The organism is Mumia sp. ZJ430 (assembly GCF_011751845.1).
Taxonomy (GTDB): domain Bacteria; phylum Actinomycetota; class Actinomycetes; order Propionibacteriales; family Nocardioidaceae; genus Mumia.
Genome location: NZ_JAAHFK010000003.1, coordinates 56,674 through 282,033 on the forward strand (window position 1 = coordinate 56,674; position 225,360 = coordinate 282,033).

Genomic DNA, 225,360 nt, shown 5'->3' on the forward strand with positions numbered 1-225,360 from the left:
CCGATCGGCCGGGCGCCGGCACGGCACAGCTTGAGGCCGTTGTCGCCGCTCGGGTTGTGGCTGGCGGTGACCATGATGCCGGGCAGCTCCCACGCCCCGGAGGCGAAGTAGAGCATGTCGGTGGACGCGAGGCCGATGACCACGACGTCAGCGCCGGTGCTCGTCACGCCGTCGGCCAGCGCGTCGGCGAGCTCGGGCGAGGTCACCCGCATGTCGTGGCCGATCACGACCGAGCCCGCGGCTCCGTCGTCGCCGGGAGCCGCGCCGGTCTCGTGCGCGAACGCCGCACCGAGGGCACGGGCGACGTCGGCGTCGAGGAGGTCGGGGGCGGCGCCACGCACGTCGTACGCCTTGACGAGCTGCGAGAGCCGTTCAGCCAGCAAAGTCTTCTCCATCGATCAGTCCTGGGGTCCGAGAACGCGAAGGTGTCCCCCGCGACGACCCGACGGGGGCCGGTCCGACGACGGTGGTGGCACGTGGGCGGCCTCGCGCACCGCGTCGGCGAGGGCCTCCAGGTCGTCGGCCGAAGGTGCCTGTGTCGCCGTCGCGTCGAACTGCAGGCGCAGCACCTCCCACCCCTTGGGGGCGGAGAGCCGCTCGGCGTGCGCCGCGCACAGGTCGTAGCTGTGCGGCTCGGCATAGACCGCGAGCGGCCCGAGCACGGCGGTCTGGTCGGCATAGACGTAGGTCAGCGTCGCGACGGCGGGGCGCAGGCACGCGGGGCGGGTGCATCGACGCAGGGGGCTCACCCCGCCGAGATTAGCGTGCCCCACCCCCGGACTGGGACGCGGCGCACCGCCATGCAGGCGGACCCCTCGGCTTGCGCAGCACTCCGTACGCGAGGTAGGACGTTCGCATGGCGCGCCGGAGCAGTCCCAGGGTGGTCCCGCTCGACGAGCCGCGTGGAGGCAGACGGCGCGACCGCCGTGGGCGTGGGTTCCGCGGGCCGGTCGCTCTGCCGGGGCCGCTGACGCCGTCGGGCATCCCTGTCGGGTGGGATCGCCGCGCCCAGTTCGACACCGCGGTCCTCGGCGCGGTCGCGCGCCTGCGTCCCCGTCATGCAGCCGCGTTGGAGCTGCTCGACGTCGCCGTGGAGGACGTACCGGTGCTGCCGCGCCGATGGCGCGACGAGGTGCCGCTCGGCACGGTCGTCCCCGATCGTGAGCGGCCGCGGGTCGTCCTGTTCCGACAGCCCGTCCAGCACCGCGTGGAGTCGCGGGCCGACCTCGACGACCTAGTCCTCTCGGTCCTCGTCGACCAGCTCGCGACCTTGTGGCGGTGCGACCCCGACGACCTCGACCCCCGGATGTGACTGCGCCCCGTGAGCCTCTGAGCGCGTGAGCCGCGAGGCGGCTCAGGGGGCGCCGGGGCGGACGACCGGCGCCGCCTCGCGGACGGGTGCCGCGCTCAACGGCACGGAGGCGAGGCCGCGCCCGCTGTAGACCGCCGCGGCGCGGACCGGCGCCTCGGAGGCGACCGTGAGGTACGAGACCTGTGCGGCCGCGACACCGACGCCGCCGGACCCGAAGGGGTTGAGCGCCGTCGTCGTCCCGGCCGGGGCCTCGAGCTGCGCGCTGCCGACCTCGGCACCTGTCTCGTCGTGGGCGGTCACGGCGAGCGAGGCTGCCGCGTCGCCGTCGGGCGACACGAGGAGCCCGGCGCCACCGGCACGCAACGCCGACCCGATGCCGACGGGCATCACCGCGGTGCCCTCCCACGGCGCGGTCGCGACGGCGTACGCGTGGTCGGCACCGATCGTCGTGCGCACCGACGCGGTCACGGCGATGTCGGAGGTGAGACGGACCGAGTACGCCCGCGCGCTGACGTTCGCGGGAAGCGTCACGCTCGTCAGCGCCTGCGGGGCGACGTCGATGCTCTCCAGACCTGTCGGGGTGAAGACGCCGTCGTTCGTCGCGACCGACAGCGCGACCGTCGCGGTGCGGTCGGACGGGTTGGCGACGAGCAGCGTGCGCGCACCCCGGTGGGCGGGGACGCCGGCCACCGTCGTCGTGGTCGAGGGCAGCGCCGAAGGCGGCATGAGCTCGCTGCCTGCTGCTGCGGTCCCGACCGACGAGGCGTCGGTCGCGGCGACGGCGACGGCGCCGCGCCGGACGACGACCCGCACGGCCATCTCCGACTCCCCTGCGGCGACGTCCTCGAGGCGGACGACACGCGAGGTCTGCGGCTCGACGACGATGCCCGTGGCGCCGACCCCGTCGACGTCTCCGGCCGTGCCGTACATCGAGAGGTCGACCACGCCAGGGTTGCTGGAGGTGTTGGTGAGCACCAGAGCCGTGCGATGCTGCGCGGTGCTGCCGGCGCCCACGAACCAGCGCTCGGGCGCGGGGCGCGGGCACGCCCCCACGGCGGTGCCCCCACCATCTGACGCTTGGGCGACGGAGGCGCTGAACGCGACCGTTCCGGGCGCCTGGGCCCCGGTCGCCTCAACCAGCACCGCACGTGCGCGCCGCCCGGTCAAGGCCGTCGCCCATGTGCCTCGCGGGGCGCCGGCGAGCGCGGCGACCGGGTTGGCACCCGGAAGTCGGACGGCCTCGCGCGCTCCCCCGTCGGAGGAGTCTCCCGGCAGGCTGGTCACGGCGACGGTCGTGGCCGAGGCCGCACCCCGCTGGACGAAGGACGGGCAGCCGTACGCGACCGTGCTGACCTCCTGGGCCGACGGACCGCTGCCGGTCGTCTGCTGAGACGCCGTCCGCAGCTCGCCGACACCGAGCAGCAGCCCAGCGATCACCACGGCACCGATCACCAGGCGGCCCGAATGAGCTCCGAGCGCGAGCGCAGCCGACGTCGTCTCGACGACCTGATCCTTGACGCGCCGACCACCGGCCTGACGTCGTGACTTCTTCTTCGGACTCATCGCACCTCCCTCGCTCGTCCCGGTGCGGCCACGACGACGGCCACGAGCAGCAGCGCCAGCTGGCCGCGCGCCACCCACGGACGCACCGCCGACGACGGCGGCTCGTGCGGCTCGCCGGCGACGGTGAAGGTCCAGACCCGCGACCCTTCGGGACTGCCAGAGGGCTCCAGGCCGGGCGCGGCCTCGAGCGCGTCGACAAGATCAGGGTTAGCGGGGGCGGGCAGGTAGATCGACTGGATCCCGTACGAGCCGAGCCGCTCGAGCACACCCGTCGAGGGGTTGGACAGCAGCAGGCGGACGTCCACGTCCAGGGACCGCAGGTCCTCGGGCGACGGCATGACTGCCTCGTCGCCGAGGCGCGTGCCGTCGCCGGACACGACGCGCTGGGTCACGCCTTCCTCGCGCGTGCCGGTGAGGACGAGCGTGGACCTGCCGTCCTCGGCCCGCGCCGCGAGGTAGGCAGGGATCTCGTCGGGCGTGCCACGCTCGAGCGGGTCGCCGTCGCCGCGGACCGCCCACCACGTGAGGGCGACAGCAGGGCCGACCAGGGCGAGGACCACGAGCACGGCGAACGCGCGCCGTCGCACGGGACGGTCGGCGAGGCGTCCGTGGAGGCCGTCGGCGGCGCTCCCTGCCGCTGCGGCGAGGGCAGCGATCCACAAGGTGGCCGGCACTCCCACCCAGACCGGGCCGCCCGAGATGCCGTCGGTGAAGGTCGCGCCGGCGCCGAAGCTCGCCCACCCGAGCACCCAGAGCCCGGTCGCCCACGCGACGAGGACGGCAGACCGGGTCTCCCTGCGCAGCAGGGCCAACACACCGAGCAGCAGAAGACCCGCGGTGGCGTACGTGGCGATGCCCGGACCGCCCGCGTGCCCGAGGGCGAGCTGCCAGGTCGGCGGGTCGAGGTCGCCGACATCGGCGTTGGCGCGCCCCGCCTCCCACCACCAGGCACCGGGGTCGAGCGCGCGCCGCCACATCCAGGAGCCCAGCAGCAGCCAGGGGAGGAGCAGCGCGGTCGCGATGCTCGGCCAGCCGCGGCGGCGCAGCAAGATGGCGCCGGCGACGAGCAGCGGTCCCGCCGCGAGCAGGTACGTGACCGGGGCGAACGCCGTCGCGAGCGTGAGCCACAGCCCAAGACGCAGACCGTCCGTGACCCGCGGCCGCGTCATCAGCAGGTAGGCGGAGTTCACGATCGCCGGGGCCGCCGCGAGGGCGACGACCGTCCCGATCCGTCCCTGGACCAGGGCGCCGGACGTCGCGACCAGCAGGCCGTACGTGGCTCCCCACCACAGCCGGACCCCCGGGGAGGCGAACAGGCGGCGGCCGAGACGGTGGGCGGTGAGCGCGGCGAGCAGGGCGCCGGCGAGGACCACGATGCTGACGGCCAGGTCCGCATTGCCGCCCAGGAGGGTGGCCAGGAGGGCCAGCGGGACGACGTAGCCGGGTGCGGGCACGTCGCTGCCGATGCTGACATCGTGCGAGCCGGCGGTGAAGAACGACCACCACGCTCCCGCCCCGTCGGGGGCGGGCAAGAGCGCCCCGCCCATCAGGAAGCCCGAGCCGATGACGCTGCGCGAGGCGACGAACGCGACGAGCGTGAGGACGAGCATCGTCGTCAGCCACGGGTGCCGTGACAGGTACGAGCCGGTGGTCGGGAGTTCCTCGTCGTCGTCCTCCGGGCGCAGCTCGACCGCGGCGCGCCGGCCGGTCATCTCTGGCGCAGGACCGACGAGGGTGTTGACGAGCTCACCGAGGGCGTCGAGGCCGTGCCGGTACGGGATCAGGGGCGAGGGCAGCAGACGCTCACGGACGCTGCGCGCGTCGACGCGGGCAGCGGCGGCACGACGCCGTCGCGCCGCCAGCATCGCGAATGGCCTGCGGTAGACCGCCAGGACACCGAAGATCTCATCGGCGGCCTCGCGCGGGGCCTTGGCGAGCAGCAGCACGAGGGCGCGCAGGAGGGTGCCGAGGAACAGGCGTACGGACTGCCAGAAGAAACCGGGCCGGCTCGCGTTGGCGAGCAGCGTGTACGTCGCGGCGCGGCGCATCTCGCGGCGTGGCCTCGGCGCCAGCGACCCCGGACGCAGCCCGGTGGCAGCGGCCTCGACGTGGAAGAAGACCGACGACGGGGCGACGCGCACACGGTAGCCGCGGCGTGCGGCGCGCCACCCGAGGTCGATGTCGTCGAAGAACAGCGGGAGCCGGGGGTCGAAGCCGCCGAGGTCCTCGAGGACGCGTCGGCGTACGAGCATCCCGGCGGTGCTCACGGCGAGGACGTCGCGCGGGCGGTCGTGCTGGCCCTGGTCGGGCTCGCCGCGCTCCAGACCTGTCTCGCGCGCACCCGTCCCGCTGATCGTGACCCCGACCTCGAGGAGGCGCTTGAGGGACGGCCACTCGCGGAGCTTGGGCCCCGCGATGCCGATGTCCTCCGACTGCGTCGCCTGGTCGAGCAGGTGCGCGAGCGCGTCAGGACCGGGCGCCGAGTCGTCGTGCAGCAGCCAGACCCAATCGGTTGGCGCCGACCCCTCCAGCGCCACACGGACCGCATCGCCGAAGCCGGTGCCCGGCGGCGCCGTACGGATCGATGCAGGGTGCAGGTAGCGCGCCAGGATCTCGCGTGTCTGGTCGGTCGACGACACGTCGACCGCCACGACTGCCTGCGGGAGGTGGGCGAGCGACGCGAGCGCATCGAGCACCTGTGGGAGCCACCCTGCACCGTTGCGGCACACGATGACGGCCGTGACGCTGGGTGGGGCGGCGAGCCAGTTCCGGGAGGGGACAAGGCCCTCGTCGACGCCTTCGATCATAGGTGCTGGAGTCTAGCCATCCGCCTGGTGCACGGACGTCCCGGCACCACCGCGCGGCGCCCGATCGCCGCCGTGCGAGGGCCGGGCGCCACGCTGCGGCGCCCGCCGCGTCAGATCGCGCGCTTCTTGAGCTTGCGACGCTCCCGCTCGGACAGCCCGCCCCAGATCCCGAAGCGCTCGTCGTTCTCGAGCGCGTACTCGAGGCACTCGCCACGCACGTCGCACGTCAGGCAGACCCGTTTTGCCTCTCGCGTCGAGCCGCCCTTCTCTGGGAAGAACGCCTCCGGATCCGTCTGCGCGCACAGTGCGCGGTCCTGCCAGCCCATCTCCTCGGCGTCTGCGTGGAAGAGATCTTCCATCAGTCTCGCCTCCTGCCCCTCGTGATCCCCGTGGTCAGCGCCGCCCTTGACCGGACGCGGGCCCCGACCCCTCGAGGACCCACTGCCGGTGACGACATCGCCCCCGACTTGCATCCGGCCGTCCAAGAAAAGGACGACACTAATGAAATTACAAGCCTGTCAATACCGATCCGTCAAGCCGAAGAGTGCTAATGCGAAGGCCCGCACCACTGTGGTACGGGCCAACGCGTGCAGATCGGGGTTGCTCAGGCGCCGTTCCCCGGCGACCACCACGAGCTCGGGCCGGGCTGGCCGTCGTCGCGTCCGTCGCCCTGCTCGGCATCGCTCGCCGACTCGGACCCGGGGTCCGTGCTCGTGGCGTCGGCGGCATCGGCGTTGTCGAACGTGGCGTCACCCAGACGGGACCCGCCCCACGAGACATCGCCCCCGCCCCACGGCTGCTGCTCGCTCGCCGGCTCAGGCTGGTAGGTGGGCTGCTCAGGCTGGTAGGTGGGCTGCTCGGCCTGCGGCGCCCACGAGGAGCCGTACTCGGTCGGCGCCTGCCACGAAGGCTGCTCGGTCGCCTCCTGCGCCCACGCCTGCGGCTGTGCGGGCTCGGAAGAACCCCACTGCGCGTCACGCGCCCACGTGGACTCCTGGCCACCCCAGCCCGACTGCGCGGGCTGTGCCGGCTGCTCGGCGGCGGGTGCGACCCAGGAGGACTGCTCCTGCGGCTGCCACGCCGACGGGGCCGCGGCCTCGGCGGGGGGGCTCCACACCGCGGTGGACTGCTCAGCGGGCTCCACCTCGGGAGCGGCCTCCACCTGCGGCGCGGGCGCCTCGTGCTGCGCGGGCTGCTGTGCGGGCGTGCTCGGAGCGGGCGAGCCCCAGGCCGACCCTGCGGCCTCGGCTCCCACAGCGCCTGCCGCCGCGGCACCCGCGGCGCCGGCGGCGTACCCGCCGTACTGCTGCCAGCCCTGCTGCGGCGCGGCCGGCTGCGCACTCTGCTGCGGCCCCTGCGGCGCCTGCTGCTGCCAGCCACCCTGCTGCGGCGCCTGACCGCCCCACTGCTGGGCCGGCGCTGCGGGCCAGCCGCCCTGCTGCTGCCCCTGCTGCGGCTGACCACCCCACTGGCCACCCTGGCCGCCCTGGGCGGGTGACCACTGCGGCTGACGGACGGGCGCCGGCAGCTCCCGGAGGACGACGACCGTGTAGAAGAGCGCGACTCCGACGAACCCGAGCGCCGCGAGCATGTCGAGCACGTAGGACGCCTTGGCCGGCAGGAGATCCTCGCCGAGGACCTTGATCAGGCCCCACAGCGTCAGGACGGCCGCGACACCGAGGACACCGAGGCCCACGAAGGTGATGAGGCGTGCGTGGGGGCTCAGGTCGTCCTTGCGCGTCGCGAGCGCCACGGCGGCCACGACCGCCACCACACCCACGCTCAGGCGTGTCTCGAACGGTCCGTCGTCGATCAGCGCGATGAGCGCCGCGAGCAGCGAAACGGCGACGACGCCGAGCAGCGAGTACGACAGGATGTCGCGGTACTTGCGTAGTGAGTCGGTCACGGATCCCCATCTCCTGGTTCGGGCGCAGAGCCATGCCCTGTCCCAGTGGACGGGCCTACCCTACGCAGTCCCCGGCTCATCGGTCTCCCCCGGGCGTGCGGGTTCTTCGTCCCCGGAGGGGAGAATGGCTGCATGAGGATCACGGTTCTGTCCGGAGGCATCGGCGGCGCGACCTTCGTCGGCGGACTGCTCGACGAGGTGGGCGACGACGCCGACGTGACCGTCGTCGGCAACACCGCCGACGACATCTGGTTGTTCGGGCTCAAGGTGTGCCCTGACCTCGACACGCTGATGTACACCCTCGGCGGCGGGATCGACACCGAGCGCCGGTGGGGCCGCGCCGACGAGACGTGGAGCGTCAAGGAGGAGCTCGCCGCGTACGGCGCACAGCCGACGTGGTTCGGCCTGGGCGACCGCGACGTGGCCACCCACCTGGTCCGGACCCAGATGCTCGAGGCGGGCTACTCCCTCAGCGACGTCACCCGCGCGCTGTGCGTGCGGTGGGAGCCGGGGGTCACGCTGCTGCCGATGACCGACGACCGCGTCGAGACCCACGTCGTGGTCGAGGAAGGCGGACAGCGCAGCGCGATCCACTTCCAGGAGTACTGGGTGCGTCTGCGCGCCTCGGTCCCCGCGCACGGCGTCGTGATGATCGGGATCGACGACACCAAGCCCGCGCCCGGCGTCGTCGAGGCGATCGCCGACGCCGACGTCGTCCTCGTGCCTCCCTCGAACCCGGTCGTCTCGGTCGGCCCGATCCTCGCGGTTCCGGGGATCGCCGACGCGCTGCGGTCGACGTCTGCCCCGGTCGTCGGGGTGTCGCCGATCATCGGCCCCGGTGCCGTACGAGGCATGGCGGACCAGCTCCTGACCGGTCTCGGCGTCGAGGTCAGCGCCAGTGCCGTCGCCGCCCGGTACGGCGCCCGCTCACGCGGCGGCGTGCTCGACGGCTGGCTCGTCGACACCTCCGACGCGTCACAGCTCGCGGCGGTCGCCGACGCCGGCATCGAGGGGCGCGCCGTCCCTCTCTACATGTCCGACGCCGCCACGACCCGTACGCTCGCCGCCGACGCGCTCAGGCTCGCCCAGGAGATCGGGTCGCGCCCGTGAGCCTGACCCTGTGGCCGGTCACCGGCGTCGGCGAGGTCGGGCCCGGCGACGACCTCGTCAGCCTCCTTCTCGAGCGACTCGACGAGCCGCTGCGGGACGGCGACGTCGTGGTGGTCACCAGCAAGATCGTGAGCAAGGCGCTCGGGCTCTCGACGGCCGCCGACCGCGATTGCGTCATCGACGCCGAGACCGTACGGGTCGTCGCGCGCCGCGGTGCGACCCGCATCGTCCGCAACCGTGCGGGCCTCACGATGGCCGCTGCCGGCGTCGACGCCAGCAACACCGCACCCGGCACCGCGCTCTGGCTTCCTCACGACCCGGACGCGGCCGCGCGCGACCTGCGGGTGCGGCTGCGCCGCCGCGCCGGCGTCGAGATCGCCGTCGTGCTCTCCGACACGGCCGGACGTGCGTGGCGCCGCGGGCAGACCGACATCGCCATCGGGAGCGCCGGCCTCAAGGTCGTCAACTCGCTGTCGGGGACGCAAGACACCTTCGGCAACGCCCTCCACGTCACCGAGCCGGCCGTCGCCGACGAGATCGCGGGTGCCGCCGAGCTCGTGGCCGGCAAGACGAGCCAAGCACCGTTCGTCGTCGTACGGGGGCTCCCCCGGCACTGGGTCGGCGATCACTGGGCCCACCCGCAGTCAGGCGCCGCCACGCTCCTGCGCCCCGACGACGAGGACCTCTTCGGGCTCGGCGCACGGGACGCGGTCGAGGTGGCCGTCGGGACCGGGAGGCCTGTCGGGTTCCCCGCACCCGAGCCAGACGCGTACGACCGGGTCCTCGCGCTCGCCGCGCCCGCGGAGGCTCTTGTCGAGGTGACCGCGACCGACCCCGCGACGTTCGTGGTCGCGGTCAAGGACGACTCCGACGAGGCGCTCGTGGAGGCCGGTCGCGTCTCCGAGCGGCTGCGCGTGGCTGCGCGTGCCCACGGGGTGGACGTCGCGATCGAGGTGCGACCCTCAGGTGCCCGCGGCCGTTAGGGTGGCACCGTGACGATCGCCGACCTGCTTGCACGGGCCACCACTGTCGATCCGTCGCGGCCCGCCGTCACGTTCTACGACCTGACCACCGGCGAGCGGGTGGAACTGAGCCTGACGACCTGCACCAACTGGGTCGCCAAGACCGCCAACATGCTCCAGGACACCCTCGGGTGCGACGAGGACACCACCGTCGACGTTCTGCTCCCGGTGCACTGGGAGACGGTCATCTGGTTCTTGGCGACGTGGGTCGCAGGGGCGACCGTCAGCCTGCGCCCGGGTGACCGGCTCGCTGTCGTCGACCCGGCGACGCTCGAGGAGGCGGCGAGCGCCGACGACGTCGTCGCTCTCTCGCTGCGCCCGCTCGGCGGCCGCTTCACCACACCGTTGCCCGGCGGCGTCCTCGACTACAACGCCGAGGTGCCCGCGCACGGCGACCACTTCACCGCGTACTACCCACCCGCCCACGGCTCACCGGCGCTCATCACCGACGACGGCGTGCTCAGCCACGAGGAGCTCACGGACCGCGCGAGCGGCACGTACGCCCCGGGCGCGCGCGTGATGATCGTCGGAGACCGCGACCTCGGCCCCTTGGTCGATGCGGTCCTCGCCGCGCTCGACGCCAACGGATCGCTCGTGCTGGTCCGGACGCCGGACGCCGACGCGCACCGCGACCAGCTCGCCGCGATCGCCGAGACCGAGCGCGTCACCGTCGCGTGACGCGGGTCAGCAGACGTCGCCGAGGTCCTCGGCGTCGTTGATCCGAGCCGAACGCTCTTTGTCGGGATCGGCCCCGGCCTTCTCCGACTTCGCAGTCTTCTCATTCGCCTCGCCGTCTCCCGACGTGCCGGCCGCCTCGGATGTCTTCGCCGGGGGCTTCTCCGAGCGCGCGATCCCCTTGTCGACCATGCGGCGGATCTTGTCGAAGTCCGGGTCGCCGGTCTGGATCGCCGGCGGGACCAGCGACACCGTCGACACCTTTGCCCCCCGCGCCTTCAGCGCCAGCTCGACGAACGTGTCGAGGTCCGCGGCGGGGATGTCGGTGCTCAGCATCTTCTTGCTCGAGTCGGCGATGCTGGTCGCCTTGAGGAGCACGGTGTTGGGGTCGAGCTGGGTCAGCATCGCGCTCATCAGGCACTTCTGGCGCGCCATGCGCGAGTAGTCGGAGTTCTGGACGCGGCTGCGGGCGTACCAGAGCGCCTCGCGACCGTCGAGCTTCTGGCGCCCCTTGGGGATCCAGTCGGTGATCGGCGAACCGATGCCACCGATCGCGGTGCGCTCACGGACCCGGATCTTCACGCCGCCGACCGCGTCGACGAGCGAGGCGAAGCCCTTCATGTTGACGAGCACGTGGTAGCTGATTTTGAGCCCGGTGATCTCCTCGACGGCTGCCCGGGTCGCGTCGATGCCTTCGTGGTCGCTGCCCTCGAACAGGTCGGGGTGGTCGTCGGCCCACGTGTTGACGCTGTTGAGGTAGCAACCGTCGCAGTCGAAGCCGCGCGGGAACTCCTCCTTCATCGGGTGCCCGTCGGGGAACGGGACGTCGGCAAGGTTGCGCGGCAGGCCGACGAGCACGGTGTCCCCGGTCTCGGTGTCGATGCTCGCGACGGTCAGCGAGTCCGGTCGCAGACCGTCACGGCCCTTGCCCGAGTCGCCTCCGAGGAGCAGCACGTTGTAGCGCCCATGCTCGGCCTCGCGGACGACCGAGGAGCCGAAGACCGTGCTGATGAAGTCCTGCTGGACGGCCATGAGGTTGGAGGCAACGAACAGGGCACCCGCGGTCACGAAGCACAGCAGGCCGCTGACCCCACTGACGGCGAGGCGGTGCTTGCGCTCGAGCCGCAGCGGGGTTCCGAGACGCCAGGAGTCGGCGAACAGGGCCACCCACCCGAGGGCGAGCGCGATGAGGGCGAAGCGCATGAGCCACAGCAGGCCGGTCGACGTGAGGAGGGAGATCACGATGCCCCGGTCGATCCATGCCAGCAGGAGGAGCAGGAGGACGAGACCCCACAGGCCGGCCCAGATCCGCAGCGCCACGCGTCCGACCTGCTTGTTGCCGGCCAGCAGCTGCGCCGAGCCGGGGGCCACGAGCGTCATGACCATCAACGAGAGCGCTCTGCGGAATCGGACGCGGGCCGAGTCCACCTCTGCCTGCGTTCGTCCGTACGAGTCTTCGCGGTCGGACATGTACCCCCGTGATGTCGCTGTCGGTGCGGCGCCCACCCCTGGACGCCCCGCCAGTATCACCAGCGGACCGGCCTCGACCGGGACGACGCGCCGAGGAGGGCGCAGCACGCGCGACGTCGTCCGGTACCTTCGAACGCATGCCCGAACGCGATCCGAACCCCCGGGACGAGGCCGGCTACGGCTGGCTCTACGGCCCCGACGACGATGCCACGCAGGTCGTGGGAGCCTCGTCGTCATACCCTCCTGGCGGACCCGGCGCGTACTCCGCTCCCCCGCCCCAGGGGCCGCCGAACGAGCCACACCAGCGGCCTTCGGATCTGCCGCCGATGCAGTACCCCGATGCCGCACCGCCCTCGCAGGGCGGCGGCGGGCGCGGCGCAGGGACGCGTGGCGGCGGACGGCGTTGGCTGCGGCCGGGGCGGATCATCACGCTCCTGCTCGTGGCGTGGCTGGTCTTCCTGATCGCCGTTCCGGTGTGGGCGTGGGGCAACATCGAGAAGGTCGACGCCTCCCCCGGCGGTGAGCGTCCGGCCGACCAGCCCGGCACCACGTACCTGCTCGTCGGCTCCGACAGCCGCGAAGGCCTCACCAAGGAGCAGCGCAAGGAGCTCGCGACCGGTGACGCCGAGGGGCGCCGCACGGACACGATCATGATGATGCACGTCGGCAGCGGGCCGACGACGCTCGTGTCGATCCCCCGTGACTCGATCGTCCCGATCCCCGGCCATGGCCGGACCAAGATCAACGCCGCGTTCGCGTACGGCGGGCCGAAGCTGCTCGTCGAGACGCTGGAGAACACGACCGGCGTCCGGATCGACGACTACGTCGAGATCGGGTTCGGCGGCTTCGTGAACATGGTCGACGCCGTCGGTGGGGTCGAGATCTGCCCGAAGAAGGCGATCAAGGACAAGGACGCCGGCCTCAAGCTCGCGAAGGGGTGCCAGGAGGTCGGTGGTGCGACCGCGCTCGGCTATGCGCGTTCACGGCACACGTACGCGACGCAGGACCTCCAGCGCGTCCAGTCGCAGCGTGAGGTGCTCGGGGCGATCGCCGGCGAGGTGAAGTCGCCGTCGACGTTCCTCAACCCGTTCCGGTACGCCGGCGTCGTGACCTCGGCGACCGGGTCGCTGCGCATCGGCGACAACGTCGGCCCGCTGTCGCTCGGCCGCTTCGCCTGGAACCTCTCGGGTGCGATGGGCGGCTCGGGCAACAACTGCACGGTCCCGATCGCCGACGCCTCGGTGCGCTGGGACAAGGAGCGGGCGCTGCAGCTCTTCGAGTACATCAAGACCGACAAGACGGACAAGATCACCAAGGCCGTCTGCACCAAGGACGGCCTGCCGGCGAGCTGACGCGGGCGTTCGCGAGCGAATCTGCGGGAGGCCCTGTCGGCGCGCGGGGATCTCTGCTAATTTCAGCCGTCTCACCGGCGGGCAGCGATGCCTCGGACTGATCGGAAATCGCTGTGGTGCGTCGAGCTGTCGTAGGGGTGCTGACCGCTGCCGTGCTGGTGGCTTCCGGTGCAGGGCCAGTTTCTGCGGGCGCAGCGGAGGACTGGGCAGCACCCGTCCTGACGCCGCCGGCCCCGGACACGCTGCTCACAGGGACGGCCGAGCTCACCGCGACGTCGGAGTCGCCGTACGTGGTCTTCGAGCTGGCGACGTCGGCAAGCTCGACGTGGATCGTCCGGCGCACGCCGGTGGCTGCAGGCCCGGACGGCAACTTCCGCGACACCCTGCCGACAGCCGGGCTCCCCCCACGGTTCGTCGCGTGGGTCCGGGCATGCTCCGATGCGAGCCTGGAGTCGTGCACGACCGTCAGCGAGCCCGTCCCGGTACGGGGACCGCGGCCGACGCTTACGCCCACGAAACCGTTGCCTTCGGTGATCGACCCGTCGGTCACCAAACAGGTCTCGCTGCGGGTCACAGGTCTCGGCGGGTCCCCGGCGACGGTCGACGGTGACGTCACGAGCAGGCAGGTCCATGACGGCGACGTGATCGATGTCGCCATCTCGAGCACGTCGAGTGTCGACCTCTTCGTGTCGCTGCGGCAGTGCAATTCGCTCAACGGGCAGGTGTGCGAGAGAACCGGGCTCTCCCTGACGGTTCGCAAGGAACCGGACCTCACCCTGTGGGGGCCGAGCACGATGCTGCTGAGCCAGAACGGCGACGGTCTATGGGAGACCGCGACCAGCCAGGTGAGCCTGGACTCCCGTACTCCGCTCACAGCCCGTTGGCGGATCATCTCCGCTGCCGGTGCGACAGTTGCCGGCCCGTACGAGTTCAGTGCAGACCAGATCAGGGAGGCACGCAACCCAGCCCCGTGGGGCACGCGCATCCTGATCGACCCGAAAGAACGTCTGGGACGCCCGCTGCCAGCCGGTGAGTACCGGTTCGAGGTCGAGACCACCGCGACGGCACCCGACTTCAAGAAGTCCACCCGCAAGAGCGAGACGCTGTTCATCAGCAACGCCGCGCCGATGACCAGGCTCACCCCGAAGACCTCCGTGTTCTACCCGCAGGCCGTCGCCGCGACGGGTGTGCCGCGGGTGATGGAGCTGAGTCCTCGGATCGACTCCTACGAGGCGAGGCTGACAGGCTTCCGCTTCCGCGTCCTCACGGCCGACGGCAAACCTCTGGGCGACCCGATCGGCGGGATCGGCTGGGACCAACCAGTGATCGCCTGGGACGGAGCGATCCGTCGGGAAGGGCGGCCCGCGACGACAGCGCCTGAGGGCACCTACCGCATCGAGCTGATCAGGACGATCAGGACCGGGGCGGGCGTTGACGAGTCGGACGTGTACGGGCCGGTGTCCGCCCCCTTCACCCTGCGTCGCGGATATCCGGACTCGGTCACACGCTCGGTCGCCGCCTCCGCGCGCTCGTCGTGGCAGCGGACCGCGGTGAAGCAAAACGCCCGCGTCCAACGCGGCAAGCACGGCGTACTGCGATTCCGGCGCAAGGCCGCCGGCAAGGGCGCGGCGCGGGTCACGTCCGTGCACTCCGTCCGGATACCGCGTGATCGCCTCAAGGATCGCCGGATGCGCATCCGGCTGCACGGCGCCTGGGGCAACCCCGGCGACGTCAAGATCGCGGTGATCGCGCCGTGGGGCGAAACCCTCCAGCGCCGCGCCCTCACCCGCAACCGACGGCACCTCGAGGTCGCGGTCCCCGAGCGATGGGTCCGTGCCGACGGCCGCCTCCGGTTCGCGGTGCAGTGGAAGGGCACGAAGCCCGCACGGCTGGACCGCGTCGTCGTCAGATACCGCAGGTACGACCTCACGTCGTGACCCTGGGCCGACGGCCAGGAGCGGCGACCTACTCGTCGTACCACCAGCAGGCGTTGTCCTCGTAGTAGAGAGGCCAGCAGATCGCGTCACGGGTCTGAGACCCGTAGATGCCGTCGGCCTTGATTCCTAGGCGCCGCTGAAGACTGGTCAGCGCGCTCTGCGTCGCCGGGCCGAAGTCACCGTCCACCGCGATGTTGTAGTCGTAGGTGTCCCGCATGACCTGCTGGAGGTACTTGACCGCGTTGTTCTTGTGCCCGCGCTTCATCACGCAGGTGGGACTGAGCGTGGAGTACTGGACGGGGATGAACATGCGCTCGCCGCTGGCGCTGTACTTGCGGACCGCCTCGGTACAGGTTGGCGTGGCCGCGTGAGCCGGTGTGGTGACGATGCCTCCAAGAGTCGTCACCAGCACTGCTGCGGCGGCTGTGCTGAGCAGCCGGGTTCGATGTCGCATGATGCGAGGCTCCTTTCTGCCGTGGACCCTGAGGGGCCCTTGGGCATCGAGCCTGGATCGACCGAGCCCGCTCCCGCCACACGATTCGATCAGGTTCGAAGGCAGAGGCCGGCCCAGCCCGGAACGTCAGTGGGCGGCCGGTTGCGACCGACCGCCCACTGACACACCACAGCCCCCAGAGCGTGTCAGAGCTCGGACTGGATCCCGGCCAGGAGCTGGCGCGCCATCACGATGCGCTGCACCTGGTTGGTGCCTTCGTAGATCTGCGTGATCTTGGCGTCGCGCATCATGCGCTCGACCGGGTAGTCGCGCGTGAAGCCGTAGCCGCCGAGCAGCTGGACGGCATCGGTCGTGACCTGCATCGCGGTGTCGGACGCAAAGGCCTTGGCGGCAGCACCGAAGAAGGTGAGGTCCTTGTCGCCGCGCTCGCTGCGCCCGGCGGCTGCGTACGTGATCTGACGCGCGGCCTCGACCTTCATGCCCATGTCGGCCAGCATGAACTGCAGACCCTGGAACTCCGCGATCGGCTTGCGGAACTGCTGACGCTCCTTGACATAGCCGAGGGCATAGTCGAGCGCCCCCTGTGCGACGCCGACGGCCTGTGCGGCGATCGTCACGCGGGTGTGGTCGAGGGTCTGCATCGCGGTCGCGAAGCCCGTACCCTCGGCGCCGATCATGCGGTCGGCGGGGATGCGAACCTTGTCGAGGTAAACCTCGCGCGTCGGGGAACCCTTGATGCCGAGCTTCTTCTCCGGAGCACCGAAGGACACCCCCTCGTCGGACTTCTCGACGACGAACGCACTGATGCCCTTCGACCGCTTCTCGGGGTCGGTCACCGCCATGACGGTGTAGAAGTCCGACTCGCCAGCGTTCGTGATCCAGCGCTTCACGCCGTCGAGGACCCAGTGGTCGCCGTCGCGGACCGCGCGGGTCTTCATGCCGGCGGCGTCGCTGCCGGCGTCCGGCTCCGAGAGGCAGTACGAGAACATCGACGTGCCCGCAGCGACGGCCGGGAGGTACTTCTGCTTCAGCTCCTCGCTGCCGGACAGGATCACCGGAAGGCTGCCGAGCTTGTTCACCGCGGGGATCAGCGACGACGAGACGCACGCACGCGACACCTCCTCGATGACGAGCACGGTCGCGAGAGCGTCCGCTCCGGCGCCGCCGTACTCCTCACCGATGTGGGGCGCGTGGAAGTCGGACGCGACCAGCGCGTCGTACGCCTCCTGCGGGAAGCGCGCCTCCTCGTCGACGGCGGCGGCGAACGGAGCAACCTTGGCGTCGCAGACGGCGCGGACGGCCTCGCGGATGGCCTGGTGCTCCTCGGACAGAGCGAACATGGGCTGGTCAGTGGTCACACCCCCCATGCTAATGACGGTTAACCAGCTACCCGCAGGGCCCTAGGCTTGCGCCATGCCCGTGAGCACCCAGCCCTCCGCACCAGTCACCGAGATCACGTCCGTCGACGAGCTCCGCGCTCTCGTCGGAGATCCGCTCCCCCGTGTCCGCGACAAGGTGCGCGCCGAGCTGCTCGAGGACCACGTGGCGTGGCTGGCCGCGTCGCCGTTCTGCCTGGTCTCCACGTCCGACACGTCGGGCCGCTGCGACGTCTCACCCAAGGGCGACCCCGCCGGCATCGGCCACGTCGTAGACGCCACCACCGTCGCGATCCCGGAGCGCCCCGGCAACCGCCGGGTCGACGGATTCCTCAACGTCCTCGAGAACCCGTACGCCGGTCTGCTGTTCGTCGTGCCCGGCCGCGGGGACACGCTGCGGATCAACGGGCGGGCGCGGATCGTGACCGACGCGCCGTACTTCGACGCCTTGACGGTCAAGGGCCACCGACCGATCCTCGCGTTGGAGGTCGCGATCGAGGAGGTGTTCTTCCACTGCGCGAAGGCGTTCTTGCGCTCACGCCTGTGGAACCAGGAGTCCTGGCACCCCGAGGTCCTCGCCAGCCGCGCCGAGGTGGCCCAGCGCCTCGAGCGACCTCAGGACTCGCTCGAGGCACTGGAGGCCTACTACGGCGAGGCGTACTCCAAGAACCTCTACTGACCGCCGCGGCTCAACCGATCAGCTGCATGTTGCCAGTCAGCGGTGCCTGCGGATAGCACCAGACACGGTGCTGCCTGGTCGGATCGAGGGCGTTCATGACGATCTGCGCGACGTTCTTGGAGTACGTGATCGACACGTGCTCCGAGAGATCGATCGGGCAGACGTCCTGCAGGCGGATGTTGTCGACAGCCGAGCCGCCACCTTGGATGTACGCGCGCTCCCACGGCGTGACGACCTCGTCGTACTGCGTCGCGATCACGGTGTAGTCGATGCCCGGCACCGTCTCACCCGCGTCGTTGAGCTGCCGGTAGAACGGCGACTGCGGCGCGGGGCTCTTGTCGGCCTGCTGCTGCGCGGCCGGCATGTCGACCAGCTCGAGCAGGCCCATCGCGAGGCCGAACAGGCGCAGCGTCTTGCCGAGCTCAGTGATGCCCGACAACGTCGTCGGGTGGTTGGACGGGGCGATGCCGATCACCTGGTCGACCTTTGCAGCGCCACCGATCTTGTTGGCGTAGTAGCGCGCGACGGCACCGCCCTGCGAGTGGCCGATCAGGTCGACCTTCGACGCGCCGGTCGCGGCGCGGACCCGGTCGACGAACGGGGCAAGCTCCTGCGCGCTCGCGATCATGTCACCCGTGCCGTTGAGGAACGCGATGCCCGTGGAGTTGCCGTAGTTGAGCGCGAAGACGCAGTAGCCCTGGTCCTTCAGCACTGGCGAGAGCCCGTTCCAGTTGTTGTAGGCGTTCTCCCAGGTGCCGTGGACCAGGACGACGGGGACCGGATGGCGGCTCGACGGCCGGCAGCTCCAGTCGTTGGCGCCGATCGGGTTGCGGTTCGGCTGGACGAGCGTACGGGCGAAGGCGGCGGGGAACGAGGAGTCCTCGCCCAGCGGCGCGAACCGCATCGGGCGCGGGAGCGGATTGACCCAGGCCGCCTCGGCAGGCCCGGGCACAGCGGTCAGGCAGAGGATCGTGGTGGCCACCACGGCCAGCAGTCGAGAGAGCTTCTTCACGGTGCGTCACCTCACGGTGCGAGATGGCGACGCCAGCGCCGGACCGGCGGCCAGACGCAGGAGGAACGGGCGTCACCAGGACTGTACTGTGACGCACCTCACGTGTGCAACGGATCGTGAAACTACGGTTTACGTAGCCGAGTCGCCGCGCGCCTTTCGTACGACTGCACCCTTCGCCCGGGCGGCGTCGGCGAGGCGCTCCTGGAACGCCACCATCGCCTCACTCAGCGCCGGGTCGCAGGCCGCGAGGATCCGGACCGCAAGGAGGCCGGCGTTGCGGGCGTTGCCGATCGCGACGGTCGCGACCGGGACGCCGGCAGGCATCTGCACGATCGAGAGCAGCGAGTCCATCCCGTCGAGATACTTCAGGGCGACCGGGACACCGATCACGGGGAGCGGGGTCACCGCCGCGAGCATGCCAGGCAGGTGCGCCGCTCCCCCGGCTCCGGCGATGATCACCTGCACGCCGCGGGCATGCGCCTCGCGACCGTACGCGAGCATCTCGTCGGGCATGCGGTGCGCCGACACGACGTCGGCCTCGTACGAGACGCCGAACTCCTCGAGCGCCTCCGCCGCTGCCTTCATCGTCGGCCAGTCGGAGTCCGACCCCATCACGATGCCGACCTTCGGTGTCTCAGTCACGCGGGGCCTCCTGAGCCTCGTCCTCGATCTCGTCGTCCAGCCGTCCCTCGAACCACGCCGCGGCGTGACGCGCACGCTCGAGCAGGTCGTCGAGGTCGTCGCCGTACGCATTCACGTGCCCGACCTTGCGGCCGGGCTTCACGGCCTTGCCGTACAGGTGCACCTTGAGGTCGGGGTCCCGCGCCATCACGTGCGCGTATCCGTCGTACAGGCGTCCGACCTCGCCGCCGAGGATGTTGACCATCACGGTGTACGGGGCACGCGCACGCGGCGACCCGAGCGGCAGGTCGAGCACGGCCCGGAGGTGGTTCTCGAACTGGCTCGTGACGGCGCCGTCCATCGTCCAGTGCCCGGTGTTGTGGGGACGCATCGCCAGCTCGTTGACGAGGATGCGCCCGTCGGTGGTCTCGAACAGCTCGACCGCGAGGATCCCGACGACGTCGAGCGCGGCGGCGACCTTCATCGCCAGCATCTCGGCCTCGGCGGCGAGCTCTGGGGCGAGGCCGGGCGCCGGTGCGATCACCTCGCGGCAGACGCCGTTCTCCTGGCGGGACTCCACGACCGGGTACGCCGCGACCTGGCCTGACACCGAGCGCGCGACGAGCGCGGAGAGCTCTCGGCGGAAGTCGATCTTCTCCTCGGCGATCAGCGGCACGCCCGCGGCGAAGGCCTCGGCGGCAGCAGCAGCGTCATCGACCACCCAGACGCCCTTGCCGTCGTAACCGCCACGGGTCGTCTTCACGACCACGGGGAAGCCGTCGCCGGCGGCGGCGAACCGCTCCAGGTCGGCAGCATCGGCCACAGGCGCCCACCGGGGGCATGGGACGCCGAGCGCGGTGAGACGCTCGCGCATCTCGCGCTTGTCCTGGGCGTACAGCAGCGCGTGCGGGCCCGGCCTGCAGGCGTGACCCTCCGCGTCGAGCGTGCGCAGGTGCTCCGGTGGGACGTGCTCGTGGTCGAAGGTGACGACCGCGCACTCGGCCGCGACCGTACGGAGCGTCTCGAGGTCGCGGTAGTCGCCGACGGTGGTCCTCGGGTTCACCTGGGCGGCGCTCACGCCAGGCGCCTCGGCGAGCAGGCTCACGGGGACCGCGAGCGACACGGCGGCCTGCTCCATCATCCGGGCCAGCTGCCCGCCTCCGACGATCGCGAGCACAGGGCTGTCGATGGGGCTGTCCACGGGCCTCATGCTAACGGGCGGCTACGGCTGCAAGGGCTGAGCCCGGAGGGGACGCGGGCGCCGGAGCGCGTGGACGGTCCGGCGCCTTCTCCCTGTCCACGTAGGCTCGGGTGATGACGACGACGGCGGGGCGTGCCAAGGAGCGGGTCCGCGAGGTCGGCGCCTTCGGGATCGTGGGCCTGGCTGGATACGTCACCGATGTGGTGGTGTTCAACCTGCTCCGGTACGCGGGTGATCCCGGACTTCTGGAGCACAAGCCGCTGACGGCCAAGGTCATCTCGGTGGCCGTGGCCATGTGCGTGACCTACTTCGGCAACCGGCAGTGGACATGGCGCGGGCGCGGCCGGCACACCGCACACCGCGAGGTCGCGCTGTTCGTCGTGATGAACGGCATCGGGATGCTCATCGCGGTGGGGTGCCTCGCGTTCTCCCACTACGTGCTCGGGTTCGACAGCGCCCTCGCCGACAACATCTCGGCGAACGTCGTGGGCCTGGGGCTGGGCACGCTGTTCCGGTTCTGGGCGTACCGGACCTTCGTGTTCCCCGAGAGTGACTCGCGAGCACCCGCGGAATGACTCGTCAACCGTTGTAGGACCAGCGGTGGCGTACGGTCAACGGCTCCATCGTGCCGAAGCCACGCAGATGACGTTGCGCCATCGCCCGAGTCTCGAACCGGTCGCTGAGGCCGTCAGCGGTCGCGCGATCGATGATCACGCGGTTGCGTCGGGCCACCGCGGTCAGGCGTGAGGCCAGGTTGACCGGCGGGCCGTAGACGTCGCCGAGACGGGAGATGACCGGCCCCGTCCCCAGGCCGACCCTCACGTCGGGCAGGTCTCGGTCTCCACCGATCTCCGCGACGACGGCGAAGGCGATGTCGGCCGCGAGCTCCGGGGTCTCGGCCACGAACAGCACCGCATCACCGAGCGTCTTGATCGGACGCCCGCCACCCTCGGTGATGATATCGATGCACCGGCTCTCGAACTCCTCGACGAGGTCGGCGAGGCCGTCGTCGTCGAGGCCGTTGGACAGCTTGGTGAACGCGACGAGATCGGCGAACCCGACCGTGACCACCATGCGGAGGACGTCCTCCTCGTCCGCGGCCAACGCCTCTGCGCGGCTGGCCGACGCGGCGAGGTGACGGCGCCATGCGTAGACGAGCAGCCGCTCGAAGACCGGGCCCATCGCCTCCGCGACAGCGCGACCCGAGGTCGACCACGCCACACGTTCGAGTTCACCGGAGCCGGTCCGTCGCTCGAGCACCTCGGCGATCGTCGAGACCTGCCAGTCGGCCAGACGCGACATGGTCGAGCCGAGCGCACGCGTGAGGCGGACGACTGTGTCCTCGTCGATGACGCCCGTGCCGACGATCGCGCGCACCGTCTGCAGCGCGTCGAGGTCGGCGGGGACGAACGCCTTCGTGCCTGCGGAGTCGGGGAACCCGAGGGCCCGCCACAGCCGGCGCGTCTCCTCGTACGACAGCCCCGCGGCGGCCGCGATCTCGTCGCTGGTGAAGGTGGGTTCCGCACCGAGGATGGCGCGGGCCAGGTCGTCTGCCACGTCAGATCTGCTCGTCGCTCATGGTGGTCGGATGGTGCGCGGCGAAGACGAGCGAGGTCAGCTCGCGGTGGACGTCCTCGACGCGCGGGACATCCCGGATGCGGAGCCCGGCCTGCTCGCTCGCGTCGTGGACGATCAGCGTGCCGCAGCCGAGGATGCGGTCGCTGAGGTGCTTCTCGTACGAGACGTCGTTGATCCGGTTGAGCGGGATGATCCGGCCCGTGCGGGTCAGGATGCCCTTCTGCTCGATCAGACGGCGGTTGGTGATCGTGTAGGTCCAGGTGAACCACCGCAGGAACGGCAGCACAGCCCAGACGACGATCACGATCAGCGCGACGACGAGCACCCCCGTACGCACGACGCCGTCGGTCACGGCGGCCCCGAACCCACCGGCGCCTGCGACGACCACGAGCACCAGGAAGGCACCGAACAGCGCTTTGACGTGCGTGCGGACCGTCAGGACCTCGTGCTCACCCTCGATCAGCAGCTTCTTTGAGACACCCACGGGGTCATCGTGTCATGCCGGGGTACGCAGATGGGTGATGTCTCCGGCGCTGACCGCTGTGACCTCACCATCGTGGCTGACCTGGAGACGCCCGCTCTCGTCGAGCCCCACCGCGGTGCCCTCGAGCGTGGTGCCGTCGGGGTAGAGCACGGACACCTCGCGCCCGAGCGTCGCGCTGACGTTCTCGTACGCGGCGCGCAGTCCGGCCTCGGGGTCACCGCCGGCTTTGGTCCACCCGTCGTACAGCGCCTCGAACGCCTTCGCGTACTCGCTCACCAGCCCCGTCCGCTCCGCCGTCGGCGATCCCTCGTGGGTGAGGGACGTGGCGTTGGGGACGCCGATCTCCTCAGGCGTCACCGAGACGTTGATGCCGCAGCCGACCACGGCGGCGGGACCACTCGGGGTGTCGACGCGTTCGACAAGCAGCCCACCGAGCTTGCGGTCCTCGACGATGACGTCGTTGGGCCACTTCAGCTCCGCGATCACCCCCGCCTGACGTGCGGCGGCGACCGCAGCGAGTCCGGCCAGCAGCGGCAGCCACGTCCAGCGGTGCCCTTCGACGCGCGGGTGGACGAGGATCGACACCGCGACGGCCGAGTACGGCGGCATCTCCCATGTGCGGTCGAGCCGACCACGACCCGCGGTCTGGTGGTCCGTCGTGAGCAGCGTGCCCTCAGGCGCGCCGGCCCGCGCGAGCGCGGCGAGGTCGGCGTTGGTGCTCGCGGTCTCGGGCACGACGCGGACGTCCTGCCACCAGGACCGCAGGGTGATCAGGGCCTGCTCGAGCCCCGCGGCATCGAGGGGGCGTCGGACGAGAGGAGAGTCGAGTGGCAAGTCGCTCATGGGGCCACTGTCCCACGATCCGCGCCCTTCGGCGGACCGGCGACGCCCGGCGGCTACCCTGACCCCGTGAGCGAAGCAGTGGTACCCGAGCCGGGTCAGATCGACACGCACACGACGGCCGGCAAGCTGGCCGATCTCGACCGTCGCCTCGACGAGGCGGTGCACGCGGGATCGGCGAAGGCCGTCGAGAAGCAGCATGCGAAGGGCCGTCAGACCGCGCGCGAGCGGATCGAGATGCTCTTCGACGAGGGCTCCTTCGTCGAGATCGACGAGCTGGCGCGGCACCGGTCGACAGCGTTCGGGCTGGAGAAGAACCGCCCGTACGGCGACGGCGTGATCACCGGCTACGGCACGGTCGACGGCCGTCAGGTCTGCGTCTTCAGCCAGGACTTCACCGTGTTCGGCGGGTCGCTGGGCGAGGTCTACGGGGAGAAGATCACCAAGATCATGGATCTGGCGATCAAGACCGGCTCCCCGATCGTCGGGATCAACGAGGGCGCCGGCGCCCGCATCCAGGAGGGCGTGGTCTCGCTCGGCCTGTACGGCGAGATCTTCCGCCGCAACGTCCACGCCTCCGGTGTGATCCCGCAGATCAGCCTGATCATGGGCTCGTGCGCGGGCGGTCACGTCTACTCCCCCGCGGTCACCGACTTCACCGTGATGGTTGACGGCACCTCCAACATGTTCATCACCGGCCCCGACGTGATCAAGACCGTCACCGGCGAGGACGTGACGATGGAGGAGCTCGGCGGCGCGCGCACGCACAACACCAAGTCGGGCAACGCCCACTACATGGGCGCCGACGAAGAAGACGCGATCGAGTACGTCAAGGCGCTGCTGTCCTACCTCCCCCAGAACAACATGGAGGACGCTCCGGTCCACGTCGAGGAGGCGGACCTCGACATCTCCGACGAGGACCGCTCGCTCGACACGCTGATCCCGGACTCCCCCAACCAGCCGTACGATATGCACACCGTCATCGAGTCCGTGCTCGACGACGGGGAGTTCCTCGAGGTGCAGCCGCTGTTCGCGCCGAACATCCTCATCGGCTTCGGCCGCGTCGAGGGCCGCTCGGTCGGCGTCGTGGCCAACCAGCCGATGCAGTTCGCCGGCACCCTCGACATCGACGCCTCTGAGAAGGCCGCACGCTTCGTCCGTACCTGCGACGCGTTCAACGTGCCCGTGCTGACCTTCGTCGACGTGCCGGGCTTCCTGCCGGGCACCGACCAGGAGTGGAACGGCATCATCCGCCGCGGCGCCAAGCTGATCTATGCCTATGCCGAGGCCACCGTCCCGCTGGTCACCGTCATCACCCGCAAGGCGTACGGCGGCGCGTACGACGTCATGGGCTCCAAGCACCTCGGCGCCGACCTCAACATCGCCTGGCCGACGGCGCAGATCGCGGTCATGGGCGCCCAGGGCGCGGTCAACATCCTGCACCGTAAGACCCTTGCTGCCGCGGACGATCCCGAGGCGACGCGGGCGGAGCTGATCGACGCGTACGAGCAGACGCTCGCCAACCCCTACATCGCGGCAGAGCGCGGCTACATCGACACCGTCATCCAGCCCCACGAGACCCGCACCGAGATCGTCCGTGCGCTGCGCTTGCTGCGCAGCAAGCGCGAGACGCTCCCACCCAAGAAGCACGGGAACATCCCGCTGTGAGCACCTCGTCGGTCGAGCCTGTCGAGACCGCAACCTCGTCGGTCGAGCCTGTCGAGACCACTCCTCTCCTCCGCGTCGTCAAGGGCGACCCCACCCCCGAGGAGCTCGCTGCCCTCATCGCGGTCGTCGCGGCGCGTGGAGCGGCGGTCGCCGCAGCGCCCGCGGCGCGCCGCTCGGCATGGGGAGACCCCGCCCGCGCCACGCGCCCGACGCACACGCATGGGCACGACGGGTGGCGCAGGTCGGCGTTCTCGCGCTAGAACCGAAGGCGTGACCCTTCGTCCGCTCGCCGACGTCGGTGCCGCCGACTGGCTCGTGTCGTCGGGCGCCCACTGGTTCGACCTCGCCTCGTACGGACCGCCAGGCTTCGCCTCGTACGTGCGGCTGGTCGGTCGCGGTCGCACGGCGCAGGGCGCGGAGGGCGGCGACCTCGACGACGAGGACGTGCGGGCCGCGCTCGTCGAGGTGCTCGCCCTGCACACGACGTCGGCCGCCGAGGCGTACTTCTGCCTGTGGGAAGGCGGCGGGCTCGAAGGGTCGGGAGCCCAGGGATTCCCTGATGCCTTCCCACCTGCGGTCACGCGGATGCCACGGGTGACCCTCGGCATGTTCGGGGAGCGCTGCTATCTGATGTTCGGGGGCGCACTGGGCGAGATCGGCCAATGGGGAGACGACCCCGGGCACGGCGGTATCGGCGGGCCGCACCTGTTCTGGCCGGCCGACCACGCATGGTGCGTCGCCTCCGACGTCGACGGCGACGGCAGCCAACGGGACATCCGGTGGGTCGGCGTCGGCGGGACCTCCGCCCTGATCGAGGCGTTGCGCGCCGACGGTCGGTTCGAGCTCGAGCACACAGGCCCGGACCATCCGCATCCCTACCGGTGACGGCCGCCGTACGCTGGCTCGCGTGACTCGACCCCGCCTCGTCCTCGCCTCCCAGTCCCCCGCTCGTCTGGCCACGCTGAGGAGTGCTGGGCTCGAACCAGAGGTCATCGTCTCCGGTGTCGACGAGTCGGTCATCGTGTCGGACGATCCGGTGGTGGTGGCGACGGAGCTCGCGCGACTGAAGTGCCGGGCGGTCGCCCACCGGCTGAACAGTCCCGACGACACGTTGGTGGTCGGCTGCGACTCGGTGCTCGCCTTCGACGGCGAGGTCCTCGGCAAGCCCGCCGACGCTCAGACGGCGATCGAACGATGGCGGATGATGCGCGGACGCACAGGGGTGCTCCACACCGGACACTGCGTACGTCTCGGCGAGCGGGAAGTCTCCGACGACGCAGCAACGACGGTGCACTTCGCCGACCTCGATGACGCCGAGATCGAGGCGTACGTCGCGACCGGAGAGCCGCTGCACGTGGCGGGCGCGTTCACCGTGGACGGGCTCGGCGGCGCGTTCGTGGAGAGGATCGAGGGCGACCACCACAACGTGGTCGGCCTCTCGCTCCCACTGCTGCGCACGATGCTGGCCGGACTCGGTGTCCGGTGGACCGACCTGTGGTGATGACGCTCGTCTGAGCTGGCGGCGTCCGGCTCAGCTCCGCAGGTGCAGGAGCCGATCGAGGTGCGTCTCCACCGGCGAGCGACGATCGGGTCGCGGTCGGTGGAGCGTGGAGGTCCTCGCGTGGTCACGAGTCCGAGCGCGCTCGTGGACCCCTGAGCCCTGCGGCGTGCGAAACTCGCGCAGGCGATCGCTCAACCGTTGGCGCTGCACGCGATGACGATCCTCGATCTCGAGGATCCTCGCGCCCTTGCGGCGGCTGAAGACAAACCCTCGCTCGCCGTCAGGCGCCACCCAGAGCTTGCCGAGGTGGATCAGCTGGTGGCACCGGGGGCACAGCCCGACGAGGTTGTCGAGATCGGTCCGGCCGCCGTCACGATCCCACCACGCCACGTGGTGCAGCTCCAGGTGAGTGCCCCCGCAACCCGGGTTGGCACAGACCCAGCCCTGCCTCGCGTGAACCGCCTGCCGCTGCTTGTAGGTCGCCAGCCGGTGGGTGCGCCCGACATTGAGGACGTCGGCCTGTGGGGTCGGGCCGGTCGTGTCGCCGGCGACAAGGAAGTCGGTGCGATCGGCGTCGCAGCTCAGGTAGTCGAACAGCTTGGGTCCGACAGGCCCCCACCCCGCGAGGACGGGCGGCTCGGCAGCGGGCTGTCCGGCGAGCCACGACGCCTCGACCATCACCCCGACCTGTGGTCGAACCCCACGATCGGCCGGCAGGCCGTGCTCGAGCGCGGACGCAGCGAGGTCCCCGATCGCGTCGACCCGGCGCTGCGCAGGCGTGCGGGGGTCGTCGGATCCACGTGGCGCCGATGCTGCCGTCAGCCACGTCTTGAGTCGCGTGCCGGCGACGGCGTCGAGGAACCCGTTGACGTGGAAGCCCTCACCGCAGCGAGCGATGGTCAGGTCGTGCTTCTCCATGCCCGCGGCATAAGCGCGGTCAAGCTCCTCCGGGTGAGCCGTGTCGACCAGCATCGTGAGCTGCCGGGTCAGCTCGGCCGGCTCGCAGACGCGCGCGACGTCGAGCATCACGTCCTCGGCAGCCTCGACGATCTCTCGATCAGCCTTTTTGAGGGCGACCGTGAACGCGTCCACGTGTCCACCACGGATCTCTCCCGCCCGACGCGCCGCACCGACTGCCGGCAGGACCCGCATCGTGCGTCCTGCCGCGACCGCCGCGCGCGACTGCTTCACGTCCCACCGCAGCTCGCGGCGCGCCCATGCGGCCGTCGACGAGGCGCCCTCCACCTCGTATGAACGTCGCTCCTGCATCTGGTCGAACCACCTGGCCTGCAGCCCACCCAAGCGGTCTGTCGCCGCCGCCAGCCGACGCTGCATCTCGCACGTCTGCTCGTCCGAGGCCAGACCCGCGGGCTGGTCGGCGAGCGCGTCCAGCGCCGCGTCCAGCAGGTCCATCGCCTCAGGATCGAACACAAGTATGATTCTACTGCGGCATGAGGTCCGTCGGCTACCCCTCGTACGGGGCTGTGCGTATCCATCTCCGCCACTCGCCCTGTGGACGAAAACCAGCCGCGTCCCAGAACGCAGCCCCCTGCTCGTTGCCCTCGAGCACCATCGCGTCGATCCGGCCAGCACCTACCTGCCGCGCACGCTTCTCTGCGTACGCGATCAAGCGATGTGCCACGCCGCTCCGTCGCACCTCCGGGCCGACGGCCAACCGGTAGAGATGAAAACGCCACCCGTCCCATCCGACGATCAGCGAGCCAACGATCCGCTCGTCCCATTCGGCGACCACGAGCGCGTCGGCGTCTCGCTCCAGGAGCCGTCGGATCGCACCCTCGGTGTCGGCCGGGCGAGCGTCGTTCTCCCCTGCCCGTGCCCAGAAGGCGATCAGCGCCGCAGCCTCGTCCGCACGCGCGGGCCTGATCGTCTGCCGCGAGGGGCGCGATGATGTCACGGCGCCGTTCTATCACCGCGCAGCGACACCGCAGCGCGAAGAGACCGACGTGCCGCTCACCGCAGGGCGAGCACCATCTCCTGCTCCACGCCGTCGTGCAGGACGGCCGGGAAGGACTCCCCGGTCGCGACGAACCCCCGCCGTCGGTAGTACGCCGCGGCCCGGACGTTGTCCTCGTGGACGTGCAGGAACAGCCGGTCGAGACCCTCCTCGTCATGCGCCCACATGGCGACGGCATCGAGGAGCGCGTCCGTCACACCCGCGGCGCGTCCACGCACCTGGGGGTCGACGAAGACACCGACGAGGTTGGCCCGTGGCGGTGCGTCCGGGTCGGTGCCTGCGCCGCCGGTCGCGTACGCCGGAAGCCCAGGCGAGACGAAACCCGCCATCGACCCGATCCAGCGACCGGCGTCGTCGCCGTCGACGAATCGCGCGACGACCTGGACGTTGCCCGGAGAGGCGCTCCGCGCCGCGCGGTCACGCCAGTCCTCCTCGCCTGCGACCACCGCGTCGTCGTACCGCTCGCCGTACGCGATCGGCGTGTCCTTCAGAGCCCGGAGCCGCAGCTCGCGCACCCGCTCCCAGTCGCCCTCGACGGAGCGGAACACCTCGTACGCCATGATCGCCGACCCTACTCGACCGGCAGGCCGAGCCCTCGCGCGATGAGCATGCGCTGCACCTCGGACGTCCCCTCGCCGATCTCGAGGATCTTGGCGTCGCGGTAGAACCGGGCCACGGGGTACTCCTCCATGAAGCCGTACCCACCGAACACCTGCGTCGCGATCCGCGTAGCGGTCACGGCCTGCTCGGTGGCGTACAGCTTCGCGATGGACGCGGCCTGCTTGAGCTCCTGCCCGCCGATGCCGGCGTCCTTCATCGCGGCCGCCTCGTACGTGAGGGCGCGCGCGGCCCGTGCGGCGACGGCCAGGTCGGCGATCTGGAAGGCGACCCCCTGCTTGCGCCCGATCGGGCCGCCGAACGTCTGGCGGTCGAGGGCGTACTCGCGGGACATGTCGAGGCACGCCTCGATGCAGCCGACCGCGAGCGCAGCGATGGCGATGCGGCCGTCGTCGAGGGTGGCGAGGAACTGCGCATAGCCGCGGCCGCGCTCGCCGAGGAGGTTCTCTGCGGGGACGCGGCATCCGTTGAAGCTGAGCGGGTGCGTGTCGGAGATGTGCCAGCCGAGCTTGTCGTACGGAGCCTCGGCGACGAAGCCCGGAGTGCCGGACGGGACGATGATCGTCGAGATCTCCGGACGACCGCCGTCACGGACGCCAGTGCGCGCGGTCACGGTCACCAGCGACGTGATCGCGGAACCGGAGTTGGTGATGAACTGCTTGGCACCGTCGATCACCCACTCCCCGTCGACGAGCTCGGCCCTGGTCGCGGTCGCTCCGGCGTCAGACCCTGCGCCCGGCTCGGTGAGCCCGAAGCCCGCGAGCGTCCGTCCGGCGACGAGGTCGGGCAGCCACTGCGCCTTCTGCTCTTCTGTGCCGAAGGTGAGGATCGGGTTGATACCGAGTCCGACAGCAGCCTCGAGCGTGATGCCGACCGACTGATCGACGCGCCCCAGCTCCTCGATGGCGACGCACAGGCTCGTGAAGTCGCCGCCGGAGCCGCCGTACTCCTCCGGCGCGGTGAGCCCGAAGAGCCCCAGCTCCCCCATCCTGGCGACCAGGTCCACCGGGAAGTGGTGGTCGCGGTCCCACTGGGCGACGTGGGGGGCGATCTCGGCCTGGGCGAAGTCACGGACGACCTTGCGGAAGGCCTCGTGCTCGGAAGAGAGAGTGCTGTACGCCATCCGCTGATGTTAACAGTCGTTAACGTACGGGTACACCCGTGCCGGCCGTCCCGTCGTTCATGGCCGGCGCGGCGCGGGTCGGGGTCACCGCGGGCGCCGCGATCAGCTTCTCGAGCTCGCGGACGATCGTCGCCGGCGAGATCGGCCTCGGGCGGTCGAACACCTCGAGAAGCGCATCCACCGACTGAGCGACGGTGAACATCGCTCCCGCGGCTCGCCGCGTGGCGTCCGGGAGCGCCCCGCTCTCGATCGCGCGGCGCAAGCCCCACGCGAGTGCCTCGGCATCGTCGGGGGCGACGAGCAGCACTCCCCCACAGTCGGTCTCGGGCAGCCCGCCGTCGTCCGAGGCGACGACCCGGCACCCTGCGTGCTGAGCCTCGATGGAGACGATGCCGAAGGTCTCGTGCCAGTACTGGCCGTTGGACGGCATCACCACGACGTCGTGCGCCGCCATCAGCGCGGCCATCGTCTCCGGGGTGGTGCGGCTCGCGACGACGGAGATCCCGGGGTGGACGCCGAGCATCTGCTCGATGATCCGCCCCTGCGGCTTGTCCGCCCCTGCTGCCGTCGCCGTGAACAGGAGCTCCACGTCGTCTTCGATGACGTCGATGTGGAGCATCGACAGGAGGGTGTAGACGCCCTTCTCGGGACTGAGCCTGCCTGCGAAGAGGATCCGCGTCTTGCCGGTCATGTTCACCGGACGCGGCTCGTTTGCGAAGCACGGCTCCGCAAACGGATAGACGACGCTGATCGTCGCCACGTCGACGTCCAGGAAGTGCGCCCACAAGGCAGCGGCGTACTGACTCGTGGCGATGAGGGTGAGGTCGCGCGTGCCGTCGACCGCGAACGCCCGCTCGTGCGCTCGCAGGGGCGGCGGGTTGTGCAGGATCAGGAAGGCCGGTTCGCGCGTGCGTACGACATGCGGCTCGTTGACGAAGACGACCGTCCCGTCGAGACTCCCGACCTCGGCGAGGGTCGACAGAGAGTGGAAGGGGAGGTCGGCGAACTCTTCCCGACCATCGGCGTCGTCGAGTCCGATCGTGACCACCTGCGCGGGCACGCCGCGGCGGTTCAGCTCGCGGACCTGACCAACGGTGTAGTTCTCAGAACCGCCGGTGCCTGCCGGCAGTCGGTTCCCTGGGGACCAGATGAAGGAGATCATGCGTACCACCCATGTGTCTGCGACGAACTCAATCGGGTGGCGGACGAGAGGACCGCGGCCGCGGGTCGGATTCCGACCCCACACATGAGGAGAGAGCATCACGCCGGCGATCCGCGACCCGGGTCTCGGCGTGGACGAAGCTCTGCGAAGCAGCGAACCTGCAGCACCCCATCGTCGGCACCTGCAGGTATTTCGACACTAGCACGCACCCACACCCCCCGTTCGTGACACCGAATCTCCCTAAGGTGTTCTCCGCCTGAAGACTTGACAGGTTTGCGATCGCAAATAAAGATGTTTGCGAAAGCAAACGGAAGGAACCTCCTCGTGCTCTCTCCCACCTCGCCCCGCGCCCTGCGTCTCCTCGCGGGCACAGCGGCACCCCTTCTCGCCTCGACGCTGCTCTTCCTCCCGCAGCCGGCAGCCGCCGACGGCGAGACGCCGCAGAAGATGCAGCTGGTCCTCGACGCCTCCGGCTCGATGGCCGAGAACGCCAAGGGCGGAGGCACCAAGATCACCGCCGCCCGCACCGCCCTCACCCGCGTCGTCGACACCCTCCCCGACGAAGCCGTCGTCGGCATGCGCGTCTACGGCGCCACCATCGACACCGGCAAGGGCGCCTGCACCGACTCCCAACAGGTCGTTGAACCCGGCACCGACAACCGCGACGCACTGAGCACCGCCGTCGGCAACTACAAACCCCTCGGCGAGACCCCCATCGGCTACGCCCTCGCGCAGGCCGGCAAGGACCTCGGCACCGACGGCAAACGCACCATCGTCCTCGTCTCCGACGGCGAGTCCACCTGCGACCCCAACCCCTGCAAGGTCGCCCGCGACCTGTCCAAGGACGGCATCGACCTCAAGATCGACGTCGTCGGTCTGTCCGTCGACGCCAAGACCCGCAAACAGCTGCGCTGCATCGCCGACGCCGGGCACGGCACCTACTACGACGCCGACGACGCCGCGTCGCTCACCGAACGCCTCGAAGTCACGTCCACTCGCGCCTTCCGCCCCTTCGACTTCACCGGCACACCCGTGACCGGCACCGCGAGTGCCTTCGACGCTCCCGAGATCGGAGTCGGGCAGTGGCTGGATAAGGTCCCGATCCGCGACACCGTCGCCTTCTACAAGATCCCCCGTACGATCCCCGGCTCGACGATCCACGTCGGGGCGACGACCCAGACCCCGGGCGACAGCCTCGGCAGCGGGCTGGTGCTCGACCTGACCGGCACGGACGGCACGACCTCGTGCGGCAGGGGTACGGCGTTCGAGAGCGCGATCGGCGGCACGAACCTCGTCAGCGGGAGCGTCAACAGCTGGTCGAGGGCACCGAAGCCGGTCTGCGACGACGCAGAGGAACTGACTCTCAAGATCGAGATCTCCGTCGACGACAGCCTCGCGGGCGCTCCGGTCGAGATCGTCGTGTACGAGGAGCCGCCGCTGGCCGAGGGGACGCTCGCGCAGCTCCCCGCCGAGGAGGGGACCCCGCAGTGGGAGCACATGGAGCCCGGGACCGCGACCGCTGAGGTCATCCCCGGGAGCAGCATCGCGAATGCGCCGGTCATCCAGGCCGGCACGTACCGCCTCGACATCCGGTCCGGCGAGCGCCAGGTGCTCGCCGTCCCGCTCGCGTGGGGTCAGCACCTCCAGGCGCAGATCGACGCGACGCTGACCAAGCCCGCGTACGACGGCGCGGGCGCCTGGAGCGGCTTCGACGTCCACGTGGTCGGCCCGACCCGTTCCGACGCCACGGCGACGCTGTTCCCCAACCCGCCGGACGACTGGCGAGCCGGGATCCCGTTCGGGAACATGTGGATCGAGGACGACAAGCACTGGCGTCGCGGCGCCACGACGGTGCCGGTCACCTACCTCAACCGCGCCTCGGCGAAGGGCGAGGTGAGCGCGTCGACGCTGCCCGGCTACCGGTACGTCGACGTCGGATTCGTCAACCGGGCCAACGACTCGGCCGTCATCACGTACGACCTCACGGTGAAGGTCTTCGGCGAGGAAGGCGCAGGTGCACCGGAGTACGCCGACGACGCGAGCCTGCTGACGCCGGACACGGACGACTCTGGTCCGGCACCCACCGAGACGTCGACCGATGACGACGGGGACCTCACGGCAACGGCGGCGCGCGACGACGGCGACGACTTCCCTTGGCTGCCAGTCGGTGTCGGCTTCGCCGGTCTGCTGCTGGTCGCCGGCGGCGGCCTTGCGGTGCTGCTGACGCGGCGCCCCAAGCCCACCACGCCTCCGACCCCACCTCCGCACCAGCCCTGGAACGGACCAGGTCCCGGCGGTTGGTGACGGCTGGTTGGTGGCGGCTCAGCCGAGCAGCAGCACGCCCATGACCGCGAGAAGGACGATCCCGAGCGCGATCGAGGCATAACCCGCGCTCCTCAACGGGGCACGCCCACGCGTCGTCGCCGGAGCCTGTACGGGTTCCGGCGGCGGCGTGCCGGACTCCTCCGGCTCAGGCCCCGCACCGACGGACTCGCGAGCGACGTGTTCGAGCACCTCGATCTCGCGACCCTCGTCGTCCGGGATCGCGTCGCCCGCAGGCACTAGTGCCGTACGGGCCAGCAGTGCCCGTGCGGCACCGGCCGAGGCCGGTCGGGCTCCGGGATCGGGAGCGGTGAGCGCCACAGCCACCTTCCAGAGCGCGGGGTCGACACCGGACGGCGGCTTCTCGACCAGGCGTCCGGCGCCGTCCGGAGGGCGGTCGCCGGTCAGCATCTGGACCAGGACGACGCCCGCTGCCCAGAGGTCCTGCGCGGGGTCCGGCTCGGCGCCGACGAGGACCTCCGGTGCTCGATAGCCTCTCGTCCCTAGTACGACCGCCGGGGCGGTCATCCGCGGCTCATGGACCGGGGCGGCGACTCCGAAGTCACCGAGACGCAGGTACGGCCGCCCGGCACCGGTGGGCTCGAGGAGGAGATTCGCGGGCTTCACGTCCCGGTGCACCACGCCCGCCGCGTGGACAGCCGAGAGGGCGTCGAGCAGCTGGTCGAGCAGGCAGGCGACCCACTCGGGAGGCAGGCTGCCGTAGTCGCGCAGCAGGTCGTGCACCGATCCGCCCCGGACGACGTCCATCGTGAACAGCACGGTGTCGTCCGCACCGGCCCATCCACGCGGCGTCACGGTGTGCGGATGGTCGATCCGCACACTCTGCTCGCGCACGAACCGCAGCAGAAGGGCTGCATCGGCCTGCCGGATCATCTTTGCTGCACGACGGACGCCGTCACGTCGGTCATGGACCAGCCAGACCGTGCCCATGCCGCCGGACCCGATCGGCTCCAGGAGCTCGTACCGGCCGGCGAAAACCTCACCCATCGGCGCCGTACCTGCGCAGCAGCGCCGCGATCCGCGGTTGGGCGTCCGCGACGAGGGCGGCCGCCTCCTCGAAGTCCGACGCGGAGCCCTCCGTACGGAACAACGCGCGCACCGCGCTCGCCTCGGGCGTCGTCCACGAGGTCACGACCGCGACCCCCTCCTGGGACGCGAGACCGGCGAGCGCCTCCTCACGGGTCGCCCGACCGGACGCGACCCCCTGTGCCGCGGCGTACATCGCCTGCAGCCGAGACACCGCAGCCGGGTTGCCGATCTTGACGCGGTGCCCGTTGGCCAGCTGCGACAGCATCGGCGCGGAGATGCCGAGCGCCGCCGCGACCCTCGCCTGGGTCAGCCCGAGCACCTCCGCGCAGCGCCGGACGATGACCCCGAGCGGCTCCCCGTACAACGCCGCCTGCGCGCGCTGGTTCGCCTCCACGTCGGGTCCGCTCATGCTCCGCACCTTAGCCGGGGATGGACTCCTGCCGGGGGCGTGCGGCGGGCGCTCTAGACTCGACGGGCAGCCAAGGCACCATGAGGAGCTTCCGTGACCCACACCCAGGGCATCCGTCCACTGACCAAGGTCCTCATCGCCAATCGTGGCGAGATCGCGGTCCGTGTCATCCGCGCCTGCAAGGACGCGGGGATCGGCAGCGTCGCGGTGTACGCCGACGCCGACCGTGACGCGTTGTTCGTCCGGCTCGCTGACGAGGCGTACGCCCTGGGGGGCGCAACCCCGGCCGAGACCTACCTGTCGATCGACAAGATCCTCGACGTCGCCCGGCGCGCCGGCGCCGACTCCGTCCACCCCGGCTACGGCTTCCTCGCCGAGAACGCCGACTTCGCGCAGGCCGTCATCGACGCCGGGCTGATCTGGATCGGCCCGCCGCCGCACGCGATCGAAGCCCTCGGCGACAAGGCGAAGGCCAAGCACATCGCCGAGCGGGCCGAAGCCCCCCTGGCCCCGGGCACCAAGGATCCGGTCGCCAACGCCGACGAGATCATCGCCTTCGCCAAGGAGTACGGACTCCCGGTCGCGATCAAGGCGGTCTTCGGCGGCGGTGGGCGAGGGCTCAAGGTCGCACGCACCCTGGAGGAGATCCCCGAGCAGTTCGACTCCGCCGTCCGCGAGGCGGTCACGGCGTTCGGGCGCGGTGAGTGCCTCGTCGAGAAGTTCCTCGACCAGCCACGCCACGTCGAGACCCAGTGCCTCGCCGACTCCCACGGCAACGTCGTGGTCGTCTCCACGCGCGACTGCTCGTTGCAGCGCCGCCACCAGAAGCTCGTCGAGGAGGCGCCCGCGCCATTCCTGACCGACGACCAGATCGAGCGCCTCTATGCCTCCTCCAAGGCGATCCTGCGCGAAGCCGGCTACGTCGGTGCCGGCACGTGCGAGTTCCTCGTGGCGCGCGACGGCACTATCTCGTTCCTCGAGGTCAACACCCGCCTGCAGGTCGAGCACCCGGTCTCGGAGGAGGTCACCGGCATCGACCTCGTCCGCGAGATGTTCCGCATCGCCGCCGGCGAGGAGCTCGGCTACGACGACCCTGAGATCCGCGGGCACTCCATCGAGTTCCGCATCAACGCCGAGGACGCCGGACGCAACTTCCTTCCTGCCCCGGGCACGCTGACCGTGTGGGACCCGCCGGCCGGCCCGGGCGTCCGTGTCGACTCGGGCTACGTCGTGGGCGAGACCGTGCCGGGGTCGTTCGACTCCCTGATCGCCAAGCTGATCGTCACCGGCAACAGCCGTGAGCAGGCGATCGAGCGCTCGCGCCGCGCGCTCGACGAGTTCGCCGTCGACGGCATGCCGACCGTGATCCCGTTCCACCGCCGCGTCCTCGACGACCCCGCGTACCTCGGTGACGGCGAGCGCTTCGACGTCTACACCAGCTGGATCGAGACCGAGTTCGACAACACCATCGCCCCGTACGCCGGTGGCGCCGCGGAGGCGCCCGAGACGGCCGAGCGCGAGACGGTGGTCGTCGAGGTCGGCGGCAAGCGCCTCGAGGTCGTCCTGCCCGCAGGGCTCGGCGCCGTCCCCGGAGGAGCCGCCGCAGGTGCCGCCAAGAAGCCGAAGCGCACCGCCAAGAAGGCCGGCGCCGCCGCCAGCGGAGACGCCCTCGTCTCGCCCATGCAGGGCACCATCGTCAAGGTCGCCGTCACCGACGGCCAGGTCGTCGCCGAGGGCGACCTCGTGGTCGTTCTCGAGGCGATGAAGATGGAGCAGCCCCTCAACGCCCACAAGGCCGGCACCGTCACCGGACTCGTGGCGATTGCGGGCGAGACCATCTCCGCCGGTGCGGTCGTGGTCGAGATCAAGGACTGACCCGCGGTGCGGGGGGACGCGGCGCGGCGACGCGTCGCACGGGAGGCTGTGCGGACGGCGGGTGCCGTGCTCGTGCTCGGCGTCGTGCTCATCCCCTCCCCCGCCCTCGCCTCCGCAGAGCCTGCGTCATCGCGCGATGCCGCCCGTACGGTCGACGAGATCGCTGCAGCCTTGAAGGAGGACCCGGTCCTCGTCCAGCAGGTCCTCGGCAACGGCGACGCTGCGGGCGCGGAGGAACGGATCAGCGACGCGATCGCCGACGCCGACGTCCCGGTGTACGTGGCCCTGGTGACCAAGCCCGGCGGACTCTCGGCGAGCGCCGCGTCGAAGGATCTCGCGATCCGCCTCCACTCGCGTGTCGGAGACGGCATCTTCATCGTCGGGATGCCGAGCGAGGTGCTCGCGCTCGAGGCGTGGGGGGCGCCCGACGCTCTCGGGCTCTCCGGTGCCCGGTACGACGCTCTCGAGAAGGCCCACCCGATGGTGGACTCCGACAAGGGGCTCGCCGATGTCGCCGAGGCCCAGATCGTTGCGACGATCGCGGCGGGCGGAGATCCCTGGGGGATCGACGACTCCGCGCTCAGGGAGATCGCGAGCGCGCCGTGGGCAGTGCGGCCGGACTCGCTCCCCCGCGACTACGACGCCGCCACACCCGGAGGCCGAGCCGTCATCGCGACGGTCGCCGGGCTGGGGGTCCTGCTCGTCGGTCTGCGCGCCCTCCTGTGGACGACCGCGCGCCGCGACCCGGCAAAGGCGAAGACTCCTCCGCTGACCGTGTCCGACCTCGACCTTGGCGACCTCGTCGTGAGAGCGAACAGCGAGACCACGCGTCTCGCGGAGGCGCTGGCCAACGCACGCTCGTCGTCGTACGCCGACACCGCGACGGGATATCTCGGGGCTGCCGAGGCCGTGCTGCGCGGTCTCGATCCGCTCGTCGAGCCCCGGGCCCCCCGTGCGTACGGGCGCCAGCTGCGCGACGCCGTCGGAGCGCTCGTGCTCGCCCGCTCCGGGCTGTACGAGCTCGACCGCGACGGTCGCAAGAACGACCGCGGTCGTTACGTCACCTGCTTCTTCAACCCTCTCCACGGCCGTGCGGACACCTCGCTCGAAGTCCCTGGGAGGGGCGCCGTCGTCGTCCCGGCATGCCGGCAGTGCGCCCACGCTGCGAAGCACGGCAAGCTCCCCGACGCGCTGGTGTTCGCGTACCCGTCGCGCCGACCCAAGCCGTACTACGAGGAGAAGTCCGTGTGGGCGCGCTCCGGCTACGGCGCCCTCGACGGTGAGCTGTGGGCTACCGTGACCGCCGAGTCTGCAGGGGCCGGCCGATGACGTGGGTGCGCACGATCGGTGCTGTCGTCGTCACTGCCGTGGCAGCGAGCGCTGCCGTCCTCGCCGTCCAGGTCTACGAGGGCAGGCACCCCGACTCCGACGGACCCCTGCCGCGTCCAGGTGATCGGGCGACGGACGCCGTCGCCGCGCTGACCGAGAGCCACCTGTACGTCGCTCCGGAGCTGCAGGGCCTCCTCACGCCCGAGGAGCAGGCACGCGTTGCTGCCGCAGCAGCGGCGTCGGAGCCGGCGGCGTTCATCGCGCTCGCAGGCAAGGGCCAGGCCGGCTACTACCTCGACGCCGACCTCCAGGAGTATCTCCTCGACGGCGTCGCGGTCGACGGGTCGTACCTCGTGTGGGACGGCGAGAGCCTGTACGCCGACGAGAAGACACGCGGCGGCCAGCTCGACGACATGGCCGAGACGGACATGGCGGGCAAGACCGAGGCCGCGCTGATGCGCTACGTCGAATCGGTCGACGGCAACGAGATCAGGCCGTTCGAGCGCTTCGACTACTGGGGAGGTCCCGGCGGTGGATTCACCGCCGGTCTGCTCATGGTGTCCGGCGGCTACGCGGCACTCATGCTGCTGCTCGGCACCGTCCGCGCCCTCGGCGGCGCCTCGTTCCTCCTGCCAGGACGCTGGCGCGACTTCTTCCGGAGCACCGCATGACCACAGAATCCTCGCGTGCCGACCTTGACGCCATCTGGGCCGCGCTGACGGACTCCGGCGTGTACGTCCACCCCTCGCTGGCCTCCAAGGTCACGCCGGAGCACGTGAGCCAGATCCAGGCGAACGTCGCGCGGATCGACGAGCCGGTCTTCGTCATCGCGTACCCGCTCAACTACGACGACGAGTTCAACGGCGGCGTCGACGACCTCGTCGCCACGCTGCACGACCATGACCCGCAGCCCGGGATCTACCTCGCGACCGACACGAAGTTCGGCGAGGTCCGCATCGGGGGCAAGTCGTGGGACACCGACACCGACGACTACGGCGTCTCCCAGGCCGGCTACGCAGCCGGCCACAAGGAGCCGGACAACCTCGGCGACCAGCTCGTCGCCGCGACGCAGATGATGGCGGACGGGACTGTCGCCGAGGGGTACGCGGCTTTCGAGGAGGCGGCCGCCGCCAGGCGCGAGTCCTCGCAGTCGACCTCCTCGACCTCGTCGTACGACGACGGCGGCAGCACCGGCGTGATCGTCGGGGCGTCGCTGGCGGTCGCGATCGTCGTCGTGGCCGTCTGGCTCGCCCTGTCGTGGCGACGCTTCAAGAGGGAGCGCGGCGACATCCCGAACCGCACGAAGGCGTTCACCCTCCCTGCCTCGGTCGTCGAACGCGTCCGCGATGCTCACGACAGCGCGCTGATCGCCCGCGCGGACCGCGAGCTGCTCGCACTCGGCGAGGCGATCGACGAGACGGACCTCGCCGGCGACACCGCGGCGTGGCAGGCGGCGCTGGACCACTACGACGCTGCCAAGCGCGTACGGGGCGAGTCCGCGCGCCCCGACGTCCTGGACGTCGTCGGCGCGCTGGTCCTGGTGGGACGGGGCCGCGACGCGCTCGAGGCGGCCTCTGCAGGCAGGCCGTACGCTCCGGCGCGTCCCTGCTATCTCCATCCGCTCCACGGCACCGCCGCCGCCATGACGCCCCTGACCACCGACAGTGGCAAGGTGGTCGTCCCGCTCTGCACGCAGTGCCGACGCGATCTCAAGGCCCACCGCCGCCCCGACATCCTCGACGTCGTGCGTGACGGCAGGCCCGTGCACTACTTCGACTCGGGCGTCGAGCCCTGGGCGTCGACCGGCTACGGCGCGCTCGAGCCGGACCTCGTCACGCAGCTGCACCGTACGCGCCGCTGACCGCGCGCCGACGCGACGCGACACCGCCGCTGTGCCATCGTGCTCCCCATGACGATCGCTGTGGCCTACACCCCTGACGAGTACGGCGAGGTTGCGTTGGAGCACGCGATCGCGTGGGCGCGCGACCGCGACGCACGTCTCGTGGTGATCAACGTGGCGAAGGACTCCCAGTTCCACGAGCACCACGACGTCGTCTCCGGATACGACCTCGAGCAGCTCCAGCACCGGCTCGGGTCGGAGGGGTTGCGCGAGCACGATGTCCGCCAGCCTGTGGGGGCCGGTGTCGCCGAGCTCGTGCTCGAGACCGCGGCCGAGGAGAACGCCGACCTGCTCGTCATCGGTATCCGCCACCGGTCGGCAGTGGGCAAGCTCATCATGGGGAGCGTCGCCCAGCAGCTGCTGCTCGATGCCCAGCTGCCGGTCTTCGCGGCGAAGCCGGGACAGCACCCGTTACGGTGAGGTCCGGTCGTCCCACCAAGGAGGCGACCGACCGGACCTGACGCGCTCCCGATCGGAGTTTCCCCATGTTCCGCAAGGTCGTCGTCGCCAACCGAGGCGAGATCGCGATCCGTGCCTTCCGCGCTGCGTACGAGCTCGGCGCGCGCACCGTCGCCGTGTTCCCGTACGAGGACCGCGGCTCCGAGCACCGTCTGAAGGCGGACGAGGCTTATCAGATCGGCGAGGTCGGCCATCCGGTCCGCGCCTACCTCGACCCCGAGGAGATCGTCGCCACCGCCGTCCGCGCCGGTGCCGACGCCGTCTATCCCGGCTACGGGTTCCTGTCCGAGAACCCCGCGCTCGCGAGCGCCTGCGCCGAGGCCGGCATCACGTTCGTCGGGCCGTCCGAGGAGGTCCTGCGCCTGACGGGCAACAAGGCCCGGGCGATCGAGGCTGCCCGCGCGGCGGGCGTCCCGGTCCTCGCGTCGGTGCCGCCGAGCCGCGACGCCGCCACGCTCGTCGCCGCCGCGGACGCCCTCCCGTACCCGCTGTTCGTCAAGGCCGTCGCCGGCGGCGGAGGCCGTGGGATGCGGCGCGTCGACGACCCGACGCAGCTGCGCGACGCGGTGGAGGCCGCGATGCGCGAGGCCGAGGGCGCGTTCGGCGACCCAACGTGCTTCATCGAGCAGGCCGTCGTCGACCCGCGCCACATCGAGGTGCAGATCCTCGCGGACGCGACCGGCGACGTCGTGCACCTGTACGAACGCGACTGCTCGGTCCAGAGGCGCCACCAGAAGGTCGTCGAGATCGCGCCCGCGCCGCGGCTCGACCCGGAGATCCGCGCGCGCATGTGCGCCGACGCCGTCGCGTTCGCGCGCGCGATCGGCTACACCTGCGCCGGGACGGTGGAGTTCCTGCTGGCGCCCGACGGGTCGTACGTCTTCATCGAGATGAACCCGCGGATCCAGGTCGAGCACACCGTCACGGAGGAGGTGACCGACGTCGACCTCGTCCAGGCACAGCTGCGGATCGCGTCCGGCGAGACCCTCGCCGACCTCGGGCTGCGCCAGGACGCGATCACCGTACGAGGTGCGGCGATGCAGTGCCGGATCACGACCGAGGACCCGGCCAACGGGTTCCGGCCCGACACCGGCCGGATCACCACGTACCGCTCCCCCGGCGGCGCCGGCGTCCGCCTCGACGGCGGCACCACGTACGCGGGGGCTGAGATCGGCGCGTACTTCGACTCGCTGCTCACCAAGCTCACCTGTCGCGGTCGCGACTTCGAGGCGGCCGTGGAGCGAGCGCGGCGCGCGATCGCCGAGTTCCGGATCCGTGGCGTCACGACCAACCTCACGTTCCTGCAGGCGGTGCTGAACGACGAGGAGTTCGTCGCCGGCGGCGTCACGACGTCGTTCATCGACCGGCACCCCGAGCTCCTCGAGGGCGCGCCGTCGGCCGACCGCGGCACGAAGCTGCTCGCCTACCTCGCCGACGTGACCGTCAACCGTCCGCACGGCATCTCGCCGGACGTGCTCGACCCGCGCGAGAAGCTGCCCGCCGTCGACCTCGGCGCAGCCGCACCCTCGGGCACGCGCCAGCAGCTCCTCGAGGTCGGGCCCGAGGCGTTCGCGCGGGCGCTGCGCGAGCAGACGGAGGTCGCCGTCACCGACACGACGTTCCGCGACGCCCATCAGTCGCTGCTCGCGACCCGCGTGCGCACGTACGACCTGCTCGCCGCGGCGCCCGTCGTCGCGCGGTCCACGCCACAGCTGTGGTCGATCGAGGCGTGGGGCGGCGCGACGTACGACGTAGCGCTGCGTTTCCTCAAGGAGGACCCGTGGAAGCGGCTCGCCGAGCTGCGCGCGGCGATCCCGAACGTCTGCCTGCAGATGCTGCTGCGCGGCCGCAACACGGTCGGCTACACCCCGTACCCGACCGAGGTCACCGACGCCTTCGTCACGGAGGCGGCCGCGACGGGCATCGACGTGTTCCGCATCTTCGACGCGCTCAACGACGTCGCGCAGATGCGGCCGGCGATCGAGGCCGTGCGCGCGACCGGGACGGCCGTCGCCGAGGTCGCGCTCTGCTACACCGGCGATCTGATGAACCCGGACGAGCCGATCTACACGCTCGACTACTACCTGCGGCTCGCCGAGCGGATCGTCGACGCGGGCGCGCACGTGCTCGCGATCAAGGACATGGCCGGGCTGTTGCGCGCTCCCGCGGCCGCGCGTCTGGTCACGGCGCTGCGCGCGCGCTTCGACCTCCCGGTCCACCTGCACACCCACGACACCGCCGGCGGTCAGCTCGCCACGCTGCTCGCGGCGATCGACGCCGGTGTGGACGCGGTCGACACCGCTTCGGCGTCGCTGTCGGGCACGACTTCGCAGCCGCCGATGTCCGCGCTGGTGGCGAGCACCGACCACACCGATCGGACGACCGGGCTGTCGCTGCGCGCCGTCAACGACCTCGAGCCGTACTGGGAGGCCGTCCGCAAGCTGTACGCGCCGTTCGAGGCCGGACTGCCGTCGCCGACCGGGCGCGTCTACCGCCACGAGATCCCGGGCGGGCAGCTGTCCAACCTGCGGCAGCAGGCGATCGCGCTCGGGCTCGGCGACCGGTTCGAGCAGATCGAGGACATGTACGCCGCCGCGAACGACATCCTCGGCGACATCGTGAAGGTCACGCCGTCGTCCAAGGTCGTCGGCGACCTCGCGCTGCACCTCGTCGCGGTCGGCGCCGATCCCGCGGAGTTCGCCGAGAACCCGCAGGCGTACGACATCCCGGACTCGGTGATCGGCTTCCTCGCCGGCGAGCTCGGCGACCCGCCCGGCGGATGGCCCGAGCCGTTCCGTACCCGCGCGCTCGAAGGCCGTACGGTCAAGATCGGCGAGACCGAGCTGGGCGCGGAGGACCGCGCGGGGCTCGCGGCGGATCCGCGGCCGACGCTCAACCGGCTGCTGTTCCCAGGGCCGACGCGCGACTTCGAGCACGCACGCGGGGAGTACGGCAACGTGTCGGTGCTGCCGACCGACGCGTTCTGGTACGGACTGCGCTCCGACGCCGACGTCGAGGTGAGGCTCGAGGAGGGCAAGACGCTGATCCTCGGGCTCGAGGCGATCTCCGACGCCGATGCGCGCGGTCTGCGCAACGTGCTGTGCACGCTCAACGGGCAGCTGCGTCCGGTCATGGTGCGCGACCGTTCAGCGGCCAGCGACGTCGTGACTGCGGAGAAGGCTGATCCGTCCGACCCGCTGCACGTCGCGGTGCCGTTCGACGGGGTGGTCACGCCCTCCGTGGCCGTCGGCGACACGGTCGAGCCCGGACAGCAGGTCGCGACGATCGAGGCGATGAAGATGGAGGCCTCGATCACGTCGCCGAACGGCGGCACGGTCTCGCGGCTCCTGATCGAAGGCCCGCGCCAGTCCGAGGGCGGCGACCTCCTCCTCGTCCTCGGCTAGCCCGCCCCGCCCCCGCCCCGTCCCGTCCCCGATTCGGGCACTTCGCCACTCTTTCGTCCAGGGAAGACGGTGGAAATCCGCCCGAATCGGGGACGGGACGGGCGGGGCTGTGGAGAGCGGCGTCGGCACCGCGCGAACGGACCCACCCTGCATGCGTGAAAGCCATCCCCGCATTGCTCTTCGAACGTCCGTTCACCCCGCGCGACGCCAAGTCCGTCGGAGTGTCACGACGCCAGCTCGACGGGAACCGTTTCGTACGACTGTTCCGTGGCGCATACGTCACCGCCGGGACGAGGCTCACACTCGTCGTCTGGATCCGTGCCGCACTGCTCCTGCTCCCGGACGACGCCGTCGCGAGCCACCTGACCGCATTGCGTCTCTGGGGCCTCGAGCTGCGCTCGCTGCTTCCGCTCCACTTCTCGACCAACACCGTGGCGCGCATCCGACGCGACGAGATCCGCCTCCACCGCCGCCGCGGCCGACTGCGCGCGTACGTACGCCAGTTCCTCGCGTGCACGGGGCCTGACCGGACATACGTCGACTGCGCCACGATCCTCAACGCTGTCGAGCTCGTCCAGGCCGCCGAACATCTGATCCACGCCGGCCACACCACGCTCGCGGAGCTCTCGACGTACGTCGGAGCGACCCACATCGACGGGGTCGTCCGCGCACGGCGCGCCTTCACCTACGTCCGCGAAGGTGTCGAGTCGCCGATGGAGACCCTCGTACGGCTCATGCTCGTCTTCGCCCGTCTCCCCGAGCCCAACCCGAACCCCGACATCCTCGACAACCTCGGCCGGTTCGTCGCACGCTGCGACCTTGTCTACTGGGACTACCGCGTGATCGTCGAGTACGACGGCGCGTGGCACGAACGCTCCAAGAAGCAGCGCGCACGCGACCGTACGAGGCGCGAGGCACTCGAGCGACTCGGCTGGACCGTGATCGTGGTCCTCGAGGACGACCTCACCAACAAGAAGGCGATCGTATGGCGCGTCTACGGAGCACTCCGCGACAACGGATACGAAGGACCGCGCCCGCACTTCAACGCCATGTGGACCCGCTGGTTCGTGTGACACCCGATGTCCCGTCCCCGATTCGGGCAGTTCCGCACCGAACTGATCCGCCGGATGGGTGGAGAACTGCCCGAATCGCGGACGGGGCCTCAGCGGGGCTGGTGGAGGCGGCGGGCGGCCTCGGCGACGGACCCGCTCATCGACGGATAGACCGTGAACGCGTTCGCGACCTGGTCGGTCGTGAGTCCCGTCGAGACCGCGAGCGACACCGAGTGGATGAGCTCGGAGGCCCTCGGTGCGACGACGACGCCGCCGATCACCGCGCCACCGCCGGCGCGGCAGAAGAGCTTCACGAAACCGTCGCGCACGCCCTGCATCTTGGCCCGCGGGTTGCCCGACAGCCGCAGCGTCACCGCCTCCGCGTCGATCTCGCCCGCGTCGACCTCCTTCTGGGTCACGCCGACGGTCGCGATCTCGGGAGCGGTGAAGACGTTGCTCACGACCGTGCGCAGGCGCAGCGGGTGGACCGCGTCGCCGAGCGCGTGCGCCATCGCGATCCGCCCCTGCATCGCCGCGACCGAGGCCAGCATCAGGACACCGGTGCAGTCACCGGCCGCATACACACCGCGCACCGACGTCCGCGACACGCGATCGACCTGGATGAACCCGCCGGAGTCGACCGTGACTCCGGCCGTGTCCAGCCCGAGCCCCTCACTGTTGGGGATCGAGCCGAGCGCGAGAAGGCAGTGCGAGCCCTCGACCTCGCGCCCGTCGGTGAGTCGTACGAGGACGCGGTCGCCCTTGCGCTCCACCGACTCCATCCGCGAGCGCGACAGGACGTTCATCCCACGACGCGTAAAGACCTCCTCGAGCACGACCGCGGCGTCCGGGTCCTCGCCGGGGAGCACGCGATCACGGCTCGAGACCAGCGTCACGTCGCAGCCGAGCGCCTTGTACGCCCCGGCGAACTCCGCGCCCGTCACACCGGACCCGACGACGATCAGGTGCTCCGGCAGCTCGTCGAGCTCGTAGACCTGCTCCCACGTGAGGATGCGCTCCCCGTCGGGGATCGCCGTGTCGACCACACGCGGGTGCGCGCCCGTGGCGAGCAGGACGATCTGGGACGACAGCTCCTCCGTCCCACCGTCGGCGCGCTCGACAACCACCGTCTCGGGCCCGTCCAGCCGAGCGGTTCCGGCGATCACCTGGACGTTCTCGCGCTCGATCCGGCGGCGGATGTCGTCGGACTGGGCCACGGCGAGCCGCTTGACACGCTGGTTGACCTGGCGCAGATCGACGACCGACGCGGACGTCGTACGGATGCCGAGCTCGCTGGAACCGGACACGTCGGTCATGAGGTCGGACGTGGCGATCAGCGTCTTGCTGGGGACACAGTCGGTGAGGACGGTCGAGCCGCCGAGCCCGTCGCGCTCGACGACGGTGACCTCCGCCCCGAGCTGTGCCGCGACCAGCGCAGCCTCGTACCCACCAGGTCCACCACCGACGATCACGACACGATTCACGTGGTCATTGTCTCGCACCCGGGACGTCGGGCACGTCGCGGCCGGGTACGGACGACCCCCGCTGTCGCGTACGCCACAGCGGGGATCGAGAGACCGGCGAAGGTCAGGCGGACATCTCCGCGAACAACGCCTCGTTGAGCGCGAACGCGACCTTGACCTCGTCGACCACGCGCTGCTTGGTCGCGGAGTCGAACGGGAGCGCGTCGAGGTTCGCGCGGTAGCCGTCCTTGAAGCGCTTCGGCTTCGGGATCTCCGGGAAGTCGTAAAACGACACGCCACCCTCGACCAGGCCGTACTCCCGCTGCAGGATGCGCCCGATCGCCTGCCCGCCCGAGAGGTCACCGAGGTAGCGCGTGTAGTGGTGCGCGAGATAGAGCACGGCGTCGTCGCGGGTCGCCGCGATCCGCTCGGCATAGGCGGTGGCGGCCGGGCCGACCGGCAGGTCGCGCCACGAGTCACCGGCCAGCACACGCAGATCGGCGTCGATCGCGTCGGCACGCATCAGCGCCTCGTCGACGACTGCAGCGGCGACCGGATCACCAGCCAGATCGAGACCAACGGTCTCCAGGGCGTCGTACACCGAAGCGAGCTGGCGCAGGAACACCGTGTAGGCCTCGACGGACGAGCGGCCCTCGAGAAGCTCGCTCATGAACGTCGAGCTCTCCGCGGACGTGTGCTCGGCGCGCGACCCCTCACGCATCAACGTCGAGAGCGCGTCCTGCGCAAGAGTCTCGGGTGCGGCGGTGACGGTCATGGGGAGGGCCTCCACGGGGCGTTCGAGGGACGGTCGTCGAGCAGTCCCAATAATATGACACACCGTCAGAATCGATAGGACATCGCGTCAGAACCAACCTGACGATGCGTCACTTTAACCCCGGAGATCACAGCCAGGCAAGGCTTACCTATGCTGGATACCAGCGAGGTTAGGTGAGCCTCATTCAGAGGCAGCCTCGTGGTCAGATCGGAGTGCCCCCGTGCGTCGCCGCCTTCTCTCGCTCGTCTCGCTCCTGTGCGCCGGCGCACTCCTCTCGGGCTGCGCCACCGGGGTCGACGGCGAGGCGGGCGCGATCGACGCGATCACCACCATCCCCTCCCTCGCCGACGTCGAGGTCTCGGCGTCGCCCAAGGACCTGACCGGCGAGATCAGTGTCGACCTCGGTGCCGACGAGCCCGAGCCGGTCACCACCGATCCGACCCGGACACTCCCCGTCACGGTCAAGGACAGCCAGGGCACACGCGTCGCGGTGAAGTCCGCAGACCGCGTCCTCGCGCTCGACCAGTACGGCACGCTGTCGCAGATCGTGTACGAGCTGGGTCTCGGCGACACGCTCGTCGGACGCGACGTCTCGACGCAGTTCACCCAGGCCAAGGATCTCCCGCTCGTGACCCACAACGGTCACGAGCTCAACGGCGAGGCGATCCTCGACCTCTCCCCCGACCTGATCATCACCGACACCTCGCTCGGGCCGTGGGACGTCATCGAGCAGGTCCGCGACGCCGGTGTCCCGGTCGTCGTCGTCGACAGCAAGCGCAACCTCGACAACGTCGCCGCGCTGATCGCCCAGGTCGCCTCGCCGCTCGGCGTGCCCGAGGCCGGCAAGGCGCTCGCCAAGCGGACCGCCGACGAGGTCGCCGCCGTGCGCACCGTCGTCGACCAGAAGGCGCCGAGCGCCGTCCAGGACAAGCTCCGCACGGTCTTCCTGTACGTACGGGGGCAGAGCGGCGTCTACTACATGTTCGGCGAGGACTCCGGGGCCGACGCGCTGATCTCGGCCACAGGAGCGTACGACGTCTCCGCGGAGATCGGCTGGAAGGGCATGAAACCGCTCAACGACGAGGGCATCGTCGCCGCCCAGCCGGACACCATCATCATGATGACCAAGGGCCTGGAGTCCGCCGGCGGCGTCGACGGGCTGCTCGAGCGCTACCCGTCGCTGGCCAACACACCCGCCGGCAAGAACCGTCGCTTCCTCACGATGCCGGACAGCCAGATCCTCAGCTTCGGGCCGCGCAGCGCCGACGTGATCAACGCACTCGCCGTCGCGATGTACGCCCCGGAGTCGCTGCAATGACCACCGTCGACCCGACGATCTCGGCCCGGTTCCGCCTCAGCGCGACTGTCATCCTCTTCGCCGGCCTCGCGGTCGCGCTCGTCGTGCTCGCGCTGGTCTCGGCAGGGACCGGCCAGCTCGCGATCCCGCCCGCGGAGGTGCTCGGCTCGTTCCTGCACCGGCTCGGGATCGACGTCGGACCGATGCCCGCCCACCCGCAAGGCGATGCCGCGCTGTGGAGCATCCGTTTCCCGAGGGTCGCGATGGCGATCCTCGTCGGCGCAGCGCTGTCGGCGGCCGGGGCGCTCATGCAGGGCGTGTTCGGCAACCCTCTCGCCGAGCCGGGCGTGATCGGAGTCTCCTCGGGTGCGGCGGTCGCCGCTGCCTGCGCGATGGTCTTCGGCTTCACCGCACTCGGTACGTGGACGGTGCCGGCGCTCGCCTTCGTCGGCGGCCTCATCACCACGGTCGCGGTCTACCTGCTGTCGCGCTCCGACGGCCGTACCGAGGTCGTCACCCTCGTACTCACGGGCATCGCGGTCAACGCGGTCACCGGAGCCCTGCTCGCGCTGATGATGTTCCTCGCCGACACGCAGGCACGCGAGGAGATCGTGTTCTGGCAGCTCGGCAGCCTCAACGGCACCCGCTGGGAGTACGTGGGCGTGGTCGCACCGCTCGCCGTCATCGGCATCGCCGGGGCGTTCCTGCTCAGCCGCAAGCTCGACCTGCTCGCCCTCGGCGACCGCGCGGCGCGCCACGTCGGAGTCGACGTCGAGCGCCTGCGCATCGGGGCGATCACCCTGGTCGCGTTGCTCACCGCGGCGGCCGTGGCGTTCTGCGGGATCATCGCCTTCGTCGGCCTGGTCGTCCCGCACCTCATGCGCATGGTCGTCGGTCCCGGCCACCGACTGCTCCTGCCGGCCAGCGTCCTCGGCGGCGCGGTTCTGCTGCTCGCCGCCGACCTCGTCGCCCGCACCGCCGTCCCCTACGCCGAGCTGCCGATCGGGATGCTGACGTCGCTCATCGGAGGCCCGATGTTCTTCTGGCTGCTGCGCCGCACCCGTCGTACCTCGGGAGGCTGGGCATGACCGCGCGCGCCACGCTGCAGGTCCTCGGCGGCTCCGTCTCGTACGGGCCGGCCACGATCCTGCGCGAGGTCGACCTCGACGTGCACCCGAGCGAGCTGCTCGTGCTCGTGGGCCCCAACGGCGCGGGGAAGTCGACACTCCTCGGCGTCCTCGCGGGCGACGTGGCGCTGTCGCAGGGCAAGGTGCTCCTCGACGGCGAGCCCCTCGGGTCGCGCCGCGCCGGAGAGCTGTCGCGGCGCCGCTCGGTCCTCCTGCAGGAGCACCGGCTGTCGTTCCCCTTCACCGTCGCCGAGGTCGTCGCGATGGGCCGCGCACCGTGGCACGGGCGTGACGAGTCCGACTCGGACGACGCGGTGGTCGCCGACGCGATGCGCCGTACGGACGTCGAGCGGCTGTCAACACGCAAGTTCCCCACGCTCTCCGGCGGCGAGAAGGGCCGTACCTCGTTCGCACGGGTGATGGCCCAAGAGGCGCCGATCGTGCTGCTCGACGAGCCGACCGCCGCGCTCGACATCGCCCACCAGGAAGCCCTGCTCACCGAGGCGCGCCGACTCGCACGCGAGGGCCACTCGGTCGTCGCCGTGCTGCACGACCTGTCGCTCGCGGCCGCGTACGCCGACCGCGTCTGCATCCTCGCCGGCGGCCAGGTCCGCGCCGACGGACCTCCGGCCGACGTGCTGCGTCCGGACCTGCTCAGCGACGTGTACGGCCACCCGGTCGACGTCTTCACCCACCCGCGGACGGGCGACCTGATCGTCACGCCGCTCCGTACCCCCGTCGAGGAGGTCGTCCGATGAACCCGCTGCTCCGCCGTGGCCTCGCCGGCACCACCGCGCTCGCGCTGGCAGGCCCGATGGTCGCGCTCACCGCGGCGCCCGCCCACGCCGCCGCCCGGATCACCGTCACCAGCTCCGGAGGCAAGGCGACCGCCGCCACCGACGGCGCGACCACGTTGACCGTCAAGGGTCGCGGGTTCCAGTCGATCGAGGGCGGCGCCGGCGGCATCTATGTCGCGTTCGGCTGGGTCTCCGACCCGACGGGCGACTCCTGGAAACCGTCGCAGGGCGGTGCGACCGGCGACGACTACCGCTACGTGCCGGACAGCGAGTCCGCCGACAACGCCGGCCACCAGCGCTTCCTCGCCTTCCCCGGCTCGGACACGGCGTCGTCGGCGAACGGCACCCTCAGCGCCTCGGGCGGGTTCACGACGACGCTCAGCGTGCCGGGCGCACGCTTCTCGTCGGTCGACCGCTCCGGCAAGGCCGTCGAGGTGGACTGCACCGAAGTCACGTGCGGTGTCCTCACGATCGGCGCCCACGGCATCAAGAGCCCCCGCAACGAGACCTTCACCCCCGTACGCTTCGCGGCCTCGTCCGGGAGCACGGTGACCCAGCCGTCGGCGGGCGCAGCGGTGCCGGCCGACGCCGCTCCGACCGCCGCCACCCCGACCACGCCCGCGCGTACGGGCACGGCGGCGGTCGCCGTCGATCGCGCCACCGCCGTCGTCGGCCGTGTCCTCACCTTCACCGGCACGTCGTTCCAGCCCGGCGAGCAGGTCGTCGCGACACTCGACGACGGGGTCGCCGCGGTCGGTCCGCTCGCCGCGGGCCAGTCCGGTGAGGTCGCCGGCGTCCTCCAGCTCCCGGCGACGATCGAGCCCGGCACGCACGTCATGCGGCTGACCGGCGCCGCCAGCGGAGCCGTCCCGGAGGTCACCTTCGCGATCGCGGCGGCGCCGCCGGTCGTGGACGCGACGGCCGCCGAGGCAGCTGACGAGGGCCCGACGACTGCCGCCTGGGTCTTCCTCGCGGTCGCCGGCGTCCTCCTGCTCGCCGCCGTCGTCGGCGCGGTCCTGCGCGTACGGCGCGCGCGTCGCGCCCAGGCGACCCAGGCGTCGTCGACAGCACAGGCACCGTCGACCGATCCCGCGGAGGCGGTCCGATGACCCGCCGTCTGGCCGTGGCCGCCTCGATCGCTCTCGTCGCCCTCGCCACCCCGCTCGTCCCGGCCGCCGCTGACGGCGCTGACGGCGCGAGCCAGACCACCGCCCGCGAGGTCACCGGCGCCACCCTGCGCTGGGGCCTGTCGAACGAGGTGAACAACAGGGCGTTCGCTCCCGGATCCTTCAACTTCATGTCCGCAGGCACGATCTCTGACCCCGGCAAGGGCGGCCAGACGATCATCTCCGCCGACTCGTGGTCGAACGGGAAGCCTGCGGGCTGGAAGGCCTCGTCGGGCAACGTCGCGCTGGAGAAGAAGACCACCTCGGGCTCGTACGCACCCGCGACATGGAGCGGGCTCACGACCTCCCCAAGCGGAGCCCCGATCGCCTCGCCGACCAGCGGCACGTTCACCGACCACCAGATCGTGCTGTCCGAGGGCTCCGGTTGGGTCGATCCGGACACCGGTCGTGCCTCGCTCTCGTGGCGGGGATCCTTCACCGTCGTCTTCTACTCAGGGATGTCGTTCTTCTCCGTGTCCGACCCGGCACTGAGCGTCGACCGGGACGGTACGGGCGTGCTCACCGCAACGCTCAGCGGCTTCGGCTCCAGCCTCGCCGACCCGTCGGTGTGGAAGCCCGTGGCGGCGAAGAAGGTCACGCTCGCGACGCTCCCGGAGGTCCAGCTCGGCGCCGACGGCACCACGGCGACGCCCTCGTACGAAGGGGTGCGCAACGGCGCGGTCGACCAGAACGTCACGAAGCCAGGCTGGGGCTCGTGGCCGACGTCGTTCGTCGCGTGGCTCGCCGGTGCCGGCTCCGGCTCGTACTGGTACTCCTCGGGCGGTGCGGTCGATGCCAACAAGCCGCCGCTGCCCGTCCACGTCGCGTGGGAGCTCGGCGACGTGCTCGACACGGATCCGCAGGACCCTGGCGTGCCGGAGGATCCCGATCCTCAGGTCCCGACACCGACCACCCCGACACCCGAGAACCCGGCACCGTCGCCCGCTCCTTCAGGTGACGACAAGGCGACCAAGACGTTCAAGGTCTCCGACGCGCAGCTCCGCTGGGGCCTGAACAGCGAGATGAGCAACTCCGCATTCGCCCCGGGGACGTACAACTTCTTCTCGGCGGGCACGGTTCCCAACCCCGGTCGCGGTGGCCAGACGTTGCCCCAGGGCAGCTGGAAGGCACGCGCGGGCAACGTCCGGATCGAGAAGGAGACGGCGAACGGCGGCCACCACCTGGCGACCTGGGACGGCCTCCGCACGACGCCGAACGGTCAGCCCCTCGGCGCCACCACCAACGGCCTCCTCAGCGACCACACGGTCGTCATCGACGGCGGCACCGGCACGGTGAACCCGACGAAGAAGACGGCGATGATCCGCTGGAAGGGCACCTTCACGGTGCTCCTCTACAGCGGCATGTCCTACTTCACGATCACCGACCCGGTGCTCACGGTCAGCAAGGGCGTAGCCCGTCTCGACGGCACGCTCGGCGGGTACGCGTCCGACCGCAACGACACCTCCGTCTGGAAGCCGCTGTCGCCGACGTCGGCCCGGCTCGCCGATGCCTCGGTCCGGAGCCTGTCGAACGCCCGCGGGTTCACGGTGACGCCGCGGTTCACCGGTGTCCGGTACGAGGCTCCGGGCGGCGCCGTCGCCCAGAACCGGGACGCGTCGGGTTGGGGGGCTTTCCCGACATCGTTCGTCCGCTTCCAGGAGAAGGTCGGGACAGCCTCGTACTGGTACAGCAGCGGCGCCTCCACCGATCGCTTCAAGTCGGCCCTGCCGATCACCTTCAGCTACGACGCCGACAAGCCCGCGAGCGCTCCGAAGGGGGGCATCCCGACCGGCGGTGAGGACGACGCCGGCTCCGGGACGTCGACCGGCTCCACCGGCTCGGGGCTCGGCACGCCCGCCGCCCCGTTCGGATCCGCAGCTCTGCCGCCGGCCGCGACCGACGCCCGTACGGTCGTCGGCGCGACGGTGCCCGTCGGCACCACCGAAGGCATCCGCCCGGTCGCCCAACCCCTCGGGGGGTCGTCCCCGACCTGGCCCTGGTGGGCCGGCGGCGCCATGGCTCTCGGCGCGCTGCTCGTCACCGCCGGCTCGCGCGCATTGACCCGACGCACCTCCTGATCTGTCTCACCCCCATCCCCACACGAAGGGAAGCACCACCCATGTCCACGTCCCTCCCCCGGCGGTTCCGGCGCCTCGTCGCCGCCACCGCCGCGACCGCCCTCGCGGCCGGCACCCTGGCTCTCGCAGCCAGCCCCGCGCACGCGGCACCGAAGCTGATCGACGACGCCACGTTCACGTGGGCCCTGTCCAACGAGGCCGGCGGCGGCGCCTACGACGGCAGCTGCAACTTCCTCTCGGCCGGTGAGGCCGGCAGCACGGGATCCTCGCGTCCCTGGACCGAGACGGACAGCTTCTACCAGACGACCGCCGGCAACGTCTCGATCGTCAAGCCGAACGCCGCCGGCGATGAAGTCGCTCCCACCTGGGCGACCAAGTGCCTGGATCGCACCGGCGCCCCCGTCATCGCGGCCAACCCCGCATCGACGAGCGAGAACAAGGTCGTCATCACCGACGGCGAGGGCACCGTCGACCCGGCCGCGGGTACGGCGACGATCCAGTGGGACGGCGCCTTCACCGTCGCCTTCTACGCCGGCAGGACGTACTGGACGGCGACCGACCCGAAGCTGACCGTCGCTACCGACGGCACCGGTACGGTCACCGCGACCGCCTCCGGGTACGCCGCGGACATGGACGATCCCACCCAGTGGACGGCGGTGCCGTCGCGCACGGTCACGCTGGCGACACTCGCGGGCGTGGACGTCACCGCGTCCGGCATCGACATCACGCCGACCTATCGAGGCGTTTCGGTCACCACTCCGGCAGGGGCAGCGGCGCAGACGACGACCGGCGCGTCGTGGGGCTCGTTCCCGCAGAGCTTCGTCGACTTCCACGGCCTCACCGGCCAGTCGTCGTACTGGTACTCGACGGGGAGTCAGCGCGACATCGCGAAGGTTGCCAACCCGATCGCCGTCGACTACACCGTCGCGCCCGACCCGGCACCGGCGAAGGTGACGGTCAGCAAGACGACGATCCCGACGACCGGTGAGCACGAGATCACCGTCACCGGCTCCGGTTTCGATCCGTCGCTGGCTACCGGCACCCGTCCGCCGCTCGCCGGGAAGCCTGTCGGCACCTACGTCATCCTCGGCACCGTCGCCGACACCTGGAAGCCCAGTGCGGGCGCGACGTCCTCCGCCCGCAAGGCCATCTCCCAGAAGTGGGCCGTGCTCGCCGGCGACATGGCCACCATCGGTGGTCCTGGCGCGGGCGCGATCGAGCTGAAGGCCGACGGCACGTTCTCGACGACCTTCACCGTCTCCAAGTCAGCGGTCGACGCCGCGCCTGACAAGCTGGCGAACCTCGGCGTCTACACCTACGCCGCCGGCGGTGCGACCCAGGCCGCGTACGAGACGTTCACTCCGATCGCGTTCAAGGACCCGGCGCCTGCCGCCGTCACCTCCACGACGACGCTGACCGCCCCCGCCAAGCTCGTGTACGGCCGTACCGGCACCGCCACGGTCGCCGTGAAGGCGCCGAAGGCCGTCGCCGGCTCGATCCAGCTGCTCGACGGCGCGAAGGTCATCGGCACCCGTCCGGTCGCCTCGGGCAAGGCGTCGTTCGCGCTCCCGAAGAACCTCAAGGTCGGCGCGCACCGCCTGTCGGCGCGCTTCGTCTCGAGCAACGCGGCGGTCGTGAAGCCGTCCACCTCGGCGGCTCGTACCCTCACCATCACCAAGGTCGCCACCAAGACCGCCGTGAAGGTCACCAAGAAGCCGACCCGCAAGAAGGCCGGCAAGGCCAAGGTCACCGTCTCGGGCTCCCCGAAGGCGAACGGCAAGGTCACGCTCGTCATCAAGGGCAAGGGCATCAAGAAGACCGTCCGCGCCACCGTCAAGAACGGCAAGGTCGTCGTGAAGCTGCCCAAGCTGGCGAAGAAGGGCACCTACAAGGTGACTGCGACGTTCGCCACGACCGGCACCCACGCGGGCTCCAAGAAGACCGTGAAGGTCAAGGTCACGAAGTAACGGACGTACGTCCCGACAACATGACCCGACGTTCCACCCCGGATCTGGGGGTGGAACGTCGGGTCATGTTGTCGGGTCGTACGTCAGGCCTCGCGGGCGCCGACCGCGCGGAGGACGAAGCGCTCCGTGACGGCGACGGCGGAATCGCGCTCCGTCCCCTCGCCGTGGGTGACCTGGCGCCCCTGCAGGCACGCGAGCACGAGCGCCGTGGTCGCGCGCAGGTCGTCGACGACGAAGGCGCCCTGCTCCATGCCGTCGGAGAGCACGCAGCGCAGCAGGTCCTCGACGACGATGACGTGCTCGCGCATGTGCAGCAGCGCATCGCGCGAGAGCACCGAGTAGAGCTGTGGGCCGAGCCCCATGTGCATCTCGCGGGAGAGCGCGACGTGCATGCGCACGTATGTCCGGAGCTCCTCGACCGGGCCGTCGGCCTCGGCGAGCGCGCCGCGGATCGCCTCGACGTACTGATGGGTCTCCTCCATCGCGAACGCGAGGAGGATCGCCTCCTTGTCGGCGAAGTGGTTGTAGATCGCCGTACGGCCGATCTCCGCGCGGCTCGCGACGTCGGCGAGCCGGACCGCGTCGTAGCCGCGCTCGGTCAGCAGCTCACCGAACGCGACGAGCACGCGGCGTCGTGTCTCGATCCGGTGGGCGGCCAGGTTCTCGCCTATGATCTTGGGCACCCCGCCAATCTACCGGCCCCCGGGACCGCCTGAGTTAGTGTGCCGAGGTGAGTGTCGAAACCATGAGCCCCGTTGAACCTTTGGACCGCCCCCGCTCCCCCGAGGAGATGGCGACCGCCGCCGCAGAGGTGCTGCGTGAGCGCACCGGAGGAGACCACGACGTCGCCCTCGTGATGGGGTCCGGCTGGAAGCCTGCCGCCGACGTTCTCGGCGCCCCCGAGCACGAGTTCCCCACGACCGACCTGCCCGGCTTCGTGGCGCCGTCGGTCGCCGGCCACGGAGGGACCGTCCGCTCCGTGCGCGTCGGTGACACCCGCGTGCTGGTCTTCCTCGGCCGGACTCACCTGTACGAGGGTCACGGCGTCGACGCGGTCGCGCACGGCGTCCGTACGGCAGCGGCGGCAGGGTGCCGCGCCGTCGTTCTGACCAACGCGTGCGGCGGCCTGCGTCCGGAGTGGATCCCGGGCACGCCCGTCCTCATCAGCGACCACATCAACCTGACCGCGACGTCGCCGCTGCACGGTCCGCAGTTCGTCGACCTGACCGACCTGTACGCCAGTCGTCTGCGCTCGCTGTGCCTGGAGGTCGACCCGACGCTCGCGCAGGGCGTGTACGTCCAGTTCCCCGGCCCGCACTACGAGACGCCCGCCGAGATCGGCATGGTCCGTGCCATCGGAGGCGACCTCGTCGGCATGTCGACCGTCCTCGAGGCGATCGCGGCCCGTGCGGCAGGCCTCGAGATCCTCGGCATCTCCCTCGTCACGAACCTCGCGGCCGGCGTCACCGGCGAGCCGCTGAACCACGAGGAGGTCCTCGCGGCGGGGGCCGCCTCCGCTCAGACGATGGGGCACCTGCTCGCGTCGGTCGTGGGCCGCATCTGATGCGTGTCCTGGTCACCGGCGTCTGCGGGGCGATCGGCAGCACGGTCGCTCCCGCCCTCGCGGCGCAGGGCCACGAGGTCCGAGGCCTCGACCTGGTTGCCCCGGACGACCGCCTCGCGGCCGCGCTGAGCGCCGGCATGCTCGTCGGCGACGTCCTCGACCCCATGCTCGCCGATCAGGCGGTCGAGGGGGTCGACGCGGTCGTGCACCTCGCCGGCCTGCCGGAGGAGTCCACGCTGACCGACGAGCTGACGTCGCACGCGCACACCACCGCGGTCCTCCTCGACGCGATGGTCCGCCACGGTGTCGACCGGTTCGTCTACGCCAGCAGCAACCACGCCGTCGGGATGGTCCCACGCACGGACCGGCTGGAAGCCGAGGTGAGGCCGCGGCCGGACACCTTCTACGGTGTGGCGAAGGTCGCCGCAGAAGCGTTGATGAACCTGTACGCCGACCGCTTCGGGATGACCGCCGTCGCCCTGCGGATCGGCTCGTTCCGCGAGGAGCCGACGACTCGCCGTGCGCTGTCGACGTGGCTCTCGCCCGGCGACGCGGTCCACCTCGTCGAGGCGGCGCTGACGACCGACGAGTCCGGCTTCATCGCCGTCTACGGCATCTCTGCCAACACCCGCGCGTGGTGGGACCTCGGGCCGGGGCGACGCATCGGGTACGCCCCGCGAGACAACGCCGAGGCGTTCGCGGCCTCGATCCCCGACCGCGAGGAGGACGAGGCCGAGGGCGACCGGGTCGGTGGCCCCTTCGCGGTGATGCCGCTGGGGAGGCCGCTGCCGTGACGAGCCCCGACCCGACCCCGAAGGACCTCGCCGAGGCCTGGCTCGCTCAGGACCCTGACCCGCAGACCCGTGACGAGCTGCGCGTGCTGCTCGACTCCGGTGACGAGGCGGAGCTCTCCACGCGCTTCGCCGGCCGTCTGGTCTTCGGCACAGCGGGCCTGCGCGGTCCGCTCGGTGCCGGCCCGACCCGGATGAACAGGGTCGTCGTCGCCCAGGCAGCCGCAGGCCTGGCCGCGTACCTGCGCGCGCACGTGGACGAGGCCCCGACCCTCGTCGTCGGGTACGACGCGCGCCACAACTCCGCGATCTTCGCGCGCGACACGTGCGAGATCGCAGAGGCTGCGGGCGTCCGTGCGCTGCTGCTTCCCGAAGCGCTCCCGACGCCGGTGCTCGCCTTCGCGATCCAGCATCTCGGCGCCTCCGCAGGCGTGATGGTGACCGCGTCGCACAACCCGCCGCAGGACAACGGCTACAAGGTCTACCTCGGAGACGGCAGCCAGATCGTGCCGCCCGCAGATGTCGACATCGCCGAAGCGATCGCCGCCGTCGGACCGGTCGACTCCCTCCCCCGCGACGAGGCGTACGAGGTCCTGACCGACGAGGTCCGAGAGGCGTACGTCGCTGCCGTCGCGGCGCTGCCGGACGCTGGCCCCCGCGAGCTCGTCGTCGCGTACACACCCCTGCACGGCGTCGGTCTCGCGACCGCGGCGGAGGCCGTCCGTGCCGCAGGCTTCGAGGCACTCCACGTCGTCGAGGAGCAGGCCGATCCGGACCCGGACTTCCCGACGGTCTCGTTCCCCAACCCCGAGGAGCCCGGCGCGACCGACCTGCTGCTCGCGCTCGCCGACCGTGTCGGTGCCGACCTCGCCCTCGCGAACGACCCCGATGCCGACCGCTGCGCCGTCGCGGTGCCGACCCCTGCCGGCTGGCACCAGCTGTCCGGTGACGAGGTGGGCGTCCTCCTGGCCGACTTCCTGCTGCGACGCGGTGTCGCGGGGACGTACGCAACGACCATCGTCTCCTCGTCGCTGCTCGGGCGGATGGCCGAGGCGTACGGGCAGCCGTACGCGGAGACGCTCACCGGCTTCAAGTGGATCGGCCGCGTCCCGGGCCTGGCGTACGGGTACGAGGAGGCGCTCGGCTACGCGGCGGCACCGGCGATCGCGCGCGACAAAGACGGCATCTCCGCGATGGTGCGGATGCTCGAGCTCGCCGCCGAGCTGCGCGTGCAGGGCCAGACCCTGCGCGACCGCCTCGACGAGATCGCCGCACGCTTCGGCGTCCACGCGACCGACCAGCTCTCCGTACGGGTCGACGACCTCACGCTGATCACGCAGGCGATGGCACGGCTTCGTGCCGCGCCTCCGACCGTCCTTGGGGGCTATGCCGTCGAGCACGTCGACGACCTCGAGGCGGGCAGCGAGAGCCTGCCTCCGACGGACGGGCTGCGGCTCGTGCTCGCGGAGGGCGGACGGGTGGTCGTACGCCCTTCGGGGACCGAGCCCAAGCTCAAGTGCTACCTCGAGGTGGTCGTCCCTGCCGACGACGGCGTCGACGCCGCACGGATCGCGGCGGCTGCCCGCCTCGACGCGATCCGAGCCGACCTGTCGACAGCCCTGGGACTGTGAACCCGCGATGACCGCGCCCGTCCTGCGCCGCTTCCGGGGAGGCGACGTGGGGCGGCTCCTCCTCGCATGGGTCGGCGGCACACTCACGCTCGTCGTGGTCGACTGGGTGCTGCACGACCTGGAGTTCACCGCGTGGTGGACCCCTGCCGTGGCAGCGGCTGTGATCGGCCTCGTCGGGCTCGTGCTCCAGCCGCTGCTCGTCGCGGTGGCGGCGCGGGTCGGCTGGGTCGCTGTGATCGCGCTCGCCGTCGTCGGCCAGGCGGTGGTCGTCGCGGTGGCGCTCGCCGTCGTCCCCGGCATCGTCGTCGAGAGCTGGTGGGCCCCGCTGATCGCGGCCTGGCTGGCGGCGCTCGTCGGCTCGCTGCTCGCCTGGCTGAGTACCGCGGGCACCGACGAGGGGTTCGCGGTGGCGCTCGCGCGCCGCGGTCGCCGTTCGCGACAGCATGGAGACGGGCCTGACGAGGACGGTCTGCTGGTGGTCCAGCTCGACGGTGTCGCCTACCCCGTCCTCACCTGGGCGCTCGCCGCCGGCAACATGCCCACGCTGGAGCGGTGGCTGCGCGAGGGCAGCCACACCCTGCACGAGTGGCGACCGACGACGCCGTGCACGACGCCGGCGAGCCAACTCGGGATCTTGCACGGCTCGGCGGAACGGGTGCCGGCGTTCCGCTGGTACGACCGTGAGCTCGGCCGCGTCCTCACCGCCAACCACCCCGCCGACGCCGCGGTGATCGAGCAGCGGGCACAGGGTCCGGGCCTGCTCGCCGACGGCGGTGTCTCGGTGTCGAATCTCTTCAGCGGCGGCGCCGACCGTACGGCGATGGTGATGTCACGCCTGCGCAACGGCCGCGGCACGACGATCACCCGCGAGGCCGTCGCGTGGTTCGCGGTGCGGCCCGACGGGCTCGCGCGCAGCCTGTTCCGGACGCTCGCCGAGGTCGTGCGCGAACGCACCCAGTCTGCGCGCCAGGCGCACCGTGACGTCCTGCCCCGGGTCAAGAGGGACTGGACCTTCGCGTTCCTGCGCGCGGGGTCCAACGGCATGGTCCGCGACCTGTCGACGGCGGTGGTCGCGCAGGAGATGCTCCGCGGGACGCCGATCCTGTACGTGGACTATGTCGACTACGACGAGGTCGCCCACCACGCGGGGGTGTTCCGTCGCGAGGCGCTCGCAGCGCTCGAGGCCCTCGACGGCGTGCTCGCGACGCTCGAGACGGTCACCACGCACTGCCGACGGCGCTACCGCATCGCCGTCGTGAGCGACCACGGCCAGTCGCAGGGCGCGACCTTCCTGCAGGTGCACGGGGCGACGCTCGCCGACCTGGTCGCTGAGCTGACCGCCGGGTCGGTGGAGGCCGTCCAGGCGAGCAACGAGGACTACGCCCGGCTGCGCGCGCTCGCCGAGGAGATGGCGGGAGCCGGCGCCGGCTCCGGCACGGCGCGCCGCGCCGCCGAGCGGATGGACCGTCGTACGGGCAGCTCCGCCGCCGACCCCGACGCTCCCGCGCGCGAGGCCGACGGCGCGAGCGACCTGATCGTCCTCGCGTCGGGCAATCTGGGTCTCGTCAACGCCCGCTCCGACCAACGCTTGGTGCTGCAGGAGATCGACGAGCGCTGGCCGCGCCTCATCCCCGGACTGGTCAACCACCCGGCGATCGGCTGTGTGATCGCGATGACCGTGGACGAAGGACCGGTCGCGATCGGGAGCGACGGCATCCACGCGCTGCGTACGGGCAAGGTCATCGGCGACGTCGACCCGCTGGCCGCGTACGGGGAGGGGGCGCGCGAGCGCATCCACCCCGCGTCCGAGCGGCCCGAGGCGCCGGACCTTTACGTCGTGAGCGCCTGTGACCCGGCGACCGGGACCGTCCACGCGTTCGAGGAGCTGGTCGGCAGCCATGGCGGGCTCGGCGGCTGGCAGGACCGCGCCGTGCTGCTCGCGCCGGCCGAGCTCGCGCCGCCGCCCGACGACCTGCTCGGCGCCGACGCGATCCACCGCGTCCTTCGAGGCTGGCGCGACGAGCTGGTCTGACGCCACACTCCCCCTCTGTCGCCCCGTCTCGCGCGGACGTCATACGTCTCGCGGGGCGCAACCCGCGAAACGTATGACGTCCGGTGGAGGGGGCGGCTCAGACCGAGCGCTGGTACGCCCGGAACGCCCGGGTGGCGAGCCAGCCCATCACGGCCGCGACCACGAGCAGCAGGGCGAGCCGCCCTCCGACGACCGACCAGTCCGGGCCCGCCGACAGGGCCTCACGGGAGGCGACCGCCGCCCAGTCGACCGGGTTGAGGCGAGCGACGGTCGCCACCCAGTCCGGCATCAGCGGGGCCGGGAGCATCACCGAGGACAAGAACGTCAGCGGGAGCGTGAGGAACTGCGAGATGCCGATCAGCGCCTCCTCCTGTCGTACGAGCAGCGCCACGGCGTTCGACAGCGCCGCGAACACCGAGCCGAGGAGCACCGCCGCCACGACCACCACGAGCCACCCGAGCGGCCCACCCTCGAACCGCGCCCCCACGACGACGCCTGCCGTCAGCACGATCAGCGACTGGAGCGCGATCGTCACGGCCTGCGACGCGAGCGAGCTCAGCATCAGCGCCGACCGCCCGACCGGAGACGTGAGGTCGCGATCCATGACGCCGCGGTCCATCGCGACGATGAAGCCGGTCCCGGCCCACCCCGCCGAGAACATCGCCGTCATGACGACGACGCCCGGCGTGAGGTAGGTCATGTACGAGGCACCCCCGAACCCGGGGAGCTCGACGACGTTGCGGAACAGCTGGCCGAACAGCAGCAGCCAGACGAGCGGCTGGATCAGCGAGAAGGCCAGGTACGCCGGCTGCCGCACGAGGTTGCGCAACGACCGCCGGGTGAGGAGCTCGGTGTGCACGAGCATCGTGGTCATGCCGCCACCCCCTCGGACTCGGCACGGTCGATCCCCGCACGCCCCGGCCCGTCGCCGCTGCCGAACGCGCGTCCGGCGTAGCGCAGGTAGACGTCGTCGAGCGACGGTCGCGCGACGGTCACCGCGGCGAGCCGCAGCGACGCCGCGTCGAGCGCCGCCATCACCCGCGGCAGGGCGACTGCACCGTCGTCCACCCGCGCGCGCAGCAGCCCTGCCGTACGGGTCAGCTCACGGACCCCGGGCAGGTCGCCGAGCGCCCGCTCCGCCGCGTCGACATCGCGGCGCTCGGCGAGCTCGACGGCGATCGCGTCGCCCGACAGCCCCCGCTTGAGCGTGTCCGGTGTCCCCCGTACGACGGCACGGCCGTCGTCGACGATCACGAGCTGGTCCGCGAGCTGGTCGGCCTCCTCGAGGTAGTGCGTCGTGAGCAGCACCGCAACCCCGTCCGCTGCCGCCAGGCGCGAGATCTCCGCCCACATGTCGGCCCGCGCCTCGGGGTCGAGCCCGGTGGTCGGCTCGTCGAGGAAGAGCACCTGCGGCCGGTGGACCAGGCTCATGGCGACGTCCAGCTTGCGCTGCATGCCCCCGGACCACGTCCGCGCGAGGCGCCCCGCTGCGTCGGCGAGACCGAAGCGTCCGAGCAGCTCGTCGGCCCGCGCCCGGGCCTCGCGACCAGAAAGTCCGTACACGCGTCCGGCGAGGACGAGGTTCTCGATGCCGGTGCCGACCGGGTCGAAGGCAGGTTTCTGGGAGACGTAGCCGAGGGCGCGTCGGACGTCGGCGGCCTCGCGGACCACGTCGAGTCCGGCGACCGAGGCGGTCCCCGAGTCTGCTCGTGACAGCGTGGTGAGGATCTTGACGGTCGTGGACTTCCCGGCGCCGTTGGGCCCGAGCAGCCCCAGCACCGTCCCGGGCTCGACCTCGAGGTCGAGCCCGTCGAGGGCCCGGACCTCATGGTCTCGGGCGCGATAGGTCTTGGCCAGGCCGGTGGCGGCGATCGCCGGTCCCGACCGCTGTGGATGTGGCATGGCAGGTCTCCTTCTGATGAGGAGTCCGCCACCGGTGCCGTAGCCTGGAGATGCAGCCTTCGGGGCTCGGCGCCTGCGTCGGACTCGAGGGTGACGGTCCCCGGTCGATGGCAGTCGGCCGGGGACCTCTCTTCGTCCGCCCGCACGGGTGCGCGGGCGGAAGTCGGTGGTCAGGGCCCGGACATCAGCACTCCGAGCTCGGGGAACTCCTCGACGAGCCGCCGCTCCGCCTCCTGCGGGTCGGCACCCTCGGCGCGCAGCTCGTGCATGCGTCGCCAGATGCTGATGCCCTCGAACGTCTCCGTGCGCAGGTCGGCAAGCAACGCGGCGACGAACTCACGCTCGGCGGCGCGGACGGCCTCCTGGTAGTCGCTCTCGAGGACGAACAGCCGAGGGAAGCCATCGGGCAGCGCCTGACGGATCGCGTCGTACGCCCGCGACTGCAGCGTGAGCTCGGACAGCCGGCGCTCCAGGAGCGGCACGACGTCGTCGGGCGGCAGCGTGGCGATGAGCGACAGGGCGGCTTCGAAGTCGGTGAACTGCGGAGTCGACTCGCTGAGGAGCTCGCTGAGCCAGTCGGTCATCACGATCTCGCCGTCCGAGGTGATCTCGTAGACCGTGCGCTCGGGACGCCTCCCCTCGCGGACGGTCTCGCGCGCCGCGATGAGGCCCTTCTTCTCGAGCGACTCGACCACGGAGTAGAGCGACCCGTAGTTGAGCCGGATGCTCTCCTCCTTGTGCCGCTCGCGCAAGGTGCTCGACATCTCGTACGGGTGCATCGGCCGCTCGGCCAGCAGGCTGAGCACGGCGAGCGCGAGCGCGTTCGTCGGGCGTCGTACGGCCATCGCTCTCTCCCTCCGACATCGAGTACTCGACTCAGAGTATTACGGCGAGAGTACGGAGACAAGACGCGCCGTGCCTCTCATGAGAGGCACGGCGCGTCTGCGTCCGTACGGGTGCGAGCGGACCTCAGCGGGTCAGGCCTGGGACACCGCTCAGCTTCTTGCCCGACTCAGCATGCTCGGTGAGCGCGTCGAGCAGGACGCCAGGCAGCGGGGACTTCGCGCTCTTCTCGGCGGATGCGCCTTCGATCCGCGCGTCGGCGACCTTCGGCTCCTCCGCCGCAGGGGCGGCTGCCTTCGGAGCGGCGGGGCGCTCGCCCGACCGGCTGGTCTGTGTCTCGGCGGCGGCCGTCTTGGCGCTCCGGGCGAGGTCGGAGCTCGGCGGCGCGAGGCGCGCGGCGACCTGAGGCGAGGCGACGTTCACATCGGCGAGCCCGGGGACACCGGGGACGCGTGCGGTGCTGGAGTGCTGCCAGATCGCCTGCTTGCGCCACGGTGCGGGTACGGTCGGGCGCCGCGTCTCGTAGTGCGCGACCCACAGGGGGTACTTCGCGAAGGGGATGGAGCCGCGGACGGACGCGTTCCAGAAGCCCGGACCGGTGTAAAGGAGCGGGCGTGTGCCCGTCATCCGCTCGACCGTCTGAAGCCAGCGCTTGGCCCAGTTGCGCAGGTGGGAGCGCGAGCGGCCGTCCGTGTCCTCGAGGTCGAGGACGAGCATCGGCTTGTCGACGCCCGTACGGCGGACCTGGTTCACGAAGTGGCGTGCCTGCGCGACGGCAGGGGTCCCCGGACGCGCGAAGTGGTAGTAGCCGGTGGCGAGGCCGGCACGCTGACTCGCACGGCCGTCGGTCTTGGCGTACTCGTTGACGAACGACCGCCCCTCGGTCGCCTTGATGAAGGCGTAGGTGTAGCCGGCCTTGCGGACCTTGGTGAAGTTGATCGCCCGGCCCCGCGGGTGCTGGTGCCCCGAGACATCGATGCCGCGTGCGACGCCGTTGCTGGACTTGTCGGCGGCCTTCGCGGACACCGCCTTGGTCGCGGACGCCGCGGATGCCACGGATGCTGCGGAGGTCTGGGCCGCGGGGGTCTGAGCCGGGACTTGCGCCGCCGAGGCGGGCGCCGAGGTGGCGAGGGTGGCGCCTACGAGTGAGGCGCCGACGGCGAGCACGACCACGGCTGCGTGGCGTGCCCGGCGTCGGAGGATAGGGGTGTTCATGGTGCTGCTCCTGTACCGGTCGGTCATGGCGTAGCGACCGGTCCGGAGCAGGCGGGATCGACCGAGCACAAGGGCTCGGTGAACATCGTGAGGACTGCCTCTTACGCGCCGGGGGTCGCACGTACGGCGCCCGGAAGCGGCGGATACCGCCGCCACCGGACGCACAGGAGCGGATGCTCGTCATCCCAGCGTCCACGCCCGCCCGGGGGTGCGGGGGACGCTACACGCAAGGCCACTGAGGGCCGTACTCCTTATCCGAGAGTGACATATCTGAACAAATCGGACAAATAGCACGTGCAACGCCAGCTGGCAGTGCGCCAGGACGAGCAGTGGCGCAGGTCAGCGCACGACAGCGACCGCGCACCGAGCGTGGTGCAGCAGGCTCTGGCTCACCGAGCCCAGCAGCATGCCCTCGAACGCGCCCCTCCCCCGCGAGCCGACCACGACGAGCGCGGCTGTCTCCGACGCATCGGCGAGCGCGACCGCAGCAGGAACCGTGATCGCCTCCTGCTGAACGCTCACCCCGGGGTAGCGGGCGGACAGGGGCGCCACCACGTCCGCGAGCACCCCCTCCGCGACCGCGATCTCGTCGCCGACGTTGGTCGGGATGTATCCCGAGAGGATCGCGGGGCTCGACGCCGACGTACGGAAGCCGTACACCACCGTCAGATCCACCCCCGTCGCAGCCGCATAGGCGAAGGCCCACTCCACGGCGGGGGCGGACTCGTCCGAACCGTCGGTGCCGACGACAACCCGGGTCGCCTGCGGTCGTGCAGGCTCCCTGATGACCACGACCGGAGAGTCGGCGTGGCGAGAGACGTGCTGGCTCACCGAGCCGACCACCAGACCCTCGATCGCCCCGTGGCCCTGACTCCCCAGCACGACGACGGACGCCTCCGACGAGAGCGCGATGAGCTCCTCGGACGCCTTTCCTACGCGCGTCTCGACCTCGTACGTCGTCGCGCCGGCCTCCGCCAGCACGGACTGGGCCTCCTGGACCAGGGTCGTCTCGACCTCGTCAGCGGCGTCGGAGCCCGCCAGGTCGTGCCCCAGCACGGCGACCGCTCTCACCGCCGCCCCGGTCGCCACCGCGTAAACACTCGCCCACCTGAGCGCGAGCGTCGCATCCTCCGAACCATCGATTCCGACCACGACCGGTCCCTGTGCATCAGCCATGCCCCCAGCATGGGGGGTAGCACCTCCCCCACGCATTTAGACTGGCCTTGTGACCATGACACCCACCGTGCTCGGCAGCGCCGCCGACGTCCGGTCCGTGCTGGGCGACCTCTCCGGGGTCGACCAGGTCGGGCTGGAGGCGCGCGCCGCCGCACTCGCGACCCGATCCATCAAGAAGGACGCCAAACGCACGGCGATCGACCTCGCGATCTCGATGGTCGACCTGACGACGCTCGAGGGGGCCGACACCCCCGGCAAGGTGCGGTCGCTGGCCGCGAAGGCTCTGCGCCCGGACCCGTCCGACCCGACCTGCCCGCAGGTCGCTGCTGTCTGCGTCTATCCCGACCTCGTCGCCGTCGCCCGCGAAGCCCTCGGCGACGCGCCTGTCGGCGTCGCGAGCGTCGCCACCGCGTTCCCGTCCGGACGCGCCGCGCTGCCGATCAAGATCGCTGACACCGAGAACGCCGTCGCCGCGGGTGCCAGTGAGATCGACATGGTCATCGACCGTGGCGCGTTCCTCGCCGGCGACCTGCTGAAGGTGTACGAGGAGATCGTCGCCGTCCGCGCGGCGTGCGAGCGTGGCGACGGCTCTCGCGCCCACCTCAAGGTGATCCTCGAGACCGGCGAGCTGGCGACGTACGACAACGTCCGTCGCGCGTCCTGGCTGGCGATGCTCGCCGGAGCCGACTTCATCAAGACCAGCACCGGCAAGGTCTCCCCTGCGGCGACGCTGCCGGTGACGCTGCTCATGCTCGAGGCGGTGCGTGACTTCCGCGACGCCTTTGGCGTGCAGGTGGGTGTCAAGCCCGCAGGCGGCATCCGGACGACCAAGGACGCCTTCAAATACCTCGTCACGGTCAACGAGACCGCAGGCGTCGACTGGATGACGCCAACCTGGTTCCGGTTCGGGGCGTCGAGCCTGCTCAACGACCTGCTCATGCAGCGCCAGAAGTTCGAGACCGGCCGTTATGCCGGACCCGACTACGTGACGATCGACTGAGGCACCGACATGGCTGACCACGCCGTACCCCCCACACCGCTCGACTACGCACCAGCACCCGAGTCGCGGGCCATCGTCGACCTCCAGCCCTCGTACGGGCTGTTCATCGACGGCTCCTTCACCGAAGGGATCGACGGCCGGACGTTCAAGACCGTCAACCCCGCGACCGAGGAGGTGCTCGCCGAGGTCACCGAGGCGACCGACGCCGACGTCGACGCCGCGGTCGCCGCCGCCCGCCGCGCCTTCCGCAGCTGGTCGCGGATGCCGGGCCGCGAGCGTGCGAAGTATCTCTACCGCATCGCCCGCATCCTCGCTGAGCGCAGCCGCGAGCTGGCCGTGCTGGAGTCGCTCGACAACGGCAAGCCGATCAAGGAGTCGCGCGACGTCGACATCCCGCTCGTGTCGCAGTGGTTCTTCTACTACGCCGGATGGGCCGACAAACTCGCGTACGCAGGGCTGGGCTCCCAGCCGCGCCCCCTCGGGGTCGCCGCCCAGGTGATCCCCTGGAACTTCCCGCTGCTGATGCTGTCGTGGAAGATCGCGCCCGCGCTCGCCGCCGGCAACACGGTCGTCCTCAAGCCCGCCGAGACCACGCCGCTGACCGCGCTCCTGTTCGCCGAGATCTGCCAGCAGGCCGACCTCCCGCCGGGCGTCGTCAACATCATCACCGGTGCCGGTGCGACCGGGCAGGCGCTCGTCACCCACCCCGACGTCGACAAGGTCGCGTTCACCGGGTCGACCGACGTCGGCCGCCAGATCGCGCGGTCGGTCGCCGGCACTGACAAGCGACTCACCCTCGAGCTCGGCGGCAAGGCCGCCAACATCGTCTTCGAGGACGCCCCGATGGACCAGGCGATCGAAGGCATCGTCTCCGGGATCTTCTTCAACCAGGGCCATGTGTGCTGTGCCGGCTCTCGGCTGCTGGTCCAGGAGAACGTGTACGACGACGTCATGGAGCGCCTCAAGCGCCGCATGACCACGCTGCGCGTCGGCGACCCCCTCGACAAGAACACCGACATCGGTGCCATCAACTCCCGCGAGCAGCTCGACCGCATCACCGCGCTCGCGAGCACCGGTGACGACGAGGGCGCCGAGCGCTGGTCGCCACCGTGCGAGCTCCCGACGTCGGGCTTCTGGTACGCGCCGACCGTCTTCACCGGCGTGACCCAGGCCCACCGCATCGCGCGCGAGGAGATCTTCGGCCCGGTGCTGTCCGTCCTCACGTTCCGGACGCCGGACGAGGCGGTCGCCAAGGCCAACAACACTCCGTACGGTCTGTCGGCGGGCGTCTGGACCGACAAGGGGTCGCGCATCCTCGCGATCGCCGACCGCCTCCGTGCCGGGGTCGTGTGGGCCAACACCTTCAACAAGTTCGACCCAGCCTCGCCGTTCGGCGGATACAAGGAGTCCGGCTACGGCCGCGAGGGCGGGCGCCAGGGCCTCGCCGCGTACCTCACGAGCGCAGACCTTCAGGAGGGCGAGACCGCATGAGCCGGCTCGACGTACGCAAGACGTACAAGCTCTACATCGGCGGGGCGTTCCCCCGCTCCGAGTCCGGCCACACGTACGAGGTGACCGACACCCAGGGCCGCTTCCTGGCCAACGCGGCCAAGGCCTCGCGCAAGGACGCCCGCGACGCCGTCGTGGCGGCCCGCAAGGCCTTCGGCGGCTGGGCAGGGCGCACCCCGTACAACCGAGGCCAGATCCTCTACCGCGTCGCCGAGATGATCGAGGGACGCCACGACCAGTTCACGTCCGACGTCGTCGCCGCCGAGGGGCGGACCAAGGCGCAGGCGGCCAAGGTCGTCGACGCCGCGATCGACCGGTGGGTCTGGTACGCGGGGTGGGCCGACAAGCTCGCCCAGGTCACCGGCAACGCCAACCAGGTCGCCGGGCCGTACTTCAACCTCTCCTCCCCCGAACCGACCGGCGTCGTCGCCGTGGCCGCACCCGCCGACGACAGCCTGCTCGGCCTGGTGTCGGTGCTCGCACCGGTGATCGTCTCCGGCAACACCGCCGTCGTCGTCACCTCGTGCGAGCGGCCGCTCGCCGCCGTCACGCTCTCCGAGGTCCTCGCGACCTCCGACGTGCCCGGCGGCGTGGTGAACGTCCTCACCGGCGACGTCACCGAGCTCGGGCCCTGGCTCGCGGCACACCTCGACGTCAACGCGCTCGACCTGACCGGGGTCGACGACCACGACCTCGCCACCGAGCTCGAGGCCGAGGCCGCGATCAACCTGAAGCGCGTGCTGCGCCCCAGCAGCCCTGACTGGACGGCCGAGCCGTCGATCGCCCGCATGACGGCCTTCCTCGAGACGAAGACCGTGTGGCACCCCGTGGGCGTGTGAGCACCCCCGTCGGTGTCGTCGTCCTGTCCGGTCCGTCCGGCTCCGGCAAGTCCCGGGTCGCCGAGCGCAGCGGGCTGCCCGTGGTCAGGCTCGACGACTTCTACCGCGAGGCAGGCGACCCGGGCCTGCCCACGATCACGTTCGGCGAGACCGAGGTCGTCGATTGGGACGACCTCCGGTCGTGGGACGCCGAGGCGGCGTGCGATGCCCTCGAGACGCTGTGCACCACCGGCACGGTCGACGTGCCGGTGTACGACATCTCTCTGAGCCGTCGCACGGGTTGGCACACGCTCATCCTCGGCGACGCCACCATGGTCGTCGCCGAGGGACTCTTCGCGCACGTCATCGTCGCCGAGCTCGCCCGGCGTGGGTTGCTCGTCGACGCGCTGTGTGTCCGCCACCACCGGCTCGTCACGTTCGTCCTGCGACTGGCGCGCGACCTGCGCGAGAAGCGCAAGTCGCTGCCTGTGCTGCTGCGCCGCGGCCTGCACCTCACGCGCGAGGAGCCGGCCGTGGTCGCGCTCGCGGAGGAGCACGGCTGCCGGCCCGTCACGCCCCGCCAGGCCGAGCGCCGGATCGCGGCGCTCGGCGGCGTCAGTGGCGCGAACGCAGGGCGTTGACGAACACGTCCGCGATCTCGCCCGGCTGGCGCGCCAGGTAGACCTGCCCGCCGGTCGCCTTCGCGATCTCCTGCAACGAGAACGCGTCGGCGTCCTCGGTGATGCCGATCGCGATCACGACGACGGGGCGCGCCGGGTCGCGCTCGCGCTTGAGCGTCTCGACGAGCTTGGCGCGCGAGATGCTCCCCGGGTCGTCGTTGCGCCCGCCCGTGAGGATGATCACCGAGTTGACGGCCTTCGGGTCGTACCGCGCCTGCACGGTCCGGTAGGCCGCCAGCGTCGTGTCGTACAGGCCCGTGCGGCCACCGACGAGCTTGCGGAGCGACTTCGTCTGCTGCACCACGATGTCGCGCTGGTTCTTGCCCCCCGTGGTGGCGGTGAGCGGCCTGATGGGAGCGAGCTCCTTCCAGTCCTTCTTGCCGTCGAGCTTGCGCGAGAAGGCCCACGACCCGAGCGACCACGAGTCGGGCATCAGCCCGAGCCCGGTCAGCGCGGCCGCCGTGGTCAGCCCCATGCGGGTCGAATCGCCGGCACGCTCCCCCATCGGCTCGGACACGTCGATCACGGCGAGCGCCCGCGCCGGGAGGGCGATCAAGGACCAGCGCCGCAGGGTGTCGGCGATGACGGCTGGGTCCTCGATCGTCATCGACGCGAAGGAGCCGATCGCGCTGCCCTCGGAGAGCGGCTCGCCGGACGGGGCTCGGAACCCGGCCTTCTCGAGCGAGGCGAGGCCCTTCGCCGACGTCAGCGCGGCCGCGAGCGCCTTCGCCGCGGCCTCGTGGGCCGGATCGCCCGAGACGAGGGCCAACGGATAGCCGAGCGCGAAGCTCCCCTCCCCCGGCAGCACCGGCACGAAGGAGTCGGCGGCCGCCGACGCGTTGAAGACCTGCTCGCTGACGACAGTGCTCCCGCCGGACTTCGCGGTCGTGTCGAGCAGCCCCGCGGGGTCGGCCGTCGCGGGGTTGCCGGACTGCCTCTGGGCCAGCGTCACCTGTGCCGAGCTGACGGTGTCGAACGCCGCCGGCGTCAGGCTGCTCCCTGCCTCTGCATGCGCGGCGAGCAGCGGGGCCGTTGCGGTCGCGGTCGACAGCGGGTCACCGATGGTGAACCCGGGGTTGGTGAGCACCTGGAGCCACTTCGAGGGCGGATCGCCGCCGCTCTTCGGCCACGCGAGGACGACAGGCGAGGTCGCCACCGAGCGGACGAGCGTACGCGGAGCCTCGACCCCTTCGACGAGCTGGCCGGCGACGCGCGTCAGCCACACGCTCGAGTCGGGCATCCAGACGTCGGGTGCCCCGTCGTCGAGCGTGACCGCCTGCGAGGTGAGCGCGGGTTGTTCGGCGAGGACCTCGTACGACACGCACCTGTCGGTGTCGGCGCGCTCGGTCGCGGCTTCGACGATCGGCGCGAGCTCCGGGGTGACCGCGACCCGCACCGGGGCCGTCTTCGCGCAGTCGGCGGCCGCTGGCTCGTCATCGTCTCGCAGCACGAGGAAGCCGACGACCAGGACCACCACCACTGCGAAGCCGATCGCGTACGTCATCGGTCGGTTGTCGGCGCCGTCCTTGGCGTCCGCATGACGTCCTGCCATTGGTCCTTGCTCCTACCCGAGGGCCTAGGCGCCACACCGACGGCGCTGCGCCGCCCGTGCGAACGGACGGCGCGACGCCGGGTGAGCGGAGTGTGAGTGTGTCACCCTCGGGCTTCGAGGGCGTTGACGAACACCTTCGGGATCTCTGAAGCCTCCCGCGCGATGTAGGCCTGGCCCCCCGTGGCCTTCGCGATCTTGTTGAGGGCGTCCTCGTCGGCGTCCTCGGTGATCCCGATCGCGATGACGGTGACCGGACGCGCCGGGTCACGCTCGCGCTGGATCGTGGCAAGGAGCTCGGACTGGGACAGGCTGTCTGAGTCCTCGTTCTTGCCGTCAGTGAGGATGATGACCGAGTTGATCGACTTCGGGTCGTACTGCGCCTGGACGGTGCGCCAGGCCGCGAGAACCGTGTCGTACAGACCCGTGCCGCCGCCGACCAGCGTCCCCATCTGCTTGATCTTCTCGACGACCAGGTCGCGGTGCTTGACCCCGCCGTCGACCGAGCCGAGCTTGCGGATCGGGGCGAGCTTCTTCCAGTCCTGCTCGCCGTCGAGCTTGTGCGAGAACGCCCACGAGCCGACGGCCCACGAGTCGGGCATCAGGGAGAGCCCTGTCAGCCCCGCCTCGATGGTCAGGCCCATGCGAGTGGAGTCGCCGACCTGCGCCTCCATCGAGCCCGACACGTCGATCACGGCGACGGTCTGCGCGGGAAGCGCGATGACCGACCACTTGCGTAGGGTCTGCGCGACGAGCTGCGGGTTGTCGAGCGCGATCGGGGTGAACTGGCCGACGCCCTTGCCCTCCGGCAACGGCTCACCCGACGGCTTGCGGAAGCCCGCCTCGGTCAGACCCTTGACACCGTCGGCGGACCCGAGGGCCGACGTGAGCGCCTTTGCGGCGCGGGCGTTGCCGGGGTTGTCGGACGCGGCGGCGAGCGGGTAGTCGAGGACCAGGCTGCCGGTCTTGGGGATCACGGCGACGAACTCGGCGCTGCCCGGGACGGCGCTGAACGTCTGCTCGCTCACGACCGTGCTGCCACCGGCCTTCGCGACGTCGGCGAGCAGCTCGGCAGGGTTGGTCTTGGGTGCAGCAGCCGACTGGCGCTGCGCCAGCGTGACCAACGCGGCCCCGACGGTCTCGGCGCTCGTGAGCCCCTTCGCTGCCTCAGCCTGCGCAGCGAGGAGCGGCACGGTGGCCTGCGTCGTCGCGAGCGCGTCACCGTTGGTGAACTTCGGGTCGGACATCGCCTGGAGCCAGGTGTCGGGGCGTCCCGGCCCGCCCTTCGGGAGAGCGAGCACGACGGGTGATGTCGCCACGGACTTCGTGACGACCTCCGGACCAGCAGCACCCTCGGGCTGCTGCGCGGTGACGCGCGCGAGCCAGAGCGTCGAGTCCGGGATCCACAGATCTGGCGCTCCCTCACCGATCGCGAGCGACTGCGCGACGAGAGCCGGGGCCTGCGCCTCGACCGTGTACGCCGCGCAGGCGTCCTCGCCGACACGCTCGACCGCCGCCTCAACGACCGGCGCGATCTCGGGCGCGACGGCGACGGACACGTCGTGCGTCGTCGCGCACGACGCAGCGGCCGGGGCCTCTTTGTCCCTCAGGACGAAGACCCCGGTGAGGATCGTGGCGATGACAACGAGTCCGATGCCGTACTGCCACTTATGGCCGGCCTCGTTCTCCTTGGCAATGGCGTGACGCCCGCCCATGGATTCTCCCTACTTCGTGGCATGTTTCACACGCGGCTGCGCACAAGGTAGCAGAGTCCGGAAAGGGCTATATAGCATAACCCGGCTTGATCGCATCTTGGATGAGCGCGAGCCGCTGGTCGAAGGGGAGGAACGCGCTCTTCATCGCGTTCACCGTGAACCACCGGAGATCGTCCAGATCGTAGCCGAACGCCTCCACGAGAAGCGACATCTCTCGGGTCATGGACGTCTGGCTCATCAGCCGGTTGTCGGTGTTGACGGTGACGCGAAAACCCAGCGACGCGAGCGTGCCGATGGGGTGCTCGGCGATCGACGGCGCCGCCCCTGTCTGGACATTCGACGACGGGCACAGCTCGAGCGGGATGCGCTTGTCACGCACGTACGCGGCAAGCAGACCGAGGCGTGGCTCGTCCGGATCGGTGAGGTCGATGTCGTCGATGATCCGGACACCGTGACCGAGCCGGTCGGTGCCGCACCACTGGATGGCCTGCCAGATCGACGGCAGCCCGAACGCCTCGCCGGCGTGGATGGTGAAGTGCGCGTTCTCGCGGTGGAGGTACTCGAACGCGTCGAGGTGCCTGGTGGGCGGGTAGCCGGCCTCGGCGCCGGCGATGTCGAAGCCGACGACGCCGCGGTCGCGGTACGCCACGGCGAGCTCGGCGATCTCGAGCGAGCGCGCCTGGTGCCGCATCGCGGTGAGGATCTGGCGCGCGTGAATCGTCCGTCCGCGCCTCGCGGCCTCGGCCGTCCCCTGCACGAACCCCTCGCGCACGGCGTCCACGGCGCCGGTCAGCGTGAGGCCCTCGCGGAGGTGCTGCTCAGGAGCCCACCGCACCTCCGCGTACACGACGCCGTCGTCGGCAAGGTCCTCGACGCACTCGCGGGCGACCCGTACGAGGTCGTCGGTCGTCTGCATCACGCCGACGGTGTGCTCGAACGTCTCCAGGTAGCGCACAAGGCTCCCCGACGTCGCGGCGGCGGCGAACCAGTCACCGAGCTCTCCCGGATCGACGACCGGCAGCGCGTGCCCCGTCCGCGTGGCGATCTCCGCGACGGTCTCCGGGCGCACGCCCCCGTCGAGATGGTCGTGCAAGAGGACCTTCGGGACGCGCGCGATCTGCTCGGGGCTCACCATCGGCCCAGCCTAGTGCGGCGCTCAGACGATGCGCTCGAGCACCGGGGACGTACGAGGCTCGGGTGCGGCGTCCACCACGTCGTAGCCGCCGTCGAGCGCAGCGAGCGCCCTCGCGAACCGCTCAGGAGTGTCCGTGTGCAGCGTCATCAACGGCTGGCCCGTACGGACACGGTCTCCTGGTCGTACGTGCAGCTCGACCCCGGCGCCGGCCTGGACCGACTCGCCAGGACGCGAGCGGCCCGCGCCGAGGCGCCACGCCGCGAGCCCGACCGCCATCGCGTCGACGCGGCCCACGTAGCCGTCACGGTCGGCGGCGACGACCTGGATGTCGGAGGCGTGCGGCAGCTCCGCGTCAGGGTCGCCGCCCTGCGCGGCGATCATGCGGCGCCACACGTCCATCGCACGGCCGGAGGCGAGCGCGTCCGCGGGATCGACGTCCTCGCGCCCGGCGGCCGAGAGCATCTCGCGGGCGAGCGCGAGCGTCAGCTCGACGACGTCGGCGGGACCGCCGCCTGCGAGCACCTCGACGGACTCGGCGACCTCGAGCGCGTTGCCGGCGGTCATCCCGAGCGGCGTCGACATGTCCGTGACGAGCGCGCGGGTGTCCACGCCGGCAGACGTGCCGAGCGCCACCATCGTGCGAGCGAGCTCGCGGGCGGCGTCGAGGTCCTTCATGAACGCGCCCGACCCGACCTTGACGTCCAGCACGAGCGCGCCGGTGCCTTCGGCGATCTTCTTGCTCATGATCGAGCTCGCGATCAGCGGGATCGACTCGACCGTGCCCGTAACGTCACGCAGCGCGTACAGCTTCTTGTCCGCGGGAGCGAGCCCTGAGCCGGCGGCGCAGATCACCGCGCCGACGTCCTCGAGCTGACGCATCATCTCGTCGTTCGACAGGTCGGCGCGCCACCCCGGGATCGACTCGAGCTTGTCGAGCGTCCCGCCGGTGTGCCCGAGCCCACGGCCCGACAGCTGCGGCACCGCGACGCCGCAGGCGGCGACCAGCGGCGCCAGCGGGAGCGTGATCTTGTCACCGACCCCGCCCGTCGAGTGCTTGTCGGCCGTCGGCCACGAGAGCCCGGAGAAGTCCATCCGCTCACCACTGCGGATCATCGCGTCGGTCCAGCGGGCGACCTCGGCGAACTCCATGCCGTTGAGCACGATCGCCATCGCCAGCGACGCCATCTGGACGTCGGCCACCTCGCCGGACGTGTAGCCGTCGACGACCCAGTCGATCTGCGAACCGGACAGCGCGTGCCCGTCACGCTTCGCCGCGATCACCTCGACAGCGTCGTGCCTGCCCATGCTCATGCGGCCTCTCCTAGATCGATCTCGACACCTTCGAACCCACGCAGCACCCAGGTCGGGCGGCGTGGTGCAACTCCGTTCAGCGCGAGCCGCGGGAACCGCTCGAGCAGCCGGCCCAGCGAGATCTCGAGCTCCATCCGTGCCAGCGGCGCGCCGAGGCAGAAGTGCAGTCCCATCCCGAACCCGACGTGCGGGTTGGGGTCGCGCGACACGTCGAACGCGTCGGGCTCGGCGAACACCGCGGCGTCACGGTTGGCCGAGCCCATCAGGCAGGCCACCTTCTCGCCCGTACGGACCGTGGTGCCCGCGATCTCGACGTCCGCCGTCGCCGTACGCTCGAACAGCTGCAGCGGCGCGTCGTAGCGGATCAGCTCCTCGAGCGCCATCGCGACCGACACCTCGCCGGACAGCACGCGGTCGCGCTGTGCCGGGTGGGACAGCAACGCGTGGACACCGTTGCCGAAGACGTTGACCGAGGCCTCGTGGCCGGCGTTGAGCAGCAGCACGACCGTCGCCACCAGCTCGTCCTCGCTCAGGCGGGCGGCGCCGCCGGACTCCGTGTCGCGCTCGGCGATCAGGTCGGTCAGCAGGTCATCACCGCGGATACCGCGGGCCATCTGCGCCTTGCGCTCCGCGACGAGCGCGGCGACGTACTCGCTGAACGCGACGCTCGCCGTGATCGCCTCGCGCTTGGTCTCCTCGCCGACGCCCTGCTCGTACATGTGGACGATGCCCTGCGACCACGTCCGCAGCTGGGCGTGGTCGTCGCCAGGGACGCCGAGGAGGTCGCAGATGACGTACACCGGGAGCGGCTCCGCATAGTCGCCGAGGATGTCGGCCGTGCCCGAGAGTCCGTCGAGCAGCCGTGCGGTGAGCGCCTCGACGCGCGGGCGCATCCGCTCGACGTGGCCGCGCCCGAACGCGCCCGCGACCAGACGGCGCAGCCGCGTGTGGGCCGGCGGCTCGTTCTCCATCATCTGGTTGCGATGGAGCGCGTTGAACGGCTCCATGTCGTCGGTCGGCTCCCAGTCGGTCCAGATCCGTCCGAGCCGCCGCTTGCGAAGCGTCTGGCTGACCGCGTCGTGCGTGGTCGCGAGCCACCGCTGGGTCGGCTCGTGCCACAGCATCGGGCCCGCAGCGCGCAGCTCGGCGAGCACCGGGTACGGGTCGGCGACGAAGGCGGGATCGCTCAGGTCGACATCGATCTTCACGGGTTCATCATCGCTCGCAACTCTCAGGACCGGGCCGCGAGGTCTTCGTCGTCGAACGCGTCGGGCAATACCTCGGTCATCGGTACGACGCCGCGGACGGTGCGCAGCAGCATCTGCGGACCACCGTTCTCCCAGAGAAGCTGGCGACAGCGACCGCACGGCATCACCGGCTGCTCGGCGCCGTTCACGCACGCGACCGCGACGAGCCGGCCACCGCCCGTGGAGTGCAGCGACGACACCATGCCGCACTCGGCGCACAGCGCGACGCCGTACGCGGCGTTCTCGACGTTGCAGCCGACGACCACACGGCCGTCTTCGGTGAGGCCCGCGGCACCGACGCGATAGTGCGAGTACGGGGCGTACGCGCGCCGCATGACCTCGACCGCCGCGTCGTGGAGGACCTCCCAGTCGACGTCGCCCCCGCCCCCGCCGGTCGAGCCTGTCGAGACCCCGCTCATCCGGCTTGGCCCTTGCGATAGGGCTTGCCGTCGGCCGCGGGCATGCGGAGACGTTGCGTCCCGAGTGCGAGCACGAGCAGCGTCGCGACGTACGGGGTCATGCCGGCGAACTCACGCGGCACCTCGTCGCTGAGCAGGTACCACACCAGGAAGCCCACGCCCACGGCGCCGAACAGGATCGCGTTCTTGCGGTCGCCCTTGCGCAGGCGCAGCAGCATGAAGACGAGCAGCAGGACCGCCACAAGGAGCAGCAGCGCGTGCACGGCGGCGGCGTTGCGCAGCTGCATCGCGTCGGTGTAGCCGAACATCGTCGCCGCACCTGCGGCACCGAACGGCCGCCAGTTGCCGAAGATCATCGCCGCGAGGCCGATGTAGCCACGTCCGCCGGTCTGCCCGGTGACGAAGCCGCTGGACGAGACCAGCACCAGCATGTAGCCGCCGAGTCCGGCGAAGACGCCGGAGATGATGACCGCAATGTACTTGAACAGATAGACGTTGACGCCCAGCGTCTCGGCAGCCTGCGGGTTCTCGCCGCACGAGCGCAGCCGCAGACCGAACGTCGTCTTCCAGAGGATCCACGAGGTGAACACGACCAGCGCCGCGACCAGGTAGACCATGATCGACATGTTGCGGGTGAGCGCCGCGACCACGGCCGCGAGGTCGGAGATCACGAACCAGTGCTTCTCCGCGAGGTCGGCAGCAGCCTCCCCGAGCCAGGGGATCTCGACCTTCGGTGGGGTCGACAGACCCGTCAGCTGCTTGATGCCGCCGCCGTCGAGATCACGGAAGTACGCCTCGGCGAGGAACGCGACCGCGCCGGCGCCGATGATGTTGAGCGCCACGCCGGAGACGATGTGGTCGACGCCGAACGTGACGGTCGCGATCGCGTGGAGGATGCCGCCGAGGGCGCCCATCAGAGCGGCGCCGATCAGGCCGACCCACGGACCGTAGAAGTAGGTGAAGTAGGCGGCGCCCCAGGTCCCGAGGATCATCTGGCCCTCGAGGCCGATGTTGACGATGCCGGCACGCTCGGCCCACAGACCGCCGAGCGCGGCGAGCAGGATCGGGCACGTGGCGATCAGCGCGGCCTGGATCGTCCCGACCGAGTCGATCTCGTGGGCGCCGCTGATGAGGCGGACGGACGCGACGAGCGCGAGGAAGCCGAACGTGACCACGAGCCAGCGGTAGGAGCGTCCGAGCGACGCGGACGGGGACGGCGGCGGCGGGGGCGCCGTCTCGGTGACCACGGTGCTCATGCCGAGACCTCCTCAGGGGTCGCGTCGGGACGGGGTGCCTGAGCCACCTGCCGCTCCTCGGCGCGGACGCGATAGCGGCGCACGAGCTCGTAGGCGATGACGACTGCGAGCACGATGATGCCCTGGGTGATCTGGATGACCTCGACGGAGATGCCGGCCTCGATGGTGAGGCGGTTCGACTGCTCGTTGAGGAACGCGAACAGCAGCGCGGCGAACGCGATCGGGAGCGCACGGTTGCGTCCGAGCAGCGCGACGGCGATGCCGGTGAAGCCGAGTCCGAGCTGGAAGGTGGTGCCGTAGTAGTGCGCGCTGCCGAACAGCGACGGCATCCAGATGAGGCCCGCGATGCCACCGGAGATGAGCAGCGTCAGCATCGTCATCTTCTTGGTGTTGACGCCGCTGGCCACCGCCGCCGACTCCGACTGGCCGGTCGCACGCAGGTCGAAGCCGAAGCGGGTCTTGTTGAGGACGAGCCAGAACGCGATGCCCGCGAAGACGGCGAGCAGCCCCAGGGTCCAGACCTCCCCGGAGGCCTTCTCGAACGGCTGCCAGCCGGGGACCTGGCTGGACTCCGGGATCTCGGTCGTACGACGCGAGTCGCCGGCCTTGAACCCATACGTGTTGAGGAGGTAGCCCGTGATGGTCACCGCGATCGCGTTGAGCATGATCGTCGAGATGACCTCGCTCACCCCGCGGGTGACCTTCAGCAGGCCTGCGATGCCCGCCCACGCGGCGCCGGCCGCGACCGCGACGAGCAGCGAGCCGAGCACGTTGAGGGCGCCGGGCAGCAGCGCCGCCCCGGCGAACACGGCTCCGGCGTACGCGGCCATGCGGTACTGGCCCTCGACACCGATGTTGAAGAGGTTCATCCGGAAGCCCACCGCGGCAGCGAGCGCGGAGAGGTAGATCAACGACGACTGGTTGGCGATGTTGACCAGGATCCGGTCAGCGGGCCACGAGAAGATGATCCCGATGAAGTCCGAGGCCGAGCCTCCGGAGATCTCGATGACCAGGCTCGTGACAGCCAGCGAGAACGCGATCGCGAGCAGCGGCGCGGCGATCGCGATGCCCACGTTGCGCAGCTGGTTCATGCTTCCTCCTGTCCGCCCGTCATGGCCTCACCGAGGTCCTGCGGGGTGACGGTTTGCGGGTCGAACGAGCCGACGATGCGACCGCGGAGGATGACCTCGATGCGGTCGGACAGGCCGATGAGCTCGTCGAGGTCTGCCGAGATGAGCAGGACGGCGAGCCCGGCGCGTCGGGCGTCCTTGATCTGGTCCCAGATCGCCGCCTGCGCGCCGACGTCGACGCCGCGGGTCGGATGGGCCGCGATCAGCAGGCTGGGCTTGCCCGACAGCTCGCGCCCGACGATGAACTTCTGCTGGTTGCCGCCCGACAGCGCGCGCGCCATGGTGTCGATGCCGGGTGTGCGGACGTCGTACTGCTCGACGATCCGCTCGGAGTCGCGGCGGGCGCCGCCGCGGTTGATCCATCCGCCCTTGACGGCGACGTCCTCGTACGCGTGGCCGAGGATGCGGTTCTCCCACAACGGGGAGTCGAGCAGGAGCCCGTGCCGGTGCCGGTCCTCAGGGATGTAGCCGATCCCGGCGGCGCGACGGCGACGGGTGGCCCACTGCGAGATGTCGGTGTCGCCGAGCTCCACCTCGCCCGTCGTGGGCCGCATCGCGAGGATCCCCTCGACGAGCTCTGTCTGGCCGTTGCCCTCGACGCCGGCGATGCCGAGGACCTCGCCGCGGTGGATCTCGAGGTCGATGCTGTCGAGCACCGTACGGCCGAACTCGTCGACCATCGTGAGGTCGCTGACGCGCAGCTCGACGACGTCGGTGACCGTCGACTCCTCGGTCTCGGGCGACGGCAGCTCAGAGCCGACCATGAGCTCGGCGAGCTGGCGCTTGGTGACCTGCTTGGGGTCGGGGCTGCCGACCGTGGTGCCGCGTCGCATCACCGTGATCGCATCGGCGATCGCGAGCACCTCGTCGAGCTTGTGCGAGATGAACAGGAGCGTGTGCCCCTGGGCCTTGAGACCCTCGAGGTTGGCGAAGAGCGCCTCCACCTCCTGCGGGACGAGGACCGCCGTCGGCTCGTCGAGGATGATGATCTTGGCGCCGCGGTAGAGGACCTTGAGGATCTCCAACCGTTGGCGCGCGGCGACGCCGAGTGCCTCGACCAGCACGTCGGGGTCGAGGTTGAACCCGAACCGGTGCGAGATCTCCCGGACCTGCTCACGGGCCTTCGCGCCGGTGCCGTACAGCTTCTCGGCGCCGAGAACGACGTTCTCGAGCACCGTGAGGTTGTCGGCGAGCATGAAGTGCTGGAACACCATGCCGATGCCGCGCGCGATCGCGTCGGACGGGCTGGCGAACTCGACCTTCTCACCGTCGATGGTGATGGTCCCGCCGTCAGGCTTCTGCACCCCGTACAGGATCTTCATCAGCGTCGACTTGCCGGCCCCGTTCTCGCCGACGAGCGCGTGGACCGTTCCGGGTGCGATGCGCAGGTTGACGTCGTCGTTCGCGATCACACCGGGGAATCGCTTCTCGATCCCCTCGAGCTCCACCGCGGAGGTCGTCATCGTGCTCCTTCTGAGTACCGATCGAGAGGCGTGGGCCCGGGGCGGCAGAACGCCACCCCGGGCCCATCACGACCTTGGAGGGAGGGCGCGTCGGCCCTCCCCCGAAGGTCACGGCGCGGTCGGAACCTTGATCTCGCCGCTCTTGATCTGATCGGCGTAGCCGTCGAGGTCGCCGATGATGTCGTCGACGTATCCGCCCGAGGTGGCGTAGCCGACGCCATCCTTGGCGAGATCGTACGTCTGGTAACCCACCAGCGGCGAATCCTCGGCCACGGCGCTGATCGCGTCGTAGGCCGCGACGTCGACGCGCTTGAGCATCGAGGTCAGGATGTGCGGCTTCTCCGTGTCGGAGGCGGTCTGCCACTGGTCGGAGTCGACACCGATGGCCCACATGCCGTCACCGGCCTCGACGGCAGACTGGAAGACACCCGCACCCGAGCCGCCGGCAGCGTGGTAGACCACGTCGGCGCCCTGGTCGAACATGCCGGTCGCTGCTGCCTTGCCTCCGGCGGGATCGTTGAAGCCGCTCGCGTCGGACTCCTCGATGTACTTCACCTGGATCTTGATGTCGGGCTTCACCGCCTTCGCACCTGCGGCGTAGCCGGCCTCGAACTTCTTGATGAGGTCGGAGTTGACGCCACCGACGAAGCCGACGTTGTTGGTCGTCGACTTCAGCGCCGCAGCGGCACCGACGAGGAAGGAGCCCTGCTCCTCGGCGAAGGTGAGGTAAGCGACGTTGTCGTTGGCCTGGTCGTCGGGGTCGAAGCCGTCGACCACGTCGAAGCTGACGTCCGGGTAGTCCGGCGCCACCTTGTTGACGGCCTCGCTGTAGAGGAATCCGACGGCGATGATCGGATCGTGCTCGGCGTCGGCCAGCTGGCGGAGGCGGTCCTCGCGAGCCGACTCGGCCTCGCCGTCCTGAGCCTCGGCCTCGGTGCACCGGGCGCCGAGCTCGTCGACAGCCTTCTTCACACCGACCGCGGCGGCGTCGTTGAACGACTTGTCGCCCTGACCACCCACGTCGTAAGCGATGCCGACCTTGGGGCCGTCACCTTCGGCGACCGAGCAGTCGAGCGTGTTGCTGCTGCCGGCATTGTCGTCGTCGCCGCCGTTGTCATCGTCGCTGCCGCAGCCGGCCAGAGCCAGCACGGCCACCGCGGCCAGCGCGGTGATCTTGCCCATTCGACGCAAGAGGACTCCTCAGTCACGAGTGTTCATCGCCCCGGGCCATCCCCAGAGGATTTTCGAACAATAACCCCGTCAACCCTTGACACGTGGGTGAACCCCTCGCGGGGAGAGGACCCGATACTCACTTGTTATCCTGAAAGACGGGCTGTTGCCGTACCGACGTCCGGCATCGGAGAACACCCACAATCAGGCGGCGACGACGATGGCGACAGTTGCCGTAGTCGCGGCCTCCGATCGCTCGGTCAGAGGGTCGGAGCGCTTGCCAGGGCCGCCATCGCGAGGACCTTCGCGCCGATCGCGACCGCGCGCTCGTCGATGCGCAGGTTGCCCTGGTGGAGGTCGTACGTGGGCCCCCCGGGCGTCCGGGTGCCGAGCCGGCCCATCGACCCCGGGACGGACTCGACGAACCACGCGAAGTCCTCTCCCCCGAGGCTCTGGCTGGTGCTCGTCACCGCGCTCGGACCGAGGGCGACCGCGACCGCGTCACGCAGGATCTCGGTCGACTCCACGTCGTTGACGACGGGCGGCACACCCTGGGTGTAGGTGACCTCGGCGTCGACCCCGTACGGAGCGACGATCTCGCGCACCAGCGCCCGTACGAGGTGCTCTGCCTCGTGCCAGGCGGTCGCGTCGAGCATCCGCAGCGTGCCGGTGGCCTCTCCCGTCGCGGGGATCACGTTCGGCGCGCTCCCGGCGTTGATGCTCCCCCAGACCAGGCTCGCGCCGGCACGGGGGTCGAGCCGCCGCGACAACGCGGCCGGCAGCTGCGTGCAGAGGGTCGCCAGGGCGAACGTGAGGTCCTGGGTGAGGTGCGGGCGTGAGGTGTGCCCGCCGCGACCGGTCAGCTGGATGCGGACACGGTCGGCCGCGCCGGTGATGGACCCTTCACGCAGGCCGACGAGACCGACGTCGAGCGAGGGGTCGCAGTGCAGCGCGAACGTCCGCGAGACCCCCGACAGCGCCCCGGCGGCGAGGACCGCGAGGGCGCCCCCGGGCATGACCTCCTCGGCCGGCTGGAACACCAGCCGGACGCGCACCGGCAGGCCGCCGTCGTGGGCGAAGCGCGCGAGCGCGCCCGCGGCGCCTAGCAGCGCTGTCGTGTGCACATCGTGGCCGCAGGCGTGCGCGACGCCGGGGACCGCCGAACGCCACGGGTCGGACGTCTTGTCCGCGACCGGCAGCCCGTCGAGGTCGGCGCGCAATGCGACGATCATGCCGTCGTGCTCACCGATCTCCGCGACGAGGCCGGTCGGGTCGAGCCGCGTCGCCTCGATACCGAACTTGTCCAGCCAGCGCGCGACCACCTCGGTGGTGCGGTGTTCCTGCCAGGACAACTCCGGATGGGCGTGCAGGTCACGGCGGACGTCGAGCAGGTCAGGCACGAGTGCATCGACGGCCGCGACGAGGTCCGCGGGCGTGGGCATGCCCCCAGGCTAACGCTCGTCGTGTGCCGCGCCGCACGGTGCACGCGCCGCGAGACGAGCCGAGGCTGCCATCCATCCTCGGACGTCATACGGATCGCGGGTCGGGACCCACGATCCGTATGACGTCACGGGTGAGCGACCGTCAGGCCTTGCCCTTGGCGAGCGCGCCGAGCAGGTCGCGGTTGAGCCGCGAGATCGTGTCGAGCGGGATGCCCTTGGGGCAGGCCGCCGTGCACTCACCGATGTTGGTGCAGTTGCCGAAGCCCTCGTGGTCGTGCTGCTCGACCATCCCGACCACGCGCGAGGCACGCTCGGGCTGGCCCTGCGGGAGCAGACCGAGGTGGGTGATCTTGGCAGCGGTGAACAGCATCGCCGAGCCGTTCGGGCACGCCGCCACGCAGGCGCCGCAGCCGATGCAGGTCGCGGCCTCGAACGCGTGGTCGGCGTCCTCCTTCGGCACGGGGAGATTGTTGGCCTCCGGAGCCGATCCTGTGGGAGCGCTGATGTAGCCGCCGGCCTGGATGATGCGGTCGAACGCACCCCGGTCAACGACGAGGTCCTTCACGACCGGGAAAGACGACGAGCGCCACGGCTCGATGTCGATGACGTCGCCGTCCTTGAACGAGCGCATGTGCAGCTGGCACGTGGTCGTACGCTCCGGGCCGTGCGCGAGGCCGTTGATGACCAGGCCGCACATGCCGCAGATGCCCTCGCGACAGTCGCTGTCGAACGCGATCGGCTCCTCGCCCTCGAGGGTGAGGCGCTCGTTGAGCACGTCGAGCATCTCGAGGAACGACATGTGCTCCGAGACGTCGTCGAGGTCGTACCCGACCATCTTGCCCTCGGCGGACGGGTTGGCCTGACGCCACACACGAACGGTGATCTTCACTTGTAGCTCCGCTGCTTCATCTCGACGTTCTGGTAGATCAGGGCTTCCTTGTGGAGGACCGGCTTGCCGCCGTCCCCACCGAACTCCCATGCGGCGACGTACGCGAAGTCGTCGTCGTGGCGCAGTGCCTCGCCGTCCTCGGTCTGGCTCTCGACGCGGAAGTGGCCGCCGCACGACTCACGGCGGTGCAGCGCGTCGATGCACATGAGCTCGCCGAGGTCGATGAAGTCGGCCACGCGGCCGGCGCGCTCTAGGGTCTGGTTGAGGTCCTCGTTGACGCCGGTGACCTTGACGTTGCGCCAGAACTCGGTGCGCAGCTCGCGGATCAGCTCGATCGCCTTGAGCAGGCCGCCCTCCGTGCGCGCCATGCCGCAGTACTCCCACATGATGGTGCCGAGCTCGCGGTGGAACGAGTCGACCGTACGGGTGCCGTTGATCGACAGCAGCTTCTCGATGCGGTCGGTGACCTGCTGCTTCGCCTCGACGGCCGCGGGGTGCGTCTCGTCGATCGGCTCGTACGGGCCGTCGGCGAGGTAGTTCGCCAGCGTGTACGGGAGCACGAAGTAGCCGTCGGCCAGGCCCTGCATCAGCGCGCTGGCGCCGAGGCGGTTGGCGCCGTGGTCGGAGAAGTTGGCCTCACCGGTCACGAACAGGCCGGTGATCGAGCTCTGCAGGTCGTAGTCGACCCAGAGGCCACCCATCGTGTAGTGGACCGCCGGATAGATCCGCATCGGCGTCTCGTACGGGTTCTCGCCCGTGATCTGGGCGTACATGTCGAAGAGGTTGCCGTACTTCGCCTCGACCGTGTCGCGTCCGAGGCGCGCGATCGCGTCGGCGAAGTCGAGGTAGACGCCGAGCCCGCCGGGTCCGACGCCACGCCCCTCGTCGCAGACGTACTTCGCGGCGCGCGAGGCGATGTCACGTGGCACGAGGTTGCCGAAGGACGGGTACTGGCGCTCCAGGTAGTAGTCGCGCTCGTCCTCGGGGATCTGCGAGGCGGGACGGTCGTCGCCGGCCTTCTTGGGGACCCAGATGCGACCGTCGTTACGCAGCGACTCGCTCATCAGCGTCAGCTTCGACTGGTAGTCGCCGGAGACGGGGATGCAGGTCGGGTGGATCTGCGTGTAGCAGGGGTTGCCGAAGTAGGCGCCCTTGCGATGCGCACGCCAGTTGGCGGTGACGTTGCAGCCCATCGCGTTGGTCGACAGGAAGAAGACGTTGCCGTAACCGCCGGTCGCGAGGACCACGGCGTCGGCGAAGTGCGACTCGATCTCGCCGGTCACCATGTCTCGGACGATGACGCCGCGGGCACGCCCGTCGGCGACGATGACCTCGAGCATCTCGTGGCGCGTGTGGTTGATGACCGTGCCAGCGGCGACCTGACGCTCGAGCGCCTGGTAGGCGCCGATCAGCAGCTGCTGACCGGTCTGGCCACGGGCGTAGAACGTACGGGACACCTGGACGCCGCCGAAGGAGCGGTTGTCGAGCAGGCCGCCGTACTCGCGGGCGAAGGGGACGCCCTGCGCGACGCACTGGTCGATGATCTCCACCGACACCTGCGCGAGGCGGTAGACGTTGGACTCGCGGCTGCGGAAGTCGCCGCCCTTGACCGTGTCGTAGAACAGGCGGTAGATCGAGTCGCCGTCGTTGCGGTAGTTCTTGGCGGCGTTGATGCCACCCTGCGCGGCGATCGAGTGCGCGCGCCGCGGGCTGTCCTGGTAGCAGAAGCTGGTGACGTGGTAGCCGGCCTCGCCGAGCGTGGCGGCGGCGGAGGCACCGGCCAGGCCGGTGCCGACGATGATCACCTTGAGCTTGCGACGGTTGGCCGGGTTGACGAGCTTGGCCTCGAAGCGGCGGGTGTCCCAGCGCTTCGTCACGTCGACGTCGGGCGCCTTGGTGTCGGCGATCGGCTCACCGAGGTCGTAGATGTCGGTGAAGTCGTCGGTGCGTGCGTGTGTGTTGACGGTCATGGGGTCAGCCCACCCATCCGAAGAAGATGGCGAACGGCGGAACCAGGAACCCGATCGTGATGATCCCTGCCACCGCGTACGCGAGGACGTTGAGGTTGCGGCGCGCCTTCACGCTGGTGTTGGCGCCGAGCGTGGTCAGGGCGCTCCAGACGCCGTGGCGCAGATGGAACCCGACCGCGAGCAACGCGATCGTGTAGGCGAGCACCATGTACCACTCGCCAAAGGTGTTGAGCACCCGCTCGTACGGGCTCGGCGAAGCACCGCCCGGCGCGATGTCGTTCGTCGTGAGGTTGAGCAGGTGGAAGATGATGAACAGCAAGATGATGACGCCGCCCCAGCGGAGCGTGAACGACGCGTAGCTGCGCTGGAAGCCGCGCTTGTTCTGCTTCGACTTGTAGCGCGGGCCGGAACCGACCTTGATCGCCTTGTGGTCGCGCCTCGAGAGCACGACCGCGGCGTACACGTGGCCGATGATCGCGACCAGGAGCACCACACGGATGATCCAGAGGGCTCCCTCGCGCGGCAGGTAGGGCTCGCCCAGGATCCGCAGGTGGTGCGAGTACCCGTCGAAGGCGGCCTGACCGCTGAACACCTTGAGGTTGCCGTACATGTGAAGCAGGAGGTAGCCGACCATGATCAGGCCGGTGACCGCCATGAGCGCTTTGAGCGCGACGGTGGAACGCCGTGCGCCCACCCGCTGCTTGGTCATCTCAGTTGTCGCCACACGATCACGATAGGACGCAAAGTCACCTATGCGCTAAGTCATAGTGAGGCTTACTTTCATAGCCGTTGGCTATGAAACACTGGGTGGGTGCAGATCCATCAGCTCGCGTACTTCGTCGCGGTCGCCCGTACGCGACATTTCACCCAGGCTGCCGAGGAGTCCGGCGTCTCGCAGCCGAGCCTGTCCAAGCAGATCCGCGTCCTCGAGAACTCCCTCGGCACGGCACTGTTCGAGCGTGAGCGCGGCGCCGTCCGTCTCACTCCCGCCGGCGAGGCGCTCCTCCCCCACGCGCAGGAGATCCTCATCGAGGTCGACGAGGGTCTGCGCGCGGTCCGCGAGGTCAGCGGGCTCCAGCGCGGTCGTGTACGCGTCGGCGCGACGCCCTCGATGTGGGACGGGCTGATGGCCGACGCCATGGTCGCGTTCCGGTCGGCGTATCCGGGCATCGAGCTCGAAGTCACCGAAGGTGGCTCACGGCTGCTCACCCGCGACCTCGGCCGAGGTGCCCTCGACCTCGCGCTCGTCATCGTGCCGCTGCGAGGTGACGATCCGGACCTCGTCGCGACGCCGCTGCTGCGCGAGCGGCTGGTGGTCGCGGGTCCGGCCGACGCCTCCGGGCTCGGGCCGGGCCCGGTCGCGGTGCGCGATCTCGAGGGGGTGCCGCTAGTGATGTTCCGGGAGGGGTACGACCTGCGCGACACGACGACCAACGCGTGCCTCGACGCCGGTTTCGAGCCGACGATGGCGATCGAGGGCGGCGAGATGAACGCGGTGCTGCGCTTCGTCGAGGCCGGGCTGGGCTACGCCGTGGTGCCGAGCATGGTGCTCGCGTCTCGACCGGGGCTGCGGGGGACACCGATCGACGAGCCCGAGCTGACCCGGACGATCGCGCTCGCCCACCGTCGGACGCTCGCAATGCCGCTGGCCTCGCAGGCGTTCCGCGACCTGCTCGTGGCCTACCTGCGCGGCCTGGCGGCCGACCAGCTCGGCGACATGGACCTCATCGGCTGAGCCGACCTGGGTGGTTGAGCCTGTCGAAACCACCCACCGGACCAACCCGGGGCTCAACCACCGGACCGCCTCAGCCCGAGACCGGCGCGACAACGTCCGCGGGGATCGTGGGGTGGTTCGCGCCAGAGATGACGACGACCACCGTCTCGCCGTCGCGGACGTCGACCTTGCCCGCGACCAACGCCGCCAGCGCAGTCACGCCACCCGGCTCCGCGAGCACCCGGCACTCGTCCCACAGCAGGCGTCGCGCGGCAAGGATCTGGTCGTCGCTCACGAGCAGCGGCTCGGCGGCGAGCTCGCGGGCCACGGCGAAGGCGCGCTCACCGATCCGCGCAGCGCCGAGCGAGTCCGCGGCGACCCCGGAAACGTCGACGTCGACGCGCTCCCCTGCCGCGAGCGCGCTCACCAGCGAGGGGCACCGCTCCGGCTCGACCGGGACGACGGGCATCACGTCGCGCAACGCGAGCGCGGTGCCGCTGTAGAGCCCCCCGCCACCGCACGGCACCAGCACGCGACGGGCGTACGGGGCCTGGTCGCCGATCTCGATCCCGACACCGGCGGCGCCCGCGATGATCGCGTCCGCGTCGTAGGCATGAACGGGCAGCACCGGGCGTCCCTCGGCCCACGCCCGCGAGGCCTCGTACGCGGTCGCGTAGTAGCCGTCGACGATGTGCGCCGTTGCGCCGTACTCCTCGATCCGCCGCACCTTCTCCATCGGCGAGGTCGAGGGGACGAAGACGTCGGCCTCGATCCCGGCGATGCCGCACGCCCACGCGACCGCCGCGCCATGGTTGCCACCCGACGCCGCGACCGCGCCGGCGGTGCCGTCGGGCATCGCGAGGACGGCGTTGAGCGCACCACGCGCCTTGAACGAGCCGGTGTGCTGCAGCAGCTCGAGCTTGAGGAGCACCCGCCCCGCCACCCCGAGGTCACCGCCCGCGATCTCGACGACCGGGGTCCGGCGCACCATCGGCCGCAGCCGCGCGTACGTCTCCTCGATCTGCTCACGTCCGGGCAGTCGTACGGTCACGCCTTGCTCCTCGCCTTGTCGTGGCGGATCCACGCCCACGCCGCCGCGGCAAGGGCACCCGCCACCAGCAACGTACGGGACGCCGCAATCGCCTCGGAGCGCTCCTCCTCCGCCTCGGCAGACCGTGCGGGTGCCGCACCGAGCGGTCCTGCCGCGACCGCGCCGAACGCGGGGACCACGTGCGGGACGACCTCGACGCCGCGCGTACGGGCCTCGGGTGAGGTCATCGCCCACGACGCGCCGTAGATCGTCAGCTGGGCGAAGTAGTAGATCCAGACCAGCAGCGTGACCGACAGCGCCAGCGACGCCAGCGCACCACCGGCAGCGGCGCCGAGGATGAACGACGCAAGCTGCTTGATCGCCTCGAACCCGACCGCCGCCAGGAACGCACCGCGCCACAGCGCATGATCGGGGACGTCGGTGTGCGGGAGGAGCCGGTAGAGCGCGAAGAACAGGAGCGCGCTCGAGGCGATGCCGAGCAGCACACTCAGCACCTTCACCGTGATGTCGACCGGGGTGCTCTCCACCCCGATCTGATGCAGGAGGTCGCCGGTGTACTGGGTGACCGCACCGGAGAGTCCGACGGAGACCATGAGGATCAGCCCGACCAGCACGAGCGTCGCGAGATCACGCAGCTTGCCCGGCAGGAATCCGTACGACTTCTGCGTCGGGACGCCGAACGCGGCCTCGAGGGACGTCCGCAGGTTGGAGACGAATCCGAGGCCCGTGTAGAGCACACCGAGGGCGCCGATGACACCGGCGACGTTGCGGGTGGCCGCGATCTGGTCGAACGAGATCTGCCCGGCCGGCGGCGGGTCCTCGGCCGTCACGATGCCGGGAAGGATCTGGTCGATCGCCGTCTCGAGCGCGTCCTGCGCGCCGGGGAAGTACTCCGAGATGTAGCCGACCACGAAGAACGCCAGCGCGAGGATCGGGAAGACCGACAAAAAGCCGAAGTAGGTGATGCCACCGGACAGGATGCTGCCGCGGACCTGGCCGAAGTGCTGGATCGTGCGCACGACGTGGTCGACGAACGGCCACCGGCGGCGAACTCTCGCGAACCACGCCTTGAGCCGTGCGATCAGCCTGCCCACCAGCCGCTCCCCGTCCCGGCCCTGAGGGGACCGTCAGCCGAGCTCGAACTCCCGGAACGGAACCCAGCCCGCCACGTCATCGTGCAGGTATACGGCGAAGGCGCGCACCTCGAACTCGCACTCGAAGCCCGAGAGGGCCTCGTACGCACGGTCGAGCGCCTCGTCGCTGAGGTGGTGAGCGACGGTGACGTGGGGGTGGTAGGGGAACTCGAGGTCGCCTTCGAGGAGCCCGTCGCGCACGTGCTTGGCGAGCTGCTCGGCGCTGGAGATGCCTTCGCTCACCGTGACGAAGACGACCGGTGAGACCGGTCGAAACGTGCCGGTCCCGCGTAGGCGCATCGTGAACGGCTCGACGTTGGTCGCGTCCACGGTGAGCTTGTCGTAGATCTGCTCCAGGGCGTGGTCGGCGACCTCGGTCGGCGGCAGCAGCGTCACGTGGGACGGGACGAGCACCGCCTGCGGGTCGCCGAAGTCGGCTCGGCGCTGACGCAGCTCACTGCCCCAGGGATCCGGGACGGGAATGGCGACGCCGATCGTGGGCATGGCGACCACCCTAGCGTCCAGGCACCGTCGACAGTGAGGGCCTACACGGCGCGAACGAACCCGACCCGGTCGTACACGTCGCCGAGCGTCTTGGACGCCACTTCCCGGGCCCGCTGCGCCCCCTCGCGCAAGATCGCGTCGAGCTCGCCCTTGTCCTCGAGGAGCGCGTTGGTGCGCTCGCGCAGCGGCGTGACGAAGTCGGACACGATCTCGCTCAGGTCGACCTTGAACGCGCCGTAGCCCTGCCCCTCGTACTGCGCGGCGATATCGTCGACGGCCCGGCCCGTCAGGGCGGCGTAGATCGACAGCAGGTTGGAGACGCCCGGCTTCTCCTCGGCGTCGAAGCGGACCTCGCCGTCGGAGTCGGTCACCGCGGACCGGATCTTCTTGGCCGCCGACTTCGGCTCCTCGAGGATCTCGAGGATCCCCTTGGGCGACGACGCCGACTTGCTCATCTTGATCGTCGGGTCCTGCAGGTCGAGGATCTTCGCGGTGCCGGCGACGATGAACGGCTCCGGGACGGTGAACGTGTCGCCGTACCGGCTGTTGAAGCGTTGCGCGAGGTCACGGGTGAGCTCGAGGTGCTGGCGCTGGTCTTCGCCGACCGGGACGCCGTCGGCCTGGTAGAGCAGCACGTCGGCCGCCATGAGGATCGGGTAGGTGAAGAGGCCGACGGACGCCTGCTCGACACCGCCCTTGGCCGACTTGTCCTTGAACTGAGTCATCCGACGGGCCTCGCCGAAGCCCGTGATGCAGTTGAGGACCCACGCGAGCTCGGCGTGCTCGGGGACCTGGCTCTGGACGAAGAGCGTCGCCCGCTTCGGGTCGAGACCGAGCGCGATCAGCTGCGCGGCGGCACGGTACGTCCGGTCGCGCACGACGGCAGGGTCGAACGCGACGGTGATCGCGTGCATGTCCGGGATGAAGTAGAACGCGTCGTGGTCCTCCTGCAGCGCCACCCAGTGCCGCACCGCTCCGAGGTAGTTGCCGATGTGGAACGCGTCCGCGGTCGGCTGGATACCGGAGAGCACACGGGGGCGGGTGGTCGAATCAGGCATGATCCGATTCTGCCAGCCCGGTCTCGGGCGACGCCTCCGGATTCGGCTCGGCGTCGACCCGCAGGCGCGAGGCACGTCGTCCGTCCATCGCCGAGACGGTGAGACGGTGCCCGTCGACGAGGATGGAGTCCCCAACGGCGGGGATGCGCCCGAGCCCGGCCACGACGAACCCGGCGACCGTCTCGAACGGCCCCTCAGGCAGCTCGATGCCCGTCTCCTCGGCGAACGCGTCGCGGTTGAGCAGGCCGTCGACCTCGACTGCACCACCGGTGAAGCGCGTGGTCTGCGCGTCGACGGTGTCGTACTCGTCGCGGATGTCGCCGACGAGCTCCTCGACGAGATCCTCGAGGGTGACGATGCCGTCCGTGCCTCCGTACTCGTCGAGCACGATCGCCAGGTGAATCTCGGCGCGACGCATGTCGGTGATGGCGGCGAGCACGTTGCGAGTGCCGGGGATCATCACGACGTCACGCACCAGGTCACCCACCCGTACGGACCGGTCGTGCATGCCCGGGTCGAACAGGTCGCGCACGTGGACGAAACCCTCGACCTCGTCGGCGCTCCCCCGGACCACGGGATAGCGGGAGTGCGGCTTCTCCCGCGCCATCTGCACCGCCTTGTAGACCGGGGTCGCGACGTCCATGAAGTCCACTTCGGTCCGCGGCAGCATCACCTCGCGCACCTGGAGGTCACCGGCGGCGAAGACGTCCTCGACGATGCGCCGCTCCTCGTCGGACAGGCCATGCGTCGTCTGGACGAGCCCCCGCAGCTCGACGTCGGTGATCTCCTCGCGTGCCGCGGACGGGTCGCCGCCGAGCATCCGGACGACGAAGTTCGTCGAGACCGACAGCAGCAAGATCACCGGCGTGGCGACCTTCGCGATCGCGTCGACGCCGGGCGCCAGCGCGAGCGAGAACGACACCGCGTGCTGCATCGCGAGTCGCTTGGCGGTGAGCTCGGAGAACACGATCGAGAGGTACGAGATGAAGACCGTGACGAGGATCAGCGCGAGAGCCGAGGCGACTCCGCTGGACAGGCCGGCGTCGACGAGGAGAGGACTCAGGTCGCCGGCGAGGGTCGCACCGCCGAAGGCCGCCGAGAGGAAGCCCGACAGCGTGACCCCGATCTGGACCGCGGACAAAAAGCGGTTGGGGTCGGAGGCCAGGCGGGCGACCGTCGCTCCACGCTTGCCGCGGGTCGCGATCTCGGGGAACTGGGAGTCACGCAGCGACACCAGCGCCATCTCCGCCGCCGCGAACACCCCGCCGAGCGCGATGAACACGAGCACGAGGGCGATGTTCCACAGGGTCTCGTCCACCCTGCCAGCGTAGCCATGGGGCATAGGCAAAAATGGCGGCATGACGTCACCCCTCCCCCTGGCCCCCGGCGAGATCGGTACGTGGGCCGCCCCCGGTCGCGTCAACCTCATCGGAGAGCACCTCGACTACGTCGGCGGTCCGGTGATGCCGATCGCGATCGATCTGCGCACCACGGTGAAGGTCCGGCGACGCGACGACGGCAAGGTGCGGGTGTGGTCGTCGGTCTCCGAGGGGTCGACAGAGTTCGACGTCACAACGACGCCGGGCGACGTGGAGGGGTGGGCTCGCTACGTCGCGGGGACCGTCTGGGCGCTGGCGCAGTCGGGCCTGACGACAGGGGGTGCGGACCTCGTGATCTCTTCCGACGTCCCGCTCGGTGCGGGGTTGTCGAGCTCGGCGGCGCTCGAGTGTGGCGTCGCCGTCGCACTGGCCGGCGCCGAGGGCTGGGAGATCGACCCGATCACGCTGGCGCTGACGTGCCAGCGCGCCGAGAACGACTACGTCGGAGCGCCGACGGGCTCGATGGACCAGCTCGCGTCGATGTGCGGAGAGCGCGGCCACGCCCTTCTCATCGAGACGGCGCCGACACCACCCACCTTACGAGCGGTTCCGGCGTACTGGGTCGAGGACGGCTACGCCCTCGTCGTCGTCGACACCCGGGCCAAGCACAGTCTGGCCACCGGCGAGTACGGCGTCCGGCGGACGCAGACCGAAGAGCTGAGCGCGCTCCTCGGTGTCGAGCGGCTCGCCGCCGCGCCGCCGGACGCGGTGCTGAAGGTTGAGGACCCCGTCCTCAAGGCGCGGCTGCGCCACGTGATCACCGAGACCCAGCGCGTACGGTCTGCCGTGCGGGCGCTGTCGTCCCGCGACTGGGCACAGCTCGGCCAGCTCATGACGGCGTCGCACGCCTCACTGCGTGACGACTACGACGTGAGCGCCCCGGAGCTCGACCTGACCGTCGAGGCGGCGATGGAGCACGGTGCGCTCGGGGCGCGGATGACCGGAGGCGGGTTCGGCGGGAGCGCGATCGCGCTGATCGAGGCCGACCGGGTGGGGTCGCTCACCGAGGCCGTGGCGGCTGCGTTCGCCCGCGTCGACTTCCCGGAGCCTCGCACGTTCGTCGTCTCCCCCGCCGACGGCGCCACCCGCCTCACGTGACCGCGAGTCGCTCCACGCCGACCGTCGACGTACGGAGCCCGGTGCGATGATGGGCGCCGTGAGCCTCGACCTCGATCTCCCCCGCCGCATCGCCTATCAAGGCGAGCCCGGCGCCAACTCGCACATCGCGTGCGCCGACGCCTACCCCGACTGGGAGCCGCTGGCCTGTGCGTCGTTCGAGGACGCGTTCGCGGCGGTCACCGACGGCCGGGCCGGGCTCGCGATGATCCCGATCGACAACACGCTCGCCGGCCGCGTCGCCGACATCCACCACTTCCTTCCGACGTCGGGGCTGCACATCGTCGGCGAGTACTTCCTCCCGATCCACTTCGACCTGCTCGCCGTCCCCGGCGCGACGCTGGAGTCGATCACCGAGGTCCACAGCCACGTCCACGCGCTCGGGCAGTGCCGGCGCATCATCCGCGAGCTCGGGCTCACCCCCGTCATCGCCGGCGACACCGCAGGCGCGGCACGCGAGGTCGCCGAGTGGGGCGACCCCACCAAGGCCGCGCTCGCGACGCCGCTGGCCGCGCGGACGTACGGGCTCGAGACGCTCGCGACCACCGTCGAGGACGAGGACCACAACACGACCCGCTTCGTCGTGCTCTCGCGTCACCCCGAGGTCCCCCCGCAGGGCGAGTGGCCGACGGTGACGACGTTCGTCTTCAACGTCCGCAACATCCCGGCCGCGCTCTACAAGGCGCTCGGCGGCTTCGCGACCAACGGGATCAACATGACCAAGCTCGAGAGCTACATGGTCGGCGGCACGTTCACGGCGACGATGTTCCTCGCCGAGGTCGACGGCCATCCCGAGGATGCGCCGCTCGCGCGCGCACTGGAGGAGCTGGCGTTCTTCTCCACCGAGGTGCAGGTCATGGGCGTCTATCCGGCCCACCCTCACCGGTTCGCCGACGCGTAGCTTCTTCTCGGCGCCGGAGGCGGTCCAGGGCGATCGTGGCGGCCTGGGTACGGGCAATCTCGGCCGTAGCTTCTGCCGCGGCCGCGGCCGCGGCGGAGCGTTCCGCCTCCCGGCGCCGATACTCGTAGGCCCGATGCTCGCGGTCACGCTGACGCTGATGCGCGCGTTCCTCCCGTGTCTCGGCGAGCTCGATGAGCTCGCCGATGCCGTACACGATGACGCCGACGAGGCGGACCGCCCACAGCCAGAACGGCGGCTCAGGCAAGACGAACAGCACCCCCGTGGTAGCGAGGATGACGATCAAGCCGACGTGGCTCAGCGCAAGCCCGATTCGCCGCACCGCGAACGACCAGCGCGGTTCCTCCGGGCGGCGGGCGGCCGACACGAAGTCGACGATCGCCCACGCGACGAGCAGCGCCAGTCCGGCGAGCAAGACGGCACCGTCAAACGCTCGCGGCCAACCGATCGGCAGCATCACCACGATGATCAGCCCCACGCCCGACGTCAAGAGGGCGAGCATCACCACCTCGCCCGGGGAGCGCTTCCTTCGCAGCACGCGCGGGAGTCGTCGCTCGCCTCGACGAGACATGGCCGGACACTATCGCCGCTGAAGGCCCGAATGGAACACCATTCCGTGAAATGCCCACTCCTTGGCCTCGGCACTGCCGACTCCGCGTCGTCCGAACCCGGTGGCCCGTACGGTGGACGTACCGGCGGGGAATCCTGCGGGCCCGTCCGCTGTTGAACCCCACAGACGCACAGACGTACCCGATCGAAATGGACGTGACATGGCAACCACTGCCCTGACCGCCGACAGCTTCATGGACACCATCTCCGGCGACGGCATCGTCCTGGTGGACTTCTGGGCCTCCTGGTGCGGCCCGTGCCGCCAGTTCGCCCCCGTCTTCGAGGCGGCGTCCGAGAAGAACGACGACATCGCCTTCACCAAGGTGGACACCGAGGCCGAGCAGGAGCTCGCTGGTGCGCTGCAGATCACCTCGATCCCGACGCTGATGGCCTTCCGCGACGGCATCTTGCTGTTCAACCAGCCCGGTGCCTTGCCCGCCCAGGCGCTCGAGCAGGTCATCGACGCCGTGCGCGAGGTCGACATGGACGAGGTCCGTGCCGAGGTCGCCAAGCAGCAGGCCGACCAGGGGTCCGCCCAGGCCTGAGCCCTGAGCCCATCCGTTCTCAACAGCCCCGCGGCCGCACCGGCCGGGGGGCTGTTGTCGTCCGGGAGTACGGTGATCTGCCGTGACCGCACCCGGAACGGCCCAGACCGAGACCCGTAGCCCGTGGCCCGCGCTCTGGGCGCTGGTGATCGGGTTCTTCATGATCCTCGTCGACTCCACGATCGTGTCGGTCGCGACGCCGACGATCATGGCTGCCTTCGATGCCGAGGTCGCGTCCGTCGTCTGGGTCACCTCGGCCTACCTGCTGGCGTACGCGGCCCCCCTGCTGGTCACCGGCCGGCTCGGCGACCGGTTCGGTCCCAAGCGCGTCTATCTGACGGGCCTGGTCGTCTTCACCACGGCGTCGCTGTGGTGCGGTCTGACCGGCACGATCGAGCAGCTGATCTGGGCCCGTGTGCTCCAGGGCCTCGGCGCGTCGATGATGACGCCGCAGACGATGGCCGTCATCACGCGCACCTTCCCGGCCGACAAGCGCGGCCGCGCGATGAGCCTGTGGGGCGCCGTCGCCGGCGTCGCGATGCTCGTCGGCCCGCTCCTCGGCGGCGTGCTCGTCGACTCCCTCGGGTGGGAGTGGATCTTCTTCGTCAACGTGCCGGTCGGCGTGGTCGCCCTCGTCCTCGCGGTGCGCCTGGTCCCCAACCTCCCGACGCTCTCCCATCGCTTCGACCTCGTCGGCGTCGCGCTGAGCGCGGTCGGCATGTTCCTCCTCGTCTTCGGCCTCCAGGAGGGCGAGACGTACGACTGGGGCACGATCACGGGCGTCGTCACCGTCTGGCGGCTGATCGGTCTCGGCCTGGCGGTGCTGGTCCTGTTCGTGGTCTGGCAGGCCGTCAACCGCGCGGAGCCGCTCGTGCCGCTCGGGTTGTTCAAGGACCGCAACTTCTCGCTGTCCAACGCCGCGATCACGACCGTCGGCTTCGGTATCACCGCGATGGCGTTTCCGCTGATGCTCTGGGCCCAGTCCGTCCGAGAGTGGTCGCCGACGCAGGCGGGCCTGCTGTTCGTCCCGATGGCGGTGATCGCCGCCACCCTCGCCCCGTGGGTGGGCACGATGGCCGACAGGGTGCATCCGCGCCTCCTCGCCGCGACCGGTCTGCTCTCCTTCATCGTGGCGCTCACGTGGCTGGCTCTGGTGCTGTCGCCCACCGCCCCGGTCTGGCAGATCCTGCTGCCCGTCGGCCTGCTCGGCGTCGCCAACGGCTTCATGTGGGCACCGATCGCCTCCACAGCGACCCGCAACCTCCCGATGAGCAGCGCCGGAGCCGGAGCAGGGGTCTACAACACGATGCGCCAGGTGGGCGGCGTCCTCGGCAGCGCGGCGATCGCGGCACTGATGCAGGCGCGCCTCACCGCCGAGCTCCCCGTCGGTGGCGCGGGCGCTGCGCCTGACGCCGCATCGCTTCCCGACGCCGCCCGCGAAGGCTTCAGCGCGGCCATGTCGCAGTCGCTCCTGCTCCCCGCCGCGGTGCTGGTGCTCGGGCTGGTCGCCGTGCTGCTGTACGAACGCCCGCGTCATCTGCGTACGGTTCGTTCCGTACGCTAGCGCTCATGTCCACCGCCGCCACGTACGTCCTGACCCTCACCTGCCCCGATCGACCGGGCTTGGTGCACGCGATCTCCTCCTGGATCGTGGACCGTGGCGGCAACATCCTCGACGCGCAGCAGTTCACCGACGCGGGTGCCGCGCGCTTCTTCGTGCGGGTGCACTTCGAGAGCGTCGTCGACCCGTACGACCTCGAGGCCCTGCGGGACGCATTCGTCCCGGTCGCCGAGCAGCACGCGATGGCGTGGGACCTCGGGGTCGCGGAGGCGCCGTGCCGCGCCCTGGTGATGGTGTCCAAGGAAGGGCACTGCCTCAACGACCTGCTGTTCCGGCAGAGCATCGGCGCGCTCAACATCGAGATCGGCGCGGTCGTCTCCAACCACACCACGCTGGAGCGGCTCGCGCGCTCGTACGACGTCCCGTTCCACCACGTTCGCGTCGTCGCGGGCGCCAAGGAGGAGGCGGAGGCGCAGATGTTCGCGCTCGTCGACGAGCTCGACATCGACCTGGTCGTCCTCGCGCGCTACATGCAGATCTTGTCCGACGACGCCTGCCGCCGGCTCCAGGGGCGCGCGATCAACATCCACCACAGCTTCTTGCCGAGCTTCAAGGGCGCCAAGCCGTACCACCAGGCCCACACGCGCGGCGTCAAGCTGATCGGCGCGACCGCGCACTACGTGACGGCCGACCTCGACGAGGGGCCGATCATCGAGCAGGACGTGACCCGCGTCGGCCATCAGCAGGACCCCTCCGCGCTGGTCCAGGCGGGCCGCGACGTCGAGACGCGCGTGCTGTCGCGCGCGGTCGGCCTCCACGCGGAGCAGCGGGTGCTCCTCAACGGCACCCGTACCGTCGTCTTCTCCTGACGCTCCAGCGACTCTCCCCCTGACGCCTCGCGCCTGAGCGCCTCGCCCACATCGTGAGAATCCTCGCCAGCGCGCTTTTCTCTCGCTATAGTCCAGTAATCTACTCGGGATTAGTAAGTCACTATCAACAGCGCATCATCGCGCTCGCTCGAAAGGCACGACATGTTCACACGCAAGCGGTCGACCCGCCTGATTGCCGCGACCACCGCGCTCGCCGCCGCGCTGGGGCTGTCGGCCTGCGGCGGTGCAGACGCTGACAGCTCCAAGACGACGCTGTCGCTCGTCGGGTTCGCGGTGCCCAAGGCCGGCAACAATGCGGCCCAGAAGGAGTTCGCCAAGACCGATGCGGGCGAGGGTGTCGTCTGGAAGGAGTCGTACGGCGCCTCGGGCGACCAGAGCCGTGCGGTCGCGGGTGGCCTGAAGGCCGACTACGTCCACTTCTCCATCTCGCCCGACGTGACGCGCCTGGTCGAGGCCGGCCTCGTCGCCGACACCTGGGACGACGGCGAGCACAAGGGCATCGTCACGGACTCGGTCGTCGTGCTGGTCGTCCGCGAGGGCAACCCCAAGAACATCCAGAGCTGGGACGACCTCGTCAAGCCGGGCGTCTCGATCGTCACCCCCAACCCGGGCTCGTCGGGCGCCGCGCGCTGGAACATCCTCGCCGGCTGGCAGCAGGCCGCCGACGACGGCGGCGACGCCGCGGGTACGGCCTACCTGACAAAGTTCTTCAAGAACGTCGCCGCGCTTCCCGGCTCGGGCCGTGACGCCACGGCGGCCTTCCAGGCCGGCACCGGCGACGTCCTGATCTCGTACGAGAACGAGGCGATCCTGGCCCGCCAGCAGGGCGAGAAGTTCGAGTACGTCGTCCCGGACGAGACGCTCCTCATCGAGAACCCGGGCGCGGTGCTCGAGGACGGCGACGCCAAGGCCGAGGCGTTCCTCGAGTACGTCCTGAGCGACGAGGGCCAGGAGCAGTACGTGTCCAAGGGCTTCCGCCCGATCAGCAATAGCGTCGAGGTCGGCAAGGTCGAGGGCGCGAACGACCCGGAGAACCCGTTCCCGACGCCGACCAAGCTCTTCACCATCGACGGTGACCTCGGCGGCTGGGAGGCCATCAACAAGAAGTTCTTCGACGAGAACGCCGGCATCGTCACGAAGATCCAGCAGGAGACGGGCAAGTCGTGACTTCTCCGTCACTCACGCAGGTGCGGCGCCGGGGACCCCGGCGCCGCGCCCGCGCGGCAACCGCCCTCACCCCCGCCGCCGGGGTGGGGTTGGGCATCGCGCTGATCTGGTTCAGCATCCTCGTGATGCTGCCGCTGTCGGCGGTCGTCCTCACGACGGCTGAGGGCGGGTGGGCGACGTTCGTCGACACGATCTCGCAGCCCCAGACGTGGGCGGCGATCACGCTCACGGTTGGCGAGGCGCTCGTCGTCACCCTCACCAACGTCGTCTTCGGCACGCTGATCGCGTGGGTGCTCGTGCGTGACCGCTTCTGGGGCAAGCGCATCCTCGAAGTCATCATCGACATCCCGTTCGCGCTGCCGACGATCGTCGCCGGCCTCGTCCTGCTCAGCCTCTACGGTCCCAACAGCCCGATCGGCGTCGACGTCGCCAACACCCGGATCGCGGTCTTCCTCGCACTGCTGTTCGTGACGACGCCGTTCGTGGTCCGCACGGTCCAGCCCGTCCTGCTCGAGCTCGACATCGAGACCGAGCAGGCTGCCGCATCGCTGGGCGCGAGCACGTTCACGACGTTCCGCCGCATCCTCCTCCCGGCGCTCGCGCCTGCTATCACCGCCGGCGCCGCACTGTCGTTCGCCCGCGCGATCAGCGAGTACGGCTCGCTGGTGCTTTTGTCGGGCAACCTCCCGATGCGTACGGAGGTCACGTCGGTCCGGATCCTCACCTACATCGAGAACGGCAACATGGCGGCCGCCGCCTCCGTCGCGTCGCTGCTTCTCCTGGTGGCCCTGTTCGCGATCGTCGCCCTCGACGTCATCGCGAGGCGGGTGGCGCGACGATGACCGGCAACCGCCTCATCCGCTATGCGCTGCGCACGATCGTGCTCGTCTATCTCGGCCTCCTCATCGTGTGGCCGGTCTCGCTGGTCGCCAAGAATGCGTTCGCCGAAGGCGTCGGGACCTTCGTCGACGCGCTCACCGAGGAGACCACCGCGTACGCGTTCCAGCTCACGCTGATCGTGGCCGTGTGGGCCGTGGTCATCAACACCGTCTTCGGCATCCTGATCTCGATCCTCCTGGTGCGCTACACGTTCCCGGGACGCCGGATGCTGTCGGCGCTGATCGACCTTCCGCTGTCGGTCTCGCCGGTCGTCGTCGGCCTCGCGCTGCTGCTCGCGTACGGCGGCACGAACGGCTGGTTCGGCCCTGCGCTCGAGGACTCGGGGCTCCAGGTCATCTATGCGACACCGGGCATCATCATGGCGACGGCGTTCGTGTCGCTGCCGCTGGTGATCCGGGAGATCGTGCCGGTCCTCACCGAGATCGGGACGGAGCAGGAGCAGGCCGCGCGCAGCCTCGGCGCCAACGCGTGGCAGACGTTCCGCCGCATCACGATCCCGGCGATCCGCTGGGCGCTGGTCTACGGCGTCGTCTTGAGCCTCGCCCGCTCCCTCGGCGAGTTCGGTGCGGTCAAGATCGTGTCCGGCAACGTCGTCGGTCAGACCCAGACGGCCACGCTCGTCGTCGAGGAGAAGTACCAGAACTTCGAGCAGACCGCCGCGTACGCGTCCTCGTTCGTCCTCGCGGCGGCCGCCGTCCTCGCGCTGATCGTCGTCACGATGCTGCGGCCCGGCCACAGCGAGTCGGCCAGCACCGCAGGCGCCACCGTCGCCACTCCCCTCCCCACTCAGAAGGACCCAGCATGAGCATCGAGATCGCAGGGGTCGGCCGTCGCTTCGGCGACTTCGTGGCCCTCGAAGACATCAATCTGTCGGTCCCGACGGGCCAGCTCACTGCACTCCTCGGCCCTAGCGGCGGCGGCAAGTCGACCCTGCTGCGCATCATCGCCGGGCTCGAGAACGCCGACTCCGGCACCGTCGAGATCGAGGGCACCGACGCGACCCGCCTCCCGGCACGCAAGCGCAACGTCGGCTTCGTGTTCCAGCACTACGCGGCGTTCAAGCACATGACCGTGGCGCGCAACGTCGCGTTCGGCCTGGAGATCCGCAAGCAGCCCAAGAAGCAGGTCGCCGAGCGCGTCGCGGAGATGCTGCGCCTGGTGCACCTGGAGCAGTTCGCCGATCGCTATCCCTCCCAGCTCTCGGGCGGACAGCGTCAGCGCATGGCGCTCGCGCGCGCACTCGCGATCGAGCCGAGCGTGCTGCTGCTCGACGAGCCGTTCGGCGCGCTCGACGCGAAGGTCCGCAAGGAGCTGCGTGACTGGCTGCGCCGTCTGCACGACGACGTGCACGTGACGACGGTGTTCGTGACCCACGACCAGGAGGAGGCCCTCGAGGTCGCCGACCAGATCGTGGTGATCAACCAGGGCAAGATCGAGCAGATCGGCACGCCGGACGAGCTGTACGACCAGCCGGCGTCGGACTTCGTCCTGTCATTCCTCGGCCCCGTCACCACGCTCGGCGACCGTCTGGTCCGCCCGCACGACATCGAGGTCACCACCTCGCCCGTCCCGGACGCCGTACCGGGCACGGTCACGCGGTGGACACGCATCGGCTACGAGGTGCGCCTGGAGGTGACGCCGACCGAGGGCGGCGATCCGATCCTCGTGCAGCTCACCCGCTCCGAGGCGCTCAAGCGTGGCCTCGCCGACGGGGCGTCGGTGTGGCTGCGCGAGACCGCCGCGGTGAACGGCGCCCCCTCCCCCGTACCCGCCTGACCCTTTCCGTTGGGCCCCACGCAGAGCGGCGCGCCCACCGCAACCTTGCGGTGGGGCCACGACTCTCCGTGGGGCCCAACGGAAAGGAGCGCGGACGGCGTCAGTGCGCCAGCGAGAGGGAGAGGCGCTCGCCGCGGTAAAGCCACGCAGACACGATGAGGATCGCCAGCCCGGCGAGCGACAGGCCTACGCCGACCCACGCGGTCGCCAGGTAGCCGAACCCTGCAGCGATCGTCGCGCCGCCGAGCCAGGCTCCCAGCGCGTTCGCGGCGTTGAGCGCCGAGTGGTTGAGGGCGGCACCGAGCATCTTCGCGCTGCCGGAGACCTCCATCAGGCGCATCTGGAGCAGCATTCCGAGCGCGGCCGCTGCGGTCGAGAGCAGGAAGACGCCGAGCAGCAGGAGCAGGCCGTGCTGCGCGGTGTAGGCGAACAGCGCCAGGAGCAGCGCCATCGCGATCAGCATCGCGCACAGCCATGCGAACAGCGCGTGGTCGGCGAGCCGTCCCCCGAGCTCGGTGCCGGCGATCGAGCCCACGCCGTACACGAGCAGCACCCACGGCACGAACCCCGCGCTCAGCATTGTCACGTCGGTCGTGATCGGCGCGATGTAGCTGTAGACGGCGAAGAGGCCGCCGAAGCCGACCGCGCCGACTCCGGCGGTCAGAAGCACTTGCGGTTGCCGCAGAGCCCGCAGCTCGCGGCGTACGGTCGCCGAGGTGTCACGCTGCTGCTGCGGCACGAAGGCGCCAATGAATCCCATCGTGACGACGGCGAGCGCGACGACCACCCAGTACGCCGCGCGCCACCCGAGCAGCTGCCCGAGGAAGGTGCTCGCCGGGACACCGATGAGGTTGGCGGCGGCGAGGCCCAGCATGACCGAGGCGACGGCGCGGCCACGGCGCTGAGGCGAGACCAACGAGGCCGCGACCAGCGAGGCGACGCCGAAGTACGCACCGTGCGGCACCCCCGCGATGAACCGCGCGCCGAGGAGCGTCTCGTAGGTCGGCGCGACGGCGGTGAGGAGGTTGCCGAGCGCGACGGCGGCGACAAGTCCGATCGCGAGGGCGTGCTTGGGCAGGCGCGCCGTGAGCGAGACGATGACCGGAGCGCCGATGACGACGCCGACCGCGTACGCCGAGATGACGTGGCCAGCGCTCGGGATCGAGACACCGACCCCGTCGGCGATCTCGGGGAGCAGCCCCATCGTCACGTACTCGGTCGTCCCGATCGCGAAACCGCCCAGCGCCAGCGCGAGGAGGGCGAGCACGAGGTTCTGGGGTCGCACGTCTCGGCGCTCACGCAGGGTTCGGGGCGTGCGGGTACGGCGGGGTGTCGTGGTGGAGGTCATCACTTCCACAATAAGTTGCTGGAGAGAACAATTCCCGTCCGACAGGCGTGAACTTGCTCACCCCCATACGGGACAAATCGGGCGTGTCGCGCGCGCTCCGCGCTGAAGGCGAGCACAATGCGAGACGGACGGGGCGTCAGGGGGACGTCCTCGTACGAGGGGGACCCGATGACACCCGACCTTCGCTCACGACTCGGAGCCGAGCTGCTCGGCTCGTTCTGGCTGGTGCTCGGCGGCTGCGGCACGGCGGTGCTCGCTGCCGTGTTCCTCACCGACGCGGGCAACCTCGGCGTCGGACACCTCGGCGTCGCCTTCGCCTTCGGCCTGACCGTCCTCACCGGCGCGTACGCCGTCGGCCACATCTCCGGCGCTCACTTCAACCCCGCAGTGACCTTTGGGCTCGCGGTCGCCAAGCGATTCCCGTGGAAGGACGTCCTCCCCTACTGGATCGTCCAGATCATCGGTGCGACCCTCGCCGGTGCTGTCCTCCTCGCCATCGCCAACGGTGTCGACGGGTTCTCCGCGGTCGACAGCGGCTTCGCCACCAACGGGTACGACGACCGCTCGCCCGGCGGCTACGCCCTGTGGTCGGTGTTCCTGTGCGAGGTCGTGATGACCGCGATGTTCCTGTACGTGATCTTGGGCGTGACGTCCAAGCGTGCTCCCGTCGGCTTCGCGCCCTTGGCGATCGGCCTCATGCTGACCCTCATCCACCTCATCTCGATCCCCGTCAGCAACACGTCGGTGAACCCCGCCAGGTCGCTGGGTGTCGCCTGGTTCGCCGGCGTCGACGCCCTCGCTCAGGTGTGGGTGTTCCTGCTGGCACCGCTGATTGGCGCAGCCATCGCGGGGGCGACCTTCGTCTTCATCACCGGGGTCGATCGCAGCGACATCGACGTCGTGGGAGACAGCGACCGCTGAGCGCGACGGCCGGTACGCCGTTCCACTGCGCGAGCCGGGTCCGTACCCCGTCACAGGGCGTACGGACCCGGCTTGCTAGCGTCGTGAGGACGTACGTGTCGTACGCCCTGTACTCCAAGGAGATGTCGTGAGCGCAACACCCGTGAAGGTGGCCGTCACCGGCGCCGCCGGTCAGATCGGCTACAGCCTGCTCTTCCGGATCGCCGCCGGCGATCTGCTCGGCCCGGACACCCCGGTCCAGCTGCGTCTGCTCGAGATCACGCCCGCGCTCAAGGCGCTCGAGGGCGTCGTGATGGAGCTCGACGACTGCGCCTTCCCGCTGCTCGACTCGGTCGAGATCGGCGACGACGCCAACACGATCTTCGACGGCGCCAACCTGGCGCTGCTCGTCGGCGCCCGCCCCCGCACGAAGGGCATGGAGCGCGGCGACCTGCTCGAGGCCAACGGCGCGATCTTCACCGCTCAGGGCAAGGCGCTCAACGACCACGCTGCCGACGACATCCGCATCGGCGTGACCGGCAACCCGGCCAACACCAACGCGCTCATCGCGAAGACGAACGCGCCCGATATCCCGGCCGAGCGCTTCTCCGCGCTCACGCGTCTCGACCACAACCGCGCCATCTCGCAGCTGGCCGCCAAGACCGGCGCGAAGGTCACCGACATCACCAAGATGACGATCTGGGGCAACCACTCGGCCACCCAGTACCCCGACATCTTCCACGCCGAGATCGCCGGCCGTAACGCCGCCGAGGTCGTGAACGACCAGGCCTGGATCGCCGACGACTTCATCCCCACCGTCGCCAAGCGCGGCGCCGCCATCATCGAGGCGCGCGGCGCTTCGTCCGCCGCATCCGCCGCATCGGCCACGATCGACGCCGCCCGCGACTGGCTTCTCGGCTCTGCCGAGGGCGACTGGGTCTCGATGGCGGTCTCGTCCGACGGCTCGTACGGCGTGCCCGAGGGCCTCATCTCGTCGTTCCCCGTCATCACCAAGGGCGGCGACTGGGAGATCGTCCAGGGCCTAGAGATCGACGACTTCTCGCGCGCGAAGATCGACGCCTCGGTCGCCGAGCTCGCCGAGGAGCGCGACGCGGTCACCAAGCTCGGTTTGATCTGAGCCACTGACGTAGGACCCGACATCAGGACCCGACGTTTCACCCCAGATCCGGGGTGGAACGTCGGGTCCTTCTGTCGGGTCCTACGTCATTCGTCAGCGGCGCGGCGCGTCGTCCTGGCGCCGGTTGCGCAGCACGACGAACGGCAGGAAGAACGCTGCCACCGCCGTCACGAGCCACACGATGAGCGAGGCCAGCACCCACGTCGTGGCGCCTGAGATCGAGAGGCCGTCGGTGAAGACGTTCGCGATGATCAGCGCGACGAGCGTCGAGACGAGCCCTATGCCGCCGAGGAACACCGGCGCGTTGCGCGCAGCCACCTTTGTGATGAACGGCGACAGGATCGCCTGAGCGAGCGTGAAGACAAGCACCGCGACGACGAAGCCACTAGGCTCCACCGTCATGTCGTCGAGCACCCAGGTGGCAACGAGAATGCCGACGGCACTCGATCCGAGCGCGATCGCGACGTTGAGCAGCAGGCGGATCATGCCCGCAGCGTAGCGCTCCGTACGCCCGTCAGCCGGTGAATCCGCGCGGCACGACGAACGCGAGCGTCACCAGCGCCGCCCCGAGGACCAGCATCCATCCGCAGTCGAAGGCCTTCCCTCGCACGCGCAGAAGTCCTGCGCGCGCCTCGGGGAGCACCGCGCGCACCGCAGACCCGAGGACGAGAGCGGCACCGAGGAGCGCAATGCCTTGACGCCAGGCACCGAACGCGACCAGGCCGAGACCGACGGCGAGCGCGGCGACCAGCGCGGCGAACATCTGGGTCCCTCCGACCCCACCCGTCCCGCGTGTCATGCCAGGCCGGCGGCGCGCTCGGCGGCCTCCACGACGTTCTGGAGGAGCATCGCCCGCGTCATCGGCCCGACCCCACCCGGGTTGGGCGAGACCCAGCCGGCGACCTCGGCGACGCCGGCGTCGACGTCGCCTGCGATCTTGCCGTCGGCGTCACGGCTGACGCCGACGTCGAGGACGGCGGCACCAGGCTTCACCATGTCCGCGGTGATGATCGACGGCACGCCTGCTGCGGCGACGACAATGTCGGCGCGAGCGACCTCGGCCGCCAGGTCGCGCGTACCGGTGTGGCACAGCGTGACGGTGGCGTTCTCCGTACGGCGAGTGAGGAGCAGCCCGAGCGGGCGCCCGACCGTCACGCCGCGGCCGACGACCACGACGTGCTGCCCCGCGATCGGCACACCACCGGCGCGCAGCAGCTCGACGATGCCGCGCGGCGTGCACGGGAGCGGCGCGGGCTCGTTGAGGACGAGCCACCCGAGGTTGGTCGGCTGGAGGCCGTCCGCATCCTTGTCGGGATCGATCGCCCCGATGACGGCGTTCTCGTCGATGCCCTTGGGGAGCGGGAGCTGCACGATGTAGCCGGTGCAGGCGGGGTCGGCGTTGAGGCTGGCGACCGCCTTGAGGATCTCGTCCTGCGTGGCGCTGGCCGGCAGGTCGACGCGGATCGACTCGATGCCGACCTGAGCGCAGTCGCGGTGCTTGCCGGCCACGTAGATCTGGCTGCCGGGGTCGTCGCCGACGAGCAGCGTGCCGAGTCCTGGCCGGACACCGCGCTCGGCGAGGGCGGCGACCCGCGTGGTGAGGTCGGCCTTGATGGCGGCGGCAGTGGCCTTGCCGTCGAGTATCTGTGCGCTCACCCTCGAAGTCTCCCATGCCAGACTTCGAGGGTGAGCCCTCGCCTCGGAACCCTCGACCTCGTCCCCGCACTCGATCGTCTGGACCTGCTGGCCGATCCCGTGGCGGCCGCTCTCGGCACGCTCGGGCAGGCCGCCGACGAGGCGTGGGTGTGTGCGATCGACCCCGCGCTCGCGGACACGGCAGCGTTCGCCGAGGCGTACGAGGTGCCGCTCGAGGCGTCCGCGAACTGCGTCGTCGTCCTCGGCAGGCGCGCCGGTGAGGAGCGTGCGGCCGCGTGCGTGGTCCGCGCCGACACGCGTGTCGACGTCAACGGCGCGATCCGCAGGCGGCTCGGCGTACGCAAGCTGTCCTTCGCGCCGACGGAGTGGGCGACGGAGACGACGGGCATGGAGTACGGCGGGATCACGCCCGTCGGGGCACCGAAGGGTTGGCCGGTGCTCGTCGACGAACGGGCGGCCGCACTCGAGTGGGCGCTGATCGGGTCGGGCATCCGCGGGTCCAAGCTCGTGCTCCCCGGCGCGCTCCTCGCCGCACTCCCCTCCGTCGAGGTCGCCGCGTACGCGCTCTGACGCGCGTCACGCGTGCCAGCCGGCATTCGCGAACAACCTCCGGAGCTGGTCCGCGACGACCTCGCACTCGTGGCGTACGGCGTACGAGCTGAAGATCAGCAGCTTCGGCCCGCCGATGACGATCTCATTCGCGCGGAGCAGGTCGGCGTCCCACTGGAGGACGCGCATGTGCGGGATGCCGTGGATCTCGATCGCGAGCTCGTACTCGTCCCACGCCACGTCGAGGTAGTACTTGCCGTCCTTGCGTCGCACGCGCCGCTGCCGCGTCGGCTCGGGAAGGCGCAGCCGCCCCCGGATCGCGTCGAAGTCGCGCTCGGGCAGCGACTGGATCCCGCCCGCGGCATCGAGGTACGACTCGACGATCAGCGCGCGGTGGCGGCACGTCCCCCGCCGCGTGAGGGCATCACGCAGTTCGCGCGTACGGACGAGCCCCTGCTGCGCGCTGGCGAGGACGATCGCACGCGCGCGGCGAGGTGCCTCGGACCAGCTCGCCGCGTCGACGATGCTGCGTGGGGTGCGCGTCCGCGGCGGCGTACGGAGGGGATGCACGTCGCGTTCGTCGAGGTAGACGCTCGAGTGCACCACCAGCCCGTCTTGCTCGGGGCGGCGCGCGTGGTCCGGGATGACGGCGTACGTCGCGTCCGGCGGGAATCCGGTCAGGCCGTCCTGCTCGAGGGCCGAGAGGCCGCCGATCACAGAGCCGGGCGGGCACGCCAGCAGGTGCGCCCAGGTTGCCTGCTCGGGGGTCAGTGGCCCGTTGTGCGTGACGACGACTCCGCGATAAGGCTGCTGCCACAGCCGGTTCCGTACCTTGGCACGGAGCCGCTTCTCACCGACGAGCTGCAGCGCCTGGGCGGTGGTCAGCACGCCACACTGCGTCTCGAGCTCGTCCGACATGCGCACGATCCTGGCCCGGATTCGGCTCCGCCCGCTCGTACCCCTGTGGATGACGGAAGACCCGACGAAAGGACCCGACGTTGCACCCCGGATTCGGGGGTGCAACGTCGGGTCGTGATGTCGGGTCGTACGTCAGTGGAAGAAGTGGCGCGATCCCGTGAAGTACATCGTGATCCCCGCTGCGTTCGCCGCCGCGACGACCTCCTCGTCGCGCACCGAGCCGCCGGGCTGGACCACGGCCCGCACGCCGGCGTCGATCAGCACCTGCAGCCCGTCGGCGAACGGGAAGAACGCGTCCGACGCCCCGACCGAGCCACGCGCACGGTCCGTGCCCGCACGATCGACCGCGAGACGGCACGAGTCGACCCGGTTGACCTGGCCCATGCCGACGCCCACGGCGCCGCCACCCTTAGCCAGCAGGATCGCGTTCGACTTCACCGAGCGGCACGCCGTCCACGCGAACGCGAGCTCGGCCAGCGTCGCGTCGTCAGCCGCCTCACCCGCTGCCAGCGTCCACGTCGCCGGGTCGTCGCCCGGCGCGTCGACGTGGTCGCGCGACTGCAGCAGCAGCCCGCCGGAGATCGGCCGCATCTCGATCCGCTGCGGGTGCTCGTCGAGCGGCGCGACCAGGATGCGGATGTTCTTCTTGCGCGTCAGCACCTCGACGGCCCGCGGCTCGAAGTCCGGCGCGACGATCACCTCGGTGAACACCCGGGTGACCTTCTCCGCCATCTCCACCGTCACCGGACGGTTCGACGCGATCACGCCCCCGTACGCCGACACCGGGTCGGTCGCGTGCGCCTTCTCGTACGCCTCGACGATGTCCTCACCGATCGCGATCCCGCACGGGTTGGCGTGCTTGATGATCGCGACGGCCGGCGCCTCGAAGTCGTTCGCCGCACGGCGGGCGGCGTCGGCGTCGACGTAGTTGTTGTACGACATCTCCTTGCCGTGCAGCTGCGTCGCGTTGGCGATGCCGGGCCGGTCGCCGTGATAGAGCGCGGCCGGCTGGTGCGGGTTCTCGCCGTACCGCAGCGTCGTCGACAGCGCCCAGTCGCCGCCGACCCACGCCGGGAACTGCTGCGCCGGCTGCGGCGCGTACAGGCTCTCGAACCACGACGCGACCGCGATGTCGTACGAAGCGGTGTGCGTGAACGCCTCGGCCGCGAGCCGCTTGCGCTGGTCGAGGGTGAAGCCGCCACCCCGCACCGCCTCGAGCAGACCCTCGTAGCGCCGCGGGTCCACCACGACGGCCACTGACGGGTGGTTCTTGGCGGCGGCGCGCACCATCGAAGGTCCGCCGATGTCGATCTGCTCGACGACCTCGTCCGGTGATGCGCCCGAGGCCACCGTCTGCCTGAACGGATAGAGGTTGACGACCACGAGGTCGAACGGCTCGATCTCGAGCTCGGTCAGCTGCTCGACGTGCGCGTCGAGACGCAGGTCGGCGAGGATGCCGGCGTGGACCTTCGGGTGCAGCGTCTTGACGCGGCCGTCCAGAGTCTCGGGGAACCCGGTCAGCTCCTCGACCCTGGTCACCGGGACGCCTGCCTCGGCGATCTTCGCCGCGGTCGATCCCGTCGACACGATCTCGACGCCAGCGGCCTGCAGACCGACTGCCAGCCCCTCGAGCCCGGTCTTGTCGTACACCGAGACCAGGGCCCGCTTGATCGGGCGCCGTCCTTCGTCGTGCAGAGCCTCGTCGTCGCTCATCCGATCGTGACCTTTCTTCCGGCGATGGACCAGCCCTCGCGGACCATCGCTCCGACGGCGTCGACCAGCTGTCGACGCTCCGCTTGCTTGATGCGCTCCATGAGCGTGTCCTCGTCGTCGTCGTCGAGGACGGGGACGGCCACCTGGGCGATGATCGGCCCGGTGTCGACCCCGTCGTCGACGAAGAACAAAGTCGCTCCCGCGAGCTTCACGCCGTACGCCAGCGCGTCGCGCGGACCGTGGATCCCCACGAAGCTCGGGAGCAGCGAGTTGTGCGTGTTGACGTAGCGGTCCGCGAACGCCGTCAGGAACGACGCCCCGACCAGCTTCAGGAACCCCGCCGAGACGACCAGATCGGGCTCGTACGAGGCGACGCTGGCGGTGAGCGCAGCATCCCAGTCGGCACGCTCGTCGTAGTCGCGGACGCGGTGGACGAAGATGTCCGCTCCAGCCCGCTGCGCGCGGGAGAGCCCCTCGATGCCGTCACGGTCCGCACCGACGGCCACGACCTCGGCCCCGTACGCGGGATCGGCGCAGGCGTCGATCAACGCTTGGAGGTTGCTCCCGGACCCGGAGACGAGGACGACCAGCCGTGCCGGCCGTTCAGCCGTGGGGGGTGGAGTCCGCCGTGGACGGGTCAAAAAGGGCGTCGTCGTCTGCTCCACGGCGACTACGATAGTGCGCCGCGGCCGCGCCGACCGCGCCACCCACGGCGAGGACGCCGATCGAGAGCAGCACGGAGAGCGGCAGATCGGGTCCGCTGTGGCCCAGCCGGCCTGGTCCGACCGCCCCACCGGACAGGAGGAGGCCGACTCCCACCACGGCGCCGGCGAACGCCCCGGCGGCCGCCCCGGCCACCACATCGGTACGGAAGGCACCGAGCGCGCGCCGCTCGGCCCGCGTGACGGTCACGTAGCCCGCGAGGGCGCCCGCCAGCAGCGGCACCGCGGCGAACGCGATCAGCCAGCCGGGCCGCGGGCCCGCCGGCGGCACGGCCGCGAGGACGGGCAGCGCCGGGACGAGCCCGAGCGTGCTGGAGGTCAGCGTGACCGAGGTGCCGGCGCCCAGGGCGTACCCGGGCCCGAGCATCGCCGCCACCGTCCACAGCACGAGGTTGGGCAGGACGAGGACGCACACGAGCAACAGGCCGATCCCGCCGAGCAGGCCAGGCCGCAGTCCGTCCCACAGCGCGCCTGCCGCGTCCGCCCGGACGACGAGGTCACCGACGACGAGGAGGCCGGCCGTCGAGACGAGGGTGATCGCCCCGACGATCCCCCCGCGCAGCGCCGACCGTGCCGTCGGCGGCAAGGCGCGGTGATGGCGGCGCAGCCAACCCGTGCCGTGCGCGGCTCCGGTCGCCCCGCAGACCCCGCCGACGACGAGGCCGGCGATCGCCGCCCGCCCCGGGTGGACAGCGGCCACCTCGAGCTGCGACCACCACGCCACCACGGCGAGCACGGCCGCGTACGAGGCAGCGCAGGTCGCGGCGACCACGCCGACCTCACGGATGCGGCTGGAGACGCCCCAGCCTGCGGCGACGCGAGCGACGGTCGCATGGAGGGTCAGCACCACCAGCGCGAACAGCCCCAGAGGGATCGCGTTGATCACGGTGTGACCCACTGTCACGCCGCTCCCGTGGGCCGCCAGCCAGGCGATCGCGCCGCCGCGCAGGGCCCCTCCGGCCGTCCCGGACTCCCCCGCGAGCCAGACGACGACGGTCAGGCCACCGCACACGAGCAGGCCCAGGAGGGCGGCGACGACGGCCGCGATCACCCCGGCAGCCCAGCCGGGTCGGCTGTCCTGCCCAGGCCGGGTGCGGAGCGGGCGCATTGAGGTGTCCGAGGTCTCGATCATCGTGACCATCGTCCCTGTAGCCTGGGTCGCCGGGACGGAGGCACGCCGTTGCGCACCGCCCGGGGGGCCGTCCAGCTGCACCGCCCCGACCCGCAACCGTAGGGAGACCCGAGTCATGCCGAAGGTGGATGAGTTCGACACCTTCTACGACTCCACCAGCCGGTACGTGACGCACCTCACGTACGCCGAGTGTGGTGACCGTTCCGTCACGGCCGAAGCTGTCGCGGAGGCGTACGAGAAGGCCTGGCGGGGCTGGGCGAAGCAGCGCGCCCGTGACCCGCTGTCATACGTGCGCGGCGAGGCCTTCCGCCAGGCCCGCCTCGCGCGGGGAACGCGCCCGTGGCGGCGGCGCCACGAGGACGACAGCGACCTCGCGCTGATCGAGGCCCTGCAGGAGCTCGGCAGCCGTCCGCGGCGCCTGATCATCCTGCAGACGCTCGGTGAGCTCGACCTGTCGGCCGCCGCCCGTGACGTCGGCATCAGTGACAGCGAGGCTGTCGCAGAGACCCAGCACGCGGTGACCGAGCTCGAGCAGGCGCTGAGCCAGAGCATCGGCCAGGTCGAGAGTCGCCTGCTGGGCCTGTCAGAGGTCTCCGAGCAGATCATGCTCCCCAGTCCGTCCCGGGTGCGTTACAAGGCACGCGGCCGCAGCCGTCGCCACACGCTCGTCGCCGTCGCCGCCGCGTGCGTCGGCGTCATCGCCTCGGGTCTGATCGTCACGCCGACTGCACCGCTCAGCCAGGCCGAGGCACAGGAGCGCAACCGGGTGGGCGAACGCCCGGTGAGCAGCGCCCGCCCCGGCGACGCCGTGACCGCCAAATCCCTGATGAACGCGACCGAGGCCAGCCGGATCGACCCGTCCCACGACTGGACCACCGTGTCCACGACCTCCGACGAGGCGACGGACGACGAGCTCACCGCCGACACCGCCGATCGCGCCTCGGACGCAGGCGATCCGCTGACGGCGTGCACGCCACGCCGGTTTGCGACGGACGACCCGCGCAAGACCTTCGTCCGTGAGTTCGAGGCGTACGGAGAGCCCGAGCTCGCCATCCAGGCGCTCGAGATCGCCCGCAGCACCGAGTCGGCGCAGGCGGCGTTCAAGCGACGCCTCCAGTGGTACGCCGACTGCTCCGTCCCCCGGGTTCAGATGGCGAGCGCGGCGACGATCGCCGGTGCTTCCTCACCGGTCACGATCCTGCGTCTGCGCGAGTTCGGCTCGCCTTCCCGTACGCTCACCGTCGGCTTCATCCAGGCCGGCGTCGTCAACTCGGTGCTGGTGCACCGTACGGACGGCGCGGCGCCCTCGGTCGCCGCGTTCGGCTCGGCGCTCGTCGAGAGCATGCGGCTGTCCTGCGCCGCCTCCGGCGGGCCGTGCACGACGTCGACGAAGGTCGCGGGCGCCCCGCTCCCCCGTACGTCCTCCAACCCTGGCTTCCTGGCCGCGGTCGACCTGCCGCCGGTCGGTCGCCAGACCAAGCCGTGGGGCGGGACGGAGCCCGAGCCCCCGAGCCCCAACCCTGCGGCCACGATGTGCGACCGGGCCAGCTTCATGGGCCCCGCCGTCGCGAAGTCCCGTGCGCGCGTCTACGTCGTCCCCAACGACAAGGCTGTCCCGAAGCAGTTCGGCATCGGCCAGGCGATCGCGACGTTCCGTTCACCGCGTCAGGCGGCCACGTTCGTCAAGCGGCTCGAGCAGCGCATCGCCAAGTGCGAGGACCGCAACAAGGCGGCCACGGTCGTCACGGGCAACGCCGTCAAGGGCTCCGGCTACAGCGGCAAGACGTGGCGGATGACCTTCGAGACCGGTCGCAAGTCGACGATCAGCTACCGCCTCGCACTCGTCCGTCGCGGAGCCACGGTGACCGAGGTCGCCCAGTCCGGCACCAAGCGCGCCGACCTGAGCGCGGGCCAGTTCAACCTCGTCGCCGACCGCGCCGCCCAGCGCCTCGCCTACTGGCGCTGACCAGCGCTAAGGGCGGCTCGCACCACCCGGCACACGCGAAGGCGCCCCGACCCTGCTGGGTCGGGGCGCCTCGTACGCTGCGCTGGCGCGCCTCAGGTCAGAGCGACTTGAGGATCTCGCGCATGAGCTCGGCGGTCTCGGACGGCGTCTTGCCGACCTTGACACCGGCGGCCTCGAGGGCCTCCTTCTTAGCCTCGGCCGTGCCGGAGGAGCCGGAGACGATGGCGCCGGCGTGGCCCATGGTCTTGCCCTCGGGTGCCGTGAAGCCCGCCACGTAGCCGACGACCGGCTTCGTCACGTGCTCCTTGATGTAGGCCGCGGCCCGCTCCTCGGCATCGCCACCGATCTCGCCGATCATGACGATCGCCTTGGTCTCGGGGTCGTTCTCGAACGCCTCGAGCGCATCGATGTGCGTCGTCCCGACGATCGGGTCGCCGCCGATGCCGATGGCGGTCGAGAAGCCGTGGTCCGACAGCTCGTACATCATCTGGTAGGTCAGCGTGCCCGACTTCGACACGAGGCCGATCGGGCCCTTGCCCGCGATGGTGTGCGGCGTGATGCCGGCCAGCGACTCCTCCGGCGTGATGATGCCGGGGCAGTTCGGGCCGATCATGCGGGTCTGCTTGCCCTGCAGGTACGACCAGACCTCGGCCGTGTCCTGGACCGGGACGCCCTCGGTGATGACGACGAGCAGGCCGATGCCGGCGTCGATCGCCTCGATGCAGGCGTCCTTGGTGAAGGCCGGCGGCACGAACACGACCGACACGTCGGCGCCGGTCTCGGCCATCGCCTCCTTGACGGTGCCGAAGACGGGAAGCTCGACCTCAGCGCCGTCCTTCTTGTGCGTCACGGTGGTGCCGGCCTTGCGCGCGTTGACACCGCCGACGATCTGCGAACCCGCGTCGATCATCAGAGCGGTGTGCTTGGCACCCATGCCGCCCGTGATGCCCTGGACGATGATCTTCGAGTCCTTGTTCAGGTAGATGGACATGTCCTCGTCCCCTCTCAGGCGTTCGCCAGCTCGGCGGCCTTGTCGGCCGCGCCGTCCATGGTGTCGACGAGGGTGACCAGCGGGTGGTTGCGCTCGTTGAGGATCTGCCGGCCGAGCTCGACGTTGTTGCCGTCGAGGCGGACGACGAGCGGCTTGGTAGCCGCGTCGCCGAGCAGGTCCAGCGCGCCCACGATGCCGTTGGCCACCTCGTCACAGGCGGTGATGCCGCCGAAGACGTTGACGAAGACGGACTTCACATCGGGATCGCCGAGGATCACGTCGAGTCCGTTCGCCATCACCTGGGCGTTCGCGCCGCCACCGATGTCGAGGAAGTTGGCCGGCTTCACGCCGCCGTGCGCCTCACCGGCGTACGCGACGACGTCGAGCGTCGACATGACCAGACCCGCGCCGTTGCCGATGATGCCGACCTGGCCCTCGAGCTTGACGTAGTTGAGGTTGAGCTCCTTGGCCTTCGCCTCGAGCGGGTTCTCCGCGCTCTTGTCGACGAACGCCTCGTGCTCGGGGTGACGGAACTCGGCGTTCTCGTCGAGCGAGACCTTGCCGTCGAGTGCCTCGAGCGTGTCGCCCGCGAGCTTCGCCAGTGGGTTGACCTCGACGAGCGTGGCGTCCTCCTCGACGAAGACCTTCCAGAGGGCCTCGATCATGGTGACGGCCTGCTCGAAGACCGGCTCCGGGAACCCGGCCTCGGTCGCGATCGCGCGTGCCTTCTCAGCGTCGACGCCGGTGCCCGGGTCGATCGGGATCTGCTTGACGGCATCGGGGTTGGTCTTGGCGACCTCCTCGATCTCGACACCACCCTCGACCGACGCGATGCAGAGGTACTGCCGGTTCGCACGGTCGAGCAGGAAGGAGAAGTAGTACTCGTCCTCGATGCTGGCAGCGGGCGCGATCAGGACACGGTTGACCGTGAGGCCCTTGATCTCCATGCCGAGGATGTCGCTGGCGCGGTCGAAGGCGTCCTGGGGCGTGGGCGCGAACTTGACGCCACCCGCCTTGCCACGGCCGCCGGCCTTGACCTGGGCCTTGACGACGACTGCGCCACCCAGATCTTCGGCGCCCTTGCGCGCCTCTTCGGGGGTGTTCGCCACGACGCCGAGCGTCACGGGAACCCCGTGCTTGGCGAAGAGCTCCTTCGCTTGGTACTCCATCAGATCCACGGTGATGCCGTCCTTTGGTACAGGTACGCTGCCGTACAACCTTCGCGACTTTAGTCCCGTGAGCCTCGTCACAGCCGGACGGGGTGCGCGGACTAGGATCCGAGCATGGCCGGTGACAGCGCTCCCCTCAGTGTGCCTTCCGCAGGGGTGACCCTCGCGGTGAGGCGGACGGGCACCCGTACGGGGCCCACCGTCGTGCTCGTCCACGGCTACCCCGACAACCACCACGTGTGGGACAAGGTCGTGCCCCTGCTCGACGACCTCGACGTCGTCACGTACGACGTCCGCGGCGCGGGCGCGTCGACGGCGCCGGCCGACCGCGACGGCTACCGGGTCGAGCGGCTGATCGACGACCTGGTCGCCGTCCTCGACGCCGTACGGCCGGACGGCGGCCCCGTCCACCTCGTCGGGCACGACTGGGGCTCGGTGCAGCTGTGGGCGGCTGTGTTCGCCTCCGGCTCCGACGAGCGGCTGCGAGGTCGCATCGCCTCGTACGTGTCGATCAGCGGCCCCGATCTGCGCCTGTACGGGGCGTTCCTGCGCGACGCGTTCTCCCGGAGGCGCTTCGGGGTGCTGGCCGAGCAGCTCGCGAAGTCCTGGTACATCGCGGCCTTCCAGGTCCCGCTCGTCCCCGAGCTCGTCATGCGCCGCGCGACGCGGTCGGTCCGCCGGGTGCTCGTACGGTCGCAGGGCCTCGACGACGCGCACTGGTCAGGCTCGCTGGCGCGTGATGGCGCGAACGGCGTCAACCTCTACCGCGCGAACGCCTTCCGCGCGCTGCGGACCCCGGCGCCGGCGTCGACGACGGTTCCGGTCACGCTCGTCGTCCCGCTGCGCGACGCCTTTCTCTCCCCCGCCCTGTACGAAGACCTCCCCCGCGCCGTCGACTACCTCCAGCGCCGCGAGGTCGACGCAGGCCACTGGATGCCGTGGACAGAGCCCGCACTGGTCGCGGAGGTCGTACGAGAACGCATTTCCTCCCCTGATGCTGCGCGGACAGCCCAGTGAGGCCGGGTTCACACGTTTACGGCGCTCGGCCCGCCATGACAGCGATCGAGAGGACAACCTTGACCAACTGTCCAAGATGCTGGACAGTGGTCGGGTTGTCACTCTTCGGTAACGGGGGCGCTTCCGCTAGTGTCGACAGCCGTCAGTCCACTACTGGAGGTTCCGTTTCGTGACGTCGCGCCCCGCCCCCAAGCGCCGCGCCGAGAAGCCCAAGAAGGGCGGCTCGCGATCGTCAGACTCCAGCGCTGGCACGGCATCGAGCTCGCCCGGCCGCAGGGTCGCCGGCAAGACCGCCCCACCGACAGGTGAAGCGACGCGGTCACCTCAGATCACTCCGACGCCCCTCCCGCCCTCACCGGCCGAGACGACGCTGATCCGGACCGAGATCACCGCGGTCCACACCGAGGTCGCCGCGCATACCGAGGTCAGCCGACCGCTGACCGCCCTTCCCCCGGCGGAAGCAGCCCCGGCTCCGACCCCGTCCTCCGCCCAGCAGTCCACGCCCCACCCCCCTGCTTCGCCCGCGACACCGTCGCGATCCGCCGGTGGCCGCCGCGCCGCCCGGCCCGCCGCCAAGACGATGGCGAGCGCCCCACGTGAGAGCGCCCCTCGTACCGCGTCCCCCAGCTCGTCCCCTGCCGGCCCGCCTCCGCCGACCCGCGGCAAGCGCGTGGCCGAGCTCCCCCCGATCCCGGGCGACGCCACCGCGCAGATCGACGCGGTCAGCGACCACACGACCGTCACTGAGCGTCGCTCCGGTGAGATGCGCAGCGCCCGTCGCGCGACCCCTCCCGGGTCTCGTTCGTCGCGGGCCCGCACCGGCAAGTCCCGTCGCCTCCCGACTCCTGCCCTCTTCGGCGCCGCAGCGCTCGTCATCGCCGGCATCGGCGCGGTCGCGGTCTCGTCGGCCAAGCCGCCTGTGATGGAGACCGCCGACTTCCAGGCGCTCTCCGCCGACGTGAGCGGCTCGTCCGCCAAGAGGTACGACCCGAACAACGTCGACGTCACCCGCGACTTCGACCGCGCACTCCTCGACAAGCAGGCCGAGCAGCAGGCCGCTCAGCTCTCCGCCTCGCTTGCGGCGCTCGCCGACCGGACCGAGGCACGCTCGCAGCAGATCAAGAAGAACCAGTGGGTTCTCCCGCTCACCGGCTACCGCCTGACAGCACGCTTCGGCCAGTCCAGCTCGCTGTGGTCCACCGTCCACACCGGGCTCGACTTCGCCGCGCCGTCCGGCACACCGCTCGTCGCGGTGGCACGCGGCACGATCACGAGCACCGGGTACGACGGCGCGTACGGCAACAAGACCGTGCTGACGCTCGAGGACGGTACGGAGATCTGGTACTGCCACCAGTCGTCGGTCAAGGTCAGCTCCGGCACCAAGGTCGATCCGGGCACCGTGATCGGCTACGTCGGCTCCACCGGCAACACGACGGGCCCCCACCTCCACCTCGAGGTGCGCCCGGCCGGCGGATCGCCCATCGACCCGCTGGCCTCGCTCCGCGCGCACAACGTCAACCCCTGACCCCGGGTCACTCCCTGCGGGTGCCGGGTCACTCCCTGCGGGTGCCGGGTCACTCCCTGCGGGTGCCGGGTCACTCCCTGCGGGTGCCGGGTCACTCTCTGCGGGTGCGGCGAGCCGTCTGGCGCCAGACACCGACCCGGCAGCGCCCGACAGCGACCCGGGGGCGCCAGAAAGTGACCCGGGAAGGTTAGATCTTTTCGACCGGCGCGTAGCGCAGCAGCAGGCGCTTCACGCCCTCCGACCCGAAGTCGACCGAGGCCACCGCGCGGTCGCCGGCCCCCTCGAGCGCGACCACCGTGCCCAGACCGAAGGCGTCGTGCGAGACACGGTCGCCGGGCGCCAGGCTCGGGACGTCACGCTTCTCCTTGCTCGCCCGAGCAGCGCTGGCGGCGCGGATCGGCGTCGTGGTCCGGCGAGGCAGGTAGCCACCCGACCAGGTCGTCGTGTCGGACTCGGTGCGCTTCCAGTCGACGAGCTCGGCAGGAATCTCGTCGAGGAACCGCGACGGTGGGTTGTGGGACGGGGCGCCCCACGCGGAGCGTACGAGGGCGCGTGTCACGTAGAGGCGCTCCTCGGCGCGGGTGAGACCGACGTACGCGATCCGGCGCTCCTCCTCCATCTCCTTGGGGTCGCCCATCGATCGCATGTGCGGGAAGACGGACTCCTCGAGACCGGTGAGGAAGACGACGGGGAACTCCAGGCCCTTGGCCGAGTGCAGGGTCATGAGCGTGACCATGCCCTCGCCCGAGTCGGGGATCGAGTCGGCGTCCGCGACCAGCGCGACGCGCTCGAGGAAGGCCGCCACCGATCCCGGGGCGAGCACCTCGTCGTCGAGGGGTTCGTCCTCGGTCTCGATCGGCGCGTCGGCCAGCGTGGCCGCGTCCGAGACGAACTCGCGCGCGACGGCCACGAGCTCAGAGAGGTTCTCGACGCGGGCCTCGTCCTGCGGATCGGTGCTGTTCTCGAGCTCGTCGAGGTAGCCCGACCGTGCGAGCGTCGCCTCGAGCACGGCGTCGACGGGCTCGCCCGAGGCCGCCAGCTCCTGCAGCCCCTTCATGGTCTCGACGAAGGCGTTGATCTGCTTCAACGAGCGGGTCGCGATGCCGGGCGCCTCCTCGGCCCGCTGCAACGCCTCCCAGAAGGTGATCCGCAGACGATCAGCATACGCACCGACGACGGCCTCGGCCCGCTCGCCGATGCCACGCTTGGGGGTGTTGAGGATGCGGCGCAGCGACACGGCATCAGCCGGGTTGACGAGGGCCCTCAGGTAGGCGATCGCGTCCTTGACCTCCTTGCGCTCGTAGAAGCGCACGCCCCCGACGACGCGGTAGGGCATGCCGACGCGGATGAACACCTCCTCGAACACACGCGACTGCGCGTTGGTCCGGTAGAACACGGCGACCTCGCCGGGCTTCGCGAGACCCTCGTCGGTCAGGCGGTCGACCTCGTCGGCGACGAACTGCGCCTCGGCGTGCTCGTCGTCCGCGACGTAGCCGACGATCAGCTCGCCCTTGCCCTGGGCGGACCAGAGATTCTTCTTCTTGCGGCCCTCGTTGCGCGCGATGACGGAGTTGGCCGCGTCGAGGATCGACTGCGTCGAGCGGTAGTTCTGCTCGAGCAGGATCGTCGTCGCCGTTGGGAAGTCGGCCTCGAACTCGAGGATGTTGCGGATGTTGGCCCCGCGGAACGCATAGATCGACTGGTCGGAGTCACCGACGACGAGAAGATCGGCATCAGGCTCGGTGCACAGCTCGCGAATCAGGACGTACTGGGCGTGGTTGGTGTCCTGGTACTCATCGACCAGCACGTGCCGGAACCGGCGCCGATAGACGTCGGCGACGTCGGGGAACGCCTGGAACAGGTGGACCGTCGTCATGATCAGGTCGTCGAAGTCCATCGCGTTGGAGGCCCGCAGGCGCTCCTGGTAGGCCGTGTAGGCCCGCGCATACGCCCGTTCGGTGTCGTTGTGCGCCTTGGAGGCGGCCTGCTCGTGGTCGACGAGCTCGTTCTTGAAGTTCGAGACCCAGTTGAGGACGCCGCGCGGCGGGAAGCGCTTGGGGTCGAGCTCGAGGTCTCGGCACACCTGCGTCATCAGCCGCTTTGAGTCGGCGGCGTCGTAGATCGTGAAGGTCGACGTGTAGCCGAGGCGCTGGGCCTCCTTGCGGAGGATCCGCACGCATGCGGAGTGGAACGTGCTCACCCACATCAGCCTCGAGCGCCCGCCGACGTACTCCTCGACGCGCTTGCGCATCTCGGCTGCGGCCTTGTTGGTGAAGGTGATCGCGAGGATCGAGCCGGGATGCACGCGGTGCTGGGAGATCATCCACGCGATACGGCGGGTGAGCACGCGGGTCTTGCCCGAGCCTGCGCCGGCGACGACCAGCAGGGGCCCACCGGTATGGGTCACCGCCGCGCGCTGGGGCTCGTTGAGCCCGGCCAGCAGGCGATCGGCGTCAGCCTGGCGGCGCGCCTCGATCTCCTCGTCGCTCGGGCGGTCGTGACCGCCGCCTCCTCCGGTGTCGGAGAAGGCATGGGACGTACGGAGGTCGCCAGAGCGTCGCTCGGACGGCATCCGGTCGGGGGGCACGGGGAACGAGAGGCTCATCGGGTCCCAGCCTACGGGTGCCCTCGGACATCGGCGGAGGCCGTTCATCACCTGTGGAGACCAGGTCCGAACTATTCTGGGGGTGCGGGTAGTTCGCCACCCAGAGGGAGCCAGACGTGAGTACCACCGTCGACCCTGCATCGCGTATGCAGATCGTGGTCGACCACGACGCCACCGAACCGCCGTACGAGCAGGTCCGGCGACAGGTCGCGGCCCAGGCCGCCGACGGCACGCTGGGCCCTGGGGCCCGCATCCCGACCGTACGCGCGCTCGCGGACACTCTCGGCCTGGCAGTCAACACGGTGGCAAAGGCATATCGCGTGCTCGAGGCCGAGGGCGTTGTGGAGACGCTCGGACGCCGCGGGACGTTCATCCGGTCCCGCACGCTCACCCCCGACGCATCGGAGGCCGCGGGCACGGCCGCCGACGCCTACGTGGCTCAGCTGCGCCGCCTCGGCCTCGCCCGCAGCGAGGCGATCCGGCTGATCGAGGACCGCTGGCCCTGATCGGCGCACGCCGGGCCGCCCGACGTGGTGCGCGGACTGACAGCGACTTGACAGCGCTTCCCCGCACCGTGGAGGCATGAATCACGCCATCCATGCCGAAGGGCTCACGAAGCGCTTCGGAGACACCCAGGCCCTTGACGGTGTCGACCTCACTGTCCCGGAGGGGACCGTTCTCGGCGTACTCGGACCGAACGGCGCCGGCAAGACGACGGCCGTCCGCGTCCTCGCGACGCTGCTGCGCGCCGACAGCGGGCACGCGACGGTCGCCGGGTACGACGTGGCGCGTCAGCCGGGCGAGGTCCGCCGCGCGATCGGTCTGACCGGGCAGTACGCCTCGGTGGACCAGGCCTTGACGGCCCGCGAGAACCTCGTGCTCGTCGGGCGTCTCCTCGATCTCCCCCGCCCCAGCGCCGTACGACGTGCCGCCGAGCTTCTCGAGCAGTTCGGCCTCACCGGCGCCGCCGACCGCCGCGCCGTGACGTACTCGGGCGGCATGCGCCGCCGCCTCGATCTCGCGGCCAGTCTTGTCGGCAGGCCCCAGGTGATCTTCCTCGACGAACCGACGACCGGCCTCGACCCCAGCAAGCGCGACGACATGTGGAACGTCGTACGAGGCCTCACCGAGGCGGGAACCACGGTCCTTCTGACCACCCAGTACCTCGAGGAGGCCGACGCCCTCGCCGACCGGATCTCCGTCATCGACCACGGCCGCGTGATAGCGGAGGGGACGCCGCACGAGCTCAAGGCGCTGGTCGGCGGCCGGACGCTCCAGGTCCGCCCGTCCGACCCGGACCGCCTCGCCGAGGTGGCCGCCCTGCTGCACCGTGTCGCCGACCGCCCGGTCGACGAGCCGCAGCTCGGCACGATCGGCGTTCCGGTGGAGGACGACGCCGTGCTCACCACGGTGGTGCGCGCGCTCGACGAGCGCGGCATCGCCGTCACCGAGCTCACCCTCACGCTCCCCGACCTCGACGAGGTCTTCTTCGCCCTCACCGGCAGGTCCACGTCTCCCGACACCTCCGTCCTCCCTTCTGACGACAAGGAGCTGGTCCGATGAGCACCCCCATCGCGGTCCCTGCCCGTACGGAGTCGGCGGCGTTTCCGCTGGTCCGTCACAGCGCAGCGCTGGCCGGGCGGGCGCTGAAGAAGATGCGCCGGACGCCAGAGCAGTTCTTCGACGTGACGTTCCAGCCGATCCTCATGATCGTCGTGTTCGTCTACCTGTTCGGAGGGGCGATCTCGGGGTCGACCCAGGACTATCTCCAGTTCGTCCTGCCGGGCCTGATGGCGCAGTCGGTGCTCCTCAGCACGGTCTCGATCGGAGTCAACCTCAACACCGACATCAAGGAGGGGGTGTTCGACCGCTTCCGGTCGCTGCCGATCCCCCGCGCCGCCCCGCTGGTCGGCGCGGTCGCGGCCGAGGGCGTGCGGTACGCGACGTCGATCGCGGTGACCCTCGGCTTCGGGTACGCGATCGGCTACCGGGCGACCACGAACGTATGGTCCGTCCTCGGCGGCTGCGCGCTCGTGCTGCTCGTCGCCTGGGCCCTGTGCTGGATCGCGGTCTTCCTCGGCATGGTGCTGCGCGAGGCGGGCTCGGTGCAGGGCATCGGGTTCCTCGTGCTCTTCCCGCTCACCTTCGGCTCCAGCATGTTCGTCGACCCCGAGACGATGCCGAGCTGGCTCCAGGCCTGGGTCGACCTGAACCCGGTGACCCACCTGACGGACTCCGTACGAGGTCTGTTCACCGGCGGCGCGGAGGCGGGTGACGTCACAATCACGGTCGTGATGGCGGTCGCGATCACCGCCGTGTTCGCGCCGTTGGCCGTACGGGCCTACCGCCGCAAGGCCTGAGCGTCCTTCGGCTCACTCCGGCAGGGCGAGGTCGAGGGCGTCGTCGCGTGAGAGCGCGGCGCCCTCGGCGAACGCCGCTTCGTAACGATCGTGGCCGAGAGCGGCGATCAGCTCCGGGGCGAGCCTGGCCGCAGTGACGTTGCCGAGGTCCTCGGCGCCACGGATCTGACGCGCCGCACCAAGCTGGCGTGCGGCGAGCTCGTGGCGTCCGCCGTGCGCGGTGAGCACCGCCGCCGCTGTCGCCACGATCGCAGCGATCGGCATGTCGTGCGAGCGCCGGGCTTCTGCGGCAGCGCGACCGAGCCACGTGCGTGAGAGAGCCTCGTCGTACGGCAGGACCGCGATCACCGCGGTGCTGAGGACGATCGCGCGGAACTGCGGGGCCTGGAACGGTACGGCGTCGACCTGGGCGACCAACGTGGTCGCGAGGCGCCGCGCGGTCTCAGGGTCCCCGCCGCAGCGCTCGAGCTCCACCTGAGCCACGCGCGCGTACAGCTCGGTGTCGCGATAGCCCGCCCGTCTCGCCTCCTGCGCGGCATCCTCCAGCTCGCGCCGGAGCGCTTCCACCTCGTCGGGCGCGTGCGCGAGGATGAGCGACAGGGCGGCTCGGCGCGTCCGAAGCTGGAGCGCGTCGCGGTCCGCGCCGAGCGCACTCATCAGTGCGGCGGCCGCGTGCAGGTGAGTTCGCGCGTCGCCGAAGCGTCCCGCACGCTCGTACGCCGAAGCGACGGTGGACTCCCCCATCGCCTGCCCCCAGCGGTCGCCGACCTCACGGAACCCGTCGAGCGCGTCGGCGAGGTCGTCGTGGTCACCGGCGGTGGCGGCGCCGGCATTGTCCTGCCAGGCGAGCCTGAGAAACCGCGTGGCCGAGCGCACCCACGGGTCCGGGTGCTCGAGCCCTGCGGACAGGTCGACGCCGCCCACGTCGCACCTGCCCGCATCCGCACCGGACCCGAACCGCGCGAACAGATCGTCCGTGAGCAGGATGAGGGTGATGGTCGGCGACTCGCGGTCCAGCTCCGGGTCGCGCCGCAGCTCAGCGATCCGCTCCGACAGAGCGACGCGGTCGCTCGTCGGCGCCGGCTCGTCCAGCACGGCGACGAGACGCATCGCCACGCACACCAGCTCCGGCGTGGCCGGCAACGTCCCGTGCATCGCGAGCACGCGACCGGCGAGCTCGGCGATCTCGTCGTGCTGGCCGCGCAGCGAGAAGTACCACGCGAGGTCGGCCGTGAGCCAGGCCGCAGACTCGCCGTCCCCGGTGTCGACGGCGTACGCCAACGCGGTGAGGAGGTTGCCGCGCTCGTCGTCGAGGACCGCGAGCGCGTCGAGCTGGTCGGCCCGGCGCAGCTGCGGCTCCAGGTCGTGGGCGAGGCGGCGGAAGTACGCGAGGTGGTCACGCCGGACGCCGTCGGCCACGCCGCGTTCCACGAGGCGGTCGGCGCCGTACTCCCGCAGCGTCTCCAGCATCCGGAACCGCGGTTCGCCGAGGTTGTCCGCGACGGGGGTAAGGAGCGACTTGTCGGCGAGGGCCGTGAGCAGGTCGAGGGCGCTGGCCGCATCTGTCCCGGCGATCGCGGCCGCGGCAGGGACGGAGATGCCTGCAGGGAAGACCGCAAGCCGTTCGGCGAGCCTGCGCTCGTCCTCGTCGAGGAGGTCCCAGCTCCACTCGACGACCGCCCGCAACGTCCGGTGCCGGGGCAGTGCCGTACGGCTTCCGCCGGTGAGCAGCCGGAACCGGTCGCCGAGTCTTGCGGCGATCTGCGGCGCGGTGAGGCTGCGCAGCCGGGCGGCAGCGAGCTCGAGCGCGAGCGGCTGCCCGTCGAGGCGTCGGCAGATCTCGAGCGCCGCCGGCAGCGTCGCGTCGTCGAGCACGAACCCCGGGCACGCCGCCTGCGCGCGCTGGACGAACAGGTCGACCGCGCTGTGCTCCAGCGCCTCGCGTGGAGTGGACTCGCCCCCGGGGACGTCGAGCGAGACCACCGGGAGCACGACCTCGCCCAGCAGGTCGAGCGGCTCTCGGCTGGTCGCGATCACCCGCAGCTCCGGCAACGCCTGGAGGAGGACCTCCACGATGACAGCGACGTCCGCGACGAGGTGCTCGCAGTTGTCGGCGACAAGCACCACGCGCCGTCCCGCCAACGCCTCGACCAGACGCGTGCGGTCGTCACCGCGCCGCTCGGTCGGCCGGTCGAGCACGACCACCTCGCGGAGGTCGAGCGCACCGACCAGGGCGTCGAGGATGTCGGCAGGATCGGTCACGGAGGCGAGTTCGACCATCCAGGTGCCGTCGGGGTAGGCCGAGGCGATCCCTGTCGCCGTCTCGACCGCGAGGCGGGTCTTGCCGGCTCCCCCGGGCCCGACGAGGGTGACGAGGCGGTGCGACGCAACGAGCTGCGCGAGCTCGGCGACAGCCGCGTCACGTCCGACGAAGCTGGTCAAGGCGGTCCGCAGGTTCGTCCGTACGCGGGTCGCCGCCGGCGCAGGCCCGGTGACGTCGCCGGCGAGCATGGCGCGATGGAGCTCCCGTGCCGCAGGGGACGGGTCCAGCCCCAGGTCGTCGACCAGACCGGTACGCATCCGCTCGTACGCCGCGAGCGCGTCGGCGGTGCGGCCGGTCGCGGCGAGCACCCGCATGAGCGCCGTCCAGAGCCGCTCCCGGTACGGGTGGGCGTCGACGAGCGCCGTCAGCTCGGCGACGACGCCCGCCGCGTCGTACCGACCGCTCGTGACCTCCGACTCGAGACTCTCCTCGTGGACGGCGAGCCTGCGCTCTTCGAGCGCGGCCGCCGCCGGGCCTGCGAACGGCACGTCCTCGAGCCCTTCGAGCGCACGCCCGGTCCACACCGCCAGCGCCTCGCGCCCCCGCCCTGCACGGGCGAGACGATCGAACCGGTAGGCGTCGACGTCCTCCGCGACCACGGCGAGGCGATAGCCCGTCCCGTTCGAGGCCAGTGCGCCCTCCGGCAGCCGGGCCCGGGCGCGCGAGACGACGGACTGCAGCGCGTTGTGCGCGTGGCGTGGAGGCGTGTCGCCCCAGAGGTCGTCGACGAGGACCTGCGTCGCGACCGGGTGGGGCGCTGCGAGGGCGAGCCGGGCGACGAGCGCGCGGTTGCGCGGCCCCCCGAGATCGACCCGCTCACCGTCGAGGACGACCGTGACCGGGCCGAGAAGCTGAACCTGCACGAGGTCCATCCTGCACCCGGCGCCGTTAGACCTTCTTCTCCCGCCAGGGCCGCTCGAACGGCAACCGCCACGCGTGCGGCGCGATCAGCTGGTGGATCGCGTTCGGTCCCCAGGACCCGGCCGGATAGACCCGTACGGGCGGCGGGTGGTCGAGCAGCTGCTGCGAGAGGCCCCACAGCCGCTCAATGCCGTCGGCGGTGGTGAACAGCGTGTGGTCGCCGCGCATCGCGTCGTAGATCAGCCGCTCGTACGCCTCGAGCGCCGACACCGCGCCCGGATCCTCGTGGAACGAGAACTGCATCGAGTACTTGTCCATGCGCATCCCGTGCCCGGGCTTCTTGCCGTAGAACGACAGCGACAGCCGGGCACGATCAGCGAGGTCGAACGTCAGGTGGTCCGGGCCCTGCGCGCCGACGCCCGACCCCTCGGGGAACATGCTCTTCGGCGGCTCGCGGAACGCGATCGAGATGATCCGCGCGCCCTCGGCGAGCTTCTTGCCCGTACGGAGGTAGAACGGCACGCCGGCCCACCGCCAGTTGTCGATCCAGCAGCGCAGCGCGATGAACGTCTCGGTGTCGGAGTCGTCGAAGACGTCGGGCTCCTCGCGGTAACCGGCGTACTGACCGCGGACGACGTCGGCGGGCTCGATCGGCAGCATCGAACGGAAGACTTTGTTCTTCTCCTCCGTGATCGCGTAAGGGGCGAGCGCGGTCGGCGGCTCCATCGCGACGAAGCCCAGCACCTGGAAGAGGTGCGTGACGACCATGTCCTTGTAGGCGCCCGTCTGCTCGTAGAAGCCGATGCGCCCGCCCAGGCCGAGGGTCTCGGGCACGTCGATCTGGACGTGGTCGATGTGGTTGCGGTTCCAGATGGGCTCGAAGAGTCCGTTGGCGAAGCGGAAGGCGAGGATGTTCTGCGCCGCTTCCTTGCCCAGGAAGTGGTCGATGCGGAAGATCTGGTCCTCGCGGAACACCTCGTGCAGGGCGGCGTTGAGACGACGCGCCGACGCCAGGTCAGTGCCGAACGGCTTCTCCATGATGATCCGCGAGCGTGCCGCCAGGCCCGCCTCGTCGATCTCGTGGACGACCGCCAGCGCCGCCTTGGGAGGCACGCTCAGGTAGTGCAGGAGCTGCGGCTGCCCTCCGACCTCGGCCTCCGCCCGGTGGACGACCGTCGCGAGCGTGTCCGCGCCACCGTCGCCGGGCGCCCAGCGCAGCAGGGCCGCGAAGTCGGCCCACGCCTCATCCGTCGGCGAGGGCTTGCTGAACTCATCGACGGCGTCACGGGCGAGCGTACGGAACTTGTCGAGGTCCATCTCGTCGAGAGAGGTGCCGACGATCCGCGCGTTCGGGAGCAGGCCAGCCTGCCAGAGGTGGAGCAGCCCCGGGAGCAGCTTGCGGCGTGCGAGGTCCCCGGTCGCCCCGAAGAGCACGATGACGTACGGCTGCGACTCCATGCGGTTCAGCGTAGTGCGACAGGACGCCGGTGGTGGGGCGAGCCTGACGGGCACAGTGATCTGGCTCACAGTCGTGCCGCCTTGCACCCACAACCTACGGTTGCGTAGGTTGTGGGTGCACAGACGTTCACTCAACCCGTACGGAGCGTTCATGGGAATCGTCCGCAAGGCACTCGCCTCGCGACCGGTCGCCGCCTTCACCTCCCCCCACACGGTCGACCACTACCTCGACCAGGTGCACCCCATGCTGGCCGTCCACCACGTGCGCGCTCGCGTCGTCGAGGTGATCCGCGAGACCGGTGTCGCGAGCACGGTCGTGCTGCGGCCCAATGGCACGTGGCGGGGTTTCAAGCCCGGGCAGCACGTCGAGTTCGGCGTGGAGGTCGACGGCAAGCGCCGCGTCCGGGTGTTCTCGGTGTCGAGCTCGACACAGCGCAAGGACGGCCTCTTCAGCGTCTCCGTTAAGGCGCACCCCGACGGCTACGTCTCCCAGTACCTCCACCACGAGCTCTGCCCGCGCACGCTCGTCCACCTCTCGCAGGCCGACGGCGACTTCGTCCTCCCCGACAGCGTCCCCGACGACCTGCTGCTCCTGTCCGGCGGCAGCGGCATCACGCCGGTGATGTCGATGCTGCGCACCCTGCGCGACACCGGCCATCGCGGCCGGGTCACGTTCTTGCACTACGCCCGCAGCCGGGACGACGAGATGTTCTCCGACGAGCTCGACGAGCTCGACACCTCGCTCGACTTCGCGACGGTCGTCCGCATCTACACCCGCGAGCCCGTCGAGGGCGCCGAGCTCGCCGGCCGCTTCACCGTCGAGCACCTCAAGCACCTCGGCGTCGACGCCGCGAGCACGCTGTCGTACGTCTGCGGCCCGGCCGGCCTCATCGCCACGGTTCGCGACGCGTACGACGAGCTGGACGCCGCCGACCAGCTGCGGATGGAGTACTTCAAGGTCCCCACCGTCGACCTCGCCGCCGCCGACGCCACCGGCACCCTCACCTTCGAGGACTCCGGCATCGCCGCCGACAACTCCGGCACGACCATCCTCGAGCAGGCGGAAGCCGCGGGACTGAAACCCGCGTACGGCTGCCGCATGGGCGTCTGCAACACCTGCGCCCTCAAGAAGAACCACGGCGCCGTACGCCACGTCATCAGCGGCGAGATCACGGCCAGCACCGACGAGACCATCAAGATCTGCGTCCAAGTCCCTGTCGGCGACGTCAACGTCGCCCTCTGATTTCGACCCTTCGACAGGCTCAGGACGAACAAGCTCAATCACCGGAGGAGAGCATGTCCCACTACCGCAAGAAGCACGCGCCGATCGAGCCGCTCAGCGCGTCGAACCACAACAAGGCGCCCGTCCCGCTCGTTGGCGAGGACACCACCACGCGCGCGACGATCGGCCTCGACCTCATGACGTACGAGCAGCTCGAGGAGTTCGGCCAGGAGCTCGATACGGTCCGCCAGCGGGTCCTCGACGACCTCGGCCAGAAGGACGCCAACTACATCCGGCGCGTCATGAAGGCTCAGCGGATCTTCGACGTGCTCGGCCGGATCGGCATCTTCATGCCGTTCTTCCCGCCGGTGTTCGTCGTCGGAATCCTCTGCCTCGGCATCTCCAAGATCCTCGAGAACATGGAGATCGGGCACAACGTGATGCACGGCCAGTACGACTGGATGAACGATCCGGTCGTCGACGGCAAGAAGTATGAGTGGGACAACGTGGCGCCCGCTGAGGACTGGAAGCACGGCCACAACTACATCCACCACACGTACACGAACATCCACGGCATGGACCGGGACATCGGCTACAACATGTTCCGGATCGACGAGGAGCAGCCGTGGTACCCGAGCCACCGCTTCAACCTGCCGCTGGCGACCATGCTGATGCTCTTCTTCGAGTGGGGTGTGATGTACCACGGCATCGAGCTGGACGAGTACCTCGGCGGACGCATGAGCAAGTCCGAGTTCAAGGCCCGTAAGAAGCGCGCCTGGCAGAAGGTCCGCCGCCAGGTCGTCAAGGACTACGTCGCGTTCCCGCTGGCCTCGGTCGCGCTGGTGCCGTTCACCTCGTGGTGGGTGCCGCTCGCGGTCCTGGGCGGCAACGTCGTCGCCAACATCATCCGCAACATCTGGACGTTCATCATCATCTTCTGCGGCCACTTCCCCGCGGAGGTCGAGACCTTCAGGGAGGAAGACGCGCTCAACGAGACCCGCGGCCAGTGGTACCTGCGCCAGCTCCTGGGCTCGGCCAACATCACCGGCACCCCGGTCTTCCACGTGCTGACGGGCAACCTGTCGTACCAGATCGAGCACCATCTCTTCCCCGACATCCCGGCCCGCCGCTACCCGGAGGTCGCGAAGGACGTGCACCGTCTGGTCGAGAAGTACGGGCTGCGCTACAACACCGGCCGCCTCTCGAAGCAGATCGGCAGCGTCGCGATCCAGCTGGCCGCGCTCGGCAAGAAGCCGTCCGACCCGTACAAGGTCGGCAACTCTCCGGAGTCGAAGGCACTTCGCCGCGAGAAGCGTGAGGCCGAGAAGGCTGCCCGCGAGGCGATGGCGAACGCCTGAGGTTCCTGCCCGCATCGCTTGACCGATGAGGAGGGGTTCCGCCCACTGGCTGGGCGGAACCCCTCATCGTTCGTCAGCGGACAGCGCGTACGGAGGCCTCCGGGCTGAGGTCGAGCCGGCGCAGCGTCTGAGCGTTGAGCGCGACGATGACCGTGGACGCCGACATGAGGATCGCTCCCACCGACATCGGGAGCACGAACCCGACCGGCGCGAGCACGCCCGCCGCGAGCGGGACGGAGATCAGGTTGTAGCCCGCGGCCCACCAGAGGTTCTGCTTCATCTTGCGATAGCTGGCGCGTGACAGCTCGCGCACCGACAGCACCGAACGCGGGTCGTCGCTGGCCAGGATCACCCCGGCCGACGCGATCGCGACGTCCGTGCCGGCACCGATCGCGATGCCGACGTCGGCCTGCGCGAGTGCCGGCGCATCGTTGACGCCGTCGCCGACCATCGCGACCTTGCGACCCTCGTCCTGCAGCGACGCGACCGACGCGGCCTTGTCCTCCGGGCGCACTCCGGCGAAGACACGGTCGATGCCGAGCTCGTCACCGACCGCGCGCGCGACCGCTTCGGCGTCACCGGTGATCATCACGACCTGCACACCGAGCCGGTGGAGCGCGTCGACGGCCTCACGCGACTCCTGGCGCACCTCGTCGGCGAGCGACAACGCCCCTGCCGGCCGGCCGTCGACGACCACGTGGAGGATGATCGCGCCCTCGGCACGCCACGTGTCGGCGACCGGGAGCTCGTTGGCGTGCTCCTGCGCGAGGAGCGCCGGCCCGCCCACCTGGACGCGGTGGCCGTCGACGGTCGCCGAGACGCCGACCGCCGGTGACGACGAGAACCCCGAGGCCTCAGGCACCGTCAACCCACGTTGCCGTGCGGCCTCCACGATCGCCTTGGCCAGCGGGTGCTCGCTATCGGACTCGGCCGCAGCCGCGAGCGCGAGCACGCGATCAGCGTCCTCCCCCGCCGCAGGCTCGACGGCGCTGACGGCAGGCTCCCCCTTGGTCAGGGTGCCGGTCTTGTCGAACAGCACGGTGTCGACCGTCCGCATGCTCTCCAGGGCCAGCCGGTCCTTCACGAGCACCCCGCCGCGGGCGGCGCGCTCGGTCGCGATCGAGACGACCAGCGGGATCGCGAGGCCGAGGGCGTGGGGGCACGCGATCACGAGCACCGTGATGGTGCGGATCACGGCCTCGTCGGGCTGCCCGATGAGCGACCACACCACCGCTGTGATCGCCGCAGAGCCGAGCGCGAACCAGAACAGCCACGCGGCGGCGGTGTCGGCGATCCGCTGGGCCCGTGACGACGAGCTCTGCGCGTCGGCGACCAGCCGCTGGATGCCTGCCAGCGCGGTGTCGTCGCCGACCGCGCTCACGCGGACCCGAAGACCCGAGTCCGTCGCGACCGTCCCGGCGACGACGCCGTCTCCGACCGTACGACGCACCGGACGCGACTCGCCCGTCACCATCGACTCGTCGACGTCGGCGGCCCCCTCCGTCACGACCCCGTCAGCCGGCACGCTCGCGCCGGGGCGGACGACGACGAGGTCACCGACCTGCAGGGCGGACGGCGCGACCGTCACCACCTCGTCGCCCTCCACCCGCTCCGCCTCGTCGGGCAGCAGCGCCGCGAGCGAGTCCAGCGCCGAGGTGGTCTGAGCCAGCGACCGCATCTCGATCCAGTGACCGAGCAGCATGATCACGATCAGCAGCGCGAGCTCCCACCAGAAGTCGAGCTCGTGATGGAGGAGCCCGAGGCTCGCGCCCCAGGACGACACGAAGGCGACGGTGATCGCGAGCCCGATGAGCAGCATCATCCCGGGCTGACGCGACCGGATCTCGCTGACGGCGCCGGTCAGGAACGGCCTGCCGCCCCACACGTACATGACGGTGCCGAGCACCGGCGAGACCCACTCGACCCAGCTGGCGCCTGGGAGGTCGTAGCCGATGATCGCGGCGAACATCGCCGAGCAGAGCACCACAGGGACGGCGAGACCCAGCATGATCCAGAAGAGCCGCCGGAACTGGGCCACGTGGTCACCGTGCCCGCCGTGCGCGTGCCCGTGCCCGCCGTGCCCGTCGTGGGCGGGCACCGTCTCGTGCGTGTGGTGGTCGTGAGTGGTCATGATCTCGAAGGTATACCCCTAGGGGGTATAAGGCAAGCCCTCGCCGAGGACGAGAGAGGCGACCCGCGACAGCTCGGGCGTCAAGGCGACCTCGGGCACCGTGACCTCCTCGTCGCCGTACGCGAACGTGTAGATAAACCGGTCCGGATCGGCCCGCACGTCACTGATAGACGCGAGGTCCGTACGGCCGAGCAGGGCGGCAACCTCGGCCCCGACCTCGCCGTCGTCGAGGTCGAGGACGCCCTCGCGCACCAGGCCGGCGAACCCACCGGACCGCTGGACCCGCACCGTGCCCGTCGGGAACCCGGCCGGCTCCCGCGATGGGGCATCCACGCCCGGCACCACCCCCACCTCAGCCCACGCCTCGCGGACCAGCTGCGCCTCGCGCGCACCGAACAACCGCTCGGCCGCCTCGACCGTGGCTGACCCGAACCCCGCAAAGCCGGTCCGCGAACCCACCGAACCGCCGCTCAGCGCCGCGTACCAGATCTGTCCGGGCACCTCCCAGCTGTTGCCGCCGAGGGCGAGCGCCGCCAGCGCGAACGCGCGGTTGGGGATGCCCGAGTTGATATGGACTCCCCCGTTGTCAGCCTGGGTCTCGACGTAGTCCCGCATCGACCCGACCTGCGGGTCCTTGCCGAGCAGCGGGTCGTCGTACGCCGTCCCCGGCTCGCGCATCGATCGCAGCGCGACGGCGTCGATGCCCGCGACGAACAATCCCTCCCCGATCAGCCAGTCGGCCTGCTCCGCGCTCTGCCCGAGCGCCTGCTGCTTGGCCAGCGCTGCGAAGCAGTCGGACATGGACTCGTTCAGCGCCCCCGACTGGTCGGCATAGACGAGGTCGGCGGTGAACTGCGTGACGCCGTGGACGAACTCGTGGAAGAGCACGTCGGGCGGTTTGGTGAACCGCTCGAACACCTCGCCGTCGCCGTCGCCGAAGACGAGCTGCTGTCCGTCCCAGAAGGCGTTGTCGTAGCGCTGGCCGTAGTGGACCGTCACCGTGACCGGACTGCCGGCGCCGTCGATGCCGTCCCGCCCGAACTGCGTGGCGAACAACGTGTGGATGACGCCGGTGTTGTCGTACGCCTCGTCGACCGCGAGGTCGCCGGTCGGCGGCTCGTCGTCGCCGCGCGCTTTGTCGCCCGGGAGCCGGGTCGTGCCCGCGGCGGTGAAGATCGTCTTGGTGCCGTCGGCGTCGACCGGCACGTCGAGGTCGGTCACGGACGCGGTACGGCGGCGCTCGCGAAGGTCGGCGTCGAGCGCACGCGTCTGCGCACAGCACCGGGACACGTCGACGCGGCCGGTCGCCTCGGCGATGTGGGCGAGCAGGTAGGGCGGGACGAAGGTGCAGCTCATCCCCCAGTCGTACCGCGCGCCACCGACACCGGCGAGCCGGTCGAGCCGCCCCGCCGCCGGTCGAGCCGCCCCGCCGCCGGTCGAGCCTGTCGAGACCCCTCAGATCAGGCGACGGTCGTTCGCCCATCGCGTCAACTCGTGACGGCTCGACAGCTGGAGCTTGCGCAGCACGGACGACACGTGGGTCTCGACGGTCTTCACCGAGATGAACAGCTCCTTCGCGACCTCCTTGTAGGCGTAGCCGCGCGCGATCAGACGCATCACCTCGCGCTCGCGCTCGGTGAGCCGGTCAAGATCGGAGTCGACCTGCGCGACCTCGATCGTCCCGGCGAACGCGTCCAGCACGAATCCGGCCAGCCGTGGGGAGAACACCGCGTCGCCGCCCGCGACCCGCCGGATCGCGTCGATCAGCTCGTCACCGGTGATGTTCTTGGTGACGTAGCCGCGCGCACCGGCCCGGATCACGCCGATCACGTCCTCGGCAGCGTCACTGACCGACAGCGCGAGGAACTTCGTCTCCGGGTGACGCGTCGCCACGCGTCGGAGGACCTCCGCTCCTCCACCGCCCGGAAGATGCACGTCGAGGAGCACGACCGCGGGCTGGTACGTCTCGACCGCGGCGATCGCCTCGTCGACGTCACCGGCCTCCGCGACGATCCGCACCGCGCTGCCGAGCTCGGCGCGCACGCCGGTCCTGAACATCGCGTGGTCGTCGACGAGCAGGACCGTCAGGTCACGCCCGCCTGCCGCGCCCGTACCACCGGTCTGACTCGGGGTGCTGCTCACGTGTCTGCTCCTCCGTCCGCGCCCTCGGGCGCACCGTCACGTCCGCCGTTCGGCGACCGGTCGCGTACGAGGGGCAGCGCCAGCCGCACCTCAGTGCCGTCCCCCGGGCTTGAGCGTACGACGGCGGTCCCACCGTGCCGCTCCATCCTCGCGACCAGCGAGCGACGGATCCCCAGCCGGTCCTCGGGCACCTGGGCCGGGTCAAAGCCGTGGCCGCGGTCACGGACAAACACCTCCGCCGCCGTCCCGCTCACCTCGACGTAGACGTCGATGCGGTCCGCGCCCGAGTGCTTGACGGCGTTGGTCATCGCCTCGCGGGCGGCGGCACGCAGCGCGTCGACGTCGGGGTCGGGCTCGGCATCGCCGACGCCCACCACCTCGATCGGGATCCGGTATGCCGTCTCGATCTCGGTCGCGTCGGCCACCAGACCCTTGCGGAGCGTCGTGCCGTCGTCGGCAGGCTCCCCGTACAGCCAGTCGCGCAGCTCGCGCTCCTGCCGTCGGGCCAGCGTCGCGACCTGTGCCGGGTCGTTCGCGTTCTTCTGGAGCAGCGCGAGGGTCTGGAGCACCGAGTCGTGCAGGTGAGCGGCGACGTCGGCACGCTCCTGCGACCGCACCCGCTCACGCCGCTCCTCTCCCAGCGTCGCGAGGAGGCGGACGATCCACGGCCCGAGAAGCAGGCCCGCTCCCGCGACAGCCACCACGAGCGCGCCCAGCAGCTGAGCCGCGGACTCCAGCCCGCCCCCGAGCTGGGCGACGAAGACGCCGTACGCGATGAGGACCAGCAGCGTGCCCGCGGCGGTCCTCAGGACCGCCTGCCATCCCGACGTCTCCCGGACCCAGCGGCGCAGCGACCGGTCGTCGGCCTGGCGCCAGATCAGGGCGAAGCCGGTGATCGCCAGGACGGCGGGGAAGAGCAGGCTCCCCACGCGATCGCTGCCGACGACGATGAAGACCATCCCGACGCCCAGCACGACGAGGGCGGCGGTCTGCAGCGTGCTGCGGTTGGACTGCGCCTCGTCCTCCTCGTCGCTGCGCAGCCCGCGCCGCGTCGCGCTGGCGAGACCGGGCGAGCCCTCAGCGCCGCCGAGCGGGACGAAGACCCAGAACGCCGCGTACGCGAGGACCCCGGCGAGCTGGAAGAGGGTTGTCAGGACGAACGCGAGGCGCACCCACAGCACAGGGACACCGAGATGGTCGGCGAGTCCCTGCGCGACCCCGCCGAGCACGCGCGGGCTCGGGGAGCGGTAGAGCCGGCGCACCGGCGTCGCAGTCATCGTCACGCTACCGATCGTCACACGCTGGCGGTGCTGCGGACCAGCCGGATCGACCCCTGCCGGACCCTGGCCCGGCGGGCGGCCGGCCCGGTACGGATCAGGGGTCTCACCCATACTGCGGAGGGACGACGCGCAGCAGGATGGACACATGGACGACACGACCCCACCCCTCGGCGCTCCCGCCGCGGGAGGCGCCTCCGCCGACAGCGGGGGCCAGACACCCCCGCCGGGTGACCCGCGCCCCCCGAGCTCCGGCGCACTCACCGACATCCGCCGCACCGAGGACGGCCGGGTCGTCGCCGGTGTGTGCGCGGGGATCGGGCGCTACCTCGGCATCGACCCGATCATCCCGCGCATCGTCTTCGCTGTGCTGACGATCGTCGGGTTCGGCGGTCTGCTCGCCTACGGTGCCGCGTGGATCCTGCTGCCCGACGAGCGGACGGGTGAGAGCTATCTGAAGCGCTGGCTGGGTCTGGGAGACAACGAGCCGCAGATCCGGTTGGTCGGCCTCGGCGCGGCTGCGCTGGTCGCCCTCACGTGGACGTGGGGATGGGGGTGGCCGCTCGGCCCGATCTGGATCGCGGCGGTGGTGGTCGTCGCGTGGGTCGCGTTCCGCGAGTACCAGGAGCGCAGCCGGCGTCACAGCGCGCCGCGGCCCCCCGTCCCGCCGTACGGACCTGGGCCGCAGCCGCCGGCGCCACCGTACGGGGCAGCACCTCCGTACGGGGCAGCATCTCCGTACGGGGCAGCACCTCCGTACGGGCAGGCACCTCCGCCGTACGCAGCCGCTTCCCCACACCCGCAGGCGCCCGCCGCACACGGCGCGCCCGCCCGCTCGTACGCCCCGGTGCCACCCGCTCTCCCGCGGCCACCCGCACCACCGCACCGGCCGCCGCCTCCCGCACCGAAGCCGCCGAAGCGCCCGAACCCTCGCCACGACGGCGGGCTGCTGACGATCCTCACGCTCTCGCTGACGCTCGTCGCGACCGGCGTCACCATCATCGCGACGCAGGGGGACCTGCACACCTCGGTGTACGTCGCCGTCGCCCTGGCGACGCTCGCGGCGGGCATGCTCGTCGGCACCGTGCTCGGCAACGCCCGGCCGCTGATCTTCCCTGCGCTCGCCACCGTGGCGGTGCTCGCGGTGTCGGTCGCCGTGCCACGCTGGGACGCCGGCCGCATCGAAGCGACACCGACGAGTGCCGCCGCCGTCCGGGACGCGTACGGGATCGGCTTCGGCGAGGTGATCGTCGACCTCACCGGCGTCACAGACCCGGCGGCGCTCGACGGGAAGAACATCGAGATCGAGGTCGGCGTGGGCAACGTCCGCGTGTACGTCCCCCCGACTCTCGACGTCGGGATCGACTCCTCCGTCGGTGTCGGCGCAATCTCCGCGCTCGGTGCCGAACGGGGCGGCCTCAGCACCCAGCTCACCATGCACGACAACACGGACCGTCCCGACCTGGACCTCGAGATCGACGTCCGCATCGGGATGGTGGAGGTGATCCGCTCATGAAGCGCCATCCGCTCGACGCGCTGACCCTGGTCAGCCTCACGTTCGTCGCCGTCGCCGGTGCGGTGTGGGGGATGTGGTACGCCGGCTGGGACCTGGTCTCGATCGCGATCGCCGGCCCGCTGCTGCTGGTCCTGCTCGGCGTGGCGGGGCTCGTCGCGACGTTCATCGCGGCGCGCCAGACGAGCCGTCGCAACCGCGAGCAGCGCACGGCGGTCTCTCCGTCGGCCGACACCACGCTCGACGCCACCCCTGACGACGCAAGCCCCACCGACGCAAGCCCCGCCAATGACACCCGCACTCTCACCCTCGAGGACCTCACCGGGCCCTCCGACGAAGGAGACGACAAGCGATGACCCGCTCCAAGAAGCTCGTACGCACCAGCAGCGACCAGTGGATCGCGGGGGTGTGCGGCGGCATCGCGCGCTACCTCGGCGTCGACCCGACGGTCGTCCGGCTGGCCTTCGTGGTCTTGACCGTGCTCGGGCTCGGCTCGATGATCATCGTCTACCTCGTCGCCTGGCTCCTGATGCCCAAGGACGTCTGACGCCGCTCGGGAAGGCAGGCAGTGCCCGGGTCAGCGTGAACGCGGACGTTCGAACAGGCGCGACATCACGATCGCGCTCCGCGTGCGCTCGACCCGGGCATGCTCGCGCATCCGCTCGACGACCTGCTCGATCTCGGCCATGTTCGTCGCCATCACGTGCACGATCGCGTCAGGGTTGCCGGCGACGGTCCACGCGCCGACGACCTGCGGGATCGGCTCGAGGCTGCGTTTGAGCTCGCCGGCCGACACGTTGCCGTCGTAGTAGATCTCGACGTACGCCTCGGTCGTCCACCCGAGGGCCGCGGGGTCGATGAGGGTCGTGAAGCCGGTGATCTGGCCGCTCGCACGCATCCGGTCGACCCGGCGCTTGACCGCCGGAGCCGACAGCCCGACACCGGCACCGATCTCGGAGAACGTTGCTCGCCCGTCGCGCATCAGGTGCCCGATGATCTCCCGGTCGACCGCGTCCATCGGCACGACCCCCTCCTCGCCTCACGTCTGACGACGTGCGAGCAAGCCTAGAGCCGCTCGCCCTCCGACGTGTACGGCGCGCGCCACTCAGGTGCCTCGTCGAGGTCGGGTCCGGACCAGTACTCGCGGGCCGCGACGACCTGCCCGTCGCGGACCGTCCAGAACCCGGCCGCGACGTACACGCCGTCGACTCCCTCCTGCGTCACCTCCAGGTCGGTGGCGGCCCTGTCGCCGGCACCGACGACGTCACGCACGGTGATCGACCAGCCCTCGGGGTAGTCACGGTTCATCGCGACGTACGCGGGACCGAGGAACGTCTCCCCCGTCCGGGGCCACTCGATCACCGCCTCGGGGTGCACGAGCGCCGCGACTGCGTCCCAGTCGCGGGCCTGCATGCGGGTCTCGAGCGCTGTCACGACCTGTACGGCATCCATAGGCCCAGCGTGCCCGACGGCACTGACACGTCGCTCAGCTCTGCCAGGACTTCCACAGCGCCGCGTACGACCCACCGCGCGCGACCAGCTCGTCGTGGCTCCCGAGCTCGCTGATCTCGCCGTCCTCGACGACCGCGACCCGGTCCGCGTCGTGCGCGGTGTAGAGGCGGTGCGCGATCGCCACGACCGTCCGCCCCTCGAGGACCGCGCTGAGCGACCGCTCAAGGGCACGCGCGGCCCGCGGGTCGATGAGGGACGTCGCCTCATCGAGCACCAGCGTGTGCGGGTCGGTGAGCACCACCCGCGCCAGCGCGAGGTGCTGCGCCTGCGCGTCGGTGAGGCGGTGGCCTCCCGAGCCGACGACCGTGTCGAGACCGTGCGGGAGGTGCTCCACCCACTCGCGGGCGTCGACCGCGTCGAGCGCAGCCCAGAGCTGGCCGTCGGCGGCGGTCCCGGACTCCTCGAGCGCGAGCTGCAGGTTGTCGCGCAGCGTCCCGACGAAGACGTGGTGCTCCTGCGTCAGCAGCGCGACTCTGCGCCGCAGGTCGTCGAGCTCGAGCTCGGTGACTCCGACGCCGCCGACCGTGACGGCCCCGGTGGTCGGACCCTGGATGCCCGCGATGAGGCGCCCGATCGTCGACTTCCCGGCGCCGGACGGGCCGACGACCGCGAGGCGCTCCCCCGCGGCAAGCTCGAGGTCCACCCCGTGCAGGACCTCGCGACCCGCGACGTACGAGAACCGCACGTCGTCGAGCTCGATGTCCTCGCCTTCGGGGGTACGACCGGTCGGTTCCCGGTCGTCGGGCACCTCTGAGACACCGAGCAGGCGCGCGAGCGAGGTGGCACCGACCTGAAGGGTGTCCATCCAGTTGAGGATCCGGTCGACGGGATCGACGAGGAACCGGACATACAGCACCGCGGCGGTGAGCTCGGCCAACGAGATGGTCCCACGGTCGAGCAGCACGCCGCCGAGCAGGAGCGTCGCGACGACGGGCACGAAGTAGCCCATCTCGACGGCGGGGAAGAACACCGTCCGCAGGTTGCGGGTGTACGACTCCGCAGCGAACGACTCCGCGATGTCCTCGTCGATGCGAGCGCGGCGCTGGTCGCCGAGCCCGAGCGCCTCGACCGTCCGGGCACCCTCCACCGTCTCGGCCAGCGTCGCGTTGATCCGCGAGTACGAGGCGTGCTCGCGGATGTAACCGTCGCGTGCACGCTTGAGGTACCAGCGGGTGGCAGCCCACAGCACCGGCACGCCCAGCACGAGGGGGACGAGGACCCATCCACCGACGAGCACCGCCGCGACGACGGTGCACACGGCGGTGACGAGCGCGACCACGGTCTCCGGCACGGCGAAGCGCACCGCCCAGCCCAGCGTGTCGACGTCGCGCGAGGTACGGGTCAGCAGGTCGCCGGTCCCCGCGCTCTCCACGACGCCGATCGGCAGGGTCAGTGCCTCGTCGACGAAGTCCTCGCGCAGCCGCGCCAGCACGGTCTCGCCGAAGACCGACGACCGCAGCCGGGCGTACCGGGTCAGGATCGTCTGCGCGACCAGGCACACCGCGACGAACAGCGCGATGCGGTCGATCGTGCCGTAGCCGCCTCGCCCCTCGGTCGCGGCCTCGACGAGGTCACCGACCAGCCAGGGCACGACGAGACCGGCACCGGCAGCGGCGCCGTGAAGGAGCATGATGCCGACGAGGTCACGGCGGTGGTCGCGGCCGAGCTGGCGGAGGTACGAGCGAAGCAGGCGGGTGCCGGCGATGGGCAGGGCGTCATGCAACGTCCTCGGCCTCCTCTCGGGTCACGACCTGGCGGTACGCCCGGTCGGTGGTCATGAGCTGGTGGTGGTCGCCGGTCGCGACGACGCGGCCGGCCGACAGGAACGCGACCTCGTCTGCGACGTCGAGGACGAGCGGGCTGCTCGACACGACGACCGTGGTACGGCCGGCACGGTGCCTGCGCAGACGCGCAGCGACACGCGCCTCGGTGTGGGAGTCGACAGCCGACGTCGGCTCGACGAGGACCAGCACGTCAGCCTCGGTCAGCAGGGCGCGCGCGAGCACGACGCGTTGCCGTTGCCCCCCGGACAAGGAGCGACCACGCTCGGCGAGCTCGGAGTCGAGTCCCTCCGGGAGCCCGTCGAGGATGTCGTCGGCGGACGCCGTGGTGACCGCGCGGGCGATCTCGTCGCCGGTCGCCGTGCGCCGGGCGTCGAGAGCGCTGCGCAGCGGGCCGCTGAAGAGCGCGGCACCGGTGTCGTTGACGACGATCCGGCGACGCAGCTCGTCGCGGGCGAGCGCACCGAGCGGCACGCCGCCGTACGAGACGACGTCGACGTCGCCGCCTGGCTCGACATAGCCCCCGAGGCGGTCGGCCAGCGCCACCGCGTCGCGCGGGTCATCGCTGACGACGGCGGTGAGCACGCCCTTGCGACCGACGAAGCCCGAGCGGACGTCGACCAGGTCGCCGTCGGGCGGGCTGACCGGGTCGGCGGGGTCGCTCACGCTCGGCTGGATGCGCAGGATGCGGATCACGTGACGTGCTGAGACGTGACCGCGGATCAGCTTGTTGGCCGCTTCGGTGAACGTCCGCAGCGGGAGCATGAGGAATGTGGCGTACCCGTAGAAGGCGATGAGGTCACCGGCGCTGATCTGACCGGTCGCGGCAAACCGCGCACCGAGCCAGACGACGAGGACGACGAAGGCGCCTGGCAGCAGCACCTGGAAGGCGTCGAGCACCGACTGGACTCGCGCGACCCGGACACCGGCGTGGCGGACGTCCTGCGAGGCCGCGCGGTAGCGGCGGTCGAACATCGCCTCGCCGCCGATGCCGCGCAGGACGCGCAGCCCCGCGACGATGTCGCTGGCGAGGGTGTTGAGCTCCCCCTGCAGGGCTCGCGCCTGCTGGTTGCGGCGGTTGAGGTGGCGCAGCAGCGGGCCCGTCACGCCCATGAGCAGCGGCACGCCGATCAGCACGACCAGCCCCAGGGTCAGCGAGCTCTGCAGCAGGATCACCGCGACCACGAGGTAGGCGACGATCGAGCCGATGAACCGGCCCATCACGTCGACGAAGTTGCCGAGGTTGGCGATGTCCGTCGCTCCGACGCTCACGACCTCGCCGTGCGCGACCCTGCGGTTGAGCTCGGAGCCGAGGCGGCCGGTGTGCGTGCTGACGAGCTGGACGGTCCGGTAGGCGGTGTCGAGCCACATCTGGACGGCGTAGCGGTGGCGCATGATGCCCGAGAACGCCTGGACGGCGCCGATGACGAGAAGCAGCGCCGACCACAGGACCAGTGCGCGTCCGGCACCCACGTCGACGACCGTGTCGATGGCCGCCCCGATCACCGCAGGGACGGACGCCTGGGCCACCATCCAGGCGATGCCGAAGGTGATCGCGCCGACGAGGGTCCAGCCCTGCACCCGAAGAATCCACGTCATGTACCGCGTCGCCGAACGAATGTCTGGGGTGCCAGGGTCGGCGAGCGGGAGGTTCTTCACAACGATCAACCCTAGGCAGCGGTTCTGACAAGAGCGACCGAATATCCCGCGCCTGTGACAGGGATCTCCACCACGGCGCGGCGACTCATCCGGCGACGGGCGCGGGCCAGCTGACACCGATGCCGCCGGCGGTCTGCGCGCCGTACCGCTCTTTCTCGAGGGCGAGGTCGAGCGGAAGGATCCGCACCCGTGCGGCGCGCACCTCAGGGGTGATCAGTGCCGCGGGGACGAGCCAGCTGACCTCGAACTCGATCCCGTCGGGATCCGCGCCGTACAGCGCCTTGGTCGTGCCGTGGTCGCTCGCACCGACGAGCGCGTCGGCGTTGGCCAGCCTCGCCATGACGGTCTCGAGCTCGTCGAGCGTGTCGACCTCCCACGCGAGGTGGTAGAGCCCGACGGTCGTACGGCCCGCTCCCGACGGCCCCGCCGCCGGGCCGATCTGGAAGAGGCCGAGGTCGTGGTCGTTGGAGCTGCCCGAAGCCTGGAGGAACGCGGCCCCCGGCAACCCCATGACCTTCGTGAAGCCGAGCACATCGGAGTAGAAGCGCTCCGAGCGCGCCACGTCGCGGACGTAGAGGACAGCATGGTTGAGGCGCGTGACGGGCATGACGAACTCCTTAGTTGAACGTTCATTCATTATGCCTCACAGGCCCACACCGCCCGACGCGGACCGTTAGACTGGCCGCTGGTGTGCCGGGAAGTCTGGTCGGCGTGGTTCTGACGACCCCAAAGAAGGAGCACCGTGCCCCAGAACACCGTCCTCGGCCGAGGCTCGTGGCCCGAGACCTCACGCATCGCCGCCCTGCTGCGCCAGGAGACCGTCGGCGGCTTCCTCCTGATCGGAGCCGCAGCCCTCGCGATCGTGCTCGCGAACAGCGGCCTCGGCGACGCGTACGCGACCCTCCGCGACACCCGGATCGGCCCGGAGTCGCTGCACCTCGACCTCACCCTCGGGGCGTGGGCTGCCGACGGGCTGCTCGCGATCTTCTTCTTCGTCGCCGGGCTCGAGCTCAAGCGCGAGCTGGTGGCGGGCGACCTGCGCGACCCGCGTCGCGCAGCCATCCCGATTGTCGCCGCCGTCGGCGGCATGGTGGTCCCGGCGCTGGTGTTCGTCGCCGTCAACCTCGGCACCGGCGACGGCGCGCTGCGCGGATGGGCGATCCCCACCGCGACCGACATCGCCTTCGCGCTCGCGGTTCTCGCCGTCCTCGGCTCGTTCCTGCCGACCGCCCTGCGGACGTTCCTGCTGACCCTCGCAATCGTCGACGACCTGCTGGCGATCATCGTCATCGCGTTCTTCTACACCGACCACCTCGCGATCGGGTGGCTCGCCGCGGCAGTCGTCCCGATCGCCGTCTTCGCCGTGCTGGTCCAGCGGCGGGTCCACTCGGGCTGGATCCTGATCCCCCTCGCGGTGCTCGCCTGGGCCTTCGTCCACGCCTCGGGCGTACACGCCACGATCGCCGGCGTCGTCCTGGGGTTCATGGTCCCCGTCCTGCGCAGCCAGGCCGCCGGTGGCCCCGAGGCAGGCCCTGGGCTTGCGGAGCACTTCGAGCACCTGTGGCGCCCGATCTCGGCCGGCATCGCCGTACCGATCTTCGCGTTCTTCGCTGCCGGCGTCGACGTCGGAGGCATCAGCGGGCTCGGCGAGGCCAACCGCAGCACCGTCACGTACGGGATCGTCCTCGGCCTGGTCGTCGGCAAGACGGTCGGGATCTTCGGCTCGACCTGGCTCATGGCGCGCTTCACCCACGCACGCCTCGACCCGAGCCTCGGGTGGATCGACGTCGTCGGCGTCGGGATGCTCGGTGGCATCGGCTTCACCGTCTCGCTGCTCATCGGCGACCTCGCGTACGGACTCGCGTCGACCCGCGACGCGTACGTCAAGATCGGCGTGCTCGAGGGTTCCGTGGTTGCCGCGCTGCTCGCCACCGTGCTCCTGCGGCTGCGCAACCGCCGCTACCGGCGCCTGTACGAGGAGGAGACCCGCGACACCGACCATGACGGGGTCCCGGACGTCTACCAGCAGCGCGACGAGGCCTAGCCGCACTGTCCCGTAAATGCGGTTGACCCACCCGACGACCGCGAACCAGACTCGGTCGATGCCTCCCACGATCCTCCCCGTACCCCTGCCTGCCTCTCTCACGTCCCCGGATGCATGGTCGCTCGCGGGCGTCGTACGGGTGCGTGAGGAGATCGATCGCGAGATCCGCGGACATGCCGACCTCGTGCCCGACCTCGCCCTCAGCGCCGAGATGATCAGCGACCGCGTCTACCGCCCGCTCGACCGCTGGGTCGCCGTCGTCGACGACTCCCAGACGCCGGAGTCGGTCGTCGGGCACGCCTCGCTCCGCCTGCCCCAGGTCGGTGACACCAACGTCGCGGTCGTCGACGTCGGCGTCGAGCCGCGATGGCGCGGGCAGGGCATCGGAACCGCCCTCGCGGCGCACCTCGAGGCCGAGATCCGCGCCACCGCCCGCCGGATCGTCCAGGCGGACACCTCACACTCACGGTCGCCGCAGCCCGACGCCGAGGCGCTGCACGCCCCGTCGGGAGCGGGCGCCGTCCCGGCCGATGCGTACGCCCGCTTCGCGCTCGCCCAAGGGTTCGCGCTGGAGCAGGTCGAGCGGCAGTCGACCCTCGACCTCCCGCTCGACCCCGACCACCTCGCCGCCCTCGCCGGCGAGGCGTCGAGCGCAGCGGGTGCGGACTACCGCACGCACGTCTGGGTCGACGAGCTGCCCGAGGAGTGGGAGGAGCAGTACGCGATCCTCATGACGCGGATGACGACGGCGGCCCCCACCGGCGGCATGGACCATGCAGAGGACGTCTGGGACGTCGCACGACTACGCGACGCGGCTTCCCGTCGCCGTGCGAGCGGGCGGGTCGCTGTCATCGGCGCGGTCGAGCATCGGCCAACAGGTTCGCTCGCGGGCTACTCGGTCGTCGAGTACACAGACTCCCGACCGGAGTCGGTCATCCAGGCCGACACTCTCGTGCTCGACGAGCACCGCGGCCACCGGCTCGGGATGCTCGTCAAGACCGCGCTGATGGGCACCCTCGCCTCCGTACGCCCGGAGGCACGGCGCATCCACACCTGGAACGCGCAGGAGAACGCACACATGCTCGCCATCAACGTCGACCTGGGCTACCGGCCGGCGAGTGTGGCGGCCCAGTGGCAGCGGCGGCTCGGCGCCGCCTAGCGCCTGGTGTCGATCTGGGGAGATGCTGTTCGTTGTCCATGTGAAGGCCCCGACACGCGGGGTCGGAGCGAAGGAGACACCGATGAGCGAGCGCTATCTCTTCATCCTGTTCGACGACGAGGCCAGCTGGGTCGATGCGTCCCCTGAGGAGTGGGACCGCCTGATGGCCGCGCACGACCGGTTCAGCAAGGCCATCGAAGCCGCAGGGGCGATCGACCACGGCGGCGAGGCACTCCAACCGACCTCGACAGCGACCACCGTGCGTCCGGGGCCCGACCCCGTCGTGACGGACGGCCCGTTCGTCGAGTCCAAGGAGGCCTTCGGCGGCTACTACGTCATCGAGTGCGACGGGCTCGACGCCGCGCTCGCGTTGGCCAAGCAGGCCCCGTCCCAGGTCGTCGAGGTCCGACCGATCCTGGCCGTCTGAGCGAGGCCGGATGAGCGACGTCGCGGACGTCCTCGCAAACCTCCACCGGGAGCACTGGGGGCGCGTCGTCGCGGCGACCGTCCGTACGGCCGGCGACCTCGACACCGCCGAGGACTGCGCGCAGCAGGCGTTCGAGCGTGCGCTGCGCGCCTGGTCGGCGGACGGCCCGCCGGAGTACGCGGTCGCGTGGCTGGTGCGTACCGCCCGCAACCACGCGATCGACCTGCACCGCAGGGCGAGCGCGTTCCGCGACCGGGTGCCCGAGCTCGCCCTGCGTGAGGACGCCCGCCACGACGACGCCGCATCGGGCTGGAACGACGATCTGCTCCGCCTCGTCTTCACCTGCTGCCACCCGGCGCTCGCCGAGGCCGACCGTGTGCTCCTCACGTTGCGCGTGGTCTGCGGGTTGCCGACCCCGACGGCGGCCGGGCTGCTCCTGCTGAAGCCAGCGACCGCGGCGGCCCGCCTCACCCGCGCCAAGCGCAAGATCACCACGGCCGGGATCCGGTACGTGGTGCCGGCTGGCGCCGACCTCCCCGCCCGGCTCGACACGGTGCTCGAGGTCGTGCACCTCGTGGCGACGGCGGCCCACGAACGCCCACGCGGTCCCGAGACCGACGCGCTCGAGGAGTCGGCCGGGGCGCTGTCGACGAGCCTCGCCGAGATCTTCCCCGAAGAGCCGGAGGTGCTCGGCCTGCTCGGGCTCGTGCTCTTCACCCAGGCCCGTACCGCCGCACGGCGCGGGGCGGAAGTCGTCCTCCTCGACGGCCAGGACCGCGGCGCGTGGGACGTCCGGCGGATCGCCGCCGGGCGGGAGGCGACCAGCCGCGCCATCGAGCGGGCCGTCGCGCGGGACGGGCGAGCGGGCCGGTACGCGCTGCAGGCGGCGATCGCCGGAGTGCACGTCGAGGCGGCGAGCGTCGAGACCACGGACTGGCCTGCCCTGCTCCGCCTGTACGACCGGCTGCTCGAGGTGTGGCCGACCCCTGTCGTCCGGCTCAACCGTGCGGTCGCGCTGTCGTACGTCGACGGACCTGAGGTGGCCCTCGGCGAGGTCGACGCCGTCGCGGACGCGCCGGGCATGCGCGACTACGCCTACCTCCCGGCCGTACGAGCGCGGCTGCTCGCCGATCTCGGGCACATGGACGACGCGGCCGCCGCGTACCGGCAGGCGATCGCCGTCACCGGCGACGACGCGCAGCGCCGCTTCCTCAAGGGACGGCTGGACGCGCTCGGGGCGTGACCGGCCTCAGGCGTCGACGTCGTACGCGTGGTGCTCGATGTCGTGCAGGTAGTACGTCGCGAACGTGGTCACCGTGAAAGACGCTCCGTCCGTACGGCGGCCCGTACGGGCCCACTGCCCGTCCCCCACGGCGTCGAACGCGTCAGCGGTCAGCGCCGCCTCGTGTGCCAGCTCGTGAGCGACGGCAGCCGGATCCTGCTCGCCGTACCGCGACTCGACGGCCGTGGCGTCCTGGTCCCAGTTGGGGTAGAGCGGATCGTCGTCGTCGAGCATGAGGCCCAGTCGGAACCGGTAGATCGTCTGCACGTCGCGGACGTGGCAGGCGTACTCCAACGGCGACCATGTGCTGTCGTCCGGTCGTACGGCGACGTCCTCGCGTGCGAGGACGTCCGGCCACAGCGCCGCGTTCGCCCGGACTCGCGCTCCGACCTTGGTGGGGACGACGCTCGCGGGGTCGAACCCGCACTCGGGGCAGACCTCACGCGTGGTCCAGGTCCAGTCCTTGGTGTCCGGGACGAAGGCCACGACTCACTCCCACTCGATCGTGCCGGGCGGCTTGCTCGTGACGTCGAGGACGACCCGGTTGACCTCGTTGACCTCGTTGGTGATGCGGGTGGAGATGCGCTCGAGGAGCTCGTACGGAAGGCGGCTCCAGTCGGCGGTCATCGCGTCCTCGCTGCTGACCGGACGCAGCACGACGGGGTGACCGTACGTCCGGCCGTCGCCCTGGACGCCGACCGAGCGGACGTCGCCGAGCAGCACCACGGGGAACTGCCAGACGTCGCGGTCCAGACCCGCTGCCGTCAGCTCCTCGCGGGCGATCGCGTCGGCCTCGCGGACGATCTCGAGGCGCTCCTCGTCGACCGCGCCCACGATGCGGATCGCGAGCCCGGGGCCCGGGAACGGGTGGCGCCAGACCATCGCCGCCGGCAGGCCGAGCTGCTCGCCGACCTGACGGACCTCGTCCTTGAACAGCGTCCGCAGCGGCTCGATCAGGCTGAACTCGAGGTCCTCAGGGAGGCCGCCGACGTTGTGGTGGCTCTTGATGTTGGCCGCGCCCTCGCCGCCGCCGGACTCGACGACGTCGGGATAGAGGGTGCCCTGGACGAGGAACTTGACCGGTGTGCCGGGCGTCTGGAGGATCTCGCGCTCGGCGGCCTCGAAGGTCCGGATGAACTCGCGGCCGATGATCTTGCGCTTCTCCTCCGGGTCGGTGACGCCGGCGAGGTGCCCGAGGAACTGCTCGCGTGCGTCGACGACCTTGAGGTTGACGTCGGTGGCCGCCACGTAGTCGCGCACCACCTGGTCGCGCTCGCCCTTGCGGAGCAGGCCGTGGTCGACGAAGACGCAGGTCAGCTGCTCGCCGATCGCGCGCTGGACCAGCGCGGCGGCGACGGAGGAGTCGACACCGCCGGACAGTGCGCAGATGACACGCGCGTCGCCGACGGTCTCGCGGATGCGCTCGACCTGCTCGTCGACGATGTTGACCATCGTCCACGTCTGGCGGCATCCGGCGATCTCCACGAGGAAGCGTTCCAGGACCTGCTGGCCGTGCTCGCTGTGCAGGACCTCGGGGTGCCACTGCACTCCGGCCAGCCCCCGCTCGACATCCTCGAACGCCGCGACCGTCGCGCGAGGCGAGGACGCGGTGACGGTGAAGCCCTCGGGTGCGAGGGTGACCTCGTCGCCGTGCGACATCCAGGCCCGCAGCGTGTCCGGCACGCCGGCCAGCAGGACGCCGGGCTCGCCTACGGCGACGTCGGTACGGCCGTACTCGCGCTGGCCCGTGCTGGCGACCGTGCCACCGAGCGTTTGCGCCATGGCCTGGAAGCCGTAGCAGATGCCGAAGACGGGCGTGCCCTGCGCGAACAGCGCCGGATCGAGCCGCGGTGCGCCGACCTCGTAGACCGACGACGGGCCCCCGGACAGGATCACTGCCTTCGGGTTCTTGGCGAGCATCTCCTCGACCGGCATGGTGTGCGGCACGATCTCGGAGTAGACCTTCGCCTCGCGGACGCGGCGCGCGATGAGCTGCGCGTACTGGGCACCGAAGTCGACGACGAGGACCAGGTCGTGGTCAGGAATCTCGGTCACTCCTCGATCCTACCGAGAGCCGCGCACCGCCCGTCCGGCCGCGCCCGCAAGCCGCTGGTTGAGCCTGTCGAAACCCACGAGCCCGCTGGTTGAGCCTGTCGAAACCCACGAGCCTGCTGGTTGAGCCTGTCGAAACCCACGAGCCCGCTGGTTGAGCCTGTCGAAACCCGCTCACTCGTCCTGCCGATTACGCGAGAGCTGTGGCAGAGCCGCGAAATCGCCGCGGATCAGAGCCTCCCGCTTCGCACGTGACCAGCCCTGGACGCGCTTCTCCCAGGCAAAGGCCTCGTCGACTCGTTCGAACTCCATGGCATACACAAGTTCTACTGGCCGGCGGCGCCTGGTGTGTGCCGCACCGTCGCCGTCTTGGTGCTGCTTCAGACGCCGTTCGAGGTCGCGGGCGCTACCGACGTAGTAGCTCCCGTCGGCGCATTTGAGGATGTAGGTCCACGCCATCTGTAAAGGATGTCGGTGATCGCCGAGGCGAGGACGCGGCTGTCCACAGGTTTCGACAGGCTCAACCAACGGGCGGCGCGGTTTCGACAAGCTCAACCAACGGGCGGCACGCGGTTTCGACAGGCTCAACCGGCGGGCGGCGGCGCGGTTTCGACAGGCTCAACCGGCGGGCGGCGGCGCGGTTTCGACAAGCTCAACCAACGGGCGGCGCGGTTTCGACAAGCTCAACCAACGGGCGGCACGCGGTTTCGACAAGCTCAACCGGCGGGCGGCGGCGCGGTTTCGACAAGCTCAACCGGCGGGCGGCGGCGCGGTTTCGACAAGCTCAACCAACGGGCGGCACGCGGTTTCGACAAGCTCAACCAACGGGCGGCGCGGTTTCGACAAGCTCAACCAACGGGCGGCACGCGGTTTCGACAGGCTCAACCAACGGGCGGCGGCGCGGTTTCGACAGGCTCAACCAACGGGCGGCGGCGCGGTTTCGACAAGCTCAACCGCCGGGCGCGGGGTCAGCTGATGCCGACGATGGGCAGGCGCAGCGCGGCGGGCGCGTCGTCAGGCACGACCGGGTTCTTCGGCGCCACGGCGTCCATCCGCGCATATCCGGCACCGACCGCGGGCCTGGTGTCGGTCTCGCCGCGGTTCGGCCACAACGCCATGGCCCGCTCCGCCTGGGCGGTGATCGTCAGCGAAGGGTTGACCCCGAGGTTCGCCGAGATCGCGGCGCCGTCGACGACGTGCAGGCCGTCGTACCCGTAGAGACGGTGGTACGGGTCGATGACGCCGGTCTCGGCGGAGTCGCCGATCGCGCAGCCGCCGATGAAGTGCGCGGTCAGCGGGATGTTGAACGGCTCGCCGAGCGTGCCGCCGGCCGTCCCGTCGATCTTCTCGGCGGTGCGGCGCACGGCCTCGTTGGCCTTGGGGATCCACGACGGGTTCGGCTCGCCCTGCCCCTGCTTGGAGGTGAGTCGAAGCCGCCCGGTGAACGGGTTCTTCTTCGTGTACGTGGTGATCGAGTTGTCCACCGACTGCATGACCAGCATGATGATCACCCGCTCCGACCAGTGCTTGAAGTCGTACAGCCTGCGCACGTTGCGCTTCTGCACCCACAGCTCCTTGAGCCACGTCTGCCACCGCGGGCGCGGACCGTCGCCGTCGGTGAGCACGGTCTGGAGCATCGCCATCGCGTTGGAGCCCTTGCCGTAGCGGACCGGCTCGATGTGCGTGACCTCGTCGGGATGGAACGACGAGGTGATCGCGACGCCCTCGGAGAAGTCGACGTCGCGGTTGCCGGCGATCGCGCCGAGGAGCGACTCGGAGTTGGTGCGGGTGAGCACGCCGAGGCGGTCAGAGATCCGTGGGAGCACGCCCTCGGAGCGCATCCGGTGCAAGAGCTTCTGGGTGCCGAGCGAACCTGCGGCAAAGACGACCTGGTCGGCCGTGAAGCGCCGCGCGACCTTGCGTCGACGGTCCGTACGACGAGTGTCGACGGCGTATCCTCCACCACCGCGCGGCGTTACCTGCGTCACCGTCGTGAGCGCGTGGATGCGCGCACCAGCCTGCTCAGCGAGGTAGAGGTAGTTCTTGACGAGCGTGTTCTTGGCGTTGTGACGGCACCCCGTCATGCACTCGCCGCAGTGCGTGCAGCCTGCACGTGAGGGACCCACGCCACCGAAGTACGGGTCGTCCGCCGTCTCCCCAGGACCGCCAAAAAACACGCCGACCGGCGTCGCGTGGAACGTGTCTCCGACACCCATGTCCTCTGCGACCTCGCGCATCACCTCGTCCGCCGGCGTCATCCCCGGGTACGTGGTGACGCCCAGCATCCGCTTGGCCTGGTCGTAGTACGGAGCGAGCTCGGCCTTCCAGTCGGTGATGTGGCCCCACGCGTTGTCGCGGTAGAACGGGTCGAACGGCTCGTACAGCGTGTTGGCGTACACGAGGGAGCCACCGCCGACACCCGCCCCGGACATGATCATCACGTCCTTGAGGAGGTTGATCCGCTGGATCCCGTAGCACCCGACCTCGGGCGCGAACAGATAGCGCTTGAGGTCCCACGAGCTCGCCGCGAAGTCCTCGTCGCGGAACCGCGCCCCGGCCTCGAGGACGCCGACGCGGTAGCCCTTCTCGGTGAGTCGCAGGGCCGTGACACTCCCGCCGAAGCCGGATCCGATCACGAGGACGTCGTAGTGCTGGGGGGCCGCATCGTGGTTCACAGCGTCAGCGTATGACTCCGGTCACGCTCTCGCTACCCCTGGGTAACAAATACTTCATCAGTGATGTCATATCTTCTGACCCCGTCGGCAGAGCGACTCAGAGACGCTCGATCTCGACCAGCGTCGCGCAGTCGTCGGCGAGCTCGGCCAGGTCGTCGCCGTGCTCGAGCAGCACCCACCCGACGACGTGCCGGACGATCGCGGGCCGCCCCTCGTCGTGGACAGCCGGTGTCGGGACGATGAGGTGGCTCACCCGCTCCGCCAGGGAAGCACTGCCCGCGAGGCCATGACCCCCGAGCTCGAGCATGCGCGTCCGTACAGCCGGTCCGGCGGGCAGCTCGACGACCTCGACGGACGGCTGGTCCTCACCGACGGCCATCGCCGCCGCCCGCGCACGCTCGGCCTCGAGGACAGCCTCGATCGTCGCCGCCGCAGGCTCGGCCACGAGCACGTCGGCCCACAGCGTCGCGAGCACCCCGTCGTCGACCTGGGGGATCCAGAGGGCACCCGTCTCGGCCTCGAGCTCACGGTACGACTGACCGTAGCTGCGCAGCTGGGATCCGAGCGCGACCGCCGTCCCTTCCTTCGCACGGAGGTCGCGGACGACGTCGTCGGCCCAGGCGGCGATCGTCTCGTCAGGCTCGGGCGGTGTCACCCAGCCGTCGTCGGGAAAGTCCACGTAGTAGATGAAGTCGCGTGATCCCACGGCGCTCACCATACCCAGGTGAAAGAACGGGCCACGGCGTCGAACAGCGCCGACATGGGCTCGGCGAGCGGAAGCAGGGGCGTGGAGAAGTCCAGCAGCACGAACTCGGTCGTGCCCGGGATGACGAACGCGTGCTGGACGACGAGCGTGTCGAAGCGCGTCCCCTCGACAGTCGCCGGGACCTGCCGCGCGACGCGTGCGCAGGGGTGCCCCAGGTGCGAGCCGGCAGAGCGCTGGGCGTCAGGACCGCCCAGCATCAGGAACCCGCCGAGCACGTCCTCGGCGCTGACACCCGGCGGGGCCTCCGGACTCAGCGTCACCGTCATCGAGCAGGCGATCGGATAGCCCTGCGGCGCCGTCAGCGACAGATAGATCTCGACGGCCCCGGCGTCGAGACGCTCGGTCACGTCCTCGAGCTGGCGCCGGATCTGCGGCGCCAGCGAGTCACGGTCCGACCGCTGCGCGGTGACCAGCTCGACGACACGGTCGATGTCGGCCTTACGGTCGCGCTCGGCGATCCGGATCCGAGCCCAGTCGTCGGGCAGGACGAAGGTGAAGTCGCGCGGCACCTTCGGCTGGTCGTCAGTCATGTCGTGCTCCTCGTTCGTCCGACCTGGGCCCACCACAGCCCGAGAAGCGCTGCGCCTGCGGCCGCAGCGCCGAAAAGTAGTCCTGCGTACAGCCCTGGAGTGAGCACGGCCAGGCCCACCCCGAGCACCGCTGCCATCCCCGCCTCGTACGGGCGCGGGGGACGCGACGGCCCGACTTCGTGCGGCGGCCCACGCAGGACGGTCACCGGCTTGCCGTCCTCGACGGCCAGTGATGCCGACAAACGCTCACGCAGCTCCGCGACCCCCTCGGCGCTCCACTGCGCGGTCGGCACATCGAGCAGCACCTGGCCCTGCCTCACGACCTGGAGACCCCCACGGTGCACGACGACGCGGGCACGTCGATCGAGCCTGAGGTGGCCGGCGAGACCGGCGACCGGGTCCCAGACATACAACCGGTCCCCGCCGTCGACCCCGCTCACCTGCGGCGTCAACAGGCCACCGACCACCCACTCACGCCGACTCCGCGGTGGCCGCCGCCGACGCGGACGGTAGGCGAGCGCGAGCAGGAGGAGGTACGCGAGCGCACCGACGACAGCCACGCCTCCGGCGCCGTGCACGACGGCCATGACGACGGACACGGCCGCCACCACCGCCAGCGTGAGCTGTACGGCGAGGGCAGTACGGGCGCCTCGGCGATCGGCCCGATCGAGGACAGCACCGATGTCTCCTCGCCATCCCTTCGTCGAGACACGGATGCCCAGTGCCTCAGCCAAACCCGTCCGCACCTGCGCGAGCCGCTTCGTCAGCGCCGCCGCGTCCGTGGGGAGCACCTCCCAGTCACGGTGGTCGAGTGCAGCCCGGACCTCACCGTCGGACGCGACCAGAACCGTCAGCGTCCCGCGACCCCCTCGCGGACCCCCGGGAACCGCGCGCAGTGTGCACCCCGACACGTCGAGCACCTGGCGCCGACGCCCGCGGCGTACGATCAGCCGACCCGGCGCTGCCTCCAGCCACGTGGACGCGGCCCAAGGCGCGCAGTCGAGCGTGAGGAGGGCAGGACGGTGCCGCTCGTTCGGTTCAATCCCCACGTCAGCGTTCGACCGGGCTGGGCTGGCCGCCGAACGATTCGTTGATCTGCTTGAGGTCGGCCATACTGCCGATCGCACCCACGCCATACGCACCGGCGGCGACGTATCGCGACTGGCGCAGCGCGCTCGAGACCAGCGGAAGCGCGGCGATGTCCCGGGGAAGGCCGTAGTTGGCGAACTTCAGGTTCGCGACATCCTTGAACGGGTTGGAGAAGACCTGCTTCCAGTCGGACGCTCTCGGCTTCCAGCTGAGCTGGCCGTTCTCGAACTGACGGCCCAGCACCTTCGCCTCGCGTCCGCCCTGCGTGACGCGCAGGCGGCTCGCCTGGCGGTTCGCGCTGCGTGCCGAGACACCTGCCGTCCGCAGCGACTTGATGTAGGCCGGCTTCGCGAGCCCCCGCGCCGCCGCCACGAGCGAGCGGCTCGCGGAGGTGAACGCACGGCCGGCGCCGAAGCTGAGCACACCGACGGCGTCCCAGATGACGTTCTCCCAGGACCCCTTGCCGCCGGCGAGGAGGGCGACGTTCGCCAGCAACGACACGAGGCCCGTGAGGAGGGCGAGGGCGCCGAACAGCGCAGCGAACGGTTGGAGGAACGGGATCACCGCACAGATCGCCGCCAGCACGCCCAAGATCGCGGAGAGCGTGCCCATGATGTCGGCCAGGCCCTTGAGGAAGCCGGCGACGTTGTCCCAGGTCGAGTCCTTGAGACCGTCGGAGCCGAGGACCTCGTCGATCGAGTTCTTGGCGGTGTTGCCGGCCCGGTCCCAGTCGCCGTGGATCTCCTCGAGCTGGGTGCGCAGCGGTCCAAGCTTGTCCTCGGCGGCCTGCAGGTCTTTGTCGGCCGTGCTCTGCTCGTCCTCCCCTGCCGTGTCCACACGACGCTCGGCGTCGTCGATCTCGGCCTGGACGGTGATCGCCCGCGTCATGACGGCGTCGGCCTCGTCCTGCAAGGTGTCGAGCGTCGTCGCATACGTCGAGAGCGCACTCGACACCTTGTCGTAGCGCTCGTAGGCCTTCTTGATCGTGTCCGAGGTCTCGCGCGTCTTCTCCTTGAACTCGCGGCCGGAGTCACTCTCCCAGGCGGTCGCCGAGTCGTGGATCTTGTCGAGCGCCTTCACCGCCGCGTCGATCGCGTCGGCGGTGCCGCGCAGGTCGGCGGCAAGCTTGCGGACGTCGTACGGGTCACCGGGCGTCGGATCGCTGTCCCTCAGCGGCGACCAGTCTTTGCGGCGTCCCATCACTTGCCTTCCAGAGCCTTGACGAACTCGTCCTCGAGGTTCTCGAAGGCCTCGGCAGCAGCCTCCGCCGCCTCACCGAGCCCCTTGATGGCCTCCATCATGTCTTCGCGTTTGTCGTCCCAGTTGTCGGCGAACTCCTCGAGCCTGTCGCGAAGCGAGTTGTGCGCGATGGTCTCGCGGTCAGGCCGCGACCACGCGTTGGTCTGCTCGAAGCCTTCGTACGTCCTACGCAGGCCGCGGCCCGCCTCGTTCAGGACATCGGTGTCGACGGCGATGCGGTCGGCCATGACTCACTTTCGGGGGAGGGACGTACTCGCAGGAGCGTAGTCGGTGCGAGGTCCACCCCGGTGGGCTCAAGCCCGGCCGGTCTTCTTCAGCAGCCGCAGCGCTGCCGTCACCGCCTTCTGGTAGGTCGCGTCGCTGACGAAGCGCGGGACCGTGAGCGGGAGGAGCCGCTGGTTGGCAACCGACTGCGTCTCGGTGTAGCGGAGGATGCCCTCGGCACCGTGACGCCGTCCGATGCCCGACTCGCGCATGCCGCCCATCGGCGCGTCGATCGTGCCGAACGTCGCCGCGAAGCCCTCGTTGATGTTGACGGTGCCGGCCTTGATCTGGCGGGCCAGCTCACGCGCGCGGGCGACGTCACGGGTGAAGATCGAGGCGTTGAGACCGTACGACCCGGCGTTGGCGCGCTCGACCGCCTCGCTCTCGCTGCCGAAGCGGTAGACCGACACGACCGGGCCGAAGGTCTCCTCGGCGAAGCACTCCATCGACGGGTTGACGCCCTCGAGGAGCGTCGGCTCGAAGAAGTATGGGCCGACCTCGGGCCGTGGCCGCCCACCGGCGAGGACGTGGGCGCCCTTGCTCACCGCGTCGGCGACGTGCGCCGTCACGGTGTCGAGCTGGCGCTGCGAGACCAGCGACCCCATGTCTCCGTCGTAGCCGATGGCCGCCGACAGCTTCATCCGCTCGATCCGCTTGACCAGCTTGGCGATGAACCTGTCGTAGATCGCGTCGGCGACGAACAGCCGCTCGATCGACACGCACAGCTGCCCGGCCGACGAGTAGGCCCCACGGACGGCGCCCTCGACAGCACGGTCAATCTGGGCGTCGGCGAGCACGAGCATCGCGTTCTTGCCGCCGAGCTCGAGCGAGCACGAGACGAGACGCTCCGCGGCTTGGGCGGCAACCTTCTTGCCGGTGGCGGTCGAGCCGGTGAAGCACACGTAGTCGGCGTGGTCGATGATCGCGCCCCCAATCTGGGGCCCCGGGCCGTACAGCACCTGCCAGAGGCTCGCCGGGAACCCGACCTCACGCAGCAGGTCGATCACCGCGAGCGCGGACAGCGGCGTCTGGCTGTCGGGCTTGTGGACGACGGCGTTGCCGGCGCCGATCGCGGGGAGGCCGTCCGAGATCGCCAGCGTCAGCGGATAGTTCCACGGGGAGATGATGCCGACGACGCCCTTGGGGACGTGGTTGATCCGCGCCTGGGTGAGCAGCGGGTAGACGCCGGGCACACGTCGCGTCCGCAGGTGGCGATCGAGCGTCCGTGCGTAGTAGCGCGCGGTCAGGGCGACGTGGAGCACCTCGTCGTGCGCGTGCCTGCGGGCCTTGCCTGACTCCCACTGGACGAGGTCCATGAGGCTGTCGGCGTTGTCGAGCACCGCGTCGTGCAGATCGAGGAGCAGCGCCGAGCGGTGCGCGAGCTCGGTGCGCGACCACATCTTCTGGGCGGCCCGGGCCGCGGCGAACGCATCCGCCACATCGCCCTCGTCTGACAGGGGCAGCGTCGCGATCGGCTGGCCGGTGAACGGCGCGTACGTGGTCTCCGAGCTGCCCGAGGTCGCCCGCAGCTGGGCGGTCAGCCTGCGCACCTGTGCAGGGTCGAGCGCGAACGCGGCTCTGGGGTCGTGCTCGGGGTCGGCAGGGAGCGCACCGGGCGACGAGGCGCGGGGATCGCGGCGTGACATGCGGCCACTGTAGAGCGGGTGACACGCGATGGCTACCCCCCGGTAACCGGTGCGTCACCGGGGGTGTCGCATCGCTGGACGCGGCCGCCGCGCGATGGGTCAGCGCCTGCCGAAGATACGTTTCGCGACTTCCCTCGCGAACGTGCGGCTCGCCTCCCCGACGGCGCGGTCCAGCGGCGACATCCGAGTCGTCCGTGAGGTGCTGCGCGACTTGCGACGCTTCGGCTTCTCGGGCGTCTTCTCCGGCGCCGGCACCTCCGTCCCGTAGCGCGCCTGCAGCGGCGAGGCCGCGACCGCCGCTGCCATCGCCTCGGCGGGCATCGGCTCCATCGACCCCTGAGGCGCCCGGACCCGTGTCCAGGCCACCGGCGACGGCGCACCCTTCTCGTTCATGACCGTCACGACCGCCTCGCCTGTCGCGAGCTGCGTGAGGACCTCCGCGAGGTCGTACGAGGAGGTCGGATAGGTCGTGACCGTCGCCTTGAGCGCCTTGGCGTCGGCCGGCGTGTGGGCACGCAGCTGGTGCTGGACGCGGGAGCCGAGCTGGGCGAGGACGTCACCGGGGACGTCCTTCGGGGTCTGCGTCACGAAGAAGACACCCACACCGCGCGAACGGATGAGCCGTACGGTTTGGACGACAGTGTCCAGGAAGTCGTCAGAGGCGTCCTTGAACAGCAGGTGCGCCTCGTCGAAGAAGAACACCATCTTGGGCTTGTCGGTGTCGCCGACCTCGGGCAGCTCGGAGAACAGCCGCGTGAGCAGGTACATCAGGAACGTCGAGAACAGCTCCGGCTTGTCTGCGACCCCCGGCACCTCCAGCAGCGACACGATCCCGGTGCCGTCGTCGGCCGGACGGAGGAAGTCCGACACCGCGATCGACGGCTGCCCGAAGAAGCCGTCCGCACCGGCGTCGGCGAAGGCGACCAGCTCGCGCAGGATCACCCCGGCGGTGGCCTTCGACAGCCCGCCGAGCTCGGCGAGGTCGGCCTTGCCCTCCGCGCTGGTGAGGTGCTGGACGACGGCGCGCAGATCCTCCAGGCGGACGAGGGGGCGCCCGTGCTTGCGGGCGTAGTGGAAGACCAGGCCGAGCGAGGACTCCTGCGTCGCGTTGAGCTCGAGGACCTTCGCGAGCAGGGTCGGCCCGAACTCCTCGACGGTCGCGCGGATCGGGACTCCGGTCCCGGCCCCGCCGAGGCTGAAGAACTCCGTACGGGTCGCGGCCGGCTCCCAGTCCTGCCCGATGCTCTCCGTACGAGCCGACAGCGCCTCGCTCGGCGTCCCGGCGACGGCGATGCCGGAGAGGTCGCCCTTGATGTCGGCGGCGAACACCGGGACGCCGTGGGCCGCGATCTGCTCGGCGAGCACCTGCAGCGTCTTCGTCTTGCCCGTACCGGTGGCGCCCGCGACGAGGCCGTGGCGGTTGAGCATCGCGACAGGGATCCGCACCTGCGCCTGCGGCCGCGCCTCGCCATCCTCGACGAGGGCGCCGAGGATCACCGCCGGCTGTGCGAACGTGTACGCCGCGGCCTCCTCGGCCGCCCTGCGTGCCTCGTCCGCGTCGTCGCTCATGACTCACATCCAAGCGCCGACCCGGCGGGGTGTCACGCCGAGCCGCCGTGCCGCCGAGCAGGCGCTACTGGACGACGACCTCGACGCGCTGGAACTCCTTGAGCTCCGTATAGCCGGTCGTCGCCATCGCCCGGCGCAGCGCGCCGATGAGGTTCATCGTGCCGTCAGGCGCCGTCGACGGGCCGAACAGGACCGACTCGAACGACCCGACCGTCCCGAGATCGATGCGCTGCCCGCGCGGAAGGTCGGAGTGCCACGCCTCGGCACCCCAGTGGAACCCTCGCCCGGGAGCCTCAGCGGCCCGTGCGAACGGCGAGCCGACCATCACCGCGTCCGCGCCGCAGGCGATCGCCTTGGCGAGGTCGCCGCTGTGTCCGACCGAGCCGTCGGCGATGACGTGCACATAGCGGCCGCCGGACTCGTCGAGGTAGTCACGACGCGCCGCGGCGACGTCGGCCACCGCGCTCGCCATCGGGACCGCGACGCCGAGCACCTGACGGGTCGTGTGTGCCGCTCCCCCGCCGAAGCCGACGAGCACGCCCGCAGCACCCGTCCGCATGAGGTGCAGGGCCGCCTGGTGCGTGGCGCAGCCGCCGACGATCACGGGGATGTCGAGCTCGTAGATGAACTCCTTGAGGTTCAGCGGCTCGGTCTGGCCGGAGACGTGCTCGGCCGACACGGTCGTGCCGCGGATGACGAACAGGTCGACTCCCGAGTCGACGACCGTCTGCGCGAACTGCTTCGTCCGCTGCGGCGAGAGCGCGCCGGCGACGGTCACGCCCGCGTCGCGGATCTGCTTGAGCCGCTCGTGGATCAGCTCGGCCTTGATCGGCTCCTCGTAGATGCGCTGGAGCCGCACCGTCGCCTCGCGCGGCTCGAGGGTCGCCACCTCCTCGAGGAGCGGGACCGGGTCGTCGTAGCGCGTCCACAGGCCCTCGAGGTCGATGACGCCGAGGCCACCGAGCTTGCCGAGCATGATCGCGGTCTCCGGCGACATGACCGAGTCCATCGGCGCCGCGACGACCGGGATCTCGAACCGGTACGCGTCGATCTGCCACGCCGTCGAGACCTCTTCGGGGTCACGGGTACGGCGGCTCGGCACAATCGCGATGTCGTCGAACGCGTACGCCCTGCGGCCGCGCTTGGCGGCGCCGATCTCGATGTCCATGACCGCAGTCTAGTGAGGCCACCCGCGGCCGTCCGACCCCGTACGGGCGGTCAGAAGCGTGCGTAGTTGGGCGCCTCGACCGTCATCTGGATGTCGTGCGGGTGGCTCTCCTTGAGACCGGCCGCCGTGATCCGGACGAACTGGCCGCGCTCCTGGAGCTCGGGGATGGTCCGCGAACCCACGTAGAACATCGACTGGTGGAGACCGCCGACGAGCTGGCGGACGACGGCACCGAGCATGCCGCGGTAGGCGACCTGCCCCTCGATGCCCTCGGGAACGAGCTGGTCGTCGCTGGTGACGTCGGCCTGGAAGTAGCGGTCCCGGGAGTAGGACTTCTTGCCGCGCGAGGACATCGCGCCGAGCGAGCCCATGCCGCGGTAGGACTTGTACTGCTTGCCGTTGACGAAGATCAGCTCACCGGGGCTCTCCTCGGTGCCGGCGAGCAACGAGCCGACCATCACCGTGTCGGCACCGGCGACGAGCGCCTTGGCGATGTCGCCGGAGTATTGAAGGCCGCCGTCGCCGATGAGCGGCACGCCCGCCGGCTTGGTCGCACGCGAGGCCTCGTAGATCGCGGTCACCTGCGGCACACCGACGCCCGCCACGACCCGCGTCGTGCAGATCGAGCCCGGGCCGACGCCGACCTTGACCGCGTCGACGCCCGCGTCGACCAGTGCCTTGGCGCCGGCGTACGTGGCGACGTTGCCGCCGATGATCTGGACGTGGGAGGTGGCCGGGTCGGCCTTGAGCCGTTGGATCATCTCGAGCAGCGCCCTGGCGTGCCCGTGGGCCGTGTCGACGACGAGCACGTCGACGCCCGCCTCGACGAGTGCGGTCGCGCGGTCCCAGGAGTCACCGAAGAAGCCGACGGCCGCACCGACGAGCAGACGCCCCTGAGCGTCCTTGCTCGCATGAGGGAACTGCTCGGACTTCACGAAGTCCTTGACCGTGATGAGGCCGCGCAGGTGGCCGGTCTCGTCGACGAGCGGGAGGCGCTCCTTCTTGTGGGCGCGCAGCAGCTCGGCGGCGTCCTCACGGTCGATATCGACCGGGCCGGTGATCAGCGGCATCGTCGTCATGACCTCGCCGACGGTCTTCTTGGACCACTCGGCGACCGGGACGAAGCGAAGGTCGCGGTTGGTAACGATGCCCAGGAGCTTGTCGTCGCCGTCGACCACCGGGAGCCCCGAGACGCGGTACTCGCCGCAGATCTCGTCGAGCTCCTCCAGTGTCGCCTTGGGGGTGATCGTGATCGGGTTGGAGATGACGCCGGTCTGGGTCCGCTTGACGAGATCGACCTGGTAGGCCTGGTCCTCGACGGACAGGTTGCGGTGGAGGATCCCGATGCCGCCCTCGCGGGCCATCGCGATCGCCATCCGCGCCTCGGTGACGGTGTCCATCGCCGCAGAGATCAGCGGGATGTTGAGCTCGATGCCACGAGTCAGCCGTGCACGGGTGTCCACCTCGCTGGGGATGACGTCGGTCTCCCCTGGCAGGAGGAGGACATCGTCGTACGTGAGACCCAGCGGTGCGAACTTCTCGGGTACACCTGCCGCGTTGAGATCCATGAGGCCCTTCCTTGCGCGCCGACGTCCCCATCCTAACGAGGACCTCCGTTCGCACTCCAACGCCGACTGCGTCTCAAGACTTCCCGCCACGTCGTGCGGCGCCGGTCACCCCCGAGTCTCGACCTCCGAGCCCCACAGGCCGGAGAGCCACCAGGGCCGGTCGCGATCGCTCGTGCGGTCGTCACGGTCGTCACGGTCGTCGTCGCCACGGCCCCGGTCATCGTCGTGGTCGTCGCGATCGCGGTCGGACTCTTCGCCGCGCGGCTCTCTCGGGTCGGGCGTCCAGGGAGGGGCCGGCGTGGGCGAGGCGGTCGGCGGCGTGCCCGGGGGCGCAGGAGGCCCGTCGGACGGACGCCTGTCCTGCGGCTCCTTCTCGTCGCGGTCGCCACCGTCTGCGCGCGACTCGTCGCTCGCGAGCTGCTCGCCGGAGACGGACCGGCTCGCGAGCGCGTCCGCGTCGGCACGCCCGGCGACCATCTCCGGCGACGTAGCCGCAGCGGTGGCCGGAGGCGTACGCGGAGCCCGCGCGTCACTGGCGTTCGGGTCGGCAAGCCCCTCGCCCAGACCTACGGCCCGTTCGACGACGAACTGCAGCGGCGCGACGGGGTTGCCGGCGACCGCCTGGCTGACCCCCATCGACAGCAGCACGGCAGCAGCCGTGCCCATCGTCGCGGCCCGACGCGTGTGGCGGGCCGCGACAGGGGCGACATGGCGACGGTGCGAGCGGCCGGCGCGCAGCGGGACGGGCGCCGGAAGAGCCTCCTTCGAGGTCGTCGGCGTCGCAGCCGCGTCGTCGAGCAGGACCGCTCGCCACGACGCCAGCGCCTCGAAGACGGGGTCGTCCGGGACATCGCCCGCGATCAGCGCGTCGAGCAGCTCGTCGTCGTGTGCGACGGGGTCATAAATGCCGCTCATGCACGCACCTCCCCTCGCGTGATCTCACGGGCCCGGTGCAGCGCACGCAGCCGCTGGAGCGCGCGGTGCTGAGCGATCCGGACAGCGCCGGGCGTCATACCCATGGTCATGCCGACATCGGCCGCGCTCAGGCCCATCGCGACGCGGAGGACCAGCACCTCGCGGAGACGCTCGGGCAGCGAGTCGAGGAGGTCGAGCACGTCCTTCGCTTCGAACCGGTCGAGGACCTCGCTCTCGGCCGACGCCGCGGTGTCGCCGAGGTCGGGGACGACCTCGACGAAGATGTGCCGCGACCGGTACGCGCTGCGCTGCGCGTCGGCAACCTTGCGGCTGCCGATCGCGTACACGAACGCCTCGAACGGGACACCGTGGTCCTCGAACGTCGGAAGTGCCTGGAAGACGGCGATGCAGATCTCCTGCGCGACGTCGTCGGCCAGCTGCCCTCCGTCGCGATAGCCCGACAGGCGGGCGCGACAGTAGCGGTGCGAGACCGTACGGACGTCTCGCATCAACGCATCCATGACGTCGCTGTCGCCGATCGCACGGTGCGCGAGATCGGTCAGGTCCGCCTCGCCGGCGAGGTGGCTGGGGAGCATCGGGGGTCGTCCTCCAGGTCGGGCAGGGGTGAGACGGGTCCGAGGGCCAGGACGGCGCCCGAGCTGCGCCAGGACATACCGTCCCACGTCCGCCCGCGACACGCCAGAACCGACGCGCCAGAACGACGGACGGCCCGCCCCGGGAGAGGGGCGGGCCGTCCAGTGACTCGTGCCGCAGCTGGCGGCGCGAACGACGTCAGTGCGAGTGAGCGCCTGTGCCGTGCTCGTCATCGGCGGGCTTCTCGACGACCAGGGTCTCGGTCGTCAGGAGCATCGCCGCGATCGACCCGGCATTGGCCAGCGCCGAGCGGGTGACCTTGACGGGGTCGAGGACGCCCTGGGCCACCAGGTCGCCGTACTCGCCGGTCGCCGCGTTGTAGCCCTGGCCGCTCTCGCGAACCTTGGCGACCACGACGTAGCCGTTCTCGCCGCCGTTCTCGGCGATCCAGCGCAGCGGCTCGACGGCCGACTTGCGGACGATCGACACGCCGACGGCCTCGTCGCCCGTCAGACCGAGGTCGCCCTCGAGGACCGACACGGCGGTGACGAGAGCCGAGCCGCCGCCGGCGACGATGCCCTCCTCGATCGCCGCACGGGTCGCGGAGACCGCGTCCTCGATGCGGTGCTTCTTCTCCTTGAGCTCGACCTCGGTCGCGGCACCCACCTGGATGACGCAGACGCCGCCGGCGAGCTTCGCGAGGCGCTCCTGGAGCTTCTCGCGATCCCAGTCGGAGTCGGTCGACTCGATCTCGGCCTTGATCTGGTTGACGCGCGCCGCGACCTCGTCGTCCTTGCCAGCGCCGTCGATGATCGTCGTGGCGTCCTTGGTGATGACGACGCGACGGGCGGTGCCGAGGTCCTCGAGCCCGATCTGGTCGAGCTTGAGGCCGAGGTCCGGGGTGACGACCTGCGCACCCGTGAGGACCGCGATGTCCTGCAGCATCGCCTTGCGGCGGTCACCGAAGGCCGGAGCCTTGACGGCAACCGAGGTGAACGTGCCGCGGATCTTGTTGACGACCAGGGTCGAGAGCGCCTCGCCGTCGACGTCCTCGGCGATGATCAGCAGCGCCTTGCCCGCCTGGACGACCTTCTCCAGCAGCGGCAGGAGGTCGGCGATGGCCGAGATCTTGCCCTGGTTGACGACGATGTAGGGCTCGTCAAGGACGGCCTCCATGCGCTCGGTGTCGGTCACCATGTAGGGCGAAAGGTAGCCCTTGTCGAACTGCATGCCCTCGGTGAACTCGAGGTCGGTGCCCATGGTGTTGGACTCCTCGACGGTGATGACACCGTCCTTGCCGACCTTGTCGAAGGCGTCCGCGATGAGCCCGCCGATGTGGGCGTCACGCGCGGAGATGTTGGCGACGTGCGCCATGTCCTGCTTGTCGTCGACGTCGCGGGCGAGCTCGAGGAGCTTCTCCGAGACGGCCTCGACGGCCTTGTCGATACCGCGCTTGAGCGCCATCGGGTTGGTGCCGGCGGCCACGGCGCGCAGGCCCTCGTGGACCATCGCCTGGGCGAGCACGGTCGCCGTGGTGGTGCCGTCGCCGGCGATGTCGTTGGTCTTGGTGGCGACTTCCTTGGCGAGCTGGGCGCCGAGGTTCTCGAAGGGGTCGTCGAGCTCGACCTCACGCGCGACGGTGACACCGTCGTTGGTGATCGTCGGCGCGCCCCACTTCGAGTCGAGCACGACGTAGCGGCCCTTCGGACCGAGCGTCACCTTGACGGTGTCGGCCAGGATGTCGACGCCACGCTCGAGCGACCGACGAGCATTCTCGTCGAACTCAAGAATCTTGGGCATAGGGATCCTTCTGGTGTGTGTCGGGCCCGGAGCCGGGCCCGTGTGCGGCGGACGAGCAGGCCCGCCCCAACAGCGCGAGGCCGCCGGGGCGAGCGAGGTCGTTACTTCTCGATGACCGCGAGGACGTCACGCGCCGACAGGATCAGGAACTCCTGGCCGTCGTACTTGACCTCGGTGCCGCCGTACTTGCTGAAGACGACGACGTCGTCGACCTTGACGTCGACGGGGATGCGCTCGTCGCCGTCCTCGTTGAAGCGGCCCGGACCGACAGCCAGGACCTTGCCCTCAGTGGGCTTCTCCTTGGCGGTGTCCGGGATGACCAGACCAGATGCGGTGGTCTGCTCCGCCTCGAGAATCTTGACGACGATACGGTCCTCGAGCGGCTTGATGGTGACCGACACTTGTCGACCTCCCCTTTCGGTGTGACCCCGTACGCGGTTGTTCACCCGTACGACATGACTGGGAATGTGGTCCTGCGCGGTGCTTGCACGCACGCCGTCGCGGGGATCGTGCGCCGCTGCACCGTTAGCACCCAGGATACGAGAGTGCTAACCCCCACCGTAGGACGGGGCTAGCACTCGGTCAAGCAGAGTGCCAATCAGTGCCGCTGCCAGACTGGGGCCATGGAGCTCGCGACGTTCGAACTGCTCCTCGGCGCGCAGGGGCAGCGGGTGCTCCACGAGGCGGCCGAGTCGTACGGGCGCGTCGACGACCTCACCCTCGGGACACGGCTGCGAGCAGCCGGGCATCCTCCCGAGCTGGTCGCCGCCGCGATCGGGCAGGTCGCGCTGCGCCGACGTGCCGCGTCCAAGCTCGGCGCGGAGGCGGCATCGATGTACTTCACGCCGGACGCCCTCGAGCAGGCCACCCGCGCCGCCGTCTCGGCCCACCGGGCAGACCGGCTGCAGACGCTCGGCCCGCGCACGCTGGTCGACCTCGGATGCGGCATCGGGGCCGACCTGGTCTCCTTCGCCCGGGCGGGACTGCACGTGCACGGCGTCGAGCTCGACCCGGTCCGCGCGGCGATGGCCCGCGAGAACCTCGCCGTGCTCGGCCTGCGCGGGACGATCGAGCTCGTGGATGCGACCACGGTCGACACCGCCTCGTACGACGTGGCCTTTGTCGACCCTGCGCGCCGCGACGGCCGAGGGCGGACGTTCGACCCGCAGGCGTTCACCCCGCCCTGGCCGTTCGTCGAGTCGCTGCTGGCCGGGCACGGTGTCGCTAAGGTGCTCCCGGGGATCGCGCACGACCTCGTCCCGGACGGTGTCGAGGCGGAGTGGGTCAGCGAGCGTGGCGACCTCGTGGAGGCCTGCCTGTGGGGGCGGGCGTTCGCCGGCGCCAGGCGGCGCGCGACCGTGCTGAACCCGACGCTGCTGGGCCCGCAAGGAACGGCCACGCTCACCGACGAGGACGCCCCCGAGGACACGCCCGCGGGCGAGCCCGGCGAGTGGTGGTACGAGCCGGACGACGCGGTGATCCGGGCCGGGCTCGTCACCGCGGTCGCCGCACTCACCGGCGGTTGGCTCGTCGACCCGCACATCGCGTACGTTTCCAGCGCGACCCTTGTCGTGACTCCGTACGCCCGCGCGTTCCGCGTCCTCGAGGAGCTGCCGTACCGCGAGAAGCAGCTGCGCGCCGCGTTGCGGGCACACGACGTCGGTACGCTGACCATCAAGAAGCGCGGCGTCTCCGTGGTCCCCGAGGTACTGGTGAAGCGCCTGAGGCTCACCGGATCGGTGACCGCGACCGTGATCCTCACCCGGGTCCAGGGCGAGGGTCGGGCCTTCCTCGTCGAGCCGGTCAGCGCACCCCGCGCATCTGCTTGAGCACCCACGGGCTGATCAGCGCCAGCGCCAGCCCGATGGCGATCGCGACCGCCCCGAGGATCCCGAAGTAGCGGCCCTCCTGCCCCGCGTCGAACAGGCGCGTGTACTGCTTCGCCAGCGTCCCCGACAACGCACTGCCGAGCGAGACCGAGAGGAAGAACAGCGCCACCATCTGCGTCTGGAACGCCTGCGGGGCGAGCTTGGTCGACGCCGACAGGCCGACCGGGGAGATGAGCAGCTCGGCGACGGTGAACACGAGCAGGATCACCACCATCGACGTCAGCGGCACCGAGCTCGGCGCGGCGTTCGCGAAGGGCAGGAACAGCAGGAAGCCGGTGCCCATCACGATCGCTCCCCCGGCGAACTTCAACGGCGTCGACGGCTGCCGGGTGCCGAGCTTGGTCCACAGCGCGGCAAAGACGCCGGCGAGCACGATGATGTAGACGGGGTTGATCGCGTTGACCCAGGAGACAGGCATCTCCCACCCGAGGATGTCCCGGTCGAGCTGTTTGTCCGCATAAATGGGGACCACCGTGAACTGCTGCTGGTAGAGCGCCCAGAACGCGGCGCTCGTGACGAAGAGCGGGATGAACGCGACCACCCGCGAGCGCTCCACCGAGGTGATGCGGCGGCTGGAGAGGATCACCGCGAAGTAGGCGACCGACGAGGCCAGCACCACCCAGACGACGACGTCGGACAGGTTGTCGGCCGTGAGCAGCCCGGCCAGGGCAGCCCCAGCGATCACCACGACGATGCAGGCACCGACGACGACCCAGCGCACATACTGGGCGCGCGGGAGAGGGTTCGACGCGACCCGCGTCTCGGCGGGGATGCGGTGACGCCCCATTGCGTACTGGACGAGGCCGATCGTCATGCCGATCGCGGCGAGCCCGAAGCCGTAGTGGAAGCCGAGCTCGGTCTGCGCGAGTCCGGTCAGCAGCGGCCCGAGGAACGCGCCGAGGTTGATCCCGAGGTAGAACAGCGAGAAGCCGCCGTCGCGCCGCGGATCGCCCGCGTCGTACAGCGAACCGACCATCGACGTGGCGTTGGCCTTCACGCCGCCGCTGCCGAGGGCGATGCACACGAGCCCGACGCCGACCCCGGCCAGGCCGGGGATCACCGCGAGCGACAGATGCCCGACGACGATGACGATCGCGCTGAAGAACAGCACCCGCTCCTCACCGAGGAGCCGGTCGGCCAGCCAGGCGGCGAGGATCGTCGACAGGTAGACCATGCCGCCGTACGCGCCCACGATGCTCGTCGCCGCGCCCTCGTCGAGGCCGAGCCCGCCCCTCGACGCGGAGTAGTAGAGATAGATCGCGAGGATGCCCTGCATCCCATAGAACGAGAAGCGCTCCCACATCTCCACGCCGAACAGCGTCGCGAGCGGCCGCGGGTGCCCGAAGAACGAGCGGTCGGTGCGGCTGTCGTACGCCGTCGGCTCCTGCCTCGCCATCTCTTCACGGTCGCAGCGCGGACGCGATCGAGCCACCTGGCGTACGGCCCCGGACGCACCGGTGGCGGGGCACCCCTCACGGTGCCCCGCCACCGGCGGTCATCGAGCGGCTGTCAGCGCGGGAAGTGCTGCAGCAGCTTGCAGGCGAGCCACTTGAGCCACTTGAACGGCTCACGCAGCGGGTTGGGCTGCGGACCGCACTTGTCGACCGGGGGCTCCGACGCCTTCTTGACGGTCACGGTCACCTTGCCGGTGGCCGTGCCGCCCTTGCCGTCGTCCACCGTGTAGGTGAACGTGTCGGTGCCGGAGAACCCGGCCTTCGGTGTGTACGTCACGGTCGCGCCGCTGCCGCTCACCGCGCCCCCTGCCGGCTGGGTGTACGAGTACGCCAGCGGGTCACCGTCGGCGTCGGCACCCTTCAGCGCGATCGCGACCGCCTTGCCCTGATCGGTCGTCGCCGACACGTCACCCGCCGTGGGCGGTGTGTTCGTCGGCGGCTCCTCGACCTCCTTCACCGTCACTGTCACCGTGCCCGTCGCTTCGGCCTCACCGTCGGACACGGTGTAGTCGAAGCTGTCGGTCCCGAAGAACCCGTCGTCCGGCGTGTACGTGACCGTCGCGCCCGACCCGGAGACCGTGCCGTTGGCAGGCTCGGTGTACGAGTACGTCAGCGCGTCCCCGTCGGCGTCCGCACCCTTGAGCGTGACCTCGACGGCCTTGCCCTCGTCGGTCGTCGCCGACACGTCACCCGCCGTGGGCGGCGTGTTCGTTGGCGGCTCCTCGACCTCCTTCACCGTGACCGTCACCGCGGCGGTCGCGGTGTCGGTGCCGTCGGAGACGGTGTAAGAGAAGGCGTCCTCGCCGAAGAACCCGTCGTCCGGCGTGTACGTCACGGTCGCACCCGAGCCGCTCACCGTGCCGTTCGCCGGCTGGGTGTAGGTGTAGGTGAGTGCGTCACCATCGGCATCCGCACCCTTGAGCGTGACCTCGACCGCCTTGCCCTCGTCCGTCGAGGCACTCACGGCCTCGGCGGTCGGGGGCGTGTTGGGCTCGGCCACGTCACGGACCGTGATCGCCACGGTTGCCGTGTCGGTGCCGCCCTTGCCGTCGTTCACCGTGAACGTGAAGGCGTCGTTGCCCACGAACCCGTCCTCGGGCGTGTACGTCACCGCCGGACCGTCACCTGTCACCTCGCCGTTCTCCGGCTGGGTGTAGGCGTACGAGAGGTCGTCACCGTCGGCATCGCTCGCCGCGAGCGTGATGTCGACCGGCGTGTCCTCGTCGGTCGTCGCCGATCCGTCGAGCGCGACCGGCGCGGCGTTCGGCTTCTCGCCGACTGTCACGCTGACGGTTCCCGTCGCCTCGGCCTCGCCGTCGGAGACGGTGTAGGTGAACGAGTCGCTGCCGGAGAACCCGTCGGCCGGGGTGTATGTCACGTCGGCTCCCGAGCCGCTGACCGACCCGTTCGCCGGGGTGCCGTACGTGTAGGTGAGTGCGTCACCGTCGGCGTCGGCGCCCTCGAGCGTGACGTCGACCGGGGTGCCGTACGCCGTCTCAGCCGAGACGTCGCCGGCGGTCGGCGGCGTGTTGACCGGGTCCGGAGCGACGATCGGGATCACGCCGAAGAGGTCGTCCGTCCCGCTGAGCGCACACTTCATCGAGACCGCGCCCTCACCGCCGATCAGCTCGCCGGCCGCGTTGCGGAGCGAGGCGACCACGTTGAACGCCTTCGGCATGTGGATGACGGCGTCGGTGGGTAGCTCGAGGTCCGGGTAGTCCTCGGTGCTCGGGACCGTGATCGGTGGGACGTCACCCTCGGTCGGGATCTTCCACGGGGTGCTCGCGTCGGCCGGGACCGGAGTCCAGTCGGCCGCCAGATTGGCGATGGGGTAGGTGAAGACGTCGGGCACACCCTCAGCGGTGACGGTGATGCTCGAGTCGTTGGAGTAGCCGCTCGCCTGCCGAGCCCCGAGCAGACCATAGGTCGCGTTGCGCAGGGTCTCTGGCAGCGTGAGCGTGATCTGCGTCTTGCGGGTGGGGATGACTTCGCCGGGCGCCACCTGATCGGGGACGGACACCTTGGCGTTGACCCCGACCGCGTGGTCGCCGAGCGGGAGCCCGGCGGCGACGACGTTGCAGGTGAACGTGAAGTCACGGTTGAGATCGGCTGCCTGAGCGGCACCCGCTCCCAAGGTCGTGACGGTCGCTGCCACACCGGCGACGAGTGCACCGGATGCGACGAGCGACAGTGGTTTGCGCACGACTGTGCGACGTGAAATGGACATCGATCCCCTCCAGATCTCACCGGACTCCCCCTCCAGGAGCCCGTTGTCCACGCCGGCGAACCGACGTTACGGCTCAGTAACGTAGCCGTGGTAACCAGGGGTTGCAATAGCCGCAACACACCTGTTTTCCCTGGTTGAAGGGGTAATGACCTGCGAAGAGGGGTCAGGCGACGATCTGCGTGACCGGCATCGACGAGTCCGCCGGCAGGTCGAGCGAGCTGGGCGCGACCCCCTTGGCGACGAGCGCGGAGCCCAGCGCGGCGACCATCGCGCCGTTGTCGGTGCACAGCACCGGCGGGGGGATACGGACGTCGATCCCGGCCTCGCCGGCCCGCTCGAGGACGTAGTGGCGCAGCCGCTGGTTGGCCGCGACACCGCCTCCGAGGACGAGGTGCTTCGCGCCGTGGTCGAGGCAGGCACGCACCGTCTTGGCCGACAGCACGTCGCACACCGCGTCCTGGAAGGAAGCGGCCACGTCGGGGACGGAGATCGGACGCCCCATCCGCTCCTCGTGCTCCACGTGGCGCGCCACCGCGCTCTTGAGGCCCGAGAACGAGAAGTCGTACCGGTGCTTGTCCATGTCCCGGCCGGACGTCAGCCCGCGCGGGAACGCGATCGCCTTCGGATCGCCCTCGCGCGCCGCGCGGTCGATCTGCGGACCACCGGGGTACGGGAGGCCGAGCAGGCGGGCGACCTTGTCGAAGGCTTCGCCTGCCGCGTCGTCGATGGTCTGCCCGAGCATCCGCACCGAGGTCGTGACGTCGTCGACGAGCAGCAGGTTGGTGTGCCCTCCGGAGACCAGCAGGGCGGCGGTCGGCTCGGGCAGCTCGCCGTGCTCGAGCCGGTCGACGCAGACATGCGCGACGAGGTGGTTGATGCCGTACAACGGCTTGTCGTACGCGATCGCGAGTGCCTTGGCAGCGGCGATCCCGACCAGCAACGCCCCGGTGAGTCCGGGTCCGCTCGTCACGGCGATCGCGTCCACGTCGGCGACCGAGACGCCGGCGTCGGCCTGCGCCTTCTCGAGCATCGGCACGAACGCCTCGAGGTGGGCGCGGCTCGCCACCTCGGGAACGACACCGCCGAAGCGCACGTGCTCCTCGACGCTGGAGGCGACCGCGTTGGCCAGCAGCTCGGTGCCCCTGACGATCCCGACACCGGTCTCGTCGCAGGACGACTCGATCCCCAGGACGAGGGGACCGTCGGATCGGGTCGCAGCAGTGCTCACTCCCCCATGGTGCCAGGGTGGACCCATGAGTCGTACAGACGTCCCGACAGCGCCCGACGATCGGACGACAGCGCTGACACTCCTGCGCTACGTGCGAGAGAGCGCGCTCGCCAAGGCCGAGGGCCTTCCCGACGCCCTCGCGCACGCCACACCGCTGGCGACCTCGCCTCTGATGTCGGTCGCGGGCGTGCTCAACCATCTGCGGTGGAACGAGCACTACTGGGTCGAGGTCGTCATCGCGGGCGGCGAGGACCGGGCGCCCTGGTCGGAGGAGCACCCCGACGGCGAGTTCGAGATCGCCGCGCAGATCACGATCGACGAGATCATCACCGGCTACCGTCAGCAGATCGCCGCGTGCGACGCGATCCTCGCCGACCTCGACCTCGACGCCCCGACGGCCAAGCCGCGACGCGACTTCCACCCGAACGTACGCTGGGTCGTCGCGCACCTCATCGAGGAGACCGCGCGCCACAACGGGCACCTGGACATCCTGCGGGAGCTCGCCGACGGAGAGGTGGGTGACTGAATGCGGACACGTTCGCTCGGCCGTAGCGGCCTGATGGTGTCAGTGGTCGGGATCGGGTGCAACGCCTTCGGGTCACGCGTCGACGAAGCCCGCACGAAGGAGGTCGTGCACGCGGCGATCGACGCCGGGGTGACCCTCTTCGACACCGCCGACACGTACGGCCGAGGTGCCAGCGAGGTGCTGGTCGGCCGCGCGCTCGGGGCACGCCGCGGCGACGTCGTGCTCGCGACCAAGGGCGGCATGGACATGGGCGGGGCCAACGGTCCTGACTGGGGCGCCCGGGCGTCACGCCGCTACCTGCGACGGGCGCTGGAGGCGAGCCTGACGCGCCTCGGCACCGACTACGTCGACCTCTACCAGCTCCACACGCCCGACCACGTCACTCCGGTCGAGGAGACGCTGAGCGTGATGGACGACTTCGTGCGCGAGGGCAAGGTGCGTTACGCCGGCTGCTCGAACCTCACCGCGTGGGAGCTCGTCGACGCCGACTGGACCGCGCGCACGTCCGGGACGACCGCGTTCGTGTCGGCGCAGAACGAGTACTCGCTCTACAACCGCTCGGCCGAGGCCGAGCTCGTCCCGGCCTGCGAGGCGCTCGGGGTCGGACTCCTGCCGTACTTCCCGCTGGCGTACGGGCTGCTGACCGGCAAGTACGCTCGCGGCGAGGCGGCCCCCGAAGGCACGAGGCTCGCCGAGGGCACGCAGACGGCGCGACTCGCCGGGGCTGACTGGGACCGCATCGAGGCGCTGGAGGCGTACGCCCGCGAGCGCGGACGCACGATGCTCGAGGTCGCGATCGGTGGTCTCGCCGCACAGCCGGCGGTCGCCAGCGTCATCGCCGGCGTCACGCGGCCCGAGCAGGTCGCGGCGAACGTCGAGGCCGCCGAGTGGGAGCCGACCGAGGACGACCTCGAGGCGCTGGACGCCCTGCGGCCCGCGCCGCTCGGGTCGTACACGACCTTCGCCCCGCGCCGCCGCTGACTCAGCGGTGAGCCGTACGAGGCACCCGCGGGTTGTCCACAGGCGGTTCGGCACGCGTGTGCCGAACCGCGGCAGGACCTCGCCATGGAATCGCTCAAGCGGCTCGCCCGATGCAACGGCGGGTCGTTCACCGCCAGCGCCGCGCGCGACCTCGGCGACGAATCCCGCGAGCTCGGCATGCTCGTCCAGCGTGATCAGCTCGTACGCCCGCGGCGAGGGGTGTACGCGATCGCGGCGGAGCATCGCGCCCTGTCGGGCGCTCCCAGACGCGAGATCGCCTCTCGACCTTCCCGACGGCGACCTCGACCTCGACCTCTCCCACGTCGGTCGGGTCGGCGGTGCGACGAGCCGACGGCGCAACCGCATCCAGATCCACCGCGAGGTGCTCGCCGAGACCGATGTCGAGGCGGTTGACGGCGTGGCGACAGCCCGCGCGGACCTCGCTGTCGCCCAGGTGATGACCTGCCGCCCGCTCGCGGCGGGAGCCGTCATCGCTTCCGCGTGGCTCGCCTCGTGCCACAGCGAGGCACGTCGCCGCAGCATGGTCGAGTAGTTCGACGAGGCCTCGCTCAAGGCCGTTCTGACCGCACGGCTCGACGGGTTCGGGCGACGGGCGGGCATCCGTACGGCGCGGAGCGCACTCGAGGTCGCAGACGCCCGCTGCGAGAGCGTCGCCGAGGTGCTCGTGATGCTGACCTGCTGGCAGTACGCCGTGCCCCGGCCGGACACCCAGCAACTGGATCGGGCTGCCGGACGACCGCTGGGCCGAGGTCGACTTCTTCTGGCCGGACGTCCAGATGGTGCTGGAGTTCGACGGGAAGGGCAAGTATGGCGACGAGCGGGACCCCGACGGACAGGTGATCCGGAGCGGGAAGCAGAAGCTGTGGGCGGAGAAGCGGCGCGAGGACGCCTTGCGCAGACTGGGCTATCACGTCGTACGGATCACGTGGACCGACGTGCTGCCGCACAACCGCGAGCGGACCGCCGCCCGGCTCCTGCACGAGCGAGAGGTCGCAGCACGCTACCTACGGCGACGCTGGGTCGTACGAGGGGGGCGGTCAGTCGTCGTTCGCGACCTTTGCGACCTTGCGGGCGGCGCGCGCGGCGCGCTCGTCGACGTCGAGCTGCGCGGCTTCTTCGAGCGTCGGCGCCGTGCCGCCGAACCGGGCCGGAGCCCACCACTGCCCTTCGGTCGCGTCCGGGTATGCCGCGACCGCCTCGTCGAGCAGCGCCTGGAGCGCCCGGTGAAGCTGTTCGGTCTCCGCGACGGGATCGGCTCCGGTCGGGTACAGCGGCTCGCCGACGCGGATCTGGATGGGCAGCCCTCGCGGCAGCGACAGCTTGTGCCCCTTCGTCATGATCCGCTGCGTCCCGAACAGCACGACCGGGATCAGCGGGACACCGGCCTGGGCGGCGATGCGCGGTGCGCCCGACTTGACCTCTTTGATCTCGAACGAGCGGCTGATCGTGGCCTCGGGGAAGATGCCGACGATCTCGCCGCGACGGCAGTAGTCGACGGCGGCGTCGAGCGACTCGGCACCTGAGGCGCGGTCGACCGGGATGTGGTGCATGGTTCGGAGCACGCGACCACCGATCGGATGGTCGAACGCCTCCTTCTTGGCCATGAAGCGCACCAGGCGGCCCCGACGCTCGGCAGGGAAACCGGCGAGGACGAAGTCGGCGAAGCCGATGTGGTTCGACGCGAGGACCGCGCCGCCCTCGCGAGGGATGTTCTCGGTGCCGGTCATCCGGACCTTCCAGCCGCGGAGCCGGAAGAGGGTCTTGGCCGTCGCGATGATCGGCGGGTAGGTGAGGTCGCGCATCCGGCAACCCTACCGAGGGTACGGTTCCGTAGGTTCAGCCTACCCAGCCCGCGGTCCGGTCAGCGCCCTTCGGCGTACGCGTCGATCTCGACCTCGACCAGGTGGTCCGGATGCATCAGGCGGTTGACCTCGAGCATCGACGCCGCCGGCGGCGTCGCTCCGAACAGCTCGCGGTGCGCGCGTCCGACCTCGTCGGCGTCGGTGATGTCGATGACGTACATGCGGGTCCGCACCACGTGCTGCGAGTCGAGCCCGCAGCGCCGCAGGGCGTCCATCGCGATCCCGAACGCCACCATCGTCTGCACGTACGGGTCACCGACGCCGATCACCGTCCCGTTCACGGTCGCCGTGGTCCCGGCGATCGCGACGTGCGGTCCGTACGCGACCGCACGCGCATAGCCGTACTTGTCCTCCCACGGCGTACCTGAGGCCACGCGGTACATCAGCCGTCCCTCCGGGTCACCACGGCACGCTGCATCACGACGGCGTCCGCGCCCGACCGGTAGTAGTGCGGCCGCGTCGCGATCGCGACGAAGCCTCCCGCTTCGTACAGCCCGATCGCCGCCGCGTTGTCCGCCGCGACCTCGAGCAGCACCCGCTCCGCACCCCGTCGAGCGGACTCGTCGAGCAGCGCCGCCAACAGGCGCCGTCCGACTCCCCGTCTGCGCGTGCGTGGCACGACCGCGATCCGTGCCACGTCCGCCGTGTCTCCCGTGACCATGAGGCTGGCGTAGCCCACGACACGTCCTTCGTCCTCCGCGACGACGACGTGGCGGGTGTCGCCCGCGACCTCGTCGGTGACCTGCGCGCGAGACCAGGCATCGGCGCCGAACGCCTCCTGCTCGAGCAACGCCAGCGCCTCGGCGTCATCCGGCGCGCCGGGTCGGATCACGCCGAGGCGCGCTTCCGCTCGGCGGCGGGCGTGGCGTCAGGGCGCCGGAGGTAGAGAGGCTCCGTCCCGATCTCGACGGCTGTGCCCGAAGCGATCATCGAGGCGAGCACGCCGGCGTCCGGATCAGGAGGACCGTCCACACGGTGGAGCAGGTCGGCGTAGAGGTCGGCGCCGCGTCCAAGGACGGGCATCGAGGCGGGGAGACGCACCGCGAGGTCGGCGGGACGCAGCACGTCCGGGTCGCCGACCCGCTCACCGCTGGGCGTGTACTCGGCCCAGTAGACCTCCTTGCGGCGGGCGTCGGTCGCCACCGCGAAGGCCTCCCCCACCACTGCGCGATCGACCGCCTGGGCCGCGATCACGTCGAGTGAGCAGACGCCGTGAAGCCTCGCGCCCAGCGAGACCGCGAGCGTACGGGCGGTGACCACGCCGACGCGCAGGCCGGTGAACGGGCCAGGGCCGACACCGACGGCGATGTCGGTGATCTCGCGACGATCGGCGCCCGCGGTCGCCAGCACCTCGGCGATCGCCGGAGCCAGCAGCTCGCCGTGGCTCATCGCGCCGGGCTGCGACACGGCCGCGAGCACGGCAGACCCGTCGTGCAACGCGACGGAGGTCGCCGGGGCGGCGGTATCGAGGGCGAGGATCAGCATCGTGGCAAGGGTACGCCCTGGGCGGCGGGTCTCACAGGGGTGGCGTGCGGCGTGATCACGGGGGCTTCAGGCCATCGCCTCGCCCAGCCCGCGGGCCTGCACGGAGTGGGTGATCGCATCAGGTTCGAGCAACGTGGAGCGCAGCGGGACCCGGGCCCAGCGTGCGCCGTGCGGCTTGACGGTCACGAGGCGTACGTCGTGGTCCGTGGCGTCGTCACGCTCGGGCGCCTCGGCGCCGAGCGGGTCGAGCACGGTCGCGGCGCGGCGCTCGAGGCGCACCTCGAGCCAGGAGTCGCTGAGGTCCTCCGCCATGCCCTCGCCCCACTCGACGACCGTCACCGAGTCCTCGGTGGCAGTGTCGAGGTCGAGGTCGTCGAGCTCGAGCGCGCCGTCGAGACGGTAGGCGTCGACGTGGACCAGCGGCGGCCCGTCCCCGAGGTTGGGGTGGGTGCGGGCGAGGACGAACGTCGGAGACGTCACTGGCCCTCGTACGCCCAGCCCGTCGCCGATCCCCTGCGTCAGCGTGGTCTTGCCAGCGCCGAGCCCGCCCGACATGACGATCACGTCGCCCGGGCGCAGCAGCGTGGCGAGTCTCGCGCCGAAGTCGTGGGCGTCGTCGGCGGTCAGCAGCTCACGGGCGAGCCACAGCGTCTTGCCGAACTCGAGGGTCGTCCCGTCGCGGCGCACTGGGAAGTAGCGCCGCCGCGCCCAGAACGTCACGTTCTCGGGGAGCTCCTCACGGACGTCGAGCCACACGCCGTCGAGGCCCCGCTCCTCCGCAGTGTCCTCGGCGACGCCGACCATCGCCGAGGCGACGCCGCGATCCTGATGGTCGGGGTCGACCGAGACCCGCCGGAAGCCGAGCAGCCCGGGCCGGGACGCGTCGTACAGCATCGCTCCGATCGGCTTGCCTCGGCGCTCGACGAGCAACCCGCCGGCCTGCTCGAGTGCGGCACGCACCGACTCGACGGTCTCTGTCATCGCGGTCGACGGGGGGTCGAGCGTGGGACGCGCTCCGAACGAGCGGCGGATCACCGACAGCACGTCCGCCGCGCGGTCGGGCGTCGCGTCGAAGACGTTGAGGGCGTGGAAGTTCGGGTAGGTCGTGCCGTTCACGCGCTCTCCCACAGGCTCTCGATCGCCGCGGTCACGTCCTCGTGGCGTTCGAGCATCATCATGTGGCCCGCGCCTTCCAGGACGAGCAGCTCGGAACCGTCGATCAGCTCGGCCAGCCGCCGTGAGTGCCGCATCGGAGTGAGCTTGTCCTTCGTGCCGCCCATGACGACCGTGCGCTTGCCGGGCAGCACCGGCAGCGCGCCGTACAGGTCGAGGTCGACGAAGTTGCCGGCGAAGTCCCACAGCGCCTTCGACCGCGACCGCGCGATCATCTCGTCGGTCATGTCGGCGTACTTGGCCGGCGAGTCCGGTCCGACCGCGAACATCCGCATCACAGGGAAGGAGTCGAGCCGGCGCGCCTGATCGAGCAGCGGACCGAACCGCGGCAGCCACGGCTGCAGCCGCGCCAACGGGAGGGTGGGATGGATCAGGTCGCCGGCGCTCGTCCCCATCAGGACGACCCCGACGACCCGGTCGCGGACGAGGTCGCCGTACTGCGCGGCGAACGACATCACGGTCATCGCCCCCATCGAGTGGCCGACGAGGACGAGCGGGCCGGTCGGCGCGACGGCGTCGACGACCGACTTCAGGTCGTCTCCGAGCTGGTCGAGCGTGCACGTCTCGAGCGTCGCGTCACCGGAGCTGCCGTGCTCGCGCTGATCGTAGAAGACCATCCGGGCTCGGCCGCGCAGCGCCGCGCGCTGATAGTGCCAGCAGTCGAGGTCGAGCACCCAGCCGTGCGCGAAGACGATCGTCGGGGCCCCCTCGGCCGCGTACGCCGCCGGGTCGGCCGGCTCCTCGATCTCGACGTGCAACGGGACGCCGTCGGTCGCCATGACGGTGACCTCGGGCGCGTGGAGCGTCCCGAACTCCATCGCGTCACCGCGCCTGGCCCTGCGCCGAGCACGCCTGCGGTCGGTGGCGACGCGCGCCGCCGCGGCGGTGGCGCCGGCGGCGGCGAGGGTCCCCGCGGTGACAGCCGCGTACGTCCCGAGCCTGCGCCAGTCCATCGTGCCTCCTGTCAGCCCCCGCTGCCGGTGGTCGTAGGGATCGCGCCGACATGGCGGCGAGCGATCCTCCCCCCCAGCCTAGTGACGACCTCGTAGCCGATCGTCGACGCGGCCTCGGCCCAGTCCTCGGCGAGCGGCTCGCCGAGGCGCCCGGAACCGAACAGCACGACCTCGTCCCCGCGGCTCGCCGGGGTGTCGCCCAGATCGAGCACGATCTGGTCCATGCACACCCGTCCGGCCACCGGCACGAGCTCGCCGTTGACGAGCGCGGACGCCCGGTTGGACGCTGCCCGCAGGATGCCGTCGCCGTACCCGACGGGGATCAGGCCGAGCGTCGTCTCACGCTTGGTCACGTAGGTGTGGCCGTACGAGACGCCGGTGCCGGGAGGCACCCGTCGGACGAGGGCGAGCGCGGTCCGCAGCGTCATCACCGGCGTGAGCCCGAGCTGCGCGGGCGTCCCGAGCGCAGGGCCGGGGCTGAGCCCGTACGAAGCGATCCCGACCCGCACGGCGTCGAGGTGGGCGTTCGGACGGGTGAGGGCCGCGGCGGAGTTCGCAAGGTGACGCAGAGGACGCTCGACATCGAACGAGGAGAGCTCGTCGACAGCCTCGGTGAAGGCGTGCTCCTGGGCACCGTTGACCGGGCTGGCGGGCTCGTCGGCGCAGGCGAAGTGCGAGAAGATCCCGGCGATCTCGATCCGACCGGCGCGCTGCGCGGCGGCGGCCGCGGCGAGGAGCGCCGTGAGCTCGGCGCCACGGACCCCGCCGCGCGCCATGCCGGTGTCGACCTTGAGGTGGACCCGCGGCCGCGCCGAGGCACCGGCCGCGAGCACGGCGTCGAGCTGCTCGACCGAGCCGGCGGCCATGTCGACTCCCGCGTCGATCGCGGGAGCGAGGTCGGCTCCGGCGGGGTTGAGCCAGGCCAGCAGCGGGCCGGTGTCGCCGGCGCGTCGCAGCGTGCGGGCCTCCTCGATGGTCGCGACCCCCAACCACTCGGCACCGGCCTCGCGGGCGGCGGCGCTGACCTCGATCGCGCCGTGCCCGTACGCGTCGGCCTTGACGACGGCCATCTGTGCGGCGCTCGGCGCGGCCTCGCGCAGGCGTGCGAGGTTGGCGCGGTAGGCGTCGAGGTCGACGAGCGCCTCGGCGGGAGCGCTCACCGGTCCCTCCAGTCCCGTACCTGCGACTCGGTGAGCGTCCCGTTGCGCCACGCAGCGATCACTCCCGGGACCGCATCGGCGACACGGGTGGCCGTGACCGGCCCACCGCCCGAGGCTGCCACGGCCGCGGCGCCGTGCACGAACGCGGCGAGCGAGCCGGCGTCACGAGGATGGGCGCCGGCCGCGAGGAACGAGCCCGCGAGCCCGGCGAGCACGTCTCCCGCACCGGCGGTGGCCAGCCACGGGGTGCCGGAGAGGTTCACCCGGGTCGGCGAGCCAGGGTACGCGACGAGGGTGCGGGCGCCCTTGAGCAGCACGGTCGCTCCCCAGCGCTCGGCAGCACGCGTGGCATGGCCGAGCGGATCGGCCACGACGTCGGAGCGGGTGACGTCGAGCATCCGGGCCAGCTCGCCGGCGTGCGGCGTGAGCAGCGCGGGGACGGGGAGCCGCTCGGGGAGGTGTGTGAGCGCATCCGCGTCGACCACTACGGGCACCTCGTCCTCCAGCGCCATCGCGAGCCGGTCGGCCGCGTCGTCTCCCCCACCCGAGCCGACGACCCAAGCCTGGACACGCCCGCGCGCTGCGGGATCGGTGTGAGCGACGACTTCCGGGCAGCGGTCCACGATCCGCGCCGCGAGCGAGGGCTCGCCGACGAAGCGCACCATGCCGGCGATCCCGGCCTGGGCACCGCGCACGCACAGCTGGGCGGCCCCGGCGTACGCGGCGGACCCGGCGGCGACGCCGACGACACCGCGTGTGTACTTCTGCGTGGGCTGCTCTCCCCGCTCGTCCAGCGTCGGCCGGAGGATCGCGAGCAGCAGCTGGTTGTCGCCCGCCGTGAGCGCCTCGACCGAAGGCGGCGGCAAGAACGGGCCGAGCCCGATGTCGACGAGCCGCGGGAGCGCCCCACGCACCGCCCGGGTCGCCGCTGGGTCGACGAGCAGCGCGTTCTTGTAGGTGCCGAACGTACAGGTGGCATCGGCGGCGATGTACGAGCCGGGCAGGGTCGCACCGTCGACGTCGACGCCGCTGGGCACGTCGACCGCGATCACGAACGGGCGTTCAGCGGCGAGGACGTCGCGCCACGCGTCGGCAGGCGCGCGCAGCCCGGGCGAGCCACCGATGCCGACGATCCCGTCGACGACCACCGCGAAGCCGCGGGGCGAGTCGACGAAGCGGCAGCCCGCGGCCTGCGCGGCCTGGGCCCCCGGCCCGTGCACCCGCGACGGGTCGGCGAGCGCCACCGCCACGTACCGCTCGCGCGCCAGCTCGGCTGCCGCGAAGAGGGCGTCACCGCCGTTGTCGCCGGTCCCGACGAGGAAGACCACGGGCGATGCGCCCGGGACGACCTCGCGGACGTACGCGGCGAGCCCCGCGGCGGCCCAGCGCATGAGGGAGCCCGGAGGGACCTGCGCCATGAGCGCCGCCTCGGCGGCACGGACGTCGGCGACGGTGTGCGCATAGAGCATGTCAGCACTCTCCCACGGTGGGACCCGCGACGACCGCGACGGCCGTCGACCCCCGCTACTCGACCGTGACGGACTTCGCGAGGTTGCGCGGCTGGTCGACGTCGTGCCCGAGCACCGAGGCCAGCTCGGCGGCGAAGATCTGCAGCGGGACGGTCGCCAGGACCGGCTGCAGGAGCGTCGGCGCCTTCGGGAGCCGGATCACGACGTCGGCGAACGGGTCGACCGAGGTGTCCCCCTCCTCGACGAGGACGACGGTGCGGGCGCCCCGCGCCCGGATCTCCTGGATGTTGCTGACCACCTTCTCGTGGAGCTGGTCGCGGCCCTTGGGCGGGACGACGACGAAGACGGGGAGGCCGGGCTCGATGACGGCGATCGGACCGTGCTTGAGCTCGCCGGCCGCGAACCCCTCGGCGTGGAGGTACGCGAGCTCCTTGAGCTTGAGCGCACCCTCGAGCGCGACGGGGTAGCCGACGTGGCGGCCGAGGAAGAGGAACGTCCGGTGCTCGGCGAGCTCACGCGCGAGCGAACGGATCTCGTCACCGCGGTCGAGGATCTCCTGGACGCCCGCAGGGAGCTTCTCGAGCTCGGCGACGGTCGAGGCGACCTCGTCGCCGTACTTCGTCCCGCGGACCTGCGAGAGGTAGAGCCCGAGGACGTAGCAGGCAACCAGCTGGGTCAGGAAGCCCTTGGTCGAGGCGACGGCGATCTCCGGTCCGGCGTGGGTGTAGAGCACGGCGTCGGACTCGCGCGGGATCGTGGAGCCGTTGGTGTTGCAGATCGCGAGCACCTTGGAGCCCTGCTGGCGGGCGTGACGGATGGCCTGCAGCGTGTCGGCGGTCTCGCCCGACTGGCTGATCGCGACCACCAGCGTCGAGCGGCCGACGATCGGGTCCCGGTAGCGGAACTCCGAGGCCAGCTCCACCTCGCAAGGGATGCGCGTCCAGTGCTCGATCGCGTACTTCGCGACCATGCCGGCGTACGAGGCCGTGCCGCACCCGATGATGACGATCTTGTCGATCGCGCGCAGCTCGTCGTCGGACAGCCGCATCTCGTCGAGCACGAGCCGCCCCTGCGTGTCGTGGCGCCCGAGCAGGGTGTCGGCGACGGCGCGCGGCTGCTCCTCGATCTCCTTGAGCATGAACCACTCGTAGCCGCCCTTCTCGGCGGCAGACGCGTCCCAGTCGACGTGGTACTCGGTGACCGGCGACGGGCTGCCGTCGAAGTCGATGACGTCGATGCCGTCGCGCGAGATGGTCACGACCTGGTCCTGGCCCAGCTCGACGGCCGAACGTGTGAACTCGATGAAGGCCGAGACGTCGGAGGCGAGGAAGTTCTCGCCTTCCCCGCGGCCAGCGACCAGCGGCGAGTTGCGGCGAGCGCCGACGACGCGGTCGGGATCAGCCCCGTCAGCGACGACGAGCGTGAACGCGCCCTCGAGGCGGCCGCACACGCGGCGTACGGCCTCGGTGAGGTCGGGGGCGTCGCCCCGCAGCTCGCGGTCCAGGAGGTGGGTCACGGTCTCGGTGTCGGTGTCGGAGGCGAACTCATAACCGTCAGCCTCGAGCTCGGTACGCAGATCGGCGAAGTTCTCGATGATGCCGTTGTGGACCACAGCGACCCGCCCCTCGGGCGAGACGTGCGGGTGGGCGTTGCGGTCGCTCGGCGGGCCGTGCGTGGCCCAGCGGGTGTGACCGATGCCGGTGGTCGAGGCCGGGAGCGGGCGCTCCGCGAGCGCCTTGTCCAGGTTGGCAAGCTTGCCGACCTTCTTTGCCGACGCGATCGCGCCGTCGACGACCAATGCCACGCCGGTGGAGTCGTAGCCCCGGTACTCCAGCCGTCGCAGGCCACCCAGCACGACGTCCAGGGCTGAGCGCTCACCGACGTAACCCACGATTCCACACATGATCTCCAGGGTACCGACAGGTCCCGCGGGGCCGACGGCAACAATGGGCAACATGTCGGTCACGCAGCCGGGCTCCAGCGACACCTCGCCGTACGTCGAGCTCGAACGACGTGCCTGGGCGGATCTCGCCGGTGACGCGCCCCAACCGCTCACCCAGACCGAGATCGACAAGGTGCGCGGTCTTGGGGACGAGCTGGACCTCGAGGAGGTCCGCCAGGTCTATGTGCCCCTCGCACGCCTGATCAGCATGCGGGTCCGGTACGCGGGTGAGCTCTACCGCTCGACGGAGGCGTTCCTGCGCCGCCCCCAGCCGCAGCGGACGCCGTACGTCATCGGGATCGCCGGCTCCGTCGCAGTCGGCAAGTCGACGACGGCGCGGCTCCTGCGCGAGCTGCTGGCCAAGGACGACGCGCACAGCAACGTGTCGCTCGTCACCACCGACGGCTTCCTGCTGCCCAACGCCGAGCTCGAGCGCCGTGGGCTGCTGGAGCGCAAAGGGTTCCCCGAGTCGTACGACCGCAAGGCGCTGCTGCGTTTCGTGATGGCCGTGAAGTCCGGACGCGAAGTCGTCGAGGCCCCGGTCTACTCCCACCTCACGTATGACGTCACCGACGAGGTGGTCACCCTCAACCGGCCCGACGTGGTCCTCATCGAGGGCCTCAACGTCCTCCAGCCGGCCCGCACCCGCGGCGACGGACGCCCCGGTCTCGCGATCAGCGACTTCTTCGACTTCTCGGTGTACGTGGACGCGGCACGCAAGGACATCCGCCGCTGGTACGCCGAACGCTTCCTGCGGCTGCGCGAGACCGCGTTCCGCAACCCGGACTCCTACTTCGTCCGCTACGGCGCGCTCGACGAGGAGCAGGCGATGGCGCAGGCGGCGCTGCTGTGGGACTCGATCAACGGGCCCAATCTCAAGGACAACATCGAGCCGACACGGGGCCGCGCGACCTTGGTGCTGCGCAAGGACGCGGACCACTCCGTGCGCTGGATCCGTCTGCGTAAGCTCTGAGACCGGCCCCGCCCTCGCGGTGTGATACATCTCACCCCTAGGGTGTCCGCCATGGACTCCGCGCTCAGCACCGTCGGGCTACCGATCGCCCTCGGCATCATCATGTTCGGCCTCGGCCTCTCGCTGACGATCGACGACTTCCGCCGGGTCGGTCGTCACCCCCGTGCCGTCGTGGTCGCCCTGTCGTGCCAGCTCCTGCTGCTACCGGCCCTCTGCTTCGGCCTGGTCCTGCTGTTCGACCTCCCACCGCTGCTCGCCGTCGGCATGATGCTGCTAGCCGCGTCGCCGGGCGGGACGAGCGCCAACCTCTACAGCCACCTGTTCCGGGGCGATGTCGCGCTCAACGTCTCGCTGACGGCGATCAACTCGATCATCGCGATCGTGTCACTGCCCCTGATCACAAACCTCGCCATCGCCTACTTCGACGCCGACAACACGGTGTCCCTGCAGTTCACGAAGGTCCTCGAGGTCTTCGCGATCGTCCTCCTGCCGGTCGCGCTCGGCATGCTCGTGCACGGGGTGCGCCCTGCGTTCGCCGGGCGGATGGACAAGCCGGTCCGCATCGCCTCAGCGGTGATCCTCGCCGTGCTCGTGATCGGCATCCTCGTCGACCAGCGCGAGAACGTCGGTGACTACGCCGCCAAGATCGGTGCCGTCACCGCCCTCTTCTGCGTGCTCAGCCTCGCCGTCGGTTATCTCGTCCCCCGCTGGGCCGGGGTCACCGAGCGCCAGGCGATCGCGTCGTCGTTCGAGATCGGCGTCCACAACGCGACGCTCGCAATCTACGTGGCCGTCGAGGTCCTCGACGAGACCGAGATCTCGATCCCCGGCGCGATGTATGGGCTCGTGATGTTCTTCATCGCCGCAGCGTGGGGCGTCGTGCTGACGCGCTATCTCGTCCGCGACCGGGCGTCCGCCGCCGTCGACGCCTGAGGATCCCCGCCAGGTCACAGGTCGCAGCGGAACGCGCCGGTGCAGGCGACGAGCCGGAAGCCCATCGTCTCGTTCACCGCGATCATCGGCGCGTTTTCCGCGGCGTTCCAGGTGTGGAGCAGCGACCGGTCGCCGAGCGCCGGCGTGGCCGCGCGCAGGTTGCGCACCTTCATCACGAGGCCCAGGCGGTGGCCGCGGTGCGCGGGAAGCACCAGCGTGTCCCACTGGAACGCGTTCACTGGGTCGGTCCCCGGCACCACGATCTGGCTGTGCCCGACGACCGTGCCGTCCTCCTGGACGGCGACGGTGGTGACCGACGTGCGCTGCTGCGCGGCGAACTCTCGCTCCTCGTGCCGGACCCGGTCAGGCGGGAAGTCCTCGGCCTCCCACCCCATCTCCCCCGACGGCGCCTCGACGGCCATCACCGAGCGCAGCGCGGCATACGCGTCCACCACATCCTCGGGGACCGGGCCGACCCACGTCCGCAGCGCGTACGACGCGTGGTGCGGCGCTGCGCGTGTCGCGAGCCGAGCGAGATGCTCGTCGTCGGCGGGCAGGTCGAGCACCCGTTGCGCCTCGACGATCCCCAGCCGGAATCCGTGCACCCGCAGCAGCTCCGCGTCAGGGCTGCCGGACTCCTCGGGTGCCCAGCGCGCCTCAGCCTCCAGCCGCGAGCGCCCGGTGAGGCGGGTGCGGTGCTTGAGGTCCTCGACGAAGGATCCGGCCTCGGCGCGCCGCCGCGGGTCGATACGGAGGTCTGCCCACACGCTGTCGGTGTTGTCCCGCAGCGACAGCTCCAGCTCCGCCGTGGCCACCACCGCGCCGTCGTCCGCGCGCGCCCACACATACCGACGCTCGACCCACGGGTCGCTCAGCCGAGCACGGACCCTGGTCTCCTCAAGGGTCCAGACCAGGTCGTACGGGTCGGAGACCACCCGCGCCTGGTGAGCGTGGAACGCCTCCAGCGCGGCGTCGTCGAACGGGTCGACCTCCTCGATGCGCACCCCACCACCGTAGGCGGACAGCAGCACGAGGCGCGCGGCAATTTCGGCGACGTCAGAGCGCGAGCGCTTTGCCGACGACTGCCGCCAGCCGCCGCGCCACCTCGTCGGCCTTGGCGCTCGTGGCGGCCTCGACCATCACGCGGACGAGCGGCTCGGTGCCGGAGGGGCGCAGGAGCACCCGCCCGGACCCGTCCAGCTCGGCCGTCGCCGCGGCCACCGCGGCTGCGACGTCGACGTCGGTGGTCGCGCGAGACTTGTCGACGCCGGGAACGTTCACGAGGACCTGCGGGAGCCGCCGCATGACGGCCGCGAGATCAGCGAGGGTGCGGCCCGAGGACACGAGGCGAGCGGCGATCGAGAGCGCGGTAAGGACGCCGTCACCAGTCGTCGCGTGGTCGCTCATGATGACGTGCCCCGACTGCTCGCCACCGAGGTTGAAGCCGCTGGCACGCATCGCCTCGAGCACATAGCGATCACCGACCGCCGTCTGCACGACGGTGACACCTGCGGCGTCCATCGCCTGCACGAAGCCGAGGTTGGACATCACGGTCGCCACCACGGTGTCGTTGACGAGCCGCCCCTGCTCCTTGAGCGTGAGGGCGAGGATGGCGAGGATCTGGTCGCCGTCGACGAGCTCGCCGGACGCGTCCACGGCGAGGCAGCGGTCGGCGTCCCCGTCGAAGGCGAAGCCGGCGTCGGCGTTGCTCTCGATGACCGCCCGCTGCAGAGCCTCGGGATGAGTGGATCCGCACCCCTCGTTGATGTTGAGGCCGTCGGGCTCGGCATGGATCGCCACGATGTCGGCCCCGAGGTCACGGAACGCCTGCGGACCGACCTCGCTCGCCGCGCCGTTCGCGCAGTCGAGGACGATACGGAGCCCGTCGAGGCGCTGGCCGACCGCCTGCACCAGATGGCGCTCGTACGTACGCAGCGCCGTCGGGCTGTCACCGATACGGCCGACGGCAGCGCCGGTCGGACGCTGCCAAGGCTGTTCGAGGGTGCGCTCGATGACGTCCTCGAGGGCATCGTCGAGCTTGAGCCCCCCACGAGCCAGGAACTTGATGCCGTTGTCCGGCATCGGGTTGTGGCTCGCGGAGATCATGACCCCCATGTCCGCAGCGAGCGCGGACGTCAGGTAGGCGGCTCCCGGGGTGGGCACCACGCCGAGCCGGTGCACATCCACCCCCGCAGATGCAAGGCCCGCGACCACCGCGGCCTCGAGAAACTCTCCCGAGGCGCGAGGATCGCGGGCCACGACTGCGGTCGGCCTCTGATCGGCGAAGGCACCCGTCTCGCCCAGCACGTGAGCTGCTGCCACTGCCAGGTCGACAGCGAGCTCTGCGGTGAGGTCGGTGTTCGCGACCCCCCGGACGCCGTCGGTTCCGAAGATCCGACCCAAGGCCCTGCCGCCGTCAGCGCTTGCTGTACTGAGGCGCCTTGCGGGCCTTCTTGAGGCCAGCCTTCTTGCGCTCCTTGGCGCGGGCGTCACGCGTGAGCAGCCCGGCCTTCTTGAGGGTGGCGCGGTTCGACTCCTCGTCGACCGCGTTCAGCGCGCGGGCCACGCCGAGGCGCAGCGCGCCGGCCTGACCGGTCATGCCGCCACCCGAGACGCGAGCGATCACGTCGAAGCTCTCACCGAGACCGGTGCTTGCGAAGGCCTCCTTGGCGATCTGCTGGTGCAGCTTGTTGGGGAGGTACTCCTCGAGCGGCTTGCCGTTGACCGTCCATGCGCCGGTGCCGGGCACGAGGCGGACGCGAGCGACGGCCTCCTTGCGACGGCCGGTGGCAGCAGAGGGCGCGATGATCGACGAACGTGCCGCCGACTCCGCACTCGGAGCGGTCTCGGAGGTGTAAGCAACGCCCTCGGCGTTGGCGGCGAACTCGTCGGTCTCGACGGTCTCGGTGCTGGACTCAGCCACGTTGATCCTCACTACTTCCTGGGCCTACTGGGCGATCTGCTTGATGTCGAAGGTCTTCGGCTGCTGCGCGGAGTGCGGGTGCTCCGGGCCGGCGTAGACCTTCAGCTTGCTCATGAGCGCGCGGCCGAGGCGGTTCTTGGGGATCATGCCCCAGACTGCCTTCTCGATGGCCTTGCGCGGGTCCTTGTCAAGCAGGTCGCCGTACGCGATCTGCTTCAGACCACCCGGGTAGCCACTGTGGCGGTAGGCGAGCTTGTCCTCGCGCTTGTTGCCCGAGAGGGCGACCTTCTCCGCGTTGACGATGATGACGAAGTCACCGTTGTCGATGTGCGGAGCGAACGTGGGCTTGTGCTTGCCGCGAAGCAGGGTCGCTGTCTGGACGGCAAGTCGTCCGAGCACCACGTCTTCTGCGTCGATGACGTGCCACTGGCGGTCGACGTCACCAGGCTTCGGGCTGTACGTGCGCACGCTGTTCTACCTTCGTATGGATGGGGACTGGTGGTGTGCCTGCGCACGGTCCGAAAAGACCTGCAGGCACAACGACGTACAAGAATACCCAGCCGTCACACGCTCGGTCAAAACGGCCCCTCCAGGAAGGGTTCGCAACCGCGATCCCTCCCGTCGGGTCCGACCGACCAGACGGCGGCACGCCGTACGCCGGACGTGCCACCTCCAGGGTACCCTCGAGCCCCAAGCACCCGACGCCCGAGGCCCTGTTCCGGGACCTGTTGACGGACCCGGATGCACGCACCCTTGCGCGAAGCAATAAGTTAGAGGGGGTCCGATACACCCCCGAGGACCCCGATTCGAGCTGCGTACCAGCACAGGGTGCGCACGCCACGGCGCAAGGAGACCTCCTCGTGACAGACGCCACGCCCTCGGCTGATGGCCAGACCCTGACCGTCCGCGACGACCGGACCGGCAAGGAGTACGTGCTCCCGATCGTCGACGGGACGATCCGGGCGAGCGACCTCGGCAAGATCCGGGTCAGCGACGACGAGCCCGGGATCGCCTCGTACGACCCCGGCTTCACCAACACCGCCAGCACTCGCTCGGCCGTCACCTTCATCGACGGCGAGAAGGGGATCCTGGAGTACCGGGGCTACCCGATCGAGCAGCTGGCCGAGAAGTCGTCGTTCCTCGAGGTCGCCTACCTGCTGATCAACGGTGACCTGCCGTCCAAGGAGCAGTACGACTCCTGGGTGCACGACATCACGTTCCACACCTTCGTGCACGAGAACATCAAGTCGCTCATGCAGGGCTTCCGCTACGACGCGCACCCGATGGGCATGCTGCTCTCGGCGGTCGGTGGCCTCTCGACGTTCTACCCCGAGGCCCGCAACATCCACGACGCGGAGACGCGCCACCTCCAGATCGTCCGCATGATCGCCAAGATGCCGACACTGGGTGCCTGGTCGTTCCGTCACGCGCAGGGCAAGCCCTACGTCTACCCCGACAACGACCTGTCGTACGCCGAGAACTTCCTCGCGATGCTGTTCAAGATGAGCGAGGCGAAGTACGAGGCCGATCCGCGTCTCGTCAAGGCGCTCGAGGTGCTCTTCATCCTCCACGCCGACCACGAGCAGAACTGCTCGACGAACGCGGTGCGCTCGGTCGGCTCGAGCCAGGTCGACCCCTACTCGGCGGTCTCGGCCGGCATCGGCGCGCTCTACGGCCCGCTGCACGGTGGCGCCAACGAGGCCGTCCTCAAGATGCTGCGCCGCATCGGCGACGTGAGCAACGTCCCCGCCTTCATCGAGGGTGTCAAGGCCGGCAACGAGCGGCTGATGGGCTTCGGCCACCGGGTCTACAAGAACTACGACCCGCGCGCCACGATCATCAAGAAGGCGACCGACGACGTCTTCGAGGTCACCGGGGTCAACCCGCTCCTCAAGATCGCCGTCGAGCTGGAGAAGATCGCGCTCGAGGACGAGTACTTCGTCAAGCGCAAGCTCTACCCCAACGTCGACTTCTACTCGGGCCTCATCTACGAGGCGCTGCAGTTCCCGCCGGAGATGTTCACCGTGCTGTTCGCGATCCCGCGCACGGCCGGCTGGCTGGCACAGTGGCTCGAGCTGGTCAACGACTCGGAGCAGAAGATCGCCCGCCCGAAGCAGATCTACACCGGCGAGCGCGGTCTGGTCTTCCCGTCGAGCAGCGAGCGCTGGGCCTGAGCGTCCACGCCGTCCACGACGTCCACGAAGGGCGCCTCCCGCACGTCGGGGGGCGCCCTTCGGCGTCTCTCCCGCCCGCCTACAGTGGCGTGAGCCACCGGCCGAGGAGGAGTCGATGACCGAGACGTCCACAAGCAAGCCCGCGAGCACAGGCCCGTACGCGAGCCGCCAGGTACGCCTGCGCGAGCGCCCGGTCGGCTACCCCGGCCCGCAGACCTGGGACCTCACGACAACCGACCTGCCGGAGCCCGGGCCCGGTGAGCTCGTCGTCGCCGTCAGCCACGTCTCGCTCGACCCCGCGATGCGCGGCTGGCTGAACGACGTCAGGTCGTACGTCCCGCCGGTCGGCATCGGCGAGGTGATGCGTGCGGGCGCCGCCGGCACCGTCGTCGCGTCCCAGCACCCCTCGTACGCGGTGGGTGACACCGTCACCGGCAGCTTCGGCGTCACCGAGTACGCCCTCTCCGACGGCGAGGGTCTCGTCCTCGTCGACCCCGACGTCGCTGGCACGCCGACCTGGCTCGGGGCCCTCGGGATGCCGGGCATGACGGCGTACTTCGGGCTGCTCGACGTCGGCCGCGCGAGCGCCGGCGACACCGTGCTCGTCTCCGGTGCTGCGGGCGCTGTCGGCAGCATGGTCGGGCAGATCGCGAAGGCCCTGGGCTGCACCGTCATCGGCATCGCCGGCGGCGCAGACAAGTGCGACTGGCTGACCTCGATCGGCTTCGACGCCGTGATCGACTACAAGGCTGTGCACGATTCAAAGCCTGTGAACGTCCTCAAGCGACTGCGTGAGGTCGCTCCCGACGGGATCGACGTCTTCTTCGACAACGTCGGCGGCGACACCCTCGACGCCGGGCTGGCCAACCTGCGCCGCGGCGCGCGCGTCGTGATCTGCGGTGCGATCTCGGGCTACAACGAGACCGCGCTCCCGCCGGGGCCGAGCCGCTACATGTCGCTGCTCGTCTTCCGGGCGTCGATGACCGGGTTCGTCGTGTTCGACTACGAGGACCGCTACCCCGAGGCCCGCGAGAAGATCGGCCGCTGGATCGCCGACGGCACGGTCGTGGCCCGCGAGACCGTTCTTGCTGGAGGGGTCGAGGCGTTCCCGGAGGCACTGCTCGGGCTCTATGCGGGAGTGAACACCGGCAAGCTGGTGCTCGAGGTCGGCGCACCCACCGCCGACGTCACGGGTTGACGCGCTCGATAGGTTGATCAGGTGCGCTGGAGACTCGACCTCGCCTATGACGGTGCGGCCTACCGTGGCTGGGCCACCCAACCCGGGCTCCCCTCGGTGCAGCAGTCGATCGAGGACGCGCTCACGCTCGTCCTCCGACTCGACGAGCCGGCACGCCTGACGGTGGCCGGACGGACGGACACCGGCGTCCACGCCCGCGGGCAGGTCGTGCACGTCGACCTCCCCGACGACGTCGAGACCGACGAGACCCACCTGGTCCGTCGCCTCGACCGGGTGCTCCCCGACGACATCGTCGTCCGGTCGGCGCGCCTGGCGCCCGTGGGGTTCGACGCACGCTTCTCGGCGCTGCGGCGCCGCTACGTCTATCGCATCTGGGACGGCCCCACCGGGCCCGACCCGCTGCACCGCAACCATGTCGTCCACCACCACAAGCCACTCGACATCTCGGCGATGAACGACGCAGCCGTCGGCATCCTCGGCGAGCACGACTTCGCCGCGTTCTGCCGTCGCAGGGAGGGCGCGAGCACGATCCGCAGCCTCATCCAGCTGACGACGCGACGCACCGACACCGGCATCGTCGAGACGACCGTGGTCGCCGACGCGTTCTGCCACTCGATGGTGCGCTCGCTCATGGGCGCACTCACCGCCGTCGGCGAAGGACGCAACGAGCCTGCCTGGATGACGAGGGTCCTCAAGGCCAAGGTCCGCGACTCCCGGGTCAAGGTGATGCCCGCACACGGACTCACCCTCGAGGAGGTCGTCTACCCGGCCGACTCGCAGCTGGCCGACCGCGCCCAGGAGAGCCGCCAGTTCCGCGGGACCATCGAAAGCCCCGAGGATGACTGAGCACTACTTCGACGCGTCTCCCTCGGGCCCCGAGGAGCGCCGCGACGTCCGCGCGCGGATCTGGGACCACGACTACGTCTTCACCACCGCTGCCGGGGTCTTCGCGCGCGACGGGCTCGACAAGGCGACGGCGGTGCTGCTGAAGACGTTCGACCCTCCCGACCATGCGAGCACGGTGCTCGACCTGGGGTGCGGGTGGGGACCGATCGCGTGCGCCGTGGCCGCGGAGGTCCCGGGGTGCACGGTGCACGCCGTCGACACCAACGCCCGCGCGTTGACGCTGACCCGCGACAACGCGGCGCGTGCGGGGGTCGCCGACCGTGTCGTCGCGTCCCTTCCCAGCGACGTGTCGGCCACGGTGACCTTCGACGAGATCTGGTCCAACCCGCCGATCCGGATCGGCAAGGAGGCGCTCCACGCGCTGCTCCTCACCTGGCTCCCCCGGCTCGCCGAGGACGGCGTCGCTCGCCTGGTGGTCGGCAAGAACCTCGGTGCCGACTCCCTCGCCCGCTGGCTCGCCGACCAGGGCTGGCCGACCGAGAAGGCCGCGAGCGCCAAGGGTTTCCGGGTGCTCCTCGTACGCCGCGGCTGAGCTCAGGACCGCCTCGGACGAAGGCCTGTGGATAAGCTCCGCGGCGTCGCGCACGATCGCGGCAGGCTTGGGCCATGAGCGATCCCACCTTCCCCTCCCCCGACGACCCGATGCCCGACCAGCGTGCGCTCCACGAGCGGTGGTGCGCCTTGATGGGTGAGCTCGGCTTCTCCCGCCGCGCCCTGTGGCTCGCCTGCGTCGATGTCGACCGCCGCATGGTGCCGCCCCTCGTCAAGATCGACGAGTGCCCGACCTCCCCCGACCCCGCCGGCGTCCGCCAGCTCCTCGCACAGGCGCGCAGCCTCGTCGACGACGGCGCGCCCGACGGATCGCTCGCCGTCCTGCTGACGCGTCCTGGGCGGGCGGGGATCACCGAGGACGACCGCGCATGGGCCCGCGCGCTGCTCGACGCCGGCCGCTTCGTCCGCCTGCCCCTCGAGGTGCTGCACCTCGCCACCGACGAGGCTCTCGTCGCGCTGGCGCCCGACGACCTCGCGCACGCGCGCCGTACGGCCTGATCAGCGCTCGCGCGCGACCCGACCCTCGTCCCACACCGGCTCGTCGCTCTCGTAGACCGTGCCGTCCTCCCCGAACACGAGGAACCGGTCGAACCGGCGTGCGAACCATCGGTCGTGGGTCACCGCGAGGACGGTCCCGTCGAATGCTTCCAAGCCGTCCTCGAGCGCCTCCGCCGACTCGACGTCGAGGTTGTCGGTCGGCTCGTCAAGCAGGAGCAGCGTCGCCCCTGAGAGCTCGAGCAGCAGGATCTGGAAGCGGGCCTGCTGACCGCCCGAGAGCGAGTCGAAGGTCTGCTCGGAAGAGCGGGCCAGGCCGTAGCGGTCCAGCTTGCGGGCCGCCTCTTCGCGTCCCATCCCGCGACGCCCGATCCCCCGCGCATCGACCTCGCCTCGGTGCAGGATCTCGAGCAGGGTGCGGCCGACGAGCTCGGGATGGGTGTGGGTCTGCACGAAAAGCCCCGGCCTCACACGGGCGCCCAGACGCGCCAACCCGGTGTGAGCGACGGACGCGACCGCGTCGCCGTCCGACCCGGCGACCGGCGCATGCTCGATGTCGGGCCGGGTGCCTCCGGCCGCGAGCAGGCGCAGGAAGTGCGACTTGCCCGACCCGTTCGATCCGAGCACGGCGACCCGCTCCCCGTACCAGACCTCGAGGTCGAAGGGCCGCATGAGTCCGGTGAGCTCCAGGTCCTCGCAGACCACCGCGCGCTTGCCCGTACGACCACCGGTCAGGCGCATCGCGACGTTCTGCTCGTGCGGGACCTCCTCCGGCGGGCCCGCCTCCTCGAACTTGCGCAGCCGCGTCTGAGCCGCCCGATAGCGCGCGGCCATGTCGGAGTTGTACGCCGCCTTGTTCTTGTACATGAGCATCAGCTCGCGCAGCTTGTGGTGCTCCTCGTCCCAGCGCCTGCGCTGCTCTTCGAGCCGGGCGAAACGGGCCGCGCGCGCCTCGTGGTAGGTCGCGAACCCGCCGGGGTGCGTCCACGTCGTGCTCCCGGCCGCCCCCAACTCGAGCGCCACGATCCGGGTCGCGGTGTTCGCGAGCAGGGCGCGGTCGTGGCTCACGTACAGCACCGTCTTCTGGGTGGCGTCGAGCTGGCTCTCGAGCCACTGCTTGCCGGGCACGTCGAGATAGTTGTCAGGCTCGTCGAGGAGCAGCACCTCGTCGGGGCCGCGGAGCAGACCCTCGAGCACGAGGCGCTTCTGCTCGCCACCGGACATCGTGGACAGGTCGCGCCACTTCGCCCGCTCGTACGAGATCCCCAGCGCGGCGGTGCAGCAGGCGTCCCAGGTGACCTCGACCTCGTAGCCACCGGCGTCGGCGTACTCGGCGAGAGCAGATGCGTAGCGCATCTGGGTCGCCTCGTCGTCGTGCTCCATGAGTGCCAGCTCCACCTCGTCGAGGCGCGCGGCGGCAAGGCGCACGCGCGGCGGCGCGACGGAGAGGAGCAGCTCGCGCACGGTCTCGAGGTGGGAGCCGTCGGGGTGTCGCGTCACCATCTGGCGCATCACCCCCAGACCACCGCTGCGCGCGACGGTACCGGCGTGCGGCGTGATCTCGCCGGTGATGATCTTCATCAGCGTCGTCTTGCCCGCGCCGTTGGCCCCGACGAGCGCCACGACGGCACCGTCCCCGACCCGGAACGAGACGTCGTCCAGCAGGACTCTCCCGTCTGGGAGGTCGTAGCGGATTCCGGACAGATCGACGTGGGTCACGTCCCCCAGTGTCCGCTCTCCGTCAAGCCGGTATCCACGATCCCCCATGCACTACGCTCCAGCGAAGCCCCCGACGTACGGAGTCCCTCGACGTGACCGTCTACGTGATCCTCGGCCTGCTCGGCCTCGCGCTGCTCGCGGTGTCCCTGCTGGTCGGCGACCTGTTCGACGGGCTCACCGACGGGCTGCCGGGCGACGTCTTTTCGAGCGCCGTCATCGGTGGCTTCGTCGCCGCCTTCGGCTTCGGCGGCGCCCTGGCCGACGGGCTGGGGCTCCGGCTCCTCGTCAGTCTTCCCGTCGCCGTCGTCTCCGGTGTCCTCGTGGCCTGGTTCGCCGGATGGCTGACCGGGCTGGTGCGAGGCGGCGGGAGCGATGCGACGCCGTCGGTCGCCGACAGCATCGGCCGCAGCGGGCGCATCGTGTCCGAGGTCCCCGCCGACGGCTACGGGCTCGTCCGGGTCGCCGTCGGCGGCCACACCCTCCAGCTCAACGCCCGCTCCGTGCGCCCATTGGACGCCGGCGCCGAGGTCCACATCACCGAAGTCCTGTCGCCGACGGCAGTCATCGTGGCCCCCGTGTGGGACGAGATCGCCTAACCCTTCCCGAAAGGCCCCCGCCGTGTCCTCCTCCGTGCTCGTCCCCGTGGCCGGTTTCGTCGTCCTCCTGGTGCTCCTCCTGCTGCTGGTCACCAGTCGCTACAAGGTCGCCGGCCCCAACCAGGCCTTCATCGTGACCGGGCGCAAGGGCAAGGCCGTCCTCAACCCCGAGACGGGCGCACTGACGACCGACCTCTCGGGCCAGAAGGTGATCCTCGGCGGCGGCACGTTCGTCATCCCCTTCGTCCAGAAGCTCGCGACGATGGACCTGTCGAGCCGTCGCATCTCCGTGCAGATCCGCGGCGCAGTCTCCGGGCAGGGCATCAAGCTCAACGTGGAGGGCGTGGCGATCGTCAAGGTCGGGGGCAATGCCGACCAGATCCGGCTCGCCGCCCAGCGGTTCCTCTCCCAGCAGGGCGACATCGAGCCGTTCACGCAGGAGGTGCTGGCAGGTGCGCTGCGCTCGATCGTCGGCGGGCTGACCGTCGAGCAGATCATCCGTGATCGTGCCGCGTTCGCCCAGCGCGTCGCCGACGAGTCCGAGAACTCCCTGACGGGCCAGGGTCTGATCCTCGATACGTTCCAGATCCAGGACGTCACCGATGACGGCAGCTACCTGTCGGACCTCGGGCGCCCCGAGGCGGCCCGCATCCGCCAGACCGCCGCGATCGCCGAGGCCGCAGCGCGTCAGGCCGCCGAGCAGGCGAGCCTGAAGGCGGAGGAGGAGATCGCCATCGCCCAGCGCACGCTCGCCCTCAAGCAGGCCGAGATCAAGTCCGAGACGGATGCCGCGGCGGCCAACGCGGCCTCGGCCGGACCGCTCGCCCAGGCCGATCGCGACCAGGCGGTCCTCGCCGAGCAGGAGAAGGTCGCCGTCCGTCAGGCGGCCCTGACCGAGCGCCAGCTCGAGACCCAGGTGCGCAAGCCTGCCGACGCCGAGCGCTACAAGGTCGAGCAGGAGGCGGAGGCGCGGCGTACGTCCGAGATCGCCGCGGCTGAGGGCCGTAAGGCGTCCACCATCGCTGCCGCCGAGGCCAACGCCGAGGAGGCCCGCCTGTCCGGCGAGGCCGAGAAGTCACGCCGTGCGGCGCTCGCCGAGGCCGAGGCCATCGAGGGTGCGCGGCGAGGCGAGGCCGAGAAGGCTCGCCGTGTGGCCGAGGCCGAGGCGACCCGTGCAGAGGGCGAGGCACAGGCAGCGGCGACCCTCGCGATCGGCCATGCCGAGGCCGAGGCGATGGACAAGCGCGCCGCTGCGTTCGCCGGCTACAACGACGCGGCCGTGCTGCAGATGGTCATCGAGGTCCTCCCCCAGATCGCCAAGGAGGTCGCCGCGCCGATCGCGGCGATCGACCAGCTCACGATCCTGTCGACCGACGGTGCGGGCGCGTTGCCGAAGCAGGTCAACGACAACGTCGTCCAGACCCTGCAGATGCTCAAGACGTCCACAGGTCTCGACCTTGGGGCGCTCCTGCACCGCTCGGTCGACAAGGCCGCCAACGGCGTGGGCGTCACGACCGGCAAGAACGGCGACACCGCCTGAGCACACGCGCGTCACGGGATGCGGGGGAGCACGACGGTCTCCCCCGTCCCGCTGTCGACGAGCGCGGCACGGTTCACCACGAGAGGCATCGGGAGCACGTCAGCGACCGCCGCGACGACCACCGGGAGGAGCGCGCCCGGGGCCCGCGTCGCGAGGGAGACGTGCGGGACCCAGGCCCCCTCGGCATAGTTGCGGTGCAGGTCGGCGCCCGTCGCCCGTACGGCCGCCACGACGGACTCCTGGCGCCGCGCCAGCTCGGCAGTCAGTGACGGCGCCAGCGCGGCACGCCCGCGCGGGAACGCGAGCGTGCCCTGGCACGTCAAGGTGAACGGACCACCATCGGGAAGCCTGTCCACCGCCTGGTGCACGGCTTCCAGATCCCACTCCCGCAGCACCGCGTACGAGAGGTGGGGGTGGTGCCGGCCGTGCGTGTGGGTCGCGAGGGTGTGCACGCCACGCGACTCCAGGCGCGCCCACAGCTCGCGGATCCTACGCTCGGTCCGCGCATCGAACAGGACGCAGACGGCGAGGGCCATGGTCCTAGCGTGACCTGTCCTGGGTCAGTCGACGAGCGCAGCGACCAGGAGCTCGAGCGTTCTTTCGCGGGCGACGGACCGCCGCGGGTCGCCACCGTGCCACGCGGACGCAACCGGGTGCACCATCACCTCGTCCACGTCGAACTGCGCGGCCAGAGCACGGATCCGCTCGGCGGCCTGCGTCGGATCACCGACGACGTTGCGCACCAGTCCGTCCTCGACCATCGCGCGCTGAGGTTCGCTCAGCTCCTGCTTCTCGGCGGCCTCCACGAGGTCCAACGCCGCCAACGGAGCGCCCGTCCTCAGCCGCGCCATCGACTGCAGGTTGGGGATCGCGAGCGCGGCTGCCTCCTCGTACGTCTCGGCGACGACCACGTTAACGGTGAGGAACGTCGTCGGCTCGGGCGTGTGCACGCTCGGTTGGAACTCGCGCCGATAGATCTCCAGCGCCTCAGCCGTCCCCTGGCCCGAGAAGTGGTGCGCGAACACGTACGGCAGCCCCTTGGCGGCGGCGAGGTGCGCGGAGTAGGTCGAAGAGCCGAGCAGCCACTGACGCGGCGTCGACGTCGCGCTCGGCGTCGCGCGGAGCCGGTAGTCCTCGCCGCGGATCGGAACCCGGACGCCCACGGTCGAGTCCATCAGGGCCATCACGTCGTCGAGGTACTGCGGGAACTGCTGGACGTCCGTGTCGTCGCGGCCCGCGGCACCGCGAAGCGCCCACGAGGTCACCGGATCGGAGCCGGGCGCGCGACCGAGCCCGAGATCGATTCGGCCCGGGTACGCCGCCTCGAGCAGCGCGAACTGCTCGGCGACCGCGAGCGGCGCGTGGTTCGGGAGCATCACTCCCCCCGATCCGAGGCGGATGCGCGCGGTCTGCGCCGCGAGGATCGCGATCAGGACGGGCGGGGACGTCGCCGCGACCGCCGGCATGTTGTGGTGCTCGGCGACCCAGTAGCGCGTGAACCCGAGCCGGTCGGCCACGCCCGCGAGCGCGGTCGTCGCGGCGAGCGCGTCAGAGGTCGTCTGATCGGTACGGACGGGGACGAGGTCGAGGACCGAGAGCTTGGGAGACGCCATACCTCAGGACAACGCCACGAGGTGCCCGTGGGATTCCTTCGGGCTAGTGGCTCGTCTGCGCGCGGCCGCGCCACCACTGCCACGCGAACGTGACGATCAGGGCACCGATGACCGAGCCGACGATCCCGCTGGGACGGAGCTCGAGCCCGTCGCCGGCGAGAAGGCTGACGAGTAGCCCGCCGACGAAGGACCCGACGATCCCGGAGACGAAGGCGACGGTCCAGTCGATGCCGGACATTCCGCGTCCGAGGATGAGCTGGGCAAGAGCGCCGGCCAGCATGCCGAAGAGGATGATCGCGATGATGAGCACGACCGCAGCCTAGGGGCACGCGGGCCGTGCTGCAGGCCTCGTTGCACGTCGATCTCGGCTCCCCCGCCGGTCACGACACGAGGGCCGGCACCTGCCCCGTACGGGACTGGTGCCGGCCCTCGTGGGGAACCGGTGAGGGGTCAGGCCTTGTCGGCGTCACCCTCGGCCTTGTCGGCGGTCGCCTCGTCGGCAGCAGGTGCCTCGTCGGCGGTCGCCTCGACCTCGGCCTCGTCGGCAGCGGCGATCTGGTCCTTGACCTCGTCGGCGCTCTCGGGGGCCTCGACCGGGGCGGCCTCAGCCTTCGCGGCCTTCTTCGGCGTCTTCGTCGTGACGGAGAAGTCCTTCTCCTCGACGAGCTCGATCACGGCCATGGGGGCGTTGTCGCCCTTGCGCGGCCCGATCTTGGTGATGCGCGTGTAGCCACCGGGGCGCGTCGTGTACTTCGGCGCGATCTCGGTGAACAGCTCGTGCAGGATGCCCTTGTCACGGATCACCTTGACGACCTGGCGCCGGTTGGCGACCGTGTCGACCTTGGCGCGGGTGATCAGCGACTCGGCGTACGGGCGAAGGCGCTTGGCCTTGGCCTCAGTGGTGGTGATGCGGCCGTGCTCGAACAGGCTCTGTGCGAGGTTGGCGAGGATGAGGCGCTGGTGCGCCGGGCTCCCGCCGAACCGCGGACCCTTTGTGGGCGTGGGCATTGCTTTGTCTCCTGGGAAGTAGTGCGGAGAGCAACTGAGCGCAGGCTCAGTACTGCTCGTCCTCCGCGAAGCTCTCGTCGTCGTCGCCGAAGTTGTCGACGACTGCGCTCGGGTCGAAACCGGCCGGGCTGTCCTTCAGGCCCAGACCCATCTCGGCGAGCTTGGCCTTCACCTCGTCGATCGACTTCGAGCCGAAGTTGCGGATATCCAGCAGGTCCTGCTCGCTGCGTGAGATGAGCTCACCCACCGTGTGGATGCCCTCACGCTTGAGGCAGTTGTACGACCGGACCGTCAGGTGGAGATCCTCCACCGGCAGGGCGAGGTCGGCGGCGAGCGCCTCGTCGACCGGCGACGGGCCGATGTCGATGCCCTCGGCCTCGACGTTCAGCTCACGCGCGAGACCGAACAGCTCGACCAGCGTCTTGCCGGCCGACGCCATGGCGTCGCGCGGCAGGATCGAACGCTTGGTCTCGACGTCGATGATGAGCTTGTCGAAGTCGGTGCGCTGCTCGACACGAGTGGCCTCGACCTTGTACGTGACCTTGAGGACCGGGCTGTAGATCGAGTCGATCGGCATGCGCCCGATCTCCTCGTCGCCGGTCTTGTTCTGGATCGCCGACACGTAGCCGCGTCCGCGCTCGACCACCAGCTCGACCTCGATCTTGCCCTTGTCGTTCAGGGTCGCGATCTTGAGGTCAGGGTTGTGCACCTCGACACCGGCCGGGGGCGCGATGTCGGCTGCGGTGACGTCGCCGGGGCCCTGCTTGCGCAGGTACATGACGACGGGCTCGTCGTGCTCCGAGCTGACCACGAGGTTCTTGAGGTTCAGGATGATCTCGGTGACGTCCTCGGTCACGCCGGGGATCGTCGAGAACTCGTGGAGCACGCCGTCGATCTTGATCGAGGTGACAGAAGCACCCGGGATCGACGACAGGAGCGTACGGCGCAGGGAGTTGCCGAGGGTGTAGCCGAAGCCCGGCTCGAGAGGCTCGATGACGAACCGCGAGCGGAACTCGTCGACGACGTCCTCGGACAGTGTCGGCCGCTGTGCAATGAGCATGTTCTGGGTTCCTTTCCGCGTCGCCCGCTATATGACGGACACGGTGAATGAGGCTGGTGGTGGCCTGCCCGAGCACGGGCTCGGGCAGGCCGGCGAGGCATCAGATCTTGGAGTAGTACTCCACGATCAGCTGCTCGGTGATCGGGACGACGATCTGCTCGCGCACCGGCGGCTGGTGGACGAGGACGCGCCCCTTCTCCGGCACGGCGGTGAGCCATGCGGGGACGGAGTCGGCGTTGAACGTCTCACGGGCCACGATGAACGGCGTCGTCTCGAGCGACTTCGGCCGCACGTCGATGATGTCGTACTGGCTGACCTGGTACGACGGGATGTCGACCTTGTGGCCGTTGACCAGGAAGTGGCCGTGGACCACGAGCTGGCGAGCGTGACGACGCGTGCGGGCGAAGCCGGCACGGTAGATCACGTTGTCGAGACGGCACTCGAGGATCTGGAGCAGGTTGTCACCGGTCTTGCCGGGACGACGGTGCGCCTCCTCGTAGTACTTGCGGAACTGCCGCTCGAGGACGCCGTAGGTGTAGCGCGCCTTCTGCTTCTCCTGCAGCTGCGTGCGGTACTCGCTCTCCTTCACCCGGCCGCGGCCGTGCTGGCCGGGCGGGTAGGGGCGACGCTCGAACGCGGCGTCACCGCCGACGAGGTCGACGCCCAGGCGGCGAGACTTCTTGGTCAGGGGTCCGGTATAACGGGCCATCTGTGTTCTCCTCTCCGATCCGGGCTATCAGACGCGGCGGCGCTTGGGAGGCCGCACGCCGTTGTGGGGGCTGGGGGTGACGTCCTGGATGGTGCCGACCTCGAGGCCGACCGCACCCAGGGAACGGATCGCCGTCTCGCGACCCGAGCCCGGGCCCTTCACGAAGACGTCGATCTTCTTCATCCCGTGCTCCATCGCCCGGCGCCCGGCGGCCTCAGCGGCCATCTGCGCGGCGTACGGAGTGGACTTGCGCGAACCCTTGAAGCCGACAGTGCCGGCAGAGGCCCACGAGATCACCGCACCGGACGGGTCGGTGATCGTGACGATCGTGTTGTTGAACGTGCTCTTGATGTGGGCCTGGCCCGCGGCGACGTTCTTCTTCTCCTTGCGGCGCACCTTCTTGGCGCCTGTGCCCTTCGGAGGCATTACTTACCCTTCTTCTTGCTGCCGGCAACGGTGCGCTTCGGGCCCTTGCGGGTGCGCGCGTTCGTCTTGGTCCGCTGACCGCGCACGGGGAGCCCGGCGCGGTGGCGGCGGCCCTGGTAGCTGCCGATCTCGATCTTGCGACGGATGTCGGCGGCCACTTCACGACGAAGGTCGCCCTCGACCTGGAACTGGCCGTCGATCGCGTCACGGAGCGCGACCAGCTGGTCCTCGCTCAGCTCGTGCACGCGCAGGTCGGGGCTGATGCCGGTCTGCTCGAGCAGCTGCTCGCTGCGGGTACGGCCGATGCCGTAGATGTAGGTGAGACCAATGACCACGCGCTTGTCGCGCGGCAGGTCGACACCGATGAGGCGTGCCATCAGGCGATGTCCTTCCACTGCGAAGGTGTGTGGCGTGACGCATCCCGGCTGCCTCAGCCGGGCCCTGGCCTTCGTTCCAGGGGAAGCACCTCGTCAGTCTCGACGCGGTGAGCGATCACGTTGCTGGGTGCGGGCTGGTCAGCCCTGCCGCTGCTTGTGGCGCGGGTTCTCACAGATCACCATGACTCGGCCATGGCGACGGATGACCTTGCACTTCTCGCAGATCGGCTTGACGCTCGGTTGAACCTTCATCGAGCTCTCTTATCTCGTACGGTCAGGGTCACTTGTACCGGTAGACGATCCGACCTCGGGTGAGGTCGTACGGGGACAGCTCCACCACCACACGGTCCTCAGGGAGGATCCGGATGTAATGCTGGCGCATCTTGCCGCTGATGTGCGCAAGAACCTTGTGGCCGTTGGTCAGCTCCACTCGGAACATCGCGTTCGGCAGGGCTTCGATAACCGAGCCCTCGAGCTCGATGACGCCTTCCTTCTTGGCCATGTCCTCCGCAATCTGTCGTACGTCTCTCGGACCGGCCGAAGGCATGCAGACATGCACACTCCGGCCGACTGTCCATAGTACGGTGCGCGGCAACCAAGGGACAAATCCGGCGGTCGGGCGTCTCAGTCCTCGGCGGGCCCGCCATACGGAACACCAAGCTCGGCGAGCCGCGCACGGCCCCCGTCGAGCGCGGTGAGCACCCACGCGCCGGCGTCTGTGAGCGTGAAGGTGTGCTCGAAGTGCGCCGACCAGCCCCCGTCGTCGGTGACGACCGTCCAGTCGTCCTCGAGCATCGTCGTCTCGATCGTGCCCTCGGTGATCATCGGCTCGACCGCGAGGACAAGGCCCTTCACGAGCTTGGGACCGTGACCCGGTGCGCCGAAGTTGGGGACGTTGGGTGGCATGTGCATGGCGGAGCCGATCCCGTGGCCGACGTAGTCCTCGACGATCCCGTAGGACTCGCCGCCCGGGTGCGACCGCACGTACGACTCGACGCCGTGACCGATGTCGCTGACCCGGCCGCCGAGGTGTGCGGCCGCGATGCCGCGCCACAGCGATTCCTCGCACACGCGGACCAGCTCGCGGCGACTCTCGCTGATCTCCCCCACCGCGACCGTGATCGCCGCGTCGGAGTGCCACCCGTCAAGCACGCAGCCGCAGTCGATCGACACGAGGTCACCCTCCGCGATCACCCGCTCGCCCGGGATGCCGTGCACGACCTCGTCGTTGATGGAGGTGCAGATGGTCGCAGGGAATCCGTGGTAGCCCTTGAAGTTGGGCACGGCGCCGCGGCTGCGGATGTGCTCCTCTGCGATGGCGTCGAGGTCGGCGGTCGTCATGCCGGCGCGCACCGACTCTCTGAGGAGCTCGAGCGTCTCGCCGACGATCACACCGGCCCGCCGCATCACGGCAACCTGATCGGGCTTCTTGATCTCGAGCCCGCTGCCGAAGATCCCCATCAGAGGACGCGCCCCATCAACGTACGCACCCCATCGAACAACACGCCCATCGGCGCGTCAGCACGCCTGAGGCAGGGCGTCGAGGATCCGACCCTGGATGTCGTCGACCTCGCCGATCCCATCGACCTTCACGAGCAGCCCGCGGTCGGCGTAGACCGCGAGCAGGGGCGTGGTCCGCTCGTAGACCTCCTGGCGGTGACGGATGACCTCTTCGGTGTCGTCGGTACGCCCTGAGGTCTCGGCACGCTTCAGCAGCCGCGCGATGAGCTCCTCACGGTCCACCACCAGCTCCACGACGGCATCGAGCTGCTCGCCGAGGTCGTCGAGGATCCCGTCGAAGGTGTCCACCTGGTCGACGGTGCGCGGATAGCCGTCGAGCAGGAACCCTCGACGGGCGTCCTCCTGGCTCAGACGGTCGCGAACCATCGCGTTGGTGATCTCGTCCGGGACGTACTCACCCTTGTCCATGTAGCTCTTCGCCAGCACACCGAGCTCGGTCCCCTGCGAGACGTTGGCACGGAAGATGTCTCCGGTGGAGATGTGCGGGATGCCGAGCTTCTCGGCGAGCAGAGTCGCCTGGGTGCCCTTGCCAGCACCCGGGGGACCCATGAACAGGAGTCGCGTCACTTGAGGAACCCTTCGTAGTTGCGCTGCTGCAGCTGGCTCTCAATCTGCTTCACCGTGTCGAGGCCGACGCCCACGATGATGAGGAGCGTCGTACCGCCGAACGGGAAGTTCTGATTGGCGTCGACCAGCATGAAGGCCAGCAGCGGGATGAGCGCCACCAGACCGAGGTACAGCGAACCGGGGAAGGTGATGCGCGAGAGCACGTATCCGAGGTACTGCTCCGTCGGACGCCCCGCGCGGATGCCGGGGATGAAGCCGCCGTACTTCTTCATGTTGTCGGCGACCTCCTTCGGGTTGAACGTGATCGACACGTAGAAGTACGTGAAGAAGACGATCAGCAGGAAGAAGGTGAGCATGTAGACAGGGTGGTCGCCCTGGACGAAGTTCTCGTTGATCCAGTTGGCCCAGCCCTTGCCCTGGTTGAACTGCGCGGCGAGCGCAGGCAGGTAGAGGAGGCTGGAGGCGAAGATGACCGGGATGACGCCGGCCTGGTTGACCTTCAACGGGATGTAGGTCGAGGAGCCGCCGAACATCTTGCGGCCCACCATGCGGCGGGCGTACTGCACCGGGATACGGCGCTGCGCCTGCTCGATGAAGATGACGGCCGCGACGACCGCGAGGCCGACGCCGACGACGATGGCGAAGACGCCCCAGCCCTTCTGCTCCTTGATGAGCCACATGGTGCCGGGGAACGTGGCAACGATCTGCGTGAAGATCAGCAGCGACATGCCGTTGCCGACGCCGCGGTCGGTGATGAGCTCGCCGAACCACATGATCATCGCGGTGCCGGCCACCATCGTCAGGACGATGAGCAGGAAGAGGGCGACGGAGTCGGTGTCGTGCAGGAGGTCACGCTGGCACTGGTTGCCGAAGAGGGCACCCGAGCGTGCCATCGCCACGATGCCGGCGCCCTGGAGGACAGCGAGGCCGAGCGTCAGGTAGCGGGTGTACTGCGTGATCTTCGTCTGACCCGCCTGGCCCTCCTTCTTGAGGGCCTCCAGGCGTGGGATCACGACGGTGAGCAGCTGGAGGATGATGCTCGCGGTGATGTACGGCATGATGCCGAGCGCGAAGATCGTCAGCTGGAGCAGTGCACCGCCGGAGAAGACGTTGAGAAGGTTGAACAGACTGTTCGCGTTCTCACCGGATGTCGCGGCGTTGAGGCAGAACTGGACGTTCTCCACGTTGACGCCGGGGGCCGGAAGCATGGAGCCCATCCGGAACAGCACGAGGATGAACAAGACGAACAAGATCTTCTTACGTAGATCAGGCGTCTTGAACGCGTTGGCGAAGGCGCTGAGCACCGGGTCCTCCTATGGACAGCGGCGACGGTGTCCCGTGCGTGTGTGCGGTATGGGGTGAAGCGAAACATGGCGACTCTAACAGCCACCTGGGAAGCAGCTGTCAGAGACCGCCATGTCTCATGTCGAAGAGAGGTCAGAGCTCGGTGGTCGAGCCGCCGACCGCTTCGATTTTGCTCTTGGCAGAGGCCGAGAACTTGTTCGCGGTCACCTGGACCGCGACCGAGATCTCGCCGTTCCCCAGCACCTTGACGGGCTGGCCCTTGCGGACCGCACCCTTCGCGACCAGTGCGGCCACGTCGACGGTGCCACCTTCAGGGAAGAGCTCGCCGAGGCGGGTCAGGTTCACGACCTGGTACTCCACCTTGAACGGGCTCTTGAAGCCGCCGAGCTTCGGGAGGCGCATGTGGATCGGGACCTGGCCGCCCTCGAAGCCGACCGGCACCTGGTAGCGGGCACTCGTGCCCTTGGTGCCGCGGCCCGCGGTCTTGCCCTTGCTTCCCTCACCACGACCCACACGGGTCTTGGCGGTCTTCGCACCCGGTGCGGGGCGGAGGTGATGCAGCTTGAGCGTCATGTCAGTTCCTCCCCTCAGTCCACAGTCTTGACGTCGACGAGATGAGGAACCGTCGCGATCATCCCGCGGATCTCGGGACGGTCCTCCTTGACGACGACGTCGCCGATGCGCTTGAGACCGAGCGTGCGCAGGGTCTCTCGCTGGTTCTGCTTGCGCCCGATGGCCGAGCGCACCTGGGTCACCTGCAGCTTGGCCATCACGCACCCGCCTGAGCCGGAGCCTGCGTAGGCTCCTTGCTGGACTTGAGCAGCGCAGCCGGCGTGACGTGCTCGACCGGCAGCCCGCGGCGGTCTGCCACGTCCTGGGGCGACTCGAGCTCCCGCAGCGCCTGGATGGTTGCGTGCACGATGTTGATCGCGTTGGACGAGCCGAGCGACTTGCTCAGCACGTCGTGGATGCCGGCGGCCTCGAGCACGGCGCGAACCGGGCCACCCGCGATCACACCGGTACCAGGTGCGGCCGGGCGCAGCATGACCACGCCGGCGGCCTTCTCACCCTGCACCGGGTGCGGGATGGTGCCCTGGATGCGCGGCACGCGGAAGAAGGACTTCTTCGCCTCCTCGACACCCTTTTGGATGGCGGTCGGCACCTCCTTGGCCTTGCCGTAACCGACGCCGACCATGCCGTCGCCGTCACCGACGACGACCAGGGCCGTGAAGCTGAACCGACGTCCGCCCTTGACGACCTTGGCCACGCGGTTGATGCCGACGACCTTCTCGATGTATGCGGTCTTGTCCGCCGAGTCGCGACCGCGACCCCGACGGTCCCCGCCGCCACTGCGGCGCTGGGCTCCGCTCATTCGACTGTCCTCTTCTCTCGTCTGGCCTAGAAGGCCAGGCCGCCCTCGCGGGCGCCCTCGGCCAGGGCGGCAACGCGCCCCTGGTACTTGTTCCCTGCGCGGTCGAACACGACGGACTCGACCCCGGCGACCTTCGCGCGATCGGCGATCAGCTCACCGACGCGACGGGCCTTGGCGGTCTTGTCACCGTCGAGCGTGCGCAGATCGACCTCCATCGACGATGCCGATGCAAGCGTACGACCCTCGAGGTCGTTGACGACCTGAGCGACGATGTGACGGCTCGACCGCGTGATCACCAGGCGGGGACGTTCCTGCGTCCCGGAGACCCGCTTGCGGCCACGGACCTGGCGGCGACGACGCCCCGCGATACGCGCAGCCTCGTGCTTGCGGTGCTTGAGAGCGATAGCCATTACTTACCAGCCTTCCCGGCCTTGCGGCGAACCTGCTCGCCGGCGTAACGCACGCCCTTGCCCTTGTACGGCTCGGGCTTGCGCAGCTTGCGGATGTTGGCCGCAACCTCGCCGACCTGCTGCTTGTCGATGCCCGCCACGGTGAGCTTTGTCGGCGACTCGACCGTGAAGGTCACGCCCTCCGGAGCCTCGAACGGCACCGGGTGGCTGAAGCCGAGGCTGAGCTCGATCGCGGCCGGGCCCTTCGCCAGGACGCGGTAGCCGACGCCCACCAGCTCGAGCTTCTTCTCGTAGCCCTGCGTCACACCGATCACCATGTTGTTGATCAGCGTGCGCGTCAGGCCGTGGAGCGAGCGGTTCTGACGCTCGTCGTTCGGACGCTCGACCGAGATCGCGCCGTCCTCACCCTTGTTAGCGGTGATCGGTGCGGCCACGGTGTGCGACAACGAGCCCTTGGGACCCTTGACCGTGACGACCTGGCCGTCGATCGCGATGTCGACACCGGAAGGAACCGTCACCGGCTGCTTGCCAATACGTGACATGTGTTTTCTCCTCCCGTCACCAGACGTACGCGAGGACTTCGCCGCCCACGCGCTTGTACTTGGCCTGCTTGTCGGTGAGGAGGCCCTGGCTCGTGGAGATAATCGCCACGCCCAGGCCTCCGAGCACCTTCGGCAGGTTGTTCGACTTCGCGTACACGCGCAGGCCCGGCTTGCTGATGCGGCGGATGCCGGCGATCGCACGCTCGCGGTGCTGGCCGTACTTGAGGGTGACGGTGAGCGTCTTGCCCACCTCGCCCTCGGCCGGCTCTGCCACGGTGTAGCCCGTGATGTAGCCCTCTTGCTTCAGGATGTCCGCGACGCCGGCCTTGAGCTTGCTGTAGGGCATGCTCACCTCGTCGTGGAACGCCTGGTTGCCGTTGCGGACACGCGTCAGCATGTCCGCGATCGGATCAGTCATCGTCATGAGTGTGTTTCCACTTTCCTGCCACGGTTTCCGTACCTACGGTCCGGACCTGCGGCGTTCAGGGTCGAGTCGGGATTACCAGGAGCTCTTCGTGACGCCCGGGAGCTCACCGCGGTGAGCCATGGTCCGCAGGCAGATCCGGCACAGGCCGAACTTGCGGTAGACGGACTTCGGACGGCCACAGCGCTGGCAGCGGGTATAGGCGCGCACGGCGTACTTCGGCTTGCGCGCAGCCTTCACCTTGAGCGAGGTCTTCGCCATTGTCAGTTCTCCTTGAAGGGGAAGCCGAGCTTGGTGAGGAGCGCGCGCCCCTCCTCGTCGTTGGTCGCCGTGGTGACGATGGTGATGTCCATGCCACGCGTACGGTCGATCTTGTCCTGATCGATCTCGTGGAACATGACCTGCTCCGTGAGACCGAACGTGTAGTTGCCGCGCCCGTCGAACTGCTTCGGCGAGAGCCCGCGGAAGTCGCGGATACGCGGGAGGGCGATCGTCAGCAGACGGTCGAGGAACTCCCACATACGGTCGCCGCGCAGCGTCACGTGCGCACCGATCGGCATGCCCTCGCGCAGCTTGAACTGCGCGATCGACTTGCGCGCCCGGGTGACCTGAGGCTTCTGACCGGTGATCGCGGCCAGATCGCGGATCGCGCCCTCGATGAGCTTCGAGTCGCGAGCTGCCTCGCCGACGCCCATGTTGACGACGATCTTGGTCATGCCCGGGACCTGCATGACGTTCTCGAACGAGAACTCCTCACGCAGCGCCGGGAGGATCTCCTCGCGGTAACGCGTCTTGACGCGCGGCATGACCTTCTCTGCGGTCTCGGCGGTCATCAGATCTCCTCTCCGGTGCGCTTGGCGACGCGCACGCTGCGCTGCGCCGTGTAGGTCGAGCCGTCGGCACGCTTCTTGGTGACGTCGTCACGACGGAAGCCGACGCGGGTGGGGACCTTCTCGCCGTCGACCTCCACCAGGAGCGCCACGTTCGAGACGTGGATCGGAGCCTCCTTGGTGATGATCGAGCTGGTCGTGCCCGGCTGCAGCGCCTTCTGATGGCGCTTGATCCGGTTCACGCCCTCGACGATGACGCGCTCGGTCTCGGGGTTCACCGCGATGACCTTGCCCTCGACGCCGCGGTCCTTGCCGGACAGCACGCGGACGTGGTCACCCTTCTTGATGTTCAGGCTCTTCTTAACAGTCATCACAGCACCTCCGGGGCGAGCGAGATGATGCGCATGAACCGCTTGTCGCGCAGCTCACGGCCCACGGGGCCGAAGATGCGCGTGCCACGGGGCTCACCATCATTCTTCAAGATGACTGCGGCGTTCTCGTCGAACCGGATGTAGGAGCCGTCCGGACGACGGCGCTCCTTCGCGGTGCGGACGACGACGGCCTTGACGACGTCGCCCTTCTTGACGTTCCCGCCCGGGATCGCGTCCTTGACGGTGGCGACGATGGTGTCGCCGATCCCTGCGTATCGACGACCGGAACCGCCGAGCACGCGGATGCAGAGGATCTCCTTTGCACCGGTGTTGTCGGCGACCTTGAGTCGCGACTCCTGCTGGATCATCGGTTCTCTCCTGTTGTCTCGCCGGTTCTCACGGGGTCTCCGTGAGCCTGACGGAACGAGTGGTTACTTGGCCTTCTCGAGGATCTCGACGAGGCGCCAGCGCTTGGTCGAGGACAGCGGACGGGTCTCCGCAATCAGCACGCGATCTCCGATGCCGGCCTCGTTGGCCTCGTCGTGCGCCTTGAGCTTGCTCGTACGGCGCAAAACCTTGCCGTACAGAGCGTGCTTGACGCGGTCCTCGACGCTCACGACGACGGTCTTGTCCATCTTGTCGCTGACGACGAGGCCCTCGCGCACCTTGCGGCGGTTACGCTCGCCGGTGGTGTTGTTGGTGCTCATGCCTCTTCACTTTCGATGATGCCGAGCTCGCGCTCACGGACGACGGTGTAGATGCGCGCGATATCCTTGCGCACCGTACGCAGCCGCGCGTTGTTCTCGAGCTGGCCGGTCGCGGCCTGGAAGCGAAGGTTGAACAGCTCTTCCTTGGCCTCACGCAGCTTGTCGGCCAAGTCCTCCGCGCTCAGCGAGCGGAGGTCGGCGGCGGTGGTGACGTTCGCCATCAGAGTTCACCTGCCTCGCGGGTCACGATCTTGCACTTCATCGGGAGCTTGTGGATCGCACGCCGCAGCGCCTCACGCGCCACCGGCTCCGAGACGCCCGAGAGCTCGAACATCACTCGGCCGGGCTTCACGTTGGCGATCCACCACTCCGGCGAACCCTTGCCGGAACCCATGCGGGTCTCGGCAGGCTTCTTGGTCAGCGGACGGTCGGGGTAGATGTTGATCCACACCTTGCCGCCACGCTTGATGTGACGGGTCATCGCGATACGCGCGGACTCGATCTGGCGGTTGGTCACATAGTGACCCTCGACCGCCTGGATGCCGAAGTCACCGAACGCCAGCGACGTACCGCCCTTGGCGGCACCACGACGCTTGGGGTGGTGCTGCTTGCGGTGCTTGACCCTACGCGGGATCAGCATGGTTCAGCTCTCCGTTCCGTTCGCTGCGTCCGCCGGGGCGGCAGCAGCCTCACTGCTGGCGGGAGCCGGCTCAGCGGCCTGCTCCTGCTGACGTGCGGGACGCTCTCCGCGCTGCCCGTCACGCGCCGGACGGCGAGCGCCGCCACGGCTCGGACGCTGACGCCCACCGGGGGCGGCGGCGCGGGCGGCGGCCTGAGCCTCGCGCTCGGCACGGGTGCCGGCGACCTCGCCCTTGTAGATCCAGACCTTCACACCGATGCGGCCGAAGGTTGTCCTGGCCTCGTAGAAGCCGTAGTCGACGTCGGCGCGCAGCGTGTGCAGCGGCACACGACCCTCGCGGTAGAACTCCGAGCGCGACATCTCCGCACCGCCGAGACGGCCGGAGCACTGGATGCGAACACCCTTGGCGCCCGCGCGCATCGTCGTCTGCAGTGCCTTGCGCATCGCGCGGCGGAACTGCACGCGGCCGGCGAGCTGCTCGGCGACGCCCTGGGCCACCAGCTGCGCATCGAGCTCGGGGTTCTTGACCTCGAGGATGTTGAGCTGGATCTGCTTGCCCGTCAGCTTCTCGAGATCGCCACGGATGCGGTCGGCCTCGGCGCCACGGCGACCGATGACGATGCCCGGACGCGCGGTGTGGATGTCCACACGGACGCGGTCGCGGGTGCGCTCGATCTCGACGCGGCTGATGCCGGCGCGATCCATGCCCTTGGTGAGCAGGCGACGGATCTTGATGTCCTCACCGACATAGCTCTTGTAGAGCTTGTCGGCGTACCAGCGGCTCTTGTGATCGGTGGAGATCCCGAGACGGAAGCCGTGCGGGTTGATCTTCTGTCCCACTAGCGGTTCCCACCCTTCTTGTTGGCCTTACGTGTACGACTCTGCGCCACCGCGTCACGCGGCTGCACGACGACGGTGATGTGGCTGGTGCGCTTGAGGATGCGGTTGGCCGCACCACGCGCACGCGGACGCCAGCGCTTCATCGTCGGGCCCTCGTCGACACGTGCGGCCGAGATGATCAGCGTCGAACGGTCGAGACCTTCAGTGGTCTCGGCGTTGGCGACGGCGCTCGCCACCAGCTTGTAGACGTTGGTCGCTGCGGCCTGCGGCGCGAACTGCAGCAGTGCCAGCGCCTCATCCACGTCGAGGCCGCGGACCAGGTCGACGACCCGGCGTGCCTTCTGCGGCGTGACGCGGACGAAGCGTGCGACCGCGAAAGTACCGGGCTCGTCGCCGAGCAGGCTCTCGCGTCGGGCGCTGAGGCCCTTACGCTCCAATGTGCTCATCTGAACTCTTCCCTTGGTTGTCGCCCGCGTCAGCGGCGGCGGCTCTTTCGGTCGTCCTTGACGTGTCCGCGGAAGGTGCGTGTCGGTGCGAACTCGCCCAGCTTGTGGCCGACCATCGCATCGGTGACGAACACCGGCACGTGCTTACGCCCGTCGTGAACGGCGATGGTGTGACCGATGAAGGACGGGAGGATCATCGAGCGGCGCGACCACGTCTTGATGACGGTGTGCGTGTCGGCCTCGTTCTGAGTCTCGACCTTCTTCATCAGGTGGTCGTCGACGAACGGCCCCTTCTTCAAACTGCGTGGCATGTCAGGCTCTTCCTCAGCGCTTTCCGGACTTGCGGCGACGGACGATCAGCTTGTCGCTGGCCTTCTTCTTGCGGGTGCGGCCCTCGGGCTGGCCCCACGGCGACACCGGGTGACGTCCACCCGAGGTCTTGCCCTCGCCACCACCGTGCGGGTGGTCGATCGGGTTCATCGCCACACCGCGGACGGTCGGGCGCTTGCCCTTCCAGCGGTTGCGGCCTGCCTTGCCCCAGTTGATGTTGGACTGCTCGGCATTGCCGACCTCTCCAACGCTGGCGCGGCAGCGGACGTCGACGTAGCGCATCTCGCCCGAGGGCAGACGCAGCTGCGCGCGGTTGCCCTCACGAGCGACCAGCTGGACCTTGGCGCCGGCCGAGCGGCCCATCTTGGCACCGCCACCGGGACGGAGCTCGATCGCGTGGATCGTGGTGCCGACGGGGATGTTGCGCAGCGGCAGGTTGTTGCCGGGCTTGATGTCGGCGCCGGGACCGGCCTCGACGGTCATGCCCTGCTTCAGACCCTCCGGCGCGATGATGTAGCGCTTCTCGCCGTCCGCGTAGTGCAGCAGCGCGATGCGCGCCGTCCGGTTGGGGTCGTACTCGATGTGCGCGACCTTCGCCGGCACGCCGTCCTTGTCGTACCGCTTGAAGTCGATGATGCGGTACGCGCGCTTGTGACCGCCGCCCTGGTGACGGGTGGTGATCCGGCCCTGGTTGTTGCGACCGCCCTTCTTGGGCAGCGGACGCGTCAGGGACTTCTCAGGGGTCGTTCGCGTGATCTCGCTGAAGTCGGCCACCGAGGAGCCACGACGGCCCGGGGTGGTCGGCTTGTACTTACGAATTGCCATGCGTACTCAGTCCTCGTTCGTTCAGGCGCCCGGCGCAGCGAAGATGTCGATGCTCTGGCCCGGGGCGACGCTCACGATGGCGCGCTTGACGTCGGCACGCTTGCCGGTGCCGAAGCGCGTACGGCGCGTCTTGCCCTTGCGGTTCTGGGTGTTCACCGCGGTGACCGTGACACCGAAAACCTTCTCGACGGCGATCTTGATCTCGGTCTTGTTGGCGTCGGGCCGGACGATGAACGTGTACTTGTTCTCGTCGAGGAGCCCGTAGCTCTTCTCGCTCACGACCGGCGCGATCAGGACGTCGCGCGGGTCCTTCTGCAGCGTGCTCACTTGTCACCGTCCTTGGCGGTAGCGGCCTCGCTCAGCTTGATCGTCTCGGCGTCGCCGCTGGAGCGCAGCGCCACGAAGGCGTCGAACGCGGCCTTGGTGAAGACCACGTCGTCGCTGAGCAGGACGTCGTACGTGTTGAGCTGAGCCAGCTCGATCAGGTGCGTGCCCGCCACGTTGCGCAGGCTCTTGACCGTGACCTGGTCGGTGCGCTCGACGACGACCAGCGTGCGCGGACGCCCGGTGATCTCGCGGAGCGTGGCCAGCGCCGTCTTCGTCGACGGCGCGTCGCCGGTGACGAGAGACTCGACCACGTGGAGGCGGCCGTTGCGGACCCGGTCGGAGAGGGCGCCACGCAGAGCGGCGGCCTTCATCTTCTTGGGGGTGCGCTGGTCGTAGCTGCGCGGCGTCGGGCCGTGCACCACGCCACCACCGGTGAACTGAGGTGCGCGGATCGAGCCCTGACGAGCGCGGCCGGTGCCCTTCTGGCGGTACGGCTTGCGGCCGCCGCCGGCAACCTCGGCGCGAGTCTTGGTGTCGTGGGTGCCCTGGCGCGCGGCAGCGAGCTGGGCGACGACGACCTGGTGGATCAGCGGGATGTTGACCTGGGCGTCGAAGACGTCCTTCGGCAGGTCGACGTCGATGAGGTTCGCGGTCACTTGACGGCTCCCTTCTTGGCGCCGGTGCGGATCATCACGATGCCGCCCTTGGGGCCGGGAACCGCACCCTTGATAAGGATGATGCCCTTGTCGGCATCGACGGCGTGGACCGTGAGGCTCTGCGCGGTCACGCGGTCGGTGCCCATGTGGCCGGCCATGCGCAGGCCCTTGAACACACGGCCCGGCGTGGCGCAGCCGCCGATCGAACCCGGCTTGCGGTGGTTGCGGTGTGCGCCGTGCGAGGCGCCGACGCCGGAGAAGCCGTGACGCTTCATGACACCGGCGAAGCCCTTGCCCTTGCTCGTACCGGTGACGTCGACGAAGTCGCCGGCAGCGAAGATCTCCGGGCTGACAGCCTGGCCGATCTCGTAGTCGGCGATGGCCTCGGTGCGGATCTCGGCGAGGTGACGACGCGGGGTGACGTTGGCCTTGCCGAAGTGTCCGGTCTGGGGCTTGTTCACCTTGCGCGGGTCGATCTCGCCGAAGCCGATCTGGACGGCCGTGTAGCCGTCGGTCTCCTGTGTGCGGATCTGCGTCACGACGTTGGTGTCGGCAGCGATCACGGTCACGGGGACCACGCGGTTGTTCTCGTCCCACGTCTGGGTCATGCCGAGCTTGCGCCCGAGCAGCCCGACGGGTGCCTTCTGGTTGCTCATCCGATCGTCCCTCAGAGCTTGATCTCGATGTCCACGCCGGCGGGGAGGTCGAGACGCATCAGCGAGTCGACGGTCTTCGGCGTGGGGTCGATGATGTCGATGAGGCGCTTGTGGGTGCGCATCTCGAAGTGTTCGCGGCTGTCCTTGTACTTGTGCGGCGAACGAATGACGCAGTAGACGTTCTTTTCCGTCGGCAGAGGCACCGGGCCAGCGACCGTGGCACCCGTACGCGTGACGGTGTCGACGATCTTGCGCGCCGAGGTGTCAATCACCTCGTGGTCATAGGCCTTGAGCCTGATGCGGATCTTCTGTCCCGCCATGCTCTCGCTTCGTCCTTCTCTTCGTACTGCCTCGGTCTCTCCACCTCGGGCTCGAGGAAGAGCGGTCGCTCCCCTCCGACCCCCGAGGTCGGGCGTGTCGCGGGCACAAAGCGCGCGAGTCCGTCACACCTCTGGAGTTGGATGGTTGGGCCTCGGGCCGCCGCCCACCCGTGAAGGGTGTGCCTGCTCTTCCCAAAACCAGGCGCGACCACCGCTCTCCACACGGGAGAACAGCCGGACGCGCCGGAGCAACTTCCCAAGTCTGACAGACCGGACCCCGCAATGCCAAATCGGGGTGCGAGACCTGCCTCACCTGGTTGCTGCCAGATTACCTGCCGCCTTCAAGATGGCCCAGCGGCTGAACGGACGGAAACGTCATGATCTCCCCATTCCGGACTCGCGAGGGGCAGTCTGGGGATACCGCCCGCACGCACGGAGGGAGCCACGATGAGCGAGACCTCGACCGACGCGCACCTCGCGTACCTCGAGCGCGCCGTGCGTCTCGCAGGCGACAACGTGGCGGCGGGCGGCGGTCCGTTCGCTGCCCTCGTCGTGGCGGAAGGGACCCTGGTGAGTCTCGGCGTCAACCAGGTGACGTCGACCCACGACCCGACCGCGCACGCCGAGATCGTCGCGATCCGCAGAGCGTGCGCGGAGCTCGCGACGTTCTCGCTGCGAGGCGCCGTCCTCTACTGCTCGTGCGAGCCGTGTCCGATGTGCCTCGCGGCGTCGATGTGGGCACGGGTGGCCGCGGTCTACTACGCCGCCGATCGTCACGACGCCGAGCGCGCCGGCTTCGACGACAGCGCGCTCTACGCGCTCCTCTCCTCTCCCCGGGAGTCCTGGCCGCAGCCGGTGAGGTCCCTGCGTACGCCGCACGCGTCAGCACCGTTCGACGCGTGGCTGGCCCACGGCGCCCGCGTCGACTATTGAGGAGCTGTCATGGACCTCGTCGACGTCGACGCCTGGATCCCCCTGACGGACGCCTCCGCGCTCGCGCGCTGGCGCCCCGGCGACGCCTACGTGGCGGGCGGAACGTCTCTCTTCTCCGAGCCCCAGCCCGGTGTACGACGACTCCTCGACCTGACGGCGCTCGACTGGCCGCCCCTCGTCCTCCACGACGACGCCCTCGAGATCGGCGCGACCTGCACGCTGGGGACGCTCGCCGCGGCAGCCGGTGACCCCGCTCCCCTGCTGCGGCTGGGCGGGATCCACGCCCGTCCAGCGGTCACCTTCCCCGGTCCGTGGACCTTCGGGCCGCTGGTGCGCTCCGCGGTCGACGCGCTCGTGGCGTCGTTCAAGGTCTGGCACGACGCCACCGTCGGAGGCAACGTGTGCCTAGCACTGCCCGCGGGCGCGATGACGTCGGTGCTCAGCGCGCTCGGGACGACCGTCCTGCTCTGGAGCCCCGACGGCACGACGCGGACCACGAGCGTCGACGCCCTCGTGACCGGCGTCGGGACGACCTCGCTGGCGCCGGGTGAGGTCGTGCGGGCGTTCCACATACCCGCAGGGGCGCTGGTCGCCCCGACAGCCTTCCTTCGCGCATCGCTGTCGGCCCGCGGGCGGTCGGCGGCCGTCGTCGTCGCGCGACGCACCGACGACGGTGCGGTGGTCTCGGTGACCGGCGCCACCGCCAGACCGTACGTGCTCGCGTTCGACCTCGCCCCGACGCGGGCGGGCTGGCACGAGGCGCTGGAGCAGGCGATCCCTGAGGACGCGTGGCTCGGCGACGTCCACGGCGCTACCGACTGGCGCCGCCAGCAGACGCACGCGCTCGGCGCCGAGGCGCTCCGTACGATCGAGGCGCTGCGATGACGACACTCGTCAACGGGGTCGCCGTCGAGGCAGCGCCTCGCCCGGGCCAGTGCCTGCGGACGTACCTTCGCGAGCAGGGTCACACGGACGTCAAGAAGGGGTGCGACTCCGGCGACTGTGGGGCGTGCAGCGTGCTGCTCGACCGGGCTCCGGTGCACTCCTGCCTGGTCCCGGCGGTGCGGGCGGATGGCCACGAGGTCATCACGGCCGCCGGCCTGTCGCCCGGCGACGAGACCGGGGGCACCGCCCGCCGGTTCCTCAAGGCCCAGGGGTTCCAGTGCGGCTTCTGCACCGCGGGGATGGTCGTCACGGCGTCGTGCCTCGGCCCCGACGAGGGCGACGACGTGGACCGCCTCCTCAAGGGCAACCTCTGCCGCTGCACCGGCTACCGCTCCGTGCGCGACGCACTGGCAGGCGCGACGAACGTCGAGCTCGAGCCGACGCGCAACCCGGTGGGGCGCAGCGTCGGCTCACCCGCCGGGCCCGCCGTCGTGCGGGGTCGCCAGCCGTTCACGCTGGACGAGACGCTGAGCGGCACACTGCACGGCGCCGTCGTCCGATCGCCGTACGCCCACGCCCGCATCGTCCGGGTCGACACCTCGCGGGCCCTCGCCGATCCCGACGTCGTCGCCGTCCTCACCCACGCCGACGTCCCCGACAGCCTGTTCTCGACCGGTCGTCACCACCTGCGCGACGACGACCCCCGTGACACCCGGGTGCTGGACACGGTCGTCCGCTTTGTCGGCCAGCGGGTCGCCCTCGTCGTCGCGACGACACCGCACGCCGCGCAACGTGCACGCGACCTCGTTGCCGTCTCGTACGAGGAGCTCCCCGCCGTCGTCGACCCGGAGCGTGCCCGCAGCCCGGGCGCTCCCCTGCTCCATGCCGACAAGGGGCCGGAGTCGGGCATTGCCGACCCCGCCCGCAACGTCGTCGCGGCGATCGCCGCCGAGTCCGGATCGGTCGAGGAGGGTCTCGCCGCCGCGGCGCATGCCTACGAGGCGACGTTCACGACCGCCCGCGTCCAGGCGACCCACCTCGAGACGCACGGCGCGGTGGGATGGCTCGCAGACGACGGCGTGCTCGTGGTCCGGACCAGCAGCCAGGTGCCGTTCCTCGTCCGCGACGAGCTCGCGGCCCTGCTCGGGCTGCCGCGTGAGCGGATCGAGGTGGTCACGAACCGGGTCGGTGGCGGGTTCGGCGCCAAGCAGGAGATGCTCGTCGAAGATCTGGTGGCACTAGCGGTCCTGCGGACCGGGCGCGCCGTCCAGCTCGAGCTGAGCCGTACCGAGCAGCTCACCGCCACCACCGTCCGGCACCCGATGCGGATCCACGTCCGCGCCGGCGTGGACGTCGACGGACTCCTCACCGCTCTCGACGTCGACGTCCTCTCGGACACCGGCGCGTACGGCAACCACGGCCCCGGCGTGCTGTTCCACGGCTGCAACGAGTCGGTCGCGGCCTACCGGTGCCCGCACAAGAGGGTACGCGGCGAGGTGGTCTACACGAACGCGGTGCCGTCGGGCGCGTTCCGCGGGTACGGGCTGGGCCAGCTGATCTTCGCGATCGAGCAGGTCCTCGACGAGCTGGCGCGGATGTCCGGCATCGACCCGTACGAGCTGCGCGCTCGCAACGTGGTCGTCCCGGGCGACCCGATGGTCTCGTGGTCCAGCGAGCACGACGACGTCCAGTACGGCAGCCACGGCGCGCGCGAGTGCCTCGCCCTCGCCCGGGAGGCGGTCGCACGCGACCTCGCTTCCACCCCCACCGGCCCGCAGTGGCGCACCGGCCGCGGGATGGCGATGGCGATGATCGACACCATCCCGCCGCGCGGTCACCACGCGTCAGCGCAGGTCCGCCTCCTCGCTGACGGGACGTACGAGGCGTCGGTCGGCTCCGCGGAGTTCGGCAACGGCACGTCCACCGCGCACGTCCAGCTCGTCGCGCAGGCGCTCGGGACGACGAGCGATCGGATCCGACTCGTCTCTGGCGGCACCCGCACGGTCGCGCACGACACCGGCGCGTTCGGGTCGACCGGGATCGTGGTCGCGGGGAGGGCGCTGACCTCGGCGGCCGACGATCTCCTCGCGCAGGTGCGTGCCGCGCGTGCGGAGGGACGACCGACGGTCGGCCTCGTCGGATCGGCGACGGCAGGCGGATCCCCGCGCTCGATCGCGTTCAACGTCCAGGCGTTCGCGCTGGCGGTCGACGTCGAGACCGGAGAGGTACGGATCCTCCGTTCGGTCCACGCCGCCGACGCAGGTGTCGTCGTCAACCCCGAGCAGTGTCGTGGACAGATCGAGGGCGGCGTCGCCCAGGGCATAGGGACGGCACTCTTCGAAGAGGTCGTCGTCGACGAGGGCGGGGTCGTACAGACACCGGTCCTGCGGACCTACCACGTCCCTCAGATCGTGGACGTGCCCACGACTGAGGTGCTGTTCGCGTCGACCTCGGACGCGCTCGGCCCGTACGGAGCGAAGTCGATGAGCGAGTCTCCGTACAACCCCGTCGCCGCGGCCCTCGCGAACGCCGTCCGCGACGCGATCGGCGTACGGATCACCGACCTGCCGCTGTCCCGCGACCGTGTCTGGCGTGCCGCGGGCGGACGCTGACCGTCCCGTCGGTGCGTACTGGGGATCGTCACCGGTGGGTGTGCTGCTCGGTCTCCGCGTGCGCGGCCGGCTCGAGCTGGAACGTCGAATGCTCGACGTCGAAATGGTCGGACAGGCAGCTGCGCAGGCGGTCCAGCACGCTGTGGCCCGCATCGGTGCCGAGCACGTCGTCGTCGACCACGACGTGGGCCGACATCACAGGCATGCCGGACGTGATCGTCCAGACGTGAAGGTCGTGCACGTCGACGACACCCGGCACCTCCGTCATGTGGGTCCGCAGCTCCTCGAGATCCAGCCCACGAGGCGTCGACTCCAGGAGGACGTCCACGACATCGCGCAGGAGCCCGAACGCACGCGGCAGGATGAGCGCGGCGATGACGACGGACGCCACCGGGTCGGCGTCGTACCAGCCGGTCACCGCGATCACGCCCGCGGCGACGATCACCGCGACCGAGCCGAACGCATCGCCGAGCACCTCGAGGTAGGCACCCTTGACGTTGAGGCTCTCCTTCGCCCCGGCCCGCAGCACCAGCAGGCCGACCACGTTGGCAGCCAGGCCGAGAACGCCAGCGCCGAGCATGAAGGGTGAGTCGATGTGAGGCGCGTCGCCGAGGCGACCGATCGCCGACACCACGATCCATACGCACAGCACGAGCAAGACCAGGCCGTTCGCGCCTGCGGCGAGGATCTCGGTGCGGTGGTTGCCGAACGTGCGTCGTGGGCTGCCTGCCCGCTGGGCGACCGTGACCGCGATGAGCGCCATGACGAGCCCGAACGTGTCGCTCAGCATGTGTCCGGCATCGGCGAGCAGAGCAAGGCTCCCGGTCAGCACCGCGACGACGACCTCGACGAGCAGGACCAGGACGGTCAGGCCGAGGACGAAGGCCAGCCGCGGCCGCTGCCGAGCCGACGGCGTCCCGTGCGCATGGTCGTGTCCCACGCCCTCACGATACGTCGCCGGCACCCTTCTTCGCCGTGACCAACGCCCCATTCGTCCAGGGGAAGTCGGCCACGGGGCGTACGACGAGGGCCCCGCCCTGCTTGTCAGCAGGACGGGGCCCTCGTGCAGAGATCGAACCCGGGTCAGACCCGGGACCGGATCACTTGTTGATCTTGGTGACGCGACCAGCGCCGACCGTACGACCACCCTCGCGAATCGCGAAACGAAGACCCTCGTCCATCGCGATCGGCTGGATCAGCTGAACCGACATCTCGGTGTTGTCGCCCGGCATGACCATCTCGGTGCCCTCAGGCAGCGTGACGACGCCGGTGACGTCCGTGGTGCGGAAGTAGAACTGCGGGCGGTAGTTGTTGAAGAACGGCGTGTGACGGCCGCCCTCCTCCTTCGACAGGATGTAGACCTGGCCCTCGAACTCCGTGTGGGGAGTCGTCGTGCCCGGTGCGATCACGACCATGCCGCGCTCGACGTCCTCGCGCTTCGTGCCACGAAGCAGGAGGCCGACGTTCTCGCCTGCCTGGCCCTCGTCGAGGAGCTTGCGGAACATCTCGATGCCGGTGACGGTCGAGGTCTGCTTCTCCGGACGGATGCCGACGATGTCGACGGTGTCGTTGAGCTTGACGATGCCGCGCTCGATACGACCCGTGATGACGGTGCCGCGACCGGTGATCGTGAAGACATCCTCGACCGGCATGAGGAACGGCTTGTCCGTCTCACGCGGGGGCTCGGGGATGTACTCGTCGACAGCGTTCATCAGCTCGAGGATCGACTCGCCCCACTTGGCGTCGCCGTTGAGCGCCGGGAAGGCGGCCACGCGGACGACCGGGACGTTGTCGCCGTCGAACTCCTGATCGTTGAGGAGCTCACGGACCTCGAGCTCGACGAGCTCGATGAGCTCCTCGTCGTCGACCATGTCGCACTTGTTGAGCGCGACGACCATGGCCGGCACGCCGACCTGGCGCGCGAGCAGCACGTGCTCGCGGGTCTGCGGCATCGGGCCGTCGGTGGCGGCGACCACGAGGATCGCGCCGTCCATCTGAGCCGCACCCGTGATCATGTTCTTCACGTAGTCGGCGTGCCCCGGGCAATCGACGTGCGCGTAGTGACGGTTCTCGGTCTGGTACTCAACGTGAGAGATCGAGATCGTGATACCGCGCTGGCGCTCCTCAGGAGCCTTGTCGATCTGATCGAAGGCCGAAGCCTCGTTCAGGTCGGGGTACTTGTCATGCAGCACCTTGGTAATCGCCGCGGTCAGCGTCGTCTTACCGTGGTCGATGTGACCGATGGTGCCGATGTTCATGTGCGGCTTAGTCCGCTCGAACTTCGCCTTAGCCACTGGGGCTCCTCCTCGATTGAATGATGCTTTGCGCCGTGCGGTTGAGCTGATCGAAGCCTAGGTCAGGCCAGCGATCACTCGCCCCTGGCCTTCTTGATGATCTCTTCTGCGACGCTCTTGGGAACC

The 225,360-nt window shown here is 70.4% G+C and carries 221 protein-coding genes (2 of these 221 cut by a window edge); 78 read left to right on the forward strand and 143 right to left on the reverse strand.

The window, feature by feature from the left end:
• Positions 1–395, reverse strand: the beginning of a protein-coding gene (locus HCT63_RS12480) for a phosphomannomutase/phosphoglucomutase (RefSeq protein ID WP_208322430.1). The gene continues 997 nt to the left of window position 1, outside the view; the window shows 395 of its 1,392 coding nt (coding positions 1–395); it begins with the start codon at positions 393–395; its stop codon lies off the left edge, out of view.
• A 3-nt stretch (positions 396–398) separates the two neighbouring features.
• Positions 399–749, reverse strand: a complete 351-nt coding sequence (locus tag HCT63_RS12485) for a DUF3499 domain-containing protein (protein WP_167005173.1) — start codon at positions 747–749, stop codon at positions 399–401.
• Positions 750–856: 107 nt separating this feature from the next.
• Between HCT63_RS12485 and HCT63_RS12490 the strand changes: the two genes are divergently transcribed.
• A complete protein-coding gene (locus HCT63_RS12490; RefSeq protein WP_167005176.1) occupies positions 857–1,312 on the forward strand; it encodes a metallopeptidase family protein in 456 nt (151 codons plus the stop codon).
• Positions 1,313–1,354: 42 nt separating this feature from the next.
• Here the strand turns inward: HCT63_RS12490 and HCT63_RS12495 are convergent, their stop codons facing one another.
• The 4 genes from HCT63_RS12495 to HCT63_RS12510 form a co-directional block, all read right to left on the reverse strand.
• Positions 1,355–2,875: a DUF5719 family protein gene (locus HCT63_RS12495; protein WP_167005178.1), complete on the reverse strand. Its 1,521-nt coding sequence runs from the start codon at positions 2,873–2,875 to the stop codon at positions 1,355–1,357.
• Positions 2,872–5,682: a glycosyltransferase family 2 protein gene (locus tag HCT63_RS12500; protein ID WP_167005181.1), complete on the reverse strand. Its 2,811-nt coding sequence runs from the start codon at positions 5,680–5,682 to the stop codon at positions 2,872–2,874. The genes HCT63_RS12495 and HCT63_RS12500 overlap by 4 nt, the downstream gene beginning before the upstream one ends.
• A gap of 110 nt (positions 5,683–5,792) precedes the next feature.
• The gene (locus HCT63_RS12505; RefSeq protein ID WP_167005184.1) at positions 5,793–6,041 is read right to left on the reverse strand and encodes a WhiB family transcriptional regulator; all 249 of its coding nucleotides are present in this window, start codon (positions 6,039–6,041) and stop codon (positions 5,793–5,795) included.
• Positions 6,042–6,286: 245 nt separating this feature from the next.
• On the reverse strand, positions 6,287–7,588 hold the full coding sequence (locus HCT63_RS12510) for a hypothetical protein (RefSeq protein ID WP_167005187.1): 1,302 nt from the start codon (positions 7,586–7,588) through the stop codon (positions 6,287–6,289).
• Between the two features lie 132 nt (positions 7,589–7,720).
• Between HCT63_RS12510 and cofD the strand changes: the two genes are divergently transcribed.
• Genes cofD through HCT63_RS12525 form a run of 3 tightly spaced genes read left to right on the forward strand, consistent with a single transcriptional unit; the run spans position 7,721 to position 10,398 of the window.
• Positions 7,721–8,698 (forward strand): 2-phospho-L-lactate transferase, encoded by a 978-nt coding sequence (cofD, locus tag HCT63_RS12515; protein ID WP_167005190.1) that lies wholly within the window; start codon positions 7,721–7,723, stop codon positions 8,696–8,698.
• Positions 8,695–9,681: a coenzyme F420-0:L-glutamate ligase gene (gene cofE, locus HCT63_RS12520; protein WP_167005193.1), complete on the forward strand. Its 987-nt coding sequence runs from the start codon at positions 8,695–8,697 to the stop codon at positions 9,679–9,681. Before cofD ends, cofE begins: the two co-directional genes overlap by 4 nt.
• A 9-nt stretch (positions 9,682–9,690) precedes the next feature.
• Complete coding sequence (locus HCT63_RS12525; protein WP_167005195.1) at positions 9,691–10,398, forward strand: TIGR03089 family protein; 708 nt, start codon at positions 9,691–9,693, stop codon at positions 10,396–10,398.
• Between the two features lie 6 nt (positions 10,399–10,404).
• On the opposite strand, the gene HCT63_RS12530 is transcribed toward HCT63_RS12525, so the two are convergent.
• A complete protein-coding gene (locus tag HCT63_RS12530) occupies positions 10,405–11,865 on the reverse strand; it encodes an LCP family protein (protein ID WP_167005197.1) in 1,461 nt (486 codons plus the stop codon).
• 137 nt (positions 11,866–12,002) lie between these two features.
• On the opposite strand from HCT63_RS12530, the gene HCT63_RS12535 reads away from it, so the two are divergent.
• Together HCT63_RS12535 and HCT63_RS12540 are read left to right on the forward strand one after the other, a co-directional pair.
• Positions 12,003–13,217, forward strand: a complete 1,215-nt coding sequence (locus tag HCT63_RS12535) for an LCP family protein (protein WP_243843019.1) — start codon at positions 12,003–12,005, stop codon at positions 13,215–13,217.
• A gap of 137 nt (positions 13,218–13,354) precedes the next feature.
• On the forward strand, positions 13,355–15,154 hold the full coding sequence (locus tag HCT63_RS12540) for a hypothetical protein (protein ID WP_167005199.1): 1,800 nt from the start codon (positions 13,355–13,357) through the stop codon (positions 15,152–15,154).
• A 28-nt stretch (positions 15,155–15,182) separates the two neighbouring features.
• Here HCT63_RS12540 and HCT63_RS12545 read toward each other — a convergent pair whose 3' ends face one another.
• Positions 15,183–15,608, reverse strand: coding sequence for a peptidoglycan-binding domain-containing protein (locus HCT63_RS12545; RefSeq protein WP_167005201.1), 426 nt, complete (start codon positions 15,606–15,608; stop codon positions 15,183–15,185).
• Positions 15,609–15,793: 185 nt separating this feature from the next.
• The gene (locus HCT63_RS12550; RefSeq protein ID WP_167007067.1) at positions 15,794–16,948 is read right to left on the reverse strand and encodes an acyl-CoA dehydrogenase family protein; all 1,155 of its coding nucleotides are present in this window, start codon (positions 16,946–16,948) and stop codon (positions 15,794–15,796) included.
• Between the two features lie 73 nt (positions 16,949–17,021).
• On the opposite strand from HCT63_RS12550, the gene HCT63_RS12555 reads away from it, so the two are divergent.
• Positions 17,022–17,663 (forward strand): pyridoxamine 5'-phosphate oxidase family protein, encoded by a 642-nt coding sequence (locus tag HCT63_RS12555; protein ID WP_167005204.1) that lies wholly within the window; start codon positions 17,022–17,024, stop codon positions 17,661–17,663.
• Positions 17,664–17,673: 10 nt separating this feature from the next.
• Here HCT63_RS12555 and HCT63_RS12560 read toward each other — a convergent pair whose 3' ends face one another.
• The 3 genes from HCT63_RS12560 to HCT63_RS12570 all read right to left on the reverse strand — a co-directional run bounded on the left by HCT63_RS12560 (position 17,674) and on the right by HCT63_RS12570 (position 20,437).
• On the reverse strand, positions 17,674–18,675 hold the full coding sequence (locus HCT63_RS12560; RefSeq protein ID WP_167005207.1) for an alpha/beta fold hydrolase: 1,002 nt from the start codon (positions 18,673–18,675) through the stop codon (positions 17,674–17,676).
• A 129-nt stretch (positions 18,676–18,804) separates the two neighbouring features.
• Complete coding sequence (purE, locus tag HCT63_RS12565; protein WP_167005210.1) at positions 18,805–19,428, reverse strand: 5-(carboxyamino)imidazole ribonucleotide mutase; 624 nt, start codon at positions 19,426–19,428, stop codon at positions 18,805–18,807.
• Positions 19,310–20,437 carry a 5-(carboxyamino)imidazole ribonucleotide synthase gene (locus tag HCT63_RS12570; protein WP_243843066.1) on the reverse strand — a complete coding sequence of 376 codons (1,128 nt, stop codon included), beginning with the start codon at positions 20,435–20,437 and terminating at the stop codon, positions 19,310–19,312. The genes purE and HCT63_RS12570 overlap by 119 nt, the downstream gene beginning before the upstream one ends.
• Positions 20,438–20,610: 173 nt before the next feature.
• Between HCT63_RS12570 and HCT63_RS12575 the strand changes: the two genes are divergently transcribed.
• Positions 20,611–21,072 carry a GtrA family protein gene (locus HCT63_RS12575; RefSeq protein ID WP_167005216.1) on the forward strand — a complete coding sequence of 154 codons (462 nt, stop codon included), beginning with the start codon at positions 20,611–20,613 and terminating at the stop codon, positions 21,070–21,072.
• Positions 21,073–21,076: 4 nt separating this feature from the next.
• Here the strand turns inward: HCT63_RS12575 and HCT63_RS12580 are convergent, their stop codons facing one another.
• The 3 genes from HCT63_RS12580 to HCT63_RS12590 are packed head-to-tail and all read right to left on the reverse strand — an operon-like array spanning position 21,077 to position 23,402.
• Entirely contained in the window at positions 21,077–22,054 is a 978-nt protein-coding gene (locus HCT63_RS12580; protein ID WP_167005219.1) for an adenylate/guanylate cyclase domain-containing protein, read from the reverse strand.
• A gap of 1 nt (position 22,055) precedes the next feature.
• Entirely contained in the window at positions 22,056–22,559 is a 504-nt protein-coding gene (locus tag HCT63_RS12585) for a PH domain-containing protein (protein ID WP_167005221.1), read from the reverse strand.
• 12 nt (positions 22,560–22,571) lie between these two features.
• Positions 22,572–23,402, reverse strand: coding sequence for a biotin--[acetyl-CoA-carboxylase] ligase (locus tag HCT63_RS12590; RefSeq protein WP_167005224.1), 831 nt, complete (start codon positions 23,400–23,402; stop codon positions 22,572–22,574).
• 66 nt (positions 23,403–23,468) lie between these two features.
• Between HCT63_RS12590 and HCT63_RS12595 the strand changes: the two genes are divergently transcribed.
• The 4 genes from HCT63_RS12595 to HCT63_RS12610 are packed head-to-tail and all read left to right on the forward strand — an operon-like array spanning position 23,469 to position 26,568.
• Complete coding sequence (locus HCT63_RS12595; RefSeq protein ID WP_243843020.1) at positions 23,469–25,067, forward strand: acyl-CoA carboxylase subunit beta; 1,599 nt, start codon at positions 23,469–23,471, stop codon at positions 25,065–25,067.
• On the forward strand, positions 25,064–25,327 hold the full coding sequence (locus HCT63_RS12600; RefSeq protein WP_167005227.1) for an acyl-CoA carboxylase subunit epsilon: 264 nt from the start codon (positions 25,064–25,066) through the stop codon (positions 25,325–25,327). Before HCT63_RS12595 ends, HCT63_RS12600 begins: the two co-directional genes overlap by 4 nt.
• 10 nt (positions 25,328–25,337) lie before the next feature.
• Positions 25,338–25,952: a hypothetical protein gene (locus HCT63_RS12605; protein WP_167005230.1), complete on the forward strand. Its 615-nt coding sequence runs from the start codon at positions 25,338–25,340 to the stop codon at positions 25,950–25,952.
• Positions 25,953–25,974: 22 nt separating this feature from the next.
• Positions 25,975–26,568 (forward strand): Maf family protein, encoded by a 594-nt coding sequence (locus HCT63_RS12610; RefSeq protein WP_167005233.1) that lies wholly within the window; start codon positions 25,975–25,977, stop codon positions 26,566–26,568.
• Positions 26,569–26,598: 30 nt separating this feature from the next.
• Here HCT63_RS12610 and HCT63_RS12615 read toward each other — a convergent pair whose 3' ends face one another.
• From HCT63_RS12615 to HCT63_RS12635, 5 genes are read right to left on the reverse strand one after another with little or no spacing between them, the layout of a single operon-like run.
• The gene (locus HCT63_RS12615; RefSeq protein ID WP_167005236.1) at positions 26,599–27,999 is read right to left on the reverse strand and encodes an HNH endonuclease signature motif containing protein; all 1,401 of its coding nucleotides are present in this window, start codon (positions 27,997–27,999) and stop codon (positions 26,599–26,601) included.
• A gap of 34 nt (positions 28,000–28,033) precedes the next feature.
• Complete coding sequence (locus HCT63_RS12620) at positions 28,034–28,483, reverse strand: GNAT family N-acetyltransferase (RefSeq protein ID WP_167005239.1); 450 nt, start codon at positions 28,481–28,483, stop codon at positions 28,034–28,036.
• Positions 28,484–28,539: 56 nt separating this feature from the next.
• On the reverse strand, positions 28,540–29,103 hold the full coding sequence (locus HCT63_RS12625; RefSeq protein ID WP_167005243.1) for a GNAT family N-acetyltransferase: 564 nt from the start codon (positions 29,101–29,103) through the stop codon (positions 28,540–28,542).
• An 11-nt stretch (positions 29,104–29,114) separates the two neighbouring features.
• Complete coding sequence (locus HCT63_RS12630) at positions 29,115–30,284, reverse strand: acyl-CoA dehydrogenase family protein (RefSeq protein ID WP_167005246.1); 1,170 nt, start codon at positions 30,282–30,284, stop codon at positions 29,115–29,117.
• 19 nt (positions 30,285–30,303) lie between these two features.
• Positions 30,304–31,446 (reverse strand): glycosyltransferase family 4 protein, encoded by a 1,143-nt coding sequence (locus HCT63_RS12635; protein ID WP_167005249.1) that lies wholly within the window; start codon positions 31,444–31,446, stop codon positions 30,304–30,306.
• Between the two features lie 324 nt (positions 31,447–31,770).
• On the opposite strand from HCT63_RS12635, the gene HCT63_RS12640 reads away from it, so the two are divergent.
• Positions 31,771–33,750, forward strand: a complete 1,980-nt coding sequence (locus HCT63_RS12640) for a VWA domain-containing protein (protein ID WP_167005251.1) — start codon at positions 31,771–31,773, stop codon at positions 33,748–33,750.
• 18 nt (positions 33,751–33,768) lie between these two features.
• On the opposite strand, the gene HCT63_RS12645 is transcribed toward HCT63_RS12640, so the two are convergent.
• Both HCT63_RS12645 and HCT63_RS12650 read right to left on the reverse strand, forming a co-directional pair.
• Positions 33,769–34,776 (reverse strand): serine/threonine-protein kinase, encoded by a 1,008-nt coding sequence (locus tag HCT63_RS12645; protein WP_167005254.1) that lies wholly within the window; start codon positions 34,774–34,776, stop codon positions 33,769–33,771.
• Positions 34,769–35,227 (reverse strand): helix-turn-helix transcriptional regulator, encoded by a 459-nt coding sequence (locus tag HCT63_RS12650; RefSeq protein WP_167005257.1) that lies wholly within the window; start codon positions 35,225–35,227, stop codon positions 34,769–34,771. Before HCT63_RS12650 ends, HCT63_RS12645 begins: the two co-directional genes overlap by 8 nt.
• A 93-nt stretch (positions 35,228–35,320) precedes the next feature.
• Here HCT63_RS12650 and HCT63_RS12655 point away from each other — a divergent pair, with 93 nt between their 5' ends.
• From HCT63_RS12655 to HCT63_RS12685, 7 genes are all read left to right on the forward strand, one after another.
• Positions 35,321–37,102, forward strand: coding sequence for a biotin carboxylase N-terminal domain-containing protein (locus HCT63_RS12655; RefSeq protein ID WP_243843021.1), 1,782 nt, complete (start codon positions 35,321–35,323; stop codon positions 37,100–37,102).
• 6 nt (positions 37,103–37,108) lie between these two features.
• Positions 37,109–38,431 (forward strand): hypothetical protein, encoded by a 1,323-nt coding sequence (locus HCT63_RS12660; RefSeq protein WP_167005260.1) that lies wholly within the window; start codon positions 37,109–37,111, stop codon positions 38,429–38,431.
• Positions 38,428–39,102 (forward strand): hypothetical protein, encoded by a 675-nt coding sequence (locus HCT63_RS12665; RefSeq protein ID WP_167005263.1) that lies wholly within the window; start codon positions 38,428–38,430, stop codon positions 39,100–39,102. The genes HCT63_RS12660 and HCT63_RS12665 overlap by 4 nt, the downstream gene beginning before the upstream one ends.
• Positions 39,099–40,292: a hypothetical protein gene (locus tag HCT63_RS12670; protein WP_167005266.1), complete on the forward strand. Its 1,194-nt coding sequence runs from the start codon at positions 39,099–39,101 to the stop codon at positions 40,290–40,292. The genes HCT63_RS12665 and HCT63_RS12670 overlap by 4 nt, the downstream gene beginning before the upstream one ends.
• Before the next feature lie 48 nt (positions 40,293–40,340).
• Positions 40,341–40,751: a universal stress protein gene (locus HCT63_RS12675; RefSeq protein ID WP_167005269.1), complete on the forward strand. Its 411-nt coding sequence runs from the start codon at positions 40,341–40,343 to the stop codon at positions 40,749–40,751.
• 65 nt (positions 40,752–40,816) lie between these two features.
• Positions 40,817–44,194, forward strand: a complete 3,378-nt coding sequence (locus HCT63_RS12680; protein ID WP_167005272.1) for a pyruvate carboxylase — start codon at positions 40,817–40,819, stop codon at positions 44,192–44,194.
• A gap of 155 nt (positions 44,195–44,349) precedes the next feature.
• Positions 44,350–45,267, forward strand: coding sequence for a DUF559 domain-containing protein (locus tag HCT63_RS12685; protein WP_167005275.1), 918 nt, complete (start codon positions 44,350–44,352; stop codon positions 45,265–45,267).
• An 89-nt stretch (positions 45,268–45,356) separates the two neighbouring features.
• Here the strand turns inward: HCT63_RS12685 and HCT63_RS12690 are convergent, their stop codons facing one another.
• Both HCT63_RS12690 and HCT63_RS12695 read right to left on the reverse strand, forming a co-directional pair.
• Entirely contained in the window at positions 45,357–46,730 is a 1,374-nt protein-coding gene (locus HCT63_RS12690; protein WP_167005278.1) for an NAD(P)H-quinone dehydrogenase, read from the reverse strand.
• 103 nt (positions 46,731–46,833) lie between these two features.
• Positions 46,834–47,484: a biliverdin-producing heme oxygenase gene (locus HCT63_RS12695; protein WP_167005281.1), complete on the reverse strand. Its 651-nt coding sequence runs from the start codon at positions 47,482–47,484 to the stop codon at positions 46,834–46,836.
• A gap of 220 nt (positions 47,485–47,704) precedes the next feature.
• Here HCT63_RS12695 and HCT63_RS12700 point away from each other — a divergent pair, with 220 nt between their 5' ends.
• Genes HCT63_RS12700 through HCT63_RS12725 form a run of 6 tightly spaced genes read left to right on the forward strand, consistent with a single transcriptional unit; the run spans position 47,705 to position 55,916 of the window.
• Positions 47,705–48,802 carry an ABC transporter substrate-binding protein gene (locus HCT63_RS12700; RefSeq protein ID WP_167005285.1) on the forward strand — a complete coding sequence of 366 codons (1,098 nt, stop codon included), beginning with the start codon at positions 47,705–47,707 and terminating at the stop codon, positions 48,800–48,802.
• Positions 48,799–49,869: an iron ABC transporter permease gene (locus HCT63_RS12705; protein WP_167005288.1), complete on the forward strand. Its 1,071-nt coding sequence runs from the start codon at positions 48,799–48,801 to the stop codon at positions 49,867–49,869. Before HCT63_RS12700 ends, HCT63_RS12705 begins: the two co-directional genes overlap by 4 nt.
• The gene (locus tag HCT63_RS12710; protein ID WP_167005291.1) at positions 49,866–50,666 is read left to right on the forward strand and encodes a heme ABC transporter ATP-binding protein; all 801 of its coding nucleotides are present in this window, start codon (positions 49,866–49,868) and stop codon (positions 50,664–50,666) included. The genes HCT63_RS12705 and HCT63_RS12710 overlap by 4 nt, the downstream gene beginning before the upstream one ends.
• Entirely contained in the window at positions 50,663–51,814 is a 1,152-nt protein-coding gene (locus HCT63_RS12715; RefSeq protein ID WP_167005293.1) for a hypothetical protein, read from the forward strand. The genes HCT63_RS12710 and HCT63_RS12715 overlap by 4 nt, the downstream gene beginning before the upstream one ends.
• Positions 51,811–53,949: a hypothetical protein gene (locus HCT63_RS12720; protein ID WP_167005296.1), complete on the forward strand. Its 2,139-nt coding sequence runs from the start codon at positions 51,811–51,813 to the stop codon at positions 53,947–53,949. The genes HCT63_RS12715 and HCT63_RS12720 overlap by 4 nt, the downstream gene beginning before the upstream one ends.
• Positions 53,950–53,990: 41 nt before the next feature.
• Positions 53,991–55,916 (forward strand): Ig-like domain repeat protein, encoded by a 1,926-nt coding sequence (locus HCT63_RS12725; RefSeq protein ID WP_167005299.1) that lies wholly within the window; start codon positions 53,991–53,993, stop codon positions 55,914–55,916.
• An 83-nt stretch (positions 55,917–55,999) separates the two neighbouring features.
• On the opposite strand, the gene HCT63_RS12730 is transcribed toward HCT63_RS12725, so the two are convergent.
• Positions 56,000–56,599 (reverse strand): TetR/AcrR family transcriptional regulator, encoded by a 600-nt coding sequence (locus HCT63_RS12730; protein WP_167005302.1) that lies wholly within the window; start codon positions 56,597–56,599, stop codon positions 56,000–56,002.
• 62 nt (positions 56,600–56,661) lie between these two features.
• Here HCT63_RS12730 and HCT63_RS12735 point away from each other — a divergent pair, with 62 nt between their 5' ends.
• Genes HCT63_RS12735 through HCT63_RS12750 form a run of 4 tightly spaced genes read left to right on the forward strand, consistent with a single transcriptional unit; the run spans position 56,662 to position 61,934 of the window.
• Positions 56,662–57,480 carry a purine-nucleoside phosphorylase gene (locus HCT63_RS12735; RefSeq protein ID WP_167005305.1) on the forward strand — a complete coding sequence of 273 codons (819 nt, stop codon included), beginning with the start codon at positions 56,662–56,664 and terminating at the stop codon, positions 57,478–57,480.
• Positions 57,480–58,274: an NAD(P)-dependent oxidoreductase gene (locus HCT63_RS12740; RefSeq protein WP_167005308.1), complete on the forward strand. Its 795-nt coding sequence runs from the start codon at positions 57,480–57,482 to the stop codon at positions 58,272–58,274. The genes HCT63_RS12735 and HCT63_RS12740 overlap by 1 nt, the downstream gene beginning before the upstream one ends.
• Complete coding sequence (locus HCT63_RS12745) at positions 58,271–59,902, forward strand: phospho-sugar mutase (protein ID WP_167005310.1); 1,632 nt, start codon at positions 58,271–58,273, stop codon at positions 59,900–59,902. The genes HCT63_RS12740 and HCT63_RS12745 overlap by 4 nt, the downstream gene beginning before the upstream one ends.
• Before the next feature lie 7 nt (positions 59,903–59,909).
• Positions 59,910–61,934 (forward strand): phage holin family protein, encoded by a 2,025-nt coding sequence (locus HCT63_RS12750; protein ID WP_167005312.1) that lies wholly within the window; start codon positions 59,910–59,912, stop codon positions 61,932–61,934.
• A 97-nt stretch (positions 61,935–62,031) separates the two neighbouring features.
• Here HCT63_RS12750 and HCT63_RS12755 read toward each other — a convergent pair whose 3' ends face one another.
• The 5 genes from HCT63_RS12755 to HCT63_RS12775 form a co-directional block, all read right to left on the reverse strand.
• Positions 62,032–62,808, reverse strand: a complete 777-nt coding sequence (locus HCT63_RS12755; RefSeq protein ID WP_167005314.1) for an ABC transporter permease — start codon at positions 62,806–62,808, stop codon at positions 62,032–62,034.
• Positions 62,805–63,836, reverse strand: a complete 1,032-nt coding sequence (locus tag HCT63_RS12760; protein WP_167005315.1) for an ATP-binding cassette domain-containing protein — start codon at positions 63,834–63,836, stop codon at positions 62,805–62,807. Before HCT63_RS12760 ends, HCT63_RS12755 begins: the two co-directional genes overlap by 4 nt.
• Before the next feature lie 170 nt (positions 63,837–64,006).
• Positions 64,007–64,681 carry a helix-turn-helix transcriptional regulator gene (locus HCT63_RS12765; protein WP_167005318.1) on the reverse strand — a complete coding sequence of 225 codons (675 nt, stop codon included), beginning with the start codon at positions 64,679–64,681 and terminating at the stop codon, positions 64,007–64,009.
• Between the two features lie 124 nt (positions 64,682–64,805).
• On the reverse strand, positions 64,806–65,894 hold the full coding sequence (locus HCT63_RS12770) for a glycoside hydrolase family 25 protein (RefSeq protein ID WP_167005321.1): 1,089 nt from the start codon (positions 65,892–65,894) through the stop codon (positions 64,806–64,808).
• Positions 65,895–66,233: 339 nt separating this feature from the next.
• Positions 66,234–67,070: a universal stress protein gene (locus tag HCT63_RS12775; protein WP_167005324.1), complete on the reverse strand. Its 837-nt coding sequence runs from the start codon at positions 67,068–67,070 to the stop codon at positions 66,234–66,236.
• Between the two features lie 55 nt (positions 67,071–67,125).
• Between HCT63_RS12775 and deoC the strand changes: the two genes are divergently transcribed.
• The 4 genes from deoC to HCT63_RS12795 are packed head-to-tail and all read left to right on the forward strand — an operon-like array spanning position 67,126 to position 71,038.
• The gene (deoC, locus tag HCT63_RS12780) at positions 67,126–68,070 is read left to right on the forward strand and encodes a deoxyribose-phosphate aldolase (RefSeq protein ID WP_167007076.1); all 945 of its coding nucleotides are present in this window, start codon (positions 67,126–67,128) and stop codon (positions 68,068–68,070) included.
• Positions 68,071–68,079: 9 nt separating this feature from the next.
• On the forward strand, positions 68,080–69,561 hold the full coding sequence (locus HCT63_RS12785; RefSeq protein ID WP_167005327.1) for an aldehyde dehydrogenase family protein: 1,482 nt from the start codon (positions 68,080–68,082) through the stop codon (positions 69,559–69,561).
• Positions 69,558–70,418 (forward strand): aldehyde dehydrogenase family protein, encoded by an 861-nt coding sequence (locus tag HCT63_RS12790; RefSeq protein WP_167005330.1) that lies wholly within the window; start codon positions 69,558–69,560, stop codon positions 70,416–70,418. The genes HCT63_RS12785 and HCT63_RS12790 overlap by 4 nt, the downstream gene beginning before the upstream one ends.
• Positions 70,415–71,038, forward strand: coding sequence for an ATP-binding protein (locus HCT63_RS12795; protein WP_167005333.1), 624 nt, complete (start codon positions 70,415–70,417; stop codon positions 71,036–71,038). The genes HCT63_RS12790 and HCT63_RS12795 overlap by 4 nt, the downstream gene beginning before the upstream one ends.
• Here the strand turns inward: HCT63_RS12795 and HCT63_RS12800 are convergent.
• The 14 genes from HCT63_RS12800 to HCT63_RS12865 form a co-directional block, all read right to left on the reverse strand.
• On the reverse strand, positions 71,013–72,629 hold the full coding sequence (locus HCT63_RS12800) for a substrate-binding domain-containing protein (protein ID WP_167005336.1): 1,617 nt from the start codon (positions 72,627–72,629) through the stop codon (positions 71,013–71,015). The genes HCT63_RS12795 and HCT63_RS12800 overlap by 26 nt on opposite strands.
• A 101-nt stretch (positions 72,630–72,730) precedes the next feature.
• Positions 72,731–74,341 (reverse strand): substrate-binding and VWA domain-containing protein, encoded by a 1,611-nt coding sequence (locus tag HCT63_RS12805; protein WP_167005339.1) that lies wholly within the window; start codon positions 74,339–74,341, stop codon positions 72,731–72,733.
• 67 nt (positions 74,342–74,408) lie between these two features.
• Positions 74,409–75,476: an adenosine deaminase gene (locus HCT63_RS12810; RefSeq protein ID WP_167005342.1), complete on the reverse strand. Its 1,068-nt coding sequence runs from the start codon at positions 75,474–75,476 to the stop codon at positions 74,409–74,411.
• Positions 75,477–75,497: 21 nt separating this feature from the next.
• A complete protein-coding gene (locus HCT63_RS12815) occupies positions 75,498–76,781 on the reverse strand; it encodes a thymidine phosphorylase (RefSeq protein ID WP_167007079.1) in 1,284 nt (427 codons plus the stop codon).
• A gap of 2 nt (positions 76,782–76,783) precedes the next feature.
• Positions 76,784–77,995 carry a cytochrome P450 gene (locus HCT63_RS12820; RefSeq protein ID WP_243843022.1) on the reverse strand — a complete coding sequence of 404 codons (1,212 nt, stop codon included), beginning with the start codon at positions 77,993–77,995 and terminating at the stop codon, positions 76,784–76,786.
• A gap of 23 nt (positions 77,996–78,018) precedes the next feature.
• Positions 78,019–78,453 carry a cytidine deaminase gene (locus HCT63_RS12825; protein WP_167005345.1) on the reverse strand — a complete coding sequence of 145 codons (435 nt, stop codon included), beginning with the start codon at positions 78,451–78,453 and terminating at the stop codon, positions 78,019–78,021.
• Positions 78,450–79,709, reverse strand: a complete 1,260-nt coding sequence (locus HCT63_RS12830) for an ABC transporter permease (RefSeq protein ID WP_167005348.1) — start codon at positions 79,707–79,709, stop codon at positions 78,450–78,452. Before HCT63_RS12830 ends, HCT63_RS12825 begins: the two co-directional genes overlap by 4 nt.
• Positions 79,706–80,800, reverse strand: coding sequence for an ABC transporter permease (locus tag HCT63_RS12835; protein WP_167005351.1), 1,095 nt, complete (start codon positions 80,798–80,800; stop codon positions 79,706–79,708). The genes HCT63_RS12830 and HCT63_RS12835 overlap by 4 nt, the downstream gene beginning before the upstream one ends.
• Complete coding sequence (locus HCT63_RS12840; protein WP_167005354.1) at positions 80,797–82,302, reverse strand: ABC transporter ATP-binding protein; 1,506 nt, start codon at positions 82,300–82,302, stop codon at positions 80,797–80,799. The genes HCT63_RS12835 and HCT63_RS12840 overlap by 4 nt, the downstream gene beginning before the upstream one ends.
• A 108-nt stretch (positions 82,303–82,410) precedes the next feature.
• Positions 82,411–83,484 carry a BMP family ABC transporter substrate-binding protein gene (locus tag HCT63_RS12845; protein ID WP_167005357.1) on the reverse strand — a complete coding sequence of 358 codons (1,074 nt, stop codon included), beginning with the start codon at positions 83,482–83,484 and terminating at the stop codon, positions 82,411–82,413.
• Between the two features lie 248 nt (positions 83,485–83,732).
• Positions 83,733–84,914 (reverse strand): amidohydrolase, encoded by a 1,182-nt coding sequence (locus tag HCT63_RS12850; RefSeq protein WP_167005360.1) that lies wholly within the window; start codon positions 84,912–84,914, stop codon positions 83,733–83,735.
• A 142-nt stretch (positions 84,915–85,056) separates the two neighbouring features.
• The gene (locus HCT63_RS12855) at positions 85,057–85,803 is read right to left on the reverse strand and encodes a succinate dehydrogenase/fumarate reductase iron-sulfur subunit (RefSeq protein WP_167005363.1); all 747 of its coding nucleotides are present in this window, start codon (positions 85,801–85,803) and stop codon (positions 85,057–85,059) included.
• A complete protein-coding gene (locus tag HCT63_RS12860) occupies positions 85,800–87,773 on the reverse strand; it encodes a fumarate reductase/succinate dehydrogenase flavoprotein subunit (protein WP_167005366.1) in 1,974 nt (657 codons plus the stop codon). Before HCT63_RS12860 ends, HCT63_RS12855 begins: the two co-directional genes overlap by 4 nt.
• Before the next feature lie 4 nt (positions 87,774–87,777).
• Positions 87,778–88,497, reverse strand: a complete 720-nt coding sequence (locus tag HCT63_RS12865) for a succinate dehydrogenase cytochrome b subunit (RefSeq protein ID WP_167005369.1) — start codon at positions 88,495–88,497, stop codon at positions 87,778–87,780.
• Between the two features lie 87 nt (positions 88,498–88,584).
• Between HCT63_RS12865 and HCT63_RS12870 the strand changes: the two genes are divergently transcribed.
• Entirely contained in the window at positions 88,585–89,508 is a 924-nt protein-coding gene (locus tag HCT63_RS12870; RefSeq protein WP_167005372.1) for a LysR substrate-binding domain-containing protein, read from the forward strand.
• A 70-nt stretch (positions 89,509–89,578) separates the two neighbouring features.
• Here HCT63_RS12870 and HCT63_RS12875 read toward each other — a convergent pair whose 3' ends face one another.
• The 5 genes from HCT63_RS12875 to HCT63_RS12895 are packed head-to-tail and all read right to left on the reverse strand — an operon-like array spanning position 89,579 to position 94,551.
• The gene (locus HCT63_RS12875) at positions 89,579–90,538 is read right to left on the reverse strand and encodes a serine/threonine dehydratase (protein WP_243843023.1); all 960 of its coding nucleotides are present in this window, start codon (positions 90,536–90,538) and stop codon (positions 89,579–89,581) included.
• The gene (locus tag HCT63_RS12880; protein WP_167005375.1) at positions 90,535–91,632 is read right to left on the reverse strand and encodes a YihY/virulence factor BrkB family protein; all 1,098 of its coding nucleotides are present in this window, start codon (positions 91,630–91,632) and stop codon (positions 90,535–90,537) included. Before HCT63_RS12880 ends, HCT63_RS12875 begins: the two co-directional genes overlap by 4 nt.
• 33 nt (positions 91,633–91,665) lie before the next feature.
• Complete coding sequence (locus HCT63_RS12885; RefSeq protein WP_167005378.1) at positions 91,666–92,175, reverse strand: 2'-5' RNA ligase family protein; 510 nt, start codon at positions 92,173–92,175, stop codon at positions 91,666–91,668.
• 41 nt (positions 92,176–92,216) lie between these two features.
• Positions 92,217–93,233 (reverse strand): tryptophan--tRNA ligase, encoded by a 1,017-nt coding sequence (gene trpS, locus HCT63_RS12890; RefSeq protein WP_167005381.1) that lies wholly within the window; start codon positions 93,231–93,233, stop codon positions 92,217–92,219.
• On the reverse strand, positions 93,226–94,551 hold the full coding sequence (locus HCT63_RS12895) for a hemolysin family protein (protein WP_167005384.1): 1,326 nt from the start codon (positions 94,549–94,551) through the stop codon (positions 93,226–93,228). The genes trpS and HCT63_RS12895 overlap by 8 nt, the downstream gene beginning before the upstream one ends.
• A gap of 40 nt (positions 94,552–94,591) precedes the next feature.
• Here HCT63_RS12895 and galK point away from each other — a divergent pair, with 40 nt between their 5' ends.
• The gene (gene galK, locus HCT63_RS12900; RefSeq protein ID WP_167005387.1) at positions 94,592–95,710 is read left to right on the forward strand and encodes a galactokinase; all 1,119 of its coding nucleotides are present in this window, start codon (positions 94,592–94,594) and stop codon (positions 95,708–95,710) included.
• Between the two features lie 58 nt (positions 95,711–95,768).
• The gene (locus HCT63_RS12905; protein ID WP_243843024.1) at positions 95,769–96,629 is read left to right on the forward strand and encodes a prephenate dehydratase; all 861 of its coding nucleotides are present in this window, start codon (positions 95,769–95,771) and stop codon (positions 96,627–96,629) included.
• Here HCT63_RS12905 and HCT63_RS12910 read toward each other — a convergent pair.
• Positions 96,583–97,149 carry a hypothetical protein gene (locus HCT63_RS12910; protein WP_167005392.1) on the reverse strand — a complete coding sequence of 189 codons (567 nt, stop codon included), beginning with the start codon at positions 97,147–97,149 and terminating at the stop codon, positions 96,583–96,585. The two genes, HCT63_RS12905 and HCT63_RS12910, sit on opposite strands and share 47 nt — an antisense overlap.
• 268 nt (positions 97,150–97,417) lie before the next feature.
• Between HCT63_RS12910 and trxA the strand changes: the two genes are divergently transcribed.
• From trxA to HCT63_RS12945, 7 genes are all read left to right on the forward strand, one after another.
• Positions 97,418–97,801: a thioredoxin gene (gene trxA, locus HCT63_RS12915; RefSeq protein ID WP_167005394.1), complete on the forward strand. Its 384-nt coding sequence runs from the start codon at positions 97,418–97,420 to the stop codon at positions 97,799–97,801.
• Between the two features lie 82 nt (positions 97,802–97,883).
• Complete coding sequence (locus HCT63_RS12920) at positions 97,884–99,365, forward strand: DHA2 family efflux MFS transporter permease subunit (RefSeq protein WP_167005396.1); 1,482 nt, start codon at positions 97,884–97,886, stop codon at positions 99,363–99,365.
• A 5-nt stretch (positions 99,366–99,370) separates the two neighbouring features.
• Positions 99,371–100,231, forward strand: a complete 861-nt coding sequence (gene purU / locus HCT63_RS12925) for a formyltetrahydrofolate deformylase (protein ID WP_167005398.1) — start codon at positions 99,371–99,373, stop codon at positions 100,229–100,231.
• Positions 100,232–100,393: 162 nt separating this feature from the next.
• On the forward strand, positions 100,394–101,419 hold the full coding sequence (locus HCT63_RS12930; RefSeq protein ID WP_167005401.1) for a sulfate ABC transporter substrate-binding protein: 1,026 nt from the start codon (positions 100,394–100,396) through the stop codon (positions 101,417–101,419).
• A complete protein-coding gene (cysT, locus tag HCT63_RS12935; RefSeq protein ID WP_167005403.1) occupies positions 101,416–102,261 on the forward strand; it encodes a sulfate ABC transporter permease subunit CysT in 846 nt (281 codons plus the stop codon). The genes HCT63_RS12930 and cysT overlap by 4 nt, the downstream gene beginning before the upstream one ends.
• The gene (locus tag HCT63_RS12940) at positions 102,258–103,124 is read left to right on the forward strand and encodes a sulfate ABC transporter permease subunit (RefSeq protein ID WP_167005406.1); all 867 of its coding nucleotides are present in this window, start codon (positions 102,258–102,260) and stop codon (positions 103,122–103,124) included. Before cysT ends, HCT63_RS12940 begins: the two co-directional genes overlap by 4 nt.
• Positions 103,121–104,095 (forward strand): sulfate ABC transporter ATP-binding protein, encoded by a 975-nt coding sequence (locus HCT63_RS12945; RefSeq protein ID WP_167005409.1) that lies wholly within the window; start codon positions 103,121–103,123, stop codon positions 104,093–104,095. The genes HCT63_RS12940 and HCT63_RS12945 overlap by 4 nt, the downstream gene beginning before the upstream one ends.
• A 100-nt stretch (positions 104,096–104,195) precedes the next feature.
• Here the strand turns inward: HCT63_RS12945 and HCT63_RS12950 are convergent, their stop codons facing one another.
• Positions 104,196–105,443: an MFS transporter gene (locus HCT63_RS12950; RefSeq protein WP_167005412.1), complete on the reverse strand. Its 1,248-nt coding sequence runs from the start codon at positions 105,441–105,443 to the stop codon at positions 104,196–104,198.
• Between the two features lie 168 nt (positions 105,444–105,611).
• Here HCT63_RS12950 and aqpZ point away from each other — a divergent pair, with 168 nt between their 5' ends.
• Positions 105,612–106,364 (forward strand): aquaporin Z, encoded by a 753-nt coding sequence (aqpZ, locus tag HCT63_RS12955; RefSeq protein WP_167005414.1) that lies wholly within the window; start codon positions 105,612–105,614, stop codon positions 106,362–106,364.
• 127 nt (positions 106,365–106,491) lie between these two features.
• Positions 106,492–107,481 carry a malate dehydrogenase gene (locus HCT63_RS12960; protein WP_167005417.1) on the forward strand — a complete coding sequence of 330 codons (990 nt, stop codon included), beginning with the start codon at positions 106,492–106,494 and terminating at the stop codon, positions 107,479–107,481.
• 93 nt (positions 107,482–107,574) lie between these two features.
• Here the strand turns inward: HCT63_RS12960 and HCT63_RS12965 are convergent, their stop codons facing one another.
• The 3 genes from HCT63_RS12965 to HCT63_RS12975 are packed head-to-tail and all read right to left on the reverse strand — an operon-like array spanning position 107,575 to position 109,137.
• Positions 107,575–107,967 (reverse strand): phage holin family protein, encoded by a 393-nt coding sequence (locus HCT63_RS12965; protein ID WP_167005420.1) that lies wholly within the window; start codon positions 107,965–107,967, stop codon positions 107,575–107,577.
• Positions 107,968–107,995: 28 nt separating this feature from the next.
• Positions 107,996–108,244, reverse strand: coding sequence for a DUF3017 domain-containing protein (locus HCT63_RS12970; protein WP_167005423.1), 249 nt, complete (start codon positions 108,242–108,244; stop codon positions 107,996–107,998).
• Between the two features lie 32 nt (positions 108,245–108,276).
• Entirely contained in the window at positions 108,277–109,137 is an 861-nt protein-coding gene (locus tag HCT63_RS12975) for a bifunctional methylenetetrahydrofolate dehydrogenase/methenyltetrahydrofolate cyclohydrolase (protein WP_167005426.1), read from the reverse strand.
• Between the two features lie 30 nt (positions 109,138–109,167).
• On the opposite strand from HCT63_RS12975, the gene HCT63_RS12980 reads away from it, so the two are divergent.
• Positions 109,168–109,707 carry a YbaK/EbsC family protein gene (locus HCT63_RS12980; RefSeq protein WP_167005429.1) on the forward strand — a complete coding sequence of 180 codons (540 nt, stop codon included), beginning with the start codon at positions 109,168–109,170 and terminating at the stop codon, positions 109,705–109,707.
• Between the two features lie 6 nt (positions 109,708–109,713).
• On the opposite strand, the gene HCT63_RS12985 is transcribed toward HCT63_RS12980, so the two are convergent.
• From HCT63_RS12985 to HCT63_RS20490, 4 genes are all read right to left on the reverse strand, one after another.
• Entirely contained in the window at positions 109,714–110,604 is an 891-nt protein-coding gene (locus HCT63_RS12985) for a hypothetical protein (RefSeq protein ID WP_167005432.1), read from the reverse strand.
• A gap of 132 nt (positions 110,605–110,736) precedes the next feature.
• A complete protein-coding gene (gene purH / locus HCT63_RS12990; RefSeq protein ID WP_167005435.1) occupies positions 110,737–112,317 on the reverse strand; it encodes a bifunctional phosphoribosylaminoimidazolecarboxamide formyltransferase/IMP cyclohydrolase in 1,581 nt (526 codons plus the stop codon).
• The gene (gene purN, locus HCT63_RS20485) at positions 112,314–112,958 is read right to left on the reverse strand and encodes a phosphoribosylglycinamide formyltransferase (protein ID WP_220471309.1); all 645 of its coding nucleotides are present in this window, start codon (positions 112,956–112,958) and stop codon (positions 112,314–112,316) included. Before purN ends, purH begins: the two co-directional genes overlap by 4 nt.
• On the reverse strand, positions 112,921–114,171 hold the full coding sequence (locus HCT63_RS20490) for a DUF6350 family protein (RefSeq protein WP_220471277.1): 1,251 nt from the start codon (positions 114,169–114,171) through the stop codon (positions 112,921–112,923). Before HCT63_RS20490 ends, purN begins: the two co-directional genes overlap by 38 nt.
• 115 nt (positions 114,172–114,286) lie before the next feature.
• Between HCT63_RS20490 and HCT63_RS13000 the strand changes: the two genes are divergently transcribed.
• Positions 114,287–116,137: a sensor domain-containing protein gene (locus HCT63_RS13000; protein ID WP_167005440.1), complete on the forward strand. Its 1,851-nt coding sequence runs from the start codon at positions 114,287–114,289 to the stop codon at positions 116,135–116,137.
• Positions 116,138–116,234: 97 nt separating this feature from the next.
• On the opposite strand, the gene sucD is transcribed toward HCT63_RS13000, so the two are convergent.
• Positions 116,235–117,128, reverse strand: coding sequence for a succinate--CoA ligase subunit alpha (gene sucD / locus HCT63_RS13005; RefSeq protein WP_167005443.1), 894 nt, complete (start codon positions 117,126–117,128; stop codon positions 116,235–116,237).
• Between the two features lie 14 nt (positions 117,129–117,142).
• Positions 117,143–118,306 carry an ADP-forming succinate--CoA ligase subunit beta gene (gene sucC / locus HCT63_RS13010; RefSeq protein WP_167005446.1) on the reverse strand — a complete coding sequence of 388 codons (1,164 nt, stop codon included), beginning with the start codon at positions 118,304–118,306 and terminating at the stop codon, positions 117,143–117,145.
• Positions 118,307–118,411: 105 nt separating this feature from the next.
• On the opposite strand from sucC, the gene HCT63_RS13015 reads away from it, so the two are divergent.
• The gene (locus HCT63_RS13015) at positions 118,412–119,314 is read left to right on the forward strand and encodes an alpha/beta fold hydrolase (protein ID WP_167005449.1); all 903 of its coding nucleotides are present in this window, start codon (positions 118,412–118,414) and stop codon (positions 119,312–119,314) included.
• 169 nt (positions 119,315–119,483) lie between these two features.
• Positions 119,484–120,839: a peptidoglycan DD-metalloendopeptidase family protein gene (locus tag HCT63_RS13020; RefSeq protein WP_208322431.1), complete on the forward strand. Its 1,356-nt coding sequence runs from the start codon at positions 119,484–119,486 to the stop codon at positions 120,837–120,839.
• Positions 120,840–121,026: 187 nt separating this feature from the next.
• Here HCT63_RS13020 and pcrA read toward each other — a convergent pair whose 3' ends face one another.
• Positions 121,027–123,444 carry a DNA helicase PcrA gene (pcrA, locus tag HCT63_RS13025; protein WP_167005451.1) on the reverse strand — a complete coding sequence of 806 codons (2,418 nt, stop codon included), beginning with the start codon at positions 123,442–123,444 and terminating at the stop codon, positions 121,027–121,029.
• Between the two features lie 116 nt (positions 123,445–123,560).
• Here pcrA and HCT63_RS13030 point away from each other — a divergent pair, with 116 nt between their 5' ends.
• The 3 genes from HCT63_RS13030 (at position 123,561) to HCT63_RS13040 (ending at position 125,804) form a co-directional block, all read left to right on the forward strand.
• Positions 123,561–123,950 (forward strand): GntR family transcriptional regulator, encoded by a 390-nt coding sequence (locus tag HCT63_RS13030; RefSeq protein WP_243843026.1) that lies wholly within the window; start codon positions 123,561–123,563, stop codon positions 123,948–123,950.
• 76 nt (positions 123,951–124,026) lie between these two features.
• The gene (locus HCT63_RS13035) at positions 124,027–125,007 is read left to right on the forward strand and encodes an ATP-binding cassette domain-containing protein (protein WP_167005454.1); all 981 of its coding nucleotides are present in this window, start codon (positions 124,027–124,029) and stop codon (positions 125,005–125,007) included.
• Positions 125,004–125,804, forward strand: a complete 801-nt coding sequence (locus HCT63_RS13040; RefSeq protein ID WP_167005457.1) for an ABC transporter permease — start codon at positions 125,004–125,006, stop codon at positions 125,802–125,804. The genes HCT63_RS13035 and HCT63_RS13040 overlap by 4 nt, the downstream gene beginning before the upstream one ends.
• A 12-nt stretch (positions 125,805–125,816) precedes the next feature.
• On the opposite strand, the gene HCT63_RS13045 is transcribed toward HCT63_RS13040, so the two are convergent.
• Entirely contained in the window at positions 125,817–128,990 is a 3,174-nt protein-coding gene (locus HCT63_RS13045) for a BTAD domain-containing putative transcriptional regulator (RefSeq protein WP_167005460.1), read from the reverse strand.
• Between the two features lie 25 nt (positions 128,991–129,015).
• Complete coding sequence (gene zwf, locus HCT63_RS13050; protein WP_167005463.1) at positions 129,016–130,446, reverse strand: glucose-6-phosphate dehydrogenase; 1,431 nt, start codon at positions 130,444–130,446, stop codon at positions 129,016–129,018.
• 115 nt (positions 130,447–130,561) lie between these two features.
• On the opposite strand from zwf, the gene HCT63_RS13055 reads away from it, so the two are divergent.
• Both HCT63_RS13055 and HCT63_RS13060 read left to right on the forward strand, forming a co-directional pair.
• The gene (locus HCT63_RS13055; RefSeq protein ID WP_208322432.1) at positions 130,562–131,689 is read left to right on the forward strand and encodes an FAD-binding oxidoreductase; all 1,128 of its coding nucleotides are present in this window, start codon (positions 130,562–130,564) and stop codon (positions 131,687–131,689) included.
• 53 nt (positions 131,690–131,742) lie between these two features.
• Positions 131,743–133,026 carry a fatty acid desaturase gene (locus tag HCT63_RS13060; protein WP_167005465.1) on the forward strand — a complete coding sequence of 428 codons (1,284 nt, stop codon included), beginning with the start codon at positions 131,743–131,745 and terminating at the stop codon, positions 133,024–133,026.
• 73 nt (positions 133,027–133,099) lie between these two features.
• Here HCT63_RS13060 and HCT63_RS13065 read toward each other — a convergent pair whose 3' ends face one another.
• The 4 genes from HCT63_RS13065 to HCT63_RS13080 form a co-directional block, all read right to left on the reverse strand.
• Positions 133,100–135,034, reverse strand: a complete 1,935-nt coding sequence (locus tag HCT63_RS13065; protein ID WP_347877947.1) for a heavy metal translocating P-type ATPase — start codon at positions 135,032–135,034, stop codon at positions 133,100–133,102.
• A gap of 141 nt (positions 135,035–135,175) precedes the next feature.
• A complete protein-coding gene (locus tag HCT63_RS13070; RefSeq protein ID WP_167005471.1) occupies positions 135,176–136,513 on the reverse strand; it encodes a protealysin inhibitor emfourin in 1,338 nt (445 codons plus the stop codon).
• Positions 136,514–136,612: 99 nt separating this feature from the next.
• Positions 136,613–137,299 carry a response regulator transcription factor gene (locus HCT63_RS13075; RefSeq protein ID WP_167005474.1) on the reverse strand — a complete coding sequence of 229 codons (687 nt, stop codon included), beginning with the start codon at positions 137,297–137,299 and terminating at the stop codon, positions 136,613–136,615.
• Positions 137,296–138,576 carry an ATP-binding protein gene (locus HCT63_RS13080; protein ID WP_167007096.1) on the reverse strand — a complete coding sequence of 427 codons (1,281 nt, stop codon included), beginning with the start codon at positions 138,574–138,576 and terminating at the stop codon, positions 137,296–137,298. Before HCT63_RS13080 ends, HCT63_RS13075 begins: the two co-directional genes overlap by 4 nt.
• A gap of 148 nt (positions 138,577–138,724) precedes the next feature.
• On the opposite strand from HCT63_RS13080, the gene HCT63_RS13085 reads away from it, so the two are divergent.
• From HCT63_RS13085 to HCT63_RS13095, 3 genes are read left to right on the forward strand one after another with little or no spacing between them, the layout of a single operon-like run.
• A complete protein-coding gene (locus tag HCT63_RS13085; RefSeq protein WP_167005477.1) occupies positions 138,725–140,092 on the forward strand; it encodes a PspC domain-containing protein in 1,368 nt (455 codons plus the stop codon).
• Entirely contained in the window at positions 140,089–140,445 is a 357-nt protein-coding gene (locus HCT63_RS13090; protein ID WP_167005480.1) for a hypothetical protein, read from the forward strand. The genes HCT63_RS13085 and HCT63_RS13090 overlap by 4 nt, the downstream gene beginning before the upstream one ends.
• Positions 140,442–140,636: a PspC domain-containing protein gene (locus HCT63_RS13095; protein WP_167005483.1), complete on the forward strand. Its 195-nt coding sequence runs from the start codon at positions 140,442–140,444 to the stop codon at positions 140,634–140,636. The genes HCT63_RS13090 and HCT63_RS13095 overlap by 4 nt, the downstream gene beginning before the upstream one ends.
• Before the next feature lie 30 nt (positions 140,637–140,666).
• Here HCT63_RS13095 and HCT63_RS13100 read toward each other — a convergent pair whose 3' ends face one another.
• The 5 genes from HCT63_RS13100 to HCT63_RS13120 form a co-directional block, all read right to left on the reverse strand.
• Complete coding sequence (locus tag HCT63_RS13100; RefSeq protein ID WP_167007099.1) at positions 140,667–141,107, reverse strand: Lrp/AsnC family transcriptional regulator; 441 nt, start codon at positions 141,105–141,107, stop codon at positions 140,667–140,669.
• A gap of 47 nt (positions 141,108–141,154) precedes the next feature.
• Positions 141,155–141,541, reverse strand: coding sequence for a nuclear transport factor 2 family protein (locus tag HCT63_RS13105; protein WP_167005486.1), 387 nt, complete (start codon positions 141,539–141,541; stop codon positions 141,155–141,157).
• A gap of 34 nt (positions 141,542–141,575) precedes the next feature.
• Positions 141,576–143,324 carry an ABC transporter ATP-binding protein gene (locus HCT63_RS13110; RefSeq protein WP_167005489.1) on the reverse strand — a complete coding sequence of 583 codons (1,749 nt, stop codon included), beginning with the start codon at positions 143,322–143,324 and terminating at the stop codon, positions 141,576–141,578.
• Positions 143,317–144,981, reverse strand: a complete 1,665-nt coding sequence (locus tag HCT63_RS13115; RefSeq protein ID WP_167005492.1) for an ABC transporter ATP-binding protein — start codon at positions 144,979–144,981, stop codon at positions 143,317–143,319. The genes HCT63_RS13110 and HCT63_RS13115 overlap by 8 nt, the downstream gene beginning before the upstream one ends.
• Before the next feature lie 145 nt (positions 144,982–145,126).
• Positions 145,127–145,648 carry a VOC family protein gene (locus tag HCT63_RS13120; RefSeq protein WP_167005495.1) on the reverse strand — a complete coding sequence of 174 codons (522 nt, stop codon included), beginning with the start codon at positions 145,646–145,648 and terminating at the stop codon, positions 145,127–145,129.
• Positions 145,649–145,783: 135 nt separating this feature from the next.
• Here HCT63_RS13120 and nhaA point away from each other — a divergent pair, with 135 nt between their 5' ends.
• From nhaA to HCT63_RS13140, 4 genes are all read left to right on the forward strand, one after another.
• Positions 145,784–147,085: a Na+/H+ antiporter NhaA gene (gene nhaA, locus HCT63_RS13125; protein ID WP_167005498.1), complete on the forward strand. Its 1,302-nt coding sequence runs from the start codon at positions 145,784–145,786 to the stop codon at positions 147,083–147,085.
• 58 nt (positions 147,086–147,143) lie between these two features.
• Positions 147,144–148,244 carry a GNAT family N-acetyltransferase gene (locus tag HCT63_RS13130; protein ID WP_167005501.1) on the forward strand — a complete coding sequence of 367 codons (1,101 nt, stop codon included), beginning with the start codon at positions 147,144–147,146 and terminating at the stop codon, positions 148,242–148,244.
• Between the two features lie 82 nt (positions 148,245–148,326).
• Complete coding sequence (locus HCT63_RS13135) at positions 148,327–148,671, forward strand: YciI family protein (protein ID WP_167005504.1); 345 nt, start codon at positions 148,327–148,329, stop codon at positions 148,669–148,671.
• A gap of 10 nt (positions 148,672–148,681) precedes the next feature.
• Positions 148,682–149,914, forward strand: a complete 1,233-nt coding sequence (locus HCT63_RS13140) for a DUF6596 domain-containing protein (RefSeq protein ID WP_167005507.1) — start codon at positions 148,682–148,684, stop codon at positions 149,912–149,914.
• Between the two features lie 6 nt (positions 149,915–149,920).
• Here the strand turns inward: HCT63_RS13140 and HCT63_RS13145 are convergent, their stop codons facing one another.
• From HCT63_RS13145 to groES, 17 genes are all read right to left on the reverse strand, one after another.
• The gene (locus HCT63_RS13145; protein ID WP_167005510.1) at positions 149,921–150,439 is read right to left on the reverse strand and encodes a DinB family protein; all 519 of its coding nucleotides are present in this window, start codon (positions 150,437–150,439) and stop codon (positions 149,921–149,923) included.
• A gap of 3 nt (positions 150,440–150,442) precedes the next feature.
• Entirely contained in the window at positions 150,443–152,008 is a 1,566-nt protein-coding gene (gene guaA / locus HCT63_RS13150) for a glutamine-hydrolyzing GMP synthase (protein ID WP_182397108.1), read from the reverse strand.
• 171 nt (positions 152,009–152,179) lie between these two features.
• Positions 152,180–152,464 (reverse strand): GIY-YIG nuclease family protein, encoded by a 285-nt coding sequence (locus tag HCT63_RS13155; protein WP_167005513.1) that lies wholly within the window; start codon positions 152,462–152,464, stop codon positions 152,180–152,182.
• 509 nt (positions 152,465–152,973) lie between these two features.
• A complete protein-coding gene (locus HCT63_RS13160; protein ID WP_167005516.1) occupies positions 152,974–154,680 on the reverse strand; it encodes a GMC family oxidoreductase in 1,707 nt (568 codons plus the stop codon).
• Positions 154,681–154,777: 97 nt separating this feature from the next.
• Complete coding sequence (locus tag HCT63_RS13165) at positions 154,778–155,386, reverse strand: hypothetical protein (protein WP_167005519.1); 609 nt, start codon at positions 155,384–155,386, stop codon at positions 154,778–154,780.
• 5 nt (positions 155,387–155,391) lie between these two features.
• A complete protein-coding gene (locus HCT63_RS13170; RefSeq protein WP_167005521.1) occupies positions 155,392–155,976 on the reverse strand; it encodes a hypothetical protein in 585 nt (194 codons plus the stop codon).
• On the reverse strand, positions 155,973–157,025 hold the full coding sequence (locus tag HCT63_RS13175; protein WP_167005524.1) for a hypothetical protein: 1,053 nt from the start codon (positions 157,023–157,025) through the stop codon (positions 155,973–155,975). The genes HCT63_RS13170 and HCT63_RS13175 overlap by 4 nt, the downstream gene beginning before the upstream one ends.
• A 1-nt stretch (position 157,026) precedes the next feature.
• The gene (locus tag HCT63_RS13180; protein WP_167005526.1) at positions 157,027–158,265 is read right to left on the reverse strand and encodes a hypothetical protein; all 1,239 of its coding nucleotides are present in this window, start codon (positions 158,263–158,265) and stop codon (positions 157,027–157,029) included.
• The gene (locus HCT63_RS13185; RefSeq protein WP_167005528.1) at positions 158,265–158,552 is read right to left on the reverse strand and encodes a hypothetical protein; all 288 of its coding nucleotides are present in this window, start codon (positions 158,550–158,552) and stop codon (positions 158,265–158,267) included. Before HCT63_RS13185 ends, HCT63_RS13180 begins: the two co-directional genes overlap by 1 nt.
• Before the next feature lie 66 nt (positions 158,553–158,618).
• Positions 158,619–160,235: a succinic semialdehyde dehydrogenase gene (locus HCT63_RS13190; protein ID WP_167005530.1), complete on the reverse strand. Its 1,617-nt coding sequence runs from the start codon at positions 160,233–160,235 to the stop codon at positions 158,619–158,621.
• Between the two features lie 99 nt (positions 160,236–160,334).
• The gene (locus HCT63_RS13195; RefSeq protein ID WP_167005533.1) at positions 160,335–161,804 is read right to left on the reverse strand and encodes a helicase HerA-like domain-containing protein; all 1,470 of its coding nucleotides are present in this window, start codon (positions 161,802–161,804) and stop codon (positions 160,335–160,337) included.
• A 64-nt stretch (positions 161,805–161,868) separates the two neighbouring features.
• The gene (locus HCT63_RS13200; protein ID WP_167005536.1) at positions 161,869–162,972 is read right to left on the reverse strand and encodes a GuaB3 family IMP dehydrogenase-related protein; all 1,104 of its coding nucleotides are present in this window, start codon (positions 162,970–162,972) and stop codon (positions 161,869–161,871) included.
• Positions 162,973–163,022: 50 nt separating this feature from the next.
• Positions 163,023–164,540, reverse strand: a complete 1,518-nt coding sequence (guaB, locus tag HCT63_RS13205) for an IMP dehydrogenase (RefSeq protein ID WP_167005539.1) — start codon at positions 164,538–164,540, stop codon at positions 163,023–163,025.
• A gap of 105 nt (positions 164,541–164,645) precedes the next feature.
• A complete protein-coding gene (locus tag HCT63_RS13210) occupies positions 164,646–165,455 on the reverse strand; it encodes a hypothetical protein (protein WP_167005541.1) in 810 nt (269 codons plus the stop codon).
• The gene (locus HCT63_RS13215) at positions 165,452–166,051 is read right to left on the reverse strand and encodes a sigma-70 family RNA polymerase sigma factor (protein ID WP_208322434.1); all 600 of its coding nucleotides are present in this window, start codon (positions 166,049–166,051) and stop codon (positions 165,452–165,454) included. The genes HCT63_RS13210 and HCT63_RS13215 overlap by 4 nt, the downstream gene beginning before the upstream one ends.
• 196 nt (positions 166,052–166,247) lie before the next feature.
• Positions 166,248–167,849: a chaperonin GroEL gene (gene groL, locus HCT63_RS13220; protein ID WP_167005543.1), complete on the reverse strand. Its 1,602-nt coding sequence runs from the start codon at positions 167,847–167,849 to the stop codon at positions 166,248–166,250.
• Positions 167,850–167,950: 101 nt separating this feature from the next.
• Complete coding sequence (gene groES, locus HCT63_RS13225; RefSeq protein ID WP_167005546.1) at positions 167,951–168,250, reverse strand: co-chaperone GroES; 300 nt, start codon at positions 168,248–168,250, stop codon at positions 167,951–167,953.
• 222 nt (positions 168,251–168,472) lie between these two features.
• On the opposite strand from groES, the gene HCT63_RS13230 reads away from it, so the two are divergent.
• A complete protein-coding gene (locus HCT63_RS13230; RefSeq protein WP_167005549.1) occupies positions 168,473–169,678 on the forward strand; it encodes a class I SAM-dependent methyltransferase in 1,206 nt (401 codons plus the stop codon).
• Here the strand turns inward: HCT63_RS13230 and HCT63_RS13235 are convergent.
• From HCT63_RS13235 to tsaD, 3 genes are all read right to left on the reverse strand, one after another.
• Complete coding sequence (locus HCT63_RS13235; protein WP_167005552.1) at positions 169,653–171,134, reverse strand: peptide MFS transporter; 1,482 nt, start codon at positions 171,132–171,134, stop codon at positions 169,653–169,655. The two genes, HCT63_RS13230 and HCT63_RS13235, sit on opposite strands and share 26 nt — an antisense overlap.
• Before the next feature lie 113 nt (positions 171,135–171,247).
• On the reverse strand, positions 171,248–173,419 hold the full coding sequence (locus HCT63_RS13240) for an Ig-like domain-containing protein (protein ID WP_167005555.1): 2,172 nt from the start codon (positions 173,417–173,419) through the stop codon (positions 171,248–171,250).
• Positions 173,420–173,582: 163 nt separating this feature from the next.
• A complete protein-coding gene (tsaD, locus tag HCT63_RS13245) occupies positions 173,583–174,647 on the reverse strand; it encodes a tRNA (adenosine(37)-N6)-threonylcarbamoyltransferase complex transferase subunit TsaD (protein ID WP_243843027.1) in 1,065 nt (354 codons plus the stop codon).
• Positions 174,648–174,672: 25 nt separating this feature from the next.
• Between tsaD and HCT63_RS13250 the strand changes: the two genes are divergently transcribed.
• The 3 genes from HCT63_RS13250 (at position 174,673) to HCT63_RS20495 (ending at position 176,707) form a co-directional block, all read left to right on the forward strand.
• A complete protein-coding gene (locus HCT63_RS13250) occupies positions 174,673–175,173 on the forward strand; it encodes a DinB family protein (protein WP_167005561.1) in 501 nt (166 codons plus the stop codon).
• Positions 175,174–176,154, forward strand: a complete 981-nt coding sequence (locus tag HCT63_RS13255; protein WP_167005564.1) for an aldo/keto reductase — start codon at positions 175,174–175,176, stop codon at positions 176,152–176,154.
• Positions 176,155–176,344: 190 nt separating this feature from the next.
• Entirely contained in the window at positions 176,345–176,707 is a 363-nt protein-coding gene (locus HCT63_RS20495; RefSeq protein ID WP_243843028.1) for a hypothetical protein, read from the forward strand.
• A 505-nt stretch (positions 176,708–177,212) separates the two neighbouring features.
• Here the strand turns inward: HCT63_RS20495 and HCT63_RS13265 are convergent.
• From HCT63_RS13265 to glmS, 9 genes are all read right to left on the reverse strand, one after another.
• Positions 177,213–177,977, reverse strand: coding sequence for a lysophospholipid acyltransferase family protein (locus tag HCT63_RS13265; RefSeq protein WP_167005570.1), 765 nt, complete (start codon positions 177,975–177,977; stop codon positions 177,213–177,215).
• Positions 177,978–178,036: 59 nt separating this feature from the next.
• The gene (locus HCT63_RS13270) at positions 178,037–178,420 is read right to left on the reverse strand and encodes a RidA family protein (RefSeq protein WP_139086355.1); all 384 of its coding nucleotides are present in this window, start codon (positions 178,418–178,420) and stop codon (positions 178,037–178,039) included.
• The gene (rimI, locus tag HCT63_RS13275; RefSeq protein WP_167005573.1) at positions 178,420–178,869 is read right to left on the reverse strand and encodes a ribosomal protein S18-alanine N-acetyltransferase; all 450 of its coding nucleotides are present in this window, start codon (positions 178,867–178,869) and stop codon (positions 178,420–178,422) included. The genes HCT63_RS13270 and rimI overlap by 1 nt, the downstream gene beginning before the upstream one ends.
• Entirely contained in the window at positions 178,866–179,522 is a 657-nt protein-coding gene (gene tsaB / locus HCT63_RS13280) for a tRNA (adenosine(37)-N6)-threonylcarbamoyltransferase complex dimerization subunit type 1 TsaB (protein WP_167005576.1), read from the reverse strand. The genes rimI and tsaB overlap by 4 nt, the downstream gene beginning before the upstream one ends.
• Before the next feature lie 66 nt (positions 179,523–179,588).
• Positions 179,589–180,638: a tRNA (adenosine(37)-N6)-threonylcarbamoyltransferase complex ATPase subunit type 1 TsaE gene (tsaE, locus tag HCT63_RS13285; protein ID WP_243843029.1), complete on the reverse strand. Its 1,050-nt coding sequence runs from the start codon at positions 180,636–180,638 to the stop codon at positions 179,589–179,591.
• Positions 180,635–181,648: an alpha/beta hydrolase gene (locus tag HCT63_RS13290; protein WP_167005579.1), complete on the reverse strand. Its 1,014-nt coding sequence runs from the start codon at positions 181,646–181,648 to the stop codon at positions 180,635–180,637. The genes tsaE and HCT63_RS13290 overlap by 4 nt, the downstream gene beginning before the upstream one ends.
• A gap of 11 nt (positions 181,649–181,659) precedes the next feature.
• Complete coding sequence (gene alr, locus HCT63_RS13295; protein WP_167005582.1) at positions 181,660–182,808, reverse strand: alanine racemase; 1,149 nt, start codon at positions 182,806–182,808, stop codon at positions 181,660–181,662.
• On the reverse strand, positions 182,805–184,277 hold the full coding sequence (locus tag HCT63_RS13300; RefSeq protein ID WP_167005585.1) for a bifunctional ADP-dependent NAD(P)H-hydrate dehydratase/NAD(P)H-hydrate epimerase: 1,473 nt from the start codon (positions 184,275–184,277) through the stop codon (positions 182,805–182,807). Before HCT63_RS13300 ends, alr begins: the two co-directional genes overlap by 4 nt.
• A gap of 55 nt (positions 184,278–184,332) precedes the next feature.
• Positions 184,333–186,180, reverse strand: coding sequence for a glutamine--fructose-6-phosphate transaminase (isomerizing) (gene glmS, locus HCT63_RS13305; protein ID WP_167005588.1), 1,848 nt, complete (start codon positions 186,178–186,180; stop codon positions 184,333–184,335).
• A 43-nt stretch (positions 186,181–186,223) separates the two neighbouring features.
• Between glmS and coaA the strand changes: the two genes are divergently transcribed.
• Together coaA and HCT63_RS13315 are read left to right on the forward strand one after the other, a co-directional pair.
• A complete protein-coding gene (gene coaA, locus HCT63_RS13310) occupies positions 186,224–187,192 on the forward strand; it encodes a type I pantothenate kinase (protein WP_167007109.1) in 969 nt (322 codons plus the stop codon).
• 51 nt (positions 187,193–187,243) lie between these two features.
• Positions 187,244–188,125 carry a bile acid:sodium symporter family protein gene (locus HCT63_RS13315; protein ID WP_167005591.1) on the forward strand — a complete coding sequence of 294 codons (882 nt, stop codon included), beginning with the start codon at positions 187,244–187,246 and terminating at the stop codon, positions 188,123–188,125.
• A 14-nt stretch (positions 188,126–188,139) separates the two neighbouring features.
• Here HCT63_RS13315 and HCT63_RS13320 read toward each other — a convergent pair whose 3' ends face one another.
• From HCT63_RS13320 to rplM, 4 genes are read right to left on the reverse strand one after another with little or no spacing between them, the layout of a single operon-like run.
• Complete coding sequence (locus tag HCT63_RS13320) at positions 188,140–189,129, reverse strand: GNAT family N-acetyltransferase (protein WP_167005594.1); 990 nt, start codon at positions 189,127–189,129, stop codon at positions 188,140–188,142.
• 52 nt (positions 189,130–189,181) lie between these two features.
• On the reverse strand, positions 189,182–190,528 hold the full coding sequence (glmM, locus tag HCT63_RS13325; protein WP_167005597.1) for a phosphoglucosamine mutase: 1,347 nt from the start codon (positions 190,526–190,528) through the stop codon (positions 189,182–189,184).
• 13 nt (positions 190,529–190,541) lie between these two features.
• Positions 190,542–191,048: a 30S ribosomal protein S9 gene (gene rpsI / locus HCT63_RS13330; protein WP_167005600.1), complete on the reverse strand. Its 507-nt coding sequence runs from the start codon at positions 191,046–191,048 to the stop codon at positions 190,542–190,544.
• 24 nt (positions 191,049–191,072) lie between these two features.
• Complete coding sequence (rplM, locus tag HCT63_RS13335; protein ID WP_167005602.1) at positions 191,073–191,516, reverse strand: 50S ribosomal protein L13; 444 nt, start codon at positions 191,514–191,516, stop codon at positions 191,073–191,075.
• Between the two features lie 392 nt (positions 191,517–191,908).
• Between rplM and HCT63_RS13340 the strand changes: the two genes are divergently transcribed.
• The 5 genes from HCT63_RS13340 to HCT63_RS13360 all read left to right on the forward strand — a co-directional run bounded on the left by HCT63_RS13340 (position 191,909) and on the right by HCT63_RS13360 (position 196,376).
• A complete protein-coding gene (locus tag HCT63_RS13340) occupies positions 191,909–193,222 on the forward strand; it encodes a citrate synthase (protein ID WP_167005604.1) in 1,314 nt (437 codons plus the stop codon).
• Positions 193,223–193,337: 115 nt separating this feature from the next.
• Complete coding sequence (locus tag HCT63_RS13345; protein ID WP_167005606.1) at positions 193,338–194,420, forward strand: NADP-dependent oxidoreductase; 1,083 nt, start codon at positions 193,338–193,340, stop codon at positions 194,418–194,420.
• Positions 194,421–194,441: 21 nt separating this feature from the next.
• Positions 194,442–195,266: a tRNA pseudouridine(38-40) synthase TruA gene (truA, locus tag HCT63_RS13350; RefSeq protein ID WP_167005608.1), complete on the forward strand. Its 825-nt coding sequence runs from the start codon at positions 194,442–194,444 to the stop codon at positions 195,264–195,266.
• Positions 195,259–195,858 (forward strand): methyltransferase, encoded by a 600-nt coding sequence (locus HCT63_RS13355; protein ID WP_167005610.1) that lies wholly within the window; start codon positions 195,259–195,261, stop codon positions 195,856–195,858. Before truA ends, HCT63_RS13355 begins: the two co-directional genes overlap by 8 nt.
• Before the next feature lie 74 nt (positions 195,859–195,932).
• Entirely contained in the window at positions 195,933–196,376 is a 444-nt protein-coding gene (locus tag HCT63_RS13360; RefSeq protein ID WP_167005612.1) for a hypothetical protein, read from the forward strand.
• Here the strand turns inward: HCT63_RS13360 and HCT63_RS13365 are convergent, their stop codons facing one another.
• A complete protein-coding gene (locus HCT63_RS13365) occupies positions 196,377–198,092 on the reverse strand; it encodes an ATP-binding cassette domain-containing protein (RefSeq protein ID WP_167005614.1) in 1,716 nt (571 codons plus the stop codon). It abuts the gene before it with no gap.
• 92 nt (positions 198,093–198,184) lie between these two features.
• Here HCT63_RS13365 and HCT63_RS13370 point away from each other — a divergent pair, with 92 nt between their 5' ends.
• On the forward strand, positions 198,185–198,688 hold the full coding sequence (locus HCT63_RS13370; RefSeq protein ID WP_167005616.1) for a hypothetical protein: 504 nt from the start codon (positions 198,185–198,187) through the stop codon (positions 198,686–198,688).
• A gap of 22 nt (positions 198,689–198,710) precedes the next feature.
• Positions 198,711–200,228: a flotillin family protein gene (locus HCT63_RS13375; protein WP_208322435.1), complete on the forward strand. Its 1,518-nt coding sequence runs from the start codon at positions 198,711–198,713 to the stop codon at positions 200,226–200,228.
• Positions 200,229–200,239: 11 nt separating this feature from the next.
• On the opposite strand, the gene HCT63_RS13380 is transcribed toward HCT63_RS13375, so the two are convergent.
• From HCT63_RS13380 to rpsJ, 34 genes are all read right to left on the reverse strand, one after another.
• A complete protein-coding gene (locus HCT63_RS13380) occupies positions 200,240–200,764 on the reverse strand; it encodes a 2'-5' RNA ligase family protein (RefSeq protein WP_167005619.1) in 525 nt (174 codons plus the stop codon).
• Positions 200,765–200,788: 24 nt separating this feature from the next.
• The gene (locus tag HCT63_RS13385; RefSeq protein WP_167005622.1) at positions 200,789–201,841 is read right to left on the reverse strand and encodes an LLM class flavin-dependent oxidoreductase; all 1,053 of its coding nucleotides are present in this window, start codon (positions 201,839–201,841) and stop codon (positions 200,789–200,791) included.
• 43 nt (positions 201,842–201,884) lie between these two features.
• Complete coding sequence (locus HCT63_RS13390) at positions 201,885–202,151, reverse strand: GlsB/YeaQ/YmgE family stress response membrane protein (RefSeq protein ID WP_167005624.1); 267 nt, start codon at positions 202,149–202,151, stop codon at positions 201,885–201,887.
• A 140-nt stretch (positions 202,152–202,291) separates the two neighbouring features.
• Entirely contained in the window at positions 202,292–202,849 is a 558-nt protein-coding gene (gene rplQ / locus HCT63_RS13395; protein WP_167005627.1) for a 50S ribosomal protein L17, read from the reverse strand.
• A gap of 46 nt (positions 202,850–202,895) precedes the next feature.
• On the reverse strand, positions 202,896–203,909 hold the full coding sequence (locus HCT63_RS13400) for a DNA-directed RNA polymerase subunit alpha (RefSeq protein WP_167005630.1): 1,014 nt from the start codon (positions 203,907–203,909) through the stop codon (positions 202,896–202,898).
• 100 nt (positions 203,910–204,009) lie between these two features.
• A complete protein-coding gene (gene rpsD / locus HCT63_RS13405) occupies positions 204,010–204,618 on the reverse strand; it encodes a 30S ribosomal protein S4 (protein WP_167005633.1) in 609 nt (202 codons plus the stop codon).
• 27 nt (positions 204,619–204,645) lie between these two features.
• Complete coding sequence (gene rpsK / locus HCT63_RS13410) at positions 204,646–205,044, reverse strand: 30S ribosomal protein S11 (RefSeq protein WP_167005636.1); 399 nt, start codon at positions 205,042–205,044, stop codon at positions 204,646–204,648.
• On the reverse strand, positions 205,044–205,421 hold the full coding sequence (gene rpsM, locus HCT63_RS13415; RefSeq protein ID WP_167005639.1) for a 30S ribosomal protein S13: 378 nt from the start codon (positions 205,419–205,421) through the stop codon (positions 205,044–205,046). Before rpsM ends, rpsK begins: the two co-directional genes overlap by 1 nt.
• A 138-nt stretch (positions 205,422–205,559) precedes the next feature.
• The gene (rpmJ, locus tag HCT63_RS13420) at positions 205,560–205,673 is read right to left on the reverse strand and encodes a 50S ribosomal protein L36 (protein ID WP_167005642.1); all 114 of its coding nucleotides are present in this window, start codon (positions 205,671–205,673) and stop codon (positions 205,560–205,562) included.
• A 28-nt stretch (positions 205,674–205,701) separates the two neighbouring features.
• Positions 205,702–205,923, reverse strand: coding sequence for a translation initiation factor IF-1 (gene infA / locus HCT63_RS13425; protein ID WP_167005645.1), 222 nt, complete (start codon positions 205,921–205,923; stop codon positions 205,702–205,704).
• Positions 205,924–206,045: 122 nt separating this feature from the next.
• Positions 206,046–206,882, reverse strand: coding sequence for a type I methionyl aminopeptidase (map, locus tag HCT63_RS13430; RefSeq protein WP_167005648.1), 837 nt, complete (start codon positions 206,880–206,882; stop codon positions 206,046–206,048).
• Positions 206,883–206,939: 57 nt separating this feature from the next.
• Complete coding sequence (locus tag HCT63_RS13435; RefSeq protein ID WP_255490667.1) at positions 206,940–207,509, reverse strand: adenylate kinase; 570 nt, start codon at positions 207,507–207,509, stop codon at positions 206,940–206,942.
• Entirely contained in the window at positions 207,506–208,813 is a 1,308-nt protein-coding gene (secY, locus tag HCT63_RS13440) for a preprotein translocase subunit SecY (protein ID WP_167005651.1), read from the reverse strand. Before secY ends, HCT63_RS13435 begins: the two co-directional genes overlap by 4 nt.
• A gap of 133 nt (positions 208,814–208,946) precedes the next feature.
• Positions 208,947–209,387, reverse strand: coding sequence for a 50S ribosomal protein L15 (gene rplO, locus HCT63_RS13445; protein WP_167005654.1), 441 nt, complete (start codon positions 209,385–209,387; stop codon positions 208,947–208,949).
• A 14-nt stretch (positions 209,388–209,401) separates the two neighbouring features.
• On the reverse strand, positions 209,402–209,584 hold the full coding sequence (rpmD, locus tag HCT63_RS13450; RefSeq protein WP_167005657.1) for a 50S ribosomal protein L30: 183 nt from the start codon (positions 209,582–209,584) through the stop codon (positions 209,402–209,404).
• Positions 209,584–210,186, reverse strand: a complete 603-nt coding sequence (gene rpsE, locus HCT63_RS13455; RefSeq protein ID WP_167005660.1) for a 30S ribosomal protein S5 — start codon at positions 210,184–210,186, stop codon at positions 209,584–209,586. Before rpsE ends, rpmD begins: the two co-directional genes overlap by 1 nt.
• A gap of 26 nt (positions 210,187–210,212) precedes the next feature.
• Entirely contained in the window at positions 210,213–210,596 is a 384-nt protein-coding gene (rplR, locus tag HCT63_RS13460) for a 50S ribosomal protein L18 (protein ID WP_167005663.1), read from the reverse strand.
• Positions 210,596–211,138, reverse strand: a complete 543-nt coding sequence (rplF, locus tag HCT63_RS13465) for a 50S ribosomal protein L6 (RefSeq protein WP_167005666.1) — start codon at positions 211,136–211,138, stop codon at positions 210,596–210,598. Before rplF ends, rplR begins: the two co-directional genes overlap by 1 nt.
• A gap of 16 nt (positions 211,139–211,154) precedes the next feature.
• The gene (gene rpsH, locus HCT63_RS13470; protein WP_167005669.1) at positions 211,155–211,562 is read right to left on the reverse strand and encodes a 30S ribosomal protein S8; all 408 of its coding nucleotides are present in this window, start codon (positions 211,560–211,562) and stop codon (positions 211,155–211,157) included.
• A gap of 75 nt (positions 211,563–211,637) precedes the next feature.
• The gene (locus HCT63_RS13475) at positions 211,638–211,823 is read right to left on the reverse strand and encodes a type Z 30S ribosomal protein S14 (protein ID WP_139087798.1); all 186 of its coding nucleotides are present in this window, start codon (positions 211,821–211,823) and stop codon (positions 211,638–211,640) included.
• 2 nt (positions 211,824–211,825) lie between these two features.
• Positions 211,826–212,395: a 50S ribosomal protein L5 gene (gene rplE, locus HCT63_RS13480; RefSeq protein WP_167005672.1), complete on the reverse strand. Its 570-nt coding sequence runs from the start codon at positions 212,393–212,395 to the stop codon at positions 211,826–211,828.
• Positions 212,395–212,763: a 50S ribosomal protein L24 gene (rplX, locus tag HCT63_RS13485; protein WP_208322436.1), complete on the reverse strand. Its 369-nt coding sequence runs from the start codon at positions 212,761–212,763 to the stop codon at positions 212,395–212,397. The genes rplE and rplX overlap by 1 nt, the downstream gene beginning before the upstream one ends.
• Complete coding sequence (gene rplN, locus HCT63_RS13490) at positions 212,763–213,131, reverse strand: 50S ribosomal protein L14 (protein ID WP_139087795.1); 369 nt, start codon at positions 213,129–213,131, stop codon at positions 212,763–212,765. The genes rplX and rplN overlap by 1 nt, the downstream gene beginning before the upstream one ends.
• 63 nt (positions 213,132–213,194) lie before the next feature.
• The gene (gene rpsQ / locus HCT63_RS13495) at positions 213,195–213,470 is read right to left on the reverse strand and encodes a 30S ribosomal protein S17 (RefSeq protein WP_167005675.1); all 276 of its coding nucleotides are present in this window, start codon (positions 213,468–213,470) and stop codon (positions 213,195–213,197) included.
• Positions 213,467–213,691 carry a 50S ribosomal protein L29 gene (gene rpmC / locus HCT63_RS13500; RefSeq protein ID WP_139087793.1) on the reverse strand — a complete coding sequence of 75 codons (225 nt, stop codon included), beginning with the start codon at positions 213,689–213,691 and terminating at the stop codon, positions 213,467–213,469. The genes rpsQ and rpmC overlap by 4 nt, the downstream gene beginning before the upstream one ends.
• On the reverse strand, positions 213,691–214,110 hold the full coding sequence (rplP, locus tag HCT63_RS13505) for a 50S ribosomal protein L16 (protein ID WP_167005679.1): 420 nt from the start codon (positions 214,108–214,110) through the stop codon (positions 213,691–213,693). Before rplP ends, rpmC begins: the two co-directional genes overlap by 1 nt.
• A gap of 3 nt (positions 214,111–214,113) precedes the next feature.
• Positions 214,114–214,950, reverse strand: coding sequence for a 30S ribosomal protein S3 (gene rpsC, locus HCT63_RS13510; protein WP_167005682.1), 837 nt, complete (start codon positions 214,948–214,950; stop codon positions 214,114–214,116).
• Positions 214,950–215,396, reverse strand: a complete 447-nt coding sequence (gene rplV / locus HCT63_RS13515) for a 50S ribosomal protein L22 (RefSeq protein WP_167005685.1) — start codon at positions 215,394–215,396, stop codon at positions 214,950–214,952. The genes rpsC and rplV overlap by 1 nt, the downstream gene beginning before the upstream one ends.
• Positions 215,397–215,425: 29 nt before the next feature.
• Positions 215,426–215,707, reverse strand: coding sequence for a 30S ribosomal protein S19 (gene rpsS, locus HCT63_RS13520; protein WP_167005689.1), 282 nt, complete (start codon positions 215,705–215,707; stop codon positions 215,426–215,428).
• Between the two features lie 13 nt (positions 215,708–215,720).
• Positions 215,721–216,551 (reverse strand): 50S ribosomal protein L2, encoded by an 831-nt coding sequence (rplB, locus tag HCT63_RS13525; protein WP_167005692.1) that lies wholly within the window; start codon positions 216,549–216,551, stop codon positions 215,721–215,723.
• Between the two features lie 21 nt (positions 216,552–216,572).
• Positions 216,573–216,878 carry a 50S ribosomal protein L23 gene (gene rplW, locus HCT63_RS13530; RefSeq protein ID WP_139087787.1) on the reverse strand — a complete coding sequence of 102 codons (306 nt, stop codon included), beginning with the start codon at positions 216,876–216,878 and terminating at the stop codon, positions 216,573–216,575.
• Positions 216,875–217,534 carry a 50S ribosomal protein L4 gene (rplD, locus tag HCT63_RS13535; protein WP_167005693.1) on the reverse strand — a complete coding sequence of 220 codons (660 nt, stop codon included), beginning with the start codon at positions 217,532–217,534 and terminating at the stop codon, positions 216,875–216,877. Before rplD ends, rplW begins: the two co-directional genes overlap by 4 nt.
• A complete protein-coding gene (gene rplC, locus HCT63_RS13540) occupies positions 217,531–218,190 on the reverse strand; it encodes a 50S ribosomal protein L3 (RefSeq protein WP_167005695.1) in 660 nt (219 codons plus the stop codon). The genes rplD and rplC overlap by 4 nt, the downstream gene beginning before the upstream one ends.
• An 11-nt stretch (positions 218,191–218,201) precedes the next feature.
• Positions 218,202–218,510: a 30S ribosomal protein S10 gene (gene rpsJ / locus HCT63_RS13545; protein WP_039345402.1), complete on the reverse strand. Its 309-nt coding sequence runs from the start codon at positions 218,508–218,510 to the stop codon at positions 218,202–218,204.
• 447 nt (positions 218,511–218,957) lie between these two features.
• Between rpsJ and HCT63_RS13550 the strand changes: the two genes are divergently transcribed.
• The 3 genes from HCT63_RS13550 to HCT63_RS13560 are packed head-to-tail and all read left to right on the forward strand — an operon-like array spanning position 218,958 to position 222,940.
• The gene (locus tag HCT63_RS13550; protein WP_167005697.1) at positions 218,958–219,443 is read left to right on the forward strand and encodes a nucleoside deaminase; all 486 of its coding nucleotides are present in this window, start codon (positions 218,958–218,960) and stop codon (positions 219,441–219,443) included.
• A 9-nt stretch (positions 219,444–219,452) separates the two neighbouring features.
• Positions 219,453–220,328, forward strand: a complete 876-nt coding sequence (locus tag HCT63_RS13555) for an FAD binding domain-containing protein (protein ID WP_167005699.1) — start codon at positions 219,453–219,455, stop codon at positions 220,326–220,328.
• Positions 220,325–222,940: a molybdopterin cofactor-binding domain-containing protein gene (locus HCT63_RS13560; RefSeq protein ID WP_167005702.1), complete on the forward strand. Its 2,616-nt coding sequence runs from the start codon at positions 220,325–220,327 to the stop codon at positions 222,938–222,940. Before HCT63_RS13555 ends, HCT63_RS13560 begins: the two co-directional genes overlap by 4 nt.
• Before the next feature lie 28 nt (positions 222,941–222,968).
• Here HCT63_RS13560 and HCT63_RS13565 read toward each other — a convergent pair whose 3' ends face one another.
• From HCT63_RS13565 to fusA, 3 genes are all read right to left on the reverse strand, one after another.
• The gene (locus HCT63_RS13565) at positions 222,969–223,880 is read right to left on the reverse strand and encodes a cation diffusion facilitator family transporter (protein WP_167005705.1); all 912 of its coding nucleotides are present in this window, start codon (positions 223,878–223,880) and stop codon (positions 222,969–222,971) included.
• Between the two features lie 160 nt (positions 223,881–224,040).
• Complete coding sequence (gene tuf, locus HCT63_RS13570) at positions 224,041–225,234, reverse strand: elongation factor Tu (RefSeq protein WP_167005708.1); 1,194 nt, start codon at positions 225,232–225,234, stop codon at positions 224,041–224,043.
• A gap of 74 nt (positions 225,235–225,308) precedes the next feature.
• Positions 225,309–225,360 carry the 3' end of an elongation factor G gene (gene fusA / locus HCT63_RS13575; protein ID WP_167005711.1) on the reverse strand. It continues 2,057 nt past the right edge of the window, so 52 of the gene's 2,109 nt are visible here — the last part of the coding sequence; the start codon falls outside the window, past its right edge — the gene reads right to left on this strand; it ends in the stop codon at positions 225,309–225,311.

What these genes read in the sequence shown, in the direction of transcription:
- HCT63_RS13135 (WP_167005504.1), top strand. Translation starts at nt 148,327, where the DNA reads ATGAGCGAGCGCTATCTCTTCATCCTGTTCGACGACGAGGCCAGCTGG.
- zwf (WP_167005463.1), bottom strand. Translation starts at nt 130,446, where the DNA reads ATGGAGTCGCAGCCGTACGTCATCGTGCTCTTCGGGGCGACCGGGGAC.
- HCT63_RS12945 (WP_167005409.1), top strand. Translation starts at nt 103,121, where the DNA reads ATGAGCATCGAGATCGCAGGGGTCGGCCGTCGCTTCGGCGACTTCGTG.
- HCT63_RS12750 (WP_167005312.1), top strand. Translation starts at nt 59,910, where the DNA reads ATGACCGCGCCCGTCCTGCGCCGCTTCCGGGGAGGCGACGTGGGGCGG.
- HCT63_RS12930 (WP_167005401.1), top strand. Translation starts at nt 100,394, where the DNA reads ATGTTCACACGCAAGCGGTCGACCCGCCTGATTGCCGCGACCACCGCG.
- HCT63_RS12490 (WP_167005176.1), top strand. Translation starts at nt 857, where the DNA reads ATGGCGCGCCGGAGCAGTCCCAGGGTGGTCCCGCTCGACGAGCCGCGT.
- HCT63_RS12760 (WP_167005315.1), bottom strand. Translation starts at nt 63,836, where the DNA reads ATGCCACATCCACAGCGGTCGGGACCGGCGATCGCCGCCACCGGCCTG.
- HCT63_RS13240 (WP_167005555.1), bottom strand. Translation starts at nt 173,419, where the DNA reads ATGTCCATTTCACGTCGCACAGTCGTGCGCAAACCACTGTCGCTCGTC.
- HCT63_RS12815 (WP_167007079.1), bottom strand. Translation starts at nt 76,781, where the DNA reads ATGGGCAGGCACGACGCTGTCGAGGTGATCGCGGCGAAGCGTGACGGG.
- HCT63_RS12505 (WP_167005184.1), bottom strand. Translation starts at nt 6,041, where the DNA reads ATGGAAGATCTCTTCCACGCAGACGCCGAGGAGATGGGCTGGCAGGAC.
- HCT63_RS13210 (WP_167005541.1), bottom strand. Translation starts at nt 165,455, where the DNA reads ATGAGCGGCATTTATGACCCCGTCGCACACGACGACGAGCTGCTCGAC.
- HCT63_RS12800 (WP_167005336.1), bottom strand. Translation starts at nt 72,629, where the DNA reads ATGGCAGGACGTCATGCGGACGCCAAGGACGGCGCCGACAACCGACCG.
- HCT63_RS12650 (WP_167005257.1), bottom strand. Translation starts at nt 35,227, where the DNA reads ATGAGCGGACCCGACGTGGAGGCGAACCAGCGCGCGCAGGCGGCGTTG.
- HCT63_RS12630 (WP_167005246.1), bottom strand. Translation starts at nt 30,284, where the DNA reads ATGGCGTACAGCACTCTCTCTTCCGAGCACGAGGCCTTCCGCAAGGTC.
- rplN (WP_139087795.1), bottom strand. Translation starts at nt 213,131, where the DNA reads ATGATCCAGCAGGAGTCGCGACTCAAGGTCGCCGACAACACCGGTGCA.
- HCT63_RS12500 (WP_167005181.1), bottom strand. Translation starts at nt 5,682, where the DNA reads ATGATCGAAGGCGTCGACGAGGGCCTTGTCCCCTCCCGGAACTGGCTC.
- HCT63_RS13060 (WP_167005465.1), top strand. Translation starts at nt 131,743, where the DNA reads ATGTCCCACTACCGCAAGAAGCACGCGCCGATCGAGCCGCTCAGCGCG.
- HCT63_RS13170 (WP_167005521.1), bottom strand. Translation starts at nt 155,976, where the DNA reads ATGACTGACGACCAGCCGAAGGTGCCGCGCGACTTCACCTTCGTCCTG.
- rpmC (WP_139087793.1), bottom strand. Translation starts at nt 213,691, where the DNA reads ATGGCGAACGTCACCACCGCCGCCGACCTCCGCTCGCTGAGCGCGGAG.
- HCT63_RS12850 (WP_167005360.1), bottom strand. Translation starts at nt 84,914, where the DNA reads ATGCCCACGCCCGCGGACCTCGTCGCGGCCGTCGATGCACTCGTGCCT.
- HCT63_RS12840 (WP_167005354.1), bottom strand. Translation starts at nt 82,302, where the DNA reads ATGACGACCTCCGCGGTGGAGCTCGAGGGGATCGAGAAGCGATTCCCC.
- HCT63_RS13560 (WP_167005702.1), top strand. Translation starts at nt 220,325, where the DNA reads ATGACGACACTCGTCAACGGGGTCGCCGTCGAGGCAGCGCCTCGCCCG.
- HCT63_RS13300 (WP_167005585.1), bottom strand. Translation starts at nt 184,277, where the DNA reads ATGCTCTATGCGCACACCGTCGCCGACGTCCGTGCCGCCGAGGCGGCG.
- HCT63_RS12825 (WP_167005345.1), bottom strand. Translation starts at nt 78,453, where the DNA reads ATGAGCGGGGTCTCGACAGGCTCGACCGGCGGGGGCGGGGGCGACGTC.
- HCT63_RS12590 (WP_167005224.1), bottom strand. Translation starts at nt 23,402, where the DNA reads ATGAGCGACTTGCCACTCGACTCTCCTCTCGTCCGACGCCCCCTCGAT.
- HCT63_RS12885 (WP_167005378.1), bottom strand. Translation starts at nt 92,175, where the DNA reads ATGCCCACGATCGGCGTCGCCATTCCCGTCCCGGATCCCTGGGGCAGT.
- HCT63_RS12965 (WP_167005420.1), bottom strand. Translation starts at nt 107,967, where the DNA reads ATGATCCGCCTGCTGCTCAACGTCGCGATCGCGCTCGGATCGAGTGCC.
- HCT63_RS12810 (WP_167005342.1), bottom strand. Translation starts at nt 75,476, where the DNA reads ATGGTGAGCCCCGAGCAGATCGCGCGCGTCCCGAAGGTCCTCTTGCAC.
- HCT63_RS13065 (WP_347877947.1), bottom strand. Translation starts at nt 135,034, where the DNA reads ATGCTGGGTCTCGCCGTCCCTGTGGTGCTCTGCTCGGCGATGTTCGCC.
- rplQ (WP_167005627.1), bottom strand. Translation starts at nt 202,849, where the DNA reads ATGCCCACGCCCACAAAGGGTCCGCGGTTCGGCGGGAGCCCGGCGCAC.
- HCT63_RS13120 (WP_167005495.1), bottom strand. Translation starts at nt 145,648, where the DNA reads ATGCCCGTCACGCGCCTCAACCATGCTGTCCTCTACGTCCGCGACGTG.
- HCT63_RS12635 (WP_167005249.1), bottom strand. Translation starts at nt 31,446, where the DNA reads ATGATCTCCTTCATCTGGTCCCCAGGGAACCGACTGCCGGCAGGCACC.
- HCT63_RS13550 (WP_167005697.1), top strand. Translation starts at nt 218,958, where the DNA reads ATGAGCGAGACCTCGACCGACGCGCACCTCGCGTACCTCGAGCGCGCC.
- HCT63_RS13080 (WP_167007096.1), bottom strand. Translation starts at nt 138,576, where the DNA reads ATGACTGCGACGCCGGTGCGCCGGCTCTACCGCTCCCCGAGCCCGCGC.
- HCT63_RS12645 (WP_167005254.1), bottom strand. Translation starts at nt 34,776, where the DNA reads ATGGGTGAGGTTTTCGCCGGCCGGTACGAGCTCCTGGAGCCGATCGGG.
- purE (WP_167005210.1), bottom strand. Translation starts at nt 19,428, where the DNA reads ATGCGTACGGCGACGACCTCGACGACCTGCTCGAGCGTGCGCGTCACG.
- HCT63_RS13105 (WP_167005486.1), bottom strand. Translation starts at nt 141,541, where the DNA reads ATGGATGCCGTACAGGTCGTGACAGCGCTCGAGACCCGCATGCAGGCC.
- HCT63_RS13400 (WP_167005630.1), bottom strand. Translation starts at nt 203,909, where the DNA reads ATGCTCATTGCACAGCGGCCGACACTGTCCGAGGACGTCGTCGACGAG.
- HCT63_RS13360 (WP_167005612.1), top strand. Translation starts at nt 195,933, where the DNA reads ATGAGCGATCCCACCTTCCCCTCCCCCGACGACCCGATGCCCGACCAG.
- HCT63_RS12910 (WP_167005392.1), bottom strand. Translation starts at nt 97,149, where the DNA reads ATGCTCGCCCTCTTGACGTCGGGCGTGGGGCTGATCATCGTGGTGATG.
- deoC (WP_167007076.1), top strand. Translation starts at nt 67,126, where the DNA reads ATGACACCCACCGTGCTCGGCAGCGCCGCCGACGTCCGGTCCGTGCTG.
- HCT63_RS12790 (WP_167005330.1), top strand. Translation starts at nt 69,558, where the DNA reads ATGAGCCGGCTCGACGTACGCAAGACGTACAAGCTCTACATCGGCGGG.
- HCT63_RS13345 (WP_167005606.1), top strand. Translation starts at nt 193,338, where the DNA reads ATGACCGAGACGTCCACAAGCAAGCCCGCGAGCACAGGCCCGTACGCG.
- HCT63_RS13015 (WP_167005449.1), top strand. Translation starts at nt 118,412, where the DNA reads ATGGCCGGTGACAGCGCTCCCCTCAGTGTGCCTTCCGCAGGGGTGACC.
- HCT63_RS12555 (WP_167005204.1), top strand. Translation starts at nt 17,022, where the DNA reads ATGCCCGTGAGCACCCAGCCCTCCGCACCAGTCACCGAGATCACGTCC.
- HCT63_RS13215 (WP_208322434.1), bottom strand. Translation starts at nt 166,051, where the DNA reads ATGCTCCCCAGCCACCTCGCCGGCGAGGCGGACCTGACCGATCTCGCG.
- HCT63_RS13290 (WP_167005579.1), bottom strand. Translation starts at nt 181,648, where the DNA reads ATGGACTGGCGCAGGCTCGGGACGTACGCGGCTGTCACCGCGGGGACC.
- HCT63_RS13085 (WP_167005477.1), top strand. Translation starts at nt 138,725, where the DNA reads ATGGACGACACGACCCCACCCCTCGGCGCTCCCGCCGCGGGAGGCGCC.
- HCT63_RS12680 (WP_167005272.1), top strand. Translation starts at nt 40,817, where the DNA reads ATGTTCCGCAAGGTCGTCGTCGCCAACCGAGGCGAGATCGCGATCCGT.
- HCT63_RS13095 (WP_167005483.1), top strand. Translation starts at nt 140,442, where the DNA reads ATGACCCGCTCCAAGAAGCTCGTACGCACCAGCAGCGACCAGTGGATC.
- rplF (WP_167005666.1), bottom strand. Translation starts at nt 211,138, where the DNA reads ATGTCACGTATTGGCAAGCAGCCGGTGACGGTTCCTTCCGGTGTCGAC.
- HCT63_RS12765 (WP_167005318.1), bottom strand. Translation starts at nt 64,681, where the DNA reads ATGGCCGTACGACGCCCGACGAACGCGCTCGCGCTCGCCGTGCTCAGC.
- HCT63_RS12845 (WP_167005357.1), bottom strand. Translation starts at nt 83,484, where the DNA reads ATGGGCAAGATCACCGCGCTGGCCGCGGTGGCCGTGCTGGCTCTGGCC.
- HCT63_RS13000 (WP_167005440.1), top strand. Translation starts at nt 114,287, where the DNA reads ATGCCGAAGGTGGATGAGTTCGACACCTTCTACGACTCCACCAGCCGG.
- HCT63_RS12715 (WP_167005293.1), top strand. Translation starts at nt 50,663, where the DNA reads ATGAACCCGCTGCTCCGCCGTGGCCTCGCCGGCACCACCGCGCTCGCG.
- HCT63_RS13380 (WP_167005619.1), bottom strand. Translation starts at nt 200,764, where the DNA reads ATGGCCCTCGCCGTCTGCGTCCTGTTCGATGCGCGGACCGAGCGTAGG.
- HCT63_RS13555 (WP_167005699.1), top strand. Translation starts at nt 219,453, where the DNA reads ATGGACCTCGTCGACGTCGACGCCTGGATCCCCCTGACGGACGCCTCC.
- HCT63_RS13180 (WP_167005526.1), bottom strand. Translation starts at nt 158,265, where the DNA reads ATGGGACGCCGCAAAGACTGGTCGCCGCTGAGGGACAGCGATCCGACG.
- HCT63_RS12785 (WP_167005327.1), top strand. Translation starts at nt 68,080, where the DNA reads ATGGCTGACCACGCCGTACCCCCCACACCGCTCGACTACGCACCAGCA.
- HCT63_RS13235 (WP_167005552.1), bottom strand. Translation starts at nt 171,134, where the DNA reads ATGGCGAGGCAGGAGCCGACGGCGTACGACAGCCGCACCGACCGCTCG.
- rplV (WP_167005685.1), bottom strand. Translation starts at nt 215,396, where the DNA reads ATGAGCACATTGGAGCGTAAGGGCCTCAGCGCCCGACGCGAGAGCCTG.
- rpsK (WP_167005636.1), bottom strand. Translation starts at nt 205,044, where the DNA reads ATGCCTCCGAAGGGCACAGGCGCCAAGAAGGTGCGCCGCAAGGAGAAG.
- rpsS (WP_167005689.1), bottom strand. Translation starts at nt 215,707, where the DNA reads ATGCCACGCAGTTTGAAGAAGGGGCCGTTCGTCGACGACCACCTGATG.
- guaB (WP_167005539.1), bottom strand. Translation starts at nt 164,540, where the DNA reads ATGGATCTCAACGCGGCAGGTGTACCCGAGAAGTTCGCACCGCTGGGT.
- pcrA (WP_167005451.1), bottom strand. Translation starts at nt 123,444, where the DNA reads ATGAGCCTCTCGTTCCCCGTGCCCCCCGACCGGATGCCGTCCGAGCGA.
- HCT63_RS12720 (WP_167005296.1), top strand. Translation starts at nt 51,811, where the DNA reads ATGACCCGCCGTCTGGCCGTGGCCGCCTCGATCGCTCTCGTCGCCCTC.
- HCT63_RS13115 (WP_167005492.1), bottom strand. Translation starts at nt 144,981, where the DNA reads ATGACGTGGATTCTTCGGGTGCAGGGCTGGACCCTCGTCGGCGCGATC.
- rplE (WP_167005672.1), bottom strand. Translation starts at nt 212,395, where the DNA reads ATGACCGCCGAGACCGCAGAGAAGGTCATGCCGCGCGTCAAGACGCGT.
- HCT63_RS13195 (WP_167005533.1), bottom strand. Translation starts at nt 161,804, where the DNA reads ATGAGCGACGACGCGGACGAGGCACGCAGGGCGGCCGAGGAGGCCGCG.
- groL (WP_167005543.1), bottom strand. Translation starts at nt 167,849, where the DNA reads ATGCCCAAGATTCTTGAGTTCGACGAGAATGCTCGTCGGTCGCTCGAG.
- HCT63_RS12970 (WP_167005423.1), bottom strand. Translation starts at nt 108,244, where the DNA reads ATGTTCGCCGCGCTGGTCGCCGCGCTCGCCGTCGGTCTCGGCCTGGTC.
- HCT63_RS12860 (WP_167005366.1), bottom strand. Translation starts at nt 87,773, where the DNA reads ATGACCGTCAACACACACGCACGCACCGACGACTTCACCGACATCTAC.
- HCT63_RS13200 (WP_167005536.1), bottom strand. Translation starts at nt 162,972, where the DNA reads ATGGACATCGAGATCGGCGCCGCCAAGCGCGGCCGCAGGGCGTACGCG.
- rpmJ (WP_167005642.1), bottom strand. Translation starts at nt 205,673, where the DNA reads ATGAAGGTTCAACCGAGCGTCAAGCCGATCTGCGAGAAGTGCAAGGTC.
- HCT63_RS13190 (WP_167005530.1), bottom strand. Translation starts at nt 160,235, where the DNA reads ATGTCACGCCGCGATCCCCGCGCCTCGTCGCCCGGTGCGCTCCCTGCC.
- HCT63_RS12755 (WP_167005314.1), bottom strand. Translation starts at nt 62,808, where the DNA reads ATGACCACGATGCTCGTGCACACCGAGCTCCTCACCCGGCGGTCGTTG.
- HCT63_RS12570 (WP_243843066.1), bottom strand. Translation starts at nt 20,437, where the DNA reads ATGATGGAGCAGGCCGCCGTGTCGCTCGCGGTCCCCGTGAGCCTGCTC.
- HCT63_RS12830 (WP_167005348.1), bottom strand. Translation starts at nt 79,709, where the DNA reads ATGAGCACCGTGGTCACCGAGACGGCGCCCCCGCCGCCGCCGTCCCCG.
- HCT63_RS12835 (WP_167005351.1), bottom strand. Translation starts at nt 80,800, where the DNA reads ATGAACCAGCTGCGCAACGTGGGCATCGCGATCGCCGCGCCGCTGCTC.
- HCT63_RS13265 (WP_167005570.1), bottom strand. Translation starts at nt 177,977, where the DNA reads ATGCGCGACCTCACCTACCCGCCGATCATCGCGACGGCCAAGACCCTC.
- rplB (WP_167005692.1), bottom strand. Translation starts at nt 216,551, where the DNA reads ATGGCAATTCGTAAGTACAAGCCGACCACCCCGGGCCGTCGTGGCTCC.
- HCT63_RS13185 (WP_167005528.1), bottom strand. Translation starts at nt 158,552, where the DNA reads ATGGCCGACCGCATCGCCGTCGACACCGATGTCCTGAACGAGGCGGGC.
- HCT63_RS12530 (WP_167005197.1), bottom strand. Translation starts at nt 11,865, where the DNA reads ATGTCCGACCGCGAAGACTCGTACGGACGAACGCAGGCAGAGGTGGAC.
- rpsH (WP_167005669.1), bottom strand. Translation starts at nt 211,562, where the DNA reads ATGACGATGACTGATCCGATCGCGGACATGCTGACGCGTGTCCGCAAC.
- rplP (WP_167005679.1), bottom strand. Translation starts at nt 214,110, where the DNA reads ATGCTGATCCCGCGTAGGGTCAAGCACCGCAAGCAGCACCACCCCAAG.
- HCT63_RS12670 (WP_167005266.1), top strand. Translation starts at nt 39,099, where the DNA reads ATGACCACAGAATCCTCGCGTGCCGACCTTGACGCCATCTGGGCCGCG.
- HCT63_RS12575 (WP_167005216.1), top strand. Translation starts at nt 20,611, where the DNA reads ATGACGACGACGGCGGGGCGTGCCAAGGAGCGGGTCCGCGAGGTCGGC.
- sucD (WP_167005443.1), bottom strand. Translation starts at nt 117,128, where the DNA reads ATGTCCATCTACCTGAACAAGGACTCGAAGATCATCGTCCAGGGCATC.
- HCT63_RS13355 (WP_167005610.1), top strand. Translation starts at nt 195,259, where the DNA reads ATGACTGAGCACTACTTCGACGCGTCTCCCTCGGGCCCCGAGGAGCGC.
- HCT63_RS12550 (WP_167007067.1), bottom strand. Translation starts at nt 16,948, where the DNA reads ATGTTCGCTCTGTCCGAGGAGCACCAGGCCATCCGCGAGGCCGTCCGC.
- rpsQ (WP_167005675.1), bottom strand. Translation starts at nt 213,470, where the DNA reads ATGAGCACCAACAACACCACCGGCGAGCGTAACCGCCGCAAGGTGCGC.
- rplO (WP_167005654.1), bottom strand. Translation starts at nt 209,387, where the DNA reads ATGACGCTCAAGCTGCATCACCTCCGCCCCGCACCGGGTGCGAAGACC.
- infA (WP_167005645.1), bottom strand. Translation starts at nt 205,923, where the DNA reads ATGGCCAAGAAGGAAGGCGTCATCGAGCTCGAGGGCTCGGTTATCGAA.
- HCT63_RS13255 (WP_167005564.1), top strand. Translation starts at nt 175,174, where the DNA reads ATGCGGACACGTTCGCTCGGCCGTAGCGGCCTGATGGTGTCAGTGGTC.
- rpmD (WP_167005657.1), bottom strand. Translation starts at nt 209,584, where the DNA reads ATGGCCAAGCTGCAGGTGACCCAGGTGCGCTCGGCCATCGGGCGCAAG.
- HCT63_RS12545 (WP_167005201.1), bottom strand. Translation starts at nt 15,608, where the DNA reads ATGCGACATCGAACCCGGCTGCTCAGCACAGCCGCCGCAGCAGTGCTG.
- glmS (WP_167005588.1), bottom strand. Translation starts at nt 186,180, where the DNA reads ATGTGTGGAATCGTGGGTTACGTCGGTGAGCGCTCAGCCCTGGACGTC.
- purU (WP_167005398.1), top strand. Translation starts at nt 99,371, where the DNA reads ATGTCCACCGCCGCCACGTACGTCCTGACCCTCACCTGCCCCGATCGA.
- HCT63_RS13130 (WP_167005501.1), top strand. Translation starts at nt 147,144, where the DNA reads ATGCCTCCCACGATCCTCCCCGTACCCCTGCCTGCCTCTCTCACGTCC.
- HCT63_RS13230 (WP_167005549.1), top strand. Translation starts at nt 168,473, where the DNA reads ATGGAGCTCGCGACGTTCGAACTGCTCCTCGGCGCGCAGGGGCAGCGG.
- HCT63_RS12705 (WP_167005288.1), top strand. Translation starts at nt 48,799, where the DNA reads ATGACCACCGTCGACCCGACGATCTCGGCCCGGTTCCGCCTCAGCGCG.
- rpsD (WP_167005633.1), bottom strand. Translation starts at nt 204,618, where the DNA reads ATGGCCCGTTATACCGGACCCCTGACCAAGAAGTCTCGCCGCCTGGGC.
- rpsE (WP_167005660.1), bottom strand. Translation starts at nt 210,186, where the DNA reads ATGAGCGGAGCCCAGCGCCGCAGTGGCGGCGGGGACCGTCGGGGTCGC.
- aqpZ (WP_167005414.1), top strand. Translation starts at nt 105,612, where the DNA reads ATGACACCCGACCTTCGCTCACGACTCGGAGCCGAGCTGCTCGGCTCG.
- purH (WP_167005435.1), bottom strand. Translation starts at nt 112,317, where the DNA reads ATGAGCGACGACGAGGCTCTGCACGACGAAGGACGGCGCCCGATCAAG.
- cofD (WP_167005190.1), top strand. Translation starts at nt 7,721, where the DNA reads ATGAGGATCACGGTTCTGTCCGGAGGCATCGGCGGCGCGACCTTCGTC.
- HCT63_RS13385 (WP_167005622.1), bottom strand. Translation starts at nt 201,841, where the DNA reads ATGGCGTCTCCCAAGCTCTCGGTCCTCGACCTCGTCCCCGTCCGTACC.
- HCT63_RS12735 (WP_167005305.1), top strand. Translation starts at nt 56,662, where the DNA reads ATGAGCCCCGTTGAACCTTTGGACCGCCCCCGCTCCCCCGAGGAGATG.
- HCT63_RS13090 (WP_167005480.1), top strand. Translation starts at nt 140,089, where the DNA reads ATGAAGCGCCATCCGCTCGACGCGCTGACCCTGGTCAGCCTCACGTTC.
- coaA (WP_167007109.1), top strand. Translation starts at nt 186,224, where the DNA reads ATGGGCAACATGTCGGTCACGCAGCCGGGCTCCAGCGACACCTCGCCG.
- HCT63_RS12770 (WP_167005321.1), bottom strand. Translation starts at nt 65,894, where the DNA reads ATGAACACCCCTATCCTCCGACGCCGGGCACGCCACGCAGCCGTGGTC.
- HCT63_RS12740 (WP_167005308.1), top strand. Translation starts at nt 57,480, where the DNA reads ATGCGTGTCCTGGTCACCGGCGTCTGCGGGGCGATCGGCAGCACGGTC.
- galK (WP_167005387.1), top strand. Translation starts at nt 94,592, where the DNA reads ATGACGTCACCCCTCCCCCTGGCCCCCGGCGAGATCGGTACGTGGGCC.
- HCT63_RS13270 (WP_139086355.1), bottom strand. Translation starts at nt 178,420, where the DNA reads ATGTACCGCGTGGCCTCAGGTACGCCGTGGGAGGACAAGTACGGCTAT.
- HCT63_RS13155 (WP_167005513.1), bottom strand. Translation starts at nt 152,464, where the DNA reads ATGGCGTGGACCTACATCCTCAAATGCGCCGACGGGAGCTACTACGTC.
- HCT63_RS12940 (WP_167005406.1), top strand. Translation starts at nt 102,258, where the DNA reads ATGACCGGCAACCGCCTCATCCGCTATGCGCTGCGCACGATCGTGCTC.
- HCT63_RS12495 (WP_167005178.1), bottom strand. Translation starts at nt 2,875, where the DNA reads ATGAGTCCGAAGAAGAAGTCACGACGTCAGGCCGGTGGTCGGCGCGTC.
- HCT63_RS12985 (WP_167005432.1), bottom strand. Translation starts at nt 110,604, where the DNA reads ATGTCGGACGAGCTCGAGACGCAGTGTGGCGTGCTGACCACCGCCCAG.
- HCT63_RS13140 (WP_167005507.1), top strand. Translation starts at nt 148,682, where the DNA reads ATGAGCGACGTCGCGGACGTCCTCGCAAACCTCCACCGGGAGCACTGG.
- HCT63_RS12950 (WP_167005412.1), bottom strand. Translation starts at nt 105,443, where the DNA reads ATGACCTCCACCACGACACCCCGCCGTACCCGCACGCCCCGAACCCTG.
- rplC (WP_167005695.1), bottom strand. Translation starts at nt 218,190, where the DNA reads ATGAGCAACCAGAAGGCACCCGTCGGGCTGCTCGGGCGCAAGCTCGGC.
- HCT63_RS13315 (WP_167005591.1), top strand. Translation starts at nt 187,244, where the DNA reads ATGGACTCCGCGCTCAGCACCGTCGGGCTACCGATCGCCCTCGGCATC.
- HCT63_RS13100 (WP_167007099.1), bottom strand. Translation starts at nt 141,107, where the DNA reads ATGGACGCGGTCGACCGGGAGATCATCGGGCACCTGATGCGCGACGGG.
- HCT63_RS12725 (WP_167005299.1), top strand. Translation starts at nt 53,991, where the DNA reads ATGTCCACGTCCCTCCCCCGGCGGTTCCGGCGCCTCGTCGCCGCCACC.
- rpsJ (WP_039345402.1), bottom strand. Translation starts at nt 218,510, where the DNA reads ATGGCGGGACAGAAGATCCGCATCAGGCTCAAGGCCTATGACCACGAG.
- trxA (WP_167005394.1), top strand. Translation starts at nt 97,418, where the DNA reads ATGGCAACCACTGCCCTGACCGCCGACAGCTTCATGGACACCATCTCC.
- HCT63_RS13035 (WP_167005454.1), top strand. Translation starts at nt 124,027, where the DNA reads ATGAATCACGCCATCCATGCCGAAGGGCTCACGAAGCGCTTCGGAGAC.
- HCT63_RS13475 (WP_139087798.1), bottom strand. Translation starts at nt 211,823, where the DNA reads ATGGCGAAGACCTCGCTCAAGGTGAAGGCTGCGCGCAAGCCGAAGTAC.
- HCT63_RS12805 (WP_167005339.1), bottom strand. Translation starts at nt 74,341, where the DNA reads ATGGGCGGGCGTCACGCCATTGCCAAGGAGAACGAGGCCGGCCATAAG.
- HCT63_RS12625 (WP_167005243.1), bottom strand. Translation starts at nt 29,103, where the DNA reads ATGGCGTACGAGGTGTTCCGCTCCGTCGAGGGCGACTGGGAGCGGGTG.
- HCT63_RS12535 (WP_243843019.1), top strand. Translation starts at nt 12,003, where the DNA reads ATGCCCGAACGCGATCCGAACCCCCGGGACGAGGCCGGCTACGGCTGG.
- HCT63_RS12775 (WP_167005324.1), bottom strand. Translation starts at nt 67,070, where the DNA reads ATGGCTGATGCACAGGGACCGGTCGTGGTCGGAATCGATGGTTCGGAG.
- rplR (WP_167005663.1), bottom strand. Translation starts at nt 210,596, where the DNA reads ATGGCTATCGCTCTCAAGCACCGCAAGCACGAGGCTGCGCGTATCGCG.
- trpS (WP_167005381.1), bottom strand. Translation starts at nt 93,233, where the DNA reads ATGCCTGATTCGACCACCCGCCCCCGTGTGCTCTCCGGTATCCAGCCG.
- HCT63_RS13070 (WP_167005471.1), bottom strand. Translation starts at nt 136,513, where the DNA reads ATGAGCTGCACCTTCGTCCCGCCCTACCTGCTCGCCCACATCGCCGAG.
- tsaB (WP_167005576.1), bottom strand. Translation starts at nt 179,522, where the DNA reads ATGCTGATCCTCGCCCTCGATACCGCCGCCCCGGCGACCTCCGTCGCG.
- HCT63_RS13040 (WP_167005457.1), top strand. Translation starts at nt 125,004, where the DNA reads ATGAGCACCCCCATCGCGGTCCCTGCCCGTACGGAGTCGGCGGCGTTT.
- rplX (WP_208322436.1), bottom strand. Translation starts at nt 212,763, where the DNA reads ATGACTGTTAAGAAGAGCCTGAACATCAAGAAGGGTGACCACGTCCGC.
- map (WP_167005648.1), bottom strand. Translation starts at nt 206,882, where the DNA reads ATGGGGATCTTCGGCAGCGGGCTCGAGATCAAGAAGCCCGATCAGGTT.
- HCT63_RS13250 (WP_167005561.1), top strand. Translation starts at nt 174,673, where the DNA reads ATGAGTCGTACAGACGTCCCGACAGCGCCCGACGATCGGACGACAGCG.
- HCT63_RS20490 (WP_220471277.1), bottom strand. Translation starts at nt 114,171, where the DNA reads ATGATCGAGACCTCGGACACCTCAATGCGCCCGCTCCGCACCCGGCCT.
- HCT63_RS12675 (WP_167005269.1), top strand. Translation starts at nt 40,341, where the DNA reads ATGACGATCGCTGTGGCCTACACCCCTGACGAGTACGGCGAGGTTGCG.
- HCT63_RS12695 (WP_167005281.1), bottom strand. Translation starts at nt 47,484, where the DNA reads ATGACCGTCACCGCCGCACCCGAGACTCTTGCGCAGGACGCGCTCTCG.
- HCT63_RS12710 (WP_167005291.1), top strand. Translation starts at nt 49,866, where the DNA reads ATGACCGCGCGCGCCACGCTGCAGGTCCTCGGCGGCTCCGTCTCGTAC.
- HCT63_RS12665 (WP_167005263.1), top strand. Translation starts at nt 38,428, where the DNA reads ATGACGTGGGTGCGCACGATCGGTGCTGTCGTCGTCACTGCCGTGGCA.
- rpsM (WP_167005639.1), bottom strand. Translation starts at nt 205,421, where the DNA reads ATGGCACGCCTCATCGGTGTCGACCTGCCGCGCGACAAGCGCGTGGTC.